The sequence below is a fragment of the Pseudomonas sp. Au-Pse12 genome (assembly GCF_021341665.1).
GTDB lineage: Bacteria > Pseudomonadota > Gammaproteobacteria > Pseudomonadales > Pseudomonadaceae > Aquipseudomonas.
In genome coordinates, this window is sequence record NZ_JAJTTH010000002.1 from 392,787 (window position 1) to 623,472 (window position 230,686).

The following is a 230,686-nucleotide window of genomic DNA, read 5'->3' on the forward strand; positions in this document are numbered from 1 at the left end:
AGCGGCGTAATCGACACATAACCTTGCATCACTGCATGAAAATCGGTGCCCGGACCACCGTCCTCGGCGTCACCGGCGGCCGCGATCCAGTAACCCTCCTTGCCACGCGGGTCGACCACCTTCATCGGGGCCGCAGCACGAGCACGGTGGCCCAGGCGGGTCAGCTGGATGCCACGAATATGATCAAGCGGCAGGTTGGGAATATTCACGTTCAACACCGTCCGTGGTGGTAAATCCAGCAAGCCCTGGGCTTGCACCAGCTTGCGCGCGAAATAGGCAGCGGTCGCAAGGTTCTCTACCTGGCGCGACACCAGCGAAAAAGCAATCGCCGGGCGCTGCAGAAAACGGCCTTCCAGCGCTGCGGCGACCGTCCCGGAATACAACACGTCATCACCGAGGTTGGCGCCCAGGTTGATGCCCGATACCACCATGTCCGGATCGTGTTGCAGCAGGCCGTTCAGCCCGAGGTGAACACAGTCCGTGGGGGTACCGTTGATGCTGATAAAACCGTTGCCAAGGGTATGCGGATGCAACGGACGATCGAGCGTCAGCGAGCTGCTGGCGCCGCTTTTGTCTTGATCCGGTGCAATCACCATGCACTCGGCGTAATCCGCCAGCGCAGCGTGCAACGCGGCGATACCGGGTGCCGTTACCCCATCATCGTTAGAAATCAGAATGCGCATGAGCTGTCCGTCTGCCCCACCGGCACCAGATCGACGAGTTCACGCACCAAGGCGGTGGCGAAACATCCGGCCGGGAGGACGAATTCCAGTTGCAGAATATCAGGCTCGGGATAATGCCACGTCAAACCGCCAATGGGCAGCCGCAGGATGCGTCGTTCGTGGCTCATGCCGGCTTTAATCAGCCAATCACACAGTGCCACCTCACGGCCGGCAATCTGTTGCTCAAGCTCATGGGACACACCGCCCGCGGGAGAGTCACCCTCCCCCCACAACGGACCAGTGGGGTGCAGGTCGAGAATCGCCAGGCGGGGGTCCGAGCATTCATCCGGCCCGGCCACGAAAAAACTGCGACTGTCGGTGAACGCCAACAGATCCCCCACTTGCGCCTGCTGCCAGCTGCCGTCCGCCACTCGCGCCGCCAGCAGCTGGTTGAACAGGTAGCTGCGGGCCGTGGAAAGCAGACGGGAACGCACATTACGCTGCTCTGGCAGAGCCTGGCGCGCCGCCCAGCCACGAGCGTCCACCAGGTTGCCGCCGTCGTGACCAAAACGCTGGGCGCCGAAATAGTTGGGAATCCCACGCTGGGCGATCAGCTGCAGGCGCTCATCGATGGCCGAGTGATCGGCCTTGAGCTCTGTCAGGCGCAGGGTAAACCCGTTGGCCGCATGAGCCCCGCGCTGCAGCTTGCGCTTGTGACGAGTGGCCTTGAGGATTTTCAGGGTATGGTTTTCTGCCGCGCCAAGATCCGGGTCAGCCTTGCCCGGCAGTTGCACACTGAACCATTGACGGGTCAGCGCCTGGCGATCCTTGAGCCCGGCATAGCTTACGGTGCGCAACGATACCCCGGCCGCCTTGGCAATCCGCCGCGCGGCTTCTTCGGTATTCAAGCCACGCTTTTCCACCCACAGCCACAGGTGCTCGCCCTCACCGCTCAGCGGGATGTCGAGGACTTCATCGACTTGGAAATCTTCGGCAGTGGCCTTGAGTACGGCACTGCCCAGGGCATCGCCATAGGCCCGCGGGCCCAACAGTTGCAGTTCATTCATGGGCGTAGCAACAAGGCCACGGAGTGCACCGCGATGCCTTCCTCGCGGCCGACGAACCCGAGTTTTTCGGTGGTGGTTGCCTTCACGTTCACTTGGTCCAGTTCAACTTGCAGGTCCTCGGCGATCAAGGCCCGCATGGTTTCAATATGAGGGGCCATTTTCGGCGCCTGAGCGACGATGGTGTTGTCGACGTTGCCGACCTTCCAGCCCTTGGCATGGACAAGCGCGACAACATGCCGCAGCAGGACACGGCTGTCGGCGCCTTTGAATTGCGGATCGGTATCCGGAAAGTGCTTGCCGATATCACCCAACGCCGCAGCGCCCAGCAGGGCATCGCTAAGTGCGTGCAGCAGCACATCACCATCGGAGTGCGCGAGCAGCCCGCAATGGTGGGCAATACGCACCCCGCCCAAAGTGATGAAATCGCCCTCAGCGAAACGGTGCACATCGTAGCCGTGGCCAATACGCATAAAAAAACGCCCCGAAAAAGTCAGGGCGTGATTCTACCTGCTTTGGCAGGTATTAGGCGTTAAGAGCACGTGCATGGTGCTGCAAGTGATCACCTATGAAACTGGCGATAAAGAAGTAGCTGTGGTCATAACCTGGCTGCATGCGCAACGTCAGCTCATGCCCGGCATTCTTTGCCGCTTGCTGCAGGACCTCAGGCTTGAGCTGGCTGGCGAGGAAGTCGTCACGATCCCCCTGATCCACCAGCAACGGCAGCCTCTCGGTGGCGTCACTGATCAGTACGCTGGCGTCCCACTCGCGCCAGCGTGAGCGCTCTTCTCCCAGATAACGGGAAAACGCCTTCTGCCCCCAAGGACAATCCATGGGATTACTGATGGGAGCGAAAGCCGAAACCGACTGATAGCGACCGGGATTACGCAACGCGCAGATCAATGCCCCGTGACCGCCCATGGAATGCCCGCTGATCCCCCGCTTCTGCGAAGCGGGGAAGTGAGCCTCCACCAACTCCGGCAGCTCGTTCACTACATAGTCATGCATCCGGTAATGCTGGGCCCAAGGCTCCTGGGTCGCGTTCAGATAGAACCCGGCTCCCAGGCCAAAGTCCCAGGCGCCCTCCGGGTCACCGGGCACACCAGCGCCGCGAGGGCTGGTATCCGGAGCGACAATGATCAAGCCCAGCTCCGCAGCCATGCGCTGGGCTCCGGCCTTCTGCATGAAGTTTTCATCGGTACAGGTCAGGCCGGACAACCAGTAAAGCACCGGTAGCTTGCCGCCCTGTTCCGCCTGGGGCGGCAAGTACACCGCGAACACCATGTCGCAGCCCAACACCCGGGAATGATGCTTGTAGCGCTTGTGCCAGCCGCCGAAGCTTTTCTGGCAGGAAAGGTTTTCCAGACTCATCGCAGACCTCCAGCGACAAGCCGCAAGCTTCACGCGGCAAGCCGGTATTTCGCGCTTGCCGCTTGAAGCCCACCGCTTGCCACTGTTCTTAGAAGTGAATGACGGAGCGAATGCTCTTGCCTTCGTGCATCAGGTCGAAAGCCTTGTTGATATCTTCCAGGCCCATGGTGTGGGTGATGAAAGTGTCCAGGGGAATCTCGCCGGTCTGGGACATTTCCACGTAGCTTGGCAGTTCGCTGCGACCGCGCACGCCACCGAAAGCCGAACCACGCCATACGCGGCCGGTCACCAATTGGAAGGGACGGGTCGAAATTTCCTGGCCAGCACCGGCCACGCCGATGATCACCGACTCGCCCCAGCCCTTGTGGCAGCATTCCAGAGCTGCGCGCATCAGTTGCACGTTGCCAATGCACTCGAAGGAGAAATCCACACCGCCATCGGTCATGTCGACGATGACATCCTGAATCGGACGATCGAAGTCCTTGGGGTTGACGCAGTCGGTGGCGCCCAATTGCTTGGCGATCTCGAACTTGGCCGGGTTGATATCGATGGCAATAATGCGTCCGGCCTTGGCCTTGACCGCACCGATTACCGCCGACAGGCCAATGCCGCCCAGGCCGAAGATGGCCACGGTGTCACCGGCCTTGACCTTGGCGGTGTTGATCACCGCACCAATGCCCGTGGTCACGCCGCAACCCAGCAGGCAGACCTTCTCCAGGGGCGCTTCCTTGGGGATCTTGGCCACGGAGATTTCCGGCAGCACGGTGTACTCGGAGAATGTCGAGGTACCCATGTAGTGGAAAATGGGCTGGCCCTTGTAGGAGAAACGCGTGGTGCCATCAGGCATCAAGCCTTTGCCCTGGGTTGCACGAATGGCCTGACAGAGGTTGGTCTTGCCCGACAGACAGAATTTGCACTTGCCACATTCCGGGGTGTACAGCGGGATCACGTGATCGCCCACGGCCACCGAGGTCACGCCCTCGCCGACCGCTTCCACCACCGCCCCCCCTTCATGGCCGAGGATCGCTGGAAAGATGCCTTCCGGGTCAGCACCGGACAGGGTGTAGGCGTCGGTGTGGCAGACGCCGGAAGCGACGACCCGCAACAGCACTTCGCCGGCCTTGGGCATGGCGACATCCACTTCGACGATTTCCAGGGGCTTCTTGGCCTCGAAGGCTACAGCAGCACGTGACTTGATCATCCTGACTCTCCAGCGAATAAAAACGAGGCGGTGAGTGTAAAACAGCGCAATGCGATGAATAATCCAGGCAAAAGCAAAACATTATTGCCATGCAGGGATAATCAATGAGCGAAAACCGTTGGGAGGGCATCGATGAATTTGTCGCGGTTGCCGAATGCAGCCAGTTCACTGCCGCCGCCGAGCGCCTGGGGGTTTCCTCCTCTCATATCAGCCGTCAGGTGATGCGCCTGGAAGAGCGCTTGCAGACTCGCCTGCTGTATCGCAGTACCCGCAGGGTGACCCTGACCGAGGCCGGGCAGACCTTTCTCCAGCATTGCCAACGCTTGCAGGATGGTCGCGAGGAAGCACTGCGAGCCGTGGGGGACCTGACCAGCGAGCCCAAGGGCATGCTGCGCATGACCTGTGCGGTGGCCTATGGCGAGCGTTTCATCGTGCCACTGGTCACGCGTTTCATGAGCCTTTACCCGCAATTGCGGGTGGACATCGAATTGAGCAACCGCCCTCTGGACTTGGTGCACGAGGGGCTCGACCTGGCCATTCGCCTGGGACGCCTGCAGGACTCGCGCCTGGTCGCCACCCGCCTGGCACCACGCCGCATGTACCTCTGTGCCTCGCCCTCCTATCTGGAACACTACGGGCGTCCTCACAGCCTTTCGGAACTGAGCCGGCACAACTGCCTGATCGGCAGTTCGGACATTTGGCAACTGGAACTGGATGGGCGCGAATTTTCGCAGCGGGTGCAGGGTAACTGGCGCTGCAACAGCGGACAGGCAGTGCTGGATGCGGCGCTGCAAGGCGTCGGACTGTGCCAGCTGCCGGACTACTACGTTCTGGAACACCTGCAGGACGGTACTCTGATTTCCTTGCTGGACGCTCACCAGCCACCCAACACCGCAGTCTGGGCGCTGTATCCACAACAGAGGCATCTGTCGCCGAAAGTGCGCAAGCTGGTGGATTATCTCAAGCATGGCTTGGCCGAACGCCCGGAATACCGCGGCCTGTAGCCGCTGCCGCAGGCTGCGACGACCAGGTTCAGCGCAAGTCAGCGATCAGCGCCGATTGGACCAACGCTGGCGCAACCACTCAAGGTCCTCGGGGCGAGTGACCTTGAGGTTGTCGGAACGGCCTTCGATCAGGCGTGGCGCCTGCCCGGCCCATTCCATTGCCGAAGCCTCATCAGTGATCGCCACATCGGCCACCAGGCTGTCGGCCAAGGCACGATGCAGCGCTCCGAGGCGGAACATCTGCGGCGTATAGGCTTGCCAGATCAGGCTGCGATCCACGGTTTCCAAAACCCTTCCGTGCTTGTCGATCCGCTTCAGGGTGTCCCGGGCCGGCACCGCCAGCAGGCCGCCCACAGGGTCATCCATCAACTCACCCAGCAGCTTGTCCAGGTCATCCCGGGACAGATTCGGTCGCGCGGCGTCGTGAACCAGCACCCAGTCTTCATCGGCTGCGCCCTGGGCGTGCAGATGGAGCAAGGCATTGAGCACCGAGCCGGAACGCTCCGCGCCACCTTCGACCCGCTGAATCCGCGAGTCATGGGCGCAGGCCAGGGTCGGCCAGTAGGGATCGTCAAGCGCCAGGCTGACCACCAGCCCCTTGAGGCCTGGATGGTCGAGAAAACAGCCAAGGCTGTGTTCGAGAATTGTGCGTCCGCCCAGTTGCAGGTACTGCTTGGGACGGTCCGCGGCCATGCGAGCACCAATGCCCGCGGCAGGAATCACGGCCCAGAAGGCCGGCAACAGATCGCTCATTGGGCCAACTGGTAGAGGGTTTCACCCTCCTTGACCATGCCCAACTCATGGCGAGCCCGTTCTTCCACGGTCTCCATGCCCTTCTTCAACTCCATGACTTCCGCATCAAGTACGCGATTTCGCTCCAGCAAACGCTCGTTTTCAGCGTGCTGGTCGGCAATCTGCTGAGTCAGGTCAGCTACCTGGGCCAAGCTGCCGTTCCCCACCCACAGGCGGTACTGCAAGCCAGCCAGCAGCAAGAGCAAGACCAGGAACAACCAATTGGGACTGCGCATCGAATATCGGGTATCCAGTGAAAAAAGACAGCCATGCCAACAACTTCGGACCTACTGATAGCACGAAGCCTGGAAGACCCAGGCTTGTGCTCTTAAGGCATCAGATTAGTGGCAAAAAACTCGCTGTAGCGATTTTCCTGACACAATCCGGTGTCTTTTTACCATCTACGGCTTAGCCGCGAAACTCGCCGCGACCGTTGTACTTGGCCTTGCCGTTCAATTGCTCTTCGATACGCAGCAATTGGTTGTACTTGGATACGCGGTCGGAACGGCACAGGGAGCCGGTCTTGATCTGGCCAGCCGAGGTGCCCACGGCCAGGTCGGCAATGGTCGAATCTTCGGTTTCGCCGGAGCGGTGCGAGATCACGGCGGTGTAACCGGCAGCCTTGGCCATCTGGATGGCTTCCAGGGTTTCGGTCAGGGTGCCGATCTGGTTGAACTTGATCAGGATCGAGTTGGCGATCTTCTTGTCGATGCCTTCTTTCAGGATCTTGGTGTTGGTCACGAACAGGTCGTCACCGACCAGTTGCACCTTCTCGCCGATCTTGTCGGTCAGAATCTTCCAGCCAGCCCAGTCGGACTCGTCCAGGCCGTCTTCGATGGAGATGATCGGGTAACGCTGAGTCAGACCCTTGAGGTACTCGGCAAAACCTTCGGCGGTGAACACCTGGCCTTCGCCGGACAGGTTGTACTTGCCATCTTCATAGAATTCGCTGGCGGCGCAGTCCAGAGCCAGGGTCACGTCGGTGCCCAGGGTGTAACCGGCGTTGGCCACCGCTTCGGAGATCACTTTCAGCGCGTCTTCGTTGGAAGCCAGGTTCGGTGCGAAACCACCTTCGTCGCCCACGGCAGTGTTCAGGCCACGGGCCTTCAGCACGGCTTTGAGGTGATGGAAAATCTCGGTGCCCATGCGCAGACCTTCCGAGAAGGACTTGGCGCCAACCGGCTGCACCATGAACTCCTGGATGTCGACGTTGTTATCGGCGTGCTCGCCACCGTTGATGATGTTCATCATCGGTACTGGCATCGAGTAGACGCCTGGAGTGCCGTTGAGGTTGGCGATATGGGCGTACAGCGGCAGGTCCTGGTCCTGGGCGGCGGCCTTGGCGGCGGCCAGGGACACGGCGAGGATAGCGTTGGCACCCAGGGTGGCTTTGTTCTCAGTACCGTCGAGCTTGATCATCGCCTGATCCAGCGCTTTCTGGTCGATCGGGTCTTTACCCAGCAACAGGTCGCGGATCGGACCGTTGATGTTGGCTACCGCCTTGAGCACGCCCTTGCCCAGGTAACGGCTCTTGTCGCCATCACGCAGCTCCAGCGCTTCGCGCGAGCCGGTGGAAGCACCGGACGGCGCGCAGGCACTGCCGATGATGCCGTTGTCGAGAAGCACGTCCGCTTCGACAGTGGGGTTGCCACGGGAGTCGAGAACTTCACGACCTTTGATGTCGACGATTTTTGCCATTGTTGTAAACACTCCAAAGTTGACGAAAACGACGCAGCTGTAGGAAATTTTTTACCGTCGGCAAGGCGGGGAAAGCGGGCAGTCTTGCAGACGATAAGGCTCAGGCCCGGGGGCCTGAGCAATAATCGTGCGGTACTTTACCGGAGAAATCGGTTTTACGCGGTTTCTACCGTCGGAAAACTCTTGACCAGTTCGTCCAGCGCCTTGAGCTGAGCCAGGAACGGCTCGAGCTTGTCCAGGCGCAGGGCGCAAGGACCGTCGCACTTGGCGTTGTCCGGATCCGGATGAGCCTCCAGGAACAGACCCGCCAGCGACTGGCTCATGCCGGCCTTGGCCAGGTCGGTGACCTGGGCCCGGCGACCGCCAGCGGAGTCGGCGCGACCGCCCGGCATCTGCAGGGCGTGGGTGACGTCGAAGAATACCGGGTATTCGAACTGCTTCATGATGCCGAAGCCGAGCATGTCCACAACCAGGTTGTTGTAGCCGAAGCTGGAACCACGCTCACAGAGAATCAACTGATCGTTGCCCGCCTCTTCGCACTTGCTCAGGATGTGTTTCATTTCCTGAGGCGCGAGGAACTGAGCCTTCTTGATGTTGATCACTGCGCCCGTCTTGGCCATGGCCACTACCAGGTCGGTCTGCCGCGAGAGAAACGCCGGCAACTGGATGATGTCGCAGACTTCGGCGACCACGGCGGCCTGGGCCGGCTCGTGGACGTCGGTGATGATCGGCACGCCAAAGGCCTGCTTCACGTCTTCGAAAATCCGCATGCCCTCTTCCAGGCCTGGGCCACGGTAGGAGGTCACCGACGAACGGTTGGCCTTGTCGAAGCTGGCCTTGAACACGTAGGGGATACCGAGCTTCTCGGTCACCCGCACGTATTCTTCACAGACCTGCATCGCCATGTCGCGGCTTTCCAGCACGTTCATGCCGCCGAACAGCACCATCGGCTTGTCGTTGGCGATCTCGATGTTGCCTACGCGGATGATCTTCTGCGCCATCAGGGTCACGCCTTCTTCTGGTGTTGAGCCAATGCAGCTCTGACGAAACCGCTGAACAGTGGGTGACCGTCACGTGGCGTCGAGGTGAACTCGGGGTGGAACTGGCAAGCGACGAACCATGGATGATCCGCAGCTTCGACCACTTCAACCAGCGCGCCGTCGCCCGAGCGACCGGAGATCTTCAGACCCGCCTCGATCAGTTGTGGCAGCAGCTTGTTGTTCACTTCATAGCGGTGGCGGTGACGCTCGACGATCACGCCCTTGGCGTAGCAGTCGTGCACTTTGGAGCCTGCTTCGAGCAAGCATTCCTGAGCGCCCAGGCGCATGGTGCCGCCCAGATCGGACGCTTCGTTACGCACTTCCACGGCACCGGTCGCGTCTTCCCACTCGGTGATCAGGCCGACGACCGGGTGACCGCTGGCGCGATCGAACTCGGTGGAGTTGGCATCTTTCCAGCCCATCACGTTACGGGCGAACTCGATGACCGCCACTTGCATGCCCAGGCAGATACCCAGGTACGGCACCTTGTTCTCGCGGGCGTATTGCACCGCAGTGATCTTGCCTTCCACGCCACGCAGGCCGAAACCGCCCGGGACCAGGATCGCGTCAACGCCTTCCAGCAGCGCGGTGCCTTGGTTCTCGATGTCTTCGGAGTCGATGTAGCGCAGGTTGACCTTGGTACGGTTGGTGATGCCGGCGTGACTCATCGCTTCGATCAGCGACTTGTAGGCGTCCAGCAGCTCCATGTACTTGCCGACCATGGCGATGGTGACTTCGTGCTCTGGATTGAGCTTGGCGTCCACCACCTTTTCCCACTCGGACAGGTCGGCGCCGTTGCATTGCAGGCCGAAACGCTCGACGACGAAATCGTCCAGCCCCTGGGCATGCAGCACGGCCGGAATCTTGTAGATGGTGTCGACGTCTTCCAGGGAGATCACCGCACGCTCTTCAACGTTGGTGAACAGAGCGATCTTACGGCGCGAGGAGACATCCACAGGATGGTCGGAGCGGCAGATCAGCACGTCAGGTTGCAGGCCGATGGAGCGCAGTTCCTTCACCGAGTGCTGGGTCGGCTTGGTCTTGGTCTCGCCAGCGGTGGCGATGTACGGAACCAGGGTCAGGTGCATCAGCATCGCGCGCTTGGAGCCGACTTCGACCCGCAGCTGGCGGATGGCTTCGAGGAACGGTTGCGACTCGATGTCGCCCACGGTACCGCCGATTTCCACCAGGGCCACGTCGGCATCGCCGGCGCCCTTGATGATGCGACGCTTGATTTCGTCGGTGATGTGCGGAATCACCTGGATGGTAGCGCCCAGGTAATCACCACGGCGCTCCTTGCGCAGCACGTGCTCGTACACGCGGCCGGTGGTGAAGTTGTTGTTCTGGGTCATGGTCGTGCGAATGAACCGCTCGTAGTGGCCCAGGTCCAGGTCGGTCTCGGCGCCGTCGTGGGTGACGAACACTTCACCGTGCTGGAACGGGCTCATGGTGCCCGGGTCGACGTTGATGTACGGGTCCAGCTTGAGCATGGTGACCTTAAGCCCCCGCGCCTCCAGGATGGCCGCCAATGAAGCCGAGGCAATGCCTTTCCCCAATGAAGAAACAACACCGCCCGTGACGAATATGTAGCGCGTCATGAAAAACCCTAGAAGTCTGCGTTAAAGCGGTCAGTGCCGCCGGGGAAAGCGAAGGAAGGCCGAAGCCCCCGATCACCTGCATTAATCACAGTGCACCTTTCAAAAAAACCGCCGCGTGGTGACAGACCGGATGCAAAAACACCGGAAGGTTGCTCGCTACACATTTTTTGGAATCGCCCAGCAAAGACGGCTTGGTAATCGGCAACTGCTGCGATTCAGGCGAATCCACAGAAGTTGTATCAAGAAGGGAGCGTAGTCTACCGGAAAGCCCCTTTCAGCTCAAACCTTGATCGCTGTTCGGTGGCAGCCACTGCAATTGCCAGCCGGCCTGGGGGTTTGCCGCAAGCGCCGGCAGGTTTGCCACCGCCAGCAACCGCTCACCCTGATACAGCAGCGGCAATCTGCCACGGACGAAACCCGGCACCGTGCTTTCATTGAGCAGACGCTTCAAGTCTCGATGACCACGCCCAGCCAGGTGCATGATTTCCCCACCCTGGCGATAGCGGATCTGCAGCGCCCCTGTCGGCGCTGGCCCAAGGAACGCCACTTGGCCGTTACCTGGCAATGGCAAGGGATGTTGCGGGCTGGACCACGGTAACCGTCCGTCGACCCGTTGCAGCCAGGCGCCGGACAGCCACCAGATTCGTCCTGCGGCGCGGTGCAGTTCTCCATCGGCCAAACGCCATACCGGCTGGCCTTCGGCCGCGGCATCTCGAAGGCTGTCCCAGCCGCGCCAATGATCGGTATCCGGCAAGCGGCCAAAACAGCTCAACCAATGACTCAAGGCGTTGCGCTGGCGCGCCGCAGACAACCCCAGCAAAGGCCCGAGCGCCAATGAAGGCAGGCTCAGCCAGGGGCAGTCGCTCAACGTCTGCGCCGCGTCCAGATCGATGATCGCCAGCTCATCGAGCAACCCCCGGGCTTCGCTCAAGTGTGCGGCACTGCGGCTCATGCTGAGCGCCGCCTGTGGCCAGCGCGCAGTCAGCACCGGCATGACCTGATGGCGCAGGTAGTTGCGCGAATACTGATGATCGGCATTGGAAGGGTCTTCGACCCAGCTCAGTCGATGCTCTGCGGCATAGCGCTCCAGCTCGGCACGCGACACATCAAGCAATGGCCGCAGCAGGTTTCCGCCCCCCAGCGGGCGGACTGGCGGCATCGCCGACAAGCCCCGGACTCCGGCACCGCGCAACAGCCGGAACAGCAGGGTTTCTGCCTGGTCATCACGATGCTGCGCCGTCAGCAGCAGTTCATTGCTCGCCGTCAGCCGCGCGAAAGCACCGTAGCGCGCCTCGCGAGCGGCACGCTCGAGGCTGGCACCACTCGGCACCTGCACATGAATCACCTGCAACGGCAGCCCCAATGCGGCACAGACCGCCTGACAATGCGTCGGCCAGGCGTCGGCCACCGCCTGTATGCCGTGATGAACATGCACGGCCGCAAGAGGCGGAAGGCAATGCTGTTGCGCCAGATCGGCGAGCAGATGCAGAAGGACGGTGGAATCCAGGCCACCTGAGAACGCCACGCGCCAGACCTTGGCATCACGCCAGGGCGTCAGGCTGCGCAGCAGTTTGGCGGAGAGAGAGTTCATGACGCGTTCAAGACCTGTAGGCGCGGCCGGCTGGCAGAGTGCTTGCCCGTAATAAGCAACAACGCCGCCATCGAATCGATGGCGGCGCCTGGGTCGCGAACCAGCGTGCCCCTACAAGGAGCGGCGGCGCTCGATCAGAGACCGTAGCTCATCAGGCGGTCATAACGACGGGCCAGCAGGGTGTCGTTATCCATTTCCTTGAGCATTGCCAGTTGCGAGCTCAGTTCGGCACGGATCGAGGCTGCCGCAGCGGCCGGATCACGATGGGCGCCGCCCAGTGGCTCGCCGATCACCTTGTCGACAATGCCCAGGCCTTTCAGACGCTCGGCGGTGATACCCATGGCTTCGGCGGCATCGGCAGCCTTTTCCGAGGTTTTCCACAGGATCGAGGCGCAGCCTTCCGGCGAGATCACCGCGTAGGTGGAGTACTGCAGCATGTTCAGTTGGTCGCAAACGCCGATGGCCAATGCACCGCCGGAACCGCCCTCACCAATCACAGTGGCGATGATCGGGGTCTTCAGGCGCGCCATGACCCGCAGGTTCCAGGCAATGGCTTCGCTCTGGTTGCGCTCTTCAGCGTCGATGCCTGGATAGGCGCCCGGCGTGTCGATGAAGGTCAGGATCGGCATCTTGAAGCGCTCGGCCATCTCCATCAGGCGGCAGGCCTTGCGGTAGCCTTCCGGACGCGGCATGCCGAAGTTGCGGCGGACCTTCTCGCGTACTTCACGGCCTTTCTGGTGACCGATGATCATCACCGGCTGCTCGTCCAGGCGGGCAACCCCACCGACGATCGCGGCATCGTCGGAGAAGTGGCGATCGCCATGCAACTCGTCGAATTCGGTGAAGATGTGCTGGATGTAATCCAGGGTATACGGACGACGCGGGTGCCGCGCCAGACGTGCGATCTGCCAGCTGGTGAGCTTGCCGAAGATATCCTCGGTCAGGGTATTGCTCTTGTCCTGCAGGCGGGAAATCTCATCGCCGATATTCAGCGAATTGTCATTACCGACCAAGCGCAACTCTTCGATCTTGGCTTGCAGGTCGGCGATCGGCTGTTCGAAATCAAGAAAATTCGGGTTCATAGGCGTCCGTCTGGGCTCGACGTCCAAGGGGGCTTGGGCCGGCCGGTTGTCTATTCGCGCCCTACCTTAAGGGACGGGCGCGTTGAGGTCGAGATTAAAAATTCAAGTGACGATGAGGCGCAATGATGGCGCCTCTCCGTCAACGGTATTGGAGGAAGACGTTGTCTCGCCCGAACTGGTCACGCAGGGCTTGAATCAAGCTGTCCGCCGGATCGATCCGCCAGCTCTCGCCAAACTGCAGCAAGGCCTTGGCGTCATCCCGGGTGTATTCCATGGTAATCGGGCACGCGCCGCGGTGACGCTTGAACAGATCGCCCAGCCAGCGTAGCTGATCGCCCTTCAAGGCATCGCTATGGATTTTCAGGCGCAGGCTTTCCGCCAGGTTGGTCCGCGCGTCTTCCATGCTCATCACCCGCTTGACCCGCAAGCGCAGGCCGCCGGAGAAATCGTCGTTACTGACCTCGCCCTCCACCACGACCATGGCATCGGTCTGCAGCAGCGACTGCGCCGAGTGGAACGCATCGGCAAACAGCGAGGCCTCAATCCGCCCCGAGCGGTCGTCGAGGGTGATGAAGCCCATCTTGTCGCCCTTTTTGTTCTTCATCACCCGCAGGGCGATGATCATCCCGGCCACGGTCTGGGTATCCCGGGCCGGCTTCAGGTCGATGATGCGCTGACGGGCGAAACGACGGATCTCTCCTTCGTATTCGTCAATCGGGTGCCCGGTCAGGTACAGCCCGAGGGTGTCTTTCTCCCCTTTCAGGCGTTCCTTGAGGGTCAGTTCCTTGGCCTTGCGGTGGTTGGCGTAGACATCCGCGTCCTCATCAACGAACACCCCGCCAAACAAGTCGGCGTGACCACTGTCATGGGTACGGGCGGTCTGCTCCGCGGCCTTGATCGCTTCTTCCATGGCTGCCAGCAGCACCGCGCGGTTCTGGTCGATGTTGGCCTGATAAGCCTTGGGCTCATCGAAGAAATGCGGGCCTAGGCGGTCCAGGGCGCCACTGCGGATCAGGCCATCGAGGGTCCGTTTGTTGATGCGCTTGAGGTCGACTCGGGCACAGAAATCAAACAGATCCTTGAAAGGACCTTCCTCACGGGCTTCGGTAATGGCTTCCACCGGCCCCTCGCCGACGCCCTTGATCGCTCCCAGGCCGTAGACGATGCGACCTTCGTCATTCACCGTGAACTTGAACTCGGAGGTGTTCACGTCCGGCGCGTCGAGGCGCAGCTTCATGATCCGCACTTCCTCGATCAAGGTCACGACCTTGTCGGTGTTGTGCATATCCGCGGAGAGTACCGCCGCCATGAACGGCGCCGGGTAGTGCGCCTTGAGCCAGGCAGTCTGGTACGACACCAGGCCGTAGGCGGCGGAGTGAGACTTGTTGAAGCCGTAGCCGGCGAACTTTTCCACCAGGTCGAAGATGTTGCCCGCGAGGTCGGCGTCAATGTTGTTGCTGGCGCAACCTTCAATGAAACCGCCGCGCTGCTTGGCCATTTCCTCGGGTTTTTTCTTACCCATGGCACGACGCAGCATGTCCGCACCGCCGAGGGTGTAGCCGGCCATGACCTGGGCGATCTGCATCACCTGTTCCTGGTACAGGATGATGCCGTAGGTCGGCGCCAGTACCGGCTGCAGGCCGTCGTACTGATAGTCCGGGTGCGGGTAGGCCAGCTCGGCGCGACCGTGCTTACGGTTGATGAAGTCATCCACCATGCCCGATTGCAGAGGGCCCGGACGGAACAGGGCCACCAGTGCGATCAAGTCTTCCAGGCAGTCGGGCTTGAGCTTCTTGATCAGCTCCTTCATGCCCCGGGATTCAAGCTGGAATACCGCGGTGGTTTCAGCTTTCTGCAACAGGCTGTAGGTCGGCTTGTCGTCCAGCGGGATAAAGGCGATATCCAGCGGTTCCTCGCCGACCTTGGCGCGGTCGCGGTTAATGGTTTTCAGCGCCCAGTCGATGATGGTCAGGGTCCGCAGACCGAGGAAGTCGAACTTCACCAGACCCGCTGCCTCGACGTCATCCTTGTCGAACTGGGTAACCAGGCCACCGCCCTCTTCATCGCAATAGATCGGCGAAAAGTCAGTGAGCTTGGTTGGCGCGATGACCACACCACCGGCGTGTTTACCGACGTTACGCACCACGCCCTCAAGCTTGCGCGCCATCTCCCAGATTTCCGCCGCCTCTTCATCGACCTTGATGAAGTCCCGCAGGATCTCTTCCTGCTCGTAGGCTTTTTCCAGGGTCATGCCGACTTCAAAGGGAATCATCTTCGACAGGCGGTCGGCCAGGCCGTAGGACTTGCCCTGGACCCGCGCCACGTCACGGACCACCGCCTTGGCCGCCATGGAACCGAAGGTGATGATCTGGCTCACCGCATTGCGGCCGTATTTCTCGGCCACGTAGTCGATCACCCGATCGCGACCGTCCATGCAGAAGTCGACGTCGAAGTCGGGCATGGATACCCGTTCCGGGTTAAGGAAACGTTCGAACAGCAGGTCATATTCCAGCGGATCGAGGTCGGTGATCTTCTGCACGTAGGCCACCAGGGAACCGGCACCCGACCCCCGGCCCGGGCCTACCGGAACGCCGTTGCTCTTGGCCCACTGGATAAAGTCCATCACGATCAGGAAGTAACCGGGGAACCCCATCTGGATGATGATATCCAGCTCGAAATTCAACCGGTCAACATAGACCTGGCGCTTGGCTTCGTAGTCCTCGGTGGTGTCCTTGGGCAGCAGCACACTGAGGCGCTCGTCCAGTCCGTCGAAGGAAACCTTGCGGAAGTACTCATCGATGGTCATGCCATCGGGAATCGGATAGTCGGGCAGGAAGTGCTTGCCCAGCTTGACCTCGATATTGCAGCGCTTGGCAATCTCGACAGTGTTTTCCAGCGCCTCGGGCAGGTCGCTGAACAGCTCGGCCATTTCCTCGGCGCTTTTCAGGTACTGCTGGTCGCTGTAGTTCTTTGAGCGGCGTGGGTCGTCCAGGGCCCGGCCTTCACCGATGCACACCCGGGTTTCGTGGGCCTCGAAATCTTCCTGCTTGATAAAGCGCACGTCATTGGTGGCCACCAGCGGCGCGCCGATCTTGTCGGCCAGGGCAACAGCAGCGTGCAACTGCTCTTCGTCGTTGGGCCGATTGGTGCGCTGCACTTCCAGATAGAAGCGCTCGGGGAACACCGCCATCCACTCCCGGGCCAGGGTTTCGGCAACCTCGAGATCGCCGGCGATCAGGGCCATGCCGATCTCGCCCTCCTTGGCCGCCGAGAGCATGATCAGGCCTTCCGCAGCCTCCGCCACCCACTCGCGCTCGATGATGATCTGGCCATTGCGCTGGCCATCGATGAAGCCGCGGGAAATCAGCTCGGTTAGATTGCGATAACCCACGGCGTTCATCACCAGCAGGCTGATGCGGCTCAGGGGGTTGTCCGGATCCTTGTTCGACAGCCACAGGTCGGCGCCGCAGATCGGCTTGATCCCCGCGCCCATGCTGTTTTTGTAGAACTTGACCAGGGAACACATGTTGTTCTGGTCAGTGACCGCCACCGCCGGCATGCCCATGCCGCTCAGCGCCTTGACCAGCGGCTTGATCCGCACCAGACCGTCGACCAGGGAATATTCAGTGTGCAGGCGCAGGTGAACGAATGAAGCCGGCATAGTGATCCTGTAATAAGCGCGAAAACAACAAGGCCCGGATTGTACCGGGCCTCGACTAAAACATCAGCCTCAGGACTGAATCTCGCCCAGCGCCTCGCGGGCTTCGTAGGCTTGCCGTACCGGGGCAAAGGAGCGCCGGTGAATCGGTGTTGGCCCCAGGCGAGCCAGGGCTTCCAGATGCACCGGCGTCGGGTAACCCTTGTGGCCGCCGATCCCGTAACCCGGGTAGATCAGCTCGAAGGCAGCCATTTCGCGGTCACGGCTGACCTTGGCCAGGATCGATGCCGCGGCTATTGCCGGAACCTTGCTATCGCCCTTGACCACTGCCTCGGCCGGCATCGCCAGCTTCGGACAACGGTTGCCATCGATCATCGCCAGCTTGGGGGTGACGCTCAACCCTTCCACCGCCCGCTGCATGGCCAGCATGGTTGCGTGGAGAATATTCAGTTCGTCGATCTCCTCGACTTCAGCCCGGGCAATGCACCAGCTCAGGGCTTTCTCGCAGATTTCGTCGAACAGCTTCTCGCGCCGGGCTTCAGTGAGTTTCTTCGAGTCGTTGAGACCGATAATCGGCCGCTTCGGATCAAGAATCACCGCTGCAGTGACCACCGCGCCGCACAACGGGCCACGGCCGACTTCGTCGACACCGGCCACCAGGTCCTCGGCATCCGCCACCAAGGTGAAATCCAGGCCCATCTGCATCTTCGCGTTACTCACTGTGATTTGCCGATCAGCCCAAGCACCGCTTGCGCGGCCTGGTTGGATGCATCGCGGCGCAAGGTTCGGTGGATCTCGTCAAAACCTCGGGTCTGCTCTTCGCCCCCCTCGATCAGCGGCGACAAGGTTTGCGCGAGGGCTTCGGCAGTGGCGTCATCCTGCAGCAGCTCCGGCACCAGCAAGCGCTGAGCCAGCAGGTTCGGCAAGGAAATGTACGGACTCTTGACCATCCGCTTGAGAATCCAGAAGGTCAGCGGCGCCAGACGGTAGGCCACCACCATCGGACGCTTGTAGAGCAACGCTTCCAGGGTCGCGGTACCGGAGGCGATCAACACCGCATCGCAGGCGGCCAAGGCCTTGTGGGACTGACCGTCGAGCAAGGTCAGCGGCAGATCGCGATTGGCCAGCAGCTCTTCGAGCTGGATACGTCGCTCCGGACTGGCGCAAGGCATGATGAAACGCACCCCCGGGCGCATGGCCCGCAGACGCTGAGCGGCATCAAGGAACAAGGCTCCCAGGCGCCCGACTTCGCCACCGCGACTGCCAGGCATCAAGGCCACCAACGGACCTTCGGGCAGCCCCAGATCGGCACGCGCGGCAGCGCGATCGGCTTCCAGGGGAATGGCATCGGCCAGGGAGTGGCCGACGAACTTCACCGGCACGCCCTTCTCTTCATAGAAGCGAGCTTCGAAGGGGAACAGGGTTAGCATAAGGTCGCAGCCTTCGCGGATCTTCAGCACCCGCTTCTGCCGCCAAGCCCAGACCGAAGGGCTGACGTAGTGCACGGTCTTGATACCGGCCTGACGCAACTTGAGCTCAATATTCAGGGTGAAATCCGGAGCATCGATACCGATGAACACATCCGGTTTTTCAGCGATCAGGGTCTGGATCAGCTTCTTGCGCCGAGCCAGCAGCTCACGTAGGCGTCCCAGCACCTCCACCAGCCCCATGACCGCCAGGCGCTCCATGGGAAAGTACGAAACAAGGCCTTCGGCCTCCATCAGCGGACCGCCGACCCCGATGAATTCGACGGCCGGGTGCTGAGCCTTGAGGGCTCGCATCAAACCGGCGCCGAGAATGTCGCCGGAGGCCTCGCCAGCCACCAGCGCAATACGCAGAGTGCTCATGATTAACGGGTGATGCCGCGAGTCGAAGACTGGATCGAGTCACGAAACACCGCGACTTCGGGGAATTGCGCAGCCGGCTCGGCCAGTTCGGCCAGGGCCTGATCCACCGTCAGCCCTTGGCGGTAGACCGTCTTGTAGGCTCGACGCAGCGCGTGGATCGCATCTTCGCTGAAACCACGACGGCGCATGCCTTCAAAGTTCATGCTGCGAGCTTCGGCCGGGTTGCCGAACACGGTGACGAATGCCGGAACATCCTTGCCGATCGCGGTGCCCATGCCGGAGAAGCTGTGGGCGCCAATATGGCAGTACTGATGCACCAGGGTGAAACCGGAAAGAATCGCCCAGTCATCCACGTGCACATGCCCTGCCAACGCGGTGTTGTTGACCAGGATGCAGTGATTGCCGATGACGCTGTCATGACCGATGTGGGCATAAGCCATGATCAGGTTGTGATCGCCCAGGGTGGTTTCGGAGCGATCCTGGACGGTGCCACGGTGAATGGTCACGCCTTCGCGGATCACATTGTGGTCGCCGATTACCAGGCGCGTTTCCTCGCCCTTGTATTTCAGATCAGGCGTGTCCTCACCCACCGAGGAAAACTGGTAGATGCGGTTGTGCTTACCGATCCGGGTCGGGCCCTTGAGAATCACATGGGGCCCGATCACTGTACCCTCGCCGATTTCCACACCAGCGCCGATGATCGACCACGGGCCAACCTCAACGTCGTCGGCCAGGACGGCCGTCGGATCGATGATTGCGCGAGGGTCAATCAAACTCATAGTTTGCGTTCCGCACAGATGATTTCAGCAGAGCACACCGGCTTGCCGTCGACCGAGGCCTGGCATTCGAACTTCCAGATCTGCCGCTTGCAGCTGATGAACTTGGCTTCAAGGATCAACTGGTCGCCCGGCAGCACCGGCTGGCGGAAGCGCAGCTTGTCGGAACCGACGAAGTAATAGAGGGTGCCGTCGGCGGGCTTCACGTCGAGCATCTTGAAACCGAGAATGCCTGCAGCCTGAGCCATGGCCTCGATGATCAGCACGCCCGGCATGATCGGATGCGCAGGGAAGTGACCATTGAAGAACGGTTCGTTGATGCTGACATTCTTGTAGGCACGAATGCACTTGCCTTCAACATCCAGGTCCACCACCCGATCCACCAACAGGAAAGGGTAACGGTGAGGCAAGTATTCGCGAATCTCGTTGATGTCCATCATTTCGGGGGGAAGCCTGTAGTAAAGAGTGGGAGCGCGCAACTAACGCACGCTCCTCTAGCAAATCAAGGAGGCAGTCTATCGGCTGTGCACACTTGATATGGAAATGGTATCAGCCATCTGATGAAGCATTGCCGTCGGGGGTCACGTCCCCAACGCGCTTTTCCAACTGACGCAAGCGCCGTGCAAGGTCATCAAGTTGGCGGATGCGTGCCGCGCTTTTGCGCCACTCGGCTGCAGGCTGCATGGCTGTACCGGAAGAGTAGGCACCCGGTTCGGTAATCGAGTGGGTCACCATGGTCATCCCGGTGAGGAATACGTTGTCGCAAATCTCGATGTGACCGACCAGGCCCACACCGCCAGCGAGCATACAGTGCTTACCGATCTTGGTGCTGCCGGAAATCCCGACACAAGCAGCCATGGCTGTGTGATCACCCACCTGAACGTTGTGGGCGATCTGAATCTGATTGTCCAGCTTCACGCCATTGCCGATGACGGTATCGGCCAGGGCGCCACGATCGATCGCCGTATTGACGCCGATTTCCACGTCGTCACCGATGGTCACGCCGCCAATCTGAGCAATTTTCTGCCAGATGCCTTTTTCGTTGGCAAAACCGAAGCCTTCGCCACCCAGCACCGCACCGGACTGAATGACCACACGCTTGCCGATGCTCACGTCGTGGTACAGGGTCACTCGCGGTGCCAGCCAGCCACCTTCACCAATTTCGCAACGGGCGCCGATAAAGCAATGGGCGCCAATGGTCACGCCTGCTGCAATCCGTGCACCGCTCTCGATCACCACGAACGGGCCGATGCTGGCAGCGGGGTCGACCAGCGCATCAGCGGCAATCACCGCAGAAGGGTGGATACCCGCCTGCGCCTTGGGCTTGGGATCGAACAGATGGGAAATACGGGCATAGGCCAGGTAAGGGTCAGCCACCACCAACGCGTCACCAGCGTAGGTTTCAGCATCAGCGGCCTTTAACAGCACCGCGCCGGCCTGGCAGTCCACCAGGTACTTGCGATACTGCGGATTTGCCAAAAAGCTCAACTGAGCTGGGCCAGCCTCCTGCAAGGTGGCTAGCCCAGTAATTTCCTTCTCCCCGTCGCCACTCAAGGTGGCGCCGAGGAACTCGGCCAACTGGCCGAGCTTTATGGTCGCGGTCATGGCTTACTTCAGCTGATTCATACGCTCGATAACTTGGCGAGTGATGTCGTACTGAGGTTTGACATCAATCACTGCGCCACGCTCGAAGACCAGGTCGAAACCACCTTTCTTGATGACTTCTTCAACCGCGCTGTCCAGCTTTGGCTTCAACTGCTTGAGCATTTCACGGTCGGCGACGGCTTTGGCTTCGTTCAGTTCCTTGGACTGGAACTGGAAGTCACGGGCCTTTTGCTTGAACTCGAGCTCCAGACGCTCACGCTCGCCTTGCTGCATCTTGTCGCCGCCGGCAACCAGACGGTCCTGGATCCCCTTGGCGCTGCTTTCCAGAGTTTTCAGCTTGGTCAGTTGTGGACCGAACTTTTTCTCAGCATCTACCGCGTACTTCTTGGCCGCGTCGGATTCCAGCAGAGCCATCTGATAGTTCAGGACAGCGATTTTCATTTCGGCAAATGCCGGGCTCGCGACCAGAACGGTGGCCAGGAGAACCAATTGAGTCAACTTACGCACGATGCACTCCTACAAAATCCATTGTCGTTATCTTGGGTCAGGCTCTTAGAAAGTCTGGCCGAGGGAGAATTGGAACACCTGGGTTTCAGCGTTGTTCGGTTTCTTCACTGGCATTGCCAGGGCAAAGCTCAATGGACCCAGGGCCGTAACCCAAGTCACACCGACGCCCACGGAACTGGCCAGATTGCTGAGACTGATGTCGTTGCACTGCGTGTTGGAAGAAACGCCGTTGGTATTCTTTACGTTCGAGCACTTGGAATCGAACACGTTACCCACATCCCAGAATACCGAGGTACGCAAGGAACGTTGGTCCTTGACGAACGGCAACGGGAACATCAGCTCTGCACCGCCCTGAATCAACACGTTACCACCGAATGGTAGTGGATCCTGATCCGGGTCTGCGGCAGTGCCCACGTTACCGGTTACACCAGCACCACGACTTGGGGTACTGCGCGGGCCCAAGGTGCTGTCTTTGAAACCACGAACCGAGTTGAAGCCACCAGCATAGTAGTTCTCGTAGAACGGCAGACCATCCGTAGAACCGTAACCATCACCGTAACCCAGCTCGGTATGGAAACGCATGGTGTAGTTTTCAGTCAGAGGCTGGAACACCTGGCCACGATAATCGAGCTTGAAGAACGACAGATCGCTGCCCGGGGTGGTGGTTTCCAGAACCAGACTCTGAGAGTGACCGCGAGTAGCTAGCACGCCTTTGTTCAGAGTCGACTCGGACCAACCGGCAGAAGCTTTGAAGTTCAGGTAGTTACTGCCCTGCTGATTCACGAAGTCGAAAATTTCATCGACGGTGTACAGACCCGTCTTGATCTTGTCCTGCTGCGCAGTCAGGCCGAAGGTCAGACGCGAAGTCTCACTGATCGGGTAACCCACGCTGACACCGGCACCCAGGCTGTCCACCGCATAGCTGGCTACGTTGACATCAAGGTCCTTGTAGTCAGTGGTGCGATAGAAGGCGTTGTAGCCCAGGCTCACGCCATCAGCGGTCCAGTAGGGGTCAACGTAGCCGAAATTGTAGCGGCTCTGATATTCACTGCGGGTCAGGCCGATGCTGACCTTGTTACCGGTACCCAGGAAGTTGTTCTGGGTGATCGAACCACCGAGGATCAGACCAGCGCTCTGGGCAAAACCAACGCTGGCGGTGATCGAACCGGACGCTTGTTCTTCAACCGCGTAGTTCACGTCAACCTGGTCATCGACCCCCGGAACAGCAGGAGTCTCAACGTTGACTTCCTTGAAGAAGCCCAGACGTTCGAGACGAGTCTTGGACTGGTCAATCAGGTAGGTCGAAGCCCAGCCGCCTTCCATCTGACGCATCTCGCGGCGCAGCACTTCGTCCTCGGACTTGGTGTTGCCACGGAAGTTGATGCGGTTGACGTAGGCACGCTTGCCCGGATCCACCACAAAGGTGATGTCAACGGTGTGATCGTCATCGTGCGGCTGAGGCACGCCATTGACGTTGGCGAAGGTATAACCCTCGTTACCCAGACGGCGAGTGATGAGTTCGGAAGTGGTGGTCATCAGCTTGCGCGAGAACACCTGGCCCTTCTCCACCAGCAACAGCGCCTTGACCTGGTCTTCAGGTACTTTCAGGTCGCCGCTGAGCTTGACGTCACGAACGCTGTATTTCTCGCCCTCGTTGACGTTAACGGTGATGTAGACGTGTTTCTTGTCCGGGGTGATGGACACCTGGGTCGAAGCGATATCCATGTTGATATAGCCACGATCCAGGTAATAGGAACGCAGACGCTCCAGGTCACCGGAGAGTTTTTCACGAGCGTACTTGTCGTCGTTCTTGAAGAACGACAGCCAGTTGGTGGTCTTGAGTTCGAACAGGCCGATCAGGTCTTCATCAGGGAAGACGGTATTGCCTACCACGTTGATGTGCTGAATTGCTGCAACAGTGCCTTCGTTGATGTTGACCTTGAGGCCAACCCGGTTGCGCGGCTGCGGCACGACTTCGGTTTCAACGGTTGCCGAGTAACGGCCCTGAGCGACATATTGACGCTGCAGTTCGTTACGCACGCCTTCGAGGGTCGCGCGCTGGAAGATTTCACCTTCCGCGAGGCCGGACTGCTTGAGCCCCTTCATCAGGTCTTCGGTAGAGATCGCCTTGTTGCCTTCGATCTCGATACTGGCAACCGACGGACGCTCGACTACCGTAATGACCAGGACGTTGCCATCGCGGCCCAGCTGGATATCTTGAAAGAAACCGGTTTTGAACAGCGCACGAGTGGATTCCACCAGGCGACGGTCGTCCGCCTGCTCGCCGACGTTCAACGGCAAGGCACCAAAGACGCTACCCGCGGAAACGCGCTGAAGGCCGTTGACGCGGATATCGGAGATAGTGAAGGACTCGGCGTGAACTTCGGCGATCATCAATACGGTGAGAACCGCAGTTAGCAGCAGACGTTTCATGAAGTCCTTTCTTATTCCAACTGGCAATAAACAAACTGCCGCAAAATGCGGCAGATTCGCAATTCAGCGAAGCGTTACAGACGACCCAGATCGTTGACCAGAGCAAGCAGCATGACTCCGACCACCAAGCTGATACCGATCTGTATCCCCCAACCTTGCACCCGATCCGACAAGGGACGACCACGCGCCCACTCGATCAGATAAAACAACAAATGCCCCCCATCCAATACCGGGATGGGCAACAAATTCAGAACACCCAGGCTAATACTCAGATAAGCAAGGAAATTCAAGAAATCAGCAATGCCCGACTGGGCAGAAGCGCCCGCCACTTTAGCAATGGTTATCGGTCCACTCAAGTTTTTTACCGAGAGCTCGCCGAACAACATTTTCTTCAGTGATTCGAGGGTCAGAACGCTCATGGTCCAGGTCCGTCGGGCACCTTCACCAATCGCCTCCAACGGCCCATAGCTGACCTCGCGGAGCATCTCCGGCGGCCAATCCACAGCCTTCACCCCTGCCCCCAGATAGCCATTCGGTGCTTTGCTTTCGCCACGGCTGGCCAAGGTCACAGGGACGTCGATTTGAGCACCATCGCGCTCGACATGCAGCACAATTTTCGTATCAGGGTGCACACGGACCCAATCCACCACCTGCTGCCAGTCATTGAGCGACTGGCCATCAAGGGCCAGCAGACGATCGCCGGTTTTCAGACCAGCCGCCTGCGCCGGGCCTTTCGGGTCAAGCTCAGCCAACACCGGTGGCAACGCCGGACGCCACGGACGAATCCCCAAGGAACGAATCGGATCAGGCTCGTCCGCCCCCTTCAGCCACTTGTCCAACACCAGTTGGCGCGGCGAATCGACGCTCGCGCCCTGCTCGCGCACCAGCACCTGCAGCGCCCCACTTTCGCCAAGACGCCTTACCAGCTGCAAGTTGACCGCCGCCCAACCACTAGTAGGCTCACCATCAATGGCGACGATTTCCTGGCCGGCACTCAGGCCAGCCTTGGCAGCGATACTGCCTGCCTGGACATCGCCGATGACCGGTCGTACCTGCTGGCTGCCAAGCATCGCCAGGCCCCAGAAAAACACCAGAGCCAGGAGGAAGTTGGCAATCGGACCCGCGGCGACAATCGCAATACGCTGGCGAACCGACTTGCGATTGAAGGATTGATCGAGCTCTTCAGCGGCCACATCACCTTCACGCTCATCGAGCATCTTCACGTAGCCACCCAGCGGAATGGCAGCGATCACGAACTCGGTGCCACGGCGATCATGCCAGCGCAGCAAAGGCATGCCGAAGCCCACGGAGAAGCGCAGAACCTTGACGCCACAGCGGCGCGCGACCCAAAAGTGACCGAATTCGTGGAAGGTGACCAGCACGCCCAGGGCTACCAGGGTGCCGACAATCATATAGAGCGCGCTCATCTACTTTCTCCGCAATCCCATTCGCCGCCACTCGCCCCGGTCGCGAATCCTATCGCCCGTTACGCTGCAACCATTGTTGCGCCAGGACCCGGGCCTTGGCGTCTGCCGCAAACACTGCGTCGAGCTCATTGACTGCGACCACAGGCTCACGGGTTAAAACCTCATCGATGATACTCGCGATCTCTGGATAGCGGATGCGCCGCTCCAGAAACGCCGATACCGCCACTTCATTGGCCGCGTTCAACATGGCCGGCGCACTGTCACCGACCTCGGCAGCTTGCCGCGCCAGACGCAGGCAAGGGAACCGCTGCTCGTCGGGAGCCTGAAAATCCAGACGCGCAATGGCAAACAGATCCAGCGGCGCCACGCCGGAGTCAATGCGCTCCGGCCAAGCCAGGGCATTGGCGATCGGTGTGCGCATGTCCGGATTGCCCAACTGCGCCAAAACCGAGCCATCGACATAATCCACCAGCGAGTGGATCACGCTTTGCGGATGCACCACCACTTCGACCTGTGATGGCTTGGCATCAAACAGCCAGCAAGCCTCGATCAACTCCAGGCCTTTATTCATCATGCTCGCCGAATCCACGGAAATCTTGCGCCCCATGGACCAGTTCGGGTGGGCACAGGCCTGCTCCGGCGAAACATGCTCAAGCTCTTCCAGGGGCGTCTGACGGAAAGGTCCACCCGAGGCGGTCAGGAGAATCCGTCGCACACCGACCTGACTCAGCCCCCGGGAGAAATCCGTGGGCATGCATTGAAAGATCGCATTGTGCTCACTATCGATGGGCAGCAGCACGGAGCCACTCTTGCCCACCGCCTGCATGAACAGCGCGCCAGACATCACCAGCGCTTCCTTGTTGGCCAGCAGGATCTTTTTGCCCGCCTCTACCGCCGCCAAGGTCGGACGCAGCCCCGCCGCACCGACAATCGCCGCCATCACCGCGTCGACTTCCGGAGCCGAGGCCACATCGCACAACCCCTGCTCGCCCACCAGCACCTGGGTTGCCAAGCCGGCGGCACGCAGCTCTTCCTGAAGACGGCTGGCAGCCTCCACCTCAGGCACCACGGCAAAACGCGGCACGTGACGCACGCACAATGCCAGCAACTCGGTCAAACGCGAGAAGCCAGTCAGGGCAAACACCTGATAACGCTCCGGATGACGGGCGATGACATCCAGCGTGCTCAGACCGATGGAGCCTGTAGCCCCCAGAACCGTGATCTGCTGCACCGCGCTCACAGTGCAGCCATCCACAGCAGCACGGCAAATACCGGAATGGCCGCTGTCAGGCTGTCGATTCGATCGAGGACGCCGCCATGCCCAGGCAACAGGTTGCTGCTGTCCTTGATACCGGACTTGCGCTTGAACATGCTCTCGGTGAGGTCGCCGACCACCGAGATAAACACCACGATGGCCGCACCCAGCAACCCCAGAACCATCTGCCCCAGGCTCCAGTCACGCACCAGCGCCACCACCGCGGTAATCACCAGGCTCAAGGCCAAACCGCCGTACACGCCTTCCCAGCTCTTGCCAGGACTGACCTGTGGCGCCAGCTTGCGCTTGCCGAAGGCCTTGCCGGAGAAGTAGGCGCCAATATCTGCCCCCCACACCAGCACCATCACCGCCATGATCAGCCAGTTGCCCAGCGGCAACTGCTTGATGAATACCAGGCCTTGCCACGCAGGCAACAGGATCAACAGGCCAATCAACAACTTGGGGGCCGCGCCAGACCATTGCTCACTGGTACGCGGATAGGTCAGCACCAGGTAAGTCGCCAGCCCCCACCACAGCACCGCCGCACCCAGCACCCAGGGCGCAACGCCCGGAACCAGATGCATCACGAACAACAGCGCCGCCACCAGCAACGCATAGACGACCCGGGCCGGCTGCGCCTCGAAACCCGCCAGGCGCGCCCATTCCCAAGCGCCCAGGCTTACCACCAGACCGATGAACAGGGCGAACCCTGAACCTTCGAGCAGGAAAAAACCGCACAAGGCGATCGGCAGCAGGATCAGCGCAGTAATGATTCGTTGTTTAAGCATTAAACCCGGGCTCCAGCCTCAACCTGCTCGCTCGTCTTACCGAAGCGCCGCTGGCGAGATGCATAATCGGCCAATGCATTACGCATGGCATCGTGTTTGAAGTCCGGCCAGAACAGGTCGGAGAAATACAGCTCGGCATAGGCCAGCTGCCACAGCAGGAAGTTACTGATGCGGTGCTCGCCACCGGTGCGGATACACAGGTCTGGCAGCGGCAGATCGCCAGTCGCCAGGCAGGTCTGCAGCAGGCCCGGAGTAATATCCTCGGGCCGCAGATGCCCAGCCTGAACCTCACGCGCCAGGCGCTGAGCGGCCTGGGCGATATCCCACTGCCCACCGTAATTGGCGGCAATCTGCAGGATGAAACGATCAGGGCCGGCAGTCATGGCTTCCGCCTCGCGCATCGCCGCCTGCAACTCGGGATGAAAACGCGAACGATCACCAATGATCCGCAGGCTGATGTTGTTTTCGTTGAGGCGCTTGGCCTCACGACGCAGAGCCTTGAAGAACAGATCCATCAAGGCACTGACTTCGTCAGCCGGGCGCTGCCAGTTTTCACTGGAAAAGGCAAACAGGGTCAGCACCTCGACCTTGGCCTCGGCGCACACTTCGATCACCGCACGTACGGCGTCAACGCCCGCTTTATGCCCGGCAACACCCGGCATGAAGCGTTTTTTTGCCCAGCGGTTATTACCGTCCATGATGATCGCCACATGGCGCGGCACCGAGGACAACACGGACTGCTTGGTCTTTTCCATGAAAACGCCTGACCCTTATACGGCCATCAAGTCCTTTTCTTTTTCCTCAGTCGCCTTGGCGATCTGAGCTTCAAAGTCCTTGATCAGCTTGTCGATTTCAGCGCTGCCACGGCGCTCTTCGTCTTCGCTGATTTCCTTGTCCTTGGTCAGCTTCTTCAGCTCGCCCAGGGCGTCGCGACGAATGTTGCGTACAGCAACCCGTGCGTCCTCGGCAGCGGCACGCGCCTGCTTGGTGAAGCCCTTGCGGGTTTCCTCGGTCAGCGGCGCCATCTTGATCAGCAGCAGCTCGCCCAGGTTGGTCGGATTGAGATTAAGACCGGCACTGCCAATGGCCTTGTCGATGGCTCCGAGCATGTTTCGCTCGAACGGCACCACTTGCAGGGTCTGGGAGTCCTTCACGGTAACGTTGGCAACGCCGCTCAACGGCGTGTCAGTACCGTAGTAAGGCACCATCACGCTACCCAGGATGCTGGGGTGCGCCTTGCCGGTGCGGATCTGGCCGAACGCATGCGCCAGCGATTCCAGGGACTTCTTCATGCGCTCTTGAGCGTCTTTCTTGATTTCGTTGATCATTGTTCGCCTTCCTCGATCAGGGTTCCTTCAGCGCCACCATGCACGATATTCAGCAGGGCGCCGGGCTTGTTCATGTTAAATACCCGCAGCGGCATCTTGTGGTCGCGGCACAGACAGATAGCCGTCAGGTCCATCACTCCCAGCTTGCGATCCAGCACTTCATCGTAAGTCAGATGATCGAACTTCTCGGCATGCGGGTCCTTGAACGGGTCGGCAGTGTAAACACCATCGACCTTGGTTGCCTTGAGCACCACGTCGGCATCGATCTCGATAGCGCGCAGGCAGGCTGCGGAGTCGGTAGTGAAGAACGGGTTGCCGGTACCGGCCGCGAAGATCACCACTTCTTTGGAGTTCAGGTGGCGCATGGCCTTGCGGCGGTCATAGTGATCGGTCACGCCGACCATGGAAATAGCCGACATCACGATGGCCGAGATATTCGCACGTTCCAGCGCATCACGCATGGCCAGGGCGTTCATCACAGTAGCCAGCATGCCCATGTGGTCGCCCGTGACCCGATCCATCCCGGCTGCGCTCAATGCGGCACCACGGAACAGGTTGCCACCACCGATCACCAAGCCTACCTGGACACCGATGCCAACCAGTTGGCCGACTTCCAGCGCCATGCGATCCAGCACCTTGGGGTCGATCCCGAACTCTTCCGAGCCCATCAGGGCCTCGCCGCTAAGCTTGAGTAGAATGCGTTTATAGCGAGCTTGATAACCACTGCCCTGCTGAGCCATTGCGAATCTCTCCTGCGGCGTATTTAAAAAATTCTTTGCGGGCTGTTTGCAGCCTGCGATCACTCTAGCTTGACGCTGTCACAGCGCCATCAGAACACGACTTTGTAAACCGGTTCCGAGGATAAACAACTAAATTACCCTGCCCATTTGAAAAGAGGCTGCGCGCGTGAGCGGGCAGCCTCTTCTGGGCGACAGTTGAAAAACCGTCTTACTGTTGCTTGGCAGCAGCCAGTTGTGCGGCAACTTCTTCAGCGAAGTTGTCTTCTTTCTTCTCGATGCCTTCACCTACAGCGAAACGGGTGAAGGAAACGATTTCAGCGCCGCCTTTCTTGGCCAGAGCACCCACGGTGACTTCTGGATCCTTGACGAAAGCTTGCTCAACCAGGCTGGCTTCAGCCAGGAACTTGCTGATACGGCCAGCGATCATTTTTTCAACGATTTCAGCTGGCTTGCCTTTCATCTTGTCTTCGTTCAGCTGCAGGAACACAGCTTTTTCACGCTCGATGGCTTCGGCGGAAACCTGCGATGGCAGCAGGAACTCAGGGTTGCTTGCCGCTACGTGCATGGCGATGTCTTTGGCCAGCTCAACGGAACCGCCTTTCAGGACAACCGCAACACCGATCTTGTTGCCGTGCAGGTAGGTGCCGACCACATCACCTTCAACGCGCGCCAGACGACGGATGTTGACGTTCTCGCCGGTCTTGCCCACCAGGATCAGGCGGTCAGCTTCTTGAGCTTCGATCAGCGGAGCTGCGTCGGTCAGCTTGTCAGCGAATGCCTTTTCAACGCTGGCAGCAACGAATGCCTTGAAGTCGTCCTGCAGAGCCAGGAAGTCGGTCTGCGAGTTAACTTCCAGCAGGACAGCGGCTTTACCGTCGTCCTTGATGGCGATAGCGCCTTCAGCAGCCACGTTGCCTGCTTTCTTGGCAGCCTTGATGGCGCCGGAAGCACGCATGTCATCAATGGCTTTCTCGATGTCGCCGCCAGCCTTGGTCAAGGCCTTTTTGCAATCCATCATGCCTTCGCCGGTACGCTCGCGCAGTTCTTTGACCAACGCTGCAGTAATCTCTGCCATTTTCAAAATCCTCTTGGATAGGTTTTCAACCATTCCACCCGATCGAACGGGCGTTCAATTCTTGGGCGCTGCCTCGAATTCACTTCATAACAACCCCGCATTACAGAAACTGTAGGGGGGGGCGCGACGACGAAATGATTTTCGAGTTGGCAAAAAGGGGGCCAAGCCCCCTTTTTGCGTGCTGAGTAAACGCTAAGCGTCAGTTACTCAGGCTTCAGCCGCCGGTGCTGCAGCTTCTTCGAACACTTCGGTGCCGCCAGCAACGTTGTTGCGACCACGGATCACAGCGTCAGCCATCGAACCCATGTACAGCTGGATAGCGCGGATGGCGTCATCGTTGCCTGGGATGATGTAGTCAACGCCTTCCGGGCTGCTGTTGGTATCGACAACGCCGATGACCGGGATGCCCAGCTTGTTGGCTTCGGTGATCGCGATGCGCTCGTGATCAACGTCGATCACGAACAGTGCGTCAGGCAGGCCGCCCATGTCCTTGATACCACCCAGGGAACGATCCAGCTTTTCCAGATCGCGAGTGCGCATCAGCGCCTCTTTCTTGGTCAGCTTGGCGAAGGTGCCGTCTTCTGCTTGCACTTCAAGGTCACGCAGACGCTTGATGGAAGCACGGATGGTTTTGTAGTTGGTCAGCATGCCGCCCAACCAGCGGTGATCGACGTACGGCGAACCGCAACGTGCTGCTTCTTCAGCAACGATCTTGCCAGCGGAACGCTTGGTGCCGACGAACAGAATCTTGTTTTTGCCCTGGGCCAGGCGTTCTACGAAAGTCAGAGCTTCGTTGAACATTGGCAGGGTTTTTTCAAGGTTGATGATGTGAATCTTGTTGCGCGCGCCGAAAATGTACTTGCCCATTTTCGGATTCCAGTAACGGGTTTGGTGACCGAAGTGCACACCGGCCTTCAGCATATCGCGCATGTTGACTTGGGACATGATAGTTCCTTAATAAGTCGGGTTAGGCCTCCACGTATCCCAATGACCAACCAACAGCATGTGCTGAGGGCACCCAGGTCATCGTGTCGACACGTGTGTGGGTTTGAGCTTTTCGGGGCATCCCCGGAAAGCGGCGCATTTTATACCACAGCAAGGGTAAAAACGGAACCCGGATTCACATCCGCCGATCTGCAAGCTTTTTGCCCACCTCTTGGAATCGGCCCAGAATGCACCATTGTATGAAGAGAAGCGCCAGCAGAACCTCAGATTTGCGCTGAGCGTCTGTTAGAATCGCACCTTTGCGGCTTTGAAAACCTTATCGTTTCCCTTCCGGCTCCAGCCTTGCCGGGGCAGGTTTTCAAGCCATTCCGTGTTTATCGCGCCACTGAGCGTCAAGAGAGCCTGTATGACCGTCACCCTCAAAACTCCCGAGGACATCGCCAAAATGCGTGTCGCCGGCAAACTGGCCGCCGACGTGCTGGAAATGATTGCCGAGCATGTCAAACCCGGTGTCACCACCGAAGAACTGGACCGCATCTGCCATGACTACATCGTCAATGTGCAGGGCGCGATCCCGGCCCCGCTGAACTACAAGGGCTTTCCCAAATCCATCTGCACCTCGATCAACCACGTGGTGTGCCACGGCATTCCCAACGAGAAGCCGCTGAAGGATGGCGACACCCTGAACATCGACGTCACTGTCATCAAGGACGGTTACCACGGCGACACCAGCCGCATGTTCCACGTCGGCACCGTGCCGGTCTGGGCCGAGCGCCTGTCGCAGATCACCCAGGAATGCATGTACAAGGCCATCGAACTGGTGAAGCCGGGCTGCCGCCTGGGCGACATCGGCGAAGTGATCCAGAAGCACGCGGAAAAGAACGGCTTCTCGGTCGTACGCGAATTCTGCGGCCACGGCATTGGCAAGGTGTTCCACGAAGAGCCGCAGATCCTGCACTACGGCCGCGCTGGCACCGGCATGGAACTCAAGGCCGGCATGACCTTCACCATCGAGCCGATGATCAACCAGGGCAAGGCCGACACCAAGGTCCTGGGCGACGGCTGGACCGCCATCACCAAGGACCGCAAGCTCTCCGCGCAGTGGGAACACACGCTGCTGGTGACCGAGACCGGCTACGAGATCTTCACCCTGCGCAGCGATGACACCATCGCCCGGGTATCTGCCTGATCTGAAACGCTGCGTCCCGACCTTATAGATAGAAAGGAAAGCCAATCGATGCCGCAGGTGGACCCCGAACTCTTCGACCGTGGCCAGTTCCAGGCGGAACTGGCACTGAAGGCCAGCCCTATCGCCGCCTTCAAGAAGGCCATTCGTCAGGCACGAGAAGTGCTCGACAACCGCTTTCGCAGCGGGCGGGAAATCCGCCGGCTGATCGAAGACCGCGCCTGGTTCATCGATAACATCCTGCAAAAGGCCTGGGACCAGTTCAGCTGGAGCACCGAAGCCGACATAGCCCTGGTGGCGGTCGGCGGCTACGGTCGCGGCGAGCTGCACCCTTATTCCGACATCGACCTGCTGATCCTCCTGGACAGCGCCGATCACGAAATTTTCCGCGACTCCATCGAACGCTTCCTTACCCTGCTCTGGGACATTGGCCTGGAAGTCGGGCAAAGCGTGCGCTCGGTGGACGAATGCGCCGAACAGGCGCGGGCCGACCTGACGGTGATCACCAACCTGATGGAAAGCCGCACCATTGCCGGCCCCGAGCACTTGCGCCAGCGCATGCTGCAAGTGACCAGCACCGAACACATGTGGCCCAGCAAGGACTTCTTCCTGGCCAAGCGCGCCGAACAGAAAGCCCGCCACCACAAATACAACGACACCGAGTACAACCTGGAACCCAACGTCAAAGGGTCGCCGGGCGGCCTGCGGGACATCCAGACCATTCTCTGGGTCGCGCGCCGCCAGTACGGCACCCTGAACCTGCGGGCCCTGGCCGGCGAAGGCTTCCTGGTGGAGAGCGAGAACGCCCTGCTGGCCTCGTCCCAGGAGTTTCTATGGAAGGTCCGCTACGCCCTGCACATGCTCGCCGGGCGCGCCGAAGATCGCCTGCTGCTCGACCATCAGCGCTCCATCGCCACTCTGCTGGGCTTCGAGGGCGATGACGCGAAGCAGAGCATCGAAAGCTTCATGCAGCAGTACTACCGGGTGGTGATGAGCATCGCCCAGTTGAGCGACCTGATCATCCAGCACTTCGAAGAGGTGATCCTCGCCCCCGAAGACGAGGCGCCGCCGCAGCCGATCAATGCCCGCTTCCAGCTGCATGACGGCTACATCGAGGCGATCAACGACAACGTGTTCAAGCGTACGCCGTTCGCCATGCTGGAGATCTTCGTGCTGATGGCCCAGCACCCGGAGATCAAGGGCGTGCGTGCCGACACCATCCGCCTTTTGCGCGAACACCGGCACCTGATCGACGACGACTTCCGCCACGATATCCGCAACACCAGCCTGTTCATCGAACTGTTCAAATGCGAGATCGGCATCCACCGCAACCTGCGGCGGATGAACCGTTACGGCATCCTCGGGCGCTACCTGCCGGAGTTCGGCTTCATCGTCGGGCAGATGCAGCACGACCTGTTCCACATCTACACCGTGGACGCCCACACGCTGAACCTGATCAAGCACCTGCGCAAGATGCAGTACACGCCGATCTCCGAGAAATTCCCCCTGGCCAGCAAGCTCATGGGCAAGCTGCCCAAGCCCGAGCTGATCTACCTGGCCGGCCTGTACCACGACATCGGCAAGGGCCGTCACGGCGATCACTCGGAAATCGGCGCGGTGGATGCCGAGGCCTTCTGCGTGCGCCACCAACTGCCGCAGTGGGACACCCGGCTGATCGTGTGGCTGGTGCAGAACCACCTGGTGATGTCCACCACGGCCCAGCGCAAGGACCTCTCCGACCCGCAGGTGATCCACGACTTCGCGCAGATCGTGGTCGACCAGACCCGCCTCGACTACCTCTATGTACTGACGGTCGCCGACATCTACGCCACCAACCCGACGCTGTGGAACTCCTGGCGCGCCAGCCTGCTGCGCCAGCTCTACACCGAGACCAAGCGTGCCCTGCGCCGCGGCCTGGAAAACCCGGTGGACCGCGAAGAGCAGATCCGCCAGACCCAGAGCGCCGCCCTGGACATCCTGGTGCGCAACGGCACCGACCCGGACGAGGTCGAGCAGCTCTGGTCGCAACTGGGGGACGACTACTTCCTGCGCCACACCGCCGGTGACGTCGCCTGGCACAGCGACGCGATCCTCCAGCAGCCGGCCGACGGCGGCCCGCTGGTGCTGATCAAGGAAATCACCCAGCGCGAGTTCGAGGGCGGCACGCAGATCTTCATCTACGCCCCGGACCAGCACGACTTCTTCGCGGTAACCGTGGCCGCCATGGACCAGCTCAACCTGAACATCCATGACGCGCGCATCATCACCTCCAGCAGCCAGTTCACCCTCGACACCTACATCGTCCTGGACAACGACGGCGAGTCCATCGGCAACAACCCGCAGCGGGTCGAGCAGATCCGCAAGGGCCTGACCGACGCCCTGCGCAACCCCGACGACTACCCGACCATCATCCAGCGCCGGGTACCGCGCCAGCTCAAGCACTTTGCCTTCGAGCCCGAGGTGACCATCCACAACGACGCCCAGCGTCCGGTCACCGTGCTGGAGCTCAGCGCCCCGGACCGCCCCGGCCTGCTGGCGCGGATCGGCAAGATATTCCTGGAGTTCGACCTGTCGCTGCAGAACGCCAAGATCGCCACCCTGGGCGAGCGCGTGGAAGACGTGTTCTTCATCACCGATGCGCACAACCAGCCCCTTTCCGACCCCCAGCTGTGCAGCCGCTTGCAGGATGCGATCGTCGAGCAGCTGAGCGTCAGCCACGAACCGACTATCGAAATGACCCGCCTGAGCATCTGACGGGCCTGAATCGCCGCCTTGAGTGAGATACCGCACCGATGAACAACGCTCTGAACCAGTTGCAGCCCTACCCGTTCGAAAAGCTGCGGGCCCTGCTCGGCACCGTGACGCCCAACCCGGACAAGCGCCCGATCGCCCTGTCCATCGGCGAGCCGAAACACCGCTCGCCAAGCTTTGTCGCCGAAGCCCTGGCCAGCAACCTCGACCAGATGGCGGTATACCCCACCACCCTGGGCATCCCGGCCCTGCGTGAAGCCATCGCCGGCTGGTGCGAGCGGCGCTTTGGCGTGCCAAGCGGCTGGATCGACCCCGCGCGCAACGTGCTGCCGGTCAACGGCACCCGCGAAGCCCTGTTCGCCTTCACCCAGACCGTGGTCAACCGCGGCGAAGACGCCCTGGTGGTCAGCCCCAACCCGTTCTATCAGATCTACGAAGGCGCAGCCTTCCTCGCCGGAGCCAAGCCGCACTACCTGCCGTGCCTGGACGAAAACGGCTTCAACCCGGATTTCGACGCCGTGCCGGCCGAGATCTGGCAACGCTGCCAGATCCTCTTCCTGTGCTCCCCGGGCAACCCCACCGGCGCGCTGATCCCGCTGGACACCCTGAAGAAACTGATCGCCCTGGCCGACGAACACGACTTCGTGATCGCCGCCGACGAGTGCTACAGCGAGCTGTACTTCGACGAACAGACTCCACCGCCGGGCCTGCTCAGCGCCTGCGTCGAACTGGGGCGCAAGGACTTCAAGCACTGCGTGGTGTTCCACAGCCTGTCCAAGCGCTCCAACCTGCCGGGCCTGCGTTCCGGCTTCGTTGCCGGTGACGCGGACATCCTCAAGGGTTTCCTGCTGTACCGCACCTACCACGGCTGCGCCATGCCGGTGCAGACCCAGCTGGCCAGCGTCGCCGCCTGGAACGATGAAGTGCACGTGCGCGCCAACCGCGCCCTGTACCGCGAGAAGTTCGACGCGGTGCTGGCGATCCTCGCCCCCGTGATGGACGTACAGCGTCCGGACGGCAGCTTCTACCTGTGGCCGAACGTGGCCGGGGATGACGCCGCCTTCTGCCGCGACCTGTTCGAGCAGGAGCACGTGACCGTGGTTCCGGGCTCTTATCTGTCGCGGGATGTGGACGGCACCAACCCGGGCGCCGGGCGAGTGCGCATGGCGCTGGTTGCGCCGCTGGCGGAATGCGTGGAAGCCGCCGAGCGGATTCGCGATTTCGTACTGCGTCGGGCCTGAGCCCCTTCGCCAGTCAAGCCGGTTCCTACCCCCCCCTGTAGGAACCGGCTTGCCAGCAAAAGCGTCATCCGCTCACTTCACCTGCCCCAGATTCGCCTCGCTCAAATCCAGGTCCGCCAACACTTCACGCAGCACATCGTCACCGATCTGGTGATGCCGGCTCAGGCGGTACAGCTCCAGCCGTTGCGCGCGCAGGGCCTTGAGCCGCAGGCGCCGCTCCAGCAAGTCCATTTGCAACGCCAGGGCCTGGGCTTCGGCGGAATCGTTGTAGACCTCCAGCTGATGCCGGTACTCGGCCATCAAGCGCCCCTTGAGTTCAGTGGCCAATGCCGCCTGAGCCGCATCCAGGGTCTCACTGGCGTCTGCCACTTCCTCGGCTTCCAGGGCGTGGATCGCTGCCTCGGCAGTCTTGCGCCAGGCATCGCGGACTTCACCGCGGCGCTTGTCGTCGGGGCTCTTCACAATGCCGCGCAACAGCAGCGGCAGGGCAATGCAGGCCGCCACCAGGGACAGTAGGATCACCCCGGCGGCGATGAAGATCAGCAGGTCGCGCTCGGGGAAAGCTTCACCGGCGCCGAGCAGCAGCGGCACCGACATCACGCCCGCCAGGGTCACCGCCCCGCGCACGCCCCCCACTGTCAGCAACCAGCAGGAACGCGCGGTGGGCACCAGGGTCAGTTCACCCTTGCCACGCCAGCGCCGCAACAGCCCGGACAGGCGCCAGATGCTCTGCACCCAGATGAAACGCAGTACCAGCAGCACCAGGAAGATCGCCAGCACATCCAGGCAGCGATAGAACAGGGTCGGCCAGAGCGAGGTCTCGTGACTGGCAACGGCCTTGATGATGTCCGGTAGTTGCAACCCCAGCAGCAGGAAGATCAGGCCGTTGAAGGCAAACTCCAGCAGCGACCAGACGCTGCGATTGAGCAGCCGGGTGCTGGTCTGGCGCGGCAGCAGGTCGAGCCAGCTCTGCATCATCCCCGCCGCCACGGCTGAAAGGATGCCCGAGGCTCCCAGGCGTTCGGCCAGCACATAGGCGGCGAACGGCAACAGCAGCATGAACACCACATGAGTCGCCGGGTCGTCCCAGCCGCGGGCGATCATCCAGGCCCGCAGGCGCCCCACCAGCCAGCTCAGAGCCACCCCCACCGCCAGCCCGCCTACCGCCACCAGGACAAAGGTCAGGCTGGCATTGGCCAGGGAAAACACCCCGGTCACGGCGGCCACCAGGGCGAACTTGAAGGTCACCAGGCCCGAAGCGTCGTTCATCAGGGCTTCGCCCTGGAGCATGTGCATCAAGGGGGTCGGCAGGCGGTTCTGGGAAATCGCCGAGACGGCCACGGCGTCGGTAGGCGACAGCACGGCCGCCAGGGCAAAAGCCACCGCCAGGGGGATGCTCGGCAACAGCCAGTGAATGAAGTAGCCGGCGCCCACCACGGTGAACAGCACCAGGCCCACCGCCAGGGTCAGGATCGGCCCGCGCAGGCGCCAGAATTCACGCTTGGGCATGCGCCAGCCATCGGAAAACAGCAGAGGCGGCAGGAACAGGAAAAGAAACAGCTCCGGGTCCAGGGCCACGTGCAAACCCAGGGTCGGCCAGGCCAGCAAGCCCCCGGCGATGATCTGCACCAGGGGCAGCGGCAGTGGAATCACCCGCCCGACAAGACGCGAAAGGCTCACCAGCATCAGCAGGATGAGGACGGTATAGGCGGTTTGCATAACGCGGGCTTCCCGATCTGAAACTTCAAAGCAGACACACGACAGCGGCAGGCGTTCACCGCAGAAGTGCCATATTAGCCGCTTAAGCTGCGTTCACGCCGCTGCACAAAAGTCGCAACGGCGCCCGGGCGCGGAAACACAATGCGACAAAGCCCCGCGGCAGCCGACGCCGAATCGGTGCGGTCGTGGCATAATCCGTGACCTTTCATCTCCAGCATCTCCAAAGGGGGCAATTCCTTGACCGCTTCAAGCAAAACGTTGCACCTTTTCGGCATCAAAGCCTGTGACACCATGAAAAAGGCGCGCACCTGGCTCGATGAACACGCTGTCAGCTATGACTTCCATGATTACAAAACCTCCGGCATTGACCGTGAGCACCTGAATCAGTGGTGCGACGAGCACGGCTGGCAGGTGGTGTTGAACCGCGCGGGCACGACCTTTCGCAAACTCGATGACGAAAGCAAAGCCGATCTCGACCAGGCGAAAGCCGTTGAACTGATGCTCGCGCAACCTTCGATGATCAAGCGCCCGGTGCTCGACCTCGGAGACAAGACCCTGATTGGCTTCAAGCCAGACCTTTACGCAGCGGCGCTCAAGTAAGCCTGCTCATTCAATTTCGCAAGAGGTAACTGCATGTCCACTACCCTGTTCAGCCTGGCATTCGGTGTCGGCACCCAGAACCGTCAAGGCGCTTGGCTGGAAGTGTTTTACGCATCGCCACTGCTCAAGCCGGCTGCTGAAATCGTTGCGGCGGTAGCACCGATCCTCGGCTACAGCGAAGGCAACCAGGCCATTACCTTCACCACCGCCCAGGCCGCTCAGATGGCCGACGCGCTGAAGAGCATCGACGCCGGCCAGGCTGCCCTGCTGACCCGCCTGGCCGAAAGCCACAAGCCGCTGGTAGCCACCCTGCTGGCCGAAGACGCTCAGTTGACCTCCACTCCAGAGGCCTACCTGAAGCTGCACCTGCTGTCCCACCGCCTGGTCAAGCCACACGGCCTGAGCCTGGCCGGCGTGTTCCCGCTGCTGCCGAACGTGGCCTGGACCAGCCAGGGCGCGATCGACCTCGGCGAGCTGGCCGAGCGTCAACTGGAAGCCCGCCTGCGCGGCGAGCTGCTGGAAGTGTTCTCGGTGGACAAGTTCCCGAAAATGACCGACTACGTGGTACCGAGCGGTGTGCGTATCGCTGACAGCGCGCGGATCCGCCTGGGCGCCTACATCGGCGAAGGCACCACCGTGATGCACGAAGGTTTCGTCAACTTCAACGCTGGCACCGAAGGCCCGGGCATGATCGAAGGCCGCGTTTCCGCGGGCGTGTTCGTCGGCAAGGGTTCGGACCTGGGCGGCGGCTGCTCCACCATGGGCACCCTGTCGGGTGGCGGCAACATCGTGATCAAGGTCGGCGAAGGCTGCCTGATCGGTGCCAACGCCGGTATCGGTATCCCGCTGGGCGATCGCAACACCGTGGAGTCGGGCCTGTACGTGACCGCCGGCACCAAGGTGGCGCTGCTGGACGAGAACAACCAGTTGGTCAAAGTGCTCAAGGCCCGGGAACTGGCCGGCCAGCCGGATCTGCTGTTCCGCCGCAACTCGGAAACCGGCGCCGTGGAGTGCAAGACCCACAAGTCGGCCATCGAGCTGAACGAAGCGCTGCACGCTCACAACTAAGCAGCGATTCGGTTTCACTGGAACCGGCCGCGCGCTTATCATCGGCGCCCGGCCTGTTCAAACGAGTTCTGCCACCATGCTTGTACCCTCCCCCTGGCGCGCCGACTTCCCGGCCATCGCCGCCCTGCAACGCCAGGACCAGACCTACCTGGACAACGCCGCCACCACGCAAAAGCCCCAAGCCCTGCTGGACGCCCTGGCCCACTACTACGCCAATGGCGCGGCCAACGTGCATCGCGCGCAACACCTGCCCGGCGCCCACGCCACCCAAGCATTCGAGGACAGCCGCAGCAAGGTCGGCCAATGGCTCAATGCCGGTGACAGCGGACAGATCGTCTTCACCCACGGCGCCACTTCCGCGCTGAATCTCCTGGCCTATGGCCTGGAACACCATTTTTCCCCAGGCGATGAGATTCTCATCAGCGCCCTGGAACACCACGCCAACCTGCTGCCCTGGCAGCAACTGGCCCAACGCCGCGGGCTCAAACTGCAGGTCCTGCCACTGGACCCGGACGGCCTGATCGACATCAATGCAGCAAGCCGCCTGATCGGCCCGCGCACCCGTTTGCTGGCGGTGAGCCAGCTGTCCAACGTGCTCGGCGCCTGGCAGCCATTGACCCCGCTGCTGGCCATGGCCAAGGCCCAGGGCGCACTGACGGTGATCGACGGCGCCCAGGGCGTGGTCCATGGCCGCCACGATGTGCAGGCCCTGGGCTGCGACTTCTATGTGTTCTCCAGCCACAAGCTGTACGGCCCGGATGGGGTCGGCGTGCTGTTTGGCCGTCATCAGGCGCTCAAGGACCTGCGGCACTGGCAGTTCGGTGGCGAAATGGTCCAGGACGCCGACTACCAGCACGCCAGCTTCCGCCCGGCGCCCCTGGGCTTCGAGGCCGGCACGCCGCCGATTGCCGGAGTCATCGGCCTGGGCGCCACCCTGGATTACCTCGCCGGCCTGGATCAGCACGCGCTGAGCGAGCATGAAGCGGCCCTGCATGCCTACCTGCTGCAAGGTCTGCAGGCGCGCAATGGCATCCGCCTGCTGGGCTCGCCGCAAGTGGCCCTGGTCAGTTTTGTCGTCGATGGCGTGCACAACGCCGACCTCGCCCACCTACTGACCGAGCAAGGCATTGCCGTGCGCGCCGGGCATCACTGCGCCATGCCGCTGATGAAAAGCCTGGGGCTGGCCGGAGCGATCCGGGTGTCATTGGCGCTGTACAACGACTCCGAGGACCTGGAGCGGTTCTTCGAGGCCCTGGATCAGGCCCTGGAGTTGCTGCGATGAGCCTGCCGACGGATGCCGTCACCGCCCTGGAGGTGTTCCAAGGGGCTGCCGGCTGGGAACAGCGGGCACGCCTGCTGATGCAATGGGGCGAGCGCCTGCCAGCCCTGAGCGAGGCCGACAAGGTCGAAGCCAATCGGGTGCATGGCTGTGAAAGCCAGGTCTGGCTGGTGGCGAGGCTGGAAAATGATCTTTGGCAGTTTGCCGCCGCCAGCGACGCGCGGCTGATTCGCGGCTTGGTGGCCTTGCTGCTGGCGCGGGTCAACGGCCTGACGGCCGAGCAGTTGCGCGAGGTGGACCTGGCGGACTGGTTCAACCAGTTGGGCCTGTCGCGCCAGCTCTCGCCGTCGCGCAGCAATGGCCTGAACGCGGTGCTGCAACGCATGAGCGAACTGGCCAGCGCCCTGTAGCCGCTGCCGAGCCTGCGAGGCTGCGAAAAGGTCCGCAGGACCTTGCTTGGCGACCTCCAGCCAGAGCTCTAACGGCCTTACGTCCCTTCGGGCCGCTCGCAGCCTGCGGCAGCGGCTACAGGGGCTTGCTGCGTTCGGACGGGCGGCGCACGCCGGCAACGATCTTGTCCACCGCCTTGGTCGCCGCCACCATGCCGAAGGTCGCGGTCACCATCATCACCGCGCCAAAACCGCCGGCGCAGTCGAGCTTGACCCCATCGCCGACAAAACTCTTCTGCAGGCAGATGCTGCCGTCCGGCTTTGGATAACGCAGCTGCTCGGTGGAAAACACGCAGGGCACGCTGTAATGCCGGGTCACGGTACGTGAAAAACCATAGTCGCGGCGCAGGGTGGAGCGCACCTTGGAGGCCAGCGGGTCATTGAAGGTACGGTTCAGGTCGCAGACCTGGATCAGCGTCGGGTCGATCTGCCCGCCGGCGCCGCCGGTGGTGATGATCTGGATCTTGCGCCGCTTGCACCAGGCAATCAGCGCCGCCTTGGCGTTGACGCTGTCGATGCAGTCGATCACGCAGTCGATGTTCGGGGTGATGTATTCGGCCATGGTCTCGCGGGTGACGAAATCCGCCACCGCGTGCACGCTGCAGTCCGGGTTGATACCGCGCAGGCGCTCGGCCATGACCTCGACCTTGGGTTTGCCCACGGTGCTGTCCAGAGCATGCAGCTGACGGTTGCTGTTGCTGACGCAAACGTCGTCGAGGTCGAACAGCGAGATCTCGCCCACCCCGCAGCGGGCGATGGCTTCCGCCGCCCAGGAACCGACTCCGCCAACCCCGACGATCGCCACATGGGCCGCCCGCAGCCGCTCCAGGCCTTCAATGCCATACAAACGGGCGACACCGGCAAACCGTGGATCTTCTGTACTCATGACCATCACCTAAAAAACCGGCGCGCATTATAGGGCTGGGAAGCGACAAGTTTTAAGCCACAAGCTACAAGTTAAGAACTAAAACCCGAATACAGTGCCCAAGGTCTGGCTTTCCTCTGTGCGCTGTACGCTCAGTTGAGGGCCGGTGTAGGATGCCCGCCGTTTGGCGCCTGCCAACCCTTCCCTCGTTCCACACCTTTTGGAACCCGAAATAGCTATGTCATCGCGTAAATTTGGACTCAACTTGGTGATAGTGCTGGCGATTGCCGCGCTGTTCACCGGCTTCTGGGCGCTGATCAATCGCCCGGTATCGGCCCCCGACTGGCCGGAACAGATCTCCGGTTTTTCCTACTCGCCTTTCCAGCAGGGCCAGTTCCCGCAGAAAGACCAGTACCCGTCCGACGATGAAATGCGTCGCGACCTGGAGATCATGAGCAAGCTGACGGACAACATCCGTACCTATTCGGTGGATGGCAGCCTGCAGGATATTCCCAAGCTGGCGGAAGAGTTCGGCCTGCGCGTGACCCTGGGTATCTGGATCAGCCCGGACCTGGAGCGCAACGAGCGGGAAATCATGCGCGCCATCGAACTGGCCAACAGCTCGCGCAGCGTGGTGCGGGTGGTGGTGGGTAACGAAGCGATCTTCCGCAAGGAAATCACCGCCGACCAACTGTCGGTGATTCTCGACCGGGTCCGCGCCGCGGTGAAAGTTCCGGTCACCACTTCGGAACAGTGGCACGTCTGGGAAGAAAACCCGGAACTGGCCAAGCACGTCGACCTGATCGCCGCGCACATCCTGCCCTACTGGGAATTCATCCCGATGGACAAGGCCGGGCAGTTTGTCCTCGACCGCGCCCGCGACCTGAAGAAAATGTTCCCGAAAAAACCGCTGCTGCTGTCCGAAGTGGGCTGGCCAAGCAACGGCCGCATGCGCGGTGGCGCCGACGCCAGCCCGGCGGACCAGGCGATCTACCTGCGCACCCTGGTCAACAAGCTCAACCGCCAGGGCTACAACTACTTTGTCATTGAAGCCTTCGACCAGCCGTGGAAGGCCAGCGACGAAGGTTCGGTGGGCGCCTACTGGGGCGTGTTCAACGCCGCGCGCCAGCAGAAGTTCAACTTCGAAGGCCCGGTAGTGGCGATCCCGCAATGGCGAGTGCTGGCCATCGGCTCGGTGGTGCTGGCGCTGCTGTCGCTGACCCTGCTGATGATCGACGGCTCGGCCCTGCGCCAGCGTGGCCGCACCTTCCTGACCTTCATCGCCTTCCTCTGCGGCTCGGTGCTGGTGTGGATCGGCTACGACTACAGCCAGCAATACAGCACCTGGTTCAGCCTGACTGTGGGCTTTCTCCTCGCGCTGGGTGCGCTGGGGGTGTTCATCGTGCTGCTCACCGAGGCCCATGAACTGGCCGAGGCGGTGTGGATTCACAAGCGCCGGCGCGAGTTCCTGCCGGTGGAGGGCGACTCCAACTACCGGCCGAAAGTCTCGATCCACGTGCCGTGCTACAACGAGCCGCCGGAGATGGTCAAACAGACCCTCAACGCCCTGGCCAACCTCGATTACCCGGACTTCGAAGTCCTGATCATCGACAACAACACCAAGGACCCGGCGGTCTGGGAGCCGGTGCAGGCCTATTGCGAAACCCTGGGCCCGCGCTTCAAGTTCTTCCACGTGGCGCCATTGGCCGGTTTCAAGGGCGGCGCCCTGAACTACCTGCTGCCGCACACCGCCAAGGATGCCGAAGTGATCGCGGTGATCGACTCCGACTACTGCGTCGACCGCAACTGGCTCAAGCACATGGTGCCGCACTTCGCCGATCCGAAGATCGCCATCGTGCAGTCGCCCCAGGACTACCGCGACCAGAACGAAAGCACCTTCAAGAAGCTCTGCTACGCGGAATACAAGGGCTTCTTCCATATCGGCATGGTCACCCGCAACGACCGTGACGCGATCATCCAGCACGGCACCATGACCATGACCCGGCGCACGGTGCTGGAAGAGCTGGGCTGGGCCGACTGGTGCATCTGCGAAGACGCCGAGCTGGGCCTGCGGGTGTTCGAGAAAGGCCTGTCGGCGGCGTACCACCACGAAAGCTACGGCAAGGGCCTGATGCCCGACACCTTCATCGACTTCAAGAAGCAGCGTTTCCGCTGGGCCTATGGCGCGATCCAGATCATCAAGCGCCACACCGCCAGCCTGCTGCGCGGCAAGAACACCGAGCTGACCCGTGGCCAGCGCTACCACTTCCTCGCGGGCTGGCTGCCGTGGGTCGCGGATGGCATGAACATCTTCTTCACCGTCGGTGCCCTGCTGTGGTCGGCGGCGATGATCATCGTGCCGCAACGGGTCGACCCGCCGCTGCTGATTTTCGCGATCCCGCCGCTGGCGCTGTTCGTGTTCAAGGTGGGCAAGATCATCTTCCTCTACCGCCGAGCGGTGGGGGTCAACCTCAAGGACGCGTTCTGCGCGGCCCTGGCGGGCCTGGCCTTGTCCCACACCATCGCCAAGGCGGTGCTGTACGGCTTCTTCACCAGCAGCATCCCGTTCTTCCGCACACCGAAGAACGCCGACAACCACGGGTTCTGGGTGGCGATCTCGGAAGCCCGGGAAGAGTTGTTCATCATGCTGCTGTTGTGGGGCGCGGCGCTGGGGATCTTCCTGGTGCAGGGCCTGCCAAGCAACGACATGCGCTTCTGGGTGACCATGCTCCTGGTGCAGTCGCTGCCTTATGTGGCGGCACTGGTCATGGCCTTCCTTTCGTCGCTGCCAAAACCTGCGGAACACCCCGAGCCGGCTCCAGCCGCCTAAATCGATGCAAACCACTAAACGGCGGCCTCAGGCCGCCGTTTTGCTTTAAGATATCCGCCATTTTGCGCGCCTCGCCCGCAGCTCTCCCTGTAGGAGCGAGCTTGCTCGCGATAGATGTCAAGAATGACGCAAGCACCTGATGCTCTGCGCCGCTCTTGAGTCCATCGCGAGCAAGCTCGCTCCTACAACAAGAAAAGAGCTGCGCCTGATCTTGCCTTGCACCGGAGTTCCCCATGACGGCCCACGCCGAGCTTTCGCCGACCCTGCAACTTGCCTGTGATCTGATCCGCCGCCCCTCGGTGACGCCGGTCGACGCCGATTGCCAGAAGCTGATGATGCAGCGCCTGGGCGATGCCGGCTTCAAGCTGGAACCAATGCGCATTGAGGATGTGGATAACTTCTGGGCCAGCCATGGCCAGCATGAAGGCCCGGTGCTGTGCTTCGCCGGCCATACCGACGTGGTGCCCACCGGCCCGGTCCAGGCCTGGCAGAACGACCCGTTCGAAGCGCTGATCGATGAACACGGCATGCTTTGCGGGCGTGGCGCGGCGGACATGAAGGGCAGCCTGGCCGCCATGCTGGTGGCCGCCGAGCGCTTTGTCGCCGACTACCCGGACCACAAGGGCTCGGTGGCCTTCCTGATCACCAGTGACGAAGAAGGCCCGGCGCACCACGGCACCAAGGCGGTGGTGGAACGCCTGGCGGCACGCAAGGAGCGCCTGGACTGGTGCATCGTCGGCGAGCCTTCGAGCACCAGCCTGGTGGGCGACGTGGTCAAGAACGGCCGCCGCGGTTCCCTCGGCGCCAAACTCACGGTGCGCGGGGTACAGGGGCACGTGGCCTACCCGCACCTGGCGAAGAACCCGATTCACCTGGCGGCACCGGCCCTGGCGGAACTGGCGGCCGAGCACTGGGACGACGGCAACGCCTTCTTCCCGCCCACCAGCTTCCAGATCTCCAACCTCAATTCCGGCACCGGCGCCACCAACGTGATCCCCGGTGACCTGGTGGCGGTGTTCAATTTCCGCTTCTCCACCGAATCCACCGTTGAGGGCCTGCAACAACGGGTGGCCGCGATTCTCGACAAGCACGGCCTGGACTGGCACGTGGACTGGGCCCTGTCCGGCCTGCCGTTCCTCACCGAACCCGGCGCCCTGCTGGACGCGGTTTCGGCCAGCATCAAGCAGGTCACCGGCCGCGAGACCAAGGCGTCCACCAGCGGCGGTACTTCCGACGGTCGCTTCATCGCCACCCTGGGCACCCAGGTGGTGGAACTGGGCCCGGTCAACGCCACGATCCACCAGGTCAACGAGCGGATCCTGGCCAGCGACCTGGATGTGCTGACCGAAATCTACTACCAGACCCTGATCAAGTTGCTCGCCTGATGCTTGCCTGTCCTCTTTGCAGCGCCCCGCTGAATGCCGTGGACAACGGCGTGGTCTGCCCGGCCGGGCACCGCTTCGACCGCGCTCGCCAGGGCTACCTGAACCTGCTGCCGGTGCAGCACAAGAACAGCCGTGACCCGGGTGATAACCAGGCCATGGTCGAGGCCCGCCGCGACTTCCTCAACGCCGGGCACTACGCCCCAGTGGCCCGGCGCCTGGCAGAGCTGGCGGCCGAACGCGCGCCCCAGCGCTGGGTCGACATCGGCTGTGGCGAGGGCTACTACACCGCGCAACTGGCCGAAGCCCTGCCCGGCGCCGACGGCTACGCCCTGGATATTTCCCGGGAAGCGGTAAAACGCGCCTGTCGCCGGGCGCCGCAACTGACCTGGATGGTCGCCAGCATGGCGCGCATTCCGTTGGCCGATGCCAGCTGCCAGTTCCTTGCCAGCGTCTTCAGCCCCCTCGACTGGCAAGAGGCCAAGCGCCTGCTGAGCCCTGGTGGCGGCCTGATGAAGGTCGGCCCCACCAGCGGCCACCTGATGGAACTGCGCGAGCGCCTGTATGACGAAGTGCGCGAGTACACCGACGACAAGCACCTGGCCCTGGTGCCTGAAGGCATGGCCCTGGCCCACAGCGAAACCCTGGAATTCAAGCTGTGCCTGGAACGCCCGGAAGATCGCGCCAACCTGCTGGCCATGACCCCTCACGGCTGGCGCGCCAGCGCCGAACGCCGGGCCGCGGTGATCGAGCAGGCCGAGCCTTTCGAGGTCAGCGTATCGATGCGCTACGATTACTTCGTGCTGCAATAACCCCCACTAGAACCCACGACCTCGGGCATCGGCCCGGGGTCGAATAAATCCGCGAATGGATTTTTCAGACCGGCAATGAGGACATCCATGCGCCAGCCCGATATCGAGATTTACCTGAAAGACGCCGACGTCGACTACAAGGCCATCGCCGCCTGGCTCAGTGCCGTGCTCGGCCCTTGCAGCGAGTGGGTACAGAAGGGCCAGACCTACAAATGCAGCGCGGGCCAGGTGCCCGTGACCTGGCTGCCCAAGGCCGTGGGCAAGTGGAACAGCTTGTACCTGGAAAGCGACCAGACCCCATGGGACGACGACATCGCCTGCGCTCGCGCGGCCTTCGCCGCACTCAATGTCGAAGTGCGCTGCGCACCGGGCAGCTGGGTCGAGGAAGAAGGTGAAGAATCCGCCGATCGCTGGATTCGCATCAGCGCCGACGGTGAAGAGGAAATTACCTGGCGCACGGCCTGAACACTGCATACCCGTAGGAGCCGACTTGCCGGCGAAAGAGGCCCCTGAGCCTTGCATCGCCTGCGCCCCCGTTCGCTGGCAAGCCAGCTCCTGCCGGGTCGGTTACAGGCCGACGACGTCTTCGGCTTGCAGACCTTTCTGGCCTTCGACCACGGCGTATTCCACCTGCTGGCCTTCGGTCAGGGAGCGGTGGCCTTCGCCACGGATCGCTCGATAGTGGACAAACACGTCCGCCCCCCCTTCACGCTGGATAAAGCCGTAGCCCTTGGCGTCGTTGAACCACTTCACGTTGCCGGTCTCACGAGTAGTCATGAATCCATACCTCATTTTTTTATTATTGGATTGGCGCACTGCAACCAAACCTTGAGAACTTTCCCTCGACCTGTGTCTCTATGACAGGAGGCTATACGGCCGCGGGAGAGTCGGCCGAGTATATGACAGGCGTAAAAACTCTCAACTCAATCTTGTTTCGGCGCTTTTTTGCCGATTTTCGGCGAATCCGGCACACTACCGCTCCCGAGCAGTTGCTCGGTTTTCTACTCACTCACGCAGAAGCCGTATGACCCGCTCCCCGATCCGCCGTCTTGTGTTTGGCACCTTGCGCCGACTGCTGTACCTCTGGGTCCGCTCGGAAACCATCAACCAGTCGTCCTTCACCCTTGACCTCGACCGCAGCCGGCCGGTGTTCTACGTCCTGCAGAATCCATCCCTGACCGACCTCGCCGTGGTCGATACCGAATGCACCAAGGCCGGGCTGCCACGCCCGGTCCTGCCGGTGTCGGTGGGCAACCTGCTGGAGCCCGCGGCGTTCTTCTACCTGACCCCAGAGCCCGACTGGCTCGGCCGCCAGGACAAGCGCGGCGCGCCACCGACCCTGACCCGACTGGTCAGCGCCCTGGCCCAGAACGCCGCCGAAGACGCGCAGATCATTCCGGTCAGCGTCTTCTGGGGCCAGTCTCCGGACAGTGAATCGAGCCCGTGGAAACTGCTGTTCGCCGACAGTTGGGCGGTCACCGGGCGCCTGCGCCGGCTGCTGAGCATCATGATCCTGGGGCGCAAGACCCGGGTGCAGTTCTCCGCGCCGATCAACCTGCGCGAGCTGATCGAGCACAACAAGGGCCACGAGCGCACCGTGCGCATGGCCCAGCGCATCCTGCGGGTGCACTTTCGCAACCTCAAGGCCGCGGTCATCGGCCCGGACATTTCCCACCGGCGCAACCTGGTCAAGGGCCTGCTCAACCAGCCCCTGGTGAAGCAGGCGATTCTGGATGAGGCCGAGCGCGAGAAGATCTCCCCGGAAAAAGCCAAGGCCCAGGCCCTGCGCTACGGCAACGAGATCGCCTCGGACTACACCTACACCGCGATCCGCTTCCTGGAAGTGGTGCTCAGCTGGTTCTGGAACAAGATCTACGACGGGATCAAGGTCAACCATCTGGAAGGCGTGCAGAAGATCGCCCAGGGTCACGAAGTGATCTACGTGCCCTGCCACCGCAGCCATATCGATTACCTGCTGCTGTCCTACCTGCTGTTCCGCAACGGCCTGACGCCGCCGCACATCGCCGCCGGGATCAACCTCAACATGCCAGTGATCGGCGGCCTGCTGCGCCGCGGCGGGGCCTTCTTCATGCGCCGCACCTTCAAGGGCAACCCGCTCTACACCTCGGTGTTCAACGAATACCTGCACACCCTGTTCACCAAGGGCTTCCCGGTGGAGTACTTCGTCGAAGGCGGCCGCTCGCGCACCGGGCGCATGCTGCAACCCAAGACCGGGATGCTGGCCATCACCCTGCGCAGCTTCCTGCGCAATTCGCGCATGCCGATCGTCTTCGTACCGGTGTACATCGGCTACGAGCGGGTCCTGGAAGGCCGCACCTACCTGGGCGAACTGCGCGGCGCCAGCAAGAAGAAGGAGTCGATCTTCGACATCTTCAAGGTCATCGGCGCCCTCAAGCAGCGCTTCGGCCAGGTGGCGGTGAACTTCGGCGAACCGATCAAGCTGGCGCAATTTCTCGATCAGGAACAACCGGACTGGCGCACCCAGGAGCTGGGCCCGCAGTACCGCCCGGCCTGGCTCAACGAGACCACCAACCGCCTCGGCGAACGCGTGGCCCAGCACCTCAACGAAGCCGCGGCGATCAACCCGGTGAACCTGGTGGCCCTGGCCCTGCTGTCCACCAGCCGCCTGGCGCTGGATGACCGCGCCATGGCGCGAGTCCTGGACCTGTACCTGGCGCTGCTGCGCCGCGTGCCCTACTCGCCTCACACCACGCTGCCGGAAGGCGATGGCCGGGCGCTGATCCAGCACGTCAAGGACATGGACCTGCTGGCCGAGCAAAGCGACGCCCTGGGCAAGATCCTCTACCTGGACGAGCAGAACGCCGTCCTGATGACCTACTACCGCAACAACGTGCTGCACATCTTCGCCCTGCCGGCGCTGCTGGCGAGCTTCTTCCAGAGCTCGTCGCGCATGAGCCGCGAGCAGATTCTGCGCTACACCCGCGCGCTGTATCCCTACTTGCAGTCCGAGCTGTTCATCCGCTGGCCGCTGGAAGAGCTAGACGCGGTGGTGGACCAGTGGCTGGAGGCCTTTGTCGAACAGGGGCTGCTGCGCTTCGAGAAAGACCTGTACCAGCGTCCGGCGCCCAGCTCACGGCATTTTGTCCTGCTGACCCTGCTGTCCAAGAGCATTGCCCAAACCCTGCAACGCTTCTACATGGCCATTTCACTGTTGCTCAACAGCGGCCAGAACAGCATCAGCGCCGAGGAGCTGGAAGACCTGTGCACCGTCATGGCCCAGCGCCTGTCGATCCTGCATGGCTTGAATGCCCCGGAGTTCTTCGACAAGAGCCTGTTCCGCCACTTCATCCAGACCCTGCTGGACCAAGGCGTATTGCGCCGCGACGAAGCCGGCAAGCTGAGCTACCACGAACTGCTGGGCGAACTGGCCGAAGGCGCCGCCAAGCGGGTGCTGCCGGCGGAAATTCGCCTGTCGATCCGCCAGGTCGCCCTGCATCGCAGCGAAGATGCCGCCGACCAACTCGCGGCACCTGCGCAAACCGACTAGATTCTTATCGGCGCCGGAGCACCTGCGGCGCCCTCGATACGGAGATCCCCGATGAAAAAGCTCACCCTGCTGGCAGCCTGCGCGCTGCTCGGAGCCTGCCAGTCCATGAACCCTGCGGCCAAGGCCAGCCTCGACGGCGAAGTCTTCTACCTGCAACGCATTGCCCTGCCACCGGCCGCCACCTTGAGCGTGAGCCTGCAGGACGTGTCCCTGGCAGATGCTCCGGCCGTGGTCCTGGCCGAGCAGAGTGGCCCCATCAAGGGCCAGGTGCCGCTGCCGTTCCACCTCAGCTATGACCCGGCCCAGGTCAAGCCCGGCCACCGTTACTCGGTCAGCGCGCGGATTGAAGTGGCGGGCCGGCTGGTCTTCATCACCACCGAAAACAACGCCGTAAAACTCGACGGCAGCGACCCGCAACCCTTGAAGCTGCGGGTCGACGCTGTTCGTTAATGTTCATTGCCCAAGGAAGCCGCCATGCTCCGTACTTCGCTCCGTTTCACCAGCCTGTGCGCTGGTCTGTTGATCTCCGCCAGCGCCCTGGCCCTGTCCCTGAGTGACCTGTCCCAGGGTGATGCCAGCGGTGGCCTCAAGGATGCCCTGACCCAGGGCGCGCAAATCGCCGTCAAGCAACTGGGCACCCCCGGTGGTTTCAGCAACAACCCCGATGTCCGCATCGAGCTGCCGGGCAACCTCGGCAAAGTTGCGAAAAAAATGAAGCAGTTCGGCATGGGTGAACAGGTCGACCAACTGGAAACCAGCATGAACAAGGCCGCCGAAGCCGCTGTGCCGCAAGCCCAGGCGCTGCTGGTGGATGCCGTGAAAAAGATGACCGTGGCCGACGCCAAGGGCATTCTCGCCGGCGGCAAGGACTCTGCCACCCAGTACCTGGACAAGACGAGCCGCGAGCAGATCCGCGCCAAGTTCCTGCCGATCGTCAAGCAAGCCACTGACCAAGTAGGGTTGGCCAAGCAGTACAACTCCTTCGCCGGCCAGGCCGCGACGCTGGGCGTACTGGATGCCAAGAATGCCAATATCGAAGGTTATGTGACCGAACAAGCCCTCAACGGCCTGTTCGAAATGATCGGCAAGCAGGAAGAAACCATTCGCCAGAACCCGGCGGCAGCCGCCACCAGCCTGGCCAAGAAAGTCTTCGGCACCCTGTAAGACCTTTCCCTCACCTGTAGGAGCCAACTTGCTGGCGAAGAGGGCCTCTTCGCCGGCAAGTTGGCTTCTACATGGTGCCTTCCTGCGTACCGGTTGCTAGGTTTTCTTGACGCGGAACCATGCCGCGTAAAGTGCCGGCAGGAACAGCAGGGTCAGCGCCGTCGCCACGATCAGCCCGCCCATGATGGCCACCGCCATCGGCCCGAAAAACACGCTGCGCGACAACGGAATCATCGCCAGCACTGCCGCCAGGGCCGTCAGCACGATGGGCCGGAAGCGCCGTACCGTGGCCTCGATGATCGCATCCCAGGGCTTCTGCCCTGCCTTGATGTCCTGCTCGATCTGGTCCACCAGGATCACCGAGTTGCGCATGATCATCCCCGACAGGGCAATGGTCCCGAGCATCGCCACAAAGCCGAACGGCTGGCGGAACACCAGCAGGAACAGGGTGACGCCAATCAACCCCAGGGGCGCCGTGAGGAACACCATCGCGGTGCGCGAGAAGCTGCGCAGCTGGATCATCAGCAAGGTCAGCACCACCACGATGAACAGTGGCACGCCAGCCTTCACCGAATTCTGGCCACGGGTCGAATCCTCGACAGTACCGCCCACGTCCAGCAGGTAGCCATCCGGCAATTCGGCGCGGATCGGCTCCAGGGTCGGCAGGATCTGCTGCACCAGGGTCGCCGGTTGCTCCTTGCCGTAGATATCGGCACGCACGGTGACGTTGGGCAGGCGATTACGGTGCCAGATAACCCCTTCCTCGAAGCCGTACTCCAGGGTCGCCACCTGGGACAACGACACGCTCTGGCCATTCTCGGTGGGCACCGCCAGGCTCGGCAGCAACGCCAGTTCGGTGCGCTCCTGCCGGGTACCACGCAGGAGAATCTCAATCAGCTCGTTGTCTTCCCGGTACTGGCTGACGGTGGAGCCGATCAGCGAGCTCTGAAGGAACTTCGACAGGTTGGCGGTGCTCACGCCCAGGGCCCGGGCGCGGTCCTGGTCGATGTTCAGGTAGACCACCTTGCTCGGCTCTTCCCAATCCAGGTGCACGTTGACCACATGGGGGTTCTCCCGCACCTTGGCCGCGACCTTGCGCGCCAGGGCGCGGACTTCCTCGATGTGCTCGCCGGTCACTCGGAACTGCACCGGGTAGCCTACGGGCGGGCCGTTTTCCAGGCGCGTGACCCGTGAGCGCAGCGCCGGGAACTGCTCGTTAAGGGTTTCGATCAACCAGCCGCGCAGCTCTTCGCGCTCCTCAATGCTCTTGGCCAGCACCACGAACTGGGCAAAGCTGGTAGCCGGCAGTTGCTGGTCCAGCGGCAGGTAGAAGCGCGGCGAACCGGTGCCCACGTAGGCCACATAGTTGTCGATGCCCGGATGCTCCTTGAGCATTGTTTCCAGGCGCTTGACCTCATCGGCGGTGTTGCTCAGCGAAGCGCCTTCCGCCAGCTTCAGGTCAACCATCAGTTCCAGGCGGCCCGAGGCCGGGAAGAACTGCTGGGGAACGAAACGGAACAGCACCACCGAGCCGACGAACAGCAGGATGGTCAGGACGATGACCGTCTTGCGCCGCTCCACGCACCAACCCACCACCCGCCGCACGCGCTGATAGAACGGTGTGCCGTGGGGATTGGATTCGGCGCCATGCTTGGCGGCGTGGATCTTCGCCAGGTCGGGCAGCAGCTTTTCCCCCAGGTAGGGCACGAACACCACCGCGGCGATCCACGAAGCCACCAGGGCAATGGTCACCACCTGGAAGATCGAACGGGTGTATTCGCCGGTGCCGGACTGGGCCGTGGCGATCGGCAGGAAGCCCGCCGCCGTGATCAGGGTGCCTGTGAGCATGGGAAAGGCGGTACTGGTCCAGGCAAAGCTGGCGGCCTTGATCCGATCGAAGCCCTGCTCCATCTTGATCGCCATCATCTCCACCGCAATGATCGCGTCATCGACCAACAAGCCCAGGGCCAGCACCAGCGCCCCCAGGGAGATCTTGTGCAGGCCGATCCCCAGGTAATACATGGTGGCGAACGTCATCGCCAGCACCAGGGGAATCGCCAGGGCCACCACCATCCCGGTACGCACGCCCAGGGAGAAGAAACTCACCAGCAGCACAATGATCAGGGCCTCGGCCAGCACCCGGACAAACTCGCCGACGCCGGTCTTCACCGCCGCTGGCTGGTCGGACACCTTGCGCAGCTCCATCCCCGCCGGCAGGCTTTTCTGCAGGCGCGAGAACTCGCCTTCCAGAGCCTTGCCCAGCACCAGGATGTCGCCACCTTCCTTCATCGCCACCGCCAGGCCGATGGCGTCTTCACCCATGAAACGCATGCGCGGTGCGGGCGGATCGTTGAAACCACGACGCACATCCGCCACATCACCGATGCGGAAAGTGCGGTCGGCCACGCGGATCGGGAAGTTGCGGATCTGCTCCACGCTCTGAAAATTACCCGACACCCGCAGTTGCACCCGTTCGCTCGGGGTCTCGAAGAAGCCCGCGGTAGACACCGCGTTCTGTTCTTCCAGGGCTTGTTGCACCGCCGCCAGGGGCAGCCCCAGGGTTGCCAGCTTGACGTTGGACAGCTCGATCCAGATCTTCTCGTCCTGCAGCCCCAGCAAGTCGACCTTGCCCACATCCTTGACCCGTTGCAGCTGGATCTGGATGCGGTCGGCGTAGTCCTTGAGCACCGCGTAGTCGAAACCCTTGCCCGTCAACGCGTAGATATTGCCGAAGGTGGTGCCGAACTCATCGTTGAAGAATGGCCCCTGGATGCCGGGCGGCAAGGTATGGCGGATATCGCTGATCTTCTTGCGTACCTGGTACCACAGGTCGGGGATCTCGTTGGAGTGCATCGAGTCCCGGGCGATGAAGGTCACCTGGGATTCCCCTGGGCGGGAGAAAGACACAATGCGGTCGTACTCGCCGGTCTCCATGAGCTTCTTTTCAATGCGCTCGGTAACCTGGCGCGAGACTTCCTGGGCCGTGGCCCCCGGCCAGTTGGTGCGAATCACCATGGCCTTGAAAGTAAAAGGCGGATCTTCGCTCTGCCCCAGCTTGGTGTAGGACAGCGCCCCAACGATGGCCAGCAACAGCATCAGAAACAGGACGATCTGGCGATTGCGCAACGCCCAGGCGGAAAGGTTGAAACCCATCGGGGATTACTCCTTGACCGCCAGATTGACGACGCGGTTGGAGCGATCCACCGGGCGCACCTGCAAGCCCTCATGGAGCACATGCACGCCAGCAGCCACCACCCAATCGCTGGCACTCAAACCCTCAAGTACCGGCACGCTCTTCTCGCCGAAAGCGCCAACCCGCACCGGGGTCTTGTGGAGGGTGTTATTGGCATCGACCCGCCAGACGTAAGTCGCCCCGCCTTCCGCGGACAGCGCCGAAAGCGGCACCGACAATGGCACCGCCTCACCGTTCTGGATAAAGACCCGGGCGCTCTGGCCAAGCTCGGCGGGCACCTTGCCGGCAGTGAAGGCAATGCGTGCGGCGAAGGTCCGGGACTTTGGATCGGCAGCCGGCGACAGCTCGCGGATACGCCCGTCGAAGCGCTGGCCCGGCTGGGTCCAGAGCTCGACCGACACGGGCTGGCCCACCTTGAAGCGACCGTAATTCTGCTCGGGGAAACTGATCAGCACCTCACGCTCGCCATCGGTGGCCAGGGTGAAGACCGTCTGCCCAGCCGCCACCACCTGCCCCACTTCCACCGCACGCTTGGCCACCACGCCGTCCTGCGGCGCACGCAGCACGGCATAACCGGCCTGGTTGTTGGCCACGTCGAATTCGGCCTTGATCTGCTTCAGGCGGGCTTCGCCCGAGCGGTAGAGGTTCTCGGCGTTGTCGTATTGCGAATGGCTGACCATCTGCCGGTCCAGCAGGGTCTTGTAGCGGTCACGCTCGGCGCGCACCAGGTTGAGGTTGGCGCTGGCAGCCGTGACCTGGGCCCGGGTGGCTTCAAGCTGCAGGCGCACGTCCTGCGGATCGAGCTCAGCCAGGGGCTGGTTGGCCTTGACCCGCTCGCCCTCCTCCACCAGCCGGCGGCTGACCTTGCCGCCGATACGGAACGCCAGGTCCGGCTCGTAGCGTGCTCGCACCTCGCCCGGGTAACTGTCAGAAGCCCGCGCCGAAGGCTCTGGCTGGACCACCATGGCCGGCCGGATGCCAATTTGAACGGGCTCTTCGTGCCCACAAGCAGACAGAAAAAAAGCCAGGCTGACTGGCAGGACATAGCGGAACATGGCGGCGACCTTTCGCTAATGGTGCTTGGAATAATTATACTGGCGGGTATGTTATTAATAGCAAACTCACCAGTCCAGTATTAACAGCGAAAAAAATGTCCGACAATCATCCCGCAAACGTTGGGCCAGGCAGGCCCAAGGATCTGGCCAAGCGCCAGGCCATTCTCGAAGCAGCGAAAACCCTGTTCCTGAGCAATGGCTACGCCAGTACCAGCATGGATGCGGTCGCCGCTGCAGCCGGGGTTTCAAAGCTCACGGTCTATAGCCATTTCAATGACAAGGAAACGCTCTTCACCGCCGCCGTGGTGGCCAAGTGCGAAGAACAGCTGCCCACGCTGATCTACGAACTGACGCCCGACACATCGGTGGAAGGCGTCCTGCTGAACATCGCCAGAGGCTTTCACCAACTGGTCAACAGCGACGAGTCGGTGAACTTGCATCGCCTGATCATGGCCCTGGGCAACCAGGATCCCAAGCTCTCGCAGATGTTCATCGAAGCCGGCCCAGAACGCGTGCTGCAAGGCATGGAACGGCTGCTGAAGCGAATCAATGAGCTGGGCACCTTGCACATCGACAAGCCGCGCAATGCCGCCGAACACTTCTTCTGCATGCTCAAGGGCGGGGCGAACTTTCGCCTGCTCTATGGCTGCGGCGAGCCATTGAGGGGCGCAGCGGCGGAAGAGCACGTGCAGGAAGTGGTGGCGCTGTTCATCCGCGCCTACAGGCCGTAGAGGCGGGAGTGAGCAGGAGCTGGCCAGCGAACAGGCTCTGAGATGGCCTTCGCCAGCCAGCCGGCTCCTACAGGGGCGTCAGGCCTTGAGGGCCTTCTTCGGGTAGATGTCGTAACGGCTGGACTTGCCCTCCAGCCCGTGACTCGGCTTGGGTCCGTCAATGCACGGTGCCTTGCGCGGGCGCTTGACCACCACCCGATGGCTGGCCAGGGCCAGGGCTGCCGCCAGCAGCGCCGGGGCATCGTTGTCATCGCCCACCAGCGGCCGGAACAGGCGCATTTCCTTTTTCACCAGGGCGCTTTTCTCCCGGTGGGGAAACATCGGGTCGAGGTAGATCACCTGGGGGGGCTCGCCCTGCCAGTTGCGCATCAACTCGATGGAGTTGCCCTTGAGCAGGTGCATGCGGGCAACAATCGGCGCCACTTCGGCGTCCAGCGCTGCGCGGGCCAGCCCGTCTTCCAATAGCGCACCAATCAACGGCTGGCGCTCGATCAGGCTCATCTCGCACCCCAGGGTCGCCAGCACAAACCCGTCCTTGCCCAAGCCCGCCGTGGCATCCAGCACCCGTGGCCGCACGCCTTGGGCCACCCCCACCGCCTTGGCGATCATCTGCCCGCTGCCGCCGCCGTACAGCCGCCGATGAGCCGCGCCACCTTCGACGAAATCCACCCGCACCGGCCCCGGAGCATCCGCCCCCAGTTGCTGCAATTGCAGGCCCTGCTCACCCACCTGCAGGGCGAACTCGGCTTCGTCGATCTGCAAGGGCAGCCCCAGGCGCTCGGCCCATTGCTCGGCCGCGGGGGCGAATCCGGCGCCCAAGGCCTCGACTTTGATGCGGCAGGCCGCGGGTTGCTCATTCATCTGAAAACACACTCAAAAAATTAATGATCGGCAAAAACTGCCGATAACAGAACTATCGGCCATTTTGCCAGAGCTCAAGCGTCGACCGAGAGCAATGTCAGACATTCAACGCACATCGATAGGTTATATCTCGCCCCACGGCGACTATGGCCTGCGCAACTCCCAGGCACTGAGCGGCGTCAGCCATCTGTGGCAGGACTTCTTTGCCCAGGCCCTGGCCGAGCAACGGGGTGAAGGTGCAAGCGTTGAACCGGCACCTGCGGTGGCCATCGATGGCCCGGTGGAACCGCTTGGCGGCAGCGACGTGCTGGCGCAGATCGTCAACCAGCGCCATTGCAATGTGCAGGAAACCGAAATCCGCCCACCCGAGCCACTGTTCCTGCCCATCGCCGAATTCGAAATGGAACTGCTGGATAAGCCGGCCCCGCCCTTCCCGCCGGAAGAAATCGTCGCCCAGCAGCGCCAGCAGGATTTCGAAAGTGGCTGGGTACGCCCGATCGTGCTCAACGCCGGTCAGCCAGTCCCCGCTCCGGGCCCTGCGCCAGAGCCTCGTCCACTGCACCTGCCTATCGCCGAATTCGAACTGGACCTGCTGGACAAGCCGGCCGAACCGTTCCCGCCGCAAGAGCTCATCGAGCAGCAGCGGGCGATGGACTTCGATATCGGCTGGGCCCGTCCGCTGATCCTGCAGAACCTGCGCATCGCCGCCTGATCACGAGTCTCAGCGACACACCCACCAGGGCCCCACATCCAGATGAAAGTGGTTGCGATGGGCGCTGTTGTAATCCGGCCCCAGCACCACGTTGAACGCGTCACAGGCGCCATCCCGGGCCAGCCGCAGAAAACGTCCTTCATTGCTGTCCTTCGGCCAGTCCCGGAGCACGCTGATACTGCGCCCGTCCGCCAGGCGAAAGCCGGCGATGTCCAGGGCGTTGGCGCTGGCATGCTGACTGCGCGCGCCACTCTCGCGGCTGTACATATTGCGACAGGCGAAGCTGCCCAGGTGATCGACCCGAGCAACTGGCTGGCCGTACACCGCCTGCGCGGCCGGCTGCAAGCCATGACGCTGATACAGGGCAAAGGCTACCGCCAGCGGGCAACTGGCAAGAAAGCTGCTGCTCAGGCCCACCTCACCACCCTGCACACGCAGGGTATTGCTCAACGGGCAGGCCACATCCGTACGGCTGTCAGGCTGGCGACTGGTGCGCAAGCCGGAGCCCGCCAGCACCTGATCGCACAATTGCGGGTCATCGCGCAGCCGTGCCAGCTTGAAGCGAGTCAACAGATTGGGTTTGGCCCTGACATCCAGGGGGGCCCAGGGATTCCAGCTATCGGCCACGGGCAACCAGCCCAGGCGGACACCAATCAACAACAGGGCACCCAGCACTAGCAAGGCACCCAGGACTTTCACTCGCCGCACGGACACTCCTGTTTCACGGTTGCTTGAACAGCTGATTGATCTGCCCGAACGGCATCGCCCGGTCGGCAAAATCGAAGCGCCCGTGGTTATGAATGTCTTCCGCGGCCCGGTAGAAAGCACCGTATGCCGCCCGTGCCAGGGCCGACCCCACACTGATGCGCTTGACGCCCAGCTCAGCCAATTGCGCGACGCTGAGGTTGAGGCCTCCAGACATCAGTACGTTCACGGGCTTGGGCGCCACCGCCCGCACCACCAGCAGGATGTCCTCGGCGCTGCGCAGGGCCGGCGCATAGAGCACATCGGCACCGGCCTCGGCAAAGGCCTGCAAACGACGGATGGTGTCCGGCAAATCATCACGCCCATGCAGCAGGTTCTCCGCCCGCGCGGTCAGCGTGAAGGGAAACGGCAGGCTGCGGGCTGCGGCCACGCAGGCCTCGATGCGCTCGACGGCCAGCTGGAAATCGTAGATAGGCTGCTCGACACGGCCAGTGGCGTCCTCGATCGACGCGCCGACCACGCCGTTCGCGGCCGCCTGCAGCACGGCCCGGGCGCAGCCTTCGGGCGTGTCGGAAAAACCGTTTTCCAGATCCGCCGCCACGGGCAAGGTGCTGGCAGCGACGATGCGGCGCACGTTGTCCAGCGTGTCTTCCAGGCTGAGCGCACCTTCGGCATCCGGGCGCCCCAGGGAGAAGGCATAGCCGGCACTGGTGGTGGCCAGGGCTTCGAAACCGAGGCTGGCGAGCATCGTTGCCGAACCGGCATCCCAGGGGTTGGGAATGACGAAGGCCCCGGCACGTTCATGCAGGGCCCTGAAGGCAGTGGCTCGAAGGGTTTGCGCGTCCATTTGCTCGCTCCTGAAGAAGGCCGTGAAAGCGCCTCAGAGCAAGCCAAGTTGCTCCGCAGCGGGCTCTCTATATAACTCAGGCAATGCGGGCAAGCCAGGCAAACGTTGCATCAGCCGAGCGTGAAAACGCAGGGCCAGCGCTGCCGCCAGGCGGTTGTCCGAAGTGTGCAGAAACACATAGGGCGTACGCCCTTCTTCGATCCAGCCGGCGACCTTGTCGATCCACGGCAGCAGAAACGGATCGTTGGCCTCAAGCTCCGGGTGGCCGATGAAGCGCACCTGAGGAAACAGGGTAAACGCCGCCGGCCGGGGCGGCACCTTGGGCTTCTTCGACTGCGCGTGCAGCACGGCGGGAGCAGTCGAGGTGCAACTGAACAGGGCGCGCGGGTCGAGGCAGATCCGCTCTACGCCACGCTCGCGCAGCAGGCGGTTGAGCCTGCGTTCGGCGTCGCCCTTGGTGAAGAACTCCGGGTGCCGGACTTCCACCGCCAGCGGCCGCTCCAGGCCATCGATGAAGCCGGCCAGTTCCGTCAGGCGCTGCGGCGCGAAACTGGCCGGCAATTGCAGCCACAGCGGCGACACTCGCTGACCCAGGGGGCTGAGCAGCTGGACAAAGGTTTCAGCGGCGCTCAACTGCTCGCGCAGGTCACCGCCGTGACTGATGTCACCGGGGAACTTGGCGGTAAAGCGAAAGTGCTCGGGCATGATCTCGGCCCAGCGCTGCACGGTGCCGGGAGCAGGCCGGGCATAGAAGGTGGTGTTGCCTTCAACGGCATTGAAGACCTGGGAATACAGGCGCAGAAAATCGTTCGGCCGAGCCTCTGCCGGGTACAGGTACTCACGCCAGGCGTTTTCGCTCCAGGACGGACAACCGAGGAAATAAGGCAGCATCAGATATGCAGGTCGAGACCCACCACTTCCATGTCCCAATCGACAAAGCCGGCCGTGGTCAGGTAGCTGGCCAGGGCATTGGCCACGCTCCTTTTCATCGCCCGCTGGAAGATCATGTCCTGTGGGCGGGCCGGTAGATTGCCGGTGCGCGAGGCAGAAGCCTGGGAGCGGTTCTGAGTCGAAGGCTCGGACTGCACGTCAATCGCATCGGCATCATCCAGGGACTCATCTACCTGCGCCCGGCCTTTGCGAGGCTTGCGCTTGATGGGGTAGGACTGAGAGGAGATGCCGTCTATGCGCATACTGAAAAGCCCGGGGTCAATGATGGCAATTTAGCGGCACCGCTACGACTTAGCAAATGCCCGAGTGATAACTAGAACACAGAAAAGCCAAAAGGTTTAAAACCGGGCAGGATCAGCTCGGAGAACCGGACGATTGGCGGCTGAAGCAGAAGTTGCCCTCATCACCGCAGGTCATTGCCAGTCGTCAGCGAGCCTTGGGCGTCGCGACCTTGTCCCGCAGATAGACAGGTTGTGCCTCGTCGGCAACGATCGCCTCGCCGCGCTCCCAGGCAAATTGCGCGAGGGTCAGCAAGTCGACCGCGTGCGGCAGCATGCCGGCGTCCTGGCCGCTGAGGCTGACGGCAATGCGCTCGCCATACCCCCAACCGGTGCCCGCGCCGAACCAGTCGCCGCTGGCTCCCTCAGGCAGGGCCGCCACTTCCGGCGGCAGGACTGCCTCCGCGCCGACCAGACGCATCTCGCCGGCCGTTTCCCGGTAGCAGCCCCAGTAGACTTCATCCATGCGCGCATCGATGGCCGCTGCAACCTGGGTCGCGCCCTGCTCGCGCAAGGCGCGTTGGGCCAGCACCGCCAGGTTGGACACCGGTAACACCGGGCGCTCCAGGGCAAAGGCCAGGCCCTGCACCACACCAATGGCGATACGCACCCCGGTAAATGCCCCCGGACCGCGGCCAAAGGCAATGGCCTCGACCTCTTGCAAGGTAACGCCGGCGTTGGCCAGCAGTGCCTGGATCATCGGCAGCAGCTTCTGCGCGTGCAGGCGCGGGATCACCTCGTAATGGCTCGTGACCTTGCCGTCATGCAGCAAAGCAACGGAGCAAGCTTCAGTCGCGGTGTCCAGGGCCAGCAAGGTGCTCATTCGGGGTTCCATCGGCATAGAAAAAAGTGACGCATTATAAACAGCAACGGCCCGCAAGCGGGCCGTTCAACGATCAAACGATCAGGCAACTCAGCTCAGGGCTTCGAGTACCTTGCCGGTGATCACTTCTACCGAACCGACGCCAGGGATATGGCTGTACTTCGGCTTGCCCTGGGTCGCGGCCAGTTGCTGGTAGAACTCCACCAGCGGCTTGGTCTGGGAGTGGTAGACCGACAGGCGATGACGCACGGTTTCTTCGGTGTCGTCCTTGCGCTGCACCAGGTCTTCACCGGTGACGTCGTCCTTGCCTGCAACCTTCGGCGGGTTGTAGACGGTGTGGTAGACCCGGCCCGAAGCCTCGTGCACCCGGCGACCGGCGATACGCTGGACGATCTCTTCGTCGTCGACAGCGATTTCCACCACGTTGTCCAGTTCCACACCGGCGTTGACCAGTGCCTGCGCCTGAGGAATGGTGCGCGGGAAACCGTCGAACAGGAAGCCCTTGGCGCAGTCAGGCTGGCTGATGCGTTCCTTGACCAGGTTGATGATCAGGTCATCGGACACCAGGCCACCGCTGTCCATCACGCTCTTGGCCTTCAGGCCCAGCTCGGTGCCGGCCTTGACCGCAGCACGCAGCATGTCGCCGGTGGAGATCTGTGGAATGCCGAACTTTTCGGTGATGAACTTTGCCTGAGTACCTTTACCGGCCCCGGGAGCTCCCAGCAGAATTACGCGCATCGATGTGCTCCTCAATTTTTTATTTAGAAACGCTCGGATTCGCCTCGTGGGGCCAATCTCAAAAATAGGATTATGACCGCCCAAACGGCCAAAGGCTGATCAAGATACACAGCCGACACAGCGCACACAAGCAGTCGAAAGTCGGAGGAACCCGGCCCTTTTGTGCCCCATTGGCCGGGTAGAACAAGTCGCAACCCGATAACAAAGTGTCGCCAGATGAATCTGAACGACACCTTGCAATTGCCTTGATCGGGGCGGCCGCAAAGCTCGCTGGCAGCCCCGCGCACCTCAGCCGGTATTGCGCAAACCGGCGGCGATACCCGCCACGGAGACCAGCAACGCCTGTTCCACGGGGCTTCCTTGCGGCGCCTCCTGCTTGCGCGAGCGCGCCAGCAGTTCGGCCTGCAACAGATGCAGCGGATCCAGGTAAGTGTTGCGCAGGCGGATGAACTCCAGGGTATCGGGGCTGTGAGCCAGCAGTTGCGACTGCCCGGTCAGGCCCAGGACCACCGCGCAGGCCTGCGACAATAGGTCGCGTAAATGCTCGCCCAATGGCAACAGTTCGGCCTCCACCAGGCGCTCGTCATAGGAGCGGGCAATGTCCGCGTCAGCCTTGGCCAGGACCATCTCCAGCATGTCGATGCGGGTACGGAAGAACGGCCATTGCTCCCGCATCTGCGCCAGCAGCTCGCCCTCGCCGCGCGCCAGGGCCTTGCTCAACGCCGCTTCCCAGCCGAGCCAGGCGGGCAGCATCAGGCGGGTCTGGGTCCAGCCGAAAATCCACGGAATGGCCCGCAGGCTCTCAATGCCGCCAGCCCGGCGCTTGGCTGGCCGACTCCCCAGTGGCAGCCGGCCCAGTTCCTGTTCCGGAGTGGACTGGCGGAAGTACTCGACGAACTGCGGGTTGTCTCGCACCACCTCGCGGTAGGCCCGGACTCCGTCGCTGGCCAGCTCATCCATCAGGTGGCGCCAGGCGGGCTCCGGCGGTGGCGGCGGCAACAAGGTCGCCTCCAGCACCGCGGCCAGATAGAGGTTGAGGTTCTGTTCGGCAATGTCTGGCAGGCCGAATTTGAAACGGATCATTTCCCCCTGCTCGGTGGTGCGGAAACGCCCGGCCACCGAGCCGGGCGGCTGCGACAGAATGGCCGCGTGGGCCGGGCCGCCGCCACGCCCCACGGTGCCACCGCGACCGTGGAACAGCAGCAGCTCCACCTGCTGTTCGCGGCAGATGTCCACCAACCGCTCCTGCGCCCGGTACTGGGCCCAGGCCGCAGCCGTGGTGCCGGCATCCTTGGCCGAGTCGGAGTAACCGATCATCACTTCCTGCGGCCCCTGCAGGCGCGAGCGATATCCCGGCATATGCAGCAGTTTTTCCATCACCGGGCCGGCGTTGTCCAGGTCCGCCAGGGTTTCGAACAGCGGCACCACGCGCATCGGCCGCAGCACCCCGGCTTCCTTGAGCAGCAACTGCACCGCCAGCACATCGGAGGCCGCGCCGGCCATGGAAATCACATAGGAACCCAGGGACGCCGCCGGCGCGCCGGCGATCTCGCGGCAGGTGGCGAGCACTTCGGCGGTGTCCGCCGAAGGCTTGAAGTAACCCGGCAACAAGGGGCGCCGGCTGCCCAGTTCGCGCATCAGGAAGCTGATGCGGTCTTCTTCGCTCCAGTCCTCATAACGTCCCAGCCCCAGGTAGTCGGTGATCTCCGTCATCGCCGAGGTGTGCCGGCTGGAATCCTGACGCACATCCAGGCGCACCAGGAACAGGCCGAACGTCACCGCCCGGCGCAGGCAGTCGAGCAACGGACCATCGGCAATCACGCCCATGCCGCACTCGTGCAGCGACTGGTAGCACAGTTGCAGCGGCTCCAGCAGGTCACGGTTGTTGTGCAGCACCTCCACACTCGCCGGCACCGCCGCGCTGAGCGCCGCATGGGCCCAATTGCGCGTGGCCCGCAGGCGTTCGCGCAACTGCTTGAGCAGCGCCCGATAGGGTTCGGCGCTGTCCCCGGCCTTGGCCAGGAGGGCCGGGCTGGCTTGCTGCATGGACAGCTCGGCAGCCAGGTGATCGATGTCCCGCAGGTACAGGTCGGCAGCCATCCAGCGCGCCAGCAGCAGCACTTCACGGGTTACCGCGGCGGTGACATTGGGGTTGCCATCACGGTCGCCGCCCATCCACGAGGCAAAGCGGATCGGCGCCGACTCCAGCGGCAGGTGCAGCCCCGTGGCCTCGAACAAGGCCTTGTCGGCCTTGCGCAGGTAGTTGGGGATGGCCTGCCACAGCGAATGCTCGATCACCGCAAAACCCCATTTGGCTTCATCCACCGGGGTTGGCCGGGTACGACGGATTTCCTCGGTATGCCAGGCCTCGGCGATCAGGCGCTGCAAGCGCTCCTGGATCTGCCCGCGCTCGGCGCTGGTCAGGTCGCGGTGGTCCTGGGCCGCCAGTTGCCCGGCGATGGCATCGTATTTCTGGATCAGCGTGCGACGCGCCACTTCGGTGGGGTGGGCGGTCAGCACCAGCTCGATTTCCAGGCGCCCCAACTGTCGGGCCAAGGCATCGGCGGAATGGCCCTCGGCCCGCAGGCGGGCCAGCAGTTCCGGCAGCACCCGGGCCTCGAACGGCGCAGGCTGCGACTCGTCGCGACGGTGGATCAACTGATACTGCTCGGCGATGTTCGCCAGGTTGAGAAACTGGTTGAAGGCCCTGGCCACCGGCAGCAGTTCGTCCTCGCTCAACTGATCGAGGCTGGCGCTCAGCTCGGCGCCCGGCGAGCCACGGCGATCAGCCTTGGCGCCTTTGCGAATCTGCTCGATCTTGTCGAGGAAAGCCTCCCCGTACTGGTCACGGATGGTATTGCCCAACAGTTCTCCCAAGAGGTGAACGTCTTCGCGCAAGCGCGCATCAATATCGGTCATCGAGGTGTTCTCCAGCAGACTCAAGGCGGCACGGAAGGCTCAAGAGTGCCGCCTGCACGCCTTGCTTAGCAAGCATGGGCAAACCCGATCAAACCTTCGACATTGCAGCTAGTCTCAAACATGGGCCACACAAGGGCCGCATTCCGGCCACGGCCGGTCAACTCAACCCAGCCTGCCACGAGCAGGTGTTCATTGAGGTCATCATGAAAATCCGTGAACTCGCGCAACACTGGGAAGAAAACGCCAAGGGTCGCCTGACCAAGACCGGCTACCGGATTCACCTGGACGTGGAAGCCGCCGCCCGCCTGGCCGCGCTCACCGAGATGTACCCCAAGCGCCAGACCGAAGAACTGCTCGGCGAACTGATCGGCGCCGCCCTGGAAGAACTCGAGGCAAGCTTCCCCTACATCCAGGGGCAGCATGTCGTGGCCACCGATGAGGAGGGCGATCCGCTGTACGAAGATGTCGGCCCGACCCCTCGTTTCCTGGCATTGTCACGCCAGCATCTGCACCTGCTGTCGAGCCAGTCCGACAAGCCCAAGCACTGAACCGCGCACCTTCTGCACACACTTGAAAATCATCCTTTCCGGCCCTGAAAAGGGCCGGGAATACCCCTGCGCACGGCAAAAGTTCCCGGTTTAGAGCCCTGTCCGAGCCGTCAGGTTTTTTTCCGGCCAATCGCCATCTTTCTCTGAACTATTCAAAAAAGCCTCAGGTCACACCCATTAGCCATCACTGGAACGGCCGTTTCAAATTTCGCCATCAGCGCTCGTCATCACTGAAACGTCAGGGCGCCAGGACCAGGATGGATGTTGATGTTTCCCAGGAGTTACCCAATGGAGTTGAAGACCATGAAGATCAGCACTGCGAAATCCTCGTTCACCTCTCTGCGCGGGCTGAAGCTGGCCGCGCTGGCCCTCGGCAGCAGCATGGTACTGGCCGGTTGTGCCGGTAACCCGCCTTCCGAGCAGTACGCGGTCACGCAATCTGCGGTCAATAGCGCAGTGAGCGCAGGCGGCACCGAGTTCGCCGCCGTGGAAATGAAATCGGCGCAGGACAAGCTCAAGCAAGCCGAGATCGCCATGCACGACAAGAAGTACGACGAAGCCCGTCGCCTGGCCGAACAAGCCGAGTGGGACGCCCGCGTAGCAGAGCGCAAGGCCCAGGCCGCCAAGGCCGAGCAGGCGCTGAAAGACTCGCAGAAAGGCGTTCAGGAACTGCGTCAGGAAGGTATGCGCAGCGTGCAGTAAGCCGCCGCCGATTCCCACGTACTCGTATTTGATTGAAAGGACGAACCATTATGCGCAAACAACTGATGATCCCTGCCCTGTTGGCCATGAGCGTAGCCCTGGCGGCCTGCTCCACCCCGCCCAACGCCAACCTGGAAAACGCCCGGACCAACTTCTCCGCCCTGCAGGCCAACCCGCAGGCAAGCAAGGTCGCGGCCCTGGAAACCAAGGACGCCGCCGACTGGATGGACAAGGCCGACAAGGCCTACCTGAACAAGGACGACGAGAAGAAGGTCGACCAACTGGCCTACCTGACCAACCAGCGGGTTGAAGTGGCCAAGGAAACCATTGCCCTGCGCACCGCCGAAGCCAAACTCAAGGACGCCGGCGACCAGCGTGCCCGCGCCATCCTCGAAGCCCGCGACGCGCAGATCAAGCAACTGCAGGACAGCCTCAACGCCAAGCAGACCGACCGCGGCACCCTGGTGACTTTCGGTGACGTGCTGTTCGCCACCAACAAGTCCGACCTGAAATCCAGCGGCCTGGTGAACATCAACAAGCTGGCGCAATTCCTCCAGCAGAACCCGGACCGCAAGGTGATCGTCGAAGGCTACACCGACAGCACCGGCAGCGACTCCTACAACCAGTCGCTGTCCGAGCGCCGTGCCGGCTCGGTGCAGATGGCCCTGATCCGCATGGGCGTCGACCCGGCGCGCATCGTCAGCCAGGGTTACGGCAAGGAGTATCCAGTGGCCGATAACGGCAGCGTTTCCGGACGCGCCATGAACCGTCGCGTGGAAGTCACCATCTCCAACGACAACCAGCCGGTGGCGCCACGCTCGGCCATCAGCCGCAACTAAGCTCCCCCCTGCTTATATAGGCAGGCCAAACAAAACGCCGCCGAGCTCTTCACTCGGCGGCGTTTTTTTAGGCGTCTTCGCCGGCAAGCCGGCGACCAAGGCAACCCTGCCGGTCACTGCTCCAGCTGTGGGGTTTCCTGGCCCATGCAGCGCACGGCCTGCTTCTTCTTGTTCACCAGCACCCCGGTCAGGCCCTTCTGCTGGGTGTCGAACAGCACCAGCACGCCGTCGATGCACTGGGCCACTTCATCGGCCGGTTGCAGGGAGATCTTGTAGTCTTCCCCGGGCACGGTCTTGAGCATGGTGAAGTCGCTGAGCAGCAACGCATCCTCCGGCTTGGCGAAGTGCAGGTAGCCGTAGTACCACAGGCTGCCCACGGTCACGATGATGCTGCAGATACCGGTGATGATCATTGGAATGGCGTTGCGTTCTTCACTCATTGCGGACTCTCTGGAGGTTCAACTGCTGAATTCGGGGGCGTCGGGTAATTGGGGATTTCCCCCAGCCGGCGCAACCCGTCGAAATGCTGCGGATCATCGAGGTAGCGCAGCATCACGCGGCGCCAGGTCGGATCGGCAAAGGTTTGCACATGGCCGCCACGGGTCAGTTGCAGGACCCTGGGCGGGGGCGCAGCTTGATACACGCGGATGCCATTGGAAAGAGGCACGATCGGATCGTCGATGCTGTGGTAGATCAGTTTCGGCACCCCGTTCAGGTGCGGCAGCGAGTTAATCGCACTGTCGGCGTCCGGCACCAGCCACGACAGCGGCACCTGCAACGGCCAGGTCAGCCACGAGGTACTCAAGGCGTAGCGCCCGACATCGCGGTAACTGGCCGGCACGCCGTCGAGCACGATGGCCTTGAGCTGCGCCTGACGCGCGGGGTGCTCCACCAGGTAGTGAATCGCCAGCGCGCCCCCCAGGCTTTGCCCCAACACGATCAACGGCTTGCCCTGCACTTCGGGGGCCTGATCCAGCCATTTGAATGCGGCATCCAGATCCTGATAGATCGCCGGCAGGCTCGGCGCGCCCTCGGACAGGCCATAACCGCGATAGTCCACCAGCAGCACCTGATAACCCTGCTCCGGCAGCCACCAACTGCCCCCCAGGTGCCAGGCCAGGTTGCCGCCGTTGCCGTGCAAGTGCAGCACCGTGCCCTTGACCTCCACCCCGGGCTTGGCCGGCAGCCACCAGCCGTGCAACTTGTGGCCATCGGCGGTGGCCAGGGTCACGTCGCGGTATTCAAGCCTGGCCCGCTCGGGGGTGAACGGCAGCCCCGGCTCGGGATAGAACAGCAGCGAGCTGCAACCCTGCAGGCCCAGCAGCAGGGCAAGAGCCACACAACCTCTGAACAACCTGCTCATCCACCGCACCCTGTGGCCGCCAGCGCAGACGGCGAAAAGGCCCAGCGGGCCTTGAACCATCGGAACCACCGCCGCAGCGCGAATGATCGCGGCCTGCGGCAGCGGCGGCTGGTGTCTGTGGATACGTCCATCTGCGCCCCCCGGCAGGTGTCAAAGGATGTTGGAGTAGTCCGCCTCGATCCGGTCCAGGCTCAAGTGGTTGAGGAAGTTGGAGAAACACATCCAGGCCGACAGTGCATTCATGTCGCGAAACTGTTCGGGCAGGTACTTGGGCGGAACGACCAGCCCTTCGTCCACCAGCTGACGCAAGGTGCGCATGTCTTCCAGGGTGGTCTTGCCGCAGAACAGCAAGGGAATCTGCTCCAGCTTGCCCTTGCGCACAGCCAGCTGAATGTAGTTGTAAACCATGATGAAGCCCTTGAGATAGGACAAGTCTTTGGTAAACGGCAACCCGTTGGGCACCGAACCGCGGAACACCCGGCTGGCGTTGCCGTAGCTCTCGGCCATCTCGAAGCCCTGTTCGCGGAAGAACTCGAACACCTGCAGGAAATCCGCGCCCTCCTCCACCATGTGGATAGCCCGCGTACGGTTGGTCAGCTTGCGCAAGCGGCTGGGGTAAGAAGCAAAGGTGATGATCTCCATCAGGATCGCCAGGCCTTCCTGGGTCACCGTGGACGAGGGCGGGCCCTTGGCCAGGAAGGTGCAGATCGGCTGGTTCAGGCCGTTGAGGGTGGTGCCCACATGCACCAGCCCTTCATGGACTTCCAGGGCCCGCACATCGCGCTCGTTGAACATCGCGTCGCTGCGGATCTTGATGTAGTCGGCGCCCGCTGCCGCGTCGGCGACGATGCCGTCGGACTCGAATACCCGGATGGTTTCCTCGGCCTCGCCGAACACCTTGTTCAGCCGGCCTTGCAGCAGGCTCACCGCCTCCTTGGCACTGAGCACCTTGGGTTCGTCCTTGAGGTCGCCACGCCCGTCGATGTTGTTCAGGTAGTCGGACATCATCAGCCCGAGGTCCGCCAGGGTCGGATCACCGGCGTGGAAGGCATCGGACGCGGCGCCGTACAGCTCCTGGGAAATCAGCCCGAAGTCGCCAGTGCCCCGGGCTTCGAGCATGCGCACCACCATGCGGTATTCCTTGCACATGCGACGCATGATCTGCCCCACCGGGTTGAACTGGCCCAGTTGGCGGGTGATGTCGCGCTCGATGTTCTGGAATTCCAGCTTCACCGCGCCGGAATCAAACGACAGCGGTCGCCCCTCGTAATAGGCTCGGTCCACCGCGGGCATCTCCTTGCCCTTGGCCTTGAGAAAGCCCTTGCGGACGTTTTCGTCCCATTTCACCGCATCCAGCACGCGGATCGGTGTCTGTGCCAGCACTATGCGATCGGACAAAGTGCGTATCGTCTGCTGGTAATCGTCCACCCGGAACTCCTATTGAATGGGTTTGTAGCGCGGGGTCACTTGCCCACGCGCTTGAAGCGCGCCGCCTCGACGAACAGGTCGGAGTTGGCGGGGTCGTCAAGGTAGGCGAAGACTTCAGGCAACGGGCTGCTGATCAGCACGCCATCGCCCTCGGCCGTGGTCATGGGGTCGCCGTTCAAGGCCTTTTGACCCAGGGCCAGGCGAATCTGTTCCAGGTCCAGGGTATAGAGCACCAGTTCATGTTTGGCCGTCAGTTCGAAGCCGGCAATGCTGTAGTGCCCACCAAAGGCCTGGGGCACCGCGGCCGACAGGTACCAGCGGTTGCCGTGCCGGGACACGGTGAAGTCATAGGCATCGCGCGGACGCACGGTGCCGCCGGGGTAACTCGAAGCGCGGTAGCGGTTGGTACCGACCTGCCTGAGCTGGATATTCAGCGGCTCGCCCCAGGCATTCTTGCTGGCCCACTGGCCCAGCAACTGGGCAGGTGCCGCCTGCTCGGCCGGCAGCGGCTCCTTGAAGGCCACCAGGCAACCGCTGAGCAGCAGGAACGACAGGGCAATCAGAATGCGCCAGGCTTGCATGCAACTCTCCCATGAACTCCAGAATGACTGTAGCCGCTGGCGCGAACCACGACCGACAAGCCGCAGCCGGTCAGCCGCGCCGGGCGCGTCAGACCGAAGCCAGAACCAGATGCATGTAGCGCGTGAGGATACCGAGCATCTCTTCGTCCTCCAGAGGCTCGGTGCCGTTGAGCAGGCCCTGATATTCCATCCGGCCGATTATCGACGTCAACACCTTGGCATCCTGCTGCGGCTCCCGCGAGCCCAGGACCTGGAAGAACTGGCAGGTGCCATGCAGCAGGATCTGCTGATGCGAGCGCACCAGCTGCGCCAGCCGCGGGTTGAGCAACGCTTCCTGGCGGAACGCCTGCTCGGCCATCAGGTGCTCGCGGCGGGTGTGCAACTGACGCTGGACATAGTCGGCGGTCAGGCGGGCGATATCATCGGCCAATTGCGAGCGCGACGCCGGGCTGCCATCACCGTAGGCGACCATCTCGCGCAGCAGCCCCTCGTTGCTGGCCCACAGCTTGGCCATGAACGCCGCGCTGCGCTCCACGTACTGGGCGAAGGTATCGGTGAGCAAGTCATCGATATCCTTGAAGTAATAGGTGGTGGCCGACAGCGGCACACCGGCTTCGGCGGCTACCGCGCGATGGCGCACGGCCCGCACGCCGTCACGCACGACAATGCGCATCGCGGCATCGAGAATGTCCTGCCTGCGCTGCTCACTGCCTTGGCGGCTGGCCTTGCGGCCCTGGTACTGAACACTTTCAGCCACCGCAGCGGCGATGCCGGCTGCACCTTCTTGAGCAATTGCGCGGTTCACGACACGTATTCCCTCTTGAAAATCACACAGAATTAGAAGCGGTACGTCAGTTCCAGCCAGACAATAAAAAGCCGCCTGATAAAGGCGGCTGATTATTCACAACACTCAGGCTTGCGGCCGCATGTGCGGGAACAGGATCACATCGCGAATCGACGGCGAGTTGGTCAGCAGCATCACCAGGCGGTCGATGCCGATACCTTCGCCGGCCGTTGGCGGCATGCCGTATTCCAGGGCACGGACGAAGTCGGCGTCGTAGTGCATGGCTTCGTCGTCGCCGGCGTCCTTGTCCGCCACCTGGGCCATGAAGCGCTCGGCCTGGTCTTCCGCGTCATTGAGCTCGGAGTAGGCGTTGGCGATTTCGCGGCCGCCGATGAACAGCTCGAAGCGGTCGGTGACGTTGGGGTTGTCGTCGTTGCGGCGGGCCAGCGGCGACACCTCGAACGGGTACTGGGTGATGAAGTGCGGCTGCTCCAGCTTGTGCTCCACCAGCTCTTCGAAAATCATCACCTGCAGCTTGCCCAGGCCTTCGAAGCCCAGCACCTTGGCGCCGGCTTTCTTGGCGATGGCGCGAGCCTTGTCGATGTCGTTGAGGTCATCGGCGGTCAGCTCGGGGTTGTACTTGAGGATCGAATCGAACACCGACAGACGGGCGAACGGCTCGCCGAAGTGGAACACCTTGTCGCCGTACGGCACGTCGGTGCTGCCCAGAACCAGCTGCGCCAGCTCGCGGAACAGCTCTTCGGTGAGGTCCATGTTGTCTTCGTAGTCGGCGTAGGCCTGGTAGAACTCCAACATGGTGAATTCAGGGTTGTGCCGAGTCGAAACGCCTTCGTTACGGAAGTTGCGGTTGATCTCGAACACCTTCTCGAAACCACCGACCACCAGGCGCTTGAGGTACAGCTCGGGGGCGATGCGCAGGAACATTTCCATGTCCAGGGCGTTGTGGTGGGTTTCGAACGGCTTAGCCGCGGCACCGCCAGGAATGGTCTGCAGCATCGGCGTCTCGACTTCGAGGAAGTCGCGCTGCATCAGGAAGCTGCGGATGTGGGCGATGACTTGCGAACGCACGCGGAAGGTCTGGCGCACTTCTTCGTTGACGATCAGGTCGACGTAGCGCTGGCGGTAGCGCTGTTCGGTGTCGGTCAGGCCGTGGTGCTTGTCCGGCAGCGGGCGCAGCGATTTGGTCAGCAGGCGCACGTGGGTCATTTCAACGTACAGGTCGCCCTTGCCGGAACGCGCCAGGGTGCCTTCGGCGGCAATGATGTCGCCCATGTCCCAGGTTTTCACCGCGGCCAGGGTTTCTTCGGACAGGGTCTTGCGGTTGACGTAGACCTGGATGCGCCCGGTCATGTCTTGGATCACCATGAACGAGCCACGGTTGAGCATGATGCGACCGGCAACCTTGACCGGGATTGCAGCCTCTGCCAGCTCTTCCTTGGTCTTGTCGGCGTACTGCTTCTGCAGATCCTGGCAGTAGTTTTCGCGGCGGAAGTCGTTCGGGAAGGCATTGCCCTTGGCGCGCTCGGCAGCAAGCTTTTCCTTGCGCAGGGCGATCAGGGAGTTCTCTTCCTGTTGCAGGGCTTGCGGGTCGAGTTGTTGGTCGCTCATGTCTTTAATTTTTCCATCAGGTTCGTTGCCCCCGGCCTGCGGCCGGGGGGCGCCGGGCAAGGACTGGACGTCCCCCCGGCTCCTACAAGGGTTTTACAGGCCCGATTTCAGGCTGGCTTCCAGGTATTCGTCGATGTCGCCGTCGAGCACCTTGTCGCAGTCGCTGCGTTCGATGTTGGTGCGCAGGTCCTTGATCCGCGACGCGTCGAGCACGTAGGAGCGGATCTGATGACCCCAGCCGATGTCCGACTTGGTGTCTTCCAGAGCCTGGGAAGCCGCGTTGCGCTTCTGCATTTCCTGCTCGTACAACTTGGCCCGCAGCATTTTCATGGCGGTGTCCTTGTTGGCGTGCTGGGAACGTTCGTTCTGGCAGCTGACCACGGTGTTGGTCGGTACGTGGGTGATCCGTACGGCCGAGTCGGTGGTGTTTACGTGCTGACCACCGGCACCGGAGGAACGGTAGGTATCGATCCGCAGGTCGGCCGGGTTGATTTCGATTTCCACCTTGTCGTCGATCTCTGGCGAGACGAACACCGCGGAGAACGACGTGTGGCGACGGTTGCCGGAGTCGAACGGGCTCTTGCGCACCAGGCGGTGCACGCCGATCTCGGTGCGCAGCCAGCCGAAGGCGTATTCGCCCTTGATGTGCACGGTCGCGCCCTTGATCCCGGCCACTTCACCGGCCGACAGCTCCATGATGGTCGCTTCGAAACCGCGCTTGTCGGCCCAGCGCAGGTACATGCGCAGCAGGATGTTGGCCCAGTCCTGGGCTTCGGTGCCGCCGGAACCGGCCTGGATGTCCAGGTAGGCGTTGTTCGGGTCCATTTCATGGCTGAACATGCGACGGAATTCGAGCTTGGCGAGGTTTTCCTCGAGACGGGCCAGCTCGGCGACGACATCGCCCACCGCGCCTTCGTCATTTTCTTCGACGGCCATGTCCAGCAGGTCGCGGCAATCGGCCAGACCGCTGTTCAGCTCGTCCAGGGTCTCGACGATCTGTGCCAGCGCAGCGCGCTCGCGGCCCAGTTCCTGGGCGTATTCAGGTTTGTTCCAGACACTCGGATCTTCAAGCTCGCGATTGACCTCGGTCAGACGCTCATGCTTTTGATCGTAGTCAAAGATACCCCCGAATAGTTTCGGAGCGCTCGGACAGGTCCTTGATGGTGTTCAGGATCGGGTTGATTTCCATGGGGGGCGGCACTCGTTGGCGAACTTTTGAAAGCCGACGATTATAACGGAATCACCGAACCACAGCAGCCCGCTTAGCGGCTTTAAGAGGCCAATCGGCCATCTAATTTCAGTGACCGAACCGCGCAAAACCGCACGCAGGCGAAATTTGTGCGCCGTTCATCCAGCAAAAAGTCCTGCTCGCCTCCCCCCGCCACACCCCGCAACTGCGCTCTCCTTGAGGCCGGGCAGCGCGATACACTCCCACGCTGAAATGACAAGGAAGCCGCTGCCCCATGGAACGCCTACTCAGTAGCGCCGAGATCGAAGACATCAAACGCAAGGAACAGCGAAACTGGAGGGGGGTCCAGGCCTTCTTCTCGATACTCCTCAGCGCGCTGGCCGGCCTGCCGCTGATGGGGGTCTGGTTGATCGTCTCTCCGGCGCTGGCCTGCGCCCTGGTCGTGCCCTGGCTGATCTTTTTGTGGTGGTGGATCTACTACCGCACAAGAATGCTGGTGAATGAAATCGATGAGCGAACCCAATGGCTGCAGGCCAGGTTCAGTTGTCGCTGGGTCCACGTCCACAAGGGTGGCTACATGGACTACAGCTTTGGCGACTACCCGATCGCCCCCGGCAACCTGCTGAACAACTGGTTCATCGACAACACACTCGACACCCGCACCACCTACCGCATCGAAGCGGTAAAGCTCACGTGCCGACACGCCGCGAGCCACAGCTACTACCTGTTCCGAGACACCCTGGTGGAGGTCCCACCGGGTCAGGCGCCGGCCACGGAAATGGCTGACGCCTAGAGCGCAGGCCGAAACCGCCTACTCGATCCCGACCTGATTGCGGCCATTGTTCTTCGCCAGGTACAGCCCCTTGTCCGCTGCCGAAATCAACTGCCGGCAATGGCTGTTGGGCTGCGGCGTGATGGTGGAAAGACCGATGCTGATGGTCAGACTGGCGCCCTCCACCGGTGCGATATGGGGGATTTTCAGGGCCTCCACGGTCTGGCGCAGCTTCTCGGCCACCAGCCGCGCGCCGCCCGGCGAGGTGTTGGGCAATACCAGCACGAACTCTTCGCCGCCGTAGCGCGCCGGCAGGTCGGAAGGCCGGCTGCTGGCCTCGCGAATCGCCGTGGCCACCTTGCGCAGGGCTTCATCGCCCTCCAGGTGACCGAAGGTGTCGTTGAAGGTCTTGAAGTAGTCGACGTCGATCATCAATAGCGACAGCTGGCTCTGTTCGCGCATCGCCCGGCGCCATTCCAGCTCCAGGTATTCATCGAAATGCCGGCGGTTGGACAACCCGGTCAGGCCGTCGGAGTTCATCAGCCGTTGCAGCACCAGGTTGGTGTCCAGCAGTTGCTGCTGGCTGACCCGCAGCGCGCGGTAGGCCGCGTCGCGCTGCAACAGGGTCATGTAGGAGCGCGAGTGGTAGCGGATTCGCGCCACCAGCTCGATGTTGTCCGGCAGCTTGACCAGGTAGTCGTTGGCCCCGGCGGCAAAGGCCGCGCTCTTGATCAACGGGTCTTCCTTGGTCGAGAGGACGATGATCGGGATGTTCTGGGTCGCTGGGTGGTTGCGGTACTCGCGCACCAGGGTCAGGCCGTCCAGGCCCGGCATCACCAGGTCCTGGAGGATCACCGTGGGCTTGATGCGGATCGCCTGGGCAATGGCCTGATGCGGATCGGCGCAGAAGTGGAAATCGATGTTTTCCTCGTTCGCCAACCCACGCCGAACCGCTTCGCCGATCATGGCCTGGTCGTCCACCAGCAACACCATGGCGGCATTTTCGTCGGTCTTGAATTCGTCGAGCTGTAAATCATTCATGGGTTGTCACCTGAATTGCTACCTGGCCAGGACAGCTGCGTTTATCAGTCATTTGGCAAATATCTCCAGCAAACGTGGAGCGATCTTGTCCAGTGGGCGAATCTCTGTGGCGGCGCCAATGGCAGCGGCCGCCTTGGGCATGCCGTACACCGCGCTACTGTTCTGGTCCTGGGCGATGGTCAGGTAACCCTGATCACGCATCAGCTTCAAGCCTTGGGCGCCGTCACGGCCCATGCCGGTCAACAGCACCCCAACCGCATCGCCATTCCAGAAACTGGCGACACTCTCGAAAAACACATCGATGGAGGGCCGGTAGATCTCGTTCACCGGCTCGGCGGTATACGCCAGGGTGCCGTTTTTCAACAGGCGGATGTGGTGGTTGGTGCCCGCCAGCAATACCTTGCCGCTTTGCGGCGGTTCGCCCTCTCGGGCCAGGCGCACCTCCAGGCCGGAGGCGCTGCTGAGCCATTCGGCCATGCCGGCGGCAAACACCTGGTCAACGTGCTGGACCAGCACGATGGCGGCGGGAAAGTCCTTTGGCAAGCCCTTGAGCAGCATTTCCAGGGCCGCCGGGCCGCCTGCGGAAGAACCGATGGCCACCAGGCTCTGGCGCGGCGCGCCGCTGCGCAACGGCTGCGGTGCGGAACGTACCCGGCTGCCGCGCTGGCCGATCAGCCAGCCGATATTGAGGATCTTGCGCAACAGTGGCGCTGCCGCTTCCTGGGCATTGCCCGCGCCCAGCGCCGGGGTATCGACCACGTCCAGAGCGCCGTGGCCCATGGCCTCGAACACCCGGTGCACGTTCTGCTGGCGGTCGACGGTGACGATCACGATGGCGCACGGTGACTCGGCCATGATTCGCCGCGTGGCCTCGACACCATCCATCACCGGCATGATCAGGTCCATGAGGATCAGGTCCGGGGTCAATTCGGCGCAGTATTTCACTGCTTCCGCGCCATTGGTCGCAACCCACACCACCTCGTGGCTGGGGTCGAAGGCCAAGGCTCGACGCAGGGCCTCCACGGCCATGGGCATGTCATTGACTATCGCTATCTTCATGCCCGCGCTCCTCCAATCAGCTCCACCACCGCATCCAGCAGGGCGTCGTCATGGAAACTGGCTTTGGCTAGATAATAGTCGGCACCGGCATCCAGTCCACGGCGCCGGTCTTCCTCACGATCCTTGTAGGACACCACCATCACCGGCAGGGACTGCAGGCGATTGTCGCGACGCAAGAGTGTGACCAATTCAATTCCATCCATTCGCGGCATGTCGATGTCGGTGATCAGCAGGTCGAAGCTTTCCGAGCGCAAGGCATTCCAGCCATCCATGCCATCCACCGCCACCGCCACGTCGTAACCGCGGTTGATCAGCAGCTTGCGTTGCAACTCGCGCACCGTCAGCGAGTCGTCGACCACCAGAATACGCTTGCGCGCGGCCTGGGCGTGCTGCTGATGATTGCGCGCGATACGCTCCAGACGCCCGGTGTTGAGCAGTTTGTCCACCGACCGCAGCATGTCCTCGACATCCACGATCAGCGCCACCCGACCGTCATCGAGCAAGGCCCCGGCGGAGATGTCCTGGATCTTGCCCAGGCGGTCGTCCAGCGGCAACACCACCAGGGTGCGCTCGCCAATGAAGCGTTCCACGGCGATCCCGTACACCGCATCGCGCTCGCGGATCACCACCACTTTCAGGGTCGGTGCGCTGTCCTGGGTCGCCGGCCGCTGCAACAGCTGGCTGGCCGCGACCAGGCCGACATGCCGGCCTTCGTGCCAGAAGTGCTGGCGCCCCTCCACCTGGACGATGGCCTCGGGTTCCAGGTCGCACATGCGTTCGATATGCGCCAGAGGGAAGGCGTAGGCCTCGTCGCCGACCTCCACCACCAGGCTGCGCACCACCGACAGGGTCAGCGGCACTTCCAGATGAAAGCGACTGCCCTGGCCGGTGTCCTGCTCCAGCACCACCGCCCCGCGCAGCTGACGCACCATATGCTGCACCGCGTCCAGGCCGACGCCGCGGCCGGACACCTCGGTCACCTTGTCGCGCAGGCTGAAGCCGGGCAGGAACAGGAAGGTCAGCAACTCCTCCTCACTGAGCTGCGCGGCAGTCTGCGCTGGTGACAGTTGGCGCTCGACAATGTTCTGGCGCAGGCGCTCCAGGTCGATGCCGTTGCCGTCGTCGCTGAGCTCCAGCACCAGCAGGCCGGCCTGGTGGGAGGCCCGCAGGCGAATCACGCCCTCCGCCGGCTTGCCCGCCAGCAGGCGCTGTTCCGGCAGCTCGATCCCGTGGTCGACGGCATTGCGCAGCAAGTGGGTCAACGGCGCTTCGAGTTTTTCCAGCACGTCACGGTCGACCTGAGTCTTTTCCCCCTCGATCTCCAGGCGCACCTGCTTGCCCAGGCTGCGGCCCAGGTCGCGGACCATGCGCACCTGGCCAGTAAGCACGTCGGCAAAGGGCCGCATGCGACAGGCCAGGGCCGTGTCATACAGCACCTGGGCACGTTGGCTGGCCTGCCAGCCGAACTCGTCCAGCTCGGCGGTCTTTTCCGCCAACAGTTGCTGCGACTCGGCCAGCAGCCGACGCGCATCCTCCAGGGCTTCCTGGGCCTCCAGGCTCAGGGCATGTTCCTTGAGGTGCAGGTTGAGGTTTTCCAGGGCGGTAAGGCTGTTGCTCTGAATCCGCCGCAGGCGCTGCATGGTCGCCAGGTACGGCTTGAGCCGCTGGGTTTCCACCAGGGACTTGCTCGACAGGTCCAACAGGCTGTTGAGCCGCTCGGCGGTGACCCGCAGAACCCGCTCGCCGCCCTCGGTCATGCGCTTGCCCGGACGCAGAGGCTCCAGGGCCGGCTCGCTGGCCGGCAATCCCGGATCGGCCTCCGGCTCGCCCGGCAGCTCCGGGAAGGCGTCCACCGGCACCCGCAGTTCCGGTATCGGCGGTGGCGCCATCGGCAGCTCCGGTGCTGGCGGCGCGGCTGCCGGCAGCGCGGCCCCCGGGGTCAACAGGCGCTCCATCAGGGCCACGTACAGCGCAATATCCGCCGCCACCGCCTGCGCGCCACCGGGGGTGGCAATGCGCATCAACAAGTCGGTGCCCTGCAGCAAGGCATCGATATGCTCGGGCTGCAGGTACAGCCGCCCTTCCTGGGCACTGACCAGGCAATCCTCCATCACGTGGGCGACGCTGACCCCGGCATCGACCCCGACAATCCGCGCCGCGCCCTTCAGGGAATGGGCCGCGCGCATGCAGGCTTCCAACTGGTCGGCCTGGGTCGGATTGCGCTCCAGCGCCAGCAGTCCGGCGCTGAGCACCTGGGTCTGGGCTTCGGCTTCCAGGCTGAACAGCTCCAGCAACGAGGCGTCGCGCATCTGATCGGGGGTCATGTCAGGCTCCGGGTCACGGCCGCGAGCAATTGCTCTTCATCCAGCAGGCGCAGGCTGCGCCCCTGCCATTGCAATACGCCACGGGTGTACTTGGCGTTGGCCTGCTCGCCGGAAGCCGAGGCGCCGCTGAGAATGCGCTCGTCGATGGCGTGAATACCGTGCACTTCATCCACCGGCACCACCACCGGGCCACCGGCGGCGCCAATGATCAGCATGCGCGGCATGACCCGCCCGCCCGCTGGCGCGGCAGCAGAAGGGTCGAGCCCCAGCAGCTCGGTCAAGGACAGGCAGGCCACCAGCGCCCCGCGGACGTTGGCCACCCCGAGCAAGGCCCGTGAGCGCTGGTGCGGCAAGGAATGGATCGCCTGCTGCGGCGCCACTTCCAGCAGGCAGCGGGTCGGCAGGCCCAACCACTCTTCGCCCAGGCGGAACATCAGCAGCGAGCGGGTGACCACATCGCTGTCAGCCGCCAGCACCACCGCTTCCTCGCGGTCTTCCTGGCGCAGCGAATAGCGGTCCAGCAGGCGGGTGGCGGCGGCCGAATACACCGCGCAGTTGCGGCAATGAATGTGCTCGGCCAGCAGCGGGCAGGATTTGTCGCCATGAATGCCGATGCGGTTCCAGCAATCATCGATGGCCTGCGCATCTTCACGGGTGACGTCCAATGAATAGGGATGGCTCATCGTTTCAACTCACTGTTGGCGGTGCGCAGGTTGCGCGCCGCGCGCTCCTGCAATCGTTGGGCGCCCGCCACATCGCCCTGGGAGGCCAGCAGTGCCGCCAGATGCACCAGGGCTTCCGGGTGCTGGGGCGACAGGTACAGGGCCTTGCGGTAATACCCCTGGGCTTCCATGGCGTTACCGGCCACATCACTGAGCAGGCCCAGCCAGTAGAACACCTGAGCCACCGGTTCATGCTGCTGCAGATAACGCTCGCAAGCGGCACGGGCCTCGGCGCTCTTGCCCTCGTTGGCCAGCGCGGCAATGTTGGCCAGCAGGCCGGCGGCATCCGTCACCGCTGGCGCACTGGTGCTCGCCGGGGGCGCCACGGAGCGGGCGGCAAAAGGCCGTGGACGCGGCGCCACAGGCACCACGCTGCGGGTTGGCAGTGGCAGCGGCAAGGGCTGCAGCGCCACCGGGGCCGGCAGCGGCTCGGGCTCCTGGTGGCGGCTGAAGGCGAAAGACTGCGGGATACCGATGGAACGCATGCCCAAGCGGCCCAGCAGGCTGCCTTCGGCGGGACCGATGAACAGCACGCCCTCTTCATGGGTCAGGCGCTTGAGCACCTCGAACACCTGGCGCTGGGTCGGCTGGTCGAAGTAGATCAGCAGGTTGCGACAGAACACGAAATCGAAAGCCGGCTCGCTGGCCAGCAACCCCGGATCCAGGACATTGCCCACCTGCAGCCGCACCTGCTCGCGAACCCGCTTGCTCAAGCGATACCGCTCGCCGTCTGCCGGCTCGAAGTGACGCTCTCGAAACTCGGTGAGCTGGCCGCGAAAGGAATTCTTGCCGTACAGCGCGCCCTTGGCCCGCTCCACCGACAATGGGCTGACATCCAGGCCATCCACCTTGAACTGATGGGGCGCCAGGCCGCCATCGAGCAGGGCCATGGCAATCGAATAGGGTTCTTCGCCGGTGGAGCACGGCAGGCTCAACAGGCGCAGGGCGCGCATGCCGTTGATCTGCGCCAGCCGCGCCTTGGCCAGCTTGACCAGGGTGGCGAAGGATTCGGGGTAACGGAAAAACCAGGTTTCGGGGACGATCACCGCCTCGATCAGCGCCTGCTGTTCATCCCGCGAGCCTTGCAGCTTCTGCCAGTACTCGTCGCTGCTGCGGGCAAACAGGGCATTGCAGCGCTGGCGCACCGCGCGCTCGATAATCGCCGGCCCCACGGAGGCGACATCCAGGCCGATACGCTCCTTGAGGAAATCGAAAAACCGTTGTTCCTCGCTCATCGAGGCTCCTCAAGCGATACCGGGTCCAGGGGCTCGGCGGGAAACAGCAGCTCACGCACCTGCGGGCCGAGCAAAGCGTCGACCCGCACCCATTGCAGCAGCCCCTGGGCGTCTTCACGCACCGGCCCCAGGTACGGCGCCTGGCGATTGTCCAGGCCATAGGGCTGGAACTGCGCCGGGTCGCAACGCAAGGTGTCGTTGGCCTGCTCCAGCAACAGCCCGAGGATCCGCGCCGGCTGCCCGGCGTCGCCACGGTAGTGCACCAGCACCAGCCGGGTGCTGGTGCGCAACTGCGCCGGGCGGCCGAAGCTCAGCTCGCAGAGGTCGATGACCGGCACCACCACGCCGCGATAGGCAAACACCCCGGCCACCCAGGAGGGCGCCTGGGCGATCGGCTTGAGTTGCAGGCGCGGCAGCACCTCCACCACATCCACGGCCGGCAAGGCATAGCGCTCCTCGCCAATGCGAAATATCAGGAACAAAGCGCTCTTGGCTGCGGCCGCCCCACTGCGCTTGTGCGCGAGCTCATCCATCAGACTTTGAAACGCGAAACGCCGCTGCGCAGCCCCACCGCCACCTGGCTCAGCTCGTCAATGGCAAAGCTGGCCTGGCGCAGGGACTCGACGGTCTGGCTGCTGGCATCCCCCAGTTGCACCAGGGCATGGTTGATCTGCTCGGCGCCGGTGGCCTGGGCCTGCATGCCTTCATTGACCATCAGCACCCGCGGTGCCAGGGCCTGGACCTGATGGATGATCTGCGACAGTTGCTCGCCCACTTGCTGCACTTCGGCCATACCGCGGCGCACTTCCTCGGAAAACTTGTCCATGCCCATGACCCCCGCCGAGACCGCCGACTGGATCTCGCGGACCATCTGCTCGATGTCGTAGGTGGCGACCGCCGTCTGGTCTGCCAGGCGCCGCACTTCCGTGGCGACCACGGCAAAACCACGGCCGTATTCACCGGCCTTTTCGGCCTCGATGGCCGCATTCAACGACAACAGGTTGGTCTGATCGGCGACCTTGACGATGGTCACCACCACCTGGTTGATGTTGCCGGCCTTCTCGTTGAGGATCGCCAGCTTGGCGTTCACCAGGTCCGCCGCGCCCATCACCGAGTGCATGGTGTCTTCCATCCGCGCCAGGCCCTGCTGGCCGGAACCGGCGAGCACCGAGGCCTGGTCGGCGGCGCTGGAGACTTCGGTCATGGTGCGCACCAGGTCCCGGGAGGTCGCGGCAATTTCCCGCGAAGTGGCGCCGATTTCCGTGGTGGTGGCGGCCGTCTCGGTGGCGGTGGCCTGTTGCTGCTTGGAAGTGGCAGCGATTTCGGTCACCGAGGTGGTGACCTGCACCGACGAGCGCTGGGCCTGGGACACCAGGGCCGTGAGCTCGGTCATCATGTCGTTGAAGCCGGTTTCCACGGCGCCGAACTCGTCCTTGCGGTCCAGGTTCAGGCGGCCGCTGAGGTCACCGGTACGCATGATTTCAAGAATGCTCACGATGCGGTTCATGGGCGCCATGATTGCCCGCATCAACAGCAGGCCGCAGAGCCCGGCAGCAAGCACCGCCAGCAGCAAGGAAACGCCCATGCTGACCTTGGCCGCGGCCACCGCGTCGTCGATGGCCGCGGTGGCGGAATCGGCCACCGCCTTGTTTTCGCTGATGATGTCGTTGAGCTTCATCCGCCCGGCGATCCAGGCCGGGGTCAGTTGCTCAGTAAACAGGCGAATGGCCTCGGCTTCCTGGCGGCGCTGGTGCAGGTCGAGCACGGCAGCCTGGATGCGATTGAATTCCTGGTGGTCCTTCTCGAAGGCATCGAACTCGCTCTGGTCCTCACGACTGTTGATGGTCTGCTTGTAGTTGCCCATCTGGGTCTGCAGATGCTCTTCGAACGCCTTGAAGCTGGCCTTGTCTTCGGAACTGATGTCCTGATTCTGCTTGAGGCCGATGATTTCCTGGGTCTGCAGGTAGGTGTCGACCCAGGCGCTGCGAATCATCGAACTGAAATACACCCCCGGCACCGCGTCAGTGCGCATGCGCTCTTCGCCGGCTTCGATCTTCAACAGCCGCGAGTACGAGACGACGACCATCAACAACATGATGGCGATAATCACCGCAAAGCTCGCCAATATGCGTTGGCGCAACGTCCAGTTCTTCACAGTCAGTCCTCGGGGCCATTCAAAAATGGGGGGAGTATAGCCGAGGACGATGGCGGTTTTATGGGTGGTTTAACGACACAGATGGCACTTTCGGCAAATTTGTGCGCCCGCTCTGGATCGCGGCTCAGCGAGCTCTTCGCCGAGTTTTTAAGGCATTTCGGCAAATCCCTCGGGCAGAACCGCCATCCATGGCCATGGGGCCGTCGGCCTGGGGGTCAAAGCGCGCCCTGGCGCACCTGGTTCTCCAGCTCGGCCTTGAGCCCCGGCGCCAACTGCAGCTGACGCGCCAGCTCGTCGAGGTAGGCCTTTTCCATGAAGTGTTCCTCATCCACCAGCATCACGCTGGCCAGGTACATCTGCGCCGCCATCTCCGGCGTGCTCGCGGCCCGGGCAACATCCGCCGGGTCCAGGGGCTTGTTCAACTCACTGTGCAGCCATTGCTGCAGTTGCGGGTCGTTGTCCAGCTTGCGGAACTCGCCCTCGATCAGCGCCCGCTCACGCTCGTCGACATGGCCGTCGGCCTTGGCCGCAGCCACCAGGGCCTTGAGGATCGCCTGGCTGTGCAGCTCCACTTGCGGCGCGGGCAGGCGGTCCAGGGTCTGCGGCTGGTTGGCCGGGGCCGTGCCCTGCTGCGCCTGCCAGTTGCCATAAGCCTTGTAGGCGAGCACGCCGAGGGCCGCCAGGCCGCCATAGGCCAGGGCCTTGCCGCCGTATTTACGGGCCCTCTTGTTGCCCAGCAGCAAACCCATGGCCCCCGCCGCCAAGGCACCGCCGCCGGCCCCGCTCAGCAGCCCGCCAAGGCCGCCGGACTGGCCGCCAAGCAAGCCACCCAGGCCACCTTGCGCGGCCTTGCCGTGTTCCCCTGAAGCCGTACCGGCCTTGTTCTGCAACATCTCCTGGCCGGACCTGAGTAATTGATCGAGCAATCCACGGGTGTTCATCTGCGCCTCCGGAAAATGGATGTCATGTCGACACATAAGGCCGTAAGCCTAGAGAGAAGTGCCCGGGTCGAGGGGGACGATAGTGCTTCTGAATGTTGCTTTCTCCGGGACCAGCCGCCGCCGACGCCGACAGGTGCGGGCGGCACGCCAGGCACCGCCAGTGCTGGATTAGCCCCCCAAGTTGCGGCACTATCCGCCGCCTGAAAAACACCGACACCACAGACCGGACCCAGTTGATCCCTTCCGGCAGCAAGGATGCGCCCATGCCCCGTCATACCCACGCCAGCGCCTGCGGGTGCCAGCCATGAGCCTGGACCCCGCCGGCCGTTATCAAGTGATACGAATCCTCACCGGCCTGGTGCCCCACTCGCTGGTGCCGCTGCTGTTCTACTACGCGCATGTCTGGGGCGTTCCGGTGTATCGCAGCCACTTCGGCGCCCTCGCCAAGGGCTTCGGCCTGGGGATGATGGTGGAGCTTCTGTTGCAGTTGCTGATCGTCGTCAGTTTCCTGCTGGTCCTGGTGCCCAACCTCAAGGTCAAGCTGGTCCTGATCGGCACCCTGGTGCTGTTCACCGCCTGGGCGATGTTTCCCGACCACCCGGTACGCGGCTACATCTACTGCGTGCTGATGGCGGTGCCGTCGTTGCTGGCGATCTGGCTGGCGCAGTGGCTGTGCCGGCTGTTGCAACCCAAGGGGCCGCTACATGCCCAATGAAAGACTGCGCACAGGCCGCCTCTGCCTGCTGATGTTGCTGGCGCTTGGCCAACCCTGCCTGGCCATGAGCCTGGAACAGCAGTTCGCCGGCCTCGCCCACTGCTCCATGGAGAACGTCTACCTGGACGCCAGCGACCACCAACCCCGGGGGCAGTACTTCAGTGAACGCCAGTTGCAACCCTGCGAACTCGACGAGGCCGCCCGCTACTGCGTCGACGAGCAGTACCACGGCCTGACGGTCAGCGCGGTGATGATCCCCTATCGCGGGCCGTTCTCGGTCCACGCGCTGTACTTCAAGGACAGTGTCGACAGCGTGCGCCAGCGCCTGGGGCACGCCTTCTTCGGCGATGGCCGGGAGCGTCCGCTGCTCACCGAGGACCGCCACAACCCCGGCAGCTCGGTGCTGTACTGCGACCCGCAAAGCCAATGAGCCGACTGCCCACATGCCTTTTCTGTACCGCCTCCGGATGACCCTGTCGATGCCCACCGCCCGTCACGTTTTGCACTTGATCGCCCTGAGCCTGCTGCTCGCTGGCGGCAGCCAGGCCGCTGCCGCCCCCGCCTGCCCGTCCAGCGACCTGAAAACCTTTGTCCAGGCCTTTGCCAGCAGCGCGGACCTGCAGCAGGCATTCAGCGCCACGCCACTGGTCGAGCAACGGCCGGTCACCGACGACCGTGGCCGGGAAGTGACCGCGCGCTACAAGCTCACGGGCGACACCCGTCACCTGCTGGCCCTGCTCGACCCCAAGGCCCAGGCCGAAGCGGGCCTGCAAACCTTCTGGGAAGGCCAGACCCTGGTGGTCAACGACCCAATGGGCGACACCGTGCAGGCCTTCGTCTTTGAACAAGGCGCCTGCTGGCAACTGGTGCGCGTCGAGCAGTGGTCCATGAATGAACTGCTCACACGCAACGCCCCGGCCGGCGAAAGCGCCTTGCAGCGGCAGATGCGCAAGGCCGACCTGTTCCTCGGCTACGGCGGACGCGAGCAGTACCCACTGACTGCGTACTTCTTCGAACTCGGGCAGCGGATTCTGCTGGATGCCGCCCGCCACGGTTCGCCCGTAGCCGCGGTGCAGGCGGTCAGCCTGGGCTATTCGGGCATGGCCCCGTCGCTCAAGCCGGGGGAGCCGGAAGAACTGTTGCAGCCCTACGCCAAGACCGATGCCGAAGCGGCGCTGATGCTGTCCATGTATTACTGCGACCCCCTCGCCGACGGCTCCGTCACCGAGTGCCAGCAGCCGCGCAAGTCCGAAGACCTGGTGCTACGAACCGCCCGAGAGCTGGATTCGGCCACCGCCTATTACTACCTGGGCAGCGGCTATGCCGAAGGCAAATGGGGCACTGCCGACCCACCCAGAGCGCTGGCCTGTTACCAGGAAGCGATCAAGCGCGGCGACCTGAACAGCCTCTGGCCCCTGACCTGGTGGACCCAAAAGCACCAGACGCCGGCCAGCGGCGCCCAGTGCCTGGAGCCCTCGGCGCCTGCCCAGGCAGGGAGCTGAGCCCGCTTCTTGACGCTTTTTAACAAAATCCCCATAGCCCATGGGTGGCCAGATCGGGTTAATTGAGCCCTCGCTCAACCGTTCCAGAGGCCTCCCATGCGCGCCACCCCGTTGTCACCCACCAGAGCCCGGCCGCTGTTGCTGGCACACCGCAGATGAGCCGCTCGCGGTCCGCGCCAGCGGCGCGCCTGGACCAGGTGGACGCCCTGCGCGGCTTCGCCCTGCTGGGCATCCTGGCGGTGAACATCTGGTCCTTCGCCGACCCGTACTACGCATCGCCGGTCAGCAACCCGGCCTATTCCAGCGGCCTTGATCACGCGGTCCGCTGGCTGGTGTCGATCCTCTTCGAGGCCAAGTTCTACCTGCTGTTTTCCTTCCTGTTCGGCTACAGCTTCACCCTGCAGATGGACGCTGCGCAACGCTCGGGCGAACGCTTCGTGCCGCGCATGCTGCGTCGACAACTGGCCCTGCTGGCAATCGGTCTGGTCCACGGCGCGCTGCTGTTCCATGGCGAGATTCTCTCGCTGTACGCCGTGCTGGGGCTGGTCCTGCTGATGCTGCGCGGGTGGTCGGCGCGCTGGGCCACAGGCCTGGCGATCCTGTTGATCACCGGCACTGCGCTGTTGTTCCTGCTGTTCGGCATCAGTCTGCTGGAGGCCGGCCTCTATACCGGCACCGCCGATGGCGAGCCGCTGCTCAAGGACCTCGCACTGAGCGGTAGCGCCCTGCAAACCCTGGCCTACAACGCCTCGCACTGGCTGGAAACCGCAGCCGCGCTCTGGCTGTTGCAGGGCCCCAGTACCCTGGCGATGTTTCTGCTGGGTTACGTGGCCGGGCGCAAACAACTCTTGGTGGCGCCCTACACCTTTGCACCGCGCCTGACACGGCGGCTGGCGCTGACCCTGCCGCTGGGCCTGGGGGGCGCTCTGCTCTACGGCTACTGGGCCGCCTATGCTCCCGGCGGCGGCCTGGAAATCATCGGGTACGGCATCAGTCAACTGACCGCGCCGCTGCTTGCGGCGAGCTACGCCATGCTCCTGCTCAAGTCCTTCGATTCAGCCCTGGGCCAGCGTCTGTGCCGCCGGTTGGCGCCGCTGGGGCGCATGTCCCTGAGCAACTACCTGCTGCAATCGCTGATCCTCAGCCTGCTGTTCACCGGTTACGGGCTGGGGCTGGTCAACCACTTGCCACTGCTGTGGATTCCACTCCTGGTGATCGCCATCTACCTGCTGCAGATGCAGCTCAGCGCCCTGTGGTTGCGCAGCCACCTGTACGGGCCTTGCGAATGGCTGCTGCGGGCCGTGACCATCGCGGCCTGGCCGAGCTGGCGCAAACGCCTGGCGGCCTAGGCCAGGCGCAGGTACAGGTGGATGTCCTCGGGCTCGATCCGCAGCAGTTCCGGGTCCGGGCTTGCCAGAAGCTCGCAGCCCAGGCCGGTGTAGAAATCCACCGTGTGCCGCGACGGCGTGGCCGACACATACAGGCCCTGGCCGCCCAGCACCAAGGCCTGCTCCCGGGCCAGGGCAAACAGTTGCCGGCCCAGGCCAAGGCCGCGATAGCCCTGGCTCACGTGAAGGAATTTCAACTGCCGCAGGTCCAGCCCGGCACAGGCAATCGGCAGGCAATCCACCACCACCGCGGCCACCAGCGCCGGGCCGTCGAACACCCCGTACAACCAGCCACCGCGCTGGTAACACTGCTGCAAGATCAGCGCATCATGCTCGGCCTCGCCTTCCGGCCAGCCGTGCACCACCTCAGGTTGCTCGTAGCGCAGCAGTTGCCCGTCCTGCAGGCGGTAGAAGGCCTCGATGACCTCGGCGCGGTCGATCCATTTGAACCGTGAAATATCGTCTTCGCCGAGCAAGCGCGAGTGCAGCATGGGAGCAGTTCCTGAGGCTGATAGGGCGGTTACCAATGGACACAAGCTAATCATTTTTCTGCCCCTGGCGAACCGTTTATTCTATCCGCCGTCTGTTTATAGTCCGTTGCGTTTGGCCGATGGCATGACCGAACTCCCCCTCGCGATCCCCCTACGCAGCCAGGAACGGCTGGGGATCTTTCCCTGAACAAGGTTCAACCATGCACCGCAGGAATCTCCTCAAAGCCTCCATGGCCCTGGCGGCCTATACCGGCCTTTCGGCCAGCGGCCTGCTGGCCGCCCGGGCCTGGGCCGGCACCGCCGACGGCGAGGCCCAGGCCTTCGATTTCGAGCGCCTCAAGGCCCAGGCCAAGCAACTGGCGGGCAGCCCGTACGTGGACACCAAGCAGGTGTTGCCGCCGACCCTGGCGAAGATGACCCCGCAGAACTTCAACGCCATCCAGTACGACAGCCAGCACTCGCTGTGGAACGAACTGAAGGGGCAGCTGGACGTGCAGTTCTTTCACGTCGGCATGGGCTTCAAGCAACCGGTGCGCATGCACAGCGTCGACCCCAAGACCCGCCAGGCCCGGGAAGTGCACTTCCGTCCGGCGCTGTTCAACTACCAGAACTCCAGCGTCGACACCGCACAGCTCAAGGGCGACCTGGGCTTTGCCGGGTTCAAGCTGTTCAAGGCCCCGGAACTGGACAAGCACGACGTGGTGTCCTTCCTCGGTGCCAGCTACTTCCGCGCGGTGGATGCCACCGGCCAGTACGGCCTGTCGGCCCGGGGCCTGGCCATCGACACCTACGCCAAGCGCCGCGAAGAGTTTCCCGACTTCACCCAGTTCTGGTTCGAGACCCCGGACAAGGACAGCACCCGCTTCGTGGTCTACGCCCTGCTGGACTCGCCGAGCGCCACCGGCGCCTACCGTTTCGACATCGACTGCCAGGCCGAGCGCGTGGTGATGGCGGTCGACGCCCATGTCAATGCCCGCACCGCCATCGAGCAACTGGGCATTGCGCCGATGACCAGCATGTTCAGCTGCGGCACCCATGAACGGCGCATGTGCGACACCATCCACCCGCAGATCCACGACTCCGACCGCCTGGCCATGTGGCGCGGCAATGGCGAGTGGATCTGCCGCCCGCTGAACAACCCGGCGAACCTGCAGTTCAATGCCTTCGCCGACAAGGACCCGAAAGGCTTCGGCCTGGTCCAGACCGACCACGAGTTCGCCAGCTATCAGGACACCGTCGACTGGTACAGCCGCCGTCCGAGCCTGTGGGTCGAGCCCACCACGGCCTGGGGCGAAGGCAGCATCGACCTGCTGGAAATCCCCACCACCGGCGAAACCCTGGACAACATCGTGGCCTTCTGGACCCCGAAACAACCGGTGGCCGCCGGCGACTCGCTGAACTACGGCTACAAGCTCTACTGGAGCGCCTTGCCGCCGGTGGGCACGCCGTTGGCACGGGTGCACGCCACCCGCTCCGGCATGGGCGGTTTCGTCGAAGGCTGGGCCCCGGGCGAGCACTACCCGGAAGTCTGGGCGCGGCGCTTTGCCGTGGACTTCACCGGTGGCGGCCTCGACCGCCTGCCGCCGGGCACCGGTATCGAGCCGGTGGTCACCGCCTCCAACGGCCAGGTCAAGGATTTCAACGTACTGGTGCTGGACGAGATCAAGGGCTACCGCATCACCTTCGACTGGTTCCCCACCAACGACAGCGTCGAACCGGTGGAACTGCGGCTGTTCATCCGCACCAACGACCGCACCCTGAGCGAAACCTGGCTGTACCAGTACTTCCCGCCGGCACCGGACAAGCGCAAATACCCGTGATTCAGCGCTGAGAGAGCCAGTCGCCACTTAAGATGCAAAAAAACGCCGCTTTATCTTGAGATAAAGCGGCGTTTTTTTATCCCCAGTCGCTAGTCGCGCAAGTCCGACTCGTGAATCGGCTGCTCCCTGTGGGTCGCCCGCTGGTACTGCGCCGGCCACGTCGCCTTGCGCCCGCCCAGGTCATCATCGGCATGCAGCGGCCAATAAGGATCGCGCAACAGCTCACGGGCCAGAAAGATGATGTCCGCCTGGCAGGTACGCAGAATGTGCTCGGCCTGTGCCGGTTCGGTGATCAGCCCCACGGTGCCGGTGGCGATCCCCGACTCCTTGCGCACCCGCTCGGCAAAACGCGTCTGGTAACCCGGGCCGGTGGGAATCTCGGCATTGGCCGCGGTGCCGCCGGACGACACATCGATCAGGTCCACCCCAAGATCCTTGAGGCGTCGCGCCAGTTCCACGGTCTCGTCCGGGTTCCAGCCGTCCTCCACCCAATCGGTGGCCGACACCCGCACGAACAGCGGCAACGCTTCGGGCCAGACTTTTCGCACCGCCTCGGTCACTTGCAACACCAGGCGAATGCGATTTTCGAACGAACCGCCGTACTGGTCCTGACGCTGGTTGCTCAAGGGCGACAGGAACTGGTGCAGCAAATAGCCATGGGCCGCATGCACTTCCACCACCTTGAAGCCAGCCACCAGGGCCCGTTTGGCGGCCGCGACAAAGGCCTGGATGATCTGGCCGATCTGCTCTTCGTCCAGCTGCGTGGGCGGCGTGTGCTGCGGGTCGAAGGCAATCCGCGAGGGCCCCACCGGCACCCAGCCGCCGTCTTCGGGCTTGATGCTGCCGGACTTGCCGAGCCAGGGCCGGTGAGTACTGGCCTTGCGTCCGGCATGGGCCAGCTGGATACCGGCCACGGCGCCCTGGGCGGTGATGAAGCGAGTGATGCGTTGCAGGGGCTCGATCTGCGCGTCGTTCCACAGCCCCAGGTCCTGGGCGGTGATCCGGCCCTCGGCGGTGACCGCCGTGGCCTCGGTGAAGATCAACCCGGCACCGCCGACGGCACGGCTGCCCAGGTGCACCAGGTGCCAGTCGTTGGCCAGCCCGTCCTGCGACGAGTACTGGCACATGGGCGACACGGCGATGCGGTTGAGAAGGGTCAGTTGACGCAGGGTATAGGGTTCAAGCAGCAGACTCATGGGGCACCTCTCGGTCAATGGTCAGGCTCCAGGGTTCTGTTTGAACGGTCGACGAGTGACTGCGAAGTGAAGCGCCCGCCCCCGCGGGTAGAGGAATGACAAAAGGTCACAAGGCCAATCAGACAGTGCTTAGAGACTAGTCGACAACACTGCCGTCGGCTGGGTTCCTGACACGGCACCGGGCAAAAAACCTGTTGCACTGGCCGCTGCCAGCTAAGTGGGGCGCGGCGATTGCCATCGAGCAAGGCATCCACCACGCCACGGGCCATTTCCACGGAATGCACCAGCGACCAGATCAGGCCACGCTCAATGCCGCTGGCGTGTTCGGTGATTTCATCGGACACCTCCTCGGCGGCCTTGAGCAGCATGGACACATGAATCAATGCTTCTTCGGCACTGATGCCGGGGCGCACAGCGAAGGGGTTATCAGGGCCCGCAGGACCAGCGGCAGTGGGTTGCAGCGTCGCGATCAGCGAGCCCTCTACACCGATATTGGCCAGGGCATGGCGAACCCTTTCATTAGCCAGATCGTGGGCAGCATTACGACGGGAAGAAGGAGGGGAAACAGGCGGATCGGGGACTATCTTTTTCATGGTGTAGCTCCTCGACGATGAAGCCTCCACACCTAACGCTGCTAGACGTTTAAACAGGGTGGCGGCTGTACGCGGGCTAGCAGACCGGGTCGAGGAACCGGTGCGCCCGAAGGCGCCCCCACGCACAGCCGCCATAACAGAACACAGCAGGCAGGAAAGCCAACTGGGCTCGCGGCAACATTTACGTGTCTTGGTAACAGGCTGCTAAACCCGATCACTGAACATTCAGTGACGATCCGAGCCTAGTGAGCCGAATACCCAGCCGCAAGCGCCCGAGAGTGTCTCGGAACCCCCTTACAAAAGAAAGAGACATGCCGCCGACAGGCTTTCCCAAAGTCTGGCAAAACCACCCACATCACTTACTGCCAATCAGTAAAGGACAAGCACTGTACTTGTGGCGAGGGAGCTTGCTCCCGTGGGACCGGCCGGCGCTCCGGGGCGTAGCAGTCCCATTTTTGGGGCCGCTGCGCGCCCCAGCGGGAGCAAGCTCCCTCGCCACAGGTGATTTTTCGCTCACTCCAGCGTTGAGCTGATCGGCAGTACCCGCCTCAACGCGGTTCGATATGGGCAATCATCAACTGCACGGTTTCCTGGCCCCGGAACTCGTTGAGGTCGAGCTTGTAGGCCAGTTCCACCCAGCGGATGGTCGGGTTGGGCCAGACTTCACGGTCGATGCCGAAGGCGATGCCGTCCAGCTTCAGCGAGCCGCATTCGCTGCGCAGCACCACTTTCAGGTGGCGCTCGCCAACGATGCGCTGTTCCACCAGTTCGAACACGCCGTGGAACATCGGCTCGGGGAAGTGCTGGCCCCAGGGGCCGGCGTGGCGCAGGGCGCGGGCCAGTTCCAGGTGGAACTCTTCCACCGCCAGGGTGCCGTCCGACAGCAGGCGCCCGGTGAGGTCTTCTTCGCGCAGCTGGCGCCGCACTTCTTCGTCGAAGGCCTCGGCAAAGGCCGGGAAGTTCTGCTCCGGCAGCGACAGCCCGGCGGCCATGGCGTGGCCACCGAACTTGCTGATCAGTTGCGGATGGCGCGCGGCCACGGCGTCCAGGGCATCACGAATATGGAAACCCGGCACCGACCGCGCCGAGCCCTTGAGCATGCCCTCGCCGGCATCGGCAAAGGCAATGGTCGGCCGGTGGTAACGCTCTTTCAGGCGCGAGGCGAGAATCCCGATCACCCCCTGGTGCCAGTCGGCATCGAACAGGCACAGGCCGAACGGCATGGATTCCACCGGCAGTTCCTTGAGCTGGGCCAAGGCCTCGCGCTGCATGCCCTGTTCGATGGATTTGCGGTCCTGGTTCAGCTCATCCAGCTGGGCGGCCATGGCGCGGGCCGCCGAGGCGTCGTCGCTGAGCAAGCATTCGATGCCCAGGCTCATGTCGTCCAGGCGCCCGGCAGCGTTGAGCCGCGGGCCGAGGATGAACCCCAGGTCGGTGGAGGTGATGCGCGAATGATCGCGCTTGGCCACTTCGAGAATCGCCTTGAGCCCCGGCCGGGCGCGACCGGCGCGAATCCGCTCCAGGCCCTGGTGCACCAGGATGCGGTTGTTGGCGTCCAGGGGCACCACGTCCGCCACGCTGCCCAGGGCCACCAGGTCCAGCAGCTCGCCGATATTCGGCTGCGGCCGGGTTTCATAGCGACCCAGGCTGCGCAGGCGCGCGCGCAGGGCCATCAGCACATAGAAGATCACCCCGACCCCGGCCAGGGCCTTGCTGGGGAATTCGCAGCCCGGCTGGTTGGGGTTGACGATGGCGTCCGCCGCCGGCAGTTCATGGCCGGGCAAGTGGTGGTCGGTGACCAGCACTTGCAAGCCTGCAGCCTTGGCCGCGGCCACGCCTTCGACACTGGAGATGCCGTTGTCCACGGTAATCAGCAGTTGCGGCTCGCGCTGCAGGGCCACGGCGACGATTTCCGGGGTCAGGCCGTAGCCGTATTCGAAGCGGTTGGGCACCAGGTAATCGACATGGGCCGCGCCCAGCAGGCGCAGGCCCAGCAGCCCCACGGTGCTGGCGGTGGCGCCGTCGGCATCGAAGTCGCCGACGATGAGGATGCGCTGGCGCTGGTCCAGGGCGGTCACCAGCAAATCCACCGCGGCGTCGATGCCCTTGAGCTGCTGATACGGGATCAGCCGCGCCAGGCTCTTGTCCAACTCCTCCACCGACTGCACGCCCCGGGCGGCGTAGAGGCGGGTCAGCAGCGGCGGCAGGTCGCCGAGAAAGGGCAGGACGGCGGGCAACTCACGGGGTTCGATACGCATGGGCTAACAGCAACTTCTCTTGGAGGACGGTGGATCGTTCAGGTACGGCGCGGGTGATCAGCCGCGCTCGCCCAGTAGCCATTCCAGCTGCACTTCATGCTGGCCGCGATCGTCGGTGACGAAGATCGTGCCTTCGCTGATCATCACGTCCCACTTGATGACCCGCGGCATGTCCTTGGCCAGGGTTTCCAGCACTTCCTGGGGCACGCCGGCGATGTTGAGGTTCTTCAGGTTCTTCACCGCGTCTACCACCCGGGTCTGCCAGACCCGCAGGCTGCCGTAGGCCAGCAGGCTGGTGCGCTCGGTGCGGCGCGAGCACCAGGTCAGGCGCTCGGCGTCCGGCTGGCCGACTTCGATCCAGTGCAGCACGCGGTCGTCCAGGCTCTTTTCCCACAGGGCCGGCTCATCCACTTCCGACAGACCCCGACCGAACGACAGGTGCTCGTTGTACCAGAAGGCGTAGGCCAGCAGCCGCACGGTCATGCGTTCTTCGGTTTCCGAAGGGTGACGGGCGATGGTCTGCTTGACGCTTTCGTAGACCCCGCGGTCGAGGTCGGTCAGGTTCAGTTCGAATTTGTAGGTGGTGGACGGCTGGGCCATGTGCGGGCTTCTTGAGTGTGCGAAAAGGCCGCAAGTCTAACCCGAAACCTGCCGCCCTGCCCGACCGCTGACCGGCCGGCCGCCCTTGCGCTGAAATTCGCTGAAATGCATTGCCTCGGTAAAGTCGGTTGCCAGCCCGCCACCAGGGTTTTATAACCCCCGCGCGAATCGGCCGGCGCGCACCGCGCCAACGCCGCAGTTCAATAGAAAAGGACGTCCATGACTCTCTTTGTCACCCTGCTTGTCATCGTGCTGCTGTTCATCGCACTGATTTTGTACACCCGCCAGAAAATGGCTGAACAGAACGAGGCCCTGCCAACGGCCAGCGACGTGACCTCGCAGATCAACCAGACCCTGCTACTGAGCAAATCCGAGCCGCTGCTGGCGCTGAAACTGGCCGAGCGCTTGAGCGGCGAGCTTCGGGAACTGGCGCTGCAATTGGTGACCGCCGAACTCTACCTCGCGGGGCACAAGGCCAAGGCCCTGGAAGTAGGCAGGCAATTGCCGCCCATGGCTCGGGAATATGTCCTCAACACGCTGATCGAGTCGCTGCTCGACACCAACGACACCCAGGCCTGCCTGGAGCTGCTGGAGCAGTGGGGCGAACCACTGCCCAGCTGGCCACTGCTGCAGGTGCGCATTCTCCAGGCCCGCGGCGAGCAGGATCGGGCCCAGGCCGTGCTGAGCGAACTGAGCACCCCGCAAAACCCCGCAGCCCAGGAAGAGCAGAGCATCAGCAACTGCCTGACCCTCTCTCGCCTGCAATTTCAGGCGGGAATGGAAGACCAGGCGCTGCTCAACCTCGAACGCGCCTGGGCGCAATTTCAGGGCCCCGACGCAGGGCGTTATCTGACGGAGTGGCGCAGCCTGTTCGATGAGTACGCGGCCCAGGGCCGATTTGAACTGATCCTCGCCCGGACGCCGGCACTGGTTGCCGAAGAGCAGGCCCAGGCCATCCTCGCCCTGTTCGAGGCAGGCCAAACGGAGCCGGCTTTCAGTCTGCTGGCAGGCAACGACGCCTTCTACTACTCGACCTACAGCGAGTTGATGGACTCGGCCCTGAAACGCCAGCAACTCGATCTTGCCTTGCGTCTGCTGGACGTTGCCCCCGACCTGCATCAGCACAGCCTGCTCCTGCACCTGCTGAACCATCTGGCGGCACAGGGCCGCACCGCTGAAGCCGAGGCCCTGCTGCAGGAGCGGGTGAGCGAGCCGTCCCAGCGTCCGAGCCTGATGCTCAGCCTCTGCGAAGAGCAGCACCAGGCGCAGCCGCAATGGGCGGCCGCGCTGCTGGCCCAGGCCCTGCAACTGATCGACGGCTACAAGCACGAATCGGAGTTCTGGGGTGGCATGCGCTTGCACGCCCTGCAGGTCCAGCTGCAAGCCCAGAGCCGCCTGCCGGCCCATCGCCGGGACAGCTGGCTGGTGCGTAGCAGCCTTGAGGAAATGCACAACCTGCGCGAGCAGCAGGATGCCGAGCAGCAACTGCTGCACCTCTGCCAACACGCCCGGCTATTGCATGACCTGGACCAGACCGCCCAGGCCAGGACGCTGTTGGAGCAAGCCATGAACCTGCTGGACAGCGCCCCGTTGCCGGAACTGGATGAAGACGACAAAACCCTCTATCTGGAGGACATCGCCAACACCTACCTGTACCTCGACGAGGCTGAACAGGCCCAGGCCCTGCAGGATCGCCTGCACGCCCTGAACGCCGGTAGCCACATGCTGGAGGAAGACCTGCTGCTGCACCATATCCAGCACCAGCGTTTTGCCCAGGCCATCGACGCCTTGAGCCTGAGCACCCTGCTCAGTGACAAGAAACCCCTGTCACGCCTGTATCAAGCCCTGGAGGACATGCATCAGCGTGCCCCCGAGCGCGCCGCCGAGCTCCAGCAACAACTGCTGGACCGGCTGATCAGCGGCGAAGCCATGCGCGCCTCCCGAAACGCCTGACCGACCACGCCCCGCTGCCCGCCCTCAACGCGGCGCGTAGCGGGCCCAGAGCTCGTTGAACTCCTTGAGGTAGCTGGCCACCAGTTGCGGATGGTCGATCACCAGCAGGTTCTCCTCATTGCCGGTGGTGGCGCTGCGGGTCCAGTTGAAGCTGCCGTTGAGCAGGGTCCGGCCGTCGAACACGGCGAACTTGTGGTGCATGTGGAACGGCGTGTCGTCGATCCGCACCGGCACCCCGGCCTCCCTTAGCGCGGCGATATCGCTGCCGACATCGAATTGCTTTTCACTGTCGCTGATCACCCGCACGGCCACGCCGCGCTGGTGGCAGGCGCGGATTTCGTCGCTCAGTTGATCGTCGGAAATGGTGAACACGCAGATATCCACCGAGACCCGGGCCTGGCGGCACAGGTCGCGGATCTTGCGCCGGCAATCCTCGCCGGGGCTGAAGTGGGCGCTGGCCATGTCGCGCACCGGGGTGCTGTGGGTATCCAGGGTCTTGATCACCTGCTCCAGCCATTTCAGCGCCGGCAGCACATTGGCGCTGTCCGCCAGGCTCAGCTCGCGCACCAGGTCAAAGGCCCGGTTGCGCAGGTAGCGCACCTGGTCGGTGCCCAGTTCGCTGCCCAGCTGGCGCAGTTCGTCCCGTTCTTCGTTACTCAGTTTCAGGTCCTGCAGGCTGTCGCGCAGCTGCCGGTCCAGGTGGGCAAAATCCATGTCGTGATCCTTGGCTGTTCGCCGGCAAGCCGGCGCCTACGGTTGGGGGTCCTTGAGGGTGGGCACATCACCGTGGCTGAGCATGCGGCTCAATTCGTCCACACGCGTGGCGATGTCACCGATGCGCTGGTGGCTGTGCAGGTCGACGTCGATCTTCTTGTGCATCACCTTGAGCAGCGGCAGGAAGCTGTTTTCCAGATGCTCGGAGAGGTTTTCCAGCACTTCGCGCATGCCTTGCTGCGGCGCCGGCCGGGCCAGGCCGCGCACGCCTTCCACCAGATCGTTGAGCTGGGCCACCACCCGGGTGCCGACATCGCTGTCGCTGCCGCCCATGGAGCGGTTGCGCACGAAGTCGCGCTTGATCTGGGCCCAGCGTTCGCTCTGTTCCGGCGTCTGGTTCCCCCGCAGCTCGGCGAGCTTGAGCAGGTTTTCCTCGGCGCCGGTGGTCAGCAGCTGGGATTCACCCTGGTAGTGGTCGGCCAAGAGTTGCAGCAGCTCGGCGTCGTTCATCACCGCCGAGATCTTCTCCGCCATCTTGTTCATGTTGCGGTAGCTGCCCTGCAGCTTGAACGGCGGCTCGCTGCGGTACTGGTCGGCCTGGGCGGCGCTGGCGATGTACTGCTGGTTGACCCGCAGCACCACGTCGCGCACCTGCATCAGGCGTTGCAGGGTGGTGGTGATTTCGTTGATCTCGGCGCCGCTGTAGCTGTGGCTCAGCTCATTGCTGGAGAAGGCCTTGCCTTCGGCCTTGGCGACGAAGCGGTAGACGTCCGCCATGTCGCGGGTGGCCAGGGGCGCCAGCACCGGGTTGGAGGTCAGGCCGTTCTCGATGTAACTCAGGGAGAAGGCTTCCTGCATGCCGCCCAGGGTGTCGCCAAGGTTATAGATGTCCGCCCGGTTGGCCAGCATGTCGGGGATCTTGAACACCTCGCCGGACTCGGTGTACGGGTTGCCCGACATCACCACGCAGAACTTCTTGCCGCGCATGTCGTAGGTCTTGGTGCGGCCTTTCCACACGCCTTCGATGCGCCGGGTGCCGTCGCACAGCGAGATGAATTTCTGCAGGAACTCGGGGTGGGTGTGCTGGATGTCGTCGACATAGAGCATCACGTTGTTGCCCATCTCCAGGGCCAGGTTGAGCTTCTCCAGCTCCTGGCGCGAGGTGGCGTCCGGCGCCTGGGCCGGGTCCAGGGAACGCACCTGGTGCCCCAGGGCCGGGCCGTTGATCTTCATGAAGATCAGGCCCAGGCGGTGCGCCACGTATTCCATCAGGGTGGTCTTGCCGTAGCCCGGTGGCGAAATCAGCATCAACAGGCCCATCAGGTCGGTGCGCTTGTTCTCGCCCACGGTGCCCATCTGCTTGGCCAGGTTGTCGCCGATAAAGCCCAGGTACACATCGTTGATCAGCTTGTTGCGCACGAACGAGCTCAGCGGCCGCGGCTTGAATTCGCTCAGGCGCAGGGCCGAGCGTTCGCGGCTGATGATGCCCTGGCGCAGCGCCTGATAGCGCTGCAGGCCGGGCAGGAACTGTTCGCGGTGGGCCCGCAGGCGGGCAAAGAAACCGTCCACGGTGAGCGCCAGGCTGCGCTCCTGGATGCGCGGGTGTTCGCCCATCAGGTTGCCGACGCTGAAACGCAGATCGACTTCGGTGATGCGCTTGGCAAAGTCGTCCCGCAGCAACGACAGGGCCACGGCTTCGGGCACGTAGTCGGCCCATTCGGCGAACTCGCCCTCGGCGCACAAGGCCGACAGCCAGTTGCCGGCCAACGCCCACTGCGCGGCGGGCCGCTCTGCCAGCTGGGCCAGGGCCTGCTGGTAGTCGTCCCACATGCGCGCGCCTTGCAGGCGCAGGGTCAGGGCTTCCTGCAGCTGCCTGGCGTACTTGCTGAAGGTGAACTCGATGCGTTCTGCGGCCAGTTCCTGCACCAGGTATTCGGCGGCTTCCGGCAACAGCTCCGCCGGCAGGCTGAAGGCCTGCTGCTGACGCCAGTCCTGCAGCGCCAGGAAGATTTCGTCCTGCAACTGCAGCAAGCCTTCACGGCGGCCGAACAGTTGCTGGATATGCCGGCTGGTGCGGGCCCGCTCGGCCCATTGCTGGGGTTGCGGCTGGTGCTGCTGGCGGTCCCAGAAGAGCGCGGCGAAGGCCCGCGCCGCCGCGCCGAAACGCAGCAGGCCGGCGCTGTCGCGCAGGGGCAGCAGTTGCAGGAGGATCGCCGCCGCATCGTGATCGTGAATGCCCTTCTCGTAGCCTTCCTTGTAGCGCGGCGCAGCGAAGTCGCGGATCACCCGCGCCAGCTCGTCAGGGTGCGCGAGCAAGGGCTTGAGGCTTTCCAGGCTCAGGCCTTCAACGCCCCGGTCGGCGGCATCCAGCACTTGCCCGGCCAGGTACTCGGCCCGGTACAGCTGGGCCGATTCGGACTCCAGGGCCACCTGCCAGAAGTCGCGCAGGGCCTCCAGCTCGGGGTCGCGCAGGGGTTCGAGGAAATCCGTGCCGGTCAGGTGCAGGTGCAGTTCGTCGCCCCGGGGCATCAGGGTCAGGTCCAGCTCCTGGGTGTTGACGCTGAAACGGTGGCGCGGCCCCAGCTTGATGACATTGCCGCCCTCTTCGAACAGCTCGGTCTTGTCGCGCAGGGCCCGCACGGCCTGATCCCGGGCGCCCTTGAGGCGCGACTCGACATCGTCGGCCTTGACGCTGTCCTTGAGCTCGCGCAGGCGCTCGGCCAGCTCCCGCAGCTTGAGGATCAGCGGGTCGGCGGCGAAGAACGCATTGAGCTCTTCGGCCTGGGTGAACTTGGCGGTGCGCCGGCCGAGGCTGTCGAGAATCCGCCGCGCCGCGTCCAGCAGGCCCTGGGCCTTGCGCTGGCGCTCGTCGAGCAGCGATTGCTTGTGGGCCTCGAAGGTTTCCAGCAGCTCCTCGCGCTTGCCGAGGATGTCGCCGAGGAACTGTTCGTGATCGCCAAAGCGGCTTTCCAGCTCCTCCAGCTGCACCAGCAGCCGCGACAGCTGCTCGTCGCAACGCTCGGGGTCCTGGGCCTGGGCCAGGGCGTTGGTGATGCCCTGGCTGAAGAGTTTGAACTGCGCCCCGAACTGCGCCACGGTCTCGGTCGAGCCCAGGCCCTTGCGCCGTTGCTCGGCGCGGGCCTTGGCCTGGTTCAGGCGGGCGTAGATCTGCGAGATCGATTCGATGATCCGGGTGCGCTGGGTGGCGTCGTCGATCTGCAACGAGGCCATCAGGCTCGACAGCATGTCCAGGTCGCCGGCCATGGCTTGCAGGGCGCCCAGGGGCTCGTTGAGCTGGGCCACGGTTTCGGCTTTTTGCGCCTGGGCGTCCAGGGTTTCCAGCTGGGTGACGAAGGGCTGCAGGGCCTGCTCGCTGGCGAGGAAGGTCGCGGTGCCGGCGGCGGTGCGTTCCTGGGCCTTGAGCAGGTCGGCTTCCATGGCGTCGATGCGCGCCACGTCGATGTAGCGGTAGTCACGGATGGTCAGCAATAGCCCGCGCTGGGCGGTGATGCCGTTGAGCGCGTCGACGAAGCTCTGCACCTGGTCCCAACTGTCCACCAGCAGGCTGTCGAGCAGGGCTTTCTGCTTGGCCTCGGCGGCCACCATGGCCTGGTCCGACTGGCGGCGGATGCTTTCGACTTTCTCGTATTCATCGAGCACCAGTTCCGAGGTCGAGGCCACCTCGCGCAGCAGCGGCGCCAGGCCGTCGAGCTCGGCGCTGCCCAGCCAGTGGTACACATCGAACAGGCGCCGGGTGTTCTGGCACAGCAGCGAATAGCGCTGCACCGACACCGCCGGGGTGTCGATCTCGCGGCACAGGTCGTAGAGGTCGGACACGCTGCGCACCAGTTCGGCATTGCCGATGCGCCCGAGGAAGCCGCTGCGGGTCGGTTGCCGCGCGGCGTATTCCTCGGTGAAGAACGGGGTCTGCCAGACCTGCATCGGGTGGACCCGGGTCGGCTCATCGCCTTCGGCGGCGAAGATCACCATGCGCCCATCTTCCAGGCGCGCGTAACCGTGGCCGAACAGCGGGTTCTGCAGCTGGCGGTTGATCATGTTGTAGGTCAGCAGCACCGAGCGGCCCTGCTCCGGGTGGTAGAAGATGTACTGCACATCTTCACCGTTGGGCGAGCGCACCGAGCGCTTGAAGCGCATGCCGTCCATGGACTGTTCGAAGGTCTTGTACTCGCCGCTCTGCAGGTAATAACCGCCGGGGAAGATGATCCCGTGGTCTTCCGGCAGTTGCACGCAGGCCAGGCCGATGGCGTCGATGCGCTCGACCTGGCGGGTCAGGCTGTTGAACACCAGGTAGCGCCACTGCTCTTCGCGGTACGGCAGGACCTTGAGCAGGATCAGGCTGCCCAGGCGGGCGAATTCGATCTGCGAGTCGTCCAGGGACTGGGTCTTGTCCAGCACCTCTTCGCGGTAGATGCCCAGGCCGGACTCGGTGTTGTTCTCGACCTTGATGGTCAGGTCGCCGCCGATGGTTTCGACGAACACCGTGTCGAGGATGTTCAGGTGCGGAAAGCGGCCTTCGACCACCATCTCGCGGGTGGCTTTCTTCCATTCGAAGTCGAAGGGCGCCGGCAGGGCGATATCCCGTTCGCCACGGTTGTCGATGTAACGGACTTCGCGCCCGTCCACCGAGATCGACCAGCGGAACACCCGCACATCGGTGACGCGCTCGCCGATCTGGAAACTCGCCAGCAGCTTGCCGTCACGGATCGCCAGTTGCAGCAGGCGGGTGTTCTTGTAATAGGTGTAGAGCTCGTTGAAATCGTTGAGGAAGCCCTGGGCCGCCAGGAAGCTGCCTTCCAGGGGCACGGGCTCGGCTTCGTAGCCTTCGCCCTCCTCCACCAGCCGGTAGAGGGAAAACACGTCGGCGACGCGGGTTTCCTTCTTCAGGCCGATGAACACGTTGTAGCCGAACAACAGGCAGTCGCCGACCTGGACGATGTCCCGGGCGATGCAGTTGTTCTCGGTGCGGATACGCACCCGCCCGACCACTTCCATGCGGCTGTTGCCGAACTCGTCGAGACGCCTCTGGTTGAGGTCGTCGGTGGTGGCCCGCAGGCGCTGGCCCTGGTCCAGCAGGCGCTTGTGCAGCACCTCATAGGCGCCGCCTTCGGCGACGGCCTTGTCCAATACGTCCTGCGGGGGAGTTGCGACTTGAGCGTCCGACATCGTGGCCTTCCTGGATCTACGGCGGTGTGCAAAAAAAGCGGGCTCCTCAAACCTGGAGCCCGGTACCTGAAACCAGCCAGCTGAAAACCGCAGCCTGTCACCTGCCCCTGTAGCCGCAGGTAAAAACGGCGGCTACAGGATCAGGCGAGGCCTGGCAAATCAGCGGTGGTCAGGCATTTCAGGCGTCGGCAGACGAAGCGTCGGCCTTGCGCGAGACGGCAGCGGCCGCCAGTTCAGCGGCAACCGCCGGGGCGCCCTTGCCATTGAGCAGGCGCGCCAGGACGTCCTGGACCACCGGGCTCTTGCCCACCACGCCTTCGATGGCCTTGCCCACCGACAGCGACTTGGCGAAGGAGTTGAAGAAGTCGCCTTCGCCGCCGACGATCTCGATCTTGGCCTTGCTGAGGGCGGCCGACAGCACTTCGGCCTGGTCCTTGGCGATTTCCTTGTTGGCGGCGATGGCGGCCATCGCTTCCTCGAAGTTCTTCTCCAATTGCATGCGGAACTCTTCGTGAGCGCGCGCGCTGTCGCTGAGGGAATCCAGGGCACCGAACTTCTTGCCCAGGCCTTCGGCTTCGGCGTTCAGGCGCTGCAGCAGCACTTCGGCTTCGGCCGAGCCCAGGTCCTTGGTGGCCTTGGCCTTGGCCGCGCCCAGTTGCTCTTCGCCACGGGCCTGAGCCCCGAGCTTCTCTTCCATGACCTTGGCTTCGGCCAGGCCGTCCTTCTCTTTGGCAGCCGCCTGGGCTTCCATGATGCGGGCGTCGGCCAGACCTTTTTCCTGCTCGCCACGGGCTTCGGCAATCAACTGCTCGGTGCGGACGCGGGCTTGCGCCAGGCCTTCTTTTTCCTGGGCCGCAGCGGTGATTTCCAGCACGCGGGCATCGGCCAGGCCAGGCGCGGCGCGCTCGGCTTCCAGGCCTTCGGCCAGGCGTTTCTTGGCTTCGGCCTGCTTGGCCGCGGCTTCCAGCTCGGCCTGGGCCAGGTTGTTGATTTCCACGGCCTTGTGCTTGGAACGGGTCTCGTCGGCTTCGGCCTGCTTGACCTGGCGCACCAGGTCCTGCTCGGCTTCGGCCTGGGCCTGGATCACCACCACTTGCTTGGCGCGTTCGGCTTCGGAGACTTCGCGCACTTCCTTGATCCGCTCTTCTTCCTGGGCCACGGTCTTCTCCACCGCTACCCGCTCACGGATCACGGTGGCAATGTTCTTGCGCTGCTCTTCCAGGGCCTTTTCTTTCTCGATGCGTTGCAGTTCCACTTCACGCTCGCGGGCCACCACTTCCAGGTCCTTGGCGCGGGTGACTTTCTCCACTTCGATGACCACCGCGCGCTGGCGGTTCTGCTGGGCCACTTCGACTTCGCGCTGATGGTTCTCGGTGCGCACGTCGATTTCCTGCTGCGACTGAATGCGTGCCTGCTCGGCCTTCAGGCGTTCCTCTTCCTTGACCTTGGCGGTCTCGGCTTCCTCACGGGCGCGGATGGTTTCGATCTCGCGCTTCTGCCGCGCTTCGGCATCGGCCTGCTGGCGTTCGAGGGACAGCGAGGCTTCGCGGGTCTCGACGTTCTTCTTCTGGATCGCCAGTTCCTGGTTGCGCTCCAGTTCGTTGGTGATGACGTTCTGCGCCGCCGTCAGCTCGGTGATCTTGCGGATACCCTCGGCGTCGAGAATGTTGCTCGGGTCCAGGGAGTGCTTGGCGGTCTGCTCCAGGTAGTCGATGGCCACGTCTTCCAGCACATAGCCGTTGAGGTCGTTGCCGATGATCTCGATGATGCGGTCGCGGAAATCCTGGCGGTTCTCGAACAGCTGGACGAAATCGAACTGCTTGCCCACGGTCTTCAGCGCTTCGGAGAACTTGGCGTTGAACAGCTCGTTGACCGCGGCGCGGTCGGAGGCACGGTCGACACCGATGGCCTTGGCCACCTTGAGCACGTCTTCCTGGGTTTCATTGACCCGCAGGTAGAAGGCCACGGTGATGTCGGCGCGCATGTTGTCGCGGCAGATCAGCCCGTCCTTGGCCCGACGGTCGACTTCCAGGGTGATCAGCGAAATGCGCATGAACTCCTTGAGGTGGATGACCGGGTACACCAGGGCGCCAGTGAAGTGCACCTTGGGGGTCGAGGACATGTCGTTGACGATCAGCGCCGTACCTTGGGGAACCTTGATATAGAACGCCTTGAACAGCGCCAGCAGGCCGAAGACCACCAGGACTACAAGGCCGATCCCCAACAGCAGGGGCAGCAGCGACGGTAAATTCATGCAATCAATCTCCTTTGATTCTGAGGAAGCCCGGGCTCAGAGGCCGCGAAACTCGTCCTCGGTAATGACCCGATAGGCGTGTTGCGCCTCCAGATACTCCAGTAACACGACGCGATCGCCGCGTTTGAAAGCTCGCGCCTCATCGGCACGCACACGCAGGATCAGGCCCGCGCCGCCGTTCTCGAGCACGGCTTCGCCGTGTTCCAGGGTGACTCTGCCGCTGCGTACCACAGCGGTCTGCCCCAGCACCGACTGGCTGCTGGTGGCTTCCATCTTGTGAAACAGCGGGCGCAGCGGGCGACAGATCGCCGCGCTGATGGGCGCTGCCAGGAACAGTGCAAGCACGGCCAGCAACAGGCCCAGGGGGTAGCGCAGCCAGCCCAGGGGCAGGTGGCTGAGGACGTAGAGTTCGGCGAAATAGGTCAGGAACCAGCTGAAGAACATCAGCAGGGTCAGCACCAGGGTGACCGGCACCCCATTGAGCTTGAACTTGATCAGCAGCCCGGCCAGGCCTTCGCTGGCGTGGGCGCTGTCGAGCAGCGAGTCGGCCTCGAAGTCCAGCAGGTCGACTTCAAGCATGCCCATGGCCACCACGGCCCAATAGATCACGGCCAGGCAGAGCATGAAGCTGAACAGCACTGTGGGGAACGACAACACTGTCTGCAGGAAGATTTCCATTGCTTTCCTATCCCTGAAAAAGCCGGGCAAGGCCCGACGGCCCCGCCCCTACAACACAACGGTGAATCAGGACTTGTTGCGGTCCTTGAGGCGCGCCAGCACGCTGTCGGCGCTGGTGCTGCCGGCGACGATCCCGGCCTCGCGCAACTTGGCGTCCAGGGCGTCATCGGGGTTGCTGGTGCTGGCCAGCTCGGCTGCGGCTTCCATCTTCGCCGCGCGTTCGGCCTGCTTCTGCTTGATCCGCTCCAGTGATTCCACCGCGGTGTGCAGCTTGCTCTGCGAGCCGCCATAGCGCTGCGCCACGGCTTGCTGGGCCTTCTGCACGCTCTCGGTGGCCTTGACGGTATCCACCTGCTGTTTCAAATGTTTGATATTGCCCTCGGCCTGGGTCACGGCCTTGCGCAACTGGGCCACGCTGGCGGCGAAACCGTCGGCCTGCTCGCGTTCCACGGCCAGGTCGTTTTCCAGGTTGGCGATTTTCTGCGCCACTTCCTGGGCGAGCTGTTCGTTACCCGACTCCAGGGCCTTGAGGGCGTAGCTTTCATATTCGGCGATCTTCGCCGCGCTGCCATTGGCGCGCTCGGCGGCGAGTTTCTGCCGGGCCATGATCTCGGCCAAGGCTTCCTTGGACTTGCGCAGTTCCTGATCGGCGTCACGGATCTCCTGATCGAGAATCCTCAGCGCCTGGCTGTCCACCAGGGCCTCGCCCGCCTCATTGGCACCACCGCGCAGCGCGGTGAGCAACTTGCTCCATACGTTCATGTGCATTCCTCCAGGTCAGGCCTGAGCCTTCAGGTAGCCTTCGTAGGCCTCGGTGGCCCTGATCACATTGCTGGCCAGGGTTTCGATCTCGTAGAGCACGTTGGAGAGAATCGAAGTGGCACTCAGGGCGCCGAACATCATGTAGTGGCGCTCGCCGCCAAAGCGGGTTTCCAGGCCGATGCTCGACAGCGGGAACAACTGGCGGCTGAGCAGCACTTCCTCGTTGAACGCTGCCACGTCGGTCACTTCGCTTTGCGGCCAGAGCAGCGCCTCCACCAGGATCTGCTCGCCGGACAGGGCGACGAACAGCGGCAGGTCGCCGTATTCGCGCATGGTCACGTGCAAGCTAGGTTCGGCGCCTTCAAGCAGTTCAACGCTGGCTTCGCCGCTGCTGAACAACTCGGTGGCCACCAGGGCCTGGCACAGCGATCGGGCATTCCAGGTCTGCGGCATGCTCATTTCTCCATCCTTTTCCACAGGAGCCAGCCCTTCTAGGGGCTGACGCAGTTTGCGTTCAACCGCCAGCAACGCCTGAGCGTTCTCCGGCAGTATCCAGACTTCCTTTTTCACCAGCCCCTGATCGCGCAGGCGCTGGCGGAATAAACGTTGGTAATGGGCTGAGGATTTGTTTTCCATGACGCAGAGACTAAAACATCACATGTAAGGTTTTCAATTCATCACATGTAAAATTTACAGGCGATGTTTGTAACAAAAAATATCAGGCGGATCGCACGCAAAACCGCCAGACCGGCAACGGCTGCATAGACTCTTTTTCGTCTTTCGCAACTGCTACGTTCTCAAGCGGCGTCATTAAACCCGTCAACAAAGCGAATGAGAAGCACAATTATCCCCGGCCCAGCCCGCAAATAATCAATAAAGGCAGGCACCCGGCGCTGCCTTAATGGCGACCAATGGTCTAGGCTAGGCAGATTTTCCTGCCCAGCGGATGCCTCATGAACAGCCTCAGCAAGCCCCTCGCCGGATTAAAAGTGATCGAACTCGGCACCCTGATCGCCGGCCCCTTCGCCTCGCGCATCTGCGCCGAGTTCGGTGCCGAAGTGATCAAGGTCGAGTCTCCGGATGGCGGCGATCCGCTGCGCAAGTGGCGCAAGCTGTATGAGGGCACCTCGCTATGGTGGTTCGTCCAGGCGCGCAACAAGAAATCCCTGACCCTGAACCTCAAGCACCCGGAAGGCTTGGCAGTGCTCAAGCAGTTGCTGAGCGAAGCGGACATCCTGATCGAGAACTTCCGCCCCGGCGTGCTGGAGAAACTCGGCCTGGGCTGGGAGGTGCTGCACGCGCTCAACCCGAAACTGGTGATGGTGCGCCTGTCGGGCTTCGGCCAGACCGGGCCGATGAAGGACCAACCGGGCTTCGGCGCGGTGGGCGAGTCCATGGGCGGCCTGCGTTACATCACCGGCTTCGAGGACCGCCCGCCGGTACGCACCGGGATCTCCATCGGTGACTCCATCGCCGCCCTGTGGGGGGTGATTGGCGCGTTGATGGCGCTGCGTCACCGCGAGGTCAACGGCGGCCAGGGGCAAGTGGTGGACGTGGCGCTGTACGAAGCGATCTTCGCCATGATGGAAAGCATGGTCCCGGAGTTCGATGTGTTCGGTTTCATCCGCGAACGCAGCGGCAACATCATGCCCGGCATCACCCCGTCGTCGATCCATACCAGCGCCGACGGCAAGCACGTGCAGATCGGCGCCAACGGCGATGCGATCTTCAAGCGCTTCATGCTGATCATCGGTCGCGACGACCTGGCCAATGACCCGGCCCTGGCCAGCAACGACGGACGCGACACCCGCCGCGACGAACTCTACGGGGTGATCGACCGCTGGGTGGCGTCCCTGCCCCTGGAGCAGGTGCTGGAGCAACTGAACCAGGCCGAAGTCCCGGCCAGCCGGATCTTCAGCGCCGAGGACATGTTCCACGACCCGCAATTCCTCGCCCGGGAGATGTTCCTCCAGGCCAAGCTGCCGGACGGCAAGGCCTTCAAGATGCCCGGCATCGTGCCGAAACTCTCGGAAACACCCGGCTCCGCAGACTGGGTCGGCCCCGAGCTTGGCGAGCACTCCAGCGACGTCCTGGCGAGCCTGGGCTACAGCAGCGAGCAGATCCAAAACCTGCGCAACTCTGGGGCAATCTAAGCTGAAACAGCCGTCTTACATTGGCGCACCACAACCGGCACATCGACGCGCGAAACCCGGCCTTGGCCGGCTGACAATGGCGCTCGCGGCGTGCCTGCTGTGGCTGCCCTGCACGCCCGGCCACGCCGGGGAAATGCTCACCTGGCTGCTGCGCGACCTGCCACCGCTGAATATGTTCGAAGGCCCGCAGAAGGGCCGCGGGGTCGTCGACTTGCTGATGCCACAATTGATCGCCAGCCTGCCGGGGTACCAGCACGAGCTGGTCCGGGTCAATCGCGCCCGAGGCATGCAGATGCTGCGCGACCCCAGTTTCACCTGCGACCCGGCCCTGATCTGGAGCAAGGAGCGCGCGCAGTGGGTCGCCTTCTCCATCACCAGCTTTCGCGTATTGAGCAATGGCCTGGCGATCCGCCGCGCCGACCGCGAACAGCTCACGCACTTCCTGCATGACGGCAAGGTCGACCTGCATGGCCTGCTCGAGAGCGGCAAGGAACTGATTGGCGTGGTGGCCGAGCGCAGCTACGGGCAACAGCTCGACAACCTGCTACAGCAAGTGTCGCCCCAGCAGATTCGCGCCCACTATGGCAACGACGCCCTCGGCAGCCTGCTGCAGATGCAGCGCCTGGGCCGCCTGCAACTGCTCCTGGGCTACTGGCCGGAAATCCGCTATCAGGCCGTGCAGCAGGGTATCGACCCGCAGGACCTGGAGTTCTACCCGATCGAAGGCACCAGCAAGTATCAGGAAATCCACGTCGGCTGCTCCGACACCCCACAGGGCCGGCAGGCCATCACCCGGATCAACCAGGCCCTGCTCAAGCTGCGCGAAGAGCGGCTGGTGGAGCTGTACGCCGCCTGGCTGGACCCTGGAATGCGCGACGAATACCGCGCCGACGCCCGCGCCTACTTCCAGAGCCTGCAAGACCACTGACAAATCCCGGGCAAAAAGAAACCCCGAGAAGTGGGGAGACGACTCGGGGTTAAACGTGGTCTTTGCAGACCCGTACCAGCCGGCTACAAGCACCGGAGCACAATGCCTGATCCCGCTGATACTGAGTCTGACTGATGCGGTTGGTGGAAGGTTCCGTAAAAATGTCAGATCAATTGCGCTGAACCAAGGCCTTGCCTTCGGCAGCATGGCGCCAGGCGGCAATCACGCAGGGCTCGAGCCGGCCTTCGGCGATCAGCAGGTCACGATGCAGGCCGTCGACCACATCCGTGAGCAAGCGCTTGTCGGCCAGCTGGGCCTGATTGACCTCACGCTCCAGCACGACGGCGCCAGCGGTATTCTTCAGCGTCACCAGGCATTCACCGTGGGTGCCACAGGACATCAGCGTGACCTGGTAGGGACTCAACGACTCACTCAATAAAAGACTGATACTTTCCATCTAGATCACCACTCAATAGCTCGAATTAGAGGTTCGAAAACAAAAATGCCGGTAGCTTTCTGACATTCAAGTGACCATCGCTCAGAGAAGAAAGTTCGCCACGCCTACTGCTGCCGACCTGAGTCAATCGAGCATGCACGGGTAACATGACAGATATAAAACGGCCAACCAGGCGCAACCCACGCCGCCGTTGCATTGGAGCCCAAGCTTTGAAAGCAATGTCGAACCACAGATTGCGCATCATCCTTGCCGACGACCACCCGATCTTCCTGATCGGCCTGCGTGCCGTGCTGGAGCAAAACGACAGTTTGATGATCGTCGGTGAAGCCCGATCCCCCTCCGCCCTCGTCCAATTGCTGCAGGACACGGAATGCGATGTGCTGGTGACGGATTTCATGATGCCCGAGGAGCAACAGAACGACGGCCTGCGCCTGATCGAACAACTGCGCCGACAGCATCCCGATCTCCCCATCGTGGTAGTGACCATGCTCAACCACGCCGGACTGTTCCGCTCAATCCTCGACCTCGGCGTGATGGGCTTGCTGAGCAAGGCCAGCCTGGCCGATGAGTTGCCGTCCGCCATCGCCCGAGCGCGACAGCACAAACGCTATGTCGCCCAGGCCATCAAGCGGGCCCTGAGCCTTGCCGGCGAAGTGGGCCCGGATCGGCTGGTGTCCAAGGACCAGTTGTCCCCTCGGGAGCTGGAAGTGATCCGCCTGCTGGCCGCCGGCCATGCCGTGGGGGAAATTGCCACCCGGCTCAACCGCAGCAAACAGACCGTCAGCGCCCAGAAAGTCAGCGCCATGCGCAAACTGGGTCTTTCCAGCGAAGCGGCGCTATACATCTACGTTCAGGAACATGGGCTGTCCTAGGCACACAAACCGGCCACCTGCTCGCCAGGCCCATTGCATCCGGCCCCTGGCGTCTCAGCCAGCCATTGGCGCACCTGGGCGGCGCTCATCGGAGGCGCGATAAAACAACCCTGCAGATGAACCGCCCCCAACGCCCTGGCCGCCGAACAGTCGGCTTCACTCTCGATACCCGTCACCACCACCGCCAGGGACATGCGCCGAGCCATGCTCGTCGCGCCGCCCACCAGTGCCCGCTTGCGTTCATCGGCCGCCATGCCTGCAACAAACACCGGAGGGATCTTCAGCTCGGTGAAAGGCAGCTCCAGCAGGCGCTGCAGACTGGTACCGCCGGTACCGAAATCGCCTATGGACAACTTGCAGCCGAGCATCCGCAGGCGCAACAGCGCCTCGACATGGGCGGTATCGGTTTGCAATTGGGTGGTGTCGACCAGCTCCAGGGTCAACATCCGCGCCGGGACTTCGAAGCGCCTCAGCAAGGCTTCCAACTGACGAGGGAACAGTGGCCGCTCAAGGATGCCGGTGGGAATGTTCACGGCAATCGGCAACCAGTAGCCCAGTACCAGCTTCACTCCCGCCACCAACTCAAGTGCCTGCTCCAGCATGTGCCAGGTGAAGAGTTCTTGCAGGCCGGCGTATTCGATCAAGGGAAGAAACTCGCCAGGCATCAGCAAGCCCCGCTCGGGATGCTGCCAGCGGGCCAGCGCCTCGACCCCCTGCAGCCCGCCCTGCTGGTGGATGACCGGCTGAAAGTGCGCCACACCACAGCCCAGCACCGCCGCCAGCCCCTCGTCCGTGGTCACAGCCTCGCGAACAAAGGGCTCAAGGCCCAGCAAGTCCCGGAGCAGCGTCTGATTCAGCTCGAGGCCATCGGCCCTGGCGTGCAGCTGATAGGCACAGAGCAAGTCGCCAATCACCGCGGCTGAAGCCGGTTTGGGCAGGCATGCGAGCACTTTCAGCCCCAACTCACGGGCCATGCCGGACGCGCCCTCGAGCACATCCGGCTCTGCGTCGCTGAGAATGATCAGGGCCTTGGCCTGTTGCTGCCGGGCCAGATCACGGATCAGCTCCAGGCCGTCGGCCTGCTCCAGGTACAGATCGCAGATGGCGATATCCACCGGCCCCTTGCTGTCCAGCGAACGCCGCGCGGATGCCACGTTCTCGGCAGCCAGCACGTTGAAAACGCCATTGGCGTTGAGCATCTGGTGCAAGGCCATCAACTGGAACGAGTTATCTTCGAGAATCAGCACGTTAAGCGTATGCATGGGGGGCAACCTCCGAGACGGCGCAAGTGAAACAGTCCACTACGAGCCGACACGGTAATCAGACATATCCCAGCCACACATAGGACAAGTCTTATTCGTCCAGAGCCGCCTGAATGTCGCTACGCAACATCCCCATAACGTCCCGCAACGCCGGCCATTGGCTGGCAAGCGCCTCTGCCTGTCGGCCCTTGACCACCCCTTCCAAGGCGATACAGGCCTTGGCCAGGGGCAAGGCGTCAATCAGGCAACACACCCCCTTGAGCCGGTGCAAGGTGCCGCCCAGGCCCCACCAATCCTGCGCCGCCAGGGCCGTCTCCAGCGCCTGCTGTTCCTCGTCAAGATTACGCAACAACTCCTGCAACATGCGCTGCAGCACCGGCTCATCGGCCTGAGTCATCCCACGCAAGGTCTGGATATTGAATGACGGTGCCGGCAGAAAACGCGCGAGGGACTGCGCCAGTTGATCCAGGGTCACCGGCTTGACCAGCAGCTGATCCATGCCGGCACGCTCGCAGCGTTCTCGCTCGTCTTCGAAGGCATTGGCGGTACAGCCGATCACCGGGCAGGGCCGACGCCCCTCTTGCGCCTCGATCCGGCGAATGGCCTCGGTCAGTGCATAGCCGCTCATCTGCGGCATGTTGCAATCGGTCATCAGCACATCAAAGGGCCCGGAGCGCCACTGCTGCAGCGCCTCCTGAGCATTGTCACAGGCCACGACCCGGTGCCCGAGGAACATCAACTGCTGGCTCAGGACCATACGATTGGCGCTCAAGTCGTCCACCACCAGCACCTCGATGCTGCGGCTCGGCGGGCGTTCGGCAGACGGTGACGCTTGAGGTTCAAGATCGTCGCTGACCCGTTCCAGATACAGTTCGAGGGTGACCACGGTTCCAGCACCCGGTTCGCTCGACAGGTGAATGCGCCCGCCCATCAACTCGATCAGTTGCCGACAGATGCTCAGGCCCAGCCCGGTACCGCCATACGTCGAGGAGGTCATGGCATCGGCCTGAACAAAAGGCGTGAAAATGTTCGCTTGCTGCTCGGCACTGATACCCGGGCCGGTGTCCGCAACACTGATGCGCAAGCACTCGATACCAGACTCGTCGGGCTGACGCTCGACCGTCACCCGCACTTCACCTTCAGCGGTGAACTTCAGGGCGTTGCTCAACAGGTTGTGCAGGACCTGGCGCAAGCGCAGCGGGTCGAAGAAATAACGGCCCTGGGCCTCTGCGTTGAACAGCAACTGTAAATGCACACCCTGATTACGTGCCGTCACCTCGAACAGCTGCCGAACACTCTCGAAAAACGGCTTGAGGGCGGTGACCTGTGGCACCAACTGCATGTGGCCCGCTTCGATCTTGGCCAAATCAAGGCTGTCCCCCATCAGGCTGATCAACTCCTGGGCGGACCGATAGGCCACCCGCAAGGCCTCGGAGAACGGCGCGCCCCGGACCCTGGCCTGCTCCTTTTCCAGCTCAAGCAAGCCGACGATGGCCGTCATGGGCGTGCGGATCTCATGACTCATGGTGGACAGAAATGCGCTTTTCGCGGCATTGGCCTGATCGGCCGCCTGACGCGCCTCCACCAGCTGATTCTCCAGACGCTTGCGCTCGGTAATATCGATCCAGCCGCCCAGCAAACCTTGCAGGAGCCCATCGGCGCTATAGAAGGGCACTGTCCATTGATAGGCATGAATCGAACCATTGCGCGTTTCCACCTGCCGATCGGCGAACACCGACGCCTCGCTGGCCAGCAACTGCATGATCTCGCCATGCAACTGGCGAGCGGTAGCCGGTGGCAACAGGTCCAACTCGGTCAGTTGTCGCCCGCGAATCAGCTCCAGGCTCGTCCCCAATTGCTGCTCGTAACTCTTGTTGCAGGTGATCAGGCGCCCTTCCAGATCACGGACAAAGATCGGATTGGGAATGCCATCGAGCAGAGCACGCATGAACACCAACTGATCATTGAGCCGCTGCTCGGCCTGCAGGCGCTGCTGAATCTGGCGCTTGAGCCGACTGCTCCAGGCCAGGGAAGCCAGCCCGAACAGCAGCGCCGTGGCAATGGCCCAGTAAACCCAGGTCGGCACACGCTGCCAGGCCGGCATCGGCACCGGCGTGGCTCCCAGCCACTTGAGGCGAATGGCACTGAGCTCCGCCACCGGCAGCGCCTCCAGCGACTTGTTCAGGATGCTCAGCAGTTCGGGCTGATCCTTGCGCACGGAAAACTCGTCAGCCGACCAGGTGCCTTCGACACTGCGCCCAACCCGCAACCCCTCATCGGCCGGCCCCAGCGCCTGCACCTGGACCTCATTCTGAATGGTTGCCCGGGCCTCGCCACTACTCACCAGAGCCCGCGCCTCTTCATAGCTGGCGACGCTGCGCAAGCGGATGTCGGGGTAGTTACGGCGAATGTAGCTCTCAAGGGTGTGCCGGGCCGGCAGCGCCAGTACCTCGCCAGCCAGCTGTTCCAGGCTGCTCAGGCGCCGATCCTCGGGGCGCACGACAAAAACCCAGGCGGCCCCACCAAAGGCATGGGAAAAGTTCAGGAACAGTCGCCGGTCTTCACTGGCCGTGAGGGTCGAGTTCATCTGCGCCTGCCCGCTTTCCAGCAGCTCCAGGGTCTGCGCCGTGGAAAGGCTCTCCTTGTGCACAAAATGCAGACCAGTCATGCGCGAGATACGGTTGAGCAAATCGATGTTCAGGCCAGCCCAGCGCCCTTCCTTGTCCTTGAACACATGAGGCGGATACTGCTGGGACGCGACCATCACATGCGGGTGCTGGAGAATCCAGGCCTGCTCCTCGGCGCTGAGCTCGATGCGCTCACCCGAGATATTCGCCCCCAGCCCGGTGGTCCAACGGGCCTGTATTTCCCGCTGCAGGGACTCGTCGATGCTCTGCAGCGCCTGCTCCAACAGGCCCGCCAGCAGCACGTTGTCATCCCGCGTGGCAAAGGCGAAGCCCGTCGGCGGCAGGCGACTTTCATCCTGGATCCGCACCGCCAGATAAGGGCGCAGGGCCTTGTAGGCGCGGACGATGATCTCATTGCCGATGAAGGCGTCGGCATCGCCCTGATTCAATGCCTCCAAGCCGCTGTAGAGGTTCGGCGAGAGCATGATCTGACTGTTCGGATACGCCGCATGAACCTGCTCGGCGTTGGCATAGCCATCCAGCAGCACCAGTTTCTTGCCGGCCAGATCATCGCTGGAACTCGCCCCGTCACGACGCACCACCACTACCGCCCTGTCAGGCATGTAGTCGCTGGTGAAGCGCAGCCCCGAAACACCGCGCTCATAGCCATTGGCACTGGTCAGAACATCGATACTGCCGTTGCGCAGCGCTTCAATCGCCTGCTCTCGCTCGGAAAACCCCAGGACCTCCATCGTGACACCCAACCGCTCGCCCACCAGCGCCAGGTAGTCGGCGCTGATTCCTTGATAGCGATTGCGGTCCCGGGTGATATCAATGGGCTGGTAGTCATCGATGGCGATGCCGACCCTCAGCGTTTTATGCGCCGCCAGCCACTGGCGCTCAGCAGGCGCCAGGGTCAGGGGCTCCAGTTCGACGAACGCCGGCACCAGCTTGAAGGGTAGATTCTTCGTCGCAGCCGCCAGCAACGCGCCACAGAACAGGCAGGCCAGCAGGCCCCCGACAAGCCGCCATGAGGCAAGTGACATGCAATAGGTTTGGCGGTTGCTCATCCGTGCCTCCCTGCCCCAACCGGGCCAAGCTCATGTAACAGCTGCAAGAAAAAACAAAGCCCGTCAGGAGACGGGCTTCGTGGACGACAAGACCATCGGATCAGAGCGGCTTGCCACGATTGCCGTGCTGGCTGACGAAAGCCTGCACCGCTTTCAGGTCGTTGGCCAGGACCGTGCAGCGTTCTTCACGCTGGAACAGGTCGGACAGGTGCGCCGGCAGCTCCAGGGCCTTGCCGACACCGGCCTTCTCCACGGCATCCGGGAACTTGACCGGGTGCGCGGTACCCAGGATCACCATCGGCGTGTCAAGGCTGCGACGGCATTCACGGGCGGCCTTGACGCCGATCGCGGTGTGCGGGTCCAGCACTTCGCCGGTCTGGGCGAAGACTTCGGCGATGGTTTCGCAGGTCTGCTCGTCGTTCACCGCCAGGGAATCGAACAGCTTGCGCGCTTCGGTCCAGCGATCCTGCTCGACACTGAAACCGCCGCCTTGCTTGAAGCTGTCCATCAGGCCAGCCAAGGCGGCGCCGTTGCGACCGTGCAGGTCGAACAGCAGGCGTTCGAAGTTCGACGACACCATGATGTCCATGGACGGCGACAGAGTCGCGTGCAGGGTTTCCTTGACGTACTGATTGCCGCTCATGAAGCGGTGCAGGATGTCGTTGCGGTTGGTGGCGACGATCAGCTGGCTGATCGGCAGGCCCATGTTGCGCGCCAGGTAGCCGGCGAAGATGTCGCCGAAGTTGCCGGTCGGCACCGAGAACGCGATGGAGCGCGCCGGGCCGCCCAACTGCAGGGCCGCGTGGAAGTAGTAGACGATCTGGGCCATGATCCGCGCCCAGTTGATCGAGTTCACCGCCACCAAGCGCGTGCCCTTGAGGAAGCCCTGGTCGGCGAAGCTGGCCTTGACCATTTCCTGGCAGTCGTCGAAGTTGCCTTCGATGGCGATGTTGTGGATGTTCTCGCCGAGGATGGTGGTCATCTGCCGGCGCTGCACTTCCGATACGCGGTTGTGCGGATGCAGGATGAAGATGTCGACGTTGTCGCAACGCTTGCAGCCTTCGATGGCCGCCGAACCGGTGTCACCGGAGGTGGCGCCAATGATCACCACGCGCTCGCCGCGTTTTTCCAGCACGTAGTCCAGCAGGCGACCCAGCAGTTGCAGGGCGAAGTCCTTGAACGCCAGGGTCGGGCCGTGGAACAGCTCCAGCACCCACTCGTTGCCGTTGAGCTGACGCAGCGGCGCAATGGCGTTGTGGGAGAAGGCGCCCTGCTCTGACGACGCATAGGTTTCTTCAAGGATTTTCTTGAAATCGGCGTCCGGAATGCTGCCGGTGACGAACGGGCGCATGACCCGGAACGCCAGCTCGTGATACGGCAGGCCGGCCCAGGAAGCGATTTCTTCCTGGGTGAAACGCGGCAGGTTCTCTGGCACGTAGAGACCGCCGTCGCTGGCCAGACCGGCCAGCAGCACATCTTCGAAATTCAGGGCCGGTGCCTGGCCACGAGTACTGATATAGCGCATAGGGACAAACCTTCGGTTTGAGCTGCAAGTTGCAAGCTACAAGCGACAAGTCAGAGCAGTTGCGCTTCTGGCTTGCCGCTTGGAACTTGAAGCTTGCCGCTGCTTCAATTGAGATGTTCGACGCGGATACGGACCACTGGGCCGACGACGCCCTGCAGGGCCTCCAGCGCAGTAATCGCATCGTTGATGTACTGCTCCAGAACGCGGTGGGTCAGCAGGATCATCGGCACCAGGCCGTCCTGCTCTTCCACTTCCTTCTGCATGATCGATTCGATGTTGATGCCGCGCTCGGAAAGAATGCTCGCCACCTGGGCCAGTACGCCCGGGTGATCCTTGGCCTGGATGCGCAGGTAGTAGGCGCTCTCGCAGGACTCGATCGGCAGGATCGGGTGGTCCGACAGCGAGTCGGGCTGGAAGGCCAGGTGCGGTACGCGGTTTTCCGGGTCGCTGGTCATGGCGCGAACCACGTCCACCAGGTCGGCCACGACCGAGGAAGCCGTCGGCTCCATGCCGGCGCCGGCACCGTAGAACAGGGTCGAACCGGCAGCGTCGCCATTGACCATGACCGCGTTCATCACGCCGTTGACGTTGGCGATCAGGCGATCGGCCGGGATCAGGGTCGGGTGCACCCGCAGCTCGATGCCGGCCTCGGTGCGGCGCGCCACGCCCAGGTGCTTGATGCGGTAGCCCAGGGCCTCGGCGTAGTTCACGTCGGCGGTGGTCAGCTGGGTGATGCCTTCGGTGTAGGCCTTGTCGAACTGCAGCGGGATACCAAAGGCGATGGAAGCCAGGATGGTCAGTTTGTGCGCGGCGTCGATGCCTTCGACGTCGAAGGTCGGGTCGGCTTCGGCGTAACCCAGGGCCTGGGCCTCGGCCAGCACGTCTTCAAAGGTGCGGCCCTTCTCGCGCATTTCCGAGAGGATGAAGTTACCGGTGCCGTTGATGATCCCCGCCAGCCAGTTGATGCGGTTGGCCGACAGCCCTTCGCGGATCGCCTTGATCACCGGGATGCCACCGGCCACGGCGGCTTCGAAGGCCACGATCACGCCCTTCTCCTGGGCCTTGGCGAAGATTTCGTTACCGTGCACGGCAATCAGCGCCTTGTTCGCGGTGACCACGTGCTTGCCGTTCTCGATGGCCTTGAGCACCAGCTCGCGGGCCACGGTGTAGCCGCCCACCAGCTCGATGACGATATCGATCTCGGGGTTGGTGGCCACGGCGAATACATCGTTGGTAATCGCAATACCGGTCGTTTGGAACTGCGGCTTTGGCGTACGGGTAGCAATTTGCGCTACTTCGATTCCACGCCCGGCACGGCGGGCAATCTCCTCGGCGTTGCGCTGAAGTACGTTTAGGGTACCGCCACCGACAGTACCCAGCCCACAGATGCCTACTTTGACCGGATTCACTCTGAACTCCCCATAAAACGGCCGACTCTAGGCCGGCCGTGGAATACAGCCGCAAACTGCGCGGCTCTCTATTAATGGCCCGCTGGCTTGCACCGGCGGACCATGATCGTCAAAGGCTAGCGTGACGATGCAGGATTATTTCGCACCCAGCGCCAGTTTGGCGATCTGCGGTGCCGGCTGGTAGCCCGGAATGACCTGGCCATCAGCAAGGACGATCGCCGGGGTGCCGTTGACACCAATCGACTGGCCCAGGGCGAATTGCTTGGAAACCGGGTTGGCGCACTTGGCGGCCTTGATTTCCTTGCCATCGACCATCTTGTCCATCGCGGCTTTCTTGTCCGCCGAGCACCAGACCGCCTGCAGCTGTTCGTCACCCGGCGAACCCAGGCCCTGGCGCGGGAACGCCACGTAGCGCACTTCAACGCCCAGCTTGTTCAGCTCGGGCACTTCGGCGTGCAGCTTGTGGCAGTAAGGGCAAGTGGTGTCGGTGAACACGGTGATGTGGGTCTTGGTCTCGCCAATGGCTGGATAGACCACAGTTTCCGCGACCGGAATGCCGTTGATCAACTTGGAAATGCCCAGGCGCTCGGTTTTTTCCGTCAGGTTGACCGGCTTGCCGTCCTTAAGCTGGAACAGGTAGCCCTGGACCACGAACTGGCCGTCGGCGCTGGCGTACAACACGCGGCTGCCCTTGAGCTTGACTTCGTACAGGCCGCTCATGGGGCTGGCGGTAATGCTTTCCACCGGCGTTTCGAGCTGCAGGGTCTCGAGGCTCTTGCGGATGGCTTTTTCGGCACTGTCATCGGCCATGGCGAAAGTGCTGAGCAACGCCAGGGAGGCGGCGGCAAAAATCTGGGTCAAACGCATGGGAACTCCTGAAGGCGGGCAAATGGGCAATTCGCAACGATCGCCATGGCAACCGCTGGCAAACAGCCGTTTTGCAAACCGGCAAAGCCTATCACATCTGTTTGCCGGCACCGACTACGGGCGACGCAAAGCGCGGCCCGGAAGGCAAATCAACCCCGCGGATGGTGCTTGGCGTGCAGATCCTGCAAGCGGGCACGGGCCACATGGGTGTAGATCTGGGTGGTGGACAGGTCACTGTGGCCCAGCAGCATCTGCACCACCCGCAGGTCAGCACCGTGATTGAGCAAGTGGGTGGCAAAGGCATGGCGCAGGGTGTGGGGCGACAGCGCCTTGCCGATCCCGGCCACCTTGGCCTGGTGCTTGATCCGGTGCCAGAAGGTTTGCCGGGTCATCTGCTCGCCGCGCTGGCTGGGAAACAGCACATCGCTGGGCCGCCCGCCCAGCAACTCGGCCCGCGCATCGCGCATGTAGCGCTCGACCCAGACAATCGCCTCTTCGCCCATGGGCACCAGGCGCTCCTTGCTGCCCTTGCCCATGACCCGCAACACACCCTGGCGCAGATTGACCTGTTCCAGGGTCAGGCTGATCAGCTCGGTGACCCGCAAGCCGCAGGCATACAGCACTTCGAGCATGGCGCGGTCACGCTGGCCAATGGCCTCGCTCAAATCCGGCGCCGCCAGCAGTGCCTCGACGTCGGCTTCCGACAGCGACTTGGGCAGCGGACGCCCCAGTTGCGGCATGTCGATGCGCAAGGTGGGGTCGACCTCGATCAGTTTTTCCCGCAGCAGGTAGCGATAGAAACCACGCACTCCCGAGAGGAAGCGCGCCGTCGAACGGGGCTTGTAGGCTTGCTCCACGCGCCAGGCCAAGTGATCGAGGATCAACTCGCGCCCGGCTCGCGGCAATTCCAGCCCCTGCTCCTGCAACCAGCCGTTGAACAACGCCAGGTCACTGCGATAAGCGTCGCGCGTGTTGTCGGACAGGCCTTTTTCCAGCCACAGGGCGTCGAGGAAACGGTCGATCAGTGGATGGTCGATGGCAGGCATAAAGACTCGAAAGGCGCAGCCCAGGGGGCACGGGGTAAAAAAATAGTGAACGACGCAGAGGGTCGCTAGTCTTTCATAGCCAGCCATTTCAAGGAACAGGGTGCATTGATGAGCGAACAACAGATTCTGCTGGCCTTCGGTGGCATCGGCGTGGCGGCGCTAGGCTGCCAGTGGCTGGCCTGGAGACTGAAACTGCCGGCCATTCTATTCCTGTTGCTCAGCGGCATTCTGGCCGGGCCCGTGCTCGGCTGGCTCGACCCGCAGGAGATGTTCGGCCCGCTGCTGATGCCCCTGGTGTCGCTGGCGGTGGCGCTGATCCTGTTCGAAGGCAGCCTGACCCTGCATCTTTCCGAGTGGCGCGAGATCGGCAGCGTGGTCCATCGCCTGGTGACCCTCGGTGCCCTCTCCACCTGGGCGGTGATCACCCTGGCCACCCACTGGCTGCTGGGCTTCGACTGGATGCTGGCCCTGCTGTTCGGCACCCTGACCCTGGTCACCGGGCCGACGGTGATCGTGCCCATGCTGCGGGTGGTGCGCCCCAAGGCTTCGATCGCCAACATCCTGCGCTGGGAAGGCATCGTCATCGACCCGATCGGCGCCTTGCTGGCGGTGGTGGTCTACAGCTTCATCATCGCCAGCGCCTCCGGCGAAGGCCTGAGCCATAGCCTGCTGACCTTCGCTGGAGTGATTCTCTGCGGCAGCCTGTTCGGCATCGCCGGCGGCTGGGTATTGGGCAGCATCATGCGTCGCCAGTGGTTGCCGGAATACCTGCACAACCTGGCGACCCTGGCCGCGGTGCTGGGGATCTTCATTGCCTCCAACCAGGTGATGCACGAATCCGGCCTGCTGGCGGTGACCCTGATGGGCATGTGGATGGCCAACATGAAAGGCGTGGACGTGCGGCACATCCTGCACTTCAAGGAAAACCTCAGCGTGCTGCTGATTTCCGGGCTGTTCATCCTGCTGGCGGCGCGCCTGGACCTCAAGGCACTGATCGCCCTGGGCCCGCTGGTGCTGATCCTGCTGCTGGTGATCCAGTTCATCGCCCGGCCGCTGAATGTGCTGCTGTCCACCGCCGGGTCGAACCTCAACTGGCGTGAACGCGCGTTGCTGGCGTGGATTGCCCCACGGGGGATTGTGGCGGCGGCAGTGTCGGCGATCTTCGCCATCCGCCTGGATGAAGCCGGTCATGAGGGGGCGTTGCTGCTGGTGCCGCTGACCTTTGCCGTGATCATCGGCACCGTGGTTTTACAAAGCGCCACGGCACGCCCCCTGGCACGCTTGCTGAAAGTCGCAGAGCCGGCCCCCAGCGGTTTTCTGATCGTCGGCGCCAACGGCCCGGCGCGCACCCTTGGCAAGGCCTTGCAACTACTGGGCAGCCGCGTGCTGCTGACCGACTCCAGCTGGGAGAACATCCGCGCAGCGCGCATGGAGGGCCTACCGACCTATTTTGGCAACCCGGCCTCGCAGCACGCCGACGCGCACCTGGACCTGGTGGGGTTGGGGCATCTGCTGGCGCTCTCACCTTCAGGCGAGCTCAACACCCTGGCGGCCATGCGCTTTCGACACGACTTCGGCCATCAGCGCCTGTTCGCACTGGCCAACAGCCAGGAAAGCCGACGCACCGACAAGCACCGGGCCAGCCACGAACACCGCGGCCAGTTGCTGGGCAGTGAAGCCCTGACCTACACCAAGCTGGCCAGCCTGCTGGGCCAGGGCGCAGAGCTGTACAGCACACACCTGACCGAGGCTTTCGGCTGGGACGATTACCAGGCCCTGCATGGCGAACGCGCAACCCTGCTGTTCGCCCGCGACAGCAACGGCTGGGTGCATGTCGTCACCCCAGAAAGCAGCCTCAAGCCGGCGGCAGGCTGGACGCTGCTGGCCCTGATCCAGCCCGAGTCCCTGTAACGCCCCCTTGCAAGAGCCGGCTCCTACGCCGCAAACCCTGGAAGCACGGGCACCGGGCGCTTGTCATCGTCGATGGCGACAAAGCTGAACAAGCCGTGGATGGCCTTTTCCCGACCATCGCAGCTCATGCTTTCGACAAACACCTCGACTTCGACCTTGAGGCTGGTGGTGCCCACCTTCACCACTCGCCCCACCAGTTCGACGATCGACCCGGCGGCAATCGGATGGTTGAAATCAATGCGGTCGGTGGACACCGTCACCAGCGGCAGCCGGCAGAAACGGGTCGCGGCGATAAACGACACTTCGTCCATCCAGGCCAGGGCGGTGCCGCCGAACAGGGTGTTGTGATGGTTGGTGGTGGACGGGAATACCGCCTTGGTCACGCGGGTCACCGAGAGTTCGGTACGACGCTGGATTTCTTGCTCACGAAGGGTCATCGGACTACTGCCTGAATGGATAGATCCGCGCACGGGCACGCTGCGGGCATGGAACGCCGATGAGCGCTGCAAGACAGCGACCAAAGGCTTGATGGGAACAAACGGGGGCGCCTGCCTGTGGATAAAACCAGGCCAGGATTGCCGGGAGGGTGTAACGCACCCTGGGCGTCCGTGCAGGCTGCACGGCTCGGGCGGTCACACTTTATTGGGCCGGCGAGTATATCGCCGCCCGGCAGGGGCCGAAAGAACCCGGCAGGAGCCAGAGGCCACGAACGGCGATAAAAAATGCGATCATCCGCGCACTGAAAAAGGAGACCCGCAGCCATGGATGCCCTGCCCACATCTACGCTCGTCGCGCACCTGAAAAAACGCCTGAGCGCCGACCGAGTGGATCATCCGAACTTCATCGGCCCACCGCTCGACATCAGCCCGCTGACACCCGCTCAACTGGGCAGCCTGTGGCCGGCCATCCGCCGGGCCCTGCGCGACCACGCCAACCCGGCGGCGCAGCAACTGGCGACCGCGATCGTGCAGCAGGCCACACAACTGGAGCTGAGCCCGGCCCTCGATCAAACCACCCTGCTGGAAGCGCTGCGCAGCTGCGTGAACTGGCAGGAAGCGCTGGAGCAACTGGCCTGTTTCAGCGGTACGCCGAACGCCGCCCTGGCCGAAGAACTGCGCAAGATCCTCGCGGAACCCCGTACACAGTGGGCGGTGTATTACCACCAGGCGTACGTGCTGGCGCAATGGGTGGATGAAGAAGCCCGTGCGGCGCTGCGGCGTTGTGTGGAACAGCACTACGTCGATGCACCCTACGTCCGCCAGGAGTTCGACCTGCTTGGGCAACTGGAGCCCCGCTCACGGCAGGCCCTGGCCGGCAGCGAGTACTGGACCGGCCATCATCACCTGAGTGCCGACCCAGCCAGGGTGCTGATGGATGACGCGGCGTACGTCGAATTCTCACAGCAGATCCTCAGCACCGCAGCCCAGCGCCTGGACGCTATCCACAACGGCGCCACGCCCTATGTGGCCGATGGTGCCTTTACCACCGATGACACCCCGGTGATCGCCCGCGCCGCCCGGGTCGCCCTGCTGCGCGATGCCGCCTGGCTGCCGCCGCTGATGGACATTTTGCTGCCCAAGGCCTGCGTCGCCCCAACCCAGGCCAAGACCGCGCCGTCGCAGTCACTGGCCATTGCCCTCGGTCACTGCATCGAGCAGGTGCCAACCCCGGAAAGCGTGCAGGCCCTGCGCAGCGCCCTGAGCCTGGTGCGGCATGCCAGCGTCCAGAAAAAACTCACGCGCAACCTCAAGCCTGCGGAACGCGGCTTGGCCCAGCGCCCCGAAATAGCCCTGCGCCTGGCCCCCACCAGCACCTCGGGCAAGGCCCAGCACGGGCTTCTGGCCAGTTGTCTGGAATCCGGACTGTGGCAAGCCTTTGAGCTGTCTTTGCGCGACTGGCGAGCGCAACTGGCGGACTCTGCCGTGGGCTCGCCCTTTGCCCGCTCACTGGTTTGGGTTGCCCATTGCGAGCCTGACCAACGCCGCAGCTTCCTGCTGGACGCGGATGCACAAGCGCTAGACCCCTCGGGCCAGCCGCTGAACCTGGAGGCCGGGTGCAGGATTTCGCTGTGGCACCCGCTATCAGCCAGCGCGGCTGAGCGTCACGCCTGGCAAACCCTGATCAGCGAACGCCGGATCAAACAACCGCTGCGCCAGGTGTTTCGCGAGTACTACCTGCCCTCTCAGCAAGAGTTGGGAAGCCACAGCTGCCAGGCATTCGCCGGCTACAGCCTGTCCATCCGCCCACTGGTCGGCCTGGCCCGCCGCGAAGGCTGGAAGATCGACAGGGACAGCGGCCTGAGCCGGAACCTGGGTGATATCCGAGTGAACTTTGCGGTGGACGCAGCACTCTATCCGGGGCTGCAGGGACACTGCCTGTCCGGCAACGCAAGTTTCGCTCGGCGCACCGACAAACACTGGCAGCCGATGCTGCTGCAGGATGTGCCGCCGCAGGTGTTTTCAGAAGCCTGCCGGGCCATCGACTTGCTGGTCAGCGTCAGCAGTTTCGCCATCGAGGAACTGGCACAGAGCGCCACCGGCCAGCCCCTGCCGCAAATGCCGGCAGCCAGGCGCGAGCAACGCCTGGATCTGCTGGCCGGGCACAACCTCACCCAGATGACGCTGATGCGCCAGCAGGTACTGAGCACGGCTTTCGCCACGCTTATCGAGGAGGGCGTGTTGTCGATGGAGGGGCGCCATGTCCGCGTCGACGACCATGCGGTGCATCTGGTCACCGGGCGCGTGACGCGTGACGGCGAGCCCGTGGAGATGGCCCTGGCGGCACAAACTGGCAAGTTGACCGCCCTGCCCTGGCTGCCTTATGACGAGGTCCTGCTGGAACGGATCGCCAACACCGTCTGTGTCCTGCTGAACCGCTCCGGGGATTAAATGACAGGCAACAAAAAAGCAGCCCGTAGGCTGCTTTTTTCTGCATCGGAAGCTGGACTTAAGCCAGTTTTTCCTTGATGCGAGCTGCTTTACCCGACAGGTCGCGCAGGTAGTACAGCTTGGCTTTACGCACGTCGCCGCGACGCTTGACAGCCATGCTGTCGATCTGCGGGCTGTAGGTCTGGAAAGTACGCTCTACGCCAACACCGTTGGAGATTTTACGTACGGTGAACGCGCTGTTCACACCGCGGTTGCGCTTGGCGATAACTACGCCTTCGAACGCCTGCAGACGGGAACGATCGCCTTCCTTCACTTTCACCTGAACGACAATGGTGTCGCCCGGGGCAAAGGCTGGGATCTCTTTGGTCATCTGCTCTGCTTCGAGTGCAAGGATGATTTTGTTGGTCATGCTGTGCTCCTAAGGTAAATCGTCGGATCTACCATCGATACGTTGTTAACTATCGTCCCGCTCGCGGAGATATTCCTCGAGCAGCTTCTTCTCTTCTCCAGAAAGCGAGCGGCTTTCCAGAAGATCGGCGCGTCGTTCATAGGTCCGACCAAGGGACTGCTGTAAACGCCAACGCCGGATGTGTGCGTGATTGCCACTTAGCAATACGTCGGGAACACGCTGATCCGCATACACCTCCGGTCGGGTGTAGTGCGGGCAATCCAGCAGACCGTCCGTGAAGGAATCTTCCTCCGCGGAATCCACATGCCCTAAAGCTCCGGGCAGCAGTCGCGTAACCGCATCAATCAGGACCATCGCCGGCAGCTCGCCACCGGAGAGTACATAGTCGCCAATCGACCACTCTTCATCGACATGAGCTTCAATAAACCGCTCGTCAATGCCTTCATAACGACCAGCAATCAGGATCAATGCATCCTCATTCGCCAACTCGCGCACCGCCGACTGATTCAGTTGGCGGCCTTGGGGCGACAGGTAGATCACCTTCGCACCCTCCCCGGCTGCGTTTCTGGCCTGAACCAGTGCATCCTCCAGGGGCTTGATCTTCATCACCATGCCAGGGCCACCGCCAAACGGGCGATCGTCCACAGTGTGATGTCGATCCGTGGTGTAGTCTCGCGGGTTCCAACAGGTCAGCTGCAACAGCCCCTGTTTCACCGCGCGGCTGGTTATGCCGTACTCGCTGATGGCGGAAAACATCTCGGGAAACAGACTGATCACTTCTACGCGCAAGTTAGCCACGCTTAGAAATCCGCGTCCCATTCCACCTTCATCTCGCCCGCGGCCAGGTCGACGGCCAACACGCATTGCTCGGTATAGGGCAACAGGCGTTCGCGATCATCCAGGCTGCCAGCGCAAGGCTTGACCACCATTACATCGTTCGAGCCAGTCTCCAGCAGGTGATCGATCTTCCCAAGCAGTTGCCCGAGGCCGTCGATAACCTTGAGACCTTGTAGCTGGTACCAGTAGTACTCGCCGTCGGTCAGTTCAGGGAACAGGCTGCGCGGCACGCAGATCTCGTAACCGGCCAGAAGACGAGCTTCTTCGCGATCATCAAGACCCTTGAGCTTTGCGACCAGGAACTTGTCGTTCCCGCGTCCGCTGACCAGCTCAACCTGTTTCACGCTACCTTCGCGCTTGAGCGTCCAGGTTTTGTAGTCCAACAGGTTTTTAATCGGATCAGTAAAGGAAAAGACCTTCACTTCGCCGCGAACGCCATGAACAGAGTAGATTTTGCCGATAACGATCAAATCATCAGCAGGAGCTGGCGTCGCGTTCATAGGGTTCAGGCTGCAGCCTTAGCCGATTCCTTCAGCAACTGAGCAACGCGCTCAGAAGGCTGTGCACCCACGCTCAGCCAGTAGGCTACGCGCTCTTGGTTCACGGACAGGCGGACTTCTTGACCACGAGCGATCGGGTTGAAGAAGCCAACTTGTTCTTTGTGCGAACCGTCACGTGGGTTACGGCTGTCGGTCACGGTCAAGTGGTAAAACGGGCGCTTTTTGGAGCCGCCAAGGGCAAGACGGATTGTTAGCATGTGAACATCGTTCCTGTAGTCGGTGCTGCAAATCTAAATGCACAGCGGGCATGGGTGCCCGAAAGGCCGCATATTCTAAGGAATATCCGGACTTTTGCAAATGACTTTTTCCGGCGCCTATCGGCTGCCACTCAGATTTGCTATGGAGCCGTCGCAAGCGACAGCGAGTGAGCGCGCCCCAAACGAGGGTTTGCCCAGGATTCCACGTCCCCGTGGAAAAAAGCGCCGGCATGACTGCCGGCGCGGATTCTTCAGATCTTCGGCATGCCGCCGCCGGGCAACATACCGCCCATGCCGCGCATCATCTTGGCCATCCCGCCCTTGGCGGAGAATTTCTTCATCATCTTCTGCATCTGCTTGTGCTGCTTGATCAAGCGACCGATGTCCTGCACCTGGGTGCCGGAACCCATGGCGATCCGGCGCTTGCGCGAACCGCTGATCAGCTCAGGGTCGCGGCGCTCGGCCGGGGTCATGGAGTTGATGATGGCTTCCATCTGCTTGAACTGCTTTTCTGCCGCGCCCTGGGCGTTGCCCATCTGCGCCAGGTTGACCCCGCCGATGTTCGGCAGTTTGTCCATGAGCCCGCCGAGGCCGCCCATGTTCTTCATTTGTTGCAGCTGATCGCGGAAGTCCTCGAGGTCGAAGCCCTTGCCCTTCTTCAGCTTTTTAGCAAGCTTGTCGGCCTTGTCCTTGTCGAGGGTTGCTTCAGCCTGTTCGATCAGGCTGAGCACGTCGCCCATGCCGAGGATCCGCGAAGCGATACGCTCAGGGTGGAACGGCTCCAGAGCCTCAGTCTTCTCGCCCATACCGATGAACTTGATCGGCTTGCCAGTGATCGCGCGCACCGACAGCGCGGCACCGCCACGGGCGTCACCGTCGACCTTGGTCAGGATCACCCCGGTCAGCGGCAGCGCATCACCAAAGGCCTTAGCGGTGTTGGCGGCGTCCTGGCCGGTCATGGCGTCGACCACGAACAGGGTTTCCACCGGCTTGATGGCCGCGTGCAGCGCCTGGATCTCGTCCATCATCTCGCTGTCGACGTGCAGACGACCGGCGGTGTCGACGATCACCACGTCAATGAACTTGAGCTTCGCTTCCTTAATAGCCGCTTCGGCGATGGCCACCGGCTTCTGGCTCAAGTCAGACGGGAAGAAGGTCACGCCGATGTCGTTGGCCAGGGTTTCCAGCTGCTTGATCGCCGCCGGACGGTAGACGTCCGCGGAAACCACCATCACGCTCTTTTTCTTGCGCTCTTTAAGGAAGCGCGCGAGCTTGCCGGCGGTGGTGGTTTTACCCGCGCCCTGCAGACCGGCCATCAGCACCACGGCCGGCGGCACGGCGCTGAGGTTCAAGTCTTCGTTGGCCGCGCCCATCAGGCTTTCCAGCTCGGCCTGGACGATCTTCACAAAAGCCTGGCCCGGAGTCAGGCTGCGGGACACTTCAGTGCCGACCGCACGCTCCTTCACCGAGTTGACGAAGTCCTTGACCACCGGCAACGCAACGTCGGCTTCGAGCAGCGCCATGCGCACTTCGCGCAGGGTGTCTTTGATGTTGTCCTCGGTCAGCTTCGCCTTGCCGGTGACATGGCGCAGCGTCTGCGAGAGACGGTCGGTTAGGTTTTCAAACATGCTCGATCCTTTCAGGCCCAAGGTAGACCGGGGGTAATGGCGGCCCAGAGCGTAATAAACAGGTGCTCGATGAGCCTGCGGCGTGGGCAGGTCGCGGATTATAGCGAAGACTGTGCGTGGCGGACACCTCGCCGTCTGCTTGGGTGGACTTTCAGGGCTCTGGGTTCTATGCCAAACTCAGCGACTTTCGGGCTTGCCTAACAGGATTTATGCTCCCCTTGTCACCCAGTTTGCTACCCACCCTCGCCGCCGCCGTCCTTTATGCCGCTGCGACCTTCTATCAGGGCTCCCGCCTGGCCACAGGCGCCAAGGCGAACAAGCGCCTGCTGGTTACGCTGGGCATCTTTGCCTTGCTGGCGCATACCGCGAGCCTGCTGACCCACCTGCTGACCCCGGTCGGCCTGGGCCTGGACTTCTTCAGTGCCGCGAGCCTGATCGCCGCCGCCGTCATTGCCCTGACGCTGCTGGCCTGCTCGCGCATCCCCGTGGAAAACCTACTGGTGCTGCTGTTCCCGCTTGGCGCCCTGACTGCGCTGCTGGCGCAGTTCGTGCCAACCGGCACAGTGCCGGTGATCGACGAGGAGCCCGGAATTCTCGCCCACATCCTGCTGTCGATCCTGGCCTACGGCATGTTCACCATTGCCGTGTTCCAGGCCCTGCTCCTGCTGGTGCAGGATCATCAGTTGAAGAACAAGCACCCGTCCGGGCTGATCAGGAACTTCCCGCCACTGCAAACCATGGAAAGCCTGCTGTTCGGTTTTCTCTGGGCCGGCTGGACCCTGCTGTCGCTGTCGCTGATCTCCGGCTGGCTGTTCGTCGAGAACCTGTTCGCCCAGCACCTGGTGCACAAAACCCTGCTGGCCTGTCTGGCCTGGGTGGTGTTCAGCGTGCTGCTGTGGGGCCGCAACCGCCTGGGCTGGCGCGGGCACAAGGCGATTCGCTGGACCCTGGCAGGCTTCTGCCTGCTGATGCTGGCCTACTTCGGCAGCAAGCTGGTTCGCGAATACATCCTGCATATCTGACGACCGGCCATGACCGACTCCCTGCCCACCGGGCCCATGCTCGCAGTAATCGCCCTGCTCATCGTCTGGTCAGGGCTGTTCACGGCCATCGATGCCGCCCAGCAGTACCTGCTGACCCAGCGCGGCAGCTCACAGAACGGCAACAAGCACCAGGCACGCCTGGCCTTCCCCAAGGAAAGCCTGATTCTGTGCAACACCCTGTGCCGGGTCCTGGCAGTGATCATCAGCACCTTGCTCGCCCTGTTCTACTGGGCGGAAAACGGCCCCTGGCTGGCCTGCCTGATCAGCACCTGCGGCCTGCTGGTGCTGGCCGAGTACCTGCCCCGGACCCTGGCTGTGCGCTACCCGGAAGGCACCCTGAGTGTTGGCAACAGCCTGCTCGTCATTCCCATGAAGATCGTCTATCCGCTGGCCTGGATACTCGACAGCATCAGCCAGCTGCTGCTACGCCCGTTCGCCCGCAAGGCCGGCGCGGTCAAGCACAGTGACGACGACCCGGCGCTGCTTGACGACGAACCCTCGCCTCAGGAACCACACGCGCTGTCGGGTATCCACGCCCTGGATAACATCACCGTCAACGACATCCTGGTGCCCCGCAGCGAAGTCGACGGCATCAACCTGGATGACCCGATCGAGGAAATCATCGCTCAGCTGCGCCTGAACAAGCGCACCCGGCTACCGGTGTTCCACAGCGATATCAATCAGGTCGAAGCGGTGCTCAACACCCGACAGATCCGCCACCTGCTGCCGGACGCCAGCCTGACCCAGGAAGCCCTGCTGGCAGCCTGCCACGAACCCTATTTCGTTCCGGAAAGCACCCCGCTGCAGCTGCAGCTGCTCAATTTCCACAAGCAGCAGCGACGCCTGGGCATGGTGGTAGACGAATACGGCGAAGTGCTGGGCATCGTCACCCTGGAAGACATCCTCGAAGAAATCGTCGGCGAGTTCGAAAGCGAGCACAGCCTGGACAACCCGCATATCCACCCGCAAGCCGATGGTCGTTATGTGGTGGAAGGCGCAGCCTCGATTCGCGAACTGAACAAGAGCCTGGGCTGGCACCTGCCCAGCGACGGCCCCAAGACCCTCAACGGCCTGGTCACCGAAGCCCTGGAAACCATTCCCGACAGCGCCGTGTGCCTGAAGATCGGCCGCTACCGCCTGGAAATCCTCGAAACCGAGGAAAACCGCGTCAGCCGCGTGCTGCTCTGGCACACCAGCAGCGTCCCCACCCGCGTCTGACCCGCTGCGGCCGCTGCCAACATCTCGCCCCTGCAGCCAAATGGAACCCAGCCGCCCTTCTCCCCACCCCGCCAGCGGCCAAGGCCCCTTGTTGAATCGTTAGCCGCCTTTCTATAATCGAGCCGCTTACCCAAGCCCCCGCAGCCCCGCGTGCTACCCGCACTCCGCGAGTTCCTGCCGATCACCAGCCCATCTGTTCGACGCCACTCCCATCCCGAGTGACGACCGCGCCAAACCCACATCCCTGGGTGCTCGACCCTAATAATTCGCTCCACAGGAGCACAGACTGTCAGGGATACCCGCATGACGACCAGCACCACCTACAGCGCCTCCGCGCCTGCCCAACCGAGCAATTCCGCCTCTCGGGTGGCCACCGCCAGTTTTATCGGCACCGCCATCGAGTTCTACGATTTCTACGTTTACGCCACCGCCGCCGCCCTGGTGATCGGACCGGTGTTCTTCCCCCAGACCTCCGGCACCGCCCAGATGCTCTCGGCGTTCCTGACCTTCGGCATCGCCTTCCTCGCCCGCCCTCTGGGCTCGGCGCTGTTCGGCCATTTCGGCGACCGGATCGGGCGCAAATCGACCCTGGTCGCTTCGCTGCTGCTGATGGGGGTCTGCACCACCCTGATCGGCGTGCTGCCGGGCTACGCCAGCATCGGCGCCTGGGCACCGATCCTGCTCTGCGTGCTGCGCTTCGGCCAGGGCCTGGGGCTAGGGGGCGAATGGGGCGGAGCCGCTCTGCTGGCCACGGAAAACGCCCCGGCAGGCAAGCGCGCCTGGTTCGGCATGTTCCCGCAATTGGGCCCTTCCATCGGCTTTCTCGCCGCCAACGGCCTGTTCCTGGCCCTGGCCATGGGCCTGGATGACGAACAGTTCCGCTCCTGGGGCTGGCGCATTCCCTTCCTGCTCAGTGCCGCGCTGGTGATGGTGGGCCTGTATGTGCGCCTGAAACTGCACGAAACCCCGGTTTTCGCCAACGCCGTGGCACGCCAGGAACGGGTGAAGCTGCCGCTGGTGGAGCTCTTCAGCCAATACTGGATGCCGGTATTGCTGGGCGCCGCCTCGATGGTGGTGTGCTACGCCCTGTTCTACATCTCCACGGTGTTTTCCCTGAGCTACGGCGTCGCCACCCTGGGCTACAGCCGCGAGACCTTCCTTGGCCTGCTGTGCTTCGCGGTGCTGTTCATGGCCGCGGCCACGCCACTGTCGGCCTGGGCCAGCGACCGTTTCGGGCGCAAGCCGGTGCTGATCGTCGGGGGCGTACTGGCGATTCTGTCCGGCTTCAGCATGGAACCGCTGCTGACCCAGGGCTCCACCGCCGGTGTGGCGCTGTTCCTGTGCATCGAGCTGTTCCTGATGGGGGTGACCTTCGCCCCGATGGGCGCGCTGCTGCCGGAACTGTTTCCGACCCACGTGCGTTATACCGGGGCGTCGGCGGCCTATAACCTGGGGGGAATTGTCGGTGCTTCGGCGGCGCCCTTCTTTGCCCAGAAGCTGGTGGCGATGGGCGGGTTGAGCTGGGTTGGGGGCTATGTTTCAGGGGCGGCGATCTTGAGCCTGATCGCGGTGCTGTGCCTGAAGGAAACGCGAAACAACGATCTGAATCGGGTCGCTTGAGCGACCGCTTCGCGGGCAAGCTCGCTCCTACAGGTTCAATCCGGACCTTGTAGGAGCGAGCTTGCCCGCGATGCTTCTCAGAGTTCGACGACGACCGCTTGCGCGGCACGGGTCGCCTTGGCCCGGGCAGCCTCGATCGACTCATCACGTGCCAGGGCCACGCCCATGCGCCGCTGGCCGTTGACTTCCGGTTTGCCAAACAGACGCAGCGCGGTGTCCGGCTCGCTCAGGGCGGCGCCGAGGTTGGCGAAGGCGGTCTGGGTGGACGTGCCTTCCACCAGGATCACCGCCGAGGCCGAAGGCCCGAACTGGCGGATCAGCGGAATCGGCAGGCCGAGAATCGCTCGCGCATGCAGGGCAAACTGCGACAAGTCCTGGGAAATCAGGGTCACCAGGCCGGTGTCATGGGGGCGCGGCGACACTTCGCTGAACCACACCTGATCGCCCTTGATGAACAGTTCCACGCCGAACAGGCCGCGGCCGCCCAGGGCTTCGGTCACGGCCTTGGCCACGCGCTCGGATTCGGCCAGGGCTTTCGGGCTCATGGCCTGCGGCTGCCAGGATTCCTGGTAGTCGCCCTTTTCCTGACGATGGCCAACCGGCGCGCAGAAGGTGGTGCCGCCCACGTGACGCACGGTCAACAGGGTGATCTCGTAGTCGAAGTCGATAAAGCCCTCGATGATCACCCGGCCCTTGCCGGCACGCCCTCCTTCCTGGGCGTAATCCCAGGCTTTCTGCACGTCGTCGACGCTGCGCAGCAGGCTCTGGCCCTTGCCCGAGGAGCTCATCACCGGCTTGACCACGCAAGGGAAGCCCAGGTCCTGCACGGCCTTGGAATAGTCTTCGAAGGTGTCGGCAAAATGGTACGGCGAGGTCGGCAGGTCCAGCTCTTCGGCGGCCAGGCGCCGGATGCCTTCGCGGTTCATGGTCAGCGAAGTGGCGCGGGCAGTCGGGATCACGGTGAAGCCTTCGGCTTCCAGTTCCACCAGGGTCGCGGTGGCGATGGCTTCGATTTCCGGAACGATGAAGTGCGGTTTCTCGGCTTCGATCACTGCGCGCAGGGCCGCGCCGTCGAGCATGTTGATCACATGGCTGCGATGGGCCACCTGCATCGCCGGCGCATTGGCGTAGCGGTCCACGGCAATCACCTCGACACCCAGGCGTTGCAGCTCGATCACCACTTCCTTGCCCAACTCACCACAGCCACAAAGCAAGACGCGGGTCGCGGTTGGCGACAATGGAGTTCCGATACGAGTCATCTGAAGGTCCTCAAAGGAGCGGATCATCGAGGGCCGAGCGCCAGGCGGGCGACCCATGGGGGAGAAAGCGCGGCATTTTACATGAAGCGCAGGGTTTGGCTCAGCCGGCGCATGCCGCTTTGCGCAAACGCCAGGCCATGGCCAGCCAGACCACGGTGACTCCGGCAAACTTCGAACCCAGCGCCGTGAGCACCACGCCGGGGGTCAGCGCATCGATCATGCCGTAGAAGATGAAGGTATCCAGGGGAATGCTCAGCGCCGAGCTGATCCACAGGCGATCGTGCAACGGCCGCTTGGTGATGCTGAACACCAGCCAGTCGATGCATTCCGAGACCGCGAACGCCGTGGCACTGGCCAGGGCAATGGTCGGATCGGAGGTCACATAGGACAACACCAGGGCCGCCAGCATGGCGACAATCGCGCCGTGGCCGAAACGGGTCTGCACCATGTCCCGCAGGACGAAAACCAGCCCGCCCCAGGCCGACCAGACAATATCCAGGTGCGGAGCGACAGAAAAGGCGTAGTTGATCAGCACGACACTGCTGATATAGGCAATCAGGAAAGGCATGGGGGTGAAGGGCACCTGTCAGGAAGGAGCACAGGTTACTGCAGGCCGGGGATTGGGCCAAGAAAGCCTTTCGCCGGCAAGCGGCCCCGACACATCGCCTGCGGGAGCTGGCTTGCCGGCGAATGGCCGGATCAGCTCGCCGAGCTGGAACCGATCATCCACAGCAAGCCACTGGACTTGGCCCGCTCATGGCACAGAGCCAGAACCGCACGCCGCTCACTATTGTCCATGCGGCTCCAGCGGGTGATTTCATCCACCGTACGCTGACAACCGGTGCAGATGTCCTGCTCATCCAGAGCACAGATGCTCACGCAGGGCGAGGCGACGGGTCTTTCAGGGGCTGTCATTGTTCTTGCTCAACCAGGTCTCGGGCATAACGCTGGGCATTATGAACGTAGTGCGCGGCGCTGGCTTCGAGCATTTTCTTCTGTGGCTCGGTGAGTTCACGCACCACCTTGCCCGGCGAGCCCATGACCAGCGAGCCATCGGGGATCTCCTTGCCCTCACCGATCAGCGAGTTGGCGCCGATGATGCAGTTCTTGCCGATCTTGGCGCCGTTGAGGATCACCGCGTTGATGCCGATCAGGCTGTAGTCGCCCACGCTGCAGCCATGCAGCATGGCGTTGTGGCCGATGGTCACGCCGGTCCCGATGGTCAGCGGATAGCCCATGTCGGTGTGCATCACCGTGCCATCCTGGACGTTGCTGTGCTTGCCAATCAGGATCAGTTCGTTGTCGCCGCGCAGCACCGCGTTGAACCACACGCTGGCCCCCTCTTCCAGCTTGACCTTGCCCACCAGCGTGGCATTCGGGGCAACCCAGCTCTGTGGATGGGTCTCGACTCGGGCGTCGCCCAGGCGGTATTTCATCTTATTGTCCTCATGGCTCAGGCAGCCGCGGGTTTATGCCATGCGAATTGATGGCTTCAGGTATCGATATAGTTTGTCGGCGGGCGATGCAGGCTGATGTCGGCGTCGTACAGCAGGTTGACCAATTCGACGATCATGATCGCGGTCAGCCCCCAAATCTTGTACTCGCCAAAACGGTAGCTGGGGACGTACCAGCTGCGGCCCTGGTAGTCGATGCGGTGGGTATGTTCACGGGGGTCCTGGCGGAAGAACTCCAGGGGCACGTTGAAAACAGCGGCGATCTCGGCGTCATTGGCCTGGTATTCGACATAGTCGGGAATCACCCCGACATAAGGCGTGACCTTGATCCCGTGCAGGGAAATCAGTGGGCTCAGGGGGCCGATGACTTCCACCAGCCCTGGCGGCAGGCCGATTTCCTCTTCGGCCTCGCGCAGCGCGGTGAAGACCAGGTCCGGGTCCTCCGGGTCGCGCCGACCTCCAGGAAAAGCCACTTCACCACCATGGGTCGACAGCCCGCTGGCGCGCAAGGTCAACACCAGTTCCGGTTCATCGCTGCGGGTGATGGGCACCAGCACTGCAGCTTCGGGAAAACGTCGGTCGGTCTCCAGCGTACGCGGCGTGTAATGGCTTACCCGGTGAAGTAGCTCGTCCAGCATGAGGCATCTCGATCTGTTGGCTACCGTGCATCATGCACCAATCCAATCTTCGGCCCAAGCCCCGTTCCCGGGGATGTCGCTTAACGACAACTTGCCGACAACGGGGCTGGCGCGCCAAGATAGCCCCAGCCTTTTCGGATACCCCCCATGAAATTTTGCAGCCAGTGCGGCAACCCGGTGACCCAGCGCATTCCCGACGGCGATTCACGCCTGCGCTATGTCTGCGACCACTGCCAGACCATCCACTACCAGAACCCCAATATCGTTGCCGGCTGCCTCGCCACCTGGGAAGGCAAGGTGCTGTTGTGCCGCCGCGCCATCGAACCGCGCCTGGGTTACTGGACCCTGCCGGCGGGCTTCATGGAGAACGGCGAGACCATCGAACAGGCGGCCATTCGCGAAACCTACGAGGAAGCCTGTGCCCGGGTACGCAACCTGAGCATCTACACCCTGATCGACGTTCCGCACATCAGCCAGGTGCACGTGTTCTTTCGCGCCGAGCTGGCCGACCTGGACTTTGCCGCCGGCCCCGAGAGCCTGGAAGTTCAGTTGTTCGACGAGGCCGATATCCCTTGGTCCGAGCTGGCTTTCCGCACCGTCGGCCGTACCTTAGAATGCTTCTTCGCTGACCGGCGGGCACAGGCTTTTGCCGTTCGCTCCGAATCCATTCCGCCGCTCTCTCAGCCTGCCATCAGTTAAACAATAAAAACGTGCACGGGATCCGTGCGCGCCTGGGGATATCGTGTCAATGCGCTGGTTGCTTGCCCTGCTGTGCTGTTCCGTCGTCACTCTGTCTCAGGCCTCCACGGTGGAAACCCTCGACGGCAAGGTCATCGAAAAGGTCCTGGTACTCAAATCCGCCCATCAACTGCAGTTGATCAATGGCGGTAAAACGCTGAAGACCTACCGGATTTCCCTGGGCAAGAAACCCAAGGGCGCGAAACTCATGGAGGGGGATAAACGTACCCCCGAAGGCCTCTACTGGCTCGACTGGCGCAAGACCAGCGACCGCTACAACCTGGCCATGCACATCTCCTATCCGAATATCACCGACTCCGCGCGCTCACGTCGTGAAGGGGTCAATCCCGGCGGGATGATCATGATCCACGGCACCCCGGACACCGAAGAGTTTCCGGAACAGTACTTCCATACCCTGGACTGGACCGACGGCTGCATTGCCATGCGCAACGTCGACATGCGAGAGGTCTGGGGCCTGGTCAAGGACGGCACCATGATCGAGATCCGCCCTTAATTCCCCTCCCGCAAAAAATATTTTTACCCCCTCCCGCTCCTCCTGAGCCCCCATACCACTTGGCGACCCGCGACGGGTCGTCACCTGAGGTTATGGCGACCGCTGCCAGACCTGCCTAATACCACTTCAATCCTTTATCCTCCTTGTCACCCCGAAAATGCTGGATTATCACCATCTGCAGCTGACCAGTGGCGTTGACATGGTATCCAAGTGGTATTAGTTTTTTCGGCATTACCGGGCGACAACAACCTAATAACCGCATCGGAAAACCTACAGATGAATCACCTCCTGACCCTGCGTCCCGACGACTCCCAGCCGACTCCGCTGTACCTGCAACTGGCCCGCAACCTGGAAGCGGCGATCCACGCCGGCCAGTGGAAAGCCGAGCAGGCGCTGCCCTCGGAACGCAACCTCAGCGAACTGCTGGGCATCTCCCGGGTCACCGCGCGCAAAGCCCTGGAAGTGCTCTTCGAGCAAGGCCTGATCCGCCGCAGCCAAGGCTCGGGCACCTTCATCACCCCGCGCCTGGAACAACCGCTGTCACGGCTCTCCGGGTTCAGCGAAATGCTCCGCCTGAAAGGTTTCGTCCCTGGCTCCCAGTGGCTGGAACGCACCATCACCCCGCCCACCCACGAAGAGTTGATCCGCCTCGGCCTGTCGCCCAACGACAAGGTGGCGCGGCTCAAGCGCCTGCGCAAAGCCGATGACACCGTAATGGCCATCGAAATGAGCACCCTGCCGGCCAGCATCATCGCCCGGCCAGAAGCGGTTGGCGATTCGCTCTACGAATACCTCGACGGCATCGGCCGGCCCGTGGTGCGGGCGTTGCAACACATCCAGGCGATCAATGCCTCGGACGAATTCGCCGCTCTGGTGGGCATCGCCCCCGGCACCGCGATGCTGCTGATGACCCGGGTCGGCTACCTGGAAGACAACACGCCGATCGAAGTCACCGACACCTACTGCCGTAACGACTACTACGACTTCGTCGCTGAACTGCGACGCTGAACCCGCCTCCGGAACCCGAGAACCGTCCATGTCCGAAGACAATATCCTCACGCCCCAAGGCTGGGTCCGCGGCCGCCTGGTCCACCAGGACGGCAAGGTCGTCGCCATCGAAGGCAACCCCTGCGACCCGGCGGACAATGACCTGCCCTACCGGCTGCCGGGCTTTATCGACCTGCACGTCCACGGCGGTGGCGGCAAGGACGTGATGCAAGGCAGCCCGGCCTTCGACACCATCGCCCGCACCCATGTGCGTTTCGGCACCACCTCGCTGCTGGCCACCACCATGACCGCCCCCAGCGCGGAAATCCGCCAGGTCCTGGGGCAATTGGGACGCTATGCCGAGCAGCGCCCCCCGGGTTGCGCGCGGGTCCTCGGCGTGCACCTGGAAGGCCCGTACATCAACCCCGGCAAGCTCGGCGCGCAACCCAACTTCGCCCATACCGCCCTGCTGGCGGAAGTGGAGCAATACCTGGAACTGGCGCCGATCAAAGTGATCACCATCGCTCCGGAAGTCGCCGGCCACAACGGCCTGATCCGCGAGCTCAGCGCCCGTGGCGTGCGTATGCAGATCGGCCACACCCTGGGCAGCTATGAAGAAGGCGTGGCCGCCCTCGCCGCCGGGGCCACCAGCTTCACTCACCTGTACAACGCCATGAGCCCGCTGCACCACCGCGAGCCCGGGATCGTCGGCGCCGCCCTGGCCCACGCCCAGTACGCCGAGCTGATCCCGGACCTGATGCACGTGCACCCTGGTGCCATGCGCGTGGCCCTGCGCTCGATCCCGTGCCTGTACTGCGTCACCGACTCCACTGCCGCCGCCGGCATGCCCGACGGCGAGTACCAGCTCGGCAGCCACACCGTGACCAAGTGCCTGGGCGGCGTGCGCCTGCCGGACGGCACCCTGGCCGGCAGCACCCTGACCATGGACCAGGCCCTGCGCAACCTGGTGAAGATTGGCCTGCCTCTGGCCGAAGCCTCGCAGCGCCTGTCGCAATTTCCCGCCGACTACCTCGGCATCCCTGAACGCGGCCGCCTGCAACCTGGCAGCTGGGCCGACAGCGTGCGCCTGGATCGCGCACTCACACTGACCGCCGTCACGGTCGAAGGAGAAGACATTGACTTCAAAAATGCTTGAAGAGGCGTTGTCCTCACACCTGGCGGCGAGCAGCCAGCTGCAGCACCTGGACCCGGCGCTGATCGAGGTCGCCGGCCGCCTGCGGCGCCAGCCACCACAGGTGGCGATGACCGTGGCCCGGGGCAGCTCCGACCATGCCGCCAGCTATTTCGCCTACCTGACCATGCAGCAAGTGGGCATTCCGGTGGCCTCGCTGCCGATGTCGGTGGTCACCATGCAGCAGGCGCCCTTGCGCGTCAGCGGTCAGGCGGTGTTCGCCTTCTCGCAATCGGGGCAAAGCCCGGACCTGGTGAACAGCGTGCGCCTGCTGCGCAAGCGCGGGGCCCTCAGCGTGGCCATGGTCAACGCGGAAAACAGCCCGCTGGAAGCGGCCAGCGAATTCGCCCTGCCGCTGCATGCCGGCGCCGAGCAAAGCGTGGCCGCCACCAAAAGCTTCATTGCCACCCTCAGCGCCAGCGCACGGCTGATCGGCCACTGGAATGATGACGGGCGCTTGCTGGAGGCCGGCCTGGCCCTGCCCGACGGCCTGCGCCAGGCCGCCACCCAGGACTGGAGCCTGGCCGTCAATGCCTTGCGCGATTGCCAGCGACTGATGGTGATCGGTCGCGGCGCCGGCTTCGCCATCGCCCAGGAGGCCGCGCTCAAGCTCAAGGAGACCTCGGCGATCCAGGCCGAAGCCTTCAGCAGCGCTGAAGTCCGCCACGGCCCGATGGCACTCATCGACCACGACTACCCGTTGCTGGTGTTCGCCCCACGGGGCGCCGAACAGGGCGGCCTGCTGAGCCTCGCCGCCGACATGCGTCAGCGCGGCGCCAAGGTGCTGCTGGCGGCGCCGGATGACATCGGCGAGCGCGACCTGACCCTGAGCTGCTCCGAGCACCCGGTGCTGGACCCGATCCTGGCGATCCAGAGTTTCTACGTCATGGCAGCCGGCCTCGCCGAGGCCCGCAGCATGGACCCCGACCAGCCGCGCCACCTGAGCAAAGTGACCCGCACTCACTAAGCCCCATCGCCAACGAGTACCGCGCCATGCACAACAACAATAATGAACTGACGCTCAGTGCCCCATTAAGCGGGCCGGTGCTAGCCCTGCGCAGCGTGCCCGACCCGGTGTTCGCCAGCGCAGCCATGGGGGATGGCATCGCCATCGACCCGCTCAACGACACCCTGCACGCCCCCTGCGCCGGCCAGGTGATCCAGGTCGCACGCACCCGCCACGCAATCACCCTGCGTGCCGCCAATGGTGCCGAACTGTTGCTGCACCTGGGCCTGGATACCGTCGAACTGCAAGGCGAAGGCTTTGCCCTGCTGGTGCAGGAAGGCCAGCAAGTAGCGGCCGGCCAGCCGTTGCTGCGGGTCGACCTGGACTATGTGGCGCAGCGCTGCCGGAGCCTGATCAGCCTGCTGATCCTGACCAACGGCGAGGCCTTCGACCTGCGTCCACTGAGCCTGTCCTCGGTCAAGGTCGGCGAGCCGTTGCTGCACATCACCCGCCGCGCCGGCGCCGCTGCACCGCCGCTGGCAGAGGACAGCGCCGGCCAGCAGGCCAGCGCGCGGGTCAAGGTCGCCCATCGTGGCGGCTTGCACGCCCGCCCGGCGGCCCTGGTGCGCCAGACCGCCCTGAGTTTCAGCAGCCATTCGCACCTGGCCTTCAAGGACAAGAGCGCGCCCTGTACCAGCCTGATCGCCCTGATGAGCCTGGGCATTGGCGAGCAGGACGAAGTGCTGGTCAGTTGCCAGGGCGCCGACTGCCAGGACGCCTTGCAGGCCATGCTCAAGACCCTCGGCAGCCCCATGAGCGCCGATGCCCACGCCGAAGCCCCGACACCGGCGCGGGTTGCCCAACGCCCTGCCGAAGACGGCGTGCTGCATGGCGTCTGCGCCGCTCCCGGGCTGGTGTGCGGGCCGTTGGTACGGCTCAATGCCATGGTCCTGGCGGAGGATCACGGCCAGCATCAGCCCGAGCCTCAACGACAGGCCTTGAACAGCGCCCTGGGCCAGGTGCGAGGGGAAATCAGCCACACCCTGGAACAGGCCCGGCAGCGCCGGGACCAGCAGGAACAAGACATTTTCAATGCCCACCTGGCGCTGCTCGAAGACCCGACCCTGCTCGACGCCGCCGAAGCCGCCATCGCCCGGGGCCGCGCCGCCACTCATGCCTGGAGCGCGGCGATTGCCGAGCAATGCCAGGTCCTGCAACAACTGGGCAGTCCCCTGCTGGCCGAGCGCGCCAATGACCTGCGCGACCTGCAACAGCGTGTCCTGCGTGCCCTGCTGGGGGAGGCCTGGCACTACGATCTGCCGGCCGGGGCGATCGTCGCCGCCGAGGAGCTGACCCCCTCCGATCTGCTGCAACTCAGCGCCCAGGGCGTGGCCGGGCTGTGCATGGCGGCCGGCGGCGCCACCTCCCACGTGGCGATCCTCGCCCGCAGCAAAGGCCTGCCCTGCCTGGTGGCCCTGGGCCCGGAGCTGCTGGCCATCGACAATGAGCGTCAGGTGGTACTGGATGCCAATGGCGGACGCCTGGAACTGGCGCCCGGCCCGCAACGCATCGAGCAGGTGCGACAGGCCGGCGAAACCCTGCGCCAGCGCCGTGCACTGCAACAGCAAAAGGCCCACGAACCGGCCCTGACCCAGGACGGCCAGCAGGTCGAAGTGGCGGCCAACGTCGCCTCCAGCGATGAAGCCCGCGACGCCCATCAGGGCGGCGCCGACGGCGTCGGCCTGCTGCGCACCGAATTCCTCTTCGTCGATCGCCAGACTGCCCCGGATCAGGCAGAACAGCGCCAGGCTTACCAAGCGGTGCTGGATGCCATGGGCGACAAACCGGTGATCATCCGCACCATCGACGTCGGCGGCGACAAGCAGCTGGACTACCTGCCGCTGCCGGTGGAGGCCAACCCGGTGCTCGGCCTGCGCGGTATCCGCCTGGCCCAGGCCCGCCCGGAACTGCTGGACCAGCAACTGCGGGCGCTGCTTCAGGTCAGCCCGGTGCAGCGTTGCCGGGTGATGCTGCCGATGGTCACTGAAGTCGCCGAGCTGCTGCACATCCGCCAGCGCCTGGATCAGCTCGCCGCCGAACTGGGCCTCAAGCAGCGCCCGGAGCTGGGGGTGATGGTCGAGGTTCCGGCGGCGGCACTGATGGCCGAACAACTGGCGGAGCACGCCGACTTCCTCTCCATCGGCACCAACGACCTGTCCCAGTACACCCTGGCCATGGACCGTGACCACGCCGGGCTGGCAGCGCGCGTCGACGCCCTGCACCCGGCCCTGCTGCGGCTGATCGCCCAGACCTGCGCCGGCGCCCGCCACCATGGCCGCTGGGTTGGGGTCTGCGGGGCCCTGGCTTCCGACCCCCTGGCCACGCCGGTCCTCATTGGCCTGGGCGTCAGCGAGCTGTCGGTCAGCCCGCCCCAGGTCGGCGAGATCAAGGACCGGGTCCGCCAGCTGGACGCCGGCCAGTGCCGCCAGCTCAGCCAACCGCTGCTCAACCTGCCCGGCGCCGCCGCGGTCCGCCAGGCCTGCGAACGGCTTTGGCCGCTGCACTCATAACAAGAACTCCAGGAGAGACGCCATGTACCAGTATTTCATCGAGGGCCTGCAACGCCTCGGCCGGGCGCTGATGCTGCCCATCGCCATCCTGCCCATTGCCGGTCTGCTGCTGCGCCTGGGCGACACCGACCTGCTGAACATCGCGATCATCCACGATGCCGGGCAATCGATCTTCGGCAACCTGGCGCTGATCTTCGCGATCGGCATTGCCGTGGGCTTTGCCAAGGACAACAACGGCACCGCCGGGCTCGCCGGCGCCATTGGCTACCTGGTGATGATCTCGACCCTCAAGGTGCTGGACGCCAGCATCAACATGGGCATGCTCGCGGGGATCATCAGCGGGTTGATGGCCGGCGCGCTGTACAACCGCTTCAAGGACATCAAGCTGCCGGAATACCTGGCGTTCTTCGGCGGCCGGCGCTTCGTGCCCATCGCCACCGGCTTCAGCGCCGTGGGCCTGGGGGTGGCCTTCGGCCTGATCTGGCCGCCGATCCAGCACGCGATCAACAGCTTCGGTCAGCTGTTGCTGGAAAGCGGCAGCTTCGGCGCGTTCGTCTTCGGGGTGTTCAACCGCCTGCTGATCGTCACCGGCCTGCACCACATCCTCAACAACATGGCCTGGTTCATCTTCGGCAGCTTCACCGACCCAAGCACCGGCGCCGTGGTCACCGGTGACCTGACCCGCTACTTCGCCGGCGACCCGAAAGGCGGCCAGTTCATGACCGGGATGTTCCCGATGATGCTGTTCGGCCTGCCCGCCGCCTGCCTGGCGATGTACCGCAACACCCCGCCGGAACGGCGCAAGGTGATGGGCGGGATCTTCCTCTCCATGGCCCTGACCTCGTTCCTCACCGGGGTCACCGAGCCCATCGAATTTGCCTTCATGTTCCTCGCGCCGCTGCTGTACCTGGTGCACGCGCTGCTCACCGGCCTGGCCATGGCCCTGACCAACCTGCTGAACATCCACCTGGGGTTCACCTTCTCCGGTGGCGCCATCGACATGGCCCTGGGCTGGGGCCGCTCCACCAATGGCTGGAAGGTGTTTCCGGTGGGCCTGCTGTACGCAGTGGTGTACTACCTGGTGTTCGACTTCTGCATCCGGCGCTTCAACCTGAAAACACCTGGACGCGAGGACAGCCCGGCCAGCGAGAAAAACCAACTCAATGCCGATCAGCGCGCCGCCGCCTACATCAAGGCCCTGGGCGGTACAACCAACCTGATCACCGTGGGCGCCTGCACCACGCGCCTGCGCCTGGAACTGGCGGATCGCAACCTGGCTTCGGACAGCCAACTCAAGGCCCTGGGCGCCATGGCCGTGGTGCGCCCCGGCAAGGGCGGCAGCTTGCAGGTGGTGGTCGGGCCGATGGCTGACAGCATCGCCGACGAAATCCGCCAGGCATCGCCGGCTTCGGCCGCAGTGACAACGGCCGCTGTTGAAGAAACAGTGCAAATCGACGTTTCCACCCAGGAAGCGCAGCAGTGGCTCAACGCCCTCGGGGGCCGTGACAACCTGCTGCAGATGGACTGCGTGGCCCTGACCCGGTTGCGGGTGCACGTGAGCAATAGCCGCAGCCTGTCGGAGTCGGCGCTCAAGGGCCTGGGCTGCCAGGGCACGCGGCGCATGGAGGGGGATGTCTGGCATGTGCTGATCGGCGAGAAAGCCGGGGGCTTGCAGGCCGCCCTGAACACCCTGCTGCACCAGGAGGTTGGGGCCGGTGCTTGAGGGCGCTTTCGCGGGTAAGCCGGCTCTTATAGCGACCCTGTAGGAACCGGCTTGCCAGCGAAGGCCCACAAAAAAGCCCGCTGACCGTGGCCGGTTCAGCGGGCTTTTTGTCTGTGGATAACCTCAGAACGCTTCGAGGCGCCAGACTTCATAAGCCGGCGTTTCGTAGGGATGGCTCTGCTTGAGAGCCAGCACCACGTCGCAAATCAGTTCATCGGCCACCACCAACTCGACCTTCCACTCCTCCACCCGCTCCACCTGGCCGGTCTGCCCGAGAAACGGCTGGCTGCCGTCCAGCGGGCGAAACTGGCCCTGGCCGAGCACCTGCCAGGCGCACTGGTCGTAAGCACCGATGCGTCCGCCACCCGCGGCGAACACAGCGCTTTTGACCGGCTCCACATGGCTGGGAGGCACGAAGAAGCTGAGCTTGTACATCGGCCTCAGTTCACCCAGACGCGAGCGTTACGGAACATGCGCATCCACGCCGCATCTTCGGTCCACTCATCCGGACGCCAGGAGTTCTGCACGGCGCGGAACACCCGCTCAGGGTGCGGCATCATGATGGTGACGCGCCCGTCGCGGCTGGTCAGGCCGGTGATCCCGCGCGGCGAGCCGTTCGGGTTGGCCGGGTAACGCTCGGTGACCTTGCCGTGGTTGTCGACGAAACGCAGGGCCACGCAGCCGGACAGATCGGCCTCCAGCAGCGCCTCTTCGCTTTCGAATTCCGCATGGCCTTCGCCGTGGGCGATGGCGATCGGCATCCGCGAACCGGCCATGCCCTGCAGGAAGATCGAGTTCGACTCCTGCACCTGGACCATGGCCACACGGGCTTCGAACTGCTCGGAACGGTTGCGCACGAAGTGCGGCCAGAACTCGCTGCCCGGAATCAGCTCGTGCAGGTTGGACATCATCTGGCAACCGTTGCACACACCCAGGGTGAAACTGTCGGTACGTTCGAAGAAGCCCTGGAAGGCATCCCGCGCGCGGCTGTTGAACAGCGCCGACTTGGCCCAGCCTTCACCGGCGCCCAGTACGTCGCCGTAGGAGAAGCCGCCGCAGGCAACCATGCCCTTGAAGTCGTTGAGGTCGACGCGACCGGCGAGGATATCGCTCATGTGCACGTCGATGGCGTTGAAGCCGGCGCGGTCGAAGGCCGCGGCCATTTCCACCTGGCCGTTGACGCCCTGCTCACGCAGCACCGCCACCTGTGGACGCACGCCTTTCTTGATGTAAGGCGCGGCGATGTCCTGGTTGACGTCGAAGCCCAGCTTGACGCTAAGGCCCGGGTTGTCTTCTTCCAGCACCACGTCGAATTCCTGCTCGGCGCAGTCGGCGTTGTCCCGCAGGCGCTGGATCTGGTAGCTGGTCTCGGCCCACTGGCGTTGCAGCAGGCGGCGCTGGCCGGTGAACACGCTTTCACCGTTGTAGGAGATGCTCACTTCACCGTTGTTGATCGGCTGGCCGATCACCGCCACGCAGTCGCCCAGGCCGGCGGCGCTGAACTGCGCCAGCACATCCGGGGTCGCGTCCTGACGCACCTGGATCACCGCGCCCAGTTCTTCGTTGAACAGGATGGCGGCGATTTCCGCGGCGTTTTCCGCGACAGCGTCGAGGCTCAGGTTCAGACCGCAGTGACCGGCGAAGGCCATTTCCACGGCGCTGACCAGCAGACCACCGTCGGAACGGTCGTGGTAGGCCAGCAGGTGACCGTCGGCGTTGAGGCCCTGGATCACCGCGAAGAAGGCTTTCAGGTCTTCGGCGTCATCGACGTCCGGCGCTTGCTTGCCGAGCTTGCCGTGGGTCTGGGCGAGGATCGAGGCGCCCATGCGGTTCTGCCCGCGACCGAGGTCGATCAGGATCAGGTCGGTGGTGCCCTTGTCCATGCGCAGTTGCGGGGTCAGGGTCTGGCGAATGTCCGCTACAGGGGCGAAGCCGGTCACGATCAGCGACAACGGCGAGGTGACGCTCTTGTCCACGCCCTCTTCGTTCCAGCGGGTGGCCATGGACATCGAGTCCTTGCCCACCGGGATGGTGATGCCCAGTTCCGGGCACAGCTCCATGCCCACCGCCTTGACGGTGTCGTACAGGCGCGCGTCTTCGCCCGGGTGGCCGGCAGCGGACATCCAGTTGGCGGAGAGCTTGATGTCGCTGATCTTGCTGATTCGCGAGGCAGCGATGTTGGTCAGGGTTTCGCCAATGGCCATGCGGCCGGACGCCGGGGCATCCAGCAGGGCCAGCGGCGTGCGCTCGCCCATGGCCATGGCTTCACCGGTGTAGACGTCGAAGCTGGTGGCGGTCACGGCCACGTCGGCCACCGGCACCTGCCATGGGCCGACCATCTGGTCACGGGCCACGAGGCCGGTGATGGTGCGGTCGCCGATGGTGATCAGGAAGCTCTTGCTGGCCACGGCCGGGTGGTGCAGGACGCGCTCGATGCTCTCGGCGATATCCAGGGTGCTTGGATCGAAATCGTCACCCAGCTCGTTTTCCCGAACGGCCGAACGGTGCATGCGCGGGGCCTTGCCCAGCAGCACTTCCAGCGGCATGTCCACCGGGCTGTTGCCGAAGTGGCTGTCGGTCACGGTCAGCTGTGGCTCGGCAGTGGCTTCGCCGACGACCGCGAACGGGCAGCGCTCGCGCTCGCAGATGGCCTTGAAACGATCGAAATCGGCAGCGCCCACCGCCAGGACATAACGCTCCTGGGATTCGTTGGACCAGATTTCGTGCGGGGCCATGCCCGGCTCGTCGTTGGGGATGTTGCGCAGTTCGAAGCGACCGCCACGGCCGCCGTCGTTGACCAGTTCCGGGAAGGCGTTGGACAGGCCGCCGGCGCCGACGTCGTGGATGAAGCTGATGGGGTTGTTGTCCCCCAGCTGCCAGCAACGGTCGATGACTTCCTGGCAACGGCGCTCCATCTCTGGGTTTTCACGCTGTACCGAAGCGAAATCCAGGTCCGCCGAGCTGGTGCCGGTGGCCATGGAGGAAGCGGCGCCGCCGCCCAGGCCGATGAGCATCGCCGGGCCGCCGAGCACGATCAGCTTGGAGCCGACGGTGATCTCGCCTTTCTGCACGTGTTCGGCGCGGATGTTGCCCATACCGCCCGCCAACATGATCGGTTTGTGGTAGCCCCGAACCTCTTCGCCACGCGGGGTGGTGATGGACTGTTCGAAGGTACGGAAGTAGCCGGTCAGGGCCGGACGGCCGAATTCATTGTTGAACGCCGCGCCGCCCAAGGGGCCTTCGATCATGATGTCGAGGGCGTCGACGATGCGCTCGGGCTTGCCATAGGGCACTTCCCACGGCTGTTCAAAGCCCGGGATCTGCAGGTTGGATACGGTGAAACCGGTGAGGCCGGCTTTCGGCTTGGCGCCGCGCCCGGTGGCGCCTTCGTCGCGGATCTCGCCGCCGGAACCGGTGGAGGCCCCCGGGAACGGCGCGATGGCGGTCGGGTGGTTGTGGGTCTCGACCTTCATCAGGATGTGCACCGGCTCCTGCACCGCGCCGTACTGGCGGGTCTCAGGGTTCGGGTAGAAACGCCCGGCAACCGAACCGACGATGACCGCGGCGTTGTCCTTATAGGCGGAAAGCACACCCTCGTTGTGCATCTGATAGGTGTTCTTGATCATGCCGAACAGGCTTTTTTCCTGGCTCTGGCCGTCGATATCCCAACTGGCGTTGAAGATCTTGTGACGGCAGTGCTCGGAGTTGGCCTGGGCGAACATCATCAGTTCGATGTCGTGGGGATTACGCTTGAGGCCCTGGAAGGCGTTCATCAGGTAATCGATTTCGTCTTCGGCCAGGGCCAGGCCCAGTTCGCTGTTGGCTTTTTCCAGCGCGGCACGGCCGCCGCCGAGGATGTCGATGGCGGTCAGCGGCTTGGGTTCGGCGTGGCTGAACAGGCCGGCGGCCTGCTCCAGGTGGCCGAGAACGATCTGAGTCATGCGATCGTGCAGCGCGTCGGCGATCATCTGCGCCTCGGCATCGCTGAACTCACCGGCCACGTAGAAGGCAATGCCGCGCTCCAGGCGCTGGATCTTCGCCAGGCCACAGTTGCGGGCGATATCGCTGGCTTTGCTCGACCACGGCGAAATGGTGCCGAAACGTGGCAGGACCAGGAACAGACGGCCAGTCGGCTCTTGTACCGGAACGCTGGGGCCGTACTTCAGAAGGCGCGCAAGCACCTGCTGTTCGTCGCCGGTCAGGACGCCAGTGACTTCGGCGAAGTGAGCGAATTCAGCATACAGGCCACTGACAGCCGGAACCTTCTGGCTCAGTTGCTCAAGGAGTTTGCTGTGGCGAAAGGCAGAAAGGGCAGGAGCGCCGCGCAGGATCAACATCTTCGGGACAGCCTCGGGAAGGGGGTGTGCTTTGAGGCCGTGCATTCTAACGTAAACCGCTGGCATCGGCACTCGAAACGCAACCCCCGGGCGCCTCCGGACGTCGGCCCGGGCCAGGCGCCCTATAACAAAGCGTCATCAGGGTCATTACCGGCGGTTATTTTAATCGTCACATTGGCCGCCCAGGCCCCATTCCTGAGGCCTCCAGCCCGGCTCGCCCGGCGCTAGCAGACAAGCCCTTCGCTGTCGAGATATGGCGGTCGTTATCCTTTGCGTATACTGCGCCAATGTTTTCCCCTATGGCTTTACGTCCGCGCTGCGCCAAGTGGCTCATCGTAACCGGACTCTTCCTGATGCTCGGCGCCTGTGTTGAAAAACCCAGCACGCTTGAGCGCGTAAAGGAGGATGGTGTGCTGCGGGTGGTCACCCGTAACAGCCCCGCCACCTACTTTCAGGATCGCAACGGTGAAACCGGCTTCGAATACGAGCTGGTGAAACGCTTTGCCGACGATCTGGGGGTCGAGCTGAAGATCGAGACCGCCGACAACCTCGACGACCTGTTCGACCAGCTGGGCCAACCCAAGGGCCCGGTCCTGGCCGCCGCCGGCCTGGTGAGCAGCGAACAGCGCAAGCAGCAGGTGCGGTTCTCCCACCCCTATCTGGAAGTCACGCCCCAGGTCATCTATCGCAACGGCCGCTCGCGCCCCACTACCGCGCAAGACCTGGTGGGCAAGCACATCATGGTGCTCAAGGGCAGCACCCACGCCGAGCAACTGGCGGAGCTCAAGCTCAAGTACCCGGGCATCGAATATGAAGAGTCGGACGCTGTAGAAGTGGTCGACCTGCTGCGCATGGTGGACGAAGGCCAGGTCGACCTGACCCTGGTGGACTCCAACGAACTGGCGATGAACCAGGTCTACTTCCCCAACGTCAGGGTCGCCTTCGACCTCGGCGACGCCCGCAGCCAGAGCTGGGCGGTGGCCGCCGGCGACGACAACAGCCTGCTCAACGAGATCAACAGCTTCCTCGACAAGGTCGAGAAGAACGGCACCCTGCAACGCCTCAAGGACCGTTACTACGGCCATGTGGACGTGCTCGGTTATGTCGGCGCCTACACCTTTGCTCAACACCTGCAACAGCGCCTGCCCAAGTACGAGAAGCACTTCAAGGCCTCGGCCAAGCAGGAAAAGCTCGACTGGCGCCTGCTGGCGGCGGTCGGCTATCAGGAGTCCATGTGGCAGGCCGAGGTCACGTCCAAGACCGGTGTGCGCGGGCTGATGATGCTGACCCAGAACACCGCCCAGGCCATGGGCGTCTCCAACCGCCTGGACCCCAAGCAGAGCATCAGCGGCGGCGCCAAGTACCTGGCCTATATCAAGGAACAACTGGACGACAAGATCGAAGAGCCGGACCGCACCTGGTTCGCCCTCGCCGCCTACAATGTCGGCACCGGCCACCTGGACGACGCGCGCAAGCTGGCGGAAAGGGAAGGCCTGAACCCGAACAAATGGCTGGACGTCAAGAAGATGCTGCCACGGCTGTCGCAGAAGCAGTGGTACAGCAAGACCCGCTATGGCTACGCCCGTGGCGGCGAGCCGGTGCATTTCGTCGCCAACATTCGTCGCTACTACGACATCCTGACCTGGGTGACCCAGCCGCAGCTGGAAGGCGATCAGGTCGCCGAGGGCAACCTGCACGTGCCGGGGGTCAACAAGACCAAGCCGCCGGAAGAGAATCCACCCCTCTGACAGCATTCGCCGGCCATCTGGCTCCTACGGCAGGAGCCGGATAGCCGGCGTAGACTTTTCAGGCCTTGGCCGCAGCCGCCAGGATCAGGGCCTTCATCTCCGCCACCGCGCCTTTGAAACCGACGAACAGGGCATGAGCCACCAGGGCGTGGCCGATGTTCAGTTCGTTGATGCCCTTGATTGCCGCCACCGCTTCAACGTTGTGGTAATGCAGGCCATGGCCGGCATTGACGATCAGGCCCTGAGCCACGCCGACAGCGACGCCATCGACAATGCGCTGCAGCTCTTCAGCCACTTCGCTCGGCGTTTGGGCATCGGCATAACGCCCGGTGTGCAATTCGATGGCCGGCGCGCCAACCCGCTTGGAGGCTTCGATCTGGCGCTCGTCGGCGTCAATGAACAGGGACACCTGCGAGCCGATCTTCGACAGACGCTCTACCGCCGCCTTGATCCGCGCTTCCTGGCCAGCCACGTCCAGGCCGCCTTCAGTGGTGAGTTCCTGGCGGGTTTCCGGCACCAGGCAGATGTGCGCCGGGCGGATGCGCTCGGCAAACGCCATCATCTCTTCGGTGACGCCCATCTCGAAGTTCATGCGGGTCTGCAACACGTCCTTGAGCAGCAGCACGTCGCGCTCCTGGATATGCCGCCGGTCTTCGCGCAGGTGCACGGTAATGCCGTCGGCACCCGCCTCTTCCGCGTCCAGCGCTGCCTTGACCGGGTCCGGGTAACGAGTGCCGCGGGCTTGGCGCAGGGTGGCAACGTGGTCGATGTTCACGCCAAGAAGAATGCGATTGCTGGTGGTCACGGAAGCGCTCCTGAATAAATGAAGATTCGGCGCACAGCATACGGGGAGACTAAGGCTTGCGAAACAACTCGCGACTGACCAACGGCCGACCACCCAGGTGCACCGCCAGGGCCTGGCGCATCAGGCGCTTGGCCGCCGACAGCGCCCCGGGAGCACTCCAGTCAGCCTCGGCCATGGCCAGCAGCTCGGTGCCGTTGAACAGCCCTGGCTGCAACAGGAAAACCTGCTCCAGCCCGGCATCCACCTGCAACCGATAAAGACCGTCGGCGGCGATCGGCGCGCCATGGATGTCGCTGTCCAGGGCAAAGCCGTAGCCCAGGTCGTCCAGCAGGCGCCATTCAAAGGCGCGTAGCAGGGGCTCCAGGGGACGGCCTTCGGCCAGGGCCAGCAGGGTCGCCGCATAGTGGTCGAACACCGCGGGATGGGGGTCTTCCGCGGGCAGCAGGCGAATCAGCAACTCGTTCAGGTACAGGCCGCTGAACAGCGCCTCGCCATTGAGCCAGGCGGCGATCCCGGCACTCTCCATGCGCCCGACGTTCTTCAACTCGCCGCGGCCGCGAAACTCGACTTCCAGAGGCACAAAAGGCCGTGCCAGGGTTCCTGCCTTGCCCCGAGCATTACGCAATACGGCGCGCAGGCGACCTTGAGGGGTGAGGAAATCCACCAGAGCGCTGCTCTCACGGTAGGCGCGACTGTGCAAAACGTAAGCGAGCTGGCCGACAGGGGCGTTGCTGGACATGGTTGCGGGGGATCTCAGGGGCAGAGAGGGAACCGGGTCCGGAGAAGGGGGTGAAGCTGTTCGCCGGCCAGCCGGCTCCTACAGGGTGTTGTAGGAGCCGGCTGGCCGGCGAAAGGTCTCAGAGGTCGCCGTAGCCCAGGGAACGCAAGGCGCGCTCGTCATCGGACCAGCCCCCCTTGACCTTGACCCAGAGGTTGAGCATGACCTTGGAGTCGAACAGCAGCTCCATGTCCTTGCGCGCTTCCATGCCGATGCGCTTGATCCGCTCACCCTTGTCGCCAATGATGATTTTCTTCTGACCGTCACGCTCGACGAGGATCAACGCGTGGATGTGCAGAGTCTTGCCCTGCTGCTTGAACTCTTCGATTTCCACGGTGATCTGGTACGGCAGCTCGGCACCCAGCTGACGCATGATCTTCTCGCGCACCAGTTCGGCGGCGAGGAAGCGGCTGCTGCGATCGGTGATCTGGTCTTCCGGGAAGAAGTGGTCGTTCTCCGGCAGGTGCTTGGCGATCAGGCCTTCCAGGGCTTCGAGGTTGTGCCCCTGCTGGGCGGAGACCGGCACGATCTCGGCGTTCGGCAGTTGCTCCTGCAGCCAGGTCAGGTGCGGCATCAGCTCGGCCTTGTCCTCGATGCGGTCGGTCTTGTTGATCGCCAGGATCACCGGGCCCTGCACGTACTGCACACGCTCCAGCACCAGCTGGTCCTCATCGGTCCACTTGGTGCGGTCGACCACGAAAATCACCACGTCGACGTCTTTCAACGCCGCCGAAGCGGTCTTGTTCATGTAGCGGTTCAGCGCCTTCTCGTTGCTCTTGTGCATGCCGGGGGTGTCGACGTAGATCGCCTGGATGGTGCCTTCGGTCTTGATCCCGAGCATGTTGTGGCGAGTGGTCTGGGGCTTGCGCGAGGTGATCGCCAGCTTCTGGCCGAGGATGTGGTTGAGCAGCGTCGACTTGCCCACGTTGGGGCGGCCGACGATGGCGACATAGCCACAGCGTGTTGCGGTTGAATCAGTCATGGCCATTCTCCACGCCCAGGGCAATCAGTGCTGCGGCGGCCGCTACCTGTTCGGCAATACGACGGCTCACACCCTGACCTCGGCTTTTTTCATTCAATAAGGTGACTTCACATTCAACGAAGAATGTCCGGCAGTGCGGCTCGCCCTGGATATCCACCACTTCATAGCGTGGCAGTTCGCAGGCACGGGACTGGAGGAATTCCTGCAGCCGGGTCTTGGGGTCCTTGTTGGTGTCCACCAGGGTCAGGCTCTCGAATTCCGAGGCCAGCCAGGACAGTACGCGGTCACGGGCGGTTTCCATGCCGGCGTCCAGGTAGATCGCACCAATCAGGGCTTCCAGGGCATCGGCGAGGATCGACTCACGACGGAAACCGCCGCTCTTCAATTCGCCGGAACCCAGGCGCAGGTACTCGCCCAGGTCGAAACCACGGGCCAGCACCGCCAGTGTTTCACCTTTGACCAGGCGCGCGCGCAAACGCGACAACTGGCCTTCGCGGGCCTGGGGGAAACGCTCGAACAGCGCCTCGCCGGCCACGAAGTTGAGAATGGCATCACCGAGAAACTCCAGGCGTTCGTTGTTGCGCCCGGCAAAGCTGCGGTGAGTGAGGGCCAGCAGCATCAGCTCCTGGTCCTTGAAGGAATAACCGAGCTGACGCTCGAGACGGCTCAAAGAAACGCTCACGGTTTACCCACGCTGGTTTCGTTGCCGAAACTCGCCATCCCAGGGGCCGCGCACAAGGTGCGGGGAGCAATTAACGCTGTGTTCAAATCCACATCCTGAATATCGTTGACTGCATGCTGCTGGCCACAAACCTGTTACGGGCTGCCTGAAAGCCAGGCCGTTTTATACAAGAGCCAGAAAAGCATTCGGCGCTGTGTTCAACAGCGCCGTGTGTGATTACTTGATCAGGCCAACCCGCGAGAAGTTCGGCAGGTGGCTGAGTTTCGGTTCGGGCCAGCTCATCCAGACTGCGAAGGCCTTGCCGACGATATTCTTGTCGGGAACCATGCCCAGCAGGTCTTTGGGAATACTTGGATCGTCCCAGTAGCGACTGTCGTTAGAGTTGTCGCGGTTGTCGCCCATCATGAAGTAGTGCCCGGCCGGCACGACCCAGCGCCCGTCCGGCGTTGCCCGGTAACGGCTCATTTCCTTGCGGATCAGGTGCTCGGCGGCGCCGAGTTTTTCCTTGTACAGCTCGGCGCTGCCCAAGGTGCCGGGCTCAGCCCCGACCAACTGCTCCGCCACCGGCTGGCCGTTGACGAACAGGTGCTTGTCGCTGGTGTAGCGCACTTCATCACCCGGCAGGCCCACTACACGCTTGATGTAGTTGACGTTCGGGTCGCTTGGGTAGCGGAACACCATCACATCGCCACGCTGCGGATCACCGACTTCGATGACTTTCTTGTCGATCACCGGCAGGCGGATCCCGTAGGAAAACTTGTTCACCAGGATGAAGTCGCCCACATCCAGGGTCGGCTTCATCGAGCCCGATGGAATCTGGAACGGTTCCACCAGGAACGAACGCAGCACCAGGACGATGAACAGCACCGGAAAGAACGACTTGCCGTATTCAACCAGCAGCGGTTCCTTGCTCAGCTTCTCGACCACCAGCCCGTCCGGCTGGCTGACGCTGCCCTGATAGTTGGCAATGGCAGCACGCCGACGCGGCGCCAGAAACACCAGGTCGAGCAACGCCAAGAGACCGCAAACGAAGACAGCGATGACCAGCAACAGCGGGAAATTTAGTGACATAGGACCTAACTATCCAACCTGAGCACGGCAAGGAAGGCTTCTTGTGGAATTTCCACGTTGCCCACTTGCTTCATGCGTTTCTTACCGGCCTTCTGCTTTTCCAACAGCTTGCGCTTACGGCTAACGTCACCACCGTAGCATTTGGCCAGTACGTTCTTTCTGAGGGCCTTGACGGTTGTCCGCGCCACAATCTGCCCGCCGATGGCGGCCTGGATTGCCACGTCAAACATCTGCCGAGGAATCAGTTCTTTCATCTTTTCAGTCAACGCACGCCCTTTGTAGTGGGCGTTGTCACGGTGCACGATCAGCGCCAGGGCGTCGACTTTCTCACCGTTGATCAGCACATCCAGCTTCACCAGATTAGCCGACTGGTAGCGATCGAAATGGTAATCCAGCGAAGCATAGCCGCGGCTGGTGGATTTCAGACGGTCGAAGAAGTCCAGGACCACTTCGTTCATCGGCAGATCGTAGGTCACCTGGACCTGGCTGCCGAGGAACAGCATGTCATGCTGCACACCGCGTTTCTCGATGCACAGGGTTATGACGTTGCCCAGGTGCTCTTGCGGCACAAGAATATTGGCCCGCACGATCGGCTCGCGCATGTCTTCGATCGCCGACAGGTCCGGAAGCTTGGACGGGTTGTCGACGTAGATCGTCTCGCCATTCTTCAACTGCAGCTCGAAGATTACCGTCGGCGCGGTGGTGATCAGGTCCAGGTCGTACTCGCGCTCCAGGCGCTCCTGGATGATTTCCATGTGCAACATGCCGAGGAATCCGCAACGGAAGCCGAAGCCCAGGGCATCGGAGCTTTCCGGGGTGTACTGCAGCGATGAGTCGTTCAGGGTGAGCTTCTGCAACGCTTCGCGGAAATCCTCGAAGTCGTCGGAGCTGACCGGGAACAGGCCGGCGTAGACCTGCGGCTGGATGCGTTTGAAACCCGGCAGCACTTCAACATCAGGGGTCGAGCTCAGGGTCAGGGTGTCACCCACCGGCGCCCCGTGAATGTCCTTGATACCGGCGATGATGAAGCCCACTTCACCAGCCTTGAGGTCCGATGTCGCGGTGTGTTTCGGGTTGAATACACCGACGCTGTCCACCAGGTGGATCTTGCCGGTGGACTTGACCAGGATCTTGTCGCCCTTCTTCACCCGGCCGTGACGCACACGCACCAGGGACACAACGCCCAGGTAGTTGTCGAACCAGGAGTCGATGATCAGCGCTTGCAGCGGGTCTTCAATGTTGCCGGTCGGCGCCGGAATGGTGGTCACCAGGCGTTCGAGCACCTCGTCCACGCCCAGGCCGGTCTTGGCGCTGCAGGTCACGGCGTCGGTGGCATCGATACCGATGATCTTCTCGATCTCTTCCTTGACCCGCTCCGGATCGGCCTGTGGCAGGTCGATCTTGTTCAGCACCGGCATCACTTCCAGGCCTTGCTCGATGGCGGTGTAGCAGTTGGCAACCGACTGGGCTTCAACGCCCTGGCCAGCATCCACCACCAGCAGTGCGCCTTCACAGGCCGCCAGGGAACGGCTGACTTCGTAGGTGAAGTCCACGTGGCCCGGGGTATCGATGAAGTTCAGCTGGTAGGTAATGCCATCTTTGGCTTTGTAATAGAGGGTGACGCTGTGGGCCTTGATGGTGATCCCGCGCTCACGCTCAAGGTCCATGGAGTCCAGAACCTGGGCTTCCATTTCGCGCTCGGCCAGGCCGCCGCACATCTGGATGAAGCGATCGGCCAGAGTCGACTTGCCATGGTCAATGTGGGCGATGATGGAGAAATTGCGGATATGACTCAAATCACTCACGGATGAACACTCAAAAAGGCTGCAGGCATGGCCCGCCGAAAAATAGCCGGGAATTGTACCTGATACTCGGCACAAGCGTCACGTTCGCCTTTCAGCGTTTGTCAAATGCAAAAACGCCCCGATCCTAGGACCGGGGCGCTGGGTAAAAATCGGGCAAAGCCGCTGGTTCAGCCCGCTCGACGCAGCAGCCAGAAGCCGGCCACGGCACAAATACCTGCCGGCACCAGCACCGCAAACAGCGGCGAAAAACCGAACACCAGGCTCGAAGGGCCCAGCAGGTCCTGGGCGATACGGAAGGTGAACCCCACCAGCACCCCGGTGAATACCCGCTGACCGAGGGTCACCGAACGCAGCGGGCCGAAGATGAAGGAAATCGCCATCAGCACCAGCGCTGCCGTGACCAGTGGCTGCAGAACCTTGACCCAGAACGCCAGCCAGTAGCGGCCATTGTTCAGGCCCTGATCGGCCAGGTAGTGGATGTAGCCCCACAGGCCGCTGATCGACAGGGCCTCCGGCGCCATGACCACGGTGCTCAGCAATTGCGGGCTCAATGCCACGTCCCAACGTTCGTCGGGCACGCTGATGACTTCGGTATGCCCGTCACGGAAATAGGTGGTGGTGACATCCGTCAGTTGCCAGTAGTTCTCATGGAAACGCGCCTGACGGGCAAAGCTCGACGACAGCATGTGACGCTGGTCATCGAAGTGATAGCGGGTCACGCCGTAGAGCAGGCCGTTGGGCTGCACGGCGTTGATATGGATGAATTCATCGCCCTGACGGTGCCACAGGCCGTGCTTGGAGCTCTGGGCATCACCGGAACCCTGCGCCAGGGCGCGGCTTGCCTGGGCCTGGGTCTCGGTGGCCGGAGCCACGTATTCGCCCACAAGTACGCCCACCAGCATCAACACCAGCATGGGCTTCATGACCGCCCAGACGATACGCCCGACCGACACGCCGGCGGCGCGCATGATGGTCAGTTCGCTGTTGCTGGCCAGGGTTCCCAGGCCGATCAGGCAGCCGATCAGCGCCGCCATCGGCAGCATTTCGTAGACCCGACGCGGGGCGGTGAGGACCACATAGCTCATCACGTCCATCACGGTATAGGTATCGCTGACACTGCCCATCTCATCGATGAAGGCGAACAGCGAAGCCAGCCCGAGGATGATCCCCAGGACCGCCAGAATAGCCATGAACACACTGCTACCAATGTAGCGATCGAGCTTAACCACGAGCCATCTCCTTCACGCTGCGACGACTCGCCATTTTCAAACGCATCGGCTCCCAATACATCAAGCCGAGGCCAACCAACAGAAACAGTGCATGCACCCACCACAGCCCCAGGGCCGGGGAAATCTTGCCTTTTTCCAGGGCGCCGCGCACCGCGATGAGGATGGTCAGGTAGGCCATGTAGAGCAGGATCGCCGGGATCAGCTTGAGGAAGCGGCCCTGACGCGGGTTGACCCGGGACAACGGCACCGCCATCAGCGTCACGATAAACACCAGCAACGGCAGGGACAGGCGCCATTGCAGCTCAGCGCGCGCGCGCAGGTCGTCCTTGCCGATCAGGTCGCGGGTCGGCATGGCGTCGCGATCGGTGACTTCGTCGCTGACGTCCGGCCGCTCCAGCAGCACGCCGTAGGTGTCGTACTTGATCACCCGGTAGTTGGCCTCGCCCGGGTTGCCGTCATAGCGATAACCATTTTCCAGGATCAGGTAGCGATTGCCGTCCGGACGAATGTCCTGGTGCCCCTTCTCGGCCACCAGCACCGAAATGCCTTCGTCCTTTTTCTGCTGCCCCAGGCGCTTCTCGGAAATGAACACCCCGGCCAGGTTGCTCCGGTCTTCGGACAGCTGCTCGGTGTAGGTCACCCGGGTACCGTCGTTGAGCGCCTGGAAGCGCCCGGCCACCAGGGTGTCGAATTCGGTCAGGGCGTCCTGCTTGTTCAGCAGCAACTGGAACTGGTTGGCGCCTTGCGGCGCCAGGCTCAGGCTCAACCAGGCCACCACCAGGGCCACCAGGGCCGCCGGAATCATGGTCATGCCCAGAAGCCGTTGCTGGCTCATGCCGGTGGCCGACAGCACGGTCATCTCGCTTTCGAGGTAGAGCCGGCCATACGCCAACAGAATGCCGAGGAACAGTCCCAGGGGCAGGATCAGTTGCAGAAAGCCCGGCAGGCGAAAGCCCATGATCAGGAACAGCGAGCCCGGATCCAGGGCTCCCGAGGCGGCTTGCGCGAGAAACTTGACGAAGCGCCCGCTCATGATGATGACCAGCAATACCGCGCTCACGGCACTCAAGGTCAACAGGATTTCGCGGGACAGATAACGAAAGACGATCAAACCAGACACTCCAGGGTTGTCAGGCTAAGGCGGCCAAACAAGCAAACGTATCGAGCCGGCCCCAGACGCAGGGCCGCCGAAAAAAGATGGCGCATTATCCTGTGATTGCGCGCGCCTGTCACGGAGGATGCTCAAGCGGCGCTCTAATGCGGCGAACTTGGCCGATACGAGGGTTGTCAGCCGCGACCGGCGAGGTTCAAACTGGCGGCTTTGTCGTCGGCAGCACGCGGCGTCTTCTTCTATATAGACAAGCTCGGCGCAGGACGCCTTCCTGCGCTCTTTGACCATTTATTCAGGGACCCAGACATGGAACTGGTTGTAAAAAGCGTTAGCCCGGAAACGTTGAAGACCGCCACCCTGGTCGTCGCCGTCGGCGAAGGCCGCAAGCTCGGCAACGTTGCCAAGCAACTTGACGAACTCAGCGGCGGCGCCATCAGCGCGGTACTCAAGCGCGGCGACCTGGCCGGCAAGGTCGGCCAGAGCCTGCTGCTGCACGGCGTGGCCAAGCTCAAGGCCGAACGCGTGCTGCTGGTCGGCACCGGCAAGGAAGGCGAACTGGGCGACCGCCCGTTCCGCAAGATCATCAGTGGCGTACTGAGCACTCTCAAGGGCCTGGGCGGCAGCGACGCGGTGCTGGCCCTGGACGAAGTCGTGGTCAAGGGCCGCGACAGCTACGGCAAGACCCGCCTGCTGGCGGAAACCCTGGTGGACGGCGGCTATGTCTTCGACCGCTACAAGAGCCAGAAGGCCGAACCCCGCGCCCTGAAGAAAATCACCCTGCTGACCATCAAGGCCGCCGAGGCTGAAGTCCAGCGCGGCGTGACCCACGCCCAGGCAATCGCCAACGGCATGGCCTTCACTCGCGACCTGGGCAACCTGCCGCCGAACGTCTGCCACCCGACCTTCCTCGGCGAACAGGCCAAGGCCCTGGGTAAAGAGTTCAAGGGCCTGAAAGTCGAAGTCCTCGACGAGAAGAAGATCAAGGAACTGGGCATGGGCTCGTTCTATGCCGTGGGCCAGGGCAGCGACCAGCCGCCACGCCTGATCGTCATGCAGTACAACGGCGGCAAGAAGTCCGAGAAGCCATTCGCCCTGGTGGGCAAGGGCATCACCTTCGACACTGGCGGCATCAGCCTCAAGCCGGGCGCCGGCATGGATGAAATGAAGTACGACATGGGCGGCGCCGCCAGCGTGTTTGGCACCCTGCGTGCCGTGCTGGAGCTCAAGTTGCCGATCAACCTGGTGTGCATCCTCGCCTGCGCCGAAAACATGCCCAGCGGTGGTGCGTCCCGTCCTGGCGACATCGTCACCACCATGAGCGGCCAGACCGTGGAAATCCTCAACACCGACGCCGAAGGCCGCCTGGTGCTGTGCGATGCCCTGACCTACGCCGAACGCTTCAAGCCTCAAGCGGTGATCGACATCGCCACCCTCACCGGCGCTTGCATCGTGGCCCTGGGTTCCCATACTTCGGGCTTGCTGGGCAACAACGACGAGCTGATCGAGCAACTGCTCAACGCCGGCCGGCAAGCTGATGACCGCGCCTGGCAACTGCCGCTGTTCGACGAATACCAGGAGCAGCTGGACAGCCCGTTCGCCGACATCGCCAACATCGGCGGGCCAAAGGCCGGCACCATCACCGCCGCCTGCTTCCTCTCGCGCTTCACCAAGAACCTCAACTGGGCGCACCTGGACATCGCCGGCACCGCCTGGACCAGCGGCGGCAAGGACAAGGGCGCCACCGGCCGTCCGGTTCCCCTGCTGACCCAATACCTGCTGGACCGCGCCAAAGCCTGAAAACCATGACCGAAAGGGGCGCCGCGTGAAGGCGGCGCCCTCTCCGGCTCAGGAACCCCAATGACCAAAGTCGACTTCTATATTCTTCCCAGCGCGGACCCTGCGGCGCGCCTGGACTTTGCCTGCAAGCTCACCGACAAGGCCTGGCGCATGGGCCACCGCATCTACCTGCATTGCAGCGATGCGGCGCAACGGGACGAGCTCGACGCCCGCCTGTGGCGCTTCAAGGGCGAAACCTTCATCCCCCACGGCCCGGCGGAAAGCGAACCCGAAGGCCTGATCGTCCTCGGCCTGGGCCAGGACCCCGGCGCGCACAATGACCTGCTGGTGAACCTGGACCTCAAGGTGCCCGCCTTCGCCCCGCGCTTCGCCCGAATTGCCGAGGTGGTGGTGGAAGACCCGACTATTCGTCAGGCGGCCCGCGAGAGTTTCCGTTTCTACCGCGAACAGGGCTATCCTCTGCAAGATCACCGTTTACAGCGACTCTGAGCACCCGATGGACACTCCCAATCCGCTGCAAAAGCCCACGCACCTGCTGGATGACCTTGAGTCCATCCGCCAACTGCTCGGCGATGAAAACCTGCAACCGCCGCTGCTGACCGAGACCGTCAGCAGCGAAGTACAGATCCCTCTGCTGTTCGACATGGTGGGCAACCAGCAACCTGCCGCCGCTCAAGCTGTTCAAGCCGCCCCCGCCAAACCACAACCCGCGCCAGCCCCGGCGCAAGTGGCGCCTCCGGCACCGGCTCCAACCCCCGCTCCTGCTGCCCCGGCCGCTGCCGCTGCCGCTGCAGCCAAGCCTGAGTCGGCCAGCAACCAGGCCGATGCCTTGCTGCACCTGGACAGCGAACTGCGCGCCGCCGCGCAACTGATCATGCAAGACGTGATCGACGACTTCGCCCCGCACATCGAAACCGAGATCAAGCGTCGCCTCGACGCCCGCCTGGAACGCCTGCTCGCAGCAGCCACCAGCGGCAAACCATAAGCCACACGCAAAAGCCGGGCATGGCCATCTTGTCGCTTGCCGCTTGTGGCTTGCTGCCGCCCCCCTCCGCTATACTTCCCGGCTTTTCCTGAATAAATGCCAATAGGGTCCCGCCGCGCATGGATAAGACCTACCAGCCGCACGCCATTGAAACTTCCTGGTACCAGACCTGGGAGTCCGAGAACTACTTCGCCCCGCAAGGCGCGGGCGACTCCTACACCATCATGATCCCGCCGCCGAACGTCACCGGCAGCCTGCACATGGGCCACGGCTTCAACAACGCGATCATGGACGCCCTGATCCGCTTCCGCCGCATGCAGGGTCGCAACACCCTGTGGCAGCCGGGTACCGACCACGCCGGTATCGCCACGCAGATGCTGGTGGAGCGCCAGATCGAAGCCCAGGGCCAGAATCGCCACGATCTGGGCCGGGAAAAATTCCTCGAAAAAGTCTGGGAATGGAAGGATCAGTCCGGGGGCAACATCAGCCGCCAGATCCGCCGCCTGGGCTCCTCCGTGGACTGGAGCCGCGAGCGCTTCACCATGGACGACGGTCTCTCGGAAGCGGTCAAGGAAGCCTTCGTGCGCCTGCACGAAGACGGCCTGATCTACCGCGGCAAGCGCCTGGTGAACTGGGACACCAAGCTGCACACGGCGATTTCCGATCTGGAAGTGGAAAACCACGACGAGAAAGGCTTCCTGTGGAACCTGAAATACCCACTGGCCGACGGCGCCAAGACCGCTGAAGGTAACGACTACCTGATCGTCGCCACCACCCGTCCGGAAACCATGCTCGGCGACTCCGCCGTCGCGGTGAACCCCGAAGACGAGCGTTACAAGGCCCTGATCGGCAAGTTCGTGGAACTGCCCCTGGTCGGCCGCCGCATCCCGATCATCGCCGACGACTACTGCGACCCTGAGTTCGGCACCGGCTGCGTGAAGATCACCCCGGCCCACGATTTCAACGACTACGAAGTCGGCAAGCGCCACAACCTGCCGCTGCTGAACATCTTCGACAAGAATGCCGCCGTGCTGCCGGCCTGCCAGGTGTTCAACCTGGACGGCAGCCTCAACGAAACCATCGACGGCAAGATCCCGAGCGAATACGTCGGCCTGGACCGCTTCGAAGCGCGCAAGCAGATCGTCGCTGCCTTCGACGCCGCCGGCCTGCTGGTCAGCGTCGACGACCATGCCTTGAAAGTGCCGAAGGGCGACCGCTCCGGTACCGTGATCGAGCCGTGGCTCACCGACCAGTGGTACGTCTCCACCAAGCCTCTGGCCGAGCCTGCCATCGCTGCCGTGGAAGACGGCCGCATCGCCTTCGTGCCCAAGCAGTACGAGAACATGTACTTCTCCTGGATGCGCGACATCCAGGACTGGTGCATCAGCCGCCAGCTGTGGTGGGGCCACCGCATTCCGGCCTGGTACGACGAGTCGGGCAAGGTCTATGTCGGCCGCGACGAAGCCGAAGTCCGGGCCAAGCACAACCTCGGTCCGGACGTTGCCCTGCAGCAGGACAACGACGTGCTCGACACCTGGTTCAGCTCGGGCCTGTGGACCTTCTCCACCCTGGGCTGGCCGGAGCAGACCGACTTCCTCAAGACCTTCCACCCGACCGACGTGCTGGTCACCGGCTTCGACATCATTTTCTTCTGGGTCGCCCGGATGATCATGCTCACCATGCACCTGGTGAAGAACGAGGACGGCACGCCGCAGGTTCCGTTCAAGACCGTGTACGTGCACGGCCTGGTCCGCGACGGCCAGGGCCAGAAGATGTCCAAGTCCAAGGGCAACGTCCTCGACCCACTGGACATCATCGACGGCATCGACCTCGAAACCCTGGTGCAGAAGCGCACCACCGGCCTGATGCAGCCCAAGCTGCAGAAAGCCATCGAGAAGCAGACCCGCGCCGAATTCGCCGACGGCATCGCCAGCTACGGCACCGACGCCCTGCGCTTCACCTTCTGCTCCCTGGCCACCACCGGTCGCGACATCAAGTTCGACATGGGCCGCGTCGAGGGTTACCGCAACTTCTGCAACAAGATCTGGAACGCCGCGCGCTACGTGCTGGACAAGGGCGAGGACTGCGGCCAGAACGGCGAGGCCTACGAGCTGTCCCTGGCAGACCGCTGGATCATCTCGCAGCTGCAGCGCACCGAAGCCGAAGTCACCCGCCAGCTCGACCAGTTCCGCTTCGACCTAGCCGCCCAGGCCCTGTACGAGTTCATCTGGAACCAGTACTGCGACTGGTACCTGGAGCTGTCCAAGCCGGTGCTGTGGGACGAGAACTCGCCGGTTGAACGCCAGCGCGGCACCCGTCGCACCCTGGTGCGCGTGCTGGAAGTGGCGCTGCGCCTGGCGCATCCGTTCATGCCGTTCATCACCGAGGAAATCTGGCAGCGCCTGGCACCGTTGGCAGGCAGCACGGGCAAGACCATCATGCTGCAGCCTTGGCCGGTGGCCAATGAAGCACGCATCGACCAGGCCGCCGAAGACGACATCGAATGGCTCAAGGGCCTGATGCTCGGCACCCGCAACATTCGCGCGGAAATGAACATCGGCCCGGGCAAGCCCCTGGCCCTGTTCCTGAAGAACGCCAGTGCCGAAGACCAGCGCCGCCTGACCGAGAACGAAGCCCTGCTGAAGAAGCTGGCCCGCCTCGAATCCATCACTGTATTGGCAGCCGGCGAGGAAGCACCGCTGTCCGCCACCGCCCTGGTGGGCGAGATGGAAGTGCTGGTGCCGATGGCAGGCCTGATCGACAAGGGCGCCGAACTGGCACGCCTGGACAAGGAAATCCAGCGCCTGCAAGGCGAAGTGCAGCGCGTGGGCGGCAAGCTGTCCAACGCCTCTTTCGTCGACAAGGCACCGGCCGAAGTGATCGAGAAGGAACGCGCCAAACTGGCCGAGGCCGAACAGGCCCTGGGCAAGCTGGCGGAACAGCACGCACGGATTTCCAGCCTGTAACGGCGATTCGCGCGATGTGAAAGAGGGAGGCCTGCATAGGCCTCCCTTTTTTATGCGCCTTGCCTTAGCTAGCGAGGAGGCACGCTTGCATCACTTGTCGCTCGTTGCTTGAAACTTACCGCTGCTCCTGTGGGACAATGCCCGCCACTTTGAACCACCCCCGAATCGATCCCCCATGACCGCCCCCAGCACACCCAAGCCTCCGCGCAAGAAGCCCAAGCCCGCCTCCCCGGCCAAAACCACCGTGCCCCGGGAAAAGGCCAGCCTGCATCCGCGCAATCGTCACCAGGGGCGTTACGACTTCCCGCAACTGATCAAGAGCACCCCGGAGCTGGGGCAGTTCGTGATCCTCAACCCCTACGGCAAGGAAAGCATCGACTTCGCCGACCCGGCTGCCGTACGAGTCTTCAACCGCGCCCTGCTCAAGACCTTCTACGGCATTGCCCACTGGGACATTCCGGCGGACTTCCTGTGCCCGCCTGTGCCCGGTCGCGCCGACTATGTGCACTTCCTCGCCGACCTGCTGGCCAGCCACAACCAGGGGGAAATCCCTCATGGCGCGGCCGTGCGGGTGCTGGATGTCGGGGTCGGCGCCAACTGCATCTATCCACTGATCGGCTACAGCGACTACCGCTGGCAGTTCCTCGGTTCAGACATCGACAGCACAGCCCTGGCCGCCGCCAAGGCCATTGTCCAGGCCAACGGCTTGAACAAGGCCATCAGCCTGCGCCAGCAGGGCAATCCCAAGCAGATCCTCAACGGCCTGCTGGAAAGCGCCGAACGCTTCGACCTGACCCTGTGCAACCCGCCGTTCCACGCGTCCCTGGATGAAGCCACCCGGGGAAGCCAGCGCAAATGGCGAGCCCTGGGCAAGGCCGATCCCAAGCGCAAGCTGCCGGTGCTGAACTTTGGTGGGCAGGCCCGGGAACTCTGGTGCGAAGGCGGCGAAATCCGCTTCGTCAGCCAGTTGATCAGCGAGAGTGCAGGCGTCGGCCAGCAAGTGCTGTGGTTCAGCACCCTGGTGTCGAAGGCCTCGAACCTGCCGGCGATTGAAAGCGCGTTGAAAAAGGCCGGAGCCCTGGAAAGCCAGGTAGTGGAAATGTCCCAAGGCCAGAAACAGAGCCGCTTCGTCGCCTGGACCTTCAAGGACAAGGCACAGCAACAGGCCTGGAGTCAGGAACGCTGGGTGAGGAAGAACTGAAGAGACGGGGGGATCGAGCGACGATTCACCTTGCGTGAATCGGTGTTACACAAACCGTGCCCGGAAAACTTCTGAGCACGGTTTCACTGCAAGTATTACTTGTTAACAGCGTCGGTCAGGCCTTTAGCCACAACCAGCTTGATAACTTTCTTGGCAGCGATTTCGATGGCAGCGCCAGTCGATGGGTTACGGCCAGTACGGGCAGGACGCTCGGTCACTTTCAGTTTGCCGATACCTGGCAGAGTGATTTCGCCGCCATTTTCCAATTGATCAGCAACGATCTGAGCCAGTTGGTCCAGGGCGTTACGCGCGGTGGTTTTCGGCGCGTCGATAGCTTCAGCGATATCAGCGATCAGTTGGTCTTTAGTAATAGCCATTGTGGTGTTCCTTCCCTATCAAATTCATTTGGATTGCAGAGTGCAGTGTCAGCCATCGAGCCAGATCTTGTGAATCTGGCACCCCGGTTACAACCACGACGGATCGGGGTTATAGATACCGAAATCAGGGTTTGGTTCGACCCGACAAATGCTGAATGCACGCTTAACGCTGAGACATCGCGTAAGACGGGGCAAAACTAGCACACAGACGGGGAAATATCCGCTTCTACCTAGCCATTTGGTCAGCTTTATTGCTCTAAATCGGTAAAAAATTGCATAAGCGTTACCGACGAGCCGTTCATCACCCGGCAAACCGCGCCAAAACCAATGGGTGCGGTACACTGGGCACTTTTTCGGGGAGCCCGCCCTCCCCCTTCAATCAGCCGAGAAGCCCATGCCGATCCGTCATTGCATCGTCCACCTGATCGACAAAAAACCCGACGGCAGCCCCGCAGTCCTGCACGCCCGAGACTCCGAACTGGCAGAGTCCGCGGCCATCGAGAACATGCTCGCCGACCTCAATGAAAGCTATAACGCCAAACAGGGCAAAGCCTGGGGGCTGTTCCATCCCGAGTCCGGCGCGTTCCCCTTCAGCGGCTGGCTGAAGGAGTACCTGGACGGCGGCCAGGACTTCACCACGTTCAGCCGGGTGGCAGTGGAGCACCTGCAGAAGCTGATGGAAGAATCCAACCTGTCGGTGGGTGGCCACGTGCTGTTTGCCCACTACCAGCAGGGCATGACCGATTACCTGGCCATCGCCCTGCTGCACCACAGCGAAGGCGTGGCGGTGACCGACCAGTTGGACGTGACACCGTCGCGCCACCTGGACCTGGGCCAGCTGCACCTGGCAGCACGGATCAACATCTCCGAGTGGCAGAACAACAAGCAGTCCAAGCAGTACATCTCCTTTATCAAGGGCAAGAACGGCAAGAAGGTCTCGGAGTACTTCCGCGACTTCATCGGCTGCCAGGAAGGGGTCGACGGCCCGGGCGAGACCCGTACCCTGCTCAAGGCCTTCAGTGACTTCGTCGAAAGCGAAGACCTGCCGGAAGACTCCGCCCGGGAGAAAACCAAGACCCTGGTGGACTACGCCAGCAGCCAGGCCAAGCTCGGCGAACCCATGGGCCTGGAAGAGCTCTCGGAACTGATCGACGAGGATCGCCCCAAGGCGTTCTACGATCACATCCGCAACAAGGATTACGGGCTGTCGCCAGAGATTCCCGCGGACAAGCGCACCCTCAATCAGTTCCGCCGCTTCACCGGCCGCGCCGAAGGCTTGTCCATCAGCTTCGAAGCCCATCTGCTGGGCTCGAAAATCGAGTACGACGAAGAAGCCGGGACCCTGATCATCAAGGGCCTGCCAACCCAGCTGACCGACCAGCTCAAGCGCCGCAACTGATGCTCCAGGGGGTATTGAAGAAGTTCCTGCTGATCCTGCTGGTGGTGGTGATCTACCAGCACTGGGGCAAGATCGAGCGGCTGTTCAACCCTTCGGCGGTGGTCAGCGAAGCGATCCGCAGCCAGGCCCGGGTGGTGTTGTACGCCACCGACTGGTGCGGCTACTGCAAGGCCACCCGGCGCTTTCTCGATCAGAAGGGCATTCCCTACCGCGAGTTCGATATCGAGAAAGATGCCGAGGCACGTAAGGCCTATACCGCCCTGGGCGGTGCCGGGATTCCGATCCTCGATGTGAATGGCACTCTGATCCGCACCTACGATCCCGATGCCATCCTGGCGGCGCTGCAACCTTAGCGGGAGGCGCTTGCCAACTCCTACAGATGTGGCTCACTGCGCCTGGATGCGGAAACCCAACCGCGGGAAGTGCACGTGCACCACGCCGGCACGCGAATCTTCGCGACGCAGGATCAACTCCTCAGTACCGGCAAACAGCAACTCACCCGCCACCGGATCGACGCCATAGTCGGTCGCAGCAATCACCACCTGCTGCCCTGCCACAAAGCCGTTGGGATCGACAAACCGCTCATCCGGCAGCGGCGCCGGCGTTGCGCTGCGCGATACCTCAAGGGCCTCTTCGGCGCTCATCTCGGTGCAGGAGCCATGACCAAAACCCAGCACCCGCGCCAACCAGGCGGATACCGCCGGGTACTCGTCCACCAGCGGTGCGGTCACCGGCGTGCCCTTGAGGAACCACAGCGGGTGAGCCAGGGCGATATCGGCAATCGACGGCTCGCCAAACAGGAAGTCTCCCGGCTCGCGCTGCAGTTGCTGCTCCAGACGCGCCATGAGGGTCGGCCACTGATGCTTGGCCACGTCCAGGGGCAGACGGCTGGCGCTGCCGCCACTGAACAGCCCGGCGCGGTCGGCCATGAAGGCCTTGACCGCTTCCGGCGCCAGCTTGCCAAAGCGCACAGCCGCCGATTCGGGCTGGAACACCAGGGTCACCGCATGCTGGAAGACCACCGAGTCGACCCAGGCGGCGAAGGTCGCGCTGATCATTTCCTGGCCTTCGGGGAACAGCGCCGGCGAGGCTTTTTCCCACTCCAGGCGGCGCGCGATCAAGGCCGTGTCGCAATAGATATCCGCCCCGATCTGCAACACCGGGGTCTTGCGATAGCCGCCGGTCAGGGCCGTCAGGTCGGGTTTGGGCATGACCGGGGAAATCTTCACGGAGCGCCAGGACAGGCCCTTGAAACCCAGCAGCAAGCGGGCTTTTTCCGCAAAGGGAGAGGTCGGGTAATGGTGCAGGATCAACTCTGACATGCTGGGGTCCGCCGGAAGAGGGAGAGCGCTGAGCTTAGCGCGCAATCCCTTGACGGCCTACAGATCCAACTGATGAGAACCTATCAGTCAGAGTGATGCCGTGGCGCCGGCAGAAGCCACCAGGCACTCCTTGGCGCTCTTCCTGAGTTTCTTGATCAGCCGCTCCTGGCGCAGGGCCTCGCCCTTGTCGCGGCAGGCTTCGGTGTAGACCAGGGCCACCGCCGGGCTGGAGAGAAAGAAGCGCGCGCCCTTGCCGCTCTGGTGCTTGGCGAAGCGCTTCAGCGGGTCGTCGCTGATGCCGCAGTAGAGGGCACCATTGGCCGCGCGTACCAGGTACACAAACCAGGGTTTGCTGTCGGGCGCAGACCGCTCGGCGGCAATCGCGGGGGTTGGATCGGGGCTGCTCACAAAAAGAATCGAGGCCTGTGGAAAACAAGCCGCGATCTTAGCAGAGGATGACGCTCAGCGACCGCTCTGGAAGGCCTTGAGGCCTTTGCGGGCCTGGGTGCGAACGGCATTTTTGACCAGCGGCGTCCAGCCCAGCAACAGCCCCTTGGCCCCCAGGGCCTGACGCGCCCAGCGCCACATATCGAAATGATCGTGGTGCTCGCAGATCTTGCCGTCGCGAAACACGAAGCGCGCCTGAATGTCATTGACCACGGTGTTGCCGGTCTGGCTGAACAGGTAGGTGGCGACCCAGTGCGCGCCACCCGAACGCTCGTCGGCACGCACCTGATCAAACGTCAGGGAAAAGTCCTTGGCCCGGGTGGTGAGCATGCGCCACATGTCGCCGGCATCACGTCCGCGCAATTCACCGAAGGCCGGATCGCTGAACAGCACATCCTCGGTATAACAGGCGCTCATGGCCTCGGCATCGAGGCGCTGGAAGGCCTGGTAGAACTCGGTGATCAGGGCGCGGTGGGCATCACTCATGAGCGGACTCCGAAAGGGCAAGGGGGATGCAGCACAATAATCCGCAAGCCCCGTGAACACTACCGGCATTTGCCCCGCAAATACCGGGACTCAAGCCCGTCAGATTCTCTCGCTCTGCGCCTGCACATACAGCGCACGGCCAGCGCCCAACCCAGCGACGATCGCACCGCAACCCAGTACCGCGAAAATCCAGCCCACGGCGCTCCAGCCACCGGTCCAGTCGTGTACCAGGCCCACCGCGAAGGGCCCCATGGACGCCAGGGTGTAGCCGATGCCCTGGGCCATGCTCGACAGGTTGGCGGCCACATGAGGGTCCCGCGAACGCAGGACGATCAGGGTCAGGGCCAGGCTGAAGGTGCCTCCCTGCCCCAGGCCCAGCAGGATCGCCCAGCCCCACAAGCCGTCAATGGGCGCGTACAGGCAACCGAACAGCCCACCCAGGGTCATCAGCATGACGATCACGATGGCCAGGCGCTGGTCCTTGCCTCGGGTCGCCAGCCAGGGCGCGGCCAGCGAACTGGCCAGTTGCACGATCACCGAGCCGGACAGCACCAGGCCAGCCTGAGTCGGGCTCAGCCCACGGCCGATCAGGATCGACGGCAACCAGCCAAAGACGATGTAGGCCAGGGAGGACTGCAGCCCCATGTACAGGGTCACCTGCCAGGCCAGCCGGTCGCGCAGCAAGCCGCGTACACGGAAGACCACATGATGGGCGCCGTGTTTCTGCCCCACCTGGGGCAACCAGAACAGCGCCGCCACCATGGCCGGCACGACCCAGAAGCCCAGGCCCATGGCCCAGTTGTTGCCGAAGTGCTGGCTCAGGGGCACGGTGGCCCCAGCCGCCATCGCCGCCCCCAGGCACAAGGCCATGGTGTAGACCCCCGTCATGGTGCCCGCGTGCCGGGCAAAGTCACGTTTGACGATGCCCGGTAGCAGTACCCCGATCACCCCAATGCTGGCGCCGGCCAGGATGCTCCCGGCAAAGACGCCGAACTCACCCAGGGAACTGCGCAGCACGATGCCCAGGGCCAGGGTCATGAGGATGCCCAGGACCACGCGCTCGGCGCCAAAACGCCGGGCCAGCAGCGGCGCCAAAGGCGCGAACAAGCCCAGGCACAGCACCGGCAGAGTGGTCAGCAGGCCGGCCTTGGCGGCCGACAGCCCCAGCTGCTGCGACACATCGCTGAGCAGCGGCGCCATGCTCGACAGCGCCGGACGCAGGTTCAGCGCCACCAGGATCAGCCCCAGCAGCAACAGCCAGGGCCGACGCACCGCGGGCGGGGCCTGCTGAAGCTCCTCGTCATCGGCCTCGGCGTCGATCAGCAGCTCTTCGAGCTCGGCAGAACGCCGAGGAGCAGACGGGGTATTCGGGGGGGCCTGGTGATTGGACATGAAGGTCTCGGATTCAGGATTCATTGATCAACTGGCGGGAAATGCTCTTGGCCCGCTCGGGGTCGCGTTGCTCGATGGCGTCCAGCAAGTGCTGGTGGCGGTCGAAGACCTCCTGGCGCCTGGGCGTCACGGTCAAGGTCTGGCGCAACTGCGCGCCGACCACGCTGGAGAAGTAGCGGTACAGCTGGCTGAGGGTCGGGTTGTGGGCGGCATCCACCAGACGCTGGTGAAACACCAGGTCACAGGCGATGTAACTTTCCAGGTCGCCGTGAAAGTGCCCGCCACTGACGTGCAGGGCTGCGCTCAGCTCCTGCAGGTCTTCCTCGGTGCGGCGCAGGGCCGCCAGGCCGACCGCCTCCACTTCGAGGATCTGCCGGGTTTCCCGGGCCTGTTCCAGGGAGCACTGCGACAGGGCCTGGAGCATGTCCAGCGGATCGGCCACCGCCCGCAGGTAACTGCCATCGCCCTGGCGGATCTCGATCAGCCCGGAAAACGCCAGGACGCGCATGGCCTCGCGCACGGTATTGCGGCTGATACCCAGCTCACTGGCCAGTTCCGGCTCGGTGGGCAGGCGCTGGCCCACCGCCCAGGTGCCACGGGTGATGCGCAGGCGCAACTGTTCCAGGGCCTGGTCGACCAGAGAACGTTTGATCAGGGGGGAGATTTCGCTCATTCAACTCACTCTTTCATCCAATCATCGGACGAATTGTCCGACATGGTATTCAGCCCTTTCTCAGAGTTCAACGTTTTAGGCTGGAGGAGGCACTTTCGCCAATTCAAACAGGCCCTGACAAAAAACCCTTTAAGGGTAATTTCGAGTCAGCCTCAAGGGTGTCTCATGGAAACGAAAACACCTCACTACGACCTCTCGCTGATCAAGGCGCAGGTCGTTCGGCAAGGAACTCGGATTGTCCCTGGCCACCATGCAACGAGTGATGGCCGGGCTCCAGGGCAGCATGTTCAACAAATCGATGACCACCTATAGCGACATCGGCTGTGGCAGGACCTGTATTACACCCGCATCGACCACTGGACGCTCTACATCAAGGTCACCTACCGCCCCGGTGCAGGGCCTTCCGTGATCGCCTTCAAGGAGGCAGAGACATGAAACGACAACAATGCTACAGCTGCGGCGCTCCGACCGGCATGCTGGAGTTCGAGCAGCGCAGCGAGCTCATCGACTACCGGCACCTGTTGCGTCACCTCCATGGCCTGGCGGGCTGGGAATGCCAGGAATGCGGTGAAATCGAATTCGACGCCGCCAGCGCGCAACGCTACGCCGCCGCGGGCGACCAGTTGCTGGAAGATTACCGGCAGCGCGTTGCCGCGGACATGAAACGCATCCGCCGCAAGCTGCACCTCTCGCAAAAAGAAGCGGTCAGGCTGCTGTCCGGCGGCGGGCACAATGCCTTTTCCCGTTACGAGCGCGGCGAAGTCAGCGCGCCCCAACCGCTGTACATGCTGATGCGCCTGCTGGACCGCCACCCTCAGTTGATGAAGGACGTACTGGAGCTCAGCGAACCACAGCTGGCGCCCTCAGCCTTGGGCGTCCCTCCCGAACCACAGCTCGGCGCTGCCGGCAGTTGAACGCCAGGCAAAAATAAACCCGGAACCAGTCCGGGTTTATCGTCAGCGCCAGCCGTGCATCAGGATCAATGCAGGATCTGGCTCAGGAACAGCTTGGTGCGGTCGTTCTGCGGGTTGTCGAAGAAGTCGTTGGGTGCCGCCTGCTCGACGATTTCGCCCTTGTCCATGAAGATCACCCGGTTGGCCACGGTGCGCGCGAAGCCCATTTCGTGGGTCACGCAGAGCATGGTCATGCCGTCTTCGGCCAGGCCGATCATGGTGTCCAGCACCTCCTTGACCATTTCCGGGTCCAGAGCCGAGGTCGGTTCGTCGAACAGCATGATCTTGGGCTTCATGCACAACGCGCGGGCAATCGCCACCCGTTGCTGCTGGCCACCGGACAGCTGGCCCGGGTACTTGTTGGCCTGCTCCGGAATGCGCACCCGCTCCAGGTAATGCATGGCGATTTCCTCGGCCTTGCGCTTGGGCATCTTGCGCACCCACATCGGCGCCAGGGTGCAGTTCTGCAAGATGGTCAGGTGCGGGAACAGGTTGAAGTGCTGGAACACCATGCCCACTTCCCGGCGAATGGCCTCGATCTGCTTGAGGTCGTTGGTCAGCTCCACGCCGTCCACCACGATGCGCCCCTGCTGGTGCTCTTCCAGGCGGTTGAGGCAACGGATGGTGGTCGACTTGCCCGAGCCCGAAGGCCCGCACAGGACAATGCGCTCGCCCTGGCGGACGTTGAGGTTGATGTCCTTCAACACGTGGAACTGGCCGTACCACTTGTTCACACCCTGCATCTGAATAATGCCTTCAGGGCCCACAGGCTTTTTGCTCGCTTCACTCATGGAGATACTCCTAACGCTTGTGGCCTGTGTCCAACTTACGCTCCAGATGCATGGAGTAGCGGGACATACCAAAACAGAAAATCCAGAACACCAGGGCCGCGAAGACATAGCCTTCGGTGGCCATGCCCAGCCATTTGGGGTCGGCGGCGGCCTGCTTGACGCTGTTGAGCAGGTCGAACAGGCCGATGATGATCACAAGGCTGGTGTCCTTGAACAGGGCGATGAAGGTGTTGACGATGCCGGGAATCACCAGCTTCAGGGCCTGCGGCAGAATCACCAGGCCCATGGCCCGCCAGTAGCCCAGGCCCATGGCCGCCGCCGCTTCGTACTGGCCCTTGGGAATGGCTTGCAGGCCACCGCGCACCACCTCGGCCACGTAGGCCGACTGGAACAGGATCACCCCGATCAGGGCCCGCAGCAGCTTGTCGAAGTTCATGCCCTCGGGCAGGAACAGCGGCAGCATCACCGAGGACATGAACAGCACGGTGATCAGCGGCACGCCGCGCCAGAACTCGATGAAGGTCACGCAGACCACGCGAATCGCCGGCAGGTTGGAACGCCGTCCCAGCGCCAGCAGGATCCCCAGGGGCAGGGCTCCGGCAATCCCCACCGTGGCGATCACCAGGGTCAGCATCAGGCCGCCCCACTGGCTGGTGGCGACATTGCTCAGGCCCAGGTAGCCGCCGTGCAACAGGCTGTAGGCAATGATCGGGTACGCCACCAGGAAGCACAGCCCGTAGATCGCCTTGCGCGGAAAGCGCGAGATGAACAACGGTGCGGCACCGATCACCGCCAGCCACACGGTCAGGTCCACCCGCCAGCGCAATTCCACCGGGTAGTAGCCGTACATGAACTGGCCGAAACGCTGCTGGATGAACACCCAGCAGGCGCCGCCCTGGGTGCAATCGGCACGGGTGGTGCCGACCCAGTTGGCGTCGAGGATCGCCCAGTGCAGCAGCGGCGGCACCACCAGGTAGATCAGGTAGAAGGCGAACAGGGTCAACAGCGTGTTGAGCCAATTGGAGAACAGGTTGGCGCGCGTCCACGCCAGCACGCCAATGCTGCGGCTGGGCGGCGGCATATCAGGCTTGAAAGTATGAGTCGTCATGGGCGCTTCCTCACCGCTCGATCAGCGCAATGCGCTTGTTGTACCAGTTCATCAGCAGGGAAATGCTGATGCTGATCGCCAGGTACACGCTCATGGTGATGGCAATGACCTCGATGGCCTGGCCGGTCTGGTTGAGCACCGTGCCGGCAAACAGCGAGACCATTTCCGGGTAGCCGATACCGGCGGCCAGGGACGAGTTCTTCGCCAGGTTCAGGTATTGGCTGGTCAGCGGCGGAATGATCACCCGCAGGGCCTGGGGAATGATCACCTTGCGCAGGGTCGGGCCGTTGCGCAGCCCCAGGGAACGGGCCGCCTCGGTCTGGCCGTGGCTCACCGACTTGATCCCGGAGCGCACGATCTCGGCGATGAACGCCGCGGTGTAGACGGTCAGGGCCAGGGTCAGGGCCAGGAGTTCGGGAATCAGCACCCAGCCGCCAACGAAGTTGAAGCCTTGCAGCTTCGGCAACTCCCAATGCACCGGCGAACCGAAGAGCAGCGTGCACAACGCCGGAATCACCAGCAGCAGTGCCAGCCCGGTCCAGAACTTGTGGAACGGCACGCCTGTGGCTTCAAAGCGTTTGTTGGCCCAGCGGCACATCAGCACGATGGCGACAATGGCCAGCACCACACTCGCCACAAACGCCCAGAACCCCGGGGCCATTTGCGCCGCCGGCATGTTCAGGCCCCGGCTGCTGACGAAGAAGGTGTCGCCGAAGTTGTGGCTGTTGCGCGGCCCCGGCATGGTCAGGAACACCGCGAAGTACCAGAACAGGATCTGCAGCAGCGGCGGAATGTTGCGAAACACCTCCACATACACCGTCGCCAGCTTGCTGATGATCCAGTTCGGCGACAGCCGCGCCACCCCGATGATGAACCCCAGCAGGGTCGCCAGGATCACCCCGATGACCGTCACCAGCAGTGTGTTGAGCAGGCCGATGACGAAGACCCGGGCATAGCTGTCCGCTTCGGTGTAGGCAATCAGGTGTTGAGCGATGCCGAAACCGGCGCTGCGCTCAAGAAAGTCGAAACCCGAGGTGATACCCCGGTGCTGGAGGTTGGTTTGCGTGTTGTCGAACAGAAACCAGCCCAGCGAAACCACCGCCACAAGGGTGATGATCTGGAACAGCCAGGCGCGCACACGCGGATCGCTGAGGCTAAGCCTCTGCTTGGGTGCGCCGATTGTATTTTGCATGAAGTGCCCCAGGAATAATGGAACAGAACATCACCCGGCGGTTGGCCCGCCGGGTGATAGAACCATCAGCGCACAGGTGGTGCGTATTGGATGCCGCCGTTGTTCCACAGCGCGTTCAGGCCGCGGTCGATGGCCAGTGGCGTGCTCTTGCCGAGGTTTTTCTCGAACACTTCACCGTAGTTACCTACTTGCTTGACGATCTGTACTACCCAGTCCTTCGGCAGTTTCAGGTCTTTGCCGTATTCGCCGTCCGCGCCCAGCAGACGTGCTACATCAGGGTTCTTGGTGGACTTGGCTTCAGCCTCGACATTTTTCGAGGTGATGCCCGCCTCTTCGGCGTTGAGCATGGCGAACAGGGTCCACTTAACGATGCTGAACCACTCTTCGTCGCCTTTACGCACCACCGGGCCCAAAGGCTCCTTGGAGATGGTTTCCGGCAGTACGACATAATCGGTCGGGGTCGCCAGTTTGCTGCGCTGTGCATAGAGCTGGGACTTATCGGAGGTGAGCACGTCGCAGCGCCCGGACTCCAGCGACTTGGCGCTTTCATCGGAGGTATCGAAGGTGATCGGGGTGTATTTCAGGCCATTGCCGCGGAAGTAGTCCGACACGTTCAGCTCGGTGGTGGTACCGGCTTGAATACAGATGGTCGCACCGTCCAGCTCCTTGGCACTTTTCACCCCCAGCTTGTTGTTCACCAGGAAGCCGATGCCGTCGTAATAAGTGACGCCGGCGAACATCAGGCCCATGCCCGCGTCGCGGGAGCTGGTCCAGGTGGTGTTGCGCGACAGCACGTCGATTTCGCCGGACTGCAGCGCCGTGAAGCGCTCCTTGGCATTCAACTGGCTGAACTTGACCTTGGTCGCGTCGCCGAATACCGCGGCAGCCACCGCGCGGCAGACGTCGGCATCGATGCCGAGGATCTTGCCTGTAGCGTCCGGTACCGAGAAACCCGGCAACCCGTCACTGACACCGCACTGTACGAATCCTTTCTTCTGTACTGCATCGAGGGTCGCACCCGCCTGTGCGAAACCGCTCATACCCAGAACCGTAGCCGCCGTGACGACGGCCAGGGTGGATTTCAACATCTTCATTAAAACCTCCAATTTTGCTCTTGTTGTGTCGGAGCTTGAGTCCTGCCGCGCCCTCTTGAGGCGCTGACCCGTGTAGGCTTTTTTATAGGGTCAAGCGGCGTAAGACCTTCGCTATGAGTCTAGTAGGAGAAATCCACGTAATGGGGGGCCTACTTCTCACCAATCGGCCGAACGGGCTGTAGCCCTTCGCAGTTCGCAGAGCCCGTAGCGGCCATTGGCGAACCTTTATCAGAGGAGGTTGGCTATCCCATCGACGGCGGTAGCCTGCTAGTGTTACCGCCGGCGGAAAGGGCGTTCACTTCGATTCCTCTTTCTGCCTCATAGCAAAGCCCGTACCACAGTCACGGCTAAAGCGTTTCAGCCAGTGGTCAATAGCAAAACGTTCAACCGGGCGACATCTTCTTCACCGATCAACCGGGCGCGCCCCTCAATCACGCACCCAATCAGCGCGCACGCACATAAATGGAGCAGCCATGACCGAGCCCTTGATTCTTCAGCCCAGCAAGCCCGCAGATGCCTGTGTGATCTGGCTTCATGGCCTGGGAGCGGACCGTTACGACTTCTTGCCGGTGGCCGAGATGCTGCAGGAAACCCTGCTGAGCACGCGCTTCGTCCTGCCCCAGGCGCCGACCCGGGCAGTGACCATCAATGGCGGATATGCCATGCCCAGCTGGTACGACATTTTGGCCATGAACCCGGCTCGTGCGATCAGTCGCGAACAGCTCGAAGAATCGTCTGATGAGGTCATCAGACTGATCGAAGAACAGCGCACCAGCGGAATAGACGCATCACGCATTTTCCTCGCGGGGTTCTCCCAAGGTGGCGCTGTTGTGCTGCACACCGCCTTCCTCAAATGGCAGGGGCCACTGGGTGGCGTACTTGCCCTGTCCACCTACGCCCCGACCTTCAGCGATGAACTGCAACTTTCGGCCAGCCAGCAGCGGATTCCGGTACTGTCGCTGCACGGCCAGTACGACGAAGTGGTGCAGAACGCCATGGGCCGCACCGCCTATGAGTACCTGAAGCAGCATGGTGTCACCGTGACATGGCAGGAATACCCAATGGAACACGAGGTGTTACCAGAGGAAATCCGCGACATCGGCACCTGGTTGAGCGAGCGTTTACGCTAGAAAATCCGCCTCCCGCGCCCCCGGCGAGCAACAGACTACGCCGCGCCCGTTTCTTGCATTACACTGGCCGGCGTACATTCCTTAACCAATTGATGAGATGACCGTGCTCAAAGCACTCAAGAAAATCTTCGGTAAAAGCGAGGCTGAGCCGCTCGCGCCAAGCCCCAGTGCCCCTTCCCCCAGTTCCAGCAGCCGCAATGACGGCCGTCAGCCGGAACGGAGCGCACCCGCTACCGCAGCTAAAAAAGAACCGGTGAACACACCGGCCGCCCCTTCTGCTCCCAAAGCGCCACGCCAAGAGAAGCCCAAGGCCGAGCAACCCAAGCCTGAGCAGCCGCGCCGTCCGCGCGCGCCAAAACCGCCGGTCAGCACCTGGAAACTCGAAGACTTCGTGGTCGAACCCCAGGAAGGCAAGACCCGCTTCCACGATTTCAAGCTGGCACCGGAACTGATGCACGCCATCCAGGACCTGGGCTTTCCTTATTGCACGCCGATCCAGGCCCAGGTGCTGGGCTATACCCTGGCGGGCAAGGATGCCATCGGCCGGGCCCAGACCGGCACCGGCAAGACTGCGGCATTCCTGGTTTCGATCATCACCCAGCTGCTGCAAACCCCGCCGCCTAAAGAGCGCTACATGGGCGAGCCACGGGCGCTGATCATTGCCCCGACCCGGGAACTGGTGGTGCAGATCGCCAAGGACGCCGCGGCGCTGACCAAGTACACCGGCCTCAACGTCATGACCTTCGTCGGCGGCATGGATTTCGACAAGCAGCTCAAGCATCTGGAAGCCCGCCACTGCGACATCCTGGTGGCCACCCCGGGCCGTCTGCTGGACTTCAACCAGCGCGGCGACGTGCACCTGGACATGGTCGAGGTGATGGTGCTGGACGAAGCCGACCGCATGCTCGACATGGGCTTCATCCCGCAGGTGCGGCAGATCATCCGCCAGACCCCGCCCAAGAGCGAACGCCAGACCCTGCTGTTCTCGGCCACCTTCACCGATGACGTGATGAACCTGGCCAAGCAATGGACCACCGATCCGGCGATCGTCGAGATCGAAGCCGAGAACGTCGCCAGTGAAAACGTCGAACAGCATATTTATGCCGTGGCCGGCGCCGACAAGTACAAGCTGCTGTACAACCTGGTCACCGACAATGGCTGGGAACGGGTCATGGTCTTCGCCAACCGCAAGGATGAAGTGCGGCGCATCGAAGAACGCCTGGTACGCGATGGGGTGAACGCCGCCCAGCTGTCTGGCGACGTGCCGCAGCACAAGCGGATCAAGACCCTGGAAGGCTTCCGCGAAGGCAAGATCCGGGTGCTGGTGGCCACCGACGTGGCCGGTCGCGGCATTCACATCGACGGCATCAGCCACGTGATCAACTTCACCCTGCCGGAAGTGCCGGACGACTACGTGCACCGCATCGGCCGTACCGGGCGTGCCGGGGCCGACGGCGTGTCCATCAGCTTCGCCGGCGAGGACGACTCCTACCAGCTGCCATCGATCGAAGCCCTGCTGGGACGCAAGATCAGCTGCGAGATGCCGCCCGCCGAACTGCTGCGCCCTGTAGAGCGCAAACGCCCGCAAGCCTGATAACGGGCACACCAAAAAAACGCAGCCATCACCGGCTGCGTTTTTTTTCGCCTGGATATTGCCCGCAAAAACTAAAAGTCCATAATGGACAAATTAGTTTAATTTGATGGGAACCCTTGCATGTCCAGCACGCCCTACCTGATTGCCCGGCCCGAAGCTCGCCAGTTGCTCGGGCAGATCGACGTCCCGCGGATTTTGCGCAAACTGTTCCGCGACCTGGCCGCCGGGCTCGCCGTACAGCCGGCGCAACAGCTGGTGGAGTTTCCCCAGGGCGCCGGCGACTTCATCAACTACCTGGGGGTGCTGGCTGAAGATCGGGTGTACGGGGTCAAGACTTCACCCTACATCGTCCGCGCCGAAGGCCCGCTGGTCACCGCCTGGACCCTGCTGATGTCCATGGACAGCGGCCAGCCGCTGTTGCTGTGCGACGCCGCCGAACTGACCACCGCGCGCACCGCCGCGACCACGGCGGTCGCCGTCGAGGCTCTGGCCAGGCCCGAGGCCCGGCACCTGACAATCATCGGCAGCGGCGCGGTCGCCCAGGCTCACCTGCACTATGTGAAAGATCTGCGCCAATGGCAGAGCATCCGCCTCTATTCCCCAAGCCTGGCTCGCAAGTCCGCCGAGGACCTTGCGCGGCTCAAGGCCCTCGACCCACGCCTGCAACTGGTCCCCGAGCTGGAAGAGGCGCTCAAAGACGCCGACGTGATCATGCTCTGCACTTCGTCCGCCGGGCCGGTGATCGATCCGCGCCGCCTCGGCCAGCCGGCGCTGATCACCTCCATCAGCACCAACGCGCCACGGGCCCATGAAGTACCGCCCGCGGCCCTGCCGGAACTGCAGGTCTACTGCGACTACCGGCGCACCACCCCGGGCTCGGCTGGAGAAATGCTGATCGCCAGCGAACAGCACGGCTGGGACAGCGCAGCGATTCTCGGTGACCTGCCCGAGCTGCTCAGCGGCCAGGCCCGGCGCCCCAACGCCGAGCGCCACGTGTTCTTCCGCTCCATCGGCCTGGGCCTGGAAGACATCGCCCTGGCCAATGCCCTGTACCACTTGCAGCGCCAGCCATAAGCCCCGTCACCTGCATCTTTTCCGGAGTTATCAATGACCCAGGCAGATTTCATCATCATCGGCGGCGGTATCGCCGGGGCCTCCACCGGTTACTGGCTGTCGCGCCACGGCCGGGTCATCGTGCTGGAACGCGAGTCGCACCCGGCCTACCACTCCACCGGCCGCTCCGCCGCGCTCTACACCGCCGCCTATGGCACTGCCCAGGTGCGCGCCCTGACCCTGGCCAGCCGGGACTTTTTCGACCACCCGCCAGAAGGTTTCTGCGAACACCCACTGCTGACGCCACGGGGTGAAATGACCGTGGACTTCAACGGTGACCCGGCCGAACTGAACAGTCAGTACCTCAGCGCCAAGGCCACGGTGCCGGAGATGCAACGCCTGAGCGCTGACGAAGCCTGCGCCCGCCTGCCGATCCTGCGCCGCGAAAAGGTCCACGGGGCCCTCTACGACCCCAGTGCCAGCGACATCGACACCGACGCCCTGCACCAGGGCTACCTGCGGGGCATTCGCCGCCATCAGGGCCAGGTCCATACCGACCATGAAGTGCTGGGATTGCGCCGTGATGAACAAGGGCTGTGGCAGGTCCAAACCAGCGGCCAGACCTTCAGCGCCCCCCTGCTGATCAACGCCGCCGGCGCCTGGGCCGACCAGATCGGCGCCATGGCCGGCGCCCGCCGCCTGGGCCTGCAACCCAAGCGCCGCGCGGCGTTTATTTTCGCCGGCCCGGAAGGGCTCGATACTCACCACTGGCCGATGCTGGTGAGCCTGGACGAATCCTTCTACATGAAGCCCGACGCCGGCATGTTCCTCGGCTCGCCGGCCAACGCCGACCCGGTCGAACCCCATGATGTGCAGCCCGAGGAGCTGGACATTGCCCTGGGCATCTACCAGATCGAAGAGGCCACCACCCTGAGCATCCGACGTCCGACCCGGACCTGGGCCGGCCTGCGCAGCTTTGTCAGCGACGGCGACCTGCTGGCCGGTTTCGACCCACAGGTGCCCGGGCTGTTCTGGGTTGCCGGGCAAGGCGGCTACGGCATCCAGACCTCCCCGGCCATGGGCCAGGCCAGCGCCGCCCTGGTGCGTGGCCAGCCGCTGCCGGAACAGCTGGCCCGCTTCGGCCTCACGCCCGCCATGTTGTCCCCTGCCCGCCTCGGCTGAAGGCCCTCAAGATGACGCGCCCGAACGATTGCGGCACACTCCCAGCGCCCGCCAACGGCGGGCGCCGATGCCGCCTGGAGTACGACCCATGACCTCACCCGCAAAGGACCCTGCCCTGGACAATTTCCGGGCGATTGCCGATGCCATTGCCACGCTGTTCTTCCCTCACGCCGAGGTGGTGCTCCACGACCTGCGCACGCAGAAGATCGACTACATCGCCAACAACCTGTCCAAGCGCGAAGTGGGCGACGACGCGGCCCTGGAAGACCTGCTCAGCGGCGACAGCGAGGAACGCAACATTGGCCCCTATGAAAAGCTCAACTGGGACGGTCAGAAGATCCGTAGCCTCAGCAGCGTGCTGCGCGACAGCCAGGGCCAGCCAATGGCCGTGCTGTGCATCAACCTGAACATCTCGCTGCTGGAAAACGCCAAGGCGGCGCTGGACCTGTTTCTCTCACCGAGCAAACTGATTCCCCAGCCCGACTCGCTGTTTCGCGACGACTGGCAGGAACGCATCAACACCTTCCTGCACAACTGGCTGCGCGAACGCCAGCTGGGGCTGAACCTGCTGACCCGCGACCACAAGCGCGAGCTGGTGCTGGCGCTGCACGCCGAGGGCGCCTTCAAGGGCAAGAGCGCCTCCAACTACGTGGCCAACGTGCTGAACATGGGCCGGGCCACGGTGTACAAGCACCTGAAGGAATTGAAGGGACAGTAAATGATCGCGAGCAAGCCCGCCCCTACACGCAATTGCCTATCCCTGTAGGAGCGAGCTTGCTCGCGAAAGCGCCCTCAAGAACGCCGTACTCTCTCAATCTCCATAAATATCCGACTTGAAGTACTTGGCCTGGATCTTCTGATACTCACCCTTGGCGCGAATCTCATCGATGGCCTTGTTCAACTCGCCCACCAGTTCACTGTTGCCCTTGCGCACCGCGATCCCCGCGCCTTCGCCAACGTACTTCGGATCCTTCAACTCGGGCCCGACAAAGGCGTAGTCGGCGCCGCGTGGCATCGACAGGAAATCGTCCAGGGGAATGGTGTCGGCGAAAATCGCGTCCAGGCGCCCCGCCGCCAGGTCCATGTAGATCTCTTCGTTGTTGCTGTAGCGCACCACCTTGATGCCCTTGGGCTCGAAGACCTCGGTGGCGAAGCGATCGGTGGTGGTGGAACGTTGCACACCCACGGTCTTGCCCTTGAGGCTGGCGTACTGGTCATCCACCACCGCGCCCTTCTTCATCACCAGGCGCGACGAGGTGAAGTAGTACTTGTGGGTGAAATCCACCGATTTGCGGCGTTCCGCGGTGATGGTCATGGAGGACAGCGCGGCGTCGATCTTCTTCACCTTCAACGAGGGAATCAGGCCGTCGAACTCGCCCTCGATCCACTCGCACTTGACCTGCATCTGCGCGCACAGGGCATTGCCGATGTCGTAGTCGAAACCGCCAATCTTGCCGTCGGCGGTCTTGAAGGCGAACGGCGGATAAGCCGCCTCGATGCCCAGGCGCAGGGTTTTCTCGGCAGCCATCAGGCTGCTGCACGCCAACAGGCTCAAGGCCAGGCCACTGATGAGGGGGAATTTTTTCATGTTCGTTCTCTCGCGGGTTGTTGTTGGTTTGGCAAGACAGAAGGAAGGGGTGAAACGGGAGACGCAATATTTGTACTTGTAATTCCATACTGGACTTTTACGTACATATCGTCAACGGCGCGCGCAGCGACTTGTCCCCAGCGGTCGGCGGGAACAGTCGCAGTCGATTGCAGGTTGGATTACGGCGGGCTCAGGCCCCGCCGGCAGGCATCAGGGGATCAGTCTTTCCAGCGCTCGGCCGCAGCGTGATCACTGTCGCGGCCTTCCACCCAGCGCGGGCCGTCGGCGGTGTTTTCCTTTTTCCAGAACGGCGCCCGGGTCTTCAGATAATCCATGACAAAGGCGCAGGCATCGAAGGCCGCCTGGCGATGGGCACTGGCCGCGCCGACGAAGACAATGGGCTCGCCCGGCTCCAAGGCGCCGATGCGGTGCAGCACTTCCAGTTGCAGCAGTGGCCAGCGCTGCTCGGCTTCAGCCGCGATCTTGCCCAGGGCCTTTTCGGTCATGCCCGGGTAATGCTCCAGGAACATCCCGTGCACGTCCTGGCCGTCATTGAAGTCGCGCACGTAGCCGACAAAACTGACCACCGCGCCAACCCCGGTATTGGCGGCATGCATAGCGTTGACTTCGGCGCCGGGATCGAAGGCCGCGGCTTGCACACGAATCGCCATCTCAGCCTCCAGTCACGGTGGGGAAGAACGCCACTTCATCGCCGTCCGCCAGGGGTTCGTCCAGCTGGCACAGATCCTCGTTACGGGCGCACATCAGGTTCTGTTCGGCGAGCACGGCGGCCCCATCACGGGCCAACAGCGCCTGGCGCACATCGTCGACACACGCAAACGCCCCTTCGATCTCCAGGGCATCGAGCCCCAGCGCCTCACGGTAGCGGGCGAAAAACCTGACCTGGATCTTCATGCGTCAGCCACCCGGTATTGGCCGCTCTTGCCGCCGGTTTTCTCCAGTACCCGCACGCCTTCGATGATCATGCCGCGGTCCACGGCCTTGCACATGTCATAGATCGTCAACGCGGCGACGCTGGCGGCGGTCAACGCCTCCATCTCCACCCCGGTCTGCCCCGACAGCTTGCAACGCGCCACGATGCGCACGCTGTCCTCGCCTTCGGCACTGAGTTCGACCTTGACGCTGGTCAGCAGCAGCGGGTGGCACAGGGGAATCAGTTCGCTGGTCTTCTTCGCCGCCTGGATCCCGGCGATGCGCGCCACGGCGAACACATCGCCCTTGGGGTGACCGCCACTGACGATCATCTGCAAGGTTTGCGGGAGCATGCGCACCCGGGCTTCGGCCACCGCCTCGCGAAAGGTCACGGCCTTGTCGGTGACGTCGACCATATTGGCGCGCCCTTGGGAATCGAGATGAGTCAGCACGGTGTTACTCCTGATCAGGTGGGCCGATTGTAAACCTGCGGGTCAATTTTTCGCACGGGGCATCTGCCAGCGCGAAACGGCAATCAGCCCGACGAATAGGGCGCATCAGAACAACGAATTGGAGCCCGGTCGTGGATAAACGTACAACAGCGCCTACATCCAAAAAAGGAAGTCGCTTCATGGCCTTGTTCGTTTCGATCCTGCTCAGCCTGCTCGCCGGTTTCGCCGTGCCCCTCCAGGCCGGGACCAACGCCCGCCTGGGCACCCTGCTGGGGCATCCACTGTGGGCCACCGGTGTTTCGCTGCTGGTCAGCCTGCTGGTGCTGGGGGTCCTGCTGCTGTTCATCAAGGTGCCCAAGCCCAATCTCATGGCCGCCCTGCAAGGCCCCTGGTGGATCTGGATGGGCGGCCTGGCCGGAGTGCTCTACATCACCGTCGCGCTGTTGATGGCGCCACGCCTGGGGGCGCTGAATTTCATCATGGTGGTGATCATCGGCCAGTTGCTGATCTCGCTGATCATCGACTACTTCGGGCTGGTGGGCCTGCCACGCAAGGACATCAGCCTGCAGAAGCTGATCGGCGTGCTGGTGGTGATCGGCGGCTTCGTCATCACCACCCGTGGCTGAGGTGCCGCCTCAGTCCTTGGACACGCTGGCCAGCCTGACCTGCTCACGCAACCAGCGATGCGCCAGGTCATCACCGAAACGCGAATGCCAGATCTGCACGAACTTGAAGGGCGCAATGTTCAGCGGTGGGGTCAAGCGCAGCAGCCCCTGCTGCAGCGGGACTTCATCCAGGGTACGGCTGGCTACGGTGAGGATCAGGTCGGTGCCACGGATCATGTTCGGCGCCGCCCCCCAATGGGGCACGCTGACCGCAATCTGTCGCTGCAGGCCTTCGTCTGCCAGGCGGTGATCGACCTCACCGTTGAAGCAACCGTCCATCGACACCTGCAAATGGGGACGCGCCAGATAGGCGCTCAAATCCAGGCTTTGCTCCGCGCCCAACGTGCTGCCATCCACCAGGCAAGAGAAGGTCTCTTCGAACAGCACCTCCTTGACGATCTCTTCCCCAAGGCTGGGAAACACCCCCAGGGCCAAGTCAATCTGGCCCTGGGCAATCTGCTCGAACATCTCGTGGCGGCTGCCCTGGGTCACCACCAGGCGCATCAACGGCGCCTCACCGCGCAGGCGCACCAGCAACCGGGGAAGCACGATGGCCGCACCGTAATCCGACATTGCCAAGTGAAAGATCCGCTGAGAGGTGGCCGGATCGAAGTCCAGGGATTTGCCGAGCAAGGTCTCGATCTGGCTGAGAATCTCCTTGAGGGGCGCCTGCAGGCTACGGGCCAGCGGGCTGAGCAGCACGTCGTTGCCCTGGCGGATCAGCAATGGATCATCCAGTAGCACCCGCAGCTTGCCCAGGGAATGGCTGATGGCCGGCTGGCTCAGGTGCAGGCGCTCGCCGGTGCGGGTCACATGTTTTTCCGTCAGCAAGGCATCGAGGATTACCAACAGATTCAGGTCGATATTGCGCAGAGAAACACGGGGCATCCGGTATTTTCCAACTGGGACATGCTCGGCGGCGGGAGCGCAGGATAACCCGGGGCCAGGGCCCGGATGCAAAACGGGCGACCCGAAGGCCGCCCGTGCTGGAAGGGATTGCCGTTACAGATGGCTCTCCGCGTACTCCGCCAGGATCGAGCGCGGCACCCCTTGCAGGGTGATGTGCACACCGTTGGGGAAGTCCTTGAAGCGTTCGGTGAGGTAGGTCAGGCCCGAGCTGGTGGCCGACAGGTAAGGGGTATCGATCTGTGCCAGGTTGCCCAGGCACACCACTTTGGAACCGGCGCCGGCACGGGTGATGATGGTTTTCATCTGGTGCGGGGTGAGGTTCTGGCATTCGTCGATCAGGATCAGGCTCTGCTGGAAGCTGCGACCACGAATGTAGTTCAGGGATTTGAACTGCAACGGCACCTTGCTGAGGATGTAGTCGACGCTGCCGTGGGTGTTCTCGTCGTCCATGTGCAGGGCTTCGAGGTTGTCGGTGATGGCGCCCAGCCAGGGTTCCATCTTCTCCGCCTCGGTGCCCGGCAGGAAGCCGATCTCCTGGTCCAGCCCCTGCACGCTACGGGTGGCGATGATGCGCCGGTAGCGCTTGCTGACCATGGTCTGCTCGATGGCCGCGGCCAGGGCCAGGATGGTCTTGCCGGAGCCGGCGGCGCCGGACAGGTTGACCAGGTGGATGTCCGGGTCGAGCAGCGCGTACAGCGCCAGGCCCTGATAGATGTCACGCGGTTTCAGGCCCCAGGCTTCCTGGTGCAACAGGGGTTCCTGATGCAGGTCGAGGATCAGCAGCACATCGGCGCGGATTTCCTTGATCCAGCCGACAAAGCCCTGCTCGTCGATGATGAATTCATTGATATGCACCGCCGGCAGGTTGTCGATCAGCTGCACCTGGTGCCAGGTGCGGCCGTGGTCCTGGCGGGTTTCCACCTTGCTCACGCGGTCCCAGAACGAGCCGCTCATGTTGTGGAAACCATTGGGCAGCAGGGATACGTCGTCCACCAACTGGTCGGTGCTGTAGTCCTCGGCGGCGATCCCGCAGGCCCGCGCCTTGAGGCGCATGTTGATGTCTTTGGTCACCAGCACCACGGGCAGGTCCTTGTTGCGCGCGTGCAGGTCGATCAACTGGTTGATGATGATGTTGTCGTTGAGGTTTTCCGGCAACAGGCTGTTGGGCTCGTTGCGCTTGCTCATGAGGATCGACAGCAAGCCCTTGGGTCCGCTCTTGCCACGCTGGATCGGCACCCCCAGCTCGACGTCCTCGGGCGAGGCTTCGCCCAGGGTCTTGTCGATCAGGCGGATCGCCTGGCGGCATTCGGCGGCCACGCTGTGATGCCCGCTCTTGAGCTTGTCCAGCTCTTCGAGGACGGTCATCGGAATGGCAACGTGGTGTTCTTCGAAATTCAGCAGGGCGTTGGGATCGTGAATCAATACATTGGTATCGAGTACATAAAGGATTGGCTGGTTGGAAGAAGGGCTACGTCCGTGGTCATCCATACTCGGTCACCTTATGTGGGAGCCAGTCGACGCAATACCATGGGGTATCGCGCCTCGAAGGGCCACCGAATTCACCTGCGAGGTTCAGGTGACCTGCACACACAAGGAGTCTTGGGAGACGCCACCTGTGTCGCAGGTTTCGGCGGTCTGATTTCGTAATACTCCAAAAACCGTGACAGGAAAACGCACTTTGACGCTTTTTTGATGTTTATTTTTCAGAGTGACGAAAAGCCCTTGGCGCGTTGCCCGGTCACCGTTAAAGTCGGAAGTCCGCCTGCCTCGAAATCCCGCTGAAATCCACCGCCTGTGCGCCCCACGCTCCGTGTTTGCGGGTATTTGGCCGTTTCAGCGAAATGCGTCCTGACAATCCTCCCAGCCGATGCCGCTCTGCGCGGTCTGCGCCAGCAGCCAGGGCAGGCTGCTCTTGACCCCGTCCTGCTTGGCATTGAAGGCAATCACCCCGCGCCGCCACAGCAGCATCAGGGTCAGCACCCGCTGGCCACTGTCCTCGGCCTTGAGCTTGCCGGCGCCATCCTGGGCGTCGATGTCCCACAACGCCACCTGCATGCCCTGGGCATTGAAGAAGCCCTGGGCGTCGGCGCGACGCTGGCCGAAGGGCGGGCGAAACAGCGGCACGTAGTTTTCCGGCAGCTTGCTCTTCACCAGGTCGGCGCTGCGCTGGATCGAGTACTGCCAGTCCTGCCAGTGGCTGTGGGAGCGGAACTCCCAGCCCTGGACCCCGACGCACTGCCGGGAATACAGCGACTGCAGGCTGGCCACCGAGGCCTTGTCGAGGCGGTTCTGGATGTCGTTGCCGAGGACGAAGAACGTCCCGCTGAGGTTGGCCTTGCGCAGGTAGTTGGTGAGCCAGGGCGTATTGTCCGGCGCCAGGTTGGCGGCGCTGTCGAAGGTCAGCAGAAACAGCCGGTCGTTGAGTTCGTCGCCGTTGCGCTCGTAGTCGCCGTAGCGCAGCACCTCGCTGCTGGTCTGCGGTGAAAGCGCCGCCTTGCGCAGCAATTCGTCCAGGTACTGCTCATGGAAGCTGCGGCTGGGTTCGCCCCAGCGGGCGTAATAGGAATCCTCGCTGAGCTGGAACTTGCCGGCCTGCTTGCGCAGCTGCTGCATGTTTTCCACCAGGAAACAGAACGAAGCGTCCTGATCGCAGCTCTGCTGGGCGAAGTCGTAGTTCTCCAGCAGGCGCGTCCACAGATGCTCGCGCAGCTCGTTGATCGCCTCCATGTTGATCATGCGCAGGCCCAGGCGCTGCTTCAGCGACGCCTCGTCCCAGGCTTCGCTGACCAGCAGCGCTCGGGCGAAGGTCAGGATCTCGGCCCGCGAGGCGACATCGAACAGGGTCGGATTGTCGAGTTTTTCCGGCCAGGTGCTGCGATCCAGGGTCGCCACATCATTGGGCGCCGCCAGCACGCTGACACTCAGTAGCCAGGCCGAGAAGAGAAACGCGATACGCAAAAGGGATGCCTCCAGAACAAAACCCGCGCGGCACTATAGCCGATTCGCCGGGCAACAAAGGCATCCCTGTGGTGAGCGAGCTTGCTCCCTCGCCACAACCGGCATCCGCCATGCGTCAGCTATCGCCTTGATAGGTGGAGTCCACGCGCCCGACCCCCTAGAATCCCCCGACGCTTAAAGGAGACGACCCCATGCTGATGGTGATTTCACCCGCCAAGACCCTCGATTACGAAACACCGCCGGTCACCCAGCGCTTTACCCAGCCGCAATACCTCGACCACTCCCAGGAACTGATCCAGCAACTGCGGGAACTGAGCCCGGCGCAGATCAGCGAACTGATGCACGTGTCCGACAAGATCGGCGGCCTGAATGCCGCGCGCTTCGGCAGCTGGACCCCGGCCTTCACCCCGGACAACGCCAAGCAGGCGCTGCTGGCGTTCAAGGGCGACGTCTACACCGGGCTCAACGCCGAATCCCTCAGTGAAGCGGACTTCGACTACGCCCAGCAGCACCTGCGCATGCTCTCCGGCCTGTACGGCCTGCTGCGCCCCCTGGACCTGATGCAGCCCTACCGCCTGGAAATGGGCACCAAGCTGGCCAACGCCCGGGGCAAGGACCTGTACGCCTTCTGGGGCACCCGCATCAGTGAATGGCTGAACGAAGCCCTGGCCGAACAAGGCGACGACCTGCTGCTGAACCTGGCCTCCAACGAGTACTTCTCGGCGGTCAAGCGCACGGCCCTGAACGCGCGGATCATCAACACCGAGTTCAAGGACCTGAAGAACGGCCAGTACAAGATCATCAGCTTCTATGCCAAGAAGGCCCGGGGCCTGATGAGCCGCTTCGTCATCCAGGAACGCATCAACGACCCCGCCCAACTCAAGCAATTCGACGTCCAGGGCTACCGCTTCAGCGCGGAGCAATCGAAAGCCGACAACCTGGTGTTCCTGCGCGACCACGCACCGGAATAAAGCGTTCCCCTGCCGCGCTCGCTGCCAACCGGCGAGCGCGCCAGAATGTGATCACCCGCACATTCCCCGCTCCTGATCAGCCATTTTTTTGGCGCCATAGAACTTTCCGCGCTTTCCCTAACTTTTATTTCACTCGACAGAGCTGATTTTTTTCAGTAGTGGCACCACTTTTTTTATCGAGTAGTGGCACAAAAGTATCCTCTCGCTTCAACTCCCCATAACTAAAGGCCCAAACCGTTAGTGCTATCAATATGCGAGCAGTGCCATCTTTCTCAATATTTCAATAAATTTCAAAAAACAGGATGAGCGGGCCGGAACTATGCCTGCGGACACCGCTCATACCACCGGTAACGATTCTCAACGAACGTGTAGGAGATGACTTACACAGACTCAGGAGAAACTAATCAAGTAGCAGGATTGGTTTGACCAATGAGTCACAAACTTAAACTAAAGGGTAAACAACAGGAGATAAGGCACCTCAACTATCCCCTAAAAAGCCAAGGAACAGCTGGCCTTCAAGGACCGCGAAACCCAATGGACAGCCCGCACTACGTGGCATCCAGCCATCCACCTGGATACGGATGGTGTTTCTCGAGGAACCTGCAGCAGGAGCCGCCGGCAACATTCAAGGGCAAGTCAAAACAACACGGATTGGTTGCGCACAACTTGAGTGCATTTATTTAGACACTCGGAACTTAGTCTGCCTGCACACGGCACTACAGCACACTTCGCTGTACTTCCGAGTGCGCAACAACAGCTGGCAAACATTAACTCCGGCCATCTAATGGCGTGAATAAGACAGAGGTAAATGCGATGCGCATCAGCATATTTGGTTTGGGTTACGTCGGTGCAGTTTGTGCCGGTTGCCTGTCCGCACGGGGCCATGAAGTGGTTGGCGTTGATATCTCCAAAGACAAGATCGACCTGATCAACGCCGGCAAATCGCCGATCGTTGAACCGGGTCTGGGTGAACTTCTGGCGCAAGGCATCCAGACCGCTCGCCTGCGCGGTACCACCCACTTCGCCGAAGCCATCCGCGATACCGACCTGTCGATGATCTGCGTCGGTACCCCGAGCAAGAAGAACGGCGACCTGGAACTGGACTACATCGAATCGGTGTGCCGCGAGATCGGTTTCGTCCTGCGCGACAAGGCCACCCGCCACACCATCGTGGTGCGCAGCACGGTGCTGCCGGGCACGGTGAAGAACGTGGTGATCCCGATTCTCGAAGACTGCTCGGGCAAGAAGGCCGGGGTGGACTTCGGCGTCGCGGTGAACCCCGAGTTCCTGCGTGAAAGCACCGCGATCAAGGACTACGACTTCCCGCCCATGACCGTGATCGGCCAGTTCGACCAGGCCTCCGGCGACGTGCTGCAAGCGCTGTACGAAGAACTCGACGCGCCGATCATCCGCAAGGACATCGAAGTCGCCGAGATGATCAAGTACACCTGCAACGTCTGGCACGCGACCAAGGTCACCTTCGCCAACGAGATCGGCAACATCGCCAAGGCCGTGGGCGTCGACGGGCGTGAAGTGATGGACGTAGTCTGCCAGGACAAGACCCTCAACCTGTCCCAGTACTACATGCGCCCGGGCTTCGCCTTCGGCGGCTCCTGCCTGCCCAAGGACGTGCGCGCCCTGACCTACCGCGCCGGCTCGCTGGACATCGAGGCGCCGCTGCTCAACTCGCTGATGCGCAGCAACGAATCCCAGGTGCAGAACGCCTTCGACATCGTCGAAAGCCACGACAAGCGCAAGGTCGCCCTGCTCGGCCTGAGCTTCAAGGCCGGCACCGACGACCTGCGCGAGAGCCCACTGGTGGAGCTGGCGGAAATGCTCATTGGCAAGGGCTTCGACCTGAGCATCTACGACAGCAACGTCGAGTACGCCCGGGTCCACGGCGCCAACAAGGACTACATCGAGTCGAAGATCCCCCACGTTTCGTCCCTGCTCAACTCGGACTTCGACGCAGTGATCGGCAAGTCCGACCTGATCATCCTCGGCAACCGCGACGAGAAGTTCCGCGCCCTGGCCGAACACGTGCCTGAAGGCAAGCAGGTCATCGACCTGGTGGGCTTCATGGCCAAGGCCACCAGCAGCAAAGGCCGTACCGAAGGCATTTGCTGGTAAAGGCAGCGGCAAGCTCCGAGCTGCAAGCCGCAAGTGAGAGCACCGTGCTTGCAGCTTGCGGCTTGGAGCTTGCAGCTCAGAACTTTAGGACTTCGATTATGCACAGGCTAAAGCACGGCCTGCTTCAGGCCGCCGGTTGGCTGTTTTACTTGAGTTTGCTGATGGGCATGGCCTTGCTGCTGCCCGCCTCGACCTTCGACTCGCAGTCCAAGGACTTCATTTTCCTGATTGGCGCCGTGGGTATCTGGCGCTACTCGATGGGGGCCACGCACTTCGTGCGCGGCATGCTGTTTCTCTACGTGGTCTACCCGCACCTGCGGCGCAAGGTGCGCAAGCTCGGCAGCGCGGCCGACCCGTCCCACGTGTTCCTGATGGTCACCAGCTTTCGCATCGACGCGCTGACCACCGCCCAGGTCTACGGCTCGGTGATCCGCGAAGCCATCGACTGCGGTTTCCCCACCACCGTGGTCTGCTCGATCGTGGAGATGTCCGACGAGCTGCTGGTGAAAAGCCTGTGGGCACGGATGAACCCGCCGGAGCGGGTCAAGCTGGACTTCGTGCGCATCCCCGGCACCGGCAAGCGCGACGGCCTGGCCTTCGGCTTCCGCGCCATCTCCCGCCACCTGCCGGACAGCCGTGCCGTGGTGGCGGTGATCGACGGCGACACCGTGCTCGGCGAAGGCGTGGTGCGCAAGACCGTGCCCTGGTTCCAGCTGTTCGGCAATGTCGGCGGCCTGACCACCAATGAATTCTGCGAAGTGCGCGGCGGCTACGTCATGAGCGAATGGCACAAGCTGCGCTTCGCCCAGCGCCACATCAACATGTGCTCCATGGCCCTGTCCAAGCGTGTGCTGACCATGACCGGGCGCATGTCGGTGTTCCGCGCCACCGTGGTCACCGACCCGGACTTCATCGCCGACGTCGAAAGCGACTCCCTGCAGCACTGGCGCCTGGGCCGCTTCAAGTTCCTCACCGGCGACGACAAGTCCAGCTGGTACAGCCTGATGCGCCTGGGCTACGACACCTTCTACGTGCCGGACGCGGCGATCAACACCGTGGAGCACCCGCCGGAAAAGAGCTTCATCAAGGCCAGCCGCAAGCTGATGTTCCGCTGGTACGGCAACAACCTGCGGCAGAACGCCCGAGCCCTCGGCCTGGGGATCAAGCGCCTGGGGCTGTTCACCAGCGTGGTGCTGTTCGACCAGCGCGTGTCGATGTGGACCTCGCTGCTGGGGCTGACCGTGGCCATCATCGCCAGCGTCAAGTACGGCACCGCCTTTCTCCTGGCCTACCTGCTGTGGATCGGCATTACCCGGCTGATCCTGACCCTGCTGCTGTCCTGCTCGGGGCACCGCATCGGCCCGGCCTACCCCTTGATTCTCTATTACAACCAGATCGTCGGCGCGCTGGTGAAGATCTACGTGTTCTTCCGCCTCGACCAGCAATCCTGGACCCGCCAGGACACCAAACTGACCCGTGATCTCGCCAGCTTTCAACGTTGGTTCAACACCTGGTCGTCTCGAACCATGACCTTCTCGGCCGGCAGCGTATTCGTCGCCGTGCTGCTGCTGATGGTCTGACCCGACTTGCCTGAAATTAGGAACTCGACTCTATGAACACCGCCGTGAACGTCAACGTAGTGCATGAATCCGAAGCCCAACGCCAGCACGCCCGGGTCAAGATCCCGGCCAAGCTGCGCTTTTTCGGCAACGAGGCCAAGCCGCTGGAAGTGCGGGTCCACGACCTTTCCGCCGGCGGCCTGAGCTTCAACGCCGGGCAGCAGGTGCTGACCCTGGGCGCCGTGCACAAGGGCCGCCTGCAATTTGTCATCGACAACCTCGGCCTGGCCATGGACGTCGAGCTGCAGATCCGCTCCTTCGATCGCCAGAGCGGCCGCGTCGGTTGCCAGTTCCAGAACCTCGAACCCCAGGACATCTCTACCCTGCGCCACCTGATCACCTCGCACCTGGCCGGCGACATCGTCAGCATGGGCGACGTGCTCGCCACCCTGCAGCGCGACAATTTCACCAAGGCGCGCAAGACCAAGGACAGCGGCAGCGGCATGAGCGCGCTGGGCCGGCTGCGGGCGGTGACCTTCAGCGCCGGGATCTTCATCGTCGGCCTGGCCGCCTTCGGCTTCGTGCTCAAGTCGGTGTACGGCATGTACTTCGTCAGCCACGCCCAGGCCGGGCTGGTCAACGTGCCGGGGATGAACGTCACCATGCCCCGCGATGGCACCGTGCAAAGCCTGGTGCAGACCGATGGCGCCGTGGCCAAGGGCGCGCCGCTGGCCAGTTTCAGCACCAGCATGCTCGACGTGCTCAAGGGCCACCTGGACGAAAACCAACTGCAACCGGCCAAGGTCGAGGAACTGTTCGGCAAGCAGATGACCGGCACCCTGACCTCCCCCTGCGACTGCACCGTGGCCCAGCAGCTGGTGGCCGACGGTCAGTACGCGAGCAAGGGCGACGTGATCTTCCAACTGGTGCCGCGCAACAGCCAGGCCAACGTCGAGGCGCGCTTCTCCTATCGCCAGTTCGGCGACGTGCGCCCGGGCACCCAGGTCAACTTCCAGATCGCCGGCGAGGATGAAATGCGCACCGGCACCATCGTCAGCAGCGCCAGCCTCAACAGCAGCGACCTGTCCTCCGATATCCGCGTGCAGATCAAGCCCGACGTGCCGCTGAGCAGCGCCTTCGCCGGCCGCCCGGTGGAAGTCAGCAGCGACCGCGGCCCGTCGATGAACTGGCTGATCGACAAAGCCATGGCCGCGGGTCTGTAACCATGACAGTACCTACCCAGCTCTCTGTAGCCGCTGCCGCAGGCTGCGCCCGGCCGCGCAGCGGACGCAACCCGGCCAGCTCGATGCCCCCCGAAAACCTGCGCGAGCGCTTCGCGCTCGATCGCAGCCTGCGGCAGCGGCTACAGGGTTCGGTGTTGCCCTTGGTCGCCGCCCTGGCCCTGGCCGGTTGCGCCGGCCTGCCGGACCAGCGCCTGGCCAACGAAGCCCTGAAGCGCGGCGACACCGCCCTGGCCCAGCAGAACTACCGCCAGTTGGCGGACCTGGGCTACAGCGAAGCGCAAGTGGGCCTGGCCGACATCCAGGTGGAAAGCCGCGACCCGGCGCAGATCAAGCAGGCCGAGGCCACCTACCGCGCCGCGGCCGACACCTCGCCACGGGCCCAGGCACGCCTGGGTCGGCTGCTGGTGGCCAAGCCCGGCTCCACCGAAGCCGAGCAGCACGAAGCCGAGGGCCTGTTGAAAAAAGCCTTTGCCAACGGCGAAGGCAACACCCTGATTCCCCTGGCGATGCTGTACCTGCAATACCCCCACAGCTTCCCCAACGTCGACGCCCAGCGGCAGATCAGCCAATGGCGCGCCGCCGGCTACCCGGAGGCCGGCCTGGCCCAGGTCCTGCTGTACCGCACCCAGGGCAGCTACGACCAGCACCTGGATCAGGTGGAAAGCATCTGCAAGGCCGCCCTCAACAGCACCGACATCTGCTACGTCGAGCTGGCCACCGTCTACCAGAAACGCGGCCAGCCAGAGCAGCAGGCCGAGTTGATCCAGCAGCTGCAGGCCGGCTACAGCCGCGGCGCCATCAGCGCCCAGCGCGTCGACAGCGTGGCCCGGGTGCTGGGCGATGCCAGCCTCGGCAAGCCGGACGAAAAGACCGCCCAGGCCCTGCTGGAACAGGTGGCCCCCGGCTACCCGGTGTCCTGGGTCAGCCTGGCGCAACTGCTCTACGACTTCCCCGAACTGGGTGACGTCGACAAGATGATGGAGTACCTGGAAAACGGCCGCGCCGCCGACCAGCCCCGCGCCGAACTGCTGCTGGGCAAGCTGTACTACGAAGGCAAGTGGGTGCCGGCCGACGCCAAGGTCGCCGAAGCACACTTCCAGAAAGCCGTGGGCCGCGAAGTGGCCGCCGATTACTACCTGGGGCAGATCTACCGCCGTGGCTACCTGGGCCAGGTCTACCCACAAAAAGCCCTGGACCACCTGCTGACCGCCGCGCGCAACGGCCAGAACAGCGCCGACTTCGCCATTGCCCAGCTGTTTTCCCAGGGCAAGGGCACCCAGCCCAACCCAGTCAACGCCTACGTCTTCAGCCAACTGGCGAAGGTCCAGGACACACCGCAGGCCAACGAGCTGGCGCAACAACTGGAAAGCCAATTGCCGCCTGCACAGCGCGCCGAAGCCCAACGCCTGCTGCAACAAGAGCAGGCCGTGCGTGGGGCCTTGAGCCAGAACGCGCTGCAACTGCACGCCCTGCAAGAAGAAGACGGCGAGGAAACCCTATGACGCTCCCCCCACTCAATACAACTCCTGTAGCCGCTGCCGCAGGCTGCGATCGAGCGCAAAGCGCTCGCCACACCAGCCCCCGCCAATCGCGGCCGCTGCGCGACCGGGCGCAGCCTGCGGCAGCGGCTACAGGCAAGCGTTTCAGCCTGTCGAAGCTGGGCATGGCCCTGGGCTTTGCCATGCTCTGGTCCAACCCGACCCTGGCCGCCCTCACCGACACCAAGAACTTCGGCCTGGAAGTGAAGATCACCGGCCAGTCCGAGGACGACCGCGACCTGGGCACCCAGCGCGGTGGCGACGTCAACGGCGTCGGCCTCGACCTGCGGCCCTGGGTCTACGGCGAAAGCGGTAACTGGAGCGCCTACGCCATGGGCCAGGCGGTGACCGCCAGCGACGTGATCGAAACCGACACCCTGCAACAGTCCAGCGATGACGCCAGCCAGCAATCGAGCAACGACGACCGCAAGACCAAGAAGAGCTACCTGGCCATGCGCGAGTTCTGGATCGGCTACAGCGGCTTCACCGCCTACCCCGGCGAACAGTTGAAGTTCGGTCGCCAGCGCCTGCGCAACGACGACGGGCAATGGCGCGACACCAACATCGAGGCGCTGAACTGGACCTTCGACACCACCCTGCTGCGGGCCAACGTCGGCGTCGCCGAGCGCTTCAGCGAATACCGCACCGACCTCAAGGAACTGGCGCCCAAGGACAAGGACCGCCTGCACCTGTACGCCGACGCCGCCTACCAGTGGACGCCCGGCCAATGGGTGGGCATCCGCGCCCACCACACCCATGACGACGGCAAGCTCGACTATGCCCAGCCCGGCGTGGCCAGCGACCCGCTGGACAAGAAACAGAACGGCGACCTGACCTGGCTCGGCCTGGAAGCCAACAGCGACGCCTACAACTGGCGCAACACCAACACGGTCAACTACTGGGCCAGCCTCACCGGCATGCGCGGCGACCGCGACACGGTCAACCCGCTGAACGCCGACGGCAGCCGCCCGACCCAGGCCAAGCGCGGCGACAACCTCGACGGCTGGGCCACCGACCTGGGCGTACGCCTGCGCCTGGACCCGAACTGGCAAGTGGGCGCGGCCTACGCCCGGGCCAGCGCCGAGTACGAGCAGAACGGCCTGCAAAGCAACCGCTCCAACTACACCGGCACCCGCTCCCGGGTGCACCGCTTCGGCGAAGCCTTCCGGGGCGAAATGAACAACACCCAGACCGCCACCCTGTTCGGCTCCTGGCAACTGCGCGAGGACTACGACGCCAGCCTGGTCTACCACAAGTTCTGGCGCGTGGACGGCAACAAGCCGGTGGGCAGCAACGGCATCAATGCGGTGGATAACAATTACGACGACGCCACCGGTGCCCTGCTCAGCAGCACCTCGCTGCCCCTGCAGGACGGCAAGAAAGACCTCGGCCAGGAGATGGACCTGGTGGTCACCAAGTACTTCAAGCAAGGCCTGTTGCCGGCGGCCCTGAGCCAGTCGATCGATGAACCTTCGGCCCTGGTGCGGTTTCGCGGCGGCGTGTTCAAGCCCGGCGACGCCTACGGCAAAGAGGTCGACTCCTACATGCACCGCGCCTTCATCGACGTGATCTGGCGCTTCTGATGCGAACCGCCAAAGGAGTGCCTCAGATGCATGCCAATCACCTCCACAACCCGCGCGGCCAAGGCGCCCTGAGTCTGCTGGCCGGCGCCCTGCTGCTGGCCAGCAGCGCCGCCTTCGCCAACGTCGAAACGACCAAGGCGCCGATCATCGCCAAGGGCCTGCAGCAGGCCAAGACCTACACCGTCAGCAGCGCGCCCACCGAGCCCCTGGCCCTGGCCAAGCCGACCCTGCCGGACCTGTCCGGCTACACCGCCGAAGCCGTTGCGGCGAAGATCGTGCGCAGCAAGCCGGGCAAGATCAGCGTGCGCCGGATGATGCAGGAAGACGCCCTGAAAGACTTTATCGGCGGCGACAACAAGATGGCCGAATGGGTGGTGCGCCAGCACGGCATCCCCCAGGCGATCTTCATCGACGACGGCTACGTCAACCTCAAGCAACTGGTGGGCAAGCTGCCCAAGCAGTACATCAGCGAAACCGCGCCCGGGGTCTACCTGGCCCGCGTGCCCATCGTCGTCGGCCGCCACGGCATCCTGGAAATCGACCAGCAGACCCAGGAGCTGCGCCTGTCCCAGGAAGGCGGCGCGTTCCTGGTCAACGACGGCCAGCTGTTCGTGCGTGACAGCAAAGTCACCGGCTGGCGCGAGCAGGACAACGGCCCGGCGAGCTTCCGTTCGCCCAAGGAATTCCGCCCGTTCCTGCTGGCCTGGGGCGGCACCCAGACCTACATCGTCAACAGCACCATGGCCAGCTTCGGCTACGCCAACTCCAAGTCCTACGGGGTGAGCATTTCCCAGTACACGCCGAACATGGCCAAGGTCCTCAAGCGCCCCGAGCCCACCGGCTGGATCATCGGCTCGACCTTCTCCGACATGTGGTACGGCTTCTACTGCTACGAGACCCGGGACTTCGTGCTCAAGGGCAACACCTACAAGGACAACATCGTCTACGGCATCGACCCCCACGACCGTTCCCACGGCCTGATCATTGCCGACAACAGCGTCCACGGCACCAAGAAGAAGCACGGCATCATCATTTCCCGGGAGGTGAACGACAGCTTCATCTTCAACAATCGCAGCTACGACAACCACCTTTCCGGGCTGGTGATCGACCGTAACAGTGTCAACAACCTGATCGCCTACAACGAGATCTACCGCAACCACACCGACGGCATCACCCTCTACGAGAGTGCCGACAACCTGATCTACGCCAACAAGGTGATCAGCAACCGCCGCCACGGCATCCGCATTCGCAACAGCGTGAACATCCGCCTGTACGAAAACATCGCCATGGCCAACGGCCTGACCGGGGTCTACGGCCACATCAAGGACCTGTCCGACACCGACCGCGACATCAAGCTCGACCCGTTCGACGCCCAGGTCTCGCTGATCGTGGTCGGCGGCGAGCTGGCGGCCAACGGCAGCGGGCCGATGTCCATCGACTCGCCCCTGAGCGTGGAGCTGTACCGGGTCTCGATGCTGGCGCCGACCAAAAGCAGCGGCATCAGCTTCTCCGGAGTCCTGGGCGAGCGCCAGGATGAAATTCTCGACCTGCTGGTGCGCCAGCAGAAAGCCGTGTTGATCGACCCCGTCGAACGCCAGACCGAAATGCGGGATTGAGGATGACTGTCATGCACCCACACTGGATCAAACTCCTGGGCCTGTCGGCCCTGACCGCGGGGATTCTCGCCGCCAGCGCCGGCGCCCGTGCCGACGAAAGCAGCGCCACCAGCGCCGCGCCAAATTTCAAGGCCGAGCCGTGCTGCAACCTGTGCCCGGCCGCCCACGATGCAAAAAACTACGTGACCCGCTACCAGCAGAACTTCACCACCCTGGTGCAAGCCCAGGGCGACTGGCTGTTCCGTACCCAGGAAGATTTGCGCACCGAGTTCAACACCACGCCGGAAGGCTACCGCCGCCTCAAGCAGCTGCACCAAGCCTTCAAGAGCAAGGGCGTGGAACTGGTGCTGGTGTACCAGCCGACCCGCGGCCTGGTGAACCGCAACAAGCTCAACCCGGCCGAAAAAGCCCGCTTCGACTACGACAAGGCGTTGAACAACTACAAGGCCATGCTCGGGCGCTTCGCGCAGATGGGCTACGTGGTGCCGGACCTGTCGCCGCTGACCAACGAACAACTGCCCGACACCCTGCCGGCCCACGACTTCTACTTCCGCGGCGACCAGCACTGGACCCCTTACGGCGCCCAGCGCACGGCCAAGATCGTCGCCGACAAGGTCAAGCAACTGCCGGCCTTCGCCGACATTCCCCGGCGCGAGTTCGAGACCCACAAGTCCGGGCGCATGGGCAAGACCGGCACCCTGCACAACATGGCAGGCCAGCTGTGCGGCACCAGCTACGCCATCCAGTACATGGACCAGTTCACCACCGAGCCCAAGGGCGAGGCCGGCGACGGCGACCTGTTCGGCGATTCCGGCAACCCACAGATCACCCTGGTGGGCACCAGCCACAGCGGTAAGAACTACAACTTCGCCGGCTTCCTGGAAGAGGCCATCGGCGCCGACATTCTCAACGTCGCCTTCCCCGGCGGCGGCCTGGAAGGCTCGATGCTGCAGTACCTGGGCAGCGACGAATTCCAGAAGACCCCGCCGAAGATCCTGATCTGGGAATTCTCGCCGCTGTACCGCCTGGACCAGGAAACCATCTACCGGCAGATGATGGCCCTGCTGGACAACGGCTGCGAAGGCAAGGCTGCGCAGATGACCGGCAGCACCACCCTCAAGCCCGGCAAGAATGAACTGCTGGTCAACAGCCAGAACCTGGACCTGCGCAACAGCGGCCATCAGGTCGACATCCGCTTCGCCGACCCTTCGGTGAAAACCCTGCAAGCCACCCTCTGGTACATGAACGGCCGCCACGAGGACATCAAGATCGAAAAACCGGAAACGTCCGACACCGATGGGCGCTTCGCCTTCGAACTGCGCACCGACGAAGACTGGGCCTCGCAGAACCTGCTGGCGGTCGAAATCCAGGGCCCGGAAGCAGGCACCGCCGGGCAGAAAGTCGAGGCGAAAATTTGCAAACGCAACGTATTCCCGAGCGCCGAGCAACGCACCGCGCAGATCGGGCAATGAGGTTACCTATGCAAAGCACACACCTGAAACACTGGTTGCTCCCCAGCCTGCTGGGGCTGGCCATGGTCACCGGCAGCGCCCAGGCCGCCGCGCCGCTGCGTCCGCCCCAGGGCTATTTCGCCCCGGTGGACAAGTTCAAGAGCGGCGACCACAGCGAGGGCTGCGACGCCATGCCGGCGCCCTACACCGGCGCCCTGCAGTTTCGCAGCAAATACGAAGGCTCGGACAAGGCCCGGGCCACCCTCAATGTGCAGTCCGAACAGGCCTTTCGCGACACCACCGCGGACATCACCAAGATCGAGCGCGGCACCAGCAAGCGGGTCATGCAGTTCATGCGCGACGGCCGCCCGGAACAGCTGGACTGCACCCTCGCCTGGCTCAGCGCCTGGGCCCAGGCCGACGCGCTGATGTCCAAGGACTTCAACCACACCGGCAAGTCCATGCGCAAATGGGCCCTGGGCAGCATGGCCTCGGCCTACCTGCGGCTGAAGTTCTCCGACTCCCACCCGCTGGCCACCCACCAGGAACAGGCGCAGAAGATCGAAGCCTGGTTCAGCAAGATGGCCGACCAGGTGGTCAGTGACTGGGACAACCTGCCCCTGGACAAGACCAACAACCACTCCTACTGGGCCGCCTGGTCGGTGATGGCCACCGCCGTGGCCACCAACCGCCGCGACCTGTTCGACTGGGCCGTGAAGGAATACAAGGTCGGCGCCAACCAGGTCGATGCCGACGGTTTCTTACCCAACGAACTCAAGCGCCAGCAACGGGCCCTGGCCTACCACAACTACGCCCTGCCGCCGCTGGCGATGATCGCCAGCTTCGCCCAGGTCAACGGTGTGGACCTGCGCCAGGAAAACAACAGCGCGCTCAAGCGCCTGGGCGAACGGGTGCTGGCCGGGGTCAAGGACCCGGACACCTTCGAGCAGAAGAACGGCAAGGAACAGGACATGACCGACCTCAAGGTCGACTCCAAATTCGCCTGGCTGGAACCCTACTGCAGCCTCTACACCTGCGCCCCCGATGTGCTGGAGCGCAAGCACAAGATGCAACCGTTCAAGACCTTCCGCCTGGGCGGCGACCTGACCAAGGTCTACGACCCGGCCCACGAAAAAGGCAGCAACGGCCCGTAACAGCAACACCTGTAGCCGCTGTCGAGAGCGTCATGAATGCAATACACCCCCGCGGTTTTTCACGGGGGGGGTTGGGGGGGCTGCGGCCTCTGTCTATTGGTTAAACATGGAGAGATCGGGATGGTTTTCTCATCCAATGTGTTCCTGTTCCTGTTCCTGCCGATCTTTCTCGGCTTGTACTACTTGAGCGGGCAACGCTATCGCAACCTGCTGCTGCTGATCGCCAGCTACGTGTTCTATGCCTGGTGGCGCGTGGACTTCCTGGCGCTGTTCGCCGGGGTCACCCTGTGGAACTACTGGATCGGCCTGAACGTCGGCGCCGCCGGGGTCAGGAGCAAACCCGCCCAGCGCTGGCTGCTGCTGGGGGTGGCGGTGGACCTGTGCATCCTCGGCTACTTCAAGTACGCCAATTTCGGCGTCGACAGCCTCAACGCCATCATGACTTCCATGGGGCTTGAGCCGTTCATCCTGACCCACGTGCTGTTGCCGATCGGCATCTCGTTCTACATCTTCGAGTCCATCAGCTACATCATCGACGTCTACCGCGGCGATACCCCGGCCACCCGCAACCTGATCGACTTCGCGGCGTTCGTGGCGATCTTCCCGCACCTGATCGCCGGCCCCGTGCTGCGCTTTCGCGACCTGGCGGAGCAGTTCAACAACCGCACCCACACCCTGGACAAGTTCTCCGAAGGCTGCACCCGCTTCATGCAGGGCTTCATCAAGAAAGTGTTCATCGCCGACACCCTGGCGGTGGTCGCCGACCATTGCTTCGCCCTGCACAACCCCACCACCGGGGACGCCTGGCTCGGCGCCCTGGCCTACACCGCGCAGCTGTACTTCGACTTCTCCGGCTACAGCGACATGGCCATCGGCCTGGGCTTGATGATGGGTTTTCGCTTCATGGAAAACTTCAAGCAGCCCTACATCAGCCAGTCGATCACCGAGTTCTGGCGGCGCTGGCACATCAGCCTCTCCACCTGGCTGCGGGACTACCTGTACATCACCCTGGGCGGCAACCGCAAAGGCACCCTGATCACCTACCGCAACCTGTTTCTGACCATGCTCCTGGGTGGCCTGTGGCACGGCGCCAACTTCACCTACATCGTCTGGGGCGCCTGGCACGGCATGTGGCTGGCCATCGAAAAGGCCCTGGGCATCAACACCACGCCGCGCAGCCTGAACCCGGTGCGCTGGGCCCTGACCTTCCTGCTGGTGGTGATGGGCTGGGTGATCTTCCGCGCCGAGAACCTGCACGTGGCAGGCCGCATGTACGGCGCCATGTTCAGCTTTGGCGACTGGTCGCTGTCGGAACTCAACCGCGCCAGCCTCACCGGCCTGCAAGTGGCGACCCTGGTCCTGGCCTACGCCACCCTGGCGTTCTTCGGCCTGCGTGACCTGTACCGCAACCCGGCGCCGGTCAAGGCCAAGCCTGAAGTCGACAGCCCAGCCGACGGCCCGGCCAGAGCCCAGCCCGGCCTGATCAAGGCGGTGCCCGGGGACACCCCCGGCAGCATTCACCAGCCGGGCTACATCGTCGGCACCGAGGCCCAGGTGCAGCCGGCCTACTGGACTGCCGACTGGTCGCGCTACGCCATGCGCGCCCTGGTGCTGCTGCTGTTCATTGCCTCGATTCTCAAACTCTCGGCGCAGAGCTTCTCGCCGTTCCTTTACTTCCAGTTCTGAGGGATCTGCCCATGACCCGCTCATTACGTGTGTTCTACATCGCCCTGTTCCTGGTGACCCTGCTGGTCCTCGGGCTGTGGTCGGCGCGCAGCTTCTTCGGCTTTAGCACCAACAATGACGCCACCGTGCTCAACGGGCGCTGGGCCAAGGCGGTGGAAACCCACTACGACGACCAGTTCCCGATCAAGCGCCTGGGCACTAACCTCTGGGCCGCCCTGGACTTCAAGCTGTTCAACGAAGGCCGCCCCGGGGTGGTGCTGGGCCGCGACCAGTGGCTGTACAGCGATGAAGAGTTCAACCCGGTGGTCAACGAGGAACTCAACCTGCAGGGCAACTACGCCCTGGTGGAAGGCGTGCGCCAGACCTTGAAGGCGCACGGGGTGAAGCTGGTGATGGCGATCGTCCCGGCCAAGGCCCGCCTGTACCCGGAACACATGGACGAGGTACGCCCGGCACGGATCCACGCCAACCTCTACCAGGACTTCCACGCCCGGGTCGCCGCCGACAAGATCCTCGCCCCCGACCTGCTGGGGCCCCTGCAACAGGCCAAGCAACAGGGCCAGCAAGTGTTCCTGCGCACCGACACTCACTGGACCCCGGCCGGCGCCGAAGTCGTCGCTCGCCAGTTGGCCCAGGCCATCGCCGCCAAGACCCCGCTCAGCGGTCAGCCACAACGCTTCGTCACCGAAACCCAAGAGACCGTGAAGCACCAGGGTGACCTGCGGCGCTTCCTGCCCCTGGACCCGCTGTTCGACAACCTGATGCCCGCCGCAGAACCGCTGCAAAAGCGCGTGACCCGTGCCAGCGAGGAGCCGCCGGCCGCCGACGACGCGCTGTTCGCCGACCATGAGGTGCCGGTGACCCTGGTGGGCACCAGCTACAGCGCCAACCCCAACTGGAACTTTGTCGGCGCCCTGAAACAGGCCCTGCACAGCGACGTACTGAGCTACGCCGAGGACGGCCACGGCCCGATCCTGCCGATGCTCAGCTACCTGAAAAGCGACGACTTCAAGAACCACCCGCCCCAGGTGCTGATCTGGGAATTCCCTGAACGCTATCTGCCGGTGAACAACGAAATCGGCGACGCCGACCCGCAGTGGGTCGCAGCGCTCAAGCAAGCCGGTGCTCGCCAGCAAAACCTGGCCAGCAACACTTCGAAATCCGAGACGCCCGACCGGGCGCAAAACTGAAAAAAGAGGTAACACTCATGACTTTCATCACTACTCCTCGCCGTCTCGCCCAAGCAATCACCCTGGCTGCCGGCATGAGCGTCCTGTCCCTATCCGCCTTCGCCGGTGGCGACGCCGCGCTGTACGGCCCCACCGCGCCCAAGGGCTCGACCTTCGTGCGCCTGTACAACGCCAGCAACAGCGAAGTCAGCGCCACGGTGGGCAGCACCAACGTCAACGACGTCGCGCCCCTGGGCAGCAGCGACTTCAGCTTCATGCCCGGCGGCGACTACACCGCCAAGGTGGGCAGCCAGAGCGTGCCGGTGAAACTCGCCGCCGATCACTATTACACCCTGGTCAACAACGCCAGCGGCCAGCCACAGCTGATCGAAGAACCGCCGTTCAAGAACAAGCAGAAATCCCTGGTGCGGGTGCAGAACCTCAGCGACCAGGCCCTGACCCTGAAGACCGCCGACGGCAAGACCGACGTGGTCAAGGCCGTGGCGGCCAAAGGCCGCGGCGAGCGCGAAATCAACCCGGTGAAGGTCAGCTTCGCCCTGTATGACGGCGAGAAAAAGGTCAGCGACCTCAAGCCCGTGGCCCTGGAGCGCGGCGAAGCGGCGGTGCTCTACGTCACCGGCAACGGCAGCAACCTGTCGCCAGTCTGGGTCAAGCGCCCCGTCTCCACCCGATAAGAGCAGTGGCCGCTGCCGAGGCACGAGGCTGCGACGCGGTCCGCAGGACCGCCCTCAGGGGCCGCTTCGCAGCCCATCGCAGCCTCGTACCTCGGCAGCGGCTACACCGAGACAAAAACAAGAGTGAAACGACAGAACGCAGTAGCTCTAACCCATACGATGTTTGAAGGAGTAACAACATGATTCCGGTGATCTTGTCAGGTGGTAGCGGCTCACGTCTTTGGCCGCTTTCGCGCAAGCAATTCCCCAAGCAGTTCCTCGCCCTGACCGGCGAACACACGTTGTTCCAGCAAACCCTGGAGCGCCTGGTGTTCGAAGGCATGGACACCCCGATCGTGGTCTGCAACAAGGACCACCGCTTCATCGTCAACGAGCAGCTGGCCAACCGTAAGCTCGAATCCCAGCGCATCCTCATGGAACCTTTCGGCCGCAACACCGCGCCCGCCGTGGCCCTGACCGCGATGATGCTGGTCAACGAAGGCCGCGACGAACTGATGCTGGTGCTGCCCGCCGACCACGTCCTCGACGACCAGAAAGCCCTGCAACGGGCCCTGGCCCTGGCCACCGTGGCTGCCGAGCGTGGCGAAATGGTGCTGTTCGGCGTGCCGGCGAGCAAACCGGAAACCGGCTACGGCTACATCAAGTCCGCCAACGACGCCCTGCTCCCGGAAGGCGTTAGCCGTGTCTCGCAGTTCGTCGAAAAACCCGACGAAAAACGCGCCACCGAGTTCGTCCAGGCCGGCGGCTACTTCTGGAACAGCGGCATGTTCCTGTTCCGCGCCAGCCGCTTCCTCGAAGAACTGAAGAAACACGACCCGGACATCTACGACACCTGCCTCTTGACCCTGGAACGCAGCCAGCAGGACCCGGACACCGTGATCATCGACGAAGCCACCTTCGCCTGCTGCCCGGACAACTCCATCGACTACGCGGTGATGGAAAAGACCCAGCGCGCCTGCGTAGTCCCGCTGACCGCCGGCTGGAGCGACGTAGGCTGCTGGTCGTCGCTGTGGGACGTGCATGAAAAAGACGCCAACGGCAACGTCAGCAAAGGCGATGTGGTGATCCAAGACAGCAAGAACTGCATGATCCACGGCAACGGCAAACTGGTGTCGGTGATCGGCCTGGAAAACATCGTCGTCGTAGAAACCAAGGACGCCATGATGATTGCCCACAAGGACAAGGTCCAAGGGGTGAAACAGATGGTTAACACCCTCAACGAACAGGGCCGCAGCGAAACCCAGAACCACTGCGAGGTCTACCGCCCGTGGGGCTCCTACGACTCGGTGGACATGGGCGGGCGTTTCCAGGTCAAGCACATCTCAGTCAAGCCGGGGGCCTGCCTGTCGCTGCAGATGCACCACCACCGCGCCGAACACTGGATCGTGGTCAGCGGCACCGCCGAAGTCACCTGTGACGAGAACGTGTTCCTGCTCACCGAGAACCAGTCCACCTACATCCCCATCGCCTCGGTGCACCGCCTGCGCAACCCGGGGAAGATTCCGCTGGAGATCATCGAAGTGCAATCGGGCAGTTATTTGGGCGAAGACGACATCGAGCGGTTTGAGGATATCTACGGGCGCTCTACTCCGGTGGAGCGTGGCGTTTCGGTGAAGACCATCGCTCAGTAACAGCGGCAAGTAGAAGCAGCCGTAAGCTTCAAGCGGCAAGCTGCAAGTAAAAGCAGGGAGCCGTACTAGCAAGACCTTTGTGCTCCCCCTTTCCAGGTGCCTGCGTCCCCTATCCGCAGGCGCTTGGACAGGGGGATTTTTTCTGTAGCCGCTGCCGCAGGCTGCGAAAAGGGCCGAAGGACCTTCAGCGATCTCAAGCCCCCTGCGCCCGCTGCGCGGTCGTTCGCAGCCTGCGGCAGCGGCTACAAGAAGCAGCGATCAGTAGAGGCAGCCGTAAGCTTCAAGCGGCAAGCTGCAAGTAAAAGCAGGGAGTCGTACTAGCAAGACCTTTGTGCTCCCCCTTTCCAGGGGCCTGCGTCCCCTATCCGCAGGCGGTTGGACAGGGGGATTTTTTCTGTAGCCGCTGCCGCAGGCTGCGAAAAGGGCCGAAGGACCTTCAGCGATCTCAAGCCCCCTGCGCCCGCTGCGCGGTCGTTCGCAGCCTGCGGCAGCGGCTACAAGAAGCAGCGATCAGTAGAGGCAGCCGTAAGCTTCAAGCGGCAAGCCAGATCAACAGCCATCTGTGGATACAAAAGGTCGTTTAAGGCTACACATCTCAGGTTGACCGCCCTCTTACTGCTCCCTATCCTCGCGCCTGTCACGACTCATTCGTGATCGGGTTTGACGGCTCGGTAACACTTTCAGGACGCATAGTTCCTCGACTCTGCTTGCGCTCTTCTGCGCTCGCAAAAAAGTCTTATGGCGACTGTGCGTGGGGCATCTTCGGATGCGCCGGGTTCCTGAAACCGGTCCGTCAACCTGCGTACAGTTGCCACCCAACTCGTTTGACGGCGATCAAGTGGCAGCTCTATTTATTTCAGGAGCAACACACCATGACGGACCGTATCGCACTAACCAGCAACGAATCCTCCATCCCCACCCTGTTTATCGACACCCGCGCGCCCTTGGACGAACTCCATGCCAGCGCCGCCTACCGCATCCTCGCGGTGACTCAACTGATGGAAAGCATCGTGCACATGGACAGCCGCCACGCCGATGCCACCGACCTGACACAGATCGCCCACGCCAGCGCCATTCTGTTGCGCGATGGTTGTGATCTGCTGGATGTGTTGGGTCGGCGGATTCGTGGCAGTCAGTACCTGAACTAAAACGCCCCGTGATCGTTCCCCTTCAAACGCGGGGGGAACGATCGGCACGCCTGTCCCCCTCCCCTTCATCTAGAACCCACTTCATCGATCACTGCCGTACCCATCGTCGCCAGAAGATGCGCAGCTCTGTTGTGGGTGGCTGCCGTGCGCGGATTGGTCGACCGGAGATACAGGAACCCGGCAGGGACGAAGCCCTTCCACGCACAGCTGCCATTGCACGAATGCGCAGGCGCACAACCCGCCTGCAATAGCGAAATGGGGCGCTGCTGCAGCTGCATCAAGACGGGTTACCAAGCGGAGGGGTGGCAGCTGCGTGCAGGTTGGTAAACCGGAGATACAGGAACCCGGCAGGGACGAGCCCTCCCACGCACAGCTGCCATTGAACGGAAATGCGGGCGCAAAAAAACACCGGCATGAGTGAAATGGGGCACTGTTGGCCTGTATCAAAACGAATTACCAAGCCCAGTCGCTGAATGGGCTGCGACGCTCAAAGGCTAGTTCCAGGTTCAATACGGAGCAACGACAAAGGCGTCGCGGTTTATGTCCAAACCACCAGCGCTGGGAACACTCCAGCCATTAGCAATCTGAAACTCCCCGCCCCCGCTTCGCGGTTGTTCGCAACCTGCGGCAGTGTCTACAAAAAAGCGCGTAACACGCGCTTTGGCTCTTGCTCTTGCTCTGCCTGCCCCTTCAGGAGGCCGAGTGCAGGCATTGCGTAGGGGGCAGCTCGGCATGGATGCCGAGCTAGCCGCCCCAGGCCATGGATGGCCTGTGGCGGCGTGCCCCCGGAGCAATGCCGGAGCGAGGGCACCCCGAGCCTAGGCGAGGGGCCGGATGCGGGGTCAGGAGGCCATCAGAGTGGACCACATGATGTCCACTATTGGCATAAATCCGCTTTAACGGACCGTCTGTTGTCCCTAACGCCCCCATCAAAACCAGACCTGTGGATAACGTCACAACAGCCATCCTCCATCGCCAACCCCACCTACGCTTAGGTAGGATGTCCCCTCCTTTTCCCCGAGGCTCGCGTCATGTTCATCGGCGTTCTGCTGGTCATTACCTGGCTGATCCTGCTTCTGCGCTACCCGGCCAAAGCCCTTCCCGTGTCCCTGGCCGCCGCGTTTGGCCTGGCCCTGGTGGCCTGCTGGGTGGTCTGGCTGGACAACCGCGAAGCCCAGCAACTGGCGCGCCTGGAGCTGCGCCTGAGCTACGCGCCGGACCACTGCCCCGCCGACCGGCCGCTGCAGGTCAAGCTCAACAACGGCAACAAGGTGCCCCTGGTGGAACTGCGCTGGCGGGTCGCCGCCTATGCCCCGGGGGATACGGTCAACCTCGCCGACAACCAGTACAGCGCCCCGCGCTACCGTGGCCCCGGCGAGTTGCAGGCCGGTGCCAACTGGCAGGACTGCCTGCCGCTGCCACCGCTGCGCCCCGGCTATCGCCCGCAAACCCTGGAGTTTCGCGCCGAGCGTCTACAGGGTAGTTTCTCCGACTGATTCGCCCCTCCCCTCACCCAGCAAAGGACCGCGCCATGCCCGTAGCGTTGATCACCGGTTGTTCCAGCGGCATCGGCCGCGCCCTGGCAGACACCTTCAAGAACGCCGGTTTCACCGTGCTCGCCACCGCCCGCAAGGCCGAGGACGTAAACACCCTGCAAGCCGCCGGCTTCACCGCGGTGCAACTGGACGTGAATGACGGCCCGGCCCTGAGCGCCCTGGGCGAGGAGATCAACCAGCAATACGGCGGCCTCGATGTACTGATCAACAACGCCGGCTACGGCGCCATGGGCCCGCTGCTGGATGGCGGCGTGGAAGCGATGCAGCGCCAGTTCGAAACCAATGTGTTCTCGGTGGTCGGGGTGACCCGGGCGATGTTCCCGGTGCTGCGCCGCAGCCGTGGCCTGGTGGTGAATATCGGCAGTGTGTCCGGGGTGCTGGTGACGCCGTTTGCCGGCGCCTATTGCGCCTCGAAAGCCGCGGTGCACGCCTTGAGCGATGCCTTGCGCATGGAGTTGGCGCCGTTCGGCATCCGAGTCATGGAAGTGCAGCCCGGGGCCATTGCATCGAGCTTCGCCAAGAACGCCGGGCATGAAGCCGAACAGCTGCTCAACGAACAATCGCCCTGGTGGCCACTGCGCGAGGGCATTCGCGCCCGGGCCAAGGCCTCCCAGGACAAGCCGACCCCGGCCAGCGAATTTGCCGCCGGCTTGCTCAAGGCCGTGCAACAGGACAACCCGCCGCGCCTGGTGCGCCTGGGCAATGGCAGCCGCGCCTTGCCGCTGCTGGCCAATCTGCTGCCCAAGGGTCTGCTGGAGAAAGGACTGATGAAGCGCTTCGGCCTGAGCGCCAAGCTCTGACCCGTATCTGTTGCCGCGAAAACCGCGCTCCCCTACAGGAGCACGCGGCAATATCGGTGGCCCCTTCAGAGGCCAAACAGCATACCGAGTGCAGCCAGGGCGCCAATGCTCATCAACGAAGCGAAGTACAGGTGGGTCCAGGTATCGGGGATGACCTCAGCCGGGTTGGCGGGGTTGTAGAAAACCTCCACGGCGTCGCCCACTTGTGTCTCGGAAAACTCGCTGTCAAAGGTATGGGTCATCACGCGGCCATCAGCGGTCACATAGGACACCGTTCTGGTGGAGTGATAGCTGGTACCGCTCTGTACCCCGACCATCCGTGATCGAGTACCGTCGACCACCTGGGCCGTGGTATGGACACCGGTGAACCTGAGGGCAAAAAAATCCCAGCCCCAGGAGTAGGCTCCCGCCGCACAGCAGAGCATCACCAGACCCACCAACACCTTGCCGACATAACGCACACCCGCACTCCTTGCTCGCTCACACTGCTGGCCCATCGCTCAAGGTTCAAGACTCAAGGGAGGTTGCGCCAAAAGGCAGCGAATATAGAGACTCGCCCCAGGCGAGCACAACCGTTTTGAGCACTGCTGATCACTTACCGCCTACCGGCGAAGAGGCCCGCGAGCCGAGCGCAAGCCTGGCGCTGGCAAGCCAGCACCTGCAGCGGTGGCGCGGTGCGCATTGTGCCCCTGTGCATTCCCAGTAGAATGCGCGCGCAGCATGGAATCGCTGGCGTCGACACCCAAGCACGGAATAGCTAACGCTCCACCCTCTCCCGTCCTGTCACTGCCTGATTTCATGCGCGTCTTTTTTCATTCGCCGATCAGGGAATACCCATTGAAATTGTTCAACGCGCTGCCACTGGCATTGGCTGTCTTGCTGGCGGCCTGCGCCTCCACGGCTCCGGAAAACACCGAACCCAAAGTCCCCGAACTGAATGACACCCTGCCCAAGCTGACGCTGGAAAGCGTCTTGCCCAAAGTGACGCCCAACGAATACTGCAACCCGGCCATGGAGGCCGATCTGCTGTACGGCATCGGTTACAAGCTGAACGAGATCGAGGACTACAAGAACGCCAAGAGCTGCTTCGCCATGGCCGCGCCGCACTACACCCGGGCCTTCTGCTTCCTGTCCACCACCACTGACCAGGAAACCGACAAGCCCAAGGCCGAGCGCGATCGCGAGTCCTTCAACTACATCGCCTACTCCGCCTCGCAGAACGATTGGTGCGCCGAGTACGGCATGTACGCCACCTACTGGTTCGGCGACAAGGACATTCCCAAGGACCGGGACCTGGCCCTGCGCTGGCTGGAGCGCTCGGCGCTGCACGGCAACCCGGAACCGCAGCAGAGCCTGGCCGACGACGCCGAAGAATCCGGCGACCTGGTGAAGGCCTATGCCTGGCTGAAGATCATCGACAACACCGAGGACACCAGCCAGCTGGATGCCTTGAAAGGCAAGATGAGCCCGGAGCAACTGGCCGAAGGCGAACAGCGCTTTGCCGACCTCAAGAAGCGCGTGACCAGCAAGCAGGTGATGTACGACGAAGCGCGGGATGAGGAAGTGGCGATTTTCTCGGCCGAGATCCATTTCGATCTCCCCGACCTGTTCCAGGGCATGACCACGGCCGAGCGCCAGGCCTTTGTCAAAGCGGCCATCGCCAAGGCCCGGGACAGCAGCCAGTTCAAGCTGCATTACGCGGTGACCCAGTACGTCATCGTCTCGCGGCTGGCCCAGCAGCGTTACCCCGGTGTCGACGTGCTGCAGAACCCGAAGCTGGTGGCCACCATCAACAACGTCAACGACGGCCTGGAAGCGGCGGCGAAGAAGTCCCTGGCGATCATGCAGAAAAGCTACAAGTAACGCCCCCCCACCGTCGTAGGAGCCGGCTTGCCGGCGCCTACATAGGCCTGCGCCTACAGGGGCTCGGGGTTGACGATGACGGTGCAGGTGATGCCGGCGGCCAGCAGCACGCCGTCCGGCACTTCGTCGATGTGGATGCGCACCGGTACGCGCTGGGCCAGGCGCACCCAGTTGAAGGTCGGGTTGACGTCGGCGATCAGTTCGCGGCTCTCCGGGTTGTCACGGTCGTAGATGCCGCGGGAAATGCTTTCCACGTGGCCCTTGAGCACTTCACCGCTCATCAGTTGCATGTCCGCTTTATCACCCACGCGCACGTGGGGCAGCTTGGTTTCCTCGAAGAAGCCGTAGACCCAGAACGAGTTCATGTCGACCACCGCCATCTTCGCCTCGCCGATGCGCGCGTAGTCGCCACGGTGCACGTTGAGGTTGGTCACGTAGCCATCCACCGCCGCCCGTACCTGGGTACGTTTGAGGTTGAGTTCCGCCGCTTCCAGCTGGGCCTGGGCGTGCTGGTAGTCGGCCAGGGCCGAGTCGGCGATGTTGCCGGCGTCGTCGCGGTTTTCCTTGGAGATCACCAGGTTGTCCATGTCGGCGCGGCGCCGGGCGTTGACCTTGCGCATCTCCCAGGTGGCCTTCTTCGAGGCCACCAAAGACTGCGCCTGCTTGACCGCGATCTGGTAGTGCTCGGGGTCGATCTGCATCAGCAGATCGCCCTTGCGCACCAGCTGGTTGTCCTTGACCGGCACATCCACCACTTCACCGGTGACGTCGGCGGCGACGTTGATGATGTCCGCGCGCACCCGGCCGTCACGGGTCCAGGGGGTGTACATGTAGTGCTCCCACAGGGTGCGGCCGATCCACAGGGCCAGGGCCAGCACGAGCAGGGTGGCGAGCAGGCTGAAAAACTTTTTCATTGCGGGGGTCTCAACGGTAGACAGTGAGCGCCATGGCGCCGAACAGACAGCAGAACAGGCTCAGGCGCAGCAGCGCCGGGTGCCAGAAGAAGCGATACAGGTCATAGCCGGAGATGAACCGGTCCAGGGCCCAGGCCAGGGCCGCGGCGATGAAGAACATCAGGGTCATGGTGGGCATGTAAACGCCGTGGAAGGCGATTTCACGAGGCATGGTCAAGTCCTTGGGGGGCAGGCGCCGCCGGCTTGGCCACGGCATAGGCCGCCAGCGGCGATTGCGGGTCGAGCAGTGACGTACGGATGAAGTGCAGGTAGCTCTTGACCCGGCGCAGGGCCGAGGTGTCGAAGTGCGGGGCGAAGGGTTCGTCGGTGGCCTGGACCCGGCTGATGGCGTGGTCCACGGCAATCAGCCCGCGCTCCAGGTTGCTCTGGCTGGGTTGCAGGAACAGCCGCACCAGGGAGCGGCCCATGACCCGGATCGCCTGGCGCCAGGGCTGGGACTCGGCATAGGCCGGGTGCACCGGGAGGATCGCCTGTTCCTTGCGCAGCTCGATGATCGCGTGGCCGACTTCCAGCACCACGAACATCCAGCGCAGCAGCTCGCTCTGCACCTTGGGCTGGCCCACCGCCAGGCCATAGGCCTGGTGCAGCAGGTCGCGGGTGCGGCTTTCGAAGCTTGAGGCCAGGCCCTTGAGCTTGCCGCTGATGGCGTACACCACCTGGCCGCGCAGGTCCTGCTCCAGGCGCCGCCACAGCCAGCGGCTGTTGGGCGGCAAAATGATCGCCCCGGCCGCGGCGCAGACCAGCATGCCCATGACCATGGCGATGTAGTCGTTGATGAAGGTGTAGGGGTTGTAGACGGTCAGGTTGTCCGGCACCGAACCGGTGCTGAAGAAGATCAGCAGGCCCAGGCCGACCCCGGCGTACTTGGGCCGCGAGGCCAGGAACGAACCGAGCACGATCACCGGCGCCAGCATCAGGCACAGCAGCGGGAAACCGTCGATCCAGGGGAACACGAAGAACATTTCGACGAAGCCCACCAGGGCGCCGATAAAAGTCCCGCAGGCCATCTGGAAGGCCATGCGCTTGGGGTTCGGCGTGGCGGCGGAAAGGCCGATGGTGGCGGCGGCGATCAGGGTCATGGTGGCGCCGCTGGGCCAGGCGGTGGCCACCCAGTAGCTGCCCAGCACCACCAGCACGAAGGCCGCGCGAATGCCCGAGGCGGCGCAGGCCAGCCAGTTGGTCTGCGGGGTGTAGGGCTCGTCCCAGCGCTCGCGTTCGTGGCTGTGGTCGGCCAGGGACGCGTGGGTCTGGGCGTAGCTATGCATCTCGTCGACGAAGCGGTACAGCAGCTCGTAGGCGGTATGGAAATCCAGCTGCTCGGCGTCGCTCGGGCCGCTCTCCTGGAAGGCCGCGCGCAGGCTGCGCACCCGCGCCGGCAGCTCGCTCTTGTAGGTCGCCAGGGCCGTGGCCAGGCGCGCCGCGTCGGGGCTGGTGAGGGCGCGACCGGAGAAACCGTCGAGCAGTTCCGCCAGGTCCTGCAGGCCCGGCTTGATCGCCGCCACCACATGGTCGGCGCCACTGCTGCGCAGGCGTTCGAGCAACTGGTGCAGGGCGTTGAAACGCGTGGTAATGCCCATGAACTCGCTGTTCAGGCGGCTCAGGCGGCCGTTGCGCCGACGCATGTGCGGGTCTTCGAACACGGTGACGCTGCGCAGCCCTTCCAGGCCCACGGCTTCGGCAATGAAGCGCACGTTGCTGGTTTCAAAACTGTCACGCTGGCTGCGCCCGCGCAGGCCGTCGGTGACGAACAACGCGAACACGCCGAAGCGCTGGTACAAGGCGTTGCGCATCGCGGCGCTGGCGGTCTGCGGGAGGATCGCGGCGCTGACCAGGGTCGAGCAGAGAATCCCCAGGGAAATCTCCAGCACCCGCCACACGGCCGCCATGAAGGCCCCTTCCGGGTGGGCCAGGGCTGGCAGGCCGACCATCGCCGCGGTGTAGCCGGCGAGGACGAAACCGTAGGCGCGAAAGTTGCGGTAGCGCGCGGCACCGGCCGAGCAGATGCCGACCCAGATCGCCAGGGAACCGAGGAACAGCTCGGTGTTCTGGGCGAACAGGGCGATCAGCGCCACCATCACCGCCGAGCCGGTCAGGGTGCCGAGAAAGCGGTAGAAGCTCTTGGCGAACACCTGGCCGCTCTGCGGCTGCATGACGATGAACACGGTGATCATCGCCGTGCGCGGTTGCGGCAGTTCCAGGCGCATGGCCAGCCACAGGGTGAGGAACGCGGCGGCCAGGACCTTGAAGATATAGACCCAGGTCACGCCGTCGCTGCGCGCCCAGTCGAAGAAACCCCGGCGCCATTCAAGGGAGTACAGCCAGCGCAAAGGGGCGGGCAAGGAAGTCATGGGAGCCTGCTTCAGTGGTCGAACACGGCCAGGGCCGCGGGGGTCTTGGGTGCCTGGGTGCGGTTTTCTGCGGGTACATCGCGGCCAGCTTCAAGCCCGCCCCCCAGGGCCGTCACCAGGTCCGCCTGGGCGGTCAGGCGCGCGGCCTGCACCTGCTGCTGGATCTGCTGCTGGTGAAACAGCAGGCTCTGGGCGTTGAGCACATTCAGGTAGTCGGTCAGGCCGCGCTGGAAGGCCACGGTGGCGATGTCGTAGGTCTTCTGCGCCGCGGCCACCGACTCGGCGGCGAAGACGTGCTGCTTGTCCATGGATTCGCGGCGGATCAACTGGTCGGAAATGCTTTTCAGCGCGTCCACCAGGGTCTGGTTGTACTTGGCCACGGCCATGTCGTAGCCGGCCGAGGCTTCGCCCAGCTCCGAGCGCAGGCGGCCGCCGTCGAAGATCGGCAGGCTGATGGCCGGACCGATGTTGTAGTTGAGTTTCTTGCCGGTGAGGAACTCCAGGGCGCCACCGCCAGTGGCCATGAAACCGATGCTGCCCACCAGGTCGACATTGGGGTAGAAACCGGCGTGGGCCACGTCGATGCCACGGGCCTGGGCCGCCACTTGCCAGCGGCTGGCGACCACGTCCGGGCGCTGCCCCAGCAGTTCGGCGGGCAGGGCCGAGGGCAGTTTCAGCGCGGCGCCCAGGGACAGGCTCGGCCGCTGCAACTGCGCGCCCTCTCCCGGGCCCTTGCCGGCCAGGGCCGCCAGTTGGTTGCGGGTCAGGGCGATTTCTTCGTCCAGGGCGTCCAGCTGGCGATGGGTTTCCGGCAGCGGCGCCTCGGCCTGGCTGACTTCGAAATGGGTGCCGAGACCACCGTCCAGGCGCCGTTGCGCCAGTTCGAGAATCTGTTGCTGCTGCTTCAGGGTGGCGGCCACGATATCGCGCTGGGCGAAGTGCAAGGACAGCTGGATGTAGCTGCGCACCACGTTGTTCACCAGCTCCAACTGGGCCTGGCGCGCTTCGGCCACGCTCATGTGGGCCAGGTCGACGGCGCGCTCGGTGTTGTTGCTTTCGCGGCCCCAGAGGTCCAGGGCATAACTGAAGCCCAGGGCGGCGTTGTTGTCCCAGGTGGTGGTGTTGGCCAGGGCGCCGGGGCCGTAGAACTGATCGGTGGGCCAGTTGTGGCGCTTGAGGGTGGCGTCGCCCTTGATCTGCAGCGACTCGGCCGACTCGGCGATACCGGCCAGGGCCTTGGCCTGGCGCACCCGGGCGGCGGCCATGGCCAGGCTCGGGCTGCCTTGCACGGCGAGGCTGATCCAGCGGTTCAACTGCGGGTCGCCGTAGGCCTGCCACCACTGGGCACTGGGCCAGTGGGCATCTTGCGCGGCGCTCTTGATCGCCTCGTCGGTGGCCAATGTATTAGCGGGAAGTGTCTTGCCTTGTGGGGCAATGCCTCCGGTTCCGATGCAGCCGCTGATTGCTAACGATAAAGCCCAAACACTGAGGGTCTTGAACCCTCTGCTGATGCGACGCGGCACTGCTGCGAATTCCTGAAGATCGGGGGGGAGTATTTCTCTCGTGGAAGTCGGCCGGCCGGCGCAGCGATACGCTTGCTACACCGCGTTGCGCGGATCGCCGGTAAGCCGACTCCTACGGATCGGCGCAATTCTAGGGGGCGGCCCGTTCGGCGATAAGCTGGGATTCCTGTGAATCTTTATTACCGTAAACGCGATAATCCCTTGGTCGCCTATCCAAGCCCCCGTAACTTCGTGTCACAATTTGCCATCTCCCCAGAGAGCACCCCATGGACACTTTGCAAAACATGCGCGCCTTCAGTTGCGTCGCCGAAGCCGGTAGTTTCACCGCCGCGGCTGTGCAACTGGATACCACCACGGCCAACGTCTCGCGCGCAGTCTCCAATCTTGAGGCTCACCTGCAAACCCGCCTGCTCAACCGTACCACCCGCCGTATCGCCCTGACCGAAGCCGGCAAGCGCTACCTGCTGCGCTGCGAGCAGATCCTGGCCTACGTCGAAGAAGCCGAGGCCGAGGCCAGCGACGCCCATGCCCGCCCCGCCGGGCAATTGAAAGTGCACACCATGACCGGCATCGGCCAGCACTTCGTGATCGACGCCATCGCCCGCTACCGCAAATCGCACCCGGACGTGACCTTCGACCTGACCATGGCCAACCGCGTGCCGGACCTTCTGGACGAGGGCTACGACGTCTCCATCGTCCTGGCCCGGGAACTGCCGGACTCGGGCTTCGTCTCCCAGCGCCTGGGGATGACCTACAGCATCATCTGCGCCTCGCCGGCCTATGTGAAAGCCAACGGCTGCGCGCAAAAGCCCAGCGACCTGCTGAACCACGCCTGCCTGCGCCTGGTGAGCCCGGTGATTCCCCTGGAGAAATGGGCTTTCGACGGCCCGGAAGGCCAGGAAATGGTCACCATCAACAGCTCGCCGTTCCTGGTGAACTCCGCCGACGCCATGAAGACCGCGATCATCAGCGGCATGGGCATTGGCGTGCTGCCGGTATACGCCGCCATCGAAGGCCTGCGCAACGGCACCCTGGTACGGGTCATGCCCAAGTACCGCTCCCAGGAACTGAACCTGTACGCCATCTACCCGTCGCGCCAGTACCTGGACGCCAAGATCAAGACCTGGGTCGAATACCTGCGCGGCTCCCTGCCGGAGATCCTCGCCGCGCACCAGGCGGAACTGGCGGCCTACGAACTGAGCGGCAGCCTCACCGGCGCACGCCTGTCCACCTGAACACCGCTCTCCCCGCAGGAACCGGCTTGCCGGCGAAAGGGCCCGACAGCCTTGAGCAAGCCACCAGCGCAGGCGCTGGCCGGTTGCGGGGCGCTTTGGCGGCGGCGGCAAAAATGTTAGCTTGCTTGGCATTCCCACCCGCCTGACGAGCCTTCGCGCGATGAAAAAGACTGTACTTGCCTTCAGCCGCATCACCCCCGAGATGACCGAACGCCTGCAACAGGACTTCGAGGTCATCGTCCCCAACCCCAAGAAAGGGGACATCGCCGCCCAGTTCAATGAAGCCCTGCCCCGGGCCCACGGCCTGATCGGCGTCGGTCGCAAGCTGGGGCGCGCGCAGCTGGAAAACGCCGCGCAGCTGGAAGTGGTGTCGAGCATCTCGGTGGGTTACGACAACTATGACCTGGCCTATTTCAACGAACGCGGGCTGATGCTCACCAACACCCCGGACGTGCTCACCGAAAGCACCGCCGACCTGGCCTTCGCCCTGCTCATGGGCAGCGCCCGGCGGGTGGCCGAGCTGGATGCCTGGACCAAGGCCGGGCAATGGCAGGCCAGCGTCGGCCCGGCGCTGTTCGGCTGCGATGTGCACGGCAAGACCCTGGGGATCGTCGGCATGGGCAACATCGGCGCGGCCATCGCCCGCCGTGGGCGTTTGGGTTTCGGCATGCCGATCCTCTACAGCGGCAACAGCCGCAAGGCGGCCCTGGAGCAGGAGCTGGGGGCGCAGTTGCGCAGCCTGGAACAACTGCTGGCCGAGGCGGATTTCGTCTGCCTGGTGGTGCCGTTGAGCGAGCAGACCCGGCACCTGATCAGCCACCGCGAACTGGCGCTGATGAAGCCCAGCGCGATCCTGGTGAACATTTCCCGCGGCCCGGTGGTGGATGAACCGGCGCTGATCGACGCCTTGCAGAAGGGCCAGATCCGTGGCGCCGGCCTGGATGTGTACGAGAAAGAGCCGCTGGCAGAGTCGCCGCTGTTCCAGCTGAAGAACGCGGTGACCCTGCCGCACATCGGCTCGGCCACCCATGAAACCCGCGACGCCATGGCCGAACGCGCCATGCGCAACCTGCGCAGCGCCCTGCTGGGCGAACGCCCGCAGGACCTGGTCAACCCGCAGGTGTGGAAGGGCTGACCCTAGCGGCCCTCCTTCCCGCCCTCCCTGTAGCCGCTGCCGAGCCTGCGAGGCTGCGAAAAGGTCCGCAGGACCTTCAGCGATAGACCTGCAGAATCAGGTCGCCTGGTTTTGCGACGGCTGCGCCGCCGTTCGCAGCCTCGCGAGCTCGGCAGCGGCTACAGAGGCTGGCACAGCCTTGGGTTTGCGGAACACCAGCACATTGCCCAGCATCACCAGTACCAGCCCGGCCAATGCCGGGGCAGTCCACTGATAGCCTTCGGCAAAGGCCGAGACGTTCAGCGCCACCACCGGAAACAATACCGTGCAGTACGCCGCCCGCTCCGGGCCCATGCGCCCGACCAGGGTCAGGTAGGCGGTAAAGCCGATCACCGAACCCGGTATCACCAGGTACAGCAGCGAGCCGATGTAGCGCGTGGTCCATTCCACGTCGAAGGCAATGCCCTGGGCCAGGCAGTACACCGCCAGCATCGTCGCGCCGTAGGCCATGCCCCAGGCATTGGTGGTCAGCGGCTTGAGCCCTGCTTTCTGCTGCAGGCTGGAGAGCATGTTGCCCGCTGAGAAACACAGGGTGCCGAGCAGCGCCAGCCCCAGGCCCAGCAGGGTTTGCGGGCTGGCGCTGTGGCCCGCCAGTTCGGGCCAGAACAGCAGCCCCAGCCCGAGCAGCCCCAGGCCGCCGCCGAGCAACACGTTGCGGGCGATCTTCTGGCCGAAGAACACTCGCGCATTCAGGGCGTTCCACAAGGTCGCGGTGGAAAACACCACCGCCACCAGGCCGCTGGGAATCCACTGGCTGGCGTGCAGAAAGCACATGAAGTTGATGCAGAACAGGCACAGGCCCTGGGCCAGGCAGATCAGGTGGCCACGGCGGTTCATCGGCTGCAGCTTGCGACTGAGCAGCAGCAGGACGAACAGCACCAGGGCCGCCAGGGCGAAGCGATAGACGATGGACACCGGAATCGCCACCACCCCCAGTTGCAGTTTCAGGGCGATCCAGGTGGTGCCCCAGATCAGCACGGTCAACAGGTACAGCGATAGGTTCATGGCACGACTCCTTGGCAAGGCGTGCAGTGTCACGCCCCCCAGGCCTCGCGCGCTTGCACAAACTTGCGCTTTTTATCAGCCCGGGGCTGGCAGCGCAGGGGCGACGGAGTAGCATGCGAAACACCGGTAAACGGACCTTTGACTGACGCCCCCACCATGCCCGCACTGGATACCCTGCAAGTCTTCCAAGCCCTCAACCGCTCGCCCCATGCTCGCCTGGAGCACAGCGCCGAGCTCGGTGACGGCTTGTCCGCGGCCTTGTGGAGCAACCATCACGACGCCCAGGAATATGAGGCGCCCGGCCACCACACCCTGTCTTGCTACCTGGCCGGCGGCACCGGCACCTTTCGCCGCGATCAGCCGGGCAGCAAGGGCGGCCCGGGCAAGCTGTGCATCCTGCCCGCCGAGCACCAGTCGGCCTGGGTGATCAATGGTGATATCCGTCTGGCCCATGTGTATTTCAGCCCCGAGCAGTTCGCCCTGGGCTGCGTCACCCTGCTGGACCGCGAACCCCGGGAAATGCACCTGCGCGAAAGCACCTTTGTCGACGACCCCGAGCAGACCCGGCGCTTCGCGCAGTTGGTCCGCCTGAACTGGGACGAGCCCGGCGAGCGCCTGCTGACCAGCAGCCTGGCCCACGAGATGCTCAACCACGCCCTGCTCAATCAAGTGGGCTCGCGCCAGGCTGCCCGGTTCAAGGGCGGGCTGGCCGCGCACCAGCGCCGCCTGCTGGTGGACTACATCGACAGCCAGTTGGACGCCCCCCTGAGCCTGGGCCAGCTGGCGGGGTTGTGCGCGCTCTCCGAATACCACTTCGCCCGTATGTTCCGCGCAAGCTTCGGCCTGCCGCCCCACCAATATGTCCTGGCCCGGCGCCTGGTCCGGGCCCGGCATCTGCTGCGCCACAGCGCCCTGCCCCTGGGTGAAATCGCCCTGGCTTGCGGCTTCTCCAGTGCCAGCCACTTCACCAACCGCTTTCGCCAGGCCCTGGGGGGAACACCGGGGGACTATCGCCTGGCGTTCCTGCGCCGAGGTTCGGACTACCGATAAGCCACCTCTGCTGGCCCCTTCTTGCGCCAAAACCCACGCTGGTACGTCTGAATCAGTAAGTGACCCAAGTTCCTTACTTAAACAAGACAATTCTTACAGCCAAACTAAACAACTCCTACACACCCTTCCATAGAAGAGCACTTTCAATAAGTCCTTATATGACAACCAAGAACATAAACAGGTAACTATTTTAAAACTTCAGTTACCACCTCATTCACAGAACTGATGATTCTTGTTTAACCCCGCCCCCAACTTAGTCTTTAGGCCTTGAATCCCAGGCATTACGCAAAGATTCAACACACAACCACACACCCCATTGAGGCCGATTAACTGAAACACCCAACAACGTCACAACCACAACAATCCACCCGTAACTTCCGTTAATTCAAACAAACGACAACAACTCAACACGTCATCCGTCAGTCGCCTTACTCCAAAAACAACAAGAACAGAGGACGATGCAATGCTTTCAACACACTTGCCACGACGATGGGCCAAGCGCTCGACCCTACTGTGTGCCTCGATGCTGGCCATTCCGGTAAACGCCGAACTGCTGGACGACAGCAGCGCTCGCCTGGAATTGCGCAACTATTACTTCAATCGGGACTATCGCGAAGGCACTGCCCCGCCCCGTGAAGAATGGGCACAAGGTTTCCTCTTGCGCCTGGACTCGGGCTTTACCGAAGGTCGCATCGGTGTCGGTGCCGACGCCATCGGCATGCTCGGGATCAAGCTCGACTCCGCCCCAGGCCGAACCGGCACCGGGCTGCTGAAGGTGGCGCGCAATGGCCGGGCAGAGGATGACTATTGGAAACTGGCCTTGGCCGGAAAACTCAAGACCAGCAAGACCTTGTTCAAGTTCGGCGCGCTGGTGCCACCGGTACTGCCGACACTGAAACCCAACGACGGCCGCCTGTTTCCGCAGATTTTCGAAGGCGGGTTACTGACGTCGAATGAATTCGATGACCTGGAGTTTACCGCCGGGCGCCTGAGCCGGGTCATGCAGCGCAACGCCACGCAGTACACGCCGCTGACCTTGAGCCCCTTGAACCGGCGCTTTCAGGGCCAGGGGGCAACGGCGGAACACTTCGACATGGCGGGCGTCGACTATCGCTTTCACAAGCAATGGCTGGCTCGCGCGCATGTTGCCCAGTTGCAGGACATCTACCGCCAGCAGGTCTTCACCCTGGTCAACAAGAGCCCCTGGGGCGCAGGAACCTTCAGCAGCGATCTGCGCTTGAGCCTGATGAACGACTACGGCAATGCCAAAGGCGGCAAGATCGACAACCGCGCCCTGCAGGGCTTGCTCGGCTATGCCTATAACGGCCACAGCCTTGGCCTGGCTTATCAGCGAATGTTGGGGGACACCGGTTACGCCAACATCCTCGGGGCCGATGCCAACTTGATCAACTTATCCGTACTGGGCGACTTCGCCAATGCCAAGGAACGTTCCTGGGCACTGCGTTATGGCTATGACTTCGCCAGCCTGGGCTTGCCGGGCCTGAGTATCAACAGCCGTTATATATCCGGCAGCCACGCCGAAATTACCGGCACTCGAAAGATCGGCAAGTCATGGGAGTTGGATAACGAACTGCGTTATGTCGTGCAGCAAGGCCCGCTAAAGAATGTAAGCGTACGCCTGCGCAGTGCGCTTTATCGTTCCAACTATGCCAAGAACTTCATTCGCGACACTGACGATACACGGCTGATGCTCAGTTACTCCTGGAACATCAAGTAATCCAACACGCAGAGCCGATATAACAGTTCAAATGCCTAGAGGTGCTATTCCCATGCAACGTCTATTATTGAAAAGTTTGGCCAGCCTGTTGTTTTTAAACCTGATCAACCCCGTCGCGGCCAAACAAACCCGTCAGCCGGAAAGCGTCCCGGAGTTCCGACCGGGCTACTTGATCGGTTATCTGAAACAGCAGGATCTACCCAATAGCCTGTCACTGTTGCCACCACCTCCTGCGGTGGCTACTCCAGCCTTTGCTCTGGACCAGAGCCTGGCTGAAAACAGCCAGGCCTTGCGTGGTAGCAAACGCTGGGAGTTGGCCGTCAGCGATGCCAACCTGAAGTTCCCCGCCGCCGCAGAGACGTTTTCCTGTGCCCTGAATGCGCCCATCAGCGAACAGCACACACCTGTGCTGTACAGAGTCTTGCGGCGCACCCTGACCGATGCCGGGCTGGCCACCTATAGCGCAAAGACGCGCTACCAGCGCACCCGGCCCTTCGTCTACAACCAGCAGCCCAGTTGCACCCCAGAAGATGCGGCCAAGCTCGCCGCCGATGGTTCCTACCCATCGGGGCACAGTGCAATCGGCTGGACCTGGGCGCTGCTGTTGAGCGAACTGTCCCCCGAGCACGGCAACGCGCTCTGGGCCCGTGGCCGGGCCTATTCGGAAAGCCGCATGGTGTGCAACGTGCATTGGTACAGCGATATCCGTGAAGGGCGTGAAATCGGCGCGATCACCGTGGCACGCTTGCACGCCGACCCGACCTTCCAGGCCGACTTCGCCGTCGCCCGGCAAGAGTTGCTGGCCGTTCGCGCCAAGGGCCTGACCGCCAGCGGCGACTGTGCGGCGCAAGCGCAAGCCCTGGCACTTGGCGCTGACTAGGGGGCCAGGGTAATGACCTTGAAGGTATTGGCATGAAACAGCGGGTCCGGCTTGGGTTCGGCCGGGCTCGCGGCCGGCTGGGTGAAGTCCATCGCCGCCAGGTAGACCCGCTGGCTGCGCGGGTCGAACGCCATGTTGTAGGCCATGGGCTGGGTGCTGACGCTGCCCAGGGGCTGGTAGCGGTCGGCATCAAGCTGGGCGATGACGCTGAGGTTGGCGTCCACCCCGCTGGCGATCAGCAAGCGCCGGGCCTGCGGGTCGTAGGCCAGGGCGTTGACGTCGCGGGTGATCGGCAGGCTGGCCTTCAGCGCGCCGCTGTCGCGGTCGAGCACCAGCAGCAGCGGTCGCTCACCGCGGCAGGCGACGAACAGCCGCCCGCGCTGTTCATCCTGGGCCAGGGCGCTGGGCCGCTGACAGTCGGGATACTGCCAGCGATCCAGGACCTTGAAGCTGCTGGAAGACAGCCGCGCGACGATGCCCTCGTCGCGCATCGGCAAAAAGAAACTGCCATCGCCCTTGAGCAGCAAGGGGTCGATCTTCTTCACCGCCAGCTCGTGGGCCGCAGTGATCCGTTCTTCCTTGGGGTCGAACACGAACAGGGTCGAGCGATCGGCCCGGCGCCCGCTGACGATGATCACCTGCCCGGTGCGCGGCTCGTACACCGCGCTATTGAGGTTGCTCTGGGTCACGGCGATGCGCTTGAGCGGCTTGAGTGTGGATAACTCCACCAGCCCCAGGCTGCCGTCGGTATTGAGCACCAGCAGGCGGTCCAGTTCGGGCACCAGCACCACGCCGTTGGCGCCCGCCGATTGCTCGATGGTCCGCACCGGGCGCTGCTTGTCGACATCGAACACGCTCAGGCCATTGTCGCGCCGGGCCAGGAACAGGTAGGGCCGGGTCGGGTCCAGGGTGATAAAGCCCCAGCTGCTGCCGGCCCCCGGCAACTGCACTTGCTGCTCGCGGTGGTACAGGCGTTCATCCGCTGGCGCGGCGGCCTGGGCCACGCCGCAAAACGCCAGGAGCGCACTCAGGGTCAGGGCTCTCATCAGAACTCCAGGGTGCTGGACAGCGACACTTGGCGAGCGTCTCCCAGGGACACGAAGTACTTGCTCGCCGACGAGGTGTAGTAGGTCTTGTCGAACAGGTTCTTCACGTTGAGCTGGAACTTGACCTTCTGCCCTTCGACCCGGGTGTCGTAGGTGGCGAAGGCATCGGCCACGGTGTAGCCCGGCAGGTCGAAACTGTTGGGCGCATCCCCGGCGCGCTGGCCGACATAACGGGCCCCGGCGCCGACCCGCAGGCGGTCGCCGCCGATCAGGCTGCCGAAGTCGTAGACCGCCGACAGCGAGCCGCTGTTCTTCGCCACGTTCTGCAGCTGCTTGCCCTTGTACTGGGTGTCCTTGGTCACTTCAGCGTCGGTGTAGGCATAGCTGCCGATCAGGCTCCACTGGTCCGTCAACTGCCCGGTCAGGTCCAGTTCCAGGCCCTGGGAGTGCACTTCACCGGCCACGCTGGTGACGGTCTCGGAGGCGGTGGCGGTGGTCACCAGCACGTTGCGCTTGGTGATGTCGAACAGCGCCGCGCTGGCGGTGATGCGCCCGGGAATGTCGAGCTTGGCCCCCAGTTCCCAGGACTTGGCTTCTTCCGGCGCGATGGAGCCGTCCAGCACTGCGGTGCCGCCGGCCAGCTGGGCGATGCTGGAGTTGGGTTTGAACGACTCGGTGTAGCTGCCGTAGAACGACAGCTGGTCGGTGTAGCGGTACACCAGGCCGGCACGGGGCACGAACTTCTGCCCATTGCTGTCGGTGTTGGCGTGGAACGGCCGGCCCTTGCCGGCGTACTGGTCGTATTCCTGGAAGCGCCCGCCGCCGACCAGGATCCACTGGTCGGTGAGGTGGATGGCGTCCTGGAAGAACAGCGAATCACTGCGCAGCAGGTCGGTCTGGTCGCTGTCCGGGGCGCTGACCGTGGTGCCGGCCACTTCCCGACCGTAGACCGGGTTCAGGTAGTTGAAGGTGGTCCGGCTTTTCTGCCGGATCAGGTCGGCGCGGTAGATCTTGCGGTATTCGTCGTCCAGGCCGAACACCAGGTCGTGCTGCATGCCGCCCAACTGCACCTTGCCTTCCAGGCTGACGGTGGCGTAGCGGTCGGTGGTCAGGGCGTTCTGGGTACCATCCATGGTCCGGGTCAGGGTGCCGTTGGGATTCACCGCGGTCAGGCGCACCTGGCTGGCGTCGTAGGTCTCGCGGTTCCAGCTGTAGCCGAAGTGGGCTTTCCAGTCGTCGCTGAGCTCGTGGTCGACTTCAAGGCGATACAGGTCCGAGCGCCCTTCCATGTTGTTGAACGGCTCGTCCAGGCGCCGGGTGGCCGGAATGTCCAGCGGGTGGTTGGTCTTGGGATCGATGGCGGTGCCACGGTCGAACGGCGTGAGGAACTCGCGGTGCTCATAGGCCAGCAGCACCTTGGTGCGCTCGCCGTACCAGGCCAGGGACGGCGCCACCAGGGATTCGCGATGGGTGCCGAAGTTGCGCCAGTAATCTTCATCCTCGTGGTCGACGATCAGCCGGTAGGCCAACCCGGAATCACCGAGCGGCCCGGTGGTGTCCAGGCTGCCGCCGCTGCCGTTCTTGCCCGAGCCGTAGGTCGAGCCGCGCACGGTCAGGGCCGTGGACTGCTGCAGCTCGGGCTTCTTGCTGACCACGTTGACCACTCCGCCCGGGTCCTGGATGCCATACAGCAGCGACGAGGGGCCCTTGAGCACTTCCACCCGTTCCGCCGTGGCGTTCAGCGCCCGGCCCTGCACCACCGGCATGCTGTCGCGCATGATCGAACCGTTGCGGTTGTCGCCGAAGCCGCGCAGCAGCACGGCGTCCTGGGTGCCGCCCAGGGTGTTGGTCTGGGTGATGCCGCTGACGTTCTTCAGGGCGTCATCCAGGTTGCGCGGGGTCTGGTCGCGCAGCACCTGGGCCGGAACCACGTTGATGATCTGCGGGATTTCCTGGTTCAGCGCCTGGGACCGCGCCACCGAGGTGCTGGCCGGCGGCTGGTAGCTGGTGCTGTCGTCGAGCCCCAGGGTGGTGATGCTGGTGGGGCTCAGGTTCAACCCGCTGCTGACCGGCAGGGGTTCGAGGACCCGGGTACGGGCATCGCTGTGCCGGTAGGTGAAACCGGAATTGCCCAACAGCCGTTGCAGGGCCTGGTCGGCACTGAACTGGCCACTCACCGCAGGCGCCTTGAGGCTGTAGGGCGCGTCATCGGTGTAGACCACGCTGATCCCGGTCACGCGGGTGAAGTCGCTCAGGGCTTGCGGCAGCGGCTTGGCCGCGATGGAAAAGTTGAACAGCGCGCTGTGTTGCTCAGCGCCAGACTCGCTCGCCAGCGCCACGCCCAGGGGCAGCATGGCCAACCCCGACACCACCAGCGCCGAAGCGCCGAACCACCGTTTGACCGAACCGTTTGCCGCCGAATGTGCCCTGGACTTCATGCTTGAGACTCGCGTGTAAAAAAGCCGTGAATGCGAATTAGTCGCACTTTCAAGCACTACACGTAGCCCGAACGCAAAGACCTCACCTGTTTTTTGAAAATATTTTCACGACAGCAAACACGGCGCCGCCCGATGCATCCCCT

General features: G+C 63.1%; 198 protein-coding genes and 1 pseudogene (1 of these 199 running past the window's edge). 79 read left to right on the forward strand and 120 right to left on the reverse strand.

All coding sequences use genetic code 11. From position 1 onward, the window contains the following. The 5 genes from surE to LXM55_RS06455 all read right to left on the reverse strand — a co-directional run. Positions 1-683, reverse strand: partial view of a 5'/3'-nucleotidase SurE gene (surE, locus tag LXM55_RS06435; RefSeq protein ID WP_233319633.1) — the 5' portion only. 67 nt of this gene lie to the left of the window's left edge; the window shows 683 of its 750 coding nt (coding positions 1-683); its start codon is at positions 681-683; the stop codon falls past the left edge of the window. Continuing rightward, positions 671-1,729, reverse strand: coding sequence for a tRNA pseudouridine(13) synthase TruD (truD, locus tag LXM55_RS06440; RefSeq protein WP_233319634.1), 1,059 nt, complete (start codon positions 1,727-1,729; stop codon positions 671-673). Before truD ends, surE begins: the two co-directional genes overlap by 13 nt. Further along, positions 1,726-2,199: a 2-C-methyl-D-erythritol 2,4-cyclodiphosphate synthase gene (ispF, locus tag LXM55_RS06445; protein WP_233319635.1), complete on the reverse strand. Its 474-nt coding sequence runs from the start codon at positions 2,197-2,199 to the stop codon at positions 1,726-1,728. Before ispF ends, truD begins: the two co-directional genes overlap by 4 nt. Positions 2,200-2,251: 52 nt before the next feature. After that, positions 2,252-3,097, reverse strand: a complete 846-nt coding sequence (gene fghA, locus LXM55_RS06450) for an S-formylglutathione hydrolase (protein ID WP_233319636.1) — start codon at positions 3,095-3,097, stop codon at positions 2,252-2,254. Positions 3,098-3,185: 88 nt separating this feature from the next. Further along, positions 3,186-4,298: an S-(hydroxymethyl)glutathione dehydrogenase/class III alcohol dehydrogenase gene (locus LXM55_RS06455; protein WP_016964682.1), complete on the reverse strand. Its 1,113-nt coding sequence runs from the start codon at positions 4,296-4,298 to the stop codon at positions 3,186-3,188. Positions 4,299-4,402: 104 nt separating this feature from the next. On the opposite strand from LXM55_RS06455, the gene LXM55_RS06460 reads away from it, so the two are divergent. Further along, positions 4,403-5,302 (forward strand): LysR family transcriptional regulator, encoded by a 900-nt coding sequence (locus tag LXM55_RS06460; RefSeq protein ID WP_233319637.1) that lies wholly within the window; start codon positions 4,403-4,405, stop codon positions 5,300-5,302. Positions 5,303-5,347: 45 nt separating this feature from the next. Here the strand turns inward: LXM55_RS06460 and ispD are convergent, their stop codons facing one another. From ispD to rpsB, 23 genes are all read right to left on the reverse strand, one after another. Next, positions 5,348-6,055: a 2-C-methyl-D-erythritol 4-phosphate cytidylyltransferase gene (gene ispD, locus LXM55_RS06465; protein ID WP_233319638.1), complete on the reverse strand. Its 708-nt coding sequence runs from the start codon at positions 6,053-6,055 to the stop codon at positions 5,348-5,350. Continuing rightward, entirely contained in the window at positions 6,052-6,330 is a 279-nt protein-coding gene (ftsB, locus tag LXM55_RS06470; RefSeq protein ID WP_011059544.1) for a cell division protein FtsB, read from the reverse strand. Before ftsB ends, ispD begins: the two co-directional genes overlap by 4 nt. Before the next feature lie 172 nt (positions 6,331-6,502). Further along, positions 6,503-7,792 carry a phosphopyruvate hydratase gene (gene eno, locus LXM55_RS06475; protein ID WP_011059543.1) on the reverse strand — a complete coding sequence of 430 codons (1,290 nt, stop codon included), beginning with the start codon at positions 7,790-7,792 and terminating at the stop codon, positions 6,503-6,505. Positions 7,793-7,947: 155 nt separating this feature from the next. Further along, positions 7,948-8,793 (reverse strand): 3-deoxy-8-phosphooctulonate synthase, encoded by an 846-nt coding sequence (gene kdsA / locus LXM55_RS06480; RefSeq protein ID WP_011059542.1) that lies wholly within the window; start codon positions 8,791-8,793, stop codon positions 7,948-7,950. A gap of 5 nt (positions 8,794-8,798) precedes the next feature. Further along, the gene (locus LXM55_RS06485) at positions 8,799-10,430 is read right to left on the reverse strand and encodes a CTP synthase (RefSeq protein WP_233319639.1); all 1,632 of its coding nucleotides are present in this window, start codon (positions 10,428-10,430) and stop codon (positions 8,799-8,801) included. A 274-nt stretch (positions 10,431-10,704) separates the two neighbouring features. After that, positions 10,705-12,021 (reverse strand): tRNA lysidine(34) synthetase TilS, encoded by a 1,317-nt coding sequence (gene tilS / locus LXM55_RS06490; protein ID WP_233319640.1) that lies wholly within the window; start codon positions 12,019-12,021, stop codon positions 10,705-10,707. 134 nt (positions 12,022-12,155) lie between these two features. Then, complete coding sequence (locus LXM55_RS06495; RefSeq protein WP_015634338.1) at positions 12,156-13,103, reverse strand: acetyl-CoA carboxylase carboxyltransferase subunit alpha; 948 nt, start codon at positions 13,101-13,103, stop codon at positions 12,156-12,158. 139 nt (positions 13,104-13,242) lie between these two features. Continuing rightward, the gene (dnaE, locus tag LXM55_RS06500; RefSeq protein WP_233319641.1) at positions 13,243-16,764 is read right to left on the reverse strand and encodes a DNA polymerase III subunit alpha; all 3,522 of its coding nucleotides are present in this window, start codon (positions 16,762-16,764) and stop codon (positions 13,243-13,245) included. Between the two features lie 69 nt (positions 16,765-16,833). Continuing rightward, positions 16,834-17,466 carry a ribonuclease HII gene (rnhB, locus tag LXM55_RS06505; RefSeq protein ID WP_233319953.1) on the reverse strand — a complete coding sequence of 211 codons (633 nt, stop codon included), beginning with the start codon at positions 17,464-17,466 and terminating at the stop codon, positions 16,834-16,836. 11 nt (positions 17,467-17,477) lie between these two features. Beyond that, the gene (gene lpxB, locus LXM55_RS06510; RefSeq protein WP_267924146.1) at positions 17,478-18,608 is read right to left on the reverse strand and encodes a lipid-A-disaccharide synthase; all 1,131 of its coding nucleotides are present in this window, start codon (positions 18,606-18,608) and stop codon (positions 17,478-17,480) included. A gap of 2 nt (positions 18,609-18,610) precedes the next feature. Further along, on the reverse strand, positions 18,611-19,387 hold the full coding sequence (gene lpxA / locus LXM55_RS06515) for an acyl-ACP--UDP-N-acetylglucosamine O-acyltransferase (protein ID WP_233319642.1): 777 nt from the start codon (positions 19,385-19,387) through the stop codon (positions 18,611-18,613). Next, positions 19,384-19,824: a 3-hydroxyacyl-ACP dehydratase FabZ gene (gene fabZ, locus LXM55_RS06520; protein ID WP_007924058.1), complete on the reverse strand. Its 441-nt coding sequence runs from the start codon at positions 19,822-19,824 to the stop codon at positions 19,384-19,386. Before fabZ ends, lpxA begins: the two co-directional genes overlap by 4 nt. Positions 19,825-19,933: 109 nt before the next feature. Then, on the reverse strand, positions 19,934-20,989 hold the full coding sequence (gene lpxD, locus LXM55_RS06525) for a UDP-3-O-(3-hydroxymyristoyl)glucosamine N-acyltransferase (RefSeq protein WP_233319643.1): 1,056 nt from the start codon (positions 20,987-20,989) through the stop codon (positions 19,934-19,936). Between the two features lie 3 nt (positions 20,990-20,992). Then, on the reverse strand, positions 20,993-21,496 hold the full coding sequence (locus tag LXM55_RS06530) for an OmpH family outer membrane protein (protein ID WP_011059533.1): 504 nt from the start codon (positions 21,494-21,496) through the stop codon (positions 20,993-20,995). 45 nt (positions 21,497-21,541) lie between these two features. Continuing rightward, the gene (bamA, locus tag LXM55_RS06535; RefSeq protein ID WP_233319644.1) at positions 21,542-23,929 is read right to left on the reverse strand and encodes an outer membrane protein assembly factor BamA; all 2,388 of its coding nucleotides are present in this window, start codon (positions 23,927-23,929) and stop codon (positions 21,542-21,544) included. 74 nt (positions 23,930-24,003) lie between these two features. Beyond that, a complete protein-coding gene (gene rseP, locus LXM55_RS06540; protein ID WP_233319645.1) occupies positions 24,004-25,356 on the reverse strand; it encodes a sigma E protease regulator RseP in 1,353 nt (450 codons plus the stop codon). 49 nt (positions 25,357-25,405) lie between these two features. Continuing rightward, the gene (ispC, locus tag LXM55_RS06545) at positions 25,406-26,596 is read right to left on the reverse strand and encodes a 1-deoxy-D-xylulose-5-phosphate reductoisomerase (protein ID WP_233319646.1); all 1,191 of its coding nucleotides are present in this window, start codon (positions 26,594-26,596) and stop codon (positions 25,406-25,408) included. Then, complete coding sequence (locus LXM55_RS06550) at positions 26,593-27,399, reverse strand: phosphatidate cytidylyltransferase (RefSeq protein ID WP_233319647.1); 807 nt, start codon at positions 27,397-27,399, stop codon at positions 26,593-26,595. Before LXM55_RS06550 ends, ispC begins: the two co-directional genes overlap by 4 nt. After that, positions 27,399-28,154 carry a polyprenyl diphosphate synthase gene (gene uppS / locus LXM55_RS06555; protein WP_233319648.1) on the reverse strand — a complete coding sequence of 252 codons (756 nt, stop codon included), beginning with the start codon at positions 28,152-28,154 and terminating at the stop codon, positions 27,399-27,401. Before uppS ends, LXM55_RS06550 begins: the two co-directional genes overlap by 1 nt. Before the next feature lie 15 nt (positions 28,155-28,169). Then, a complete protein-coding gene (gene frr, locus LXM55_RS06560) occupies positions 28,170-28,727 on the reverse strand; it encodes a ribosome recycling factor (RefSeq protein WP_011059527.1) in 558 nt (185 codons plus the stop codon). Further along, a complete protein-coding gene (gene pyrH, locus LXM55_RS06565) occupies positions 28,724-29,467 on the reverse strand; it encodes a UMP kinase (RefSeq protein ID WP_011059526.1) in 744 nt (247 codons plus the stop codon). The genes frr and pyrH overlap by 4 nt, the downstream gene beginning before the upstream one ends. A gap of 208 nt (positions 29,468-29,675) precedes the next feature. Beyond that, positions 29,676-30,542 (reverse strand): translation elongation factor Ts, encoded by an 867-nt coding sequence (tsf, locus tag LXM55_RS06570; RefSeq protein WP_016962579.1) that lies wholly within the window; start codon positions 30,540-30,542, stop codon positions 29,676-29,678. A gap of 207 nt (positions 30,543-30,749) precedes the next feature. Beyond that, positions 30,750-31,487: a 30S ribosomal protein S2 gene (gene rpsB, locus LXM55_RS06575; RefSeq protein ID WP_011059524.1), complete on the reverse strand. Its 738-nt coding sequence runs from the start codon at positions 31,485-31,487 to the stop codon at positions 30,750-30,752. Positions 31,488-31,893: 406 nt separating this feature from the next. Between rpsB and map the strand changes: the two genes are divergently transcribed. Genes map through dapC form a run of 3 tightly spaced genes read left to right on the forward strand, consistent with a single transcriptional unit; the run spans position 31,894 to position 36,665 of the window. Then, positions 31,894-32,676, forward strand: coding sequence for a type I methionyl aminopeptidase (gene map / locus LXM55_RS06580; RefSeq protein WP_011059523.1), 783 nt, complete (start codon positions 31,894-31,896; stop codon positions 32,674-32,676). A gap of 48 nt (positions 32,677-32,724) precedes the next feature. Beyond that, positions 32,725-35,427, forward strand: a complete 2,703-nt coding sequence (locus LXM55_RS06585; RefSeq protein ID WP_233319649.1) for a [protein-PII] uridylyltransferase — start codon at positions 32,725-32,727, stop codon at positions 35,425-35,427. 38 nt (positions 35,428-35,465) lie between these two features. Next, positions 35,466-36,665: a succinyldiaminopimelate transaminase gene (gene dapC / locus LXM55_RS06590; protein ID WP_233319650.1), complete on the forward strand. Its 1,200-nt coding sequence runs from the start codon at positions 35,466-35,468 to the stop codon at positions 36,663-36,665. Between the two features lie 72 nt (positions 36,666-36,737). Here the strand turns inward: dapC and LXM55_RS06595 are convergent, their stop codons facing one another. Continuing rightward, positions 36,738-38,384, reverse strand: coding sequence for a Na+/H+ antiporter (locus LXM55_RS06595; protein WP_233319651.1), 1,647 nt, complete (start codon positions 38,382-38,384; stop codon positions 36,738-36,740). Positions 38,385-38,621: 237 nt separating this feature from the next. Between LXM55_RS06595 and LXM55_RS06600 the strand changes: the two genes are divergently transcribed. The 4 genes from LXM55_RS06600 to LXM55_RS06615 all read left to right on the forward strand — a co-directional run bounded on the left by LXM55_RS06600 (position 38,622) and on the right by LXM55_RS06615 (position 41,741). Further along, positions 38,622-38,984, forward strand: coding sequence for an ArsC family reductase (locus LXM55_RS06600; protein WP_011059519.1), 363 nt, complete (start codon positions 38,622-38,624; stop codon positions 38,982-38,984). 33 nt (positions 38,985-39,017) lie between these two features. Then, complete coding sequence (gene dapD, locus LXM55_RS06605; protein ID WP_233319652.1) at positions 39,018-40,052, forward strand: 2,3,4,5-tetrahydropyridine-2,6-dicarboxylate N-succinyltransferase; 1,035 nt, start codon at positions 39,018-39,020, stop codon at positions 40,050-40,052. Between the two features lie 76 nt (positions 40,053-40,128). Continuing rightward, on the forward strand, positions 40,129-41,334 hold the full coding sequence (locus LXM55_RS06610) for an aminotransferase class V-fold PLP-dependent enzyme (RefSeq protein WP_233319653.1): 1,206 nt from the start codon (positions 40,129-40,131) through the stop codon (positions 41,332-41,334). Next, positions 41,331-41,741, forward strand: coding sequence for a SufE family protein (locus LXM55_RS06615; protein WP_233319654.1), 411 nt, complete (start codon positions 41,331-41,333; stop codon positions 41,739-41,741). Before LXM55_RS06610 ends, LXM55_RS06615 begins: the two co-directional genes overlap by 4 nt. Positions 41,742-41,856: 115 nt before the next feature. Here the strand turns inward: LXM55_RS06615 and tcdA are convergent, their stop codons facing one another. Continuing rightward, a complete protein-coding gene (gene tcdA, locus LXM55_RS06620) occupies positions 41,857-42,672 on the reverse strand; it encodes a tRNA cyclic N6-threonylcarbamoyladenosine(37) synthase TcdA (RefSeq protein WP_233319655.1) in 816 nt (271 codons plus the stop codon). A 211-nt stretch (positions 42,673-42,883) separates the two neighbouring features. Here tcdA and LXM55_RS06625 point away from each other — a divergent pair, with 211 nt between their 5' ends. The 4 genes from LXM55_RS06625 to LXM55_RS06640 all read left to right on the forward strand — a co-directional run bounded on the left by LXM55_RS06625 (position 42,884) and on the right by LXM55_RS06640 (position 48,134). After that, complete coding sequence (locus LXM55_RS06625; RefSeq protein WP_233319656.1) at positions 42,884-45,475, forward strand: glycosyltransferase; 2,592 nt, start codon at positions 42,884-42,886, stop codon at positions 45,473-45,475. 233 nt (positions 45,476-45,708) lie between these two features. Further along, on the forward strand, positions 45,709-46,860 hold the full coding sequence (dapE, locus tag LXM55_RS06630) for a succinyl-diaminopimelate desuccinylase (protein ID WP_233319657.1): 1,152 nt from the start codon (positions 45,709-45,711) through the stop codon (positions 46,858-46,860). Beyond that, on the forward strand, positions 46,860-47,669 hold the full coding sequence (locus LXM55_RS06635) for a putative RNA methyltransferase (protein ID WP_233319658.1): 810 nt from the start codon (positions 46,860-46,862) through the stop codon (positions 47,667-47,669). Before dapE ends, LXM55_RS06635 begins: the two co-directional genes overlap by 1 nt. Before the next feature lie 87 nt (positions 47,670-47,756). Continuing rightward, positions 47,757-48,134 (forward strand): hypothetical protein, encoded by a 378-nt coding sequence (locus tag LXM55_RS06640; protein ID WP_233319659.1) that lies wholly within the window; start codon positions 47,757-47,759, stop codon positions 48,132-48,134. Between the two features lie 102 nt (positions 48,135-48,236). Here LXM55_RS06640 and LXM55_RS06645 read toward each other — a convergent pair whose 3' ends face one another. Continuing rightward, a complete protein-coding gene (locus LXM55_RS06645; RefSeq protein WP_011059510.1) occupies positions 48,237-48,446 on the reverse strand; it encodes a cold-shock protein in 210 nt (69 codons plus the stop codon). Positions 48,447-48,693: 247 nt separating this feature from the next. Between LXM55_RS06645 and plsB the strand changes: the two genes are divergently transcribed. From plsB to LXM55_RS06660, 3 genes are read left to right on the forward strand one after another with little or no spacing between them, the layout of a single operon-like run. After that, positions 48,694-51,198: a glycerol-3-phosphate 1-O-acyltransferase PlsB gene (gene plsB, locus LXM55_RS06650; RefSeq protein ID WP_233319660.1), complete on the forward strand. Its 2,505-nt coding sequence runs from the start codon at positions 48,694-48,696 to the stop codon at positions 51,196-51,198. 51 nt (positions 51,199-51,249) lie between these two features. Beyond that, entirely contained in the window at positions 51,250-51,648 is a 399-nt protein-coding gene (locus LXM55_RS06655; protein ID WP_233319661.1) for a YbaY family lipoprotein, read from the forward strand. 24 nt (positions 51,649-51,672) lie between these two features. Continuing rightward, on the forward strand, positions 51,673-52,362 hold the full coding sequence (locus tag LXM55_RS06660; RefSeq protein ID WP_233319662.1) for a DUF4197 domain-containing protein: 690 nt from the start codon (positions 51,673-51,675) through the stop codon (positions 52,360-52,362). A 96-nt stretch (positions 52,363-52,458) separates the two neighbouring features. Here the strand turns inward: LXM55_RS06660 and LXM55_RS06665 are convergent, their stop codons facing one another. Together LXM55_RS06665 and LXM55_RS06670 are read right to left on the reverse strand one after the other, a co-directional pair. Next, a complete protein-coding gene (locus tag LXM55_RS06665; RefSeq protein ID WP_233319663.1) occupies positions 52,459-55,515 on the reverse strand; it encodes an efflux RND transporter permease subunit in 3,057 nt (1,018 codons plus the stop codon). Between the two features lie 6 nt (positions 55,516-55,521). Then, positions 55,522-56,610, reverse strand: coding sequence for an efflux RND transporter periplasmic adaptor subunit (locus LXM55_RS06670; protein ID WP_233319664.1), 1,089 nt, complete (start codon positions 56,608-56,610; stop codon positions 55,522-55,524). 95 nt (positions 56,611-56,705) lie between these two features. On the opposite strand from LXM55_RS06670, the gene LXM55_RS06675 reads away from it, so the two are divergent. Continuing rightward, positions 56,706-57,341, forward strand: coding sequence for a TetR/AcrR family transcriptional regulator (locus tag LXM55_RS06675; protein ID WP_233319665.1), 636 nt, complete (start codon positions 56,706-56,708; stop codon positions 57,339-57,341). A 78-nt stretch (positions 57,342-57,419) separates the two neighbouring features. Here the strand turns inward: LXM55_RS06675 and LXM55_RS06680 are convergent, their stop codons facing one another. After that, positions 57,420-58,202: a class I SAM-dependent methyltransferase gene (locus LXM55_RS06680; protein ID WP_233319666.1), complete on the reverse strand. Its 783-nt coding sequence runs from the start codon at positions 58,200-58,202 to the stop codon at positions 57,420-57,422. 94 nt (positions 58,203-58,296) lie between these two features. Here LXM55_RS06680 and LXM55_RS06685 point away from each other — a divergent pair, with 94 nt between their 5' ends. Beyond that, a complete protein-coding gene (locus LXM55_RS06685; RefSeq protein WP_233319667.1) occupies positions 58,297-58,914 on the forward strand; it encodes an energy transducer TonB in 618 nt (205 codons plus the stop codon). 9 nt (positions 58,915-58,923) lie between these two features. On the opposite strand, the gene LXM55_RS06690 is transcribed toward LXM55_RS06685, so the two are convergent. The 7 genes from LXM55_RS06690 to ppc all read right to left on the reverse strand — a co-directional run bounded on the left by LXM55_RS06690 (position 58,924) and on the right by ppc (position 66,175). Further along, positions 58,924-59,622 carry an extensin-like domain-containing protein gene (locus LXM55_RS06690; RefSeq protein WP_233319668.1) on the reverse strand — a complete coding sequence of 233 codons (699 nt, stop codon included), beginning with the start codon at positions 59,620-59,622 and terminating at the stop codon, positions 58,924-58,926. Between the two features lie 13 nt (positions 59,623-59,635). Next, a complete protein-coding gene (locus LXM55_RS06695; protein ID WP_233319669.1) occupies positions 59,636-60,466 on the reverse strand; it encodes an isocitrate lyase/PEP mutase family protein in 831 nt (276 codons plus the stop codon). Positions 60,467-60,499: 33 nt separating this feature from the next. Next, the gene (locus LXM55_RS06700) at positions 60,500-61,360 is read right to left on the reverse strand and encodes a DUF72 domain-containing protein (RefSeq protein WP_233319955.1); all 861 of its coding nucleotides are present in this window, start codon (positions 61,358-61,360) and stop codon (positions 60,500-60,502) included. Beyond that, positions 61,357-61,659, reverse strand: a complete 303-nt coding sequence (locus LXM55_RS06705; protein ID WP_233319670.1) for a hypothetical protein — start codon at positions 61,657-61,659, stop codon at positions 61,357-61,359. Before LXM55_RS06705 ends, LXM55_RS06700 begins: the two co-directional genes overlap by 4 nt. A gap of 184 nt (positions 61,660-61,843) precedes the next feature. Continuing rightward, complete coding sequence (tsaB, locus tag LXM55_RS06710; RefSeq protein WP_233319671.1) at positions 61,844-62,518, reverse strand: tRNA (adenosine(37)-N6)-threonylcarbamoyltransferase complex dimerization subunit type 1 TsaB; 675 nt, start codon at positions 62,516-62,518, stop codon at positions 61,844-61,846. Between the two features lie 90 nt (positions 62,519-62,608). Next, complete coding sequence (gene adk, locus LXM55_RS06715) at positions 62,609-63,256, reverse strand: adenylate kinase (RefSeq protein WP_233319672.1); 648 nt, start codon at positions 63,254-63,256, stop codon at positions 62,609-62,611. A gap of 288 nt (positions 63,257-63,544) precedes the next feature. Beyond that, entirely contained in the window at positions 63,545-66,175 is a 2,631-nt protein-coding gene (ppc, locus tag LXM55_RS06720) for a phosphoenolpyruvate carboxylase (RefSeq protein WP_233319673.1), read from the reverse strand. Between the two features lie 203 nt (positions 66,176-66,378). Here ppc and LXM55_RS06725 point away from each other — a divergent pair, with 203 nt between their 5' ends. From LXM55_RS06725 to LXM55_RS06735, 3 genes are all read left to right on the forward strand, one after another. Then, a complete protein-coding gene (locus LXM55_RS06725; RefSeq protein WP_233319674.1) occupies positions 66,379-66,723 on the forward strand; it encodes a pilin assembly protein in 345 nt (114 codons plus the stop codon). 288 nt (positions 66,724-67,011) lie between these two features. Next, positions 67,012-67,425: a DUF4398 domain-containing protein gene (locus tag LXM55_RS06730; protein ID WP_016967758.1), complete on the forward strand. Its 414-nt coding sequence runs from the start codon at positions 67,012-67,014 to the stop codon at positions 67,423-67,425. A gap of 50 nt (positions 67,426-67,475) precedes the next feature. Then, entirely contained in the window at positions 67,476-68,264 is a 789-nt protein-coding gene (locus LXM55_RS06735; RefSeq protein ID WP_233319675.1) for an OmpA family protein, read from the forward strand. Positions 68,265-68,377: 113 nt separating this feature from the next. Here the strand turns inward: LXM55_RS06735 and LXM55_RS06740 are convergent, their stop codons facing one another. The 7 genes from LXM55_RS06740 to prfB all read right to left on the reverse strand — a co-directional run bounded on the left by LXM55_RS06740 (position 68,378) and on the right by prfB (position 75,238). Continuing rightward, positions 68,378-68,704, reverse strand: coding sequence for a hypothetical protein (locus tag LXM55_RS06740; protein WP_011059491.1), 327 nt, complete (start codon positions 68,702-68,704; stop codon positions 68,378-68,380). Continuing rightward, positions 68,701-69,627 carry an alpha/beta hydrolase gene (locus LXM55_RS06745; RefSeq protein ID WP_233319676.1) on the reverse strand — a complete coding sequence of 309 codons (927 nt, stop codon included), beginning with the start codon at positions 69,625-69,627 and terminating at the stop codon, positions 68,701-68,703. The genes LXM55_RS06740 and LXM55_RS06745 overlap by 4 nt, the downstream gene beginning before the upstream one ends. Positions 69,628-69,777: 150 nt before the next feature. Continuing rightward, a complete protein-coding gene (locus tag LXM55_RS06750) occupies positions 69,778-71,055 on the reverse strand; it encodes a flavohemoglobin expression-modulating QEGLA motif protein (RefSeq protein WP_233319677.1) in 1,278 nt (425 codons plus the stop codon). Positions 71,056-71,090: 35 nt separating this feature from the next. Then, positions 71,091-71,636: a hypothetical protein gene (locus tag LXM55_RS06755; protein ID WP_233319678.1), complete on the reverse strand. Its 546-nt coding sequence runs from the start codon at positions 71,634-71,636 to the stop codon at positions 71,091-71,093. 88 nt (positions 71,637-71,724) lie between these two features. Next, the gene (locus LXM55_RS06760) at positions 71,725-72,441 is read right to left on the reverse strand and encodes a TetR/AcrR family transcriptional regulator (protein WP_233319679.1); all 717 of its coding nucleotides are present in this window, start codon (positions 72,439-72,441) and stop codon (positions 71,725-71,727) included. Positions 72,442-72,546: 105 nt separating this feature from the next. Beyond that, a complete protein-coding gene (lysS, locus tag LXM55_RS06765; protein WP_233319680.1) occupies positions 72,547-74,049 on the reverse strand; it encodes a lysine--tRNA ligase in 1,503 nt (500 codons plus the stop codon). 93 nt (positions 74,050-74,142) lie between these two features. Further along, a protein-coding gene (gene prfB / locus LXM55_RS06770) for a peptide chain release factor 2 (RefSeq protein WP_233319681.1) occupies positions 74,143-75,238 on the reverse strand; the annotation gives its coding sequence in 2 pieces (ribosomal slippage) (positions 74,143-75,165 and positions 75,167-75,238; 1,095 coding nt in all). Between the two features lie 274 nt (positions 75,239-75,512). On the opposite strand from prfB, the gene LXM55_RS06775 reads away from it, so the two are divergent. After that, positions 75,513-76,031, forward strand: a complete 519-nt coding sequence (locus LXM55_RS06775; RefSeq protein ID WP_233319682.1) for a hypothetical protein — start codon at positions 75,513-75,515, stop codon at positions 76,029-76,031. An 18-nt stretch (positions 76,032-76,049) separates the two neighbouring features. Here LXM55_RS06775 and LXM55_RS06780 read toward each other — a convergent pair whose 3' ends face one another. From LXM55_RS06780 to LXM55_RS06815, 8 genes are all read right to left on the reverse strand, one after another. Next, entirely contained in the window at positions 76,050-77,051 is a 1,002-nt protein-coding gene (locus LXM55_RS06780) for a response regulator (protein WP_233319683.1), read from the reverse strand. Positions 77,052-77,099: 48 nt separating this feature from the next. Beyond that, positions 77,100-78,110: a chemotaxis response regulator protein-glutamate methylesterase gene (locus tag LXM55_RS06785; RefSeq protein ID WP_233319684.1), complete on the reverse strand. Its 1,011-nt coding sequence runs from the start codon at positions 78,108-78,110 to the stop codon at positions 77,100-77,102. Then, a complete protein-coding gene (locus LXM55_RS06790) occupies positions 78,107-80,434 on the reverse strand; it encodes a hybrid sensor histidine kinase/response regulator (protein WP_233319685.1) in 2,328 nt (775 codons plus the stop codon). The genes LXM55_RS06785 and LXM55_RS06790 overlap by 4 nt, the downstream gene beginning before the upstream one ends. Further along, entirely contained in the window at positions 80,431-81,117 is a 687-nt protein-coding gene (locus LXM55_RS06795; RefSeq protein WP_233319686.1) for a chemotaxis protein CheW, read from the reverse strand. Before LXM55_RS06795 ends, LXM55_RS06790 begins: the two co-directional genes overlap by 4 nt. Further along, positions 81,114-82,391 (reverse strand): CheR family methyltransferase, encoded by a 1,278-nt coding sequence (locus tag LXM55_RS06800; RefSeq protein ID WP_233319687.1) that lies wholly within the window; start codon positions 82,389-82,391, stop codon positions 81,114-81,116. The genes LXM55_RS06795 and LXM55_RS06800 overlap by 4 nt, the downstream gene beginning before the upstream one ends. Beyond that, entirely contained in the window at positions 82,388-82,924 is a 537-nt protein-coding gene (locus LXM55_RS06805) for a chemotaxis protein CheW (RefSeq protein WP_233319688.1), read from the reverse strand. Before LXM55_RS06805 ends, LXM55_RS06800 begins: the two co-directional genes overlap by 4 nt. After that, positions 82,924-84,546 (reverse strand): methyl-accepting chemotaxis protein, encoded by a 1,623-nt coding sequence (locus LXM55_RS06810; protein ID WP_233319689.1) that lies wholly within the window; start codon positions 84,544-84,546, stop codon positions 82,924-82,926. The genes LXM55_RS06805 and LXM55_RS06810 overlap by 1 nt, the downstream gene beginning before the upstream one ends. 215 nt (positions 84,547-84,761) lie before the next feature. Beyond that, complete coding sequence (locus LXM55_RS06815; protein WP_233319690.1) at positions 84,762-85,487, reverse strand: tellurite resistance TerB family protein; 726 nt, start codon at positions 85,485-85,487, stop codon at positions 84,762-84,764. A 304-nt stretch (positions 85,488-85,791) separates the two neighbouring features. Here LXM55_RS06815 and LXM55_RS06820 point away from each other — a divergent pair, with 304 nt between their 5' ends. The 4 genes from LXM55_RS06820 to LXM55_RS06835 all read left to right on the forward strand — a co-directional run bounded on the left by LXM55_RS06820 (position 85,792) and on the right by LXM55_RS06835 (position 89,053). Continuing rightward, a complete protein-coding gene (locus tag LXM55_RS06820) occupies positions 85,792-86,202 on the forward strand; it encodes a hypothetical protein (RefSeq protein ID WP_233319691.1) in 411 nt (136 codons plus the stop codon). Further along, a complete protein-coding gene (locus tag LXM55_RS06825) occupies positions 86,192-86,632 on the forward strand; it encodes a hypothetical protein (protein WP_233319692.1) in 441 nt (146 codons plus the stop codon). Before LXM55_RS06820 ends, LXM55_RS06825 begins: the two co-directional genes overlap by 11 nt. A 13-nt stretch (positions 86,633-86,645) precedes the next feature. After that, positions 86,646-87,704: a hypothetical protein gene (locus LXM55_RS06830; RefSeq protein ID WP_233319693.1), complete on the forward strand. Its 1,059-nt coding sequence runs from the start codon at positions 86,646-86,648 to the stop codon at positions 87,702-87,704. 155 nt (positions 87,705-87,859) lie between these two features. Beyond that, positions 87,860-89,053, forward strand: a complete 1,194-nt coding sequence (locus LXM55_RS06835; protein ID WP_233319694.1) for a DUF418 domain-containing protein — start codon at positions 87,860-87,862, stop codon at positions 89,051-89,053. On the opposite strand, the gene LXM55_RS06840 is transcribed toward LXM55_RS06835, so the two are convergent. Beyond that, entirely contained in the window at positions 89,050-89,583 is a 534-nt protein-coding gene (locus LXM55_RS06840) for a GNAT family N-acetyltransferase (RefSeq protein WP_233319695.1), read from the reverse strand. The genes LXM55_RS06835 and LXM55_RS06840 overlap by 4 nt on opposite strands. A gap of 200 nt (positions 89,584-89,783) precedes the next feature. Here LXM55_RS06840 and LXM55_RS06845 point away from each other — a divergent pair, with 200 nt between their 5' ends. Next, positions 89,784-91,403 carry a glucan biosynthesis protein D gene (locus LXM55_RS06845; RefSeq protein ID WP_233319696.1) on the forward strand — a complete coding sequence of 540 codons (1,620 nt, stop codon included), beginning with the start codon at positions 89,784-89,786 and terminating at the stop codon, positions 91,401-91,403. Between the two features lie 89 nt (positions 91,404-91,492). Here LXM55_RS06845 and LXM55_RS06850 read toward each other — a convergent pair whose 3' ends face one another. The 4 genes and pseudogenes from LXM55_RS06850 to LXM55_RS06865 all read right to left on the reverse strand — a co-directional run bounded on the left by LXM55_RS06850 (position 91,493) and on the right by LXM55_RS06865 (position 96,050). Further along, positions 91,493-92,599, reverse strand: a complete 1,107-nt coding sequence (locus tag LXM55_RS06850) for an NADH:flavin oxidoreductase/NADH oxidase (protein ID WP_233319697.1) — start codon at positions 92,597-92,599, stop codon at positions 91,493-91,495. Positions 92,600-92,820: 221 nt separating this feature from the next. Beyond that, a pseudogene (locus tag LXM55_RS06855) lies at positions 92,821-93,192 on the reverse strand (DUF6124 family protein); the annotation flags it as partial. A 548-nt stretch (positions 93,193-93,740) separates the two neighbouring features. After that, entirely contained in the window at positions 93,741-95,450 is a 1,710-nt protein-coding gene (gene recJ / locus LXM55_RS06860) for a single-stranded-DNA-specific exonuclease RecJ (protein ID WP_233319698.1), read from the reverse strand. Positions 95,451-95,507: 57 nt separating this feature from the next. After that, the gene (locus LXM55_RS06865) at positions 95,508-96,050 is read right to left on the reverse strand and encodes a YaeQ family protein (protein WP_233319699.1); all 543 of its coding nucleotides are present in this window, start codon (positions 96,048-96,050) and stop codon (positions 95,508-95,510) included. A gap of 219 nt (positions 96,051-96,269) precedes the next feature. On the opposite strand from LXM55_RS06865, the gene LXM55_RS06870 reads away from it, so the two are divergent. Further along, positions 96,270-98,003: a hypothetical protein gene (locus LXM55_RS06870; protein WP_233319700.1), complete on the forward strand. Its 1,734-nt coding sequence runs from the start codon at positions 96,270-96,272 to the stop codon at positions 98,001-98,003. A gap of 24 nt (positions 98,004-98,027) precedes the next feature. Here the strand turns inward: LXM55_RS06870 and LXM55_RS06875 are convergent, their stop codons facing one another. From LXM55_RS06875 to bacA, 6 genes are all read right to left on the reverse strand, one after another. Further along, the gene (locus tag LXM55_RS06875) at positions 98,028-98,717 is read right to left on the reverse strand and encodes a phospholipase D-like domain-containing protein (RefSeq protein ID WP_233319701.1); all 690 of its coding nucleotides are present in this window, start codon (positions 98,715-98,717) and stop codon (positions 98,028-98,030) included. Between the two features lie 36 nt (positions 98,718-98,753). Then, positions 98,754-103,901, reverse strand: a complete 5,148-nt coding sequence (locus LXM55_RS06880) for a DNA repair ATPase (RefSeq protein WP_233319702.1) — start codon at positions 103,899-103,901, stop codon at positions 98,754-98,756. 178 nt (positions 103,902-104,079) lie between these two features. Next, on the reverse strand, positions 104,080-106,155 hold the full coding sequence (locus tag LXM55_RS06885) for a flotillin family protein (RefSeq protein ID WP_233319703.1): 2,076 nt from the start codon (positions 106,153-106,155) through the stop codon (positions 104,080-104,082). Positions 106,156-106,191: 36 nt separating this feature from the next. Further along, entirely contained in the window at positions 106,192-106,833 is a 642-nt protein-coding gene (locus LXM55_RS06890) for an OB-fold-containig protein (RefSeq protein WP_233319704.1), read from the reverse strand. 66 nt (positions 106,834-106,899) lie between these two features. After that, on the reverse strand, positions 106,900-107,595 hold the full coding sequence (locus tag LXM55_RS06895) for a PspA/IM30 family protein (RefSeq protein ID WP_233319705.1): 696 nt from the start codon (positions 107,593-107,595) through the stop codon (positions 106,900-106,902). 15 nt (positions 107,596-107,610) lie between these two features. Then, on the reverse strand, positions 107,611-108,231 hold the full coding sequence (gene bacA, locus LXM55_RS06900; protein ID WP_233319706.1) for a biofilm formation regulator BacA: 621 nt from the start codon (positions 108,229-108,231) through the stop codon (positions 107,611-107,613). Positions 108,232-108,548: 317 nt separating this feature from the next. On the opposite strand from bacA, the gene LXM55_RS06905 reads away from it, so the two are divergent. Next, positions 108,549-109,748: a CaiB/BaiF CoA transferase family protein gene (locus LXM55_RS06905; protein ID WP_233319707.1), complete on the forward strand. Its 1,200-nt coding sequence runs from the start codon at positions 108,549-108,551 to the stop codon at positions 109,746-109,748. Positions 109,749-109,824: 76 nt separating this feature from the next. Further along, complete coding sequence (locus LXM55_RS06910) at positions 109,825-110,676, forward strand: TIGR02285 family protein (RefSeq protein WP_233319708.1); 852 nt, start codon at positions 109,825-109,827, stop codon at positions 110,674-110,676. Positions 110,677-110,845: 169 nt separating this feature from the next. On the opposite strand, the gene LXM55_RS06915 is transcribed toward LXM55_RS06910, so the two are convergent. Then, positions 110,846-111,133, reverse strand: a complete 288-nt coding sequence (locus LXM55_RS06915; RefSeq protein WP_233319709.1) for a DUF3509 domain-containing protein — start codon at positions 111,131-111,133, stop codon at positions 110,846-110,848. A gap of 218 nt (positions 111,134-111,351) precedes the next feature. Here LXM55_RS06915 and LXM55_RS06920 point away from each other — a divergent pair, with 218 nt between their 5' ends. Further along, positions 111,352-112,005: a response regulator transcription factor gene (locus LXM55_RS06920; protein ID WP_233319710.1), complete on the forward strand. Its 654-nt coding sequence runs from the start codon at positions 111,352-111,354 to the stop codon at positions 112,003-112,005. On the opposite strand, the gene LXM55_RS06925 is transcribed toward LXM55_RS06920, so the two are convergent. The 6 genes from LXM55_RS06925 to xerD all read right to left on the reverse strand — a co-directional run bounded on the left by LXM55_RS06925 (position 112,002) and on the right by xerD (position 121,811). Next, entirely contained in the window at positions 112,002-113,267 is a 1,266-nt protein-coding gene (locus LXM55_RS06925) for an EAL domain-containing response regulator (protein WP_233319711.1), read from the reverse strand. The two genes, LXM55_RS06920 and LXM55_RS06925, sit on opposite strands and share 4 nt — an antisense overlap. A 91-nt stretch (positions 113,268-113,358) precedes the next feature. Continuing rightward, the gene (locus tag LXM55_RS06930; RefSeq protein WP_233319712.1) at positions 113,359-116,964 is read right to left on the reverse strand and encodes an ATP-binding protein; all 3,606 of its coding nucleotides are present in this window, start codon (positions 116,962-116,964) and stop codon (positions 113,359-113,361) included. A gap of 100 nt (positions 116,965-117,064) precedes the next feature. Further along, entirely contained in the window at positions 117,065-118,489 is a 1,425-nt protein-coding gene (thrC, locus tag LXM55_RS06935; RefSeq protein WP_233319713.1) for a threonine synthase, read from the reverse strand. Between the two features lie 104 nt (positions 118,490-118,593). After that, positions 118,594-119,898 (reverse strand): homoserine dehydrogenase, encoded by a 1,305-nt coding sequence (locus tag LXM55_RS06940; RefSeq protein WP_233319714.1) that lies wholly within the window; start codon positions 119,896-119,898, stop codon positions 118,594-118,596. Positions 119,899-120,033: 135 nt separating this feature from the next. Then, complete coding sequence (locus LXM55_RS06945) at positions 120,034-120,765, reverse strand: thioredoxin fold domain-containing protein (RefSeq protein ID WP_233319715.1); 732 nt, start codon at positions 120,763-120,765, stop codon at positions 120,034-120,036. Positions 120,766-120,914: 149 nt separating this feature from the next. Further along, positions 120,915-121,811 (reverse strand): site-specific tyrosine recombinase XerD, encoded by an 897-nt coding sequence (xerD, locus tag LXM55_RS06950; protein WP_233319716.1) that lies wholly within the window; start codon positions 121,809-121,811, stop codon positions 120,915-120,917. A gap of 108 nt (positions 121,812-121,919) precedes the next feature. Between xerD and LXM55_RS06955 the strand changes: the two genes are divergently transcribed. Next, on the forward strand, positions 121,920-123,722 hold the full coding sequence (locus tag LXM55_RS06955) for a cation:proton antiporter (protein ID WP_233319717.1): 1,803 nt from the start codon (positions 121,920-121,922) through the stop codon (positions 123,720-123,722). A 23-nt stretch (positions 123,723-123,745) separates the two neighbouring features. Here LXM55_RS06955 and LXM55_RS06960 read toward each other — a convergent pair whose 3' ends face one another. Further along, on the reverse strand, positions 123,746-124,159 hold the full coding sequence (locus LXM55_RS06960) for an acyl-CoA thioesterase (protein WP_233319718.1): 414 nt from the start codon (positions 124,157-124,159) through the stop codon (positions 123,746-123,748). A gap of 324 nt (positions 124,160-124,483) precedes the next feature. On the opposite strand from LXM55_RS06960, the gene LXM55_RS06965 reads away from it, so the two are divergent. After that, complete coding sequence (locus LXM55_RS06965) at positions 124,484-126,610, forward strand: DUF4132 domain-containing protein (RefSeq protein WP_233319719.1); 2,127 nt, start codon at positions 124,484-124,486, stop codon at positions 126,608-126,610. A gap of 58 nt (positions 126,611-126,668) precedes the next feature. Here the strand turns inward: LXM55_RS06965 and rplS are convergent, their stop codons facing one another. The 5 genes from rplS to ffh form a co-directional block, all read right to left on the reverse strand. Beyond that, a complete protein-coding gene (rplS, locus tag LXM55_RS06970; protein ID WP_009047143.1) occupies positions 126,669-127,019 on the reverse strand; it encodes a 50S ribosomal protein L19 in 351 nt (116 codons plus the stop codon). A 45-nt stretch (positions 127,020-127,064) separates the two neighbouring features. Then, complete coding sequence (gene trmD / locus LXM55_RS06975; protein ID WP_016967526.1) at positions 127,065-127,838, reverse strand: tRNA (guanosine(37)-N1)-methyltransferase TrmD; 774 nt, start codon at positions 127,836-127,838, stop codon at positions 127,065-127,067. After that, positions 127,820-128,356: a ribosome maturation factor RimM gene (gene rimM, locus LXM55_RS06980; protein WP_011059444.1), complete on the reverse strand. Its 537-nt coding sequence runs from the start codon at positions 128,354-128,356 to the stop codon at positions 127,820-127,822. Before rimM ends, trmD begins: the two co-directional genes overlap by 19 nt. Before the next feature lie 5 nt (positions 128,357-128,361). Continuing rightward, a complete protein-coding gene (gene rpsP / locus LXM55_RS06985; RefSeq protein WP_007927680.1) occupies positions 128,362-128,613 on the reverse strand; it encodes a 30S ribosomal protein S16 in 252 nt (83 codons plus the stop codon). A 251-nt stretch (positions 128,614-128,864) separates the two neighbouring features. Further along, positions 128,865-130,241, reverse strand: coding sequence for a signal recognition particle protein (gene ffh, locus LXM55_RS06990; protein WP_233319720.1), 1,377 nt, complete (start codon positions 130,239-130,241; stop codon positions 128,865-128,867). A 209-nt stretch (positions 130,242-130,450) separates the two neighbouring features. Here ffh and LXM55_RS06995 point away from each other — a divergent pair, with 209 nt between their 5' ends. The 3 genes from LXM55_RS06995 to LXM55_RS07005 all read left to right on the forward strand — a co-directional run bounded on the left by LXM55_RS06995 (position 130,451) and on the right by LXM55_RS07005 (position 134,122). Continuing rightward, on the forward strand, positions 130,451-131,263 hold the full coding sequence (locus LXM55_RS06995) for a cytochrome C assembly family protein (RefSeq protein WP_442799742.1): 813 nt from the start codon (positions 130,451-130,453) through the stop codon (positions 131,261-131,263). A 9-nt stretch (positions 131,264-131,272) separates the two neighbouring features. Beyond that, positions 131,273-132,502, forward strand: coding sequence for an HlyC/CorC family transporter (locus tag LXM55_RS07000; RefSeq protein ID WP_233319722.1), 1,230 nt, complete (start codon positions 131,273-131,275; stop codon positions 132,500-132,502). 303 nt (positions 132,503-132,805) lie between these two features. Beyond that, the gene (locus LXM55_RS07005) at positions 132,806-134,122 is read left to right on the forward strand and encodes an MFS transporter (RefSeq protein ID WP_233319723.1); all 1,317 of its coding nucleotides are present in this window, start codon (positions 132,806-132,808) and stop codon (positions 134,120-134,122) included. A gap of 77 nt (positions 134,123-134,199) precedes the next feature. On the opposite strand, the gene purT is transcribed toward LXM55_RS07005, so the two are convergent. The 5 genes from purT to LXM55_RS07030 form a co-directional block, all read right to left on the reverse strand. Then, positions 134,200-135,381: a formate-dependent phosphoribosylglycinamide formyltransferase gene (purT, locus tag LXM55_RS07010; protein ID WP_015634276.1), complete on the reverse strand. Its 1,182-nt coding sequence runs from the start codon at positions 135,379-135,381 to the stop codon at positions 134,200-134,202. A 100-nt stretch (positions 135,382-135,481) separates the two neighbouring features. After that, positions 135,482-135,949: a VUT family protein gene (locus LXM55_RS07015; RefSeq protein ID WP_233319724.1), complete on the reverse strand. Its 468-nt coding sequence runs from the start codon at positions 135,947-135,949 to the stop codon at positions 135,482-135,484. Between the two features lie 131 nt (positions 135,950-136,080). Then, entirely contained in the window at positions 136,081-136,296 is a 216-nt protein-coding gene (locus LXM55_RS07020) for a DUF1289 domain-containing protein (RefSeq protein WP_102861292.1), read from the reverse strand. Then, positions 136,293-136,817 carry a gamma carbonic anhydrase family protein gene (locus LXM55_RS07025; RefSeq protein ID WP_233319725.1) on the reverse strand — a complete coding sequence of 175 codons (525 nt, stop codon included), beginning with the start codon at positions 136,815-136,817 and terminating at the stop codon, positions 136,293-136,295. Before LXM55_RS07025 ends, LXM55_RS07020 begins: the two co-directional genes overlap by 4 nt. Before the next feature lie 56 nt (positions 136,818-136,873). Next, positions 136,874-137,473 carry a CoA pyrophosphatase gene (locus LXM55_RS07030; protein WP_233319726.1) on the reverse strand — a complete coding sequence of 200 codons (600 nt, stop codon included), beginning with the start codon at positions 137,471-137,473 and terminating at the stop codon, positions 136,874-136,876. 147 nt (positions 137,474-137,620) lie between these two features. On the opposite strand from LXM55_RS07030, the gene LXM55_RS07035 reads away from it, so the two are divergent. The 7 genes from LXM55_RS07035 (at position 137,621) to nagE (ending at position 146,143) form a co-directional block, all read left to right on the forward strand. Next, a complete protein-coding gene (locus LXM55_RS07035) occupies positions 137,621-138,172 on the forward strand; it encodes an NUDIX hydrolase (protein ID WP_233319727.1) in 552 nt (183 codons plus the stop codon). A gap of 49 nt (positions 138,173-138,221) precedes the next feature. Continuing rightward, on the forward strand, positions 138,222-138,725 hold the full coding sequence (locus LXM55_RS07040; RefSeq protein ID WP_233319728.1) for a L,D-transpeptidase family protein: 504 nt from the start codon (positions 138,222-138,224) through the stop codon (positions 138,723-138,725). 276 nt (positions 138,726-139,001) lie between these two features. Beyond that, entirely contained in the window at positions 139,002-139,733 is a 732-nt protein-coding gene (locus LXM55_RS07045) for a GntR family transcriptional regulator (RefSeq protein WP_233319729.1), read from the forward strand. Between the two features lie 28 nt (positions 139,734-139,761). After that, positions 139,762-140,868, forward strand: a complete 1,107-nt coding sequence (nagA, locus tag LXM55_RS07050) for an N-acetylglucosamine-6-phosphate deacetylase (RefSeq protein WP_233319730.1) — start codon at positions 139,762-139,764, stop codon at positions 140,866-140,868. Next, entirely contained in the window at positions 140,849-141,871 is a 1,023-nt protein-coding gene (locus LXM55_RS07055; protein ID WP_233319731.1) for an SIS domain-containing protein, read from the forward strand. Before nagA ends, LXM55_RS07055 begins: the two co-directional genes overlap by 20 nt. A 26-nt stretch (positions 141,872-141,897) precedes the next feature. After that, entirely contained in the window at positions 141,898-144,420 is a 2,523-nt protein-coding gene (gene ptsP, locus LXM55_RS07060) for a phosphoenolpyruvate--protein phosphotransferase (RefSeq protein WP_233319732.1), read from the forward strand. Positions 144,421-144,442: 22 nt separating this feature from the next. Further along, positions 144,443-146,143 carry an N-acetylglucosamine-specific PTS transporter subunit IIBC gene (gene nagE, locus LXM55_RS07065; RefSeq protein WP_233319733.1) on the forward strand — a complete coding sequence of 567 codons (1,701 nt, stop codon included), beginning with the start codon at positions 144,443-144,445 and terminating at the stop codon, positions 146,141-146,143. Positions 146,144-146,266: 123 nt separating this feature from the next. Here nagE and LXM55_RS07070 read toward each other — a convergent pair whose 3' ends face one another. Further along, positions 146,267-146,578: a Nif3-like dinuclear metal center hexameric protein gene (locus tag LXM55_RS07070; protein WP_233319734.1), complete on the reverse strand. Its 312-nt coding sequence runs from the start codon at positions 146,576-146,578 to the stop codon at positions 146,267-146,269. Between the two features lie 5 nt (positions 146,579-146,583). Continuing rightward, complete coding sequence (gene purL, locus LXM55_RS07075) at positions 146,584-150,480, reverse strand: phosphoribosylformylglycinamidine synthase (RefSeq protein WP_233319735.1); 3,897 nt, start codon at positions 150,478-150,480, stop codon at positions 146,584-146,586. A gap of 287 nt (positions 150,481-150,767) precedes the next feature. Between purL and mltF the strand changes: the two genes are divergently transcribed. Beyond that, entirely contained in the window at positions 150,768-152,228 is a 1,461-nt protein-coding gene (gene mltF / locus LXM55_RS07080) for a membrane-bound lytic murein transglycosylase MltF (protein ID WP_233319736.1), read from the forward strand. Between the two features lie 58 nt (positions 152,229-152,286). Here the strand turns inward: mltF and pdxJ are convergent, their stop codons facing one another. From pdxJ to lptF, 8 genes are all read right to left on the reverse strand, one after another. Next, the gene (pdxJ, locus tag LXM55_RS07085) at positions 152,287-153,033 is read right to left on the reverse strand and encodes a pyridoxine 5'-phosphate synthase (protein ID WP_233319737.1); all 747 of its coding nucleotides are present in this window, start codon (positions 153,031-153,033) and stop codon (positions 152,287-152,289) included. A 49-nt stretch (positions 153,034-153,082) separates the two neighbouring features. Then, a complete protein-coding gene (gene recO, locus LXM55_RS07090; RefSeq protein WP_060837669.1) occupies positions 153,083-153,772 on the reverse strand; it encodes a DNA repair protein RecO in 690 nt (229 codons plus the stop codon). A 118-nt stretch (positions 153,773-153,890) separates the two neighbouring features. Next, complete coding sequence (gene era / locus LXM55_RS07095; RefSeq protein ID WP_233319738.1) at positions 153,891-154,793, reverse strand: GTPase Era; 903 nt, start codon at positions 154,791-154,793, stop codon at positions 153,891-153,893. Continuing rightward, positions 154,786-155,475 (reverse strand): ribonuclease III, encoded by a 690-nt coding sequence (gene rnc, locus LXM55_RS07100; protein ID WP_011059421.1) that lies wholly within the window; start codon positions 155,473-155,475, stop codon positions 154,786-154,788. The genes era and rnc overlap by 8 nt, the downstream gene beginning before the upstream one ends. A gap of 216 nt (positions 155,476-155,691) precedes the next feature. Then, positions 155,692-156,546, reverse strand: coding sequence for a signal peptidase I (gene lepB / locus LXM55_RS07105; protein WP_047284039.1), 855 nt, complete (start codon positions 156,544-156,546; stop codon positions 155,692-155,694). Positions 156,547-156,551: 5 nt separating this feature from the next. Then, positions 156,552-158,351, reverse strand: a complete 1,800-nt coding sequence (gene lepA / locus LXM55_RS07110) for a translation elongation factor 4 (RefSeq protein ID WP_233319739.1) — start codon at positions 158,349-158,351, stop codon at positions 156,552-156,554. A 167-nt stretch (positions 158,352-158,518) separates the two neighbouring features. Further along, the gene (gene lptG, locus LXM55_RS07115) at positions 158,519-159,580 is read right to left on the reverse strand and encodes an LPS export ABC transporter permease LptG (RefSeq protein ID WP_233319740.1); all 1,062 of its coding nucleotides are present in this window, start codon (positions 159,578-159,580) and stop codon (positions 158,519-158,521) included. Continuing rightward, on the reverse strand, positions 159,573-160,691 hold the full coding sequence (lptF, locus tag LXM55_RS07120) for an LPS export ABC transporter permease LptF (RefSeq protein WP_233319741.1): 1,119 nt from the start codon (positions 160,689-160,691) through the stop codon (positions 159,573-159,575). Before lptF ends, lptG begins: the two co-directional genes overlap by 8 nt. 306 nt (positions 160,692-160,997) lie before the next feature. On the opposite strand from lptF, the gene LXM55_RS07125 reads away from it, so the two are divergent. The 5 genes from LXM55_RS07125 to rlmF all read left to right on the forward strand — a co-directional run bounded on the left by LXM55_RS07125 (position 160,998) and on the right by rlmF (position 167,640). Beyond that, entirely contained in the window at positions 160,998-162,488 is a 1,491-nt protein-coding gene (locus LXM55_RS07125) for a leucyl aminopeptidase (RefSeq protein WP_233319742.1), read from the forward strand. 60 nt (positions 162,489-162,548) lie between these two features. Then, positions 162,549-162,977 (forward strand): DNA polymerase III subunit chi, encoded by a 429-nt coding sequence (locus LXM55_RS07130; protein ID WP_233319743.1) that lies wholly within the window; start codon positions 162,549-162,551, stop codon positions 162,975-162,977. A gap of 7 nt (positions 162,978-162,984) precedes the next feature. Next, on the forward strand, positions 162,985-163,473 hold the full coding sequence (locus LXM55_RS07135; RefSeq protein ID WP_233319744.1) for a DNA polymerase III subunit chi: 489 nt from the start codon (positions 162,985-162,987) through the stop codon (positions 163,471-163,473). Between the two features lie 119 nt (positions 163,474-163,592). After that, a complete protein-coding gene (locus LXM55_RS07140; RefSeq protein ID WP_233319745.1) occupies positions 163,593-166,439 on the forward strand; it encodes a valine--tRNA ligase in 2,847 nt (948 codons plus the stop codon). Between the two features lie 175 nt (positions 166,440-166,614). Beyond that, entirely contained in the window at positions 166,615-167,640 is a 1,026-nt protein-coding gene (gene rlmF / locus LXM55_RS07145; protein ID WP_233319746.1) for a 23S rRNA (adenine(1618)-N(6))-methyltransferase RlmF, read from the forward strand. Between the two features lie 95 nt (positions 167,641-167,735). On the opposite strand, the gene LXM55_RS07150 is transcribed toward rlmF, so the two are convergent. Next, positions 167,736-168,017: an HU family DNA-binding protein gene (locus LXM55_RS07150; protein WP_003440137.1), complete on the reverse strand. Its 282-nt coding sequence runs from the start codon at positions 168,015-168,017 to the stop codon at positions 167,736-167,738. A gap of 394 nt (positions 168,018-168,411) precedes the next feature. Here LXM55_RS07150 and yejK point away from each other — a divergent pair, with 394 nt between their 5' ends. Beyond that, complete coding sequence (gene yejK / locus LXM55_RS07155) at positions 168,412-169,416, forward strand: nucleoid-associated protein YejK (RefSeq protein WP_233319747.1); 1,005 nt, start codon at positions 168,412-168,414, stop codon at positions 169,414-169,416. Then, positions 169,416-169,769, forward strand: coding sequence for a glutaredoxin family protein (locus tag LXM55_RS07160; protein WP_233319748.1), 354 nt, complete (start codon positions 169,416-169,418; stop codon positions 169,767-169,769). The genes yejK and LXM55_RS07160 overlap by 1 nt, the downstream gene beginning before the upstream one ends. A gap of 33 nt (positions 169,770-169,802) precedes the next feature. Here the strand turns inward: LXM55_RS07160 and LXM55_RS07165 are convergent, their stop codons facing one another. From LXM55_RS07165 to LXM55_RS07185, 5 genes are all read right to left on the reverse strand, one after another. Beyond that, complete coding sequence (locus tag LXM55_RS07165) at positions 169,803-170,738, reverse strand: glutathione S-transferase family protein (protein ID WP_233319749.1); 936 nt, start codon at positions 170,736-170,738, stop codon at positions 169,803-169,805. An 87-nt stretch (positions 170,739-170,825) separates the two neighbouring features. Next, complete coding sequence (locus tag LXM55_RS07170; protein WP_233319750.1) at positions 170,826-171,146, reverse strand: GIY-YIG nuclease family protein; 321 nt, start codon at positions 171,144-171,146, stop codon at positions 170,826-170,828. 54 nt (positions 171,147-171,200) lie between these two features. Next, positions 171,201-171,671, reverse strand: coding sequence for a nuclear transport factor 2 family protein (locus LXM55_RS07175; RefSeq protein ID WP_233319751.1), 471 nt, complete (start codon positions 171,669-171,671; stop codon positions 171,201-171,203). A gap of 99 nt (positions 171,672-171,770) precedes the next feature. Beyond that, positions 171,771-173,087 carry a CynX/NimT family MFS transporter gene (locus tag LXM55_RS07180; protein ID WP_233319752.1) on the reverse strand — a complete coding sequence of 439 codons (1,317 nt, stop codon included), beginning with the start codon at positions 173,085-173,087 and terminating at the stop codon, positions 171,771-171,773. Next, the gene (locus LXM55_RS07185) at positions 173,077-173,736 is read right to left on the reverse strand and encodes a FadR/GntR family transcriptional regulator (protein WP_233319753.1); all 660 of its coding nucleotides are present in this window, start codon (positions 173,734-173,736) and stop codon (positions 173,077-173,079) included. The genes LXM55_RS07180 and LXM55_RS07185 overlap by 11 nt, the downstream gene beginning before the upstream one ends. A 431-nt stretch (positions 173,737-174,167) precedes the next feature. On the opposite strand from LXM55_RS07185, the gene LXM55_RS07195 reads away from it, so the two are divergent. Continuing rightward, positions 174,168-174,650 carry a type II toxin-antitoxin system MqsA family antitoxin gene (locus LXM55_RS07195; RefSeq protein WP_233319754.1) on the forward strand — a complete coding sequence of 161 codons (483 nt, stop codon included), beginning with the start codon at positions 174,168-174,170 and terminating at the stop codon, positions 174,648-174,650. Positions 174,651-174,715: 65 nt separating this feature from the next. On the opposite strand, the gene LXM55_RS07200 is transcribed toward LXM55_RS07195, so the two are convergent. The 4 genes from LXM55_RS07200 to LXM55_RS07215 form a co-directional block, all read right to left on the reverse strand. Beyond that, the gene (locus tag LXM55_RS07200) at positions 174,716-175,480 is read right to left on the reverse strand and encodes an amino acid ABC transporter ATP-binding protein (protein ID WP_041116093.1); all 765 of its coding nucleotides are present in this window, start codon (positions 175,478-175,480) and stop codon (positions 174,716-174,718) included. A gap of 10 nt (positions 175,481-175,490) precedes the next feature. Beyond that, complete coding sequence (locus LXM55_RS07205; RefSeq protein WP_233319755.1) at positions 175,491-176,588, reverse strand: amino acid ABC transporter permease; 1,098 nt, start codon at positions 176,586-176,588, stop codon at positions 175,491-175,493. 10 nt (positions 176,589-176,598) lie between these two features. Beyond that, positions 176,599-177,780 (reverse strand): amino acid ABC transporter permease, encoded by a 1,182-nt coding sequence (locus LXM55_RS07210; protein ID WP_233319756.1) that lies wholly within the window; start codon positions 177,778-177,780, stop codon positions 176,599-176,601. Positions 177,781-177,845: 65 nt separating this feature from the next. Next, positions 177,846-178,874, reverse strand: a complete 1,029-nt coding sequence (locus LXM55_RS07215) for an amino acid ABC transporter substrate-binding protein (protein ID WP_233319757.1) — start codon at positions 178,872-178,874, stop codon at positions 177,846-177,848. 473 nt (positions 178,875-179,347) lie between these two features. Between LXM55_RS07215 and LXM55_RS07220 the strand changes: the two genes are divergently transcribed. The 5 genes from LXM55_RS07220 to LXM55_RS07240 all read left to right on the forward strand — a co-directional run bounded on the left by LXM55_RS07220 (position 179,348) and on the right by LXM55_RS07240 (position 184,551). After that, positions 179,348-180,004 (forward strand): alpha/beta hydrolase, encoded by a 657-nt coding sequence (locus LXM55_RS07220; RefSeq protein WP_233319758.1) that lies wholly within the window; start codon positions 179,348-179,350, stop codon positions 180,002-180,004. A gap of 97 nt (positions 180,005-180,101) precedes the next feature. Beyond that, positions 180,102-181,598, forward strand: a complete 1,497-nt coding sequence (gene rhlB / locus LXM55_RS07225) for an ATP-dependent RNA helicase RhlB (RefSeq protein WP_233319759.1) — start codon at positions 180,102-180,104, stop codon at positions 181,596-181,598. 120 nt (positions 181,599-181,718) lie between these two features. Next, complete coding sequence (locus LXM55_RS07230; RefSeq protein ID WP_233319760.1) at positions 181,719-182,672, forward strand: ornithine cyclodeaminase family protein; 954 nt, start codon at positions 181,719-181,721, stop codon at positions 182,670-182,672. A gap of 33 nt (positions 182,673-182,705) precedes the next feature. Next, complete coding sequence (locus LXM55_RS07235; protein WP_233319761.1) at positions 182,706-183,833, forward strand: NAD(P)/FAD-dependent oxidoreductase; 1,128 nt, start codon at positions 182,706-182,708, stop codon at positions 183,831-183,833. Positions 183,834-183,921: 88 nt separating this feature from the next. Beyond that, complete coding sequence (locus LXM55_RS07240; protein ID WP_233319762.1) at positions 183,922-184,551, forward strand: helix-turn-helix transcriptional regulator; 630 nt, start codon at positions 183,922-183,924, stop codon at positions 184,549-184,551. Positions 184,552-184,644: 93 nt separating this feature from the next. Here the strand turns inward: LXM55_RS07240 and LXM55_RS07245 are convergent, their stop codons facing one another. The 4 genes from LXM55_RS07245 to moaC form a co-directional block, all read right to left on the reverse strand. After that, the gene (locus LXM55_RS07245; RefSeq protein ID WP_129405415.1) at positions 184,645-185,421 is read right to left on the reverse strand and encodes an ABC transporter substrate-binding protein; all 777 of its coding nucleotides are present in this window, start codon (positions 185,419-185,421) and stop codon (positions 184,645-184,647) included. A 218-nt stretch (positions 185,422-185,639) separates the two neighbouring features. Further along, the gene (moaE, locus tag LXM55_RS07250; protein ID WP_233319763.1) at positions 185,640-186,092 is read right to left on the reverse strand and encodes a molybdopterin synthase catalytic subunit MoaE; all 453 of its coding nucleotides are present in this window, start codon (positions 186,090-186,092) and stop codon (positions 185,640-185,642) included. Position 186,093: 1 nt separating this feature from the next. Further along, positions 186,094-186,336 (reverse strand): MoaD/ThiS family protein, encoded by a 243-nt coding sequence (locus tag LXM55_RS07255; protein ID WP_233319764.1) that lies wholly within the window; start codon positions 186,334-186,336, stop codon positions 186,094-186,096. Continuing rightward, a complete protein-coding gene (gene moaC / locus LXM55_RS07260) occupies positions 186,333-186,806 on the reverse strand; it encodes a cyclic pyranopterin monophosphate synthase MoaC (RefSeq protein ID WP_233319765.1) in 474 nt (157 codons plus the stop codon). The genes LXM55_RS07255 and moaC overlap by 4 nt, the downstream gene beginning before the upstream one ends. A 179-nt stretch (positions 186,807-186,985) precedes the next feature. Between moaC and LXM55_RS07265 the strand changes: the two genes are divergently transcribed. Beyond that, positions 186,986-187,432: a DMT family transporter gene (locus LXM55_RS07265; RefSeq protein ID WP_047301890.1), complete on the forward strand. Its 447-nt coding sequence runs from the start codon at positions 186,986-186,988 to the stop codon at positions 187,430-187,432. Positions 187,433-187,441: 9 nt separating this feature from the next. On the opposite strand, the gene LXM55_RS07270 is transcribed toward LXM55_RS07265, so the two are convergent. The 3 genes from LXM55_RS07270 to LXM55_RS07280 all read right to left on the reverse strand — a co-directional run bounded on the left by LXM55_RS07270 (position 187,442) and on the right by LXM55_RS07280 (position 191,338). After that, complete coding sequence (locus LXM55_RS07270; protein WP_233319766.1) at positions 187,442-188,359, reverse strand: LysR family transcriptional regulator; 918 nt, start codon at positions 188,357-188,359, stop codon at positions 187,442-187,444. 114 nt (positions 188,360-188,473) lie between these two features. Then, positions 188,474-189,868: a PhoH family protein gene (locus tag LXM55_RS07275; RefSeq protein WP_233319767.1), complete on the reverse strand. Its 1,395-nt coding sequence runs from the start codon at positions 189,866-189,868 to the stop codon at positions 188,474-188,476. Positions 189,869-190,213: 345 nt separating this feature from the next. Beyond that, positions 190,214-191,338 carry a polysaccharide deacetylase family protein gene (locus LXM55_RS07280; protein WP_233319768.1) on the reverse strand — a complete coding sequence of 375 codons (1,125 nt, stop codon included), beginning with the start codon at positions 191,336-191,338 and terminating at the stop codon, positions 190,214-190,216. A 191-nt stretch (positions 191,339-191,529) separates the two neighbouring features. Between LXM55_RS07280 and yaaA the strand changes: the two genes are divergently transcribed. From yaaA to LXM55_RS07360, 16 genes are all read left to right on the forward strand, one after another. Continuing rightward, positions 191,530-192,309: a peroxide stress protein YaaA gene (gene yaaA / locus LXM55_RS07285; RefSeq protein WP_233319769.1), complete on the forward strand. Its 780-nt coding sequence runs from the start codon at positions 191,530-191,532 to the stop codon at positions 192,307-192,309. An 813-nt stretch (positions 192,310-193,122) separates the two neighbouring features. After that, positions 193,123-194,439, forward strand: coding sequence for a nucleotide sugar dehydrogenase (locus tag LXM55_RS07290; RefSeq protein ID WP_233319770.1), 1,317 nt, complete (start codon positions 193,123-193,125; stop codon positions 194,437-194,439). A gap of 98 nt (positions 194,440-194,537) precedes the next feature. After that, a complete protein-coding gene (gene alg8, locus LXM55_RS07295) occupies positions 194,538-196,019 on the forward strand; it encodes a mannuronan synthase (protein ID WP_267924151.1) in 1,482 nt (493 codons plus the stop codon). 32 nt (positions 196,020-196,051) lie between these two features. After that, positions 196,052-197,221 carry an alginate biosynthesis protein Alg44 gene (locus tag LXM55_RS07300; protein WP_233319771.1) on the forward strand — a complete coding sequence of 390 codons (1,170 nt, stop codon included), beginning with the start codon at positions 196,052-196,054 and terminating at the stop codon, positions 197,219-197,221. A gap of 83 nt (positions 197,222-197,304) precedes the next feature. Then, positions 197,305-198,744, forward strand: a complete 1,440-nt coding sequence (gene algK / locus LXM55_RS07305; RefSeq protein WP_233319957.1) for an alginate biosynthesis TPR repeat lipoprotein AlgK — start codon at positions 197,305-197,307, stop codon at positions 198,742-198,744. A gap of 161 nt (positions 198,745-198,905) precedes the next feature. Continuing rightward, a complete protein-coding gene (locus LXM55_RS07310; RefSeq protein WP_233319958.1) occupies positions 198,906-200,363 on the forward strand; it encodes an alginate export family protein in 1,458 nt (485 codons plus the stop codon). Positions 200,364-200,389: 26 nt separating this feature from the next. Further along, positions 200,390-201,979, forward strand: a complete 1,590-nt coding sequence (algG, locus tag LXM55_RS07315; RefSeq protein WP_442799743.1) for a mannuronan 5-epimerase AlgG — start codon at positions 200,390-200,392, stop codon at positions 201,977-201,979. Between the two features lie 11 nt (positions 201,980-201,990). Continuing rightward, complete coding sequence (locus tag LXM55_RS07320) at positions 201,991-203,451, forward strand: alginate O-acetyltransferase (RefSeq protein ID WP_233319773.1); 1,461 nt, start codon at positions 201,991-201,993, stop codon at positions 203,449-203,451. 8 nt (positions 203,452-203,459) lie between these two features. Continuing rightward, positions 203,460-204,584 carry a mannuronate-specific alginate lyase gene (locus LXM55_RS07325; RefSeq protein WP_233319774.1) on the forward strand — a complete coding sequence of 375 codons (1,125 nt, stop codon included), beginning with the start codon at positions 203,460-203,462 and terminating at the stop codon, positions 204,582-204,584. 120 nt (positions 204,585-204,704) lie between these two features. Continuing rightward, complete coding sequence (locus LXM55_RS07330) at positions 204,705-206,270, forward strand: MBOAT family O-acyltransferase (protein WP_233319775.1); 1,566 nt, start codon at positions 204,705-204,707, stop codon at positions 206,268-206,270. Positions 206,271-206,281: 11 nt separating this feature from the next. Further along, a complete protein-coding gene (locus LXM55_RS07335; RefSeq protein ID WP_233319776.1) occupies positions 206,282-207,460 on the forward strand; it encodes an alginate O-acetyltransferase in 1,179 nt (392 codons plus the stop codon). Positions 207,461-207,477: 17 nt separating this feature from the next. Then, on the forward strand, positions 207,478-208,134 hold the full coding sequence (locus tag LXM55_RS07340; RefSeq protein ID WP_233319777.1) for an alginate O-acetyltransferase AlgF: 657 nt from the start codon (positions 207,478-207,480) through the stop codon (positions 208,132-208,134). Between the two features lie 179 nt (positions 208,135-208,313). Beyond that, positions 208,314-209,765: a mannose-1-phosphate guanylyltransferase/mannose-6-phosphate isomerase gene (locus tag LXM55_RS07345; RefSeq protein WP_233319778.1), complete on the forward strand. Its 1,452-nt coding sequence runs from the start codon at positions 208,314-208,316 to the stop codon at positions 209,763-209,765. A gap of 872 nt (positions 209,766-210,637) precedes the next feature. After that, positions 210,638-210,913: a short-chain dehydrogenase gene (locus tag LXM55_RS07350; protein WP_233319779.1), complete on the forward strand. Its 276-nt coding sequence runs from the start codon at positions 210,638-210,640 to the stop codon at positions 210,911-210,913. Positions 210,914-211,944: 1,031 nt separating this feature from the next. Further along, positions 211,945-212,409 carry a multidrug transporter gene (locus tag LXM55_RS07355; protein WP_102861233.1) on the forward strand — a complete coding sequence of 155 codons (465 nt, stop codon included), beginning with the start codon at positions 211,945-211,947 and terminating at the stop codon, positions 212,407-212,409. A gap of 35 nt (positions 212,410-212,444) precedes the next feature. Further along, positions 212,445-213,269, forward strand: a complete 825-nt coding sequence (locus LXM55_RS07360) for an SDR family oxidoreductase (protein WP_233319780.1) — start codon at positions 212,445-212,447, stop codon at positions 213,267-213,269. Positions 213,270-213,334: 65 nt separating this feature from the next. On the opposite strand, the gene LXM55_RS07365 is transcribed toward LXM55_RS07360, so the two are convergent. Further along, a complete protein-coding gene (locus tag LXM55_RS07365; RefSeq protein WP_233319781.1) occupies positions 213,335-213,766 on the reverse strand; it encodes a DUF3592 domain-containing protein in 432 nt (143 codons plus the stop codon). 340 nt (positions 213,767-214,106) lie between these two features. Here LXM55_RS07365 and LXM55_RS07370 point away from each other — a divergent pair, with 340 nt between their 5' ends. Next, on the forward strand, positions 214,107-215,132 hold the full coding sequence (locus LXM55_RS07370) for a sel1 repeat family protein (RefSeq protein WP_233319782.1): 1,026 nt from the start codon (positions 214,107-214,109) through the stop codon (positions 215,130-215,132). A gap of 53 nt (positions 215,133-215,185) precedes the next feature. Here LXM55_RS07370 and LXM55_RS07375 read toward each other — a convergent pair whose 3' ends face one another. Genes LXM55_RS07375 through LXM55_RS07390 form a run of 4 tightly spaced genes read right to left on the reverse strand, consistent with a single transcriptional unit; the run spans position 215,186 to position 219,977 of the window. Beyond that, complete coding sequence (locus tag LXM55_RS07375) at positions 215,186-216,046, reverse strand: efflux RND transporter periplasmic adaptor subunit (protein WP_233319783.1); 861 nt, start codon at positions 216,044-216,046, stop codon at positions 215,186-215,188. 10 nt (positions 216,047-216,056) lie between these two features. Next, entirely contained in the window at positions 216,057-216,257 is a 201-nt protein-coding gene (locus LXM55_RS07380; RefSeq protein WP_007930063.1) for a DUF1656 domain-containing protein, read from the reverse strand. Further along, positions 216,247-218,454: an FUSC family protein gene (locus LXM55_RS07385; protein WP_233319784.1), complete on the reverse strand. Its 2,208-nt coding sequence runs from the start codon at positions 218,452-218,454 to the stop codon at positions 216,247-216,249. Before LXM55_RS07385 ends, LXM55_RS07380 begins: the two co-directional genes overlap by 11 nt. Before the next feature lie 11 nt (positions 218,455-218,465). After that, positions 218,466-219,977: an efflux transporter outer membrane subunit gene (locus LXM55_RS07390; RefSeq protein ID WP_233319785.1), complete on the reverse strand. Its 1,512-nt coding sequence runs from the start codon at positions 219,975-219,977 to the stop codon at positions 218,466-218,468. Between the two features lie 266 nt (positions 219,978-220,243). Between LXM55_RS07390 and LXM55_RS07395 the strand changes: the two genes are divergently transcribed. Then, complete coding sequence (locus LXM55_RS07395; protein WP_233319786.1) at positions 220,244-221,212, forward strand: LysR family transcriptional regulator; 969 nt, start codon at positions 220,244-220,246, stop codon at positions 221,210-221,212. A 160-nt stretch (positions 221,213-221,372) separates the two neighbouring features. Continuing rightward, positions 221,373-222,347 carry a 2-hydroxyacid dehydrogenase gene (locus LXM55_RS07400; protein ID WP_233319787.1) on the forward strand — a complete coding sequence of 325 codons (975 nt, stop codon included), beginning with the start codon at positions 221,373-221,375 and terminating at the stop codon, positions 222,345-222,347. Between the two features lie 96 nt (positions 222,348-222,443). Here the strand turns inward: LXM55_RS07400 and LXM55_RS07405 are convergent, their stop codons facing one another. Next, positions 222,444-223,391: a DMT family transporter gene (locus LXM55_RS07405; protein WP_233319788.1), complete on the reverse strand. Its 948-nt coding sequence runs from the start codon at positions 223,389-223,391 to the stop codon at positions 222,444-222,446. A gap of 156 nt (positions 223,392-223,547) precedes the next feature. Between LXM55_RS07405 and LXM55_RS07410 the strand changes: the two genes are divergently transcribed. From LXM55_RS07410 to LXM55_RS07420, 3 genes are all read left to right on the forward strand, one after another. Next, complete coding sequence (locus tag LXM55_RS07410; RefSeq protein WP_233319789.1) at positions 223,548-224,441, forward strand: helix-turn-helix domain-containing protein; 894 nt, start codon at positions 223,548-223,550, stop codon at positions 224,439-224,441. 463 nt (positions 224,442-224,904) lie between these two features. Beyond that, positions 224,905-226,179, forward strand: a complete 1,275-nt coding sequence (locus LXM55_RS07415; protein WP_233319790.1) for an OprD family porin — start codon at positions 224,905-224,907, stop codon at positions 226,177-226,179. Positions 226,180-226,231: 52 nt separating this feature from the next. Further along, the gene (locus tag LXM55_RS07420; protein WP_233319791.1) at positions 226,232-227,059 is read left to right on the forward strand and encodes an acid phosphatase; all 828 of its coding nucleotides are present in this window, start codon (positions 226,232-226,234) and stop codon (positions 227,057-227,059) included. Here LXM55_RS07420 and LXM55_RS07425 read toward each other — a convergent pair. Next, positions 227,056-228,105 (reverse strand): hypothetical protein, encoded by a 1,050-nt coding sequence (locus LXM55_RS07425; protein WP_233319792.1) that lies wholly within the window; start codon positions 228,103-228,105, stop codon positions 227,056-227,058. The two genes, LXM55_RS07420 and LXM55_RS07425, sit on opposite strands and share 4 nt — an antisense overlap. Next, positions 228,105-230,543, reverse strand: a complete 2,439-nt coding sequence (locus tag LXM55_RS07430) for a TonB-dependent siderophore receptor (protein WP_233319793.1) — start codon at positions 230,541-230,543, stop codon at positions 228,105-228,107. The genes LXM55_RS07425 and LXM55_RS07430 overlap by 1 nt, the downstream gene beginning before the upstream one ends. Between the last annotated feature and the right edge of the window lie 143 nt (positions 230,544-230,686).

Coding starts and splice junctions, on each gene's coding strand:
- truD (WP_233319634.1), bottom strand. CDS start 1,729: ATGAATGAACTGCAACTGTTGGGCCCGCGGGCCTATGGCGATGCCCTG.
- ispF (WP_233319635.1), bottom strand. CDS start 2,199: ATGCGTATTGGCCACGGCTACGATGTGCACCGTTTCGCTGAGGGCGAT.
- fghA (WP_233319636.1), bottom strand. CDS start 3,097: ATGAGTCTGGAAAACCTTTCCTGCCAGAAAAGCTTCGGCGGCTGGCAC.
- LXM55_RS06455 (WP_016964682.1), bottom strand. CDS start 4,298: ATGATCAAGTCACGTGCTGCTGTAGCCTTCGAGGCCAAGAAGCCCCTG.
- LXM55_RS06460 (WP_233319637.1), top strand. CDS start 4,403: ATGAGCGAAAACCGTTGGGAGGGCATCGATGAATTTGTCGCGGTTGCC.
- ispD (WP_233319638.1), bottom strand. CDS start 6,055: ATGAGCGATCTGTTGCCGGCCTTCTGGGCCGTGATTCCTGCCGCGGGC.
- ftsB (WP_011059544.1), bottom strand. CDS start 6,330: ATGCGCAGTCCCAATTGGTTGTTCCTGGTCTTGCTCTTGCTGCTGGCT.
- eno (WP_011059543.1), bottom strand. CDS start 7,792: ATGGCAAAAATCGTCGACATCAAAGGTCGTGAAGTTCTCGACTCCCGT.
- kdsA (WP_011059542.1), bottom strand. CDS start 8,793: ATGGCGCAGAAGATCATCCGCGTAGGCAACATCGAGATCGCCAACGAC.
- LXM55_RS06485 (WP_233319639.1), bottom strand. CDS start 10,430: ATGACGCGCTACATATTCGTCACGGGCGGTGTTGTTTCTTCATTGGGG.
- tilS (WP_233319640.1), bottom strand. CDS start 12,021: ATGAACTCTCTCTCCGCCAAACTGCTGCGCAGCCTGACGCCCTGGCGT.
- LXM55_RS06495 (WP_015634338.1), bottom strand. CDS start 13,103: ATGAACCCGAATTTTCTTGATTTCGAACAGCCGATCGCCGACCTGCAA.
- dnaE (WP_233319641.1), bottom strand. CDS start 16,764: ATGCCGGCTTCATTCGTTCACCTGCGCCTGCACACTGAATATTCCCTG.
- rnhB (WP_233319953.1), bottom strand. CDS start 17,466: ATGCAGATGGGCCTGGATTTCACCTTGGTGGCGGATGCCGAGGACCTG.
- lpxB (WP_267924146.1), bottom strand. CDS start 18,608: ATGAGCACTCTGCGTATTGCGCTGGTGGCTGGCGAGGCCTCCGGCGAC.
- lpxA (WP_233319642.1), bottom strand. CDS start 19,387: ATGAGTTTGATTGACCCTCGCGCAATCATCGATCCGACGGCCGTCCTG.
- fabZ (WP_007924058.1), bottom strand. CDS start 19,824: ATGATGGACATCAACGAGATTCGCGAATACTTGCCTCACCGTTACCCT.
- lpxD (WP_233319643.1), bottom strand. CDS start 20,989: ATGACCGCGACCATAAAGCTCGGCCAGTTGGCCGAGTTCCTCGGCGCC.
- bamA (WP_233319644.1), bottom strand. CDS start 23,929: ATGAAACGTCTGCTGCTAACTGCGGTTCTCACCGTATTGATGATCGCC.
- rseP (WP_233319645.1), bottom strand. CDS start 25,356: ATGAGCGCGCTCTATATGATTGTCGGCACCCTGGTAGCCCTGGGCGTG.
- LXM55_RS06550 (WP_233319647.1), bottom strand. CDS start 27,399: ATGCTTAAACAACGAATCATTACTGCGCTGATCCTGCTGCCGATCGCC.
- uppS (WP_233319648.1), bottom strand. CDS start 28,154: ATGGAAAAGACCAAGCAGTCCGTGTTGTCCTCGGTGCCGCGCCATGTG.
- frr (WP_011059527.1), bottom strand. CDS start 28,727: ATGATCAACGAAATCAAGAAAGACGCTCAAGAGCGCATGAAGAAGTCC.
- pyrH (WP_011059526.1), bottom strand. CDS start 29,467: ATGGCTCAGCAGGGCAGTGGTTATCAAGCTCGCTATAAACGCATTCTA.
- tsf (WP_016962579.1), bottom strand. CDS start 30,542: ATGGCAGAGATTACTGCAGCGTTGGTCAAAGAACTGCGCGAGCGTACC.
- rpsB (WP_011059524.1), bottom strand. CDS start 31,487: ATGTCCCAAGTCAACATGCGCGATATGCTGAAGGCCGGTGTGCACTTC.
- map (WP_011059523.1), top strand. CDS start 31,894: ATGACCGTCACCCTCAAAACTCCCGAGGACATCGCCAAAATGCGTGTC.
- LXM55_RS06585 (WP_233319649.1), top strand. CDS start 32,725: ATGCCGCAGGTGGACCCCGAACTCTTCGACCGTGGCCAGTTCCAGGCG.
- dapC (WP_233319650.1), top strand. CDS start 35,466: ATGAACAACGCTCTGAACCAGTTGCAGCCCTACCCGTTCGAAAAGCTG.
- LXM55_RS06595 (WP_233319651.1), bottom strand. CDS start 38,384: ATGCAAACCGCCTATACCGTCCTCATCCTGCTGATGCTGGTGAGCCTT.
- dapD (WP_233319652.1), top strand. CDS start 39,018: ATGTCCACTACCCTGTTCAGCCTGGCATTCGGTGTCGGCACCCAGAAC.
- LXM55_RS06610 (WP_233319653.1), top strand. CDS start 40,129: ATGCTTGTACCCTCCCCCTGGCGCGCCGACTTCCCGGCCATCGCCGCC.
- LXM55_RS06615 (WP_233319654.1), top strand. CDS start 41,331: ATGAGCCTGCCGACGGATGCCGTCACCGCCCTGGAGGTGTTCCAAGGG.
- tcdA (WP_233319655.1), bottom strand. CDS start 42,672: ATGGTCATGAGTACAGAAGATCCACGGTTTGCCGGTGTCGCCCGTTTG.
- LXM55_RS06625 (WP_233319656.1), top strand. CDS start 42,884: ATGTCATCGCGTAAATTTGGACTCAACTTGGTGATAGTGCTGGCGATT.
- dapE (WP_233319657.1), top strand. CDS start 45,709: ATGACGGCCCACGCCGAGCTTTCGCCGACCCTGCAACTTGCCTGTGAT.
- LXM55_RS06635 (WP_233319658.1), top strand. CDS start 46,860: ATGCTTGCCTGTCCTCTTTGCAGCGCCCCGCTGAATGCCGTGGACAAC.
- LXM55_RS06640 (WP_233319659.1), top strand. CDS start 47,757: ATGCGCCAGCCCGATATCGAGATTTACCTGAAAGACGCCGACGTCGAC.
- LXM55_RS06645 (WP_011059510.1), bottom strand. CDS start 48,446: ATGACTACTCGTGAGACCGGCAACGTGAAGTGGTTCAACGACGCCAAG.
- plsB (WP_233319660.1), top strand. CDS start 48,694: ATGACCCGCTCCCCGATCCGCCGTCTTGTGTTTGGCACCTTGCGCCGA.
- LXM55_RS06655 (WP_233319661.1), top strand. CDS start 51,250: ATGAAAAAGCTCACCCTGCTGGCAGCCTGCGCGCTGCTCGGAGCCTGC.
- LXM55_RS06660 (WP_233319662.1), top strand. CDS start 51,673: ATGCTCCGTACTTCGCTCCGTTTCACCAGCCTGTGCGCTGGTCTGTTG.
- LXM55_RS06665 (WP_233319663.1), bottom strand. CDS start 55,515: ATGGGTTTCAACCTTTCCGCCTGGGCGTTGCGCAATCGCCAGATCGTC.
- LXM55_RS06670 (WP_233319664.1), bottom strand. CDS start 56,610: ATGTTCCGCTATGTCCTGCCAGTCAGCCTGGCTTTTTTTCTGTCTGCT.
- LXM55_RS06675 (WP_233319665.1), top strand. CDS start 56,706: ATGTCCGACAATCATCCCGCAAACGTTGGGCCAGGCAGGCCCAAGGAT.
- LXM55_RS06680 (WP_233319666.1), bottom strand. CDS start 58,202: ATGAATGAGCAACCCGCGGCCTGCCGCATCAAAGTCGAGGCCTTGGGC.
- LXM55_RS06685 (WP_233319667.1), top strand. CDS start 58,297: ATGTCAGACATTCAACGCACATCGATAGGTTATATCTCGCCCCACGGC.
- LXM55_RS06695 (WP_233319669.1), bottom strand. CDS start 60,466: ATGGACGCGCAAACCCTTCGAGCCACTGCCTTCAGGGCCCTGCATGAA.
- LXM55_RS06705 (WP_233319670.1), bottom strand. CDS start 61,659: ATGCGCATAGACGGCATCTCCTCTCAGTCCTACCCCATCAAGCGCAAG.
- tsaB (WP_233319671.1), bottom strand. CDS start 62,518: ATGAGCACCTTGCTGGCCCTGGACACCGCGACTGAAGCTTGCTCCGTT.
- adk (WP_233319672.1), bottom strand. CDS start 63,256: ATGCGCGTAATTCTGCTGGGAGCTCCCGGGGCCGGTAAAGGTACTCAG.
- ppc (WP_233319673.1), bottom strand. CDS start 66,175: ATGACCGATATTGATGCGCGCTTGCGCGAAGACGTTCACCTCTTGGGA.
- LXM55_RS06725 (WP_233319674.1), top strand. CDS start 66,379: ATGAAAATCCGTGAACTCGCGCAACACTGGGAAGAAAACGCCAAGGGT.
- LXM55_RS06730 (WP_016967758.1), top strand. CDS start 67,012: ATGGAGTTGAAGACCATGAAGATCAGCACTGCGAAATCCTCGTTCACC.
- LXM55_RS06735 (WP_233319675.1), top strand. CDS start 67,476: ATGCGCAAACAACTGATGATCCCTGCCCTGTTGGCCATGAGCGTAGCC.
- LXM55_RS06740 (WP_011059491.1), bottom strand. CDS start 68,704: ATGAGTGAAGAACGCAACGCCATTCCAATGATCATCACCGGTATCTGC.
- LXM55_RS06745 (WP_233319676.1), bottom strand. CDS start 69,627: ATGAGCAGGTTGTTCAGAGGTTGTGTGGCTCTTGCCCTGCTGCTGGGC.
- LXM55_RS06755 (WP_233319678.1), bottom strand. CDS start 71,636: ATGCAAGCCTGGCGCATTCTGATTGCCCTGTCGTTCCTGCTGCTCAGC.
- lysS (WP_233319680.1), bottom strand. CDS start 74,049: ATGAGCGACCAACAACTCGACCCGCAAGCCCTGCAACAGGAAGAGAAC.
- LXM55_RS06775 (WP_233319682.1), top strand. CDS start 75,513: ATGGAACGCCTACTCAGTAGCGCCGAGATCGAAGACATCAAACGCAAG.
- LXM55_RS06780 (WP_233319683.1), bottom strand. CDS start 77,051: ATGAATGATTTACAGCTCGACGAATTCAAGACCGACGAAAATGCCGCC.
- LXM55_RS06785 (WP_233319684.1), bottom strand. CDS start 78,110: ATGAAGATAGCGATAGTCAATGACATGCCCATGGCCGTGGAGGCCCTG.
- LXM55_RS06790 (WP_233319685.1), bottom strand. CDS start 80,434: ATGACCCCCGATCAGATGCGCGACGCCTCGTTGCTGGAGCTGTTCAGC.
- LXM55_RS06795 (WP_233319686.1), bottom strand. CDS start 81,117: ATGAGCCATCCCTATTCATTGGACGTCACCCGTGAAGATGCGCAGGCC.
- LXM55_RS06800 (WP_233319687.1), bottom strand. CDS start 82,391: ATGAGCGAGGAACAACGGTTTTTCGATTTCCTCAAGGAGCGTATCGGC.
- LXM55_RS06805 (WP_233319688.1), bottom strand. CDS start 82,924: ATGGATGAGCTCGCGCACAAGCGCAGTGGGGCGGCCGCAGCCAAGAGC.
- LXM55_RS06815 (WP_233319690.1), bottom strand. CDS start 85,487: ATGAACACCCGTGGATTGCTCGATCAATTACTCAGGTCCGGCCAGGAG.
- LXM55_RS06820 (WP_233319691.1), top strand. CDS start 85,792: ATGAGCCTGGACCCCGCCGGCCGTTATCAAGTGATACGAATCCTCACC.
- LXM55_RS06825 (WP_233319692.1), top strand. CDS start 86,192: ATGCCCAATGAAAGACTGCGCACAGGCCGCCTCTGCCTGCTGATGTTG.
- LXM55_RS06830 (WP_233319693.1), top strand. CDS start 86,646: ATGCCTTTTCTGTACCGCCTCCGGATGACCCTGTCGATGCCCACCGCC.
- LXM55_RS06835 (WP_233319694.1), top strand. CDS start 87,860: ATGAGCCGCTCGCGGTCCGCGCCAGCGGCGCGCCTGGACCAGGTGGAC.
- LXM55_RS06840 (WP_233319695.1), bottom strand. CDS start 89,583: ATGCTGCACTCGCGCTTGCTCGGCGAAGACGATATTTCACGGTTCAAA.
- LXM55_RS06845 (WP_233319696.1), top strand. CDS start 89,784: ATGCACCGCAGGAATCTCCTCAAAGCCTCCATGGCCCTGGCGGCCTAT.
- LXM55_RS06850 (WP_233319697.1), bottom strand. CDS start 92,599: ATGAGTCTGCTGCTTGAACCCTATACCCTGCGTCAACTGACCCTTCTC.
- recJ (WP_233319698.1), bottom strand. CDS start 95,450: ATGCGTATCGAACCCCGTGAGTTGCCCGCCGTCCTGCCCTTTCTCGGC.
- LXM55_RS06865 (WP_233319699.1), bottom strand. CDS start 96,050: ATGGCCCAGCCGTCCACCACCTACAAATTCGAACTGAACCTGACCGAC.
- LXM55_RS06870 (WP_233319700.1), top strand. CDS start 96,270: ATGACTCTCTTTGTCACCCTGCTTGTCATCGTGCTGCTGTTCATCGCA.
- LXM55_RS06875 (WP_233319701.1), bottom strand. CDS start 98,717: ATGGATTTTGCCCACCTGGACCGGCAGCTGCGCGACAGCCTGCAGGAC.
- LXM55_RS06880 (WP_233319702.1), bottom strand. CDS start 103,901: ATGTCGGACGCTCAAGTCGCAACTCCCCCGCAGGACGTATTGGACAAG.
- LXM55_RS06885 (WP_233319703.1), bottom strand. CDS start 106,155: ATGAATTTACCGTCGCTGCTGCCCCTGCTGTTGGGGATCGGCCTTGTA.
- LXM55_RS06890 (WP_233319704.1), bottom strand. CDS start 106,833: ATGGAAATCTTCCTGCAGACAGTGTTGTCGTTCCCCACAGTGCTGTTC.
- LXM55_RS06895 (WP_233319705.1), bottom strand. CDS start 107,595: ATGAACGTATGGAGCAAGTTGCTCACCGCGCTGCGCGGTGGTGCCAAT.
- bacA (WP_233319706.1), bottom strand. CDS start 108,231: ATGGAAAACAAATCCTCAGCCCATTACCAACGTTTATTCCGCCAGCGC.
- LXM55_RS06905 (WP_233319707.1), top strand. CDS start 108,549: ATGAACAGCCTCAGCAAGCCCCTCGCCGGATTAAAAGTGATCGAACTC.
- LXM55_RS06910 (WP_233319708.1), top strand. CDS start 109,825: ATGGCGCTCGCGGCGTGCCTGCTGTGGCTGCCCTGCACGCCCGGCCAC.
- LXM55_RS06915 (WP_233319709.1), bottom strand. CDS start 111,133: ATGGAAAGTATCAGTCTTTTATTGAGTGAGTCGTTGAGTCCCTACCAG.
- LXM55_RS06920 (WP_233319710.1), top strand. CDS start 111,352: ATGTCGAACCACAGATTGCGCATCATCCTTGCCGACGACCACCCGATC.
- LXM55_RS06925 (WP_233319711.1), bottom strand. CDS start 113,267: ATGCATACGCTTAACGTGCTGATTCTCGAAGATAACTCGTTCCAGTTG.
- LXM55_RS06930 (WP_233319712.1), bottom strand. CDS start 116,964: ATGAGCAACCGCCAAACCTATTGCATGTCACTTGCCTCATGGCGGCTT.
- thrC (WP_233319713.1), bottom strand. CDS start 118,489: ATGCGCTATATCAGTACTCGTGGCCAGGCACCGGCCCTGAATTTCGAA.
- LXM55_RS06945 (WP_233319715.1), bottom strand. CDS start 120,765: ATGCGTTTGACCCAGATTTTTGCCGCCGCCTCCCTGGCGTTGCTCAGC.
- xerD (WP_233319716.1), bottom strand. CDS start 121,811: ATGCCTGCCATCGACCATCCACTGATCGACCGTTTCCTCGACGCCCTG.
- LXM55_RS06955 (WP_233319717.1), top strand. CDS start 121,920: ATGAGCGAACAACAGATTCTGCTGGCCTTCGGTGGCATCGGCGTGGCG.
- LXM55_RS06960 (WP_233319718.1), bottom strand. CDS start 124,159: ATGACCCTTCGTGAGCAAGAAATCCAGCGTCGTACCGAACTCTCGGTG.
- LXM55_RS06965 (WP_233319719.1), top strand. CDS start 124,484: ATGGATGCCCTGCCCACATCTACGCTCGTCGCGCACCTGAAAAAACGC.
- rplS (WP_009047143.1), bottom strand. CDS start 127,019: ATGACCAACAAAATCATCCTTGCACTCGAAGCAGAGCAGATGACCAAA.
- trmD (WP_016967526.1), bottom strand. CDS start 127,838: ATGGGACGCGGATTTCTAAGCGTGGCTAACTTGCGCGTAGAAGTGATC.
- rimM (WP_011059444.1), bottom strand. CDS start 128,356: ATGAACGCGACGCCAGCTCCTGCTGATGATTTGATCGTTATCGGCAAA.
- rpsP (WP_007927680.1), bottom strand. CDS start 128,613: ATGCTAACAATCCGTCTTGCCCTTGGCGGCTCCAAAAAGCGCCCGTTT.
- ffh (WP_233319720.1), bottom strand. CDS start 130,241: ATGTTTGAAAACCTAACCGACCGTCTCTCGCAGACGCTGCGCCATGTC.
- LXM55_RS06995 (WP_442799742.1), top strand. CDS start 130,451: ATGCTCCCCTTGTCACCCAGTTTGCTACCCACCCTCGCCGCCGCCGTC.
- LXM55_RS07000 (WP_233319722.1), top strand. CDS start 131,273: ATGACCGACTCCCTGCCCACCGGGCCCATGCTCGCAGTAATCGCCCTG.
- LXM55_RS07005 (WP_233319723.1), top strand. CDS start 132,806: ATGACGACCAGCACCACCTACAGCGCCTCCGCGCCTGCCCAACCGAGC.
- purT (WP_015634276.1), bottom strand. CDS start 135,381: ATGACTCGTATCGGAACTCCATTGTCGCCAACCGCGACCCGCGTCTTG.
- LXM55_RS07015 (WP_233319724.1), bottom strand. CDS start 135,949: ATGCCTTTCCTGATTGCCTATATCAGCAGTGTCGTGCTGATCAACTAC.
- LXM55_RS07020 (WP_102861292.1), bottom strand. CDS start 136,296: ATGACAGCCCCTGAAAGACCCGTCGCCTCGCCCTGCGTGAGCATCTGT.
- LXM55_RS07025 (WP_233319725.1), bottom strand. CDS start 136,817: ATGAAATACCGCCTGGGCGACGCCCGAGTCGAGACCCATCCACAGAGC.
- LXM55_RS07030 (WP_233319726.1), bottom strand. CDS start 137,473: ATGCTGGACGAGCTACTTCACCGGGTAAGCCATTACACGCCGCGTACG.
- LXM55_RS07035 (WP_233319727.1), top strand. CDS start 137,621: ATGAAATTTTGCAGCCAGTGCGGCAACCCGGTGACCCAGCGCATTCCC.
- LXM55_RS07040 (WP_233319728.1), top strand. CDS start 138,222: ATGCGCTGGTTGCTTGCCCTGCTGTGCTGTTCCGTCGTCACTCTGTCT.
- LXM55_RS07045 (WP_233319729.1), top strand. CDS start 139,002: ATGAATCACCTCCTGACCCTGCGTCCCGACGACTCCCAGCCGACTCCG.
- nagA (WP_233319730.1), top strand. CDS start 139,762: ATGTCCGAAGACAATATCCTCACGCCCCAAGGCTGGGTCCGCGGCCGC.
- ptsP (WP_233319732.1), top strand. CDS start 141,898: ATGCACAACAACAATAATGAACTGACGCTCAGTGCCCCATTAAGCGGG.
- nagE (WP_233319733.1), top strand. CDS start 144,443: ATGTACCAGTATTTCATCGAGGGCCTGCAACGCCTCGGCCGGGCGCTG.
- LXM55_RS07070 (WP_233319734.1), bottom strand. CDS start 146,578: ATGTACAAGCTCAGCTTCTTCGTGCCTCCCAGCCATGTGGAGCCGGTC.
- purL (WP_233319735.1), bottom strand. CDS start 150,480: ATGTTGATCCTGCGCGGCGCTCCTGCCCTTTCTGCCTTTCGCCACAGC.
- mltF (WP_233319736.1), top strand. CDS start 150,768: ATGTTTTCCCCTATGGCTTTACGTCCGCGCTGCGCCAAGTGGCTCATC.
- recO (WP_060837669.1), bottom strand. CDS start 153,772: ATGTCCAGCAACGCCCCTGTCGGCCAGCTCGCTTACGTTTTGCACAGT.
- era (WP_233319738.1), bottom strand. CDS start 154,793: ATGACTGATTCAACCGCAACACGCTGTGGCTATGTCGCCATCGTCGGC.
- lepB (WP_047284039.1), bottom strand. CDS start 156,546: ATGTCACTAAATTTCCCGCTGTTGCTGGTCATCGCTGTCTTCGTTTGC.
- LXM55_RS07125 (WP_233319742.1), top strand. CDS start 160,998: ATGGAACTGGTTGTAAAAAGCGTTAGCCCGGAAACGTTGAAGACCGCC.
- LXM55_RS07130 (WP_233319743.1), top strand. CDS start 162,549: ATGACCAAAGTCGACTTCTATATTCTTCCCAGCGCGGACCCTGCGGCG.
- LXM55_RS07135 (WP_233319744.1), top strand. CDS start 162,985: ATGGACACTCCCAATCCGCTGCAAAAGCCCACGCACCTGCTGGATGAC.
- LXM55_RS07140 (WP_233319745.1), top strand. CDS start 163,593: ATGGATAAGACCTACCAGCCGCACGCCATTGAAACTTCCTGGTACCAG.
- rlmF (WP_233319746.1), top strand. CDS start 166,615: ATGACCGCCCCCAGCACACCCAAGCCTCCGCGCAAGAAGCCCAAGCCC.
- LXM55_RS07150 (WP_003440137.1), bottom strand. CDS start 168,017: ATGGCTATTACTAAAGACCAACTGATCGCTGATATCGCTGAAGCTATC.
- yejK (WP_233319747.1), top strand. CDS start 168,412: ATGCCGATCCGTCATTGCATCGTCCACCTGATCGACAAAAAACCCGAC.
- LXM55_RS07160 (WP_233319748.1), top strand. CDS start 169,416: ATGCTCCAGGGGGTATTGAAGAAGTTCCTGCTGATCCTGCTGGTGGTG.
- LXM55_RS07165 (WP_233319749.1), bottom strand. CDS start 170,738: ATGTCAGAGTTGATCCTGCACCATTACCCGACCTCTCCCTTTGCGGAA.
- LXM55_RS07175 (WP_233319751.1), bottom strand. CDS start 171,671: ATGAGTGATGCCCACCGCGCCCTGATCACCGAGTTCTACCAGGCCTTC.
- LXM55_RS07180 (WP_233319752.1), bottom strand. CDS start 173,087: ATGAATCCTGAATCCGAGACCTTCATGTCCAATCACCAGGCCCCCCCG.
- LXM55_RS07185 (WP_233319753.1), bottom strand. CDS start 173,736: ATGAGCGAAATCTCCCCCCTGATCAAACGTTCTCTGGTCGACCAGGCC.
- LXM55_RS07195 (WP_233319754.1), top strand. CDS start 174,168: ATGAAACGACAACAATGCTACAGCTGCGGCGCTCCGACCGGCATGCTG.
- LXM55_RS07200 (WP_041116093.1), bottom strand. CDS start 175,480: ATGAGTGAAGCGAGCAAAAAGCCTGTGGGCCCTGAAGGCATTATTCAG.
- LXM55_RS07205 (WP_233319755.1), bottom strand. CDS start 176,588: ATGACGACTCATACTTTCAAGCCTGATATGCCGCCGCCCAGCCGCAGC.
- LXM55_RS07210 (WP_233319756.1), bottom strand. CDS start 177,780: ATGCAAAATACAATCGGCGCACCCAAGCAGAGGCTTAGCCTCAGCGAT.
- LXM55_RS07215 (WP_233319757.1), bottom strand. CDS start 178,874: ATGAAGATGTTGAAATCCACCCTGGCCGTCGTCACGGCGGCTACGGTT.
- LXM55_RS07220 (WP_233319758.1), top strand. CDS start 179,348: ATGACCGAGCCCTTGATTCTTCAGCCCAGCAAGCCCGCAGATGCCTGT.
- rhlB (WP_233319759.1), top strand. CDS start 180,102: ATGACCGTGCTCAAAGCACTCAAGAAAATCTTCGGTAAAAGCGAGGCT.
- LXM55_RS07230 (WP_233319760.1), top strand. CDS start 181,719: ATGTCCAGCACGCCCTACCTGATTGCCCGGCCCGAAGCTCGCCAGTTG.
- LXM55_RS07235 (WP_233319761.1), top strand. CDS start 182,706: ATGACCCAGGCAGATTTCATCATCATCGGCGGCGGTATCGCCGGGGCC.
- LXM55_RS07240 (WP_233319762.1), top strand. CDS start 183,922: ATGACCTCACCCGCAAAGGACCCTGCCCTGGACAATTTCCGGGCGATT.
- LXM55_RS07245 (WP_129405415.1), bottom strand. CDS start 185,421: ATGAAAAAATTCCCCCTCATCAGTGGCCTGGCCTTGAGCCTGTTGGCG.
- moaE (WP_233319763.1), bottom strand. CDS start 186,092: ATGGCGATTCGTGTGCAAGCCGCGGCCTTCGATCCCGGCGCCGAAGTC.
- LXM55_RS07255 (WP_233319764.1), bottom strand. CDS start 186,336: ATGAAGATCCAGGTCAGGTTTTTCGCCCGCTACCGTGAGGCGCTGGGG.
- LXM55_RS07265 (WP_047301890.1), top strand. CDS start 186,986: ATGGCCTTGTTCGTTTCGATCCTGCTCAGCCTGCTCGCCGGTTTCGCC.
- LXM55_RS07270 (WP_233319766.1), bottom strand. CDS start 188,359: ATGCCCCGTGTTTCTCTGCGCAATATCGACCTGAATCTGTTGGTAATC.
- LXM55_RS07275 (WP_233319767.1), bottom strand. CDS start 189,868: ATGGATGACCACGGACGTAGCCCTTCTTCCAACCAGCCAATCCTTTAT.
- yaaA (WP_233319769.1), top strand. CDS start 191,530: ATGCTGATGGTGATTTCACCCGCCAAGACCCTCGATTACGAAACACCG.
- LXM55_RS07290 (WP_233319770.1), top strand. CDS start 193,123: ATGCGCATCAGCATATTTGGTTTGGGTTACGTCGGTGCAGTTTGTGCC.
- alg8 (WP_267924151.1), top strand. CDS start 194,538: ATGCACAGGCTAAAGCACGGCCTGCTTCAGGCCGCCGGTTGGCTGTTT.
- LXM55_RS07300 (WP_233319771.1), top strand. CDS start 196,052: ATGAACACCGCCGTGAACGTCAACGTAGTGCATGAATCCGAAGCCCAA.
- algK (WP_233319957.1), top strand. CDS start 197,305: ATGCCCCCCGAAAACCTGCGCGAGCGCTTCGCGCTCGATCGCAGCCTG.
- LXM55_RS07310 (WP_233319958.1), top strand. CDS start 198,906: ATGGCCCTGGGCTTTGCCATGCTCTGGTCCAACCCGACCCTGGCCGCC.
- algG (WP_442799743.1), top strand. CDS start 200,390: ATGCATGCCAATCACCTCCACAACCCGCGCGGCCAAGGCGCCCTGAGT.
- LXM55_RS07320 (WP_233319773.1), top strand. CDS start 201,991: ATGCACCCACACTGGATCAAACTCCTGGGCCTGTCGGCCCTGACCGCG.
- LXM55_RS07325 (WP_233319774.1), top strand. CDS start 203,460: ATGCAAAGCACACACCTGAAACACTGGTTGCTCCCCAGCCTGCTGGGG.
- LXM55_RS07330 (WP_233319775.1), top strand. CDS start 204,705: ATGGTTTTCTCATCCAATGTGTTCCTGTTCCTGTTCCTGCCGATCTTT.
- LXM55_RS07335 (WP_233319776.1), top strand. CDS start 206,282: ATGACCCGCTCATTACGTGTGTTCTACATCGCCCTGTTCCTGGTGACC.
- LXM55_RS07340 (WP_233319777.1), top strand. CDS start 207,478: ATGACTTTCATCACTACTCCTCGCCGTCTCGCCCAAGCAATCACCCTG.
- LXM55_RS07345 (WP_233319778.1), top strand. CDS start 208,314: ATGATTCCGGTGATCTTGTCAGGTGGTAGCGGCTCACGTCTTTGGCCG.
- LXM55_RS07350 (WP_233319779.1), top strand. CDS start 210,638: ATGACGGACCGTATCGCACTAACCAGCAACGAATCCTCCATCCCCACC.
- LXM55_RS07355 (WP_102861233.1), top strand. CDS start 211,945: ATGTTCATCGGCGTTCTGCTGGTCATTACCTGGCTGATCCTGCTTCTG.
- LXM55_RS07360 (WP_233319780.1), top strand. CDS start 212,445: ATGCCCGTAGCGTTGATCACCGGTTGTTCCAGCGGCATCGGCCGCGCC.
- LXM55_RS07365 (WP_233319781.1), bottom strand. CDS start 213,766: ATGGGCCAGCAGTGTGAGCGAGCAAGGAGTGCGGGTGTGCGTTATGTC.
- LXM55_RS07375 (WP_233319783.1), bottom strand. CDS start 216,046: ATGAAAAAGTTTTTCAGCCTGCTCGCCACCCTGCTCGTGCTGGCCCTG.
- LXM55_RS07380 (WP_007930063.1), bottom strand. CDS start 216,257: ATGCCTCGTGAAATCGCCTTCCACGGCGTTTACATGCCCACCATGACC.
- LXM55_RS07385 (WP_233319784.1), bottom strand. CDS start 218,454: ATGACTTCCTTGCCCGCCCCTTTGCGCTGGCTGTACTCCCTTGAATGG.
- LXM55_RS07395 (WP_233319786.1), top strand. CDS start 220,244: ATGGACACTTTGCAAAACATGCGCGCCTTCAGTTGCGTCGCCGAAGCC.
- LXM55_RS07400 (WP_233319787.1), top strand. CDS start 221,373: ATGAAAAAGACTGTACTTGCCTTCAGCCGCATCACCCCCGAGATGACC.
- LXM55_RS07405 (WP_233319788.1), bottom strand. CDS start 223,391: ATGAACCTATCGCTGTACCTGTTGACCGTGCTGATCTGGGGCACCACC.
- LXM55_RS07410 (WP_233319789.1), top strand. CDS start 223,548: ATGCCCGCACTGGATACCCTGCAAGTCTTCCAAGCCCTCAACCGCTCG.
- LXM55_RS07415 (WP_233319790.1), top strand. CDS start 224,905: ATGCTTTCAACACACTTGCCACGACGATGGGCCAAGCGCTCGACCCTA.
- LXM55_RS07420 (WP_233319791.1), top strand. CDS start 226,232: ATGCAACGTCTATTATTGAAAAGTTTGGCCAGCCTGTTGTTTTTAAAC.
- LXM55_RS07425 (WP_233319792.1), bottom strand. CDS start 228,105: ATGAGAGCCCTGACCCTGAGTGCGCTCCTGGCGTTTTGCGGCGTGGCC.
- LXM55_RS07430 (WP_233319793.1), bottom strand. CDS start 230,543: ATGAAGTCCAGGGCACATTCGGCGGCAAACGGTTCGGTCAAACGGTGG.